This window comes from Prevotella sp. HUN102 (assembly GCF_000688375.1).
Taxonomy (GTDB): domain Bacteria; phylum Bacteroidota; class Bacteroidia; order Bacteroidales; family Bacteroidaceae; genus Prevotella.
On record NZ_JIAF01000004.1, the window covers coordinates 2,016,202 to 2,246,887 of the forward strand.

The window sequence follows — 230,686 nt, forward strand, 5'->3', positions numbered from 1 at the left end:
CGCAAGAATACAATGCGTTTTTGCGAAGAATGGAGTGTATTCTTCGCAAGTTTGAACACTAATATAACGTGAGTTCGATGAATTATAAGTTCTTGTAAATTTGGTAATTATCGAAATTTGTTGTAACTTTATAGTGCTAAAATACAAAGAATTACAAACAAAAATCGCTATGCTTACCGAGGGCAAAGTTACGGAAATATTTTGTATGGCAGATGACTTCTGCAAGTTTTTTGACGCACTGATGGCAAAATATACGCTAAAACCGTCTGACAAGAGGAAGTATCACCGTGATTCCACGATGTCCAAGGCTGAAATCATGCTGATTATGATATTCTTTCACGATTCAGGCTATCGTTGCCTGAAGCATTTCTATCTTGAGAAGGTGTGCAAGCATTTACGTCATCTGTTTCCCGAGGTAGTCTCGTACAACCGTTTCGTAGAATTGGAAAGGGAAGTCGCCATCCCCTTGGCTTTGTTTATCAAAAAGGTCCTGCTGGGCAAATGCACAGGCATCAGTTTTGTTGACAGTACACCTCTTCGCGTCTGCCGAAACCAGAGAATACACATTCATAAGGTTTTCAGGGGCATTGCCCAAAGAGGGAAATGCTCCATGGGTTGGTTCTTCGGATTCAAGTTGCATTTAATCTGCAACGAGAGAGGAGAACTTCTCAACTTCATGATTACCCCAGGTGGTCTTGATGACCGTAAGCCTTTGGAATACAAAGCCTTTGTAGAGTTTATACATGGCAAGTTGGTCAGTGACAAGGGATATATCAGCAAGGGGCTCTTCCAAAGACTTTTCGTTGATGGCATATAACTTATTACCAAGTTGAAAAGCAACATGAAAGGAGCATTGATGAGCGTCTCGGACAAACTGCTGCTCAGAAAGAGGGCTATCATAGAAACGGTGAACGATGAACTCAAGAACATTGCACAGGTGGAGCACTCCAGGCATCGGTCCTTTGACAATTTCATCGTCAATTTATTGGGGGGCATTGCGGCCTATTGCCTGTTTCCAAAGAAGCCGTGCATCAATGTACAAAGGACATTGGACACACAGCTTGCTTTGTTCTGAATTCGTCGAACTCACGTTAATATATTAACACTTGATTTTCAGCTATTTACCAAACAGATACATTTACTTTGGTTTGAACAAAGTAATCCCGAAATTTGCATTGCATAAAGTTTGTTTTTCATTGCCGTCCACTAAAAATCGCTAAGCGTTCTTTGAAATATTTGAAATATAGTTAGTTACAGAGATTTTCAAGGTGCGACGATTTGATTTTGTATCTTTGCAGTCCAAACAGATGACTGCATATGAACAAGCCCCAATACGTTTTCTCCCAATTGGTCGCTTTTATGGATTCAGACAAGTTTCGTCACATCGTTGATAAGTATGGCGGTAACCGCTATGTGAAGCACTTCACATGTTGGAACCAGATCCTTACACTCATGTTTGGCCAGTTGAGCAATCGTGAGAGCATGCGAGACTTGATTGTCGCCATAGAGGCACATTACCAGAAGTGCTATCATCTCGGACTTGGCAAGCACGTGACCAGAAGTAATCTGGCTAAAGCCAATACAAATCGTGCCTGTCGCATCTTCGAGCAGTATGCCTACTACCTTGTGAGTAAGGCCAGGCGCAAACGGGCTGCGAATATCTTCAAACTTGACGGTAATGTCTATGCTTTCGATTCCACGACCATCTCGCTATGCCTGAATGTGTTTTGGTGTGCCAAGTTCCGCAAGCATAAGGGCGGTATCAAGATACATACCCTATATGACCTGGAGACTCAGATTCCCGCCTTCTTTCATATCACCACAGCATCAGTGCATGACTCCAAGGCGATGGGGGAAATCCCCATTGAGACTGGTGCTTACCACATCTTTGCCCCTGGCTACAACAACTTCAATGAGCTCTATCGCATACATCGTGCAGAGTCGTTCTTCGTTGTCAGGGCCAAGACCAATTTGCAGTACAAGTGCATCAAGTGGAGACGCAGGCTGCCCGGGGGAATAATGACAGATGCTGAGATAGAGCTGACCATCTATGGCAGTCAGAAAGGCTATCCAGAACATCTTAGGCTTGTACGATTCTTCGATGAGGAGCAAGGCCGTGAGTTCATGTTCCTGACTAACGCAATGGAACTGACCGCACTGCAGGTTTCCGACCTCTACAAGAATCGTTGGCAGATAGAGCTTTTCTTCAAGTGGCTCAAGCAGCACCTCAAAATCAAGAAATTTTGGGGAACAACTGAGAATGCTGTCAGAATACAGATTTACTCCGCCATCTGTGCCTACTGCCTCGTTGCCATTGTGCAATATGATATGCGATTGGATAGAAGCACTTATGAGGTGCTGCAAATCCTCAGCATGTCACTTACAGACACAACAAATCTCAGAGATCTCTTCGACAAAACTATATTCAAAAATGACAAAGACCGAAGTGGTTCAGGTGAACCTAATTTATTTAATTTTTAAACTCGTCCATTTTTAGTGGACACTAGTGGTTGTTTTTCATTTATAATACCACTACTGTCCAAAGAAATTTTTCCATAAGATCTGCTGACCATCATTGGAGTCATTCTGAGGACGTTTTGGTTTAACGAATAGTTCGCCTAAGGGTTTCCTCTCAAAGAGAACCTTCCCGATGGCAGCCGATAAAATATAGAGATCCTGTTCAATATGGTACACTTTCTTTGCAATGGCAAGCAGCAGATAATCGCAGATAGCAATCCAAATCTGCGAGAATACAGCATTCTGGCTCGTTCCGTAGAACGAGTTGATGTGCATTCGCTGCTTTATCCATTTGAAGAAGCACTCCACTTGCCAGCGTTCCCTGTAGAGTTCTGCGATTGTCAGGTAGGAATGAGTAAAGTCATTGGTCAAGAATCTGTAGACGTTACCTGTGGCATAATCTTCGTAAACAACCATACGCAGTGTGTCTGGATACCACTTGGAGGTTCTTGGTCCTGTAAGTCTGACAATGGTGTCGTTTGTAACTCCTGTCTGTTTGTCTACAGGACGTTCCTCAACTACCTCATACCTCATGTTATCTTTTGCCCTTGTCACAAAGAAAGCCTGCTGACGATGGAAGTGGTTGAACAACTGTCTGAAGTCAACATAACCCTTGTCCATGAGATAGTAGCTTCCTGGTTCTACGGGAATCAGACTCATGGTCTTGGAATCATGAACAGCAGCCTCCGTCAGATGGATGAAGGTTGGTATGGAGCCACGCAAATCCAGAAGTGTATGCATCTTTACACCCCCTTTGTCATGATGCAGACGAGCCCACGGGCAAAGCTGGAGGCACAGTTTGATGGTGCTGCTGTCAAAGGCATACACGATGCCATCCACGTCAAGCCGGGACGGTTCGTCCTGGTACAGCTCTCTTGCCCAGGCTATCAGGCTCTGCCCAAAATCATGGTATATACGCCAATCCTTGGTCTCATTGATATGGGCCAAAGTCGAACGTTGGATATACTTTATTCCACTCGAATAGAGCTTGGAAGAGAGAGCCACCAGCGTCGCATCAATGCTGCGGAGACTAATCTGGTCGGTGAACTGGGCAAAGCTCATCACCATAAACTGGTCTCTGCATTTGAAGCCGATGGCATGTCTATTGCCGTTGTATCTCTTTACGCACTTGTCGAACTCATATCTTGGTATGAGCGACATGATTTGAGCGAATACGGTCTTTCCTTGATTCATGAGTTCTGCCTCTTGCAATACGATTTGCAAAAGTACAAAACCAAATCTCGAAAAAATAATATTCGCGTAACTCATTGAAAATAATCAATTTGAATTAGGTTCAAGAATTTTTCTTTGGACAGTAGTGAATTCTATTCTAAATTTAAACGACTTTCAGAACTTCCTAAATTTGCAGACTTTAGGATTTGTAATCGTCTGAAAATCGACAATCTTTCCCTTTGTTTCCAAACGTGCGAAGAATGCGTCCTATTCTTCGCAAGAATGCATTGCAAGTAACCGAAGAATGGCTTGCAATCTTCGCACGTTTGGAAAGAGTATAAATTATGCCCTCATATCTTTATCATTCTTTCAAGAGATCGGGACGCAAACGCCTTGTGCGCTCCATTGCCTGATCAAATTCCCATTGCTTGATTTTTGCTTCATTTCCACTTAGCAGGATTTCAGGCACATCCCATCCCTTGTAGCTGCGTGGACGCGTGTAGATAGGAGCCGAAAGCATATCGTCTTGAAAGCAATCTGACAATGCACTTTGCTCGTCGCCTATCACGCCGGGAACAATGCGTATTACGGCGTCTGCAACGATGGCAGCCGGAAGTTCTCCACCGGTCAGCACGAAATCGCCTACCGAAATCTCACGCGTAATGAGATGGTCGCGAACACGTTGGTCGATGCCCTTATAGTGCCCTGCGAGTATTATGAGATTTCCTCCCAGCGAAAGTTCGTTGGCTATCTTCTGATTGAACTGTTCGCCATCCGGCGAAGTAAAGATAACTTCGTCATAATCTCTTTCCTCCTTCAGGGCACTGATGCAACGGTCGATAGGCTCTATCTGCATAACCATTCCCGCCTGACCACCAAAGGGATAATCGTCTACGCGACGCCACTTGTTTTGTGAATAATCGCGTAAATTATGCAGGCGAACTTCTGCCAATCCTCGTTTTTCAGCCCTCGCCAAAATACTCTCGTGAACAAAACCTTCGAGCATTTCCGGCAAAACTGTGATAATGTCTATTCTCATATAGGCACAAAGTTAACAAATATTTCAGAGTAAACGTTGTCGGTTAAGATTTTTTTGTAACTTTGCACCTGATTATTAGTATAAACTTAATAAACTTATGAAAAAAATCTTTTCCCTCGCTATCTTTTCGATAGCAGCTTTTTTGAGTGCTCAGGCACAGAACGTTCAACTTCATTACGACCTTGGACGCAGTCTCTACAACGATTTGGACAGCCGTCCGTCAGTTACTACTACCGTGGAAATGTATAAACCAGACAACTGGGGTTCTACTTTTCTCTTTACCGATATCGACTACAAGAATGATGGCGACGTAGGTGCATATTGGGAGATTGCACGCGAATTCAATGTTTCAAAAGACAAGCGTTGGGCAGCACACGTTGAGTATAATGGAGGTCTTACCACCGGCGAGATTCCGGGTGGCTATTATGGCAATCGTTTTCAGCATTCCGTTCTTCTTGGTGGTGCGTGGAACTGGGCTTCCAAAGACTTCTCAAAAACATTCAGCGTTCAGTTGATGTATAAGTATAATTTCAAGAATGGGCACACAGGTGCCCGTCCGTTCAATGGTTTCCAACTTACGGAGGTTTGGGGAACAACCTTTGCAAAGGGACTCTGCACATTCACAGGTTTCTGCGACTTGTGGTATGACCCGACAGTAAACGGTAAACTCGTCTTAGTTTCCGAACCACAGTTCTGGTTCAACCTCAATACGCTGAAGGGAATGAAGAATGTAAACCTTTCATTGGGTACGGAAGTTGAAATCAGCAACAACTTTGTTTGGAACAATAAAGGACAAAACAATAAGTTCTATGCCATTCCGACGATTGCAGCTAAATGGACGTTCTAAGGTCATTGGCAGAAGATTAGAAGTGGATTAATGGGCAAATGAGCAAAGTAATTAAGTAATTTAACACCCGCCTGTTTAATCCACAAATAATTAATACGCTTTAAAAAACAAAAAAGCGAGGTCTTTCCCACAAGATCTCGCTTTATATTTTCTATCCTAAAAATCCTATAAGTGAGGAACCAAACCCTCGATATATTTACATAGAATACCGATTCCCTTTGCATTCTCGCCTCCTTGTGGAATGATAAGGTCAGCAAAACGCTTTGTCGGTTCAATGAACTGTTCGTGCATTGGCTTCAAAACTTTGAGATAACGGTCTACTACCATAGATACCGTGCGGCCACGGTCGATAATATCGCGCTGAATATTGCGAATCAAACGTTCATCAGGATCGCAATCCACGTAAATCTTCAAATCCATAATATCGCGCAACTTCTTATTTATCAGCGTCATAATACCTTCGATTATAATTACCGGCTTGGGCTCGACGTGAATTGTTTCCGGCAAACGATTGCTGAGAATATAGCTGTATGTAGGCTGTTCTATGGCGATATCATTGCGAAGATCGTTGATATGCTTTGTGAGCAATTTCCAGTCAAACGCATCAGGATGGTCGAAATTGATGGCCTTGCGCTCTTCGTGCGTCAAATCCGTCGTATCGTTATAATATGAATCCAAAGGCACTACGGCAACATAGTGAGGAGGCAGAGCCTCAACAATCTTTCTCACCACGGTAGACTTTCCCGAACCAGTGCCTCCGGCAATGCCTATGATAGTAATTTTATCGTCCATTGTTTTAAAGCTATTTTATTTTGAAGAAGTATGGCTCAAATAAACCATACCTACAATATATTTATTTCCTTGAACATCTGTTCGTAGTATTCTGCCTTTTTCTCCACCTTCATAGGATAGGCACGGCTGCTGCTCGGTTGGCGATAGAGTCTTATTGTCCTGCCTTCAAATTCAAATTCCACGTATTCACCCATCTTTAAATTCTTGGCATCGATACAGTAATGCTCTGTAAATATTTTAGTTGCCAACTGACCTGCCGCCAACACGGCCCTGCATTCAGGCAAGGCTCGCAACATTCCATCCAAATCAGCCGGCTCCACAATTTCAAGATCCTTGTCTGAAGCCGTCCCTGTGGTACGCCGGATACGCTGTGCAGTATCAAACAGGGCTATTCCCTGCTTCTCCAGAAAAGGTTTCAGGAGATTTAACTTGTAGGTTTTATTCTCCTGATCGACAAAATGGAACTTGTTGCCGAAGAAAATTATCCCAAAGATGCGCCACATATCGTTAGTGAAGTTTGGATAATACCACGGCATACACCAGCGTTTGGACGCCGGTGGAAACGTACCTAACATTAACAGCTTGGCTGTTTTTGGCAGCCAAGGCTCAAAGGGATGCGTTTCTATTTCTTGCATTACTGCTGCTCCTTGGCAAAGTAAGCTACCACAGGAAGGTGGTCAGAGTATCCGTTGAGCCAAACCCCACCTGCCGTGGTGCGTTTTGTGTTGCCCTTGTACTTGCCTGTTTCTTGGAACAGATAGTCGCGACGGAAGATTTGATTTTTCCAGAACTTGAGTTCAGAGAAATTCTTCTCGCCATTCTTGTTCAACAGGTTTGGAGTCATAACAATCTGGTCGAAAAGATTCCACTTGCCATTGTATTGGAGCGTTCCTTTACCTTCTTTTACCAAAATGTTATACCAAGGGTTGTACATATCATCGGCACCAACCTGTTCGATATCTCCTTTTGCTGAAAGGCATTCAAACATACTCTTATTGTTAGGGTCGTCGTTCATATCACCCATCACGAGCACCTTCATCTTTGGATTTTCAGCCAGAAGAGAGTCTTTGACTACCTTTACCTGCTTTCCTCCCAATTCACGATAGTAGGAACCGGCTCCACGGCTTGGCCAGTGGCAGACAATGACTGCTACATCTTCGCCGGCCAAAGTACCTGTAACGGTAAGGAAACCACGGGTTGCACGGGCACTGTCGGCCGGAAGGTCATAAACGTAAGGCACTAATTTTGTTGTATTCACTGTGAAGAATTGCGGATTGTAAAGCATTGCGCAGTCGATACCACGCTTGTCCGGGCCTTCGATATGCACATATTTATAGCCTCTTGCCGCTAAAGAGGGCTGCGCCACGAGGTCGTCCAACACGTGTGAGTTTTCAACTTCGCTAAGACCTATAACGGCACAACCTACGGGTAATACGTCTGTGCCCATCTCAGCCAAAACGCGGGACATATTCTTCAGTTTGTTCACATACTTCATTTCATTCCAACGATAGGAACCATCAGGAAGGAAATCGTAATCGTTTTTCCCTTCGTCGTGAGTGATGTCAAACAGATTCTCTTGGTTGTAGAAGCCAATTCCATAAACAGCAATCTTCTTTTGAGCTACGGATGAACTGCTGAAAAGCATTGCAGCTAAAAGGAAAAATAAGTATTTTCTCATTGTTTTATAATTTGGTTACTCGTTAATTTATATGTTTTTTGAATAGGTTGTTTCCTCATCAAGTTACATTAGAGTTTGCAAATATCGTCAATTAATCTGAAAATAAAGCACGTTTAATGAAATTTTAATCAAAAATTTCTATCTCCTTTAAAATATTTTTTGTTACTTTGCAGCAAAGTATAATTTCTATTAATAAAAAATCAACTATGCAGAAAAAGCTGAAACTTGCAGTTCTGGCTCTATGCAGTTCATCAATAGTTTGTGCGCAAAACACGAACACACAGGTGAATCAACAGAATCAGACAGCAAATGTGATGGACGAATCAGCCTTCACATTCACAGAGGCACAGTTAGGAGAGGACAACGACAGAAGCGACAATGTTACCATCCTCAACTCTAGCAGCAACGTTTACGCATCGGAAGTGGGTTATCTCTATTCGCCTATGCGCTTCCGTTATCGTGCACTTAACCAGAAGTATAACGATGTTTACATAAACGGTGCGCCGATGAACGATATGGAAACCGGACAGTTCCGTTATTCAATGGTAGGCGGACTTAATCAACAAACCAAGAATGTGGACTTTTCATTACCGTTCGAGAGCAACAACTTCTCTATGACAGGTATGGCAGGCAGCAATAATTACGATTTCCGTGCAGGCTCAATGGCTGCAGGCCATCGTCTTACGTTGTCTGCTGCAAACCGCAACTACACTCTTCGTGGGATGTACACTTATGCGAGTGGATTCAACAGCAAAGGTTGGGCCATTGCAGCCAACGTTACCTACCGCTGGGCAAACCGTGGCTATGTAGAAGGAACTTTCTACAATGCACTTTCTTATTTCTTCGGTGTTCAGAAGAAATGGAACAACGGTCACTCACTCAGTTTCTCCACGTGGGGCAACCCTACCGAACGCGCTTCACAAGGTGCAAGTACCGATGAGGCGTATTGGTTGGCAAACGACTATCATTACAATCCATACTGGGGCTACCAGAACGGACACAAGCGCAACAGCCGCGTAGTGAACGACTTTGCTCCTTCTGCCATCTTCACTTGGGATTGGGATATCAACGACAAGATGAAACTTACCACAAGTATCTTCGGTAAGTATTCTATGTACAAGAGTACAAAGCTCAATTATAACAATGCTGACAATCCCGCACCAGACTATTGGAAGAATCTCCCAAGCAGTTACTATGACGTATGGAATGAGAACGATACCCGTTACCGTACATCGCAGGCCTTTGCCGACTGGAACACGGCTGTAAGTTGGTGGGGCAACAAGGCGAATCGCCAAATTCAGTGGGATCGTCTCTACTACGCAAACCGTCAGGCAAATGCTAACGGACAGGATGCGCTCTACTATATTCAGGCCAAGCACAATGACAATGCAATGGTTACATTGTCTTCCTCATTTACCAACCACATCGGTAAGAACAAGCTCTTCAATGCAGGTGTGATCCTCGGCCAGAACTTCGGTCGTCATTATCAGACCATTGAAGATATGCTCGGCGCAAACACTATCCACAACATCAACACTTACGCTATCGGAACTTATGCCAACGGCGACCCACGCATTCAGTATGATTTGAACACGATGGGTACTCAAGGACGTGGCGCACTTGTTTACGAAGGCGATAAGTTTGGTTTCGACTATAATCTGAATGTACGCCGCGCTTCTGTTTGGAGTAACTTCTCACAGACCATCGGCAACATTCACTATATGGTAGCCGGCAAGTTGGGTTACGATAATATGTATCGTCGCGGTCATATGCGGAACGGTATGTTCGCAGACAATTCTTTCGGCAAGAGCAGACACGCAGACTTCGTCTCCGGTGGTGGTAAGTTCAATGGTTCTTGGTCAATGGGAAGAGGACACACACTCTCATTGGGAATGGGTTATGAACACCGTGCTCCGCAAGTAAGCACAGCGTTTGCTTCTCCTGAGATGAACAATGATTTCGTTCAGAACCTCCGCAATGAACGCATCTTCTCCAACGAATTGAGCTATCAATATGCAGGCAGTTGGCTGCACGCTAACTTCAGTGCTTACTACAATCGTCTTACCAACGTAACAGAATGGCAGAACTTCTACTTTGATGATGCGAATTCATTCACATACGTTAGTATGACCGGTATCAAGAAGCACTATATGGGATTGGAACTTGGTCTTGATTTCAAGCTAACCAGTTTCCTCGACTTCAAGGCTCTTGCCACTGTAAGCGATGCCAAGAATATCAACAACGCAAACGCTGTTTATATGAATTCTACAAAGAGTACATATAATAAGGAGACAGTTTATAATGAAGGTATGCGCGAAAGTGGCACTCCCCTCTCGGCTTATAGTGGTATCCTCAGCTTCCATCAAGGTGGATGGTTCATTGACATCAGCGGCAACTTCTACGACCGTATCTATCTCTCCTATGCGCCAAGTCTCCGCTACGAAAGCACATTGAAGACAATGGGAACACAGTTTGGGGGTATTGATGCAGAAGGAAACTATACTCCATACGCTCAAAGTAAGGGTAAGGGTGGATTTATGCTCGACGCTTCAATCGGTAAAAGTATTTACCTGAAGCACGGAAGTCTGTCCATCAACCTGATGATCAACAACGTTTTGAACAATGAGAAGATTGTTACAGGTGGATACGAGCAGAGCCGTAGCAGTTATACTATCAACCAGTCTACCGGTGCAGTCTCTACACGTGCCTATGACTTCTACAAGAACACCAAGAAGTATTACGTTAATGGTATCAACGGTATGTTGAATATTGCTTATAAATTCTAGAATGCACTAACTGAATAATATGATGAAAATAAAATTTTTGATAATGGCAGCCGTTTGCGCGCTTTTCGCTTCCTGTATGGGCGACAGCTACGCAGAGACTGACAAGTCTGTGTTGCCATACGGAAACAATGACTTAACTGAAACAAATGTAGTAAGCATTGCAGAACTGAAGAAAATGTTCGCAACTGAAATTGCTACTTCATACGGTTTTAAGAAAGTTGATAATGATTTGAAGATTAAGGGTATCGTTACAAGTACCGATGTAGAGGGCAATGTCTATAATGAAGTTGCCTTGCAGGACGAGACTGGTGCAATTATCATTTCCGTAGCACAGAATGGTATATACGGTTATCTCCCAGTCGGGACAGAAGTTCTCGTAGACCTTAAAGACCTTTACGTAGGTAACTACGGTCTTCAGCCACAAATTGGTGTTCCAAGTATGAATGCTGCTGGAACAACTACAAGTATTGGGCGCATCAGCCGTGCAACTTGGGACAAGCACTATAAGATTCTTTCAACAGGACACGATGTGCAGCCGGAAGTATTTGCCGACGGTGCAGCAGCTACAACTTGGAATCTCAACGAAGATGCCGGCAAACTCGGTGTCATCAAGAACGTAACACTCAAGAGCAGCAGCCCGGTAGTGGATTCCACCTATGCCAATGCAAAAGGTGGTGCCGGAAGTGTGAAGTGGTATTTCAAGGAGCAGAACTCTAATGTATTCCTCTACAACAGCAACTACGCCGACTTTGCAAACGCAAAGATTCCTAATGGCAAGGTTGATATTACAGGTATTATCAAAAGATTCAACAACCAGTGGGAAATCATCATCCGTACACTTGATGATATAAAGCCTGCCGCTCCTGAAGCGAAAGCCATCTACGCTAACTCAATGGCAGTAGAACCAACCGACTGGACTTACGACCAAGGAACATTAGACCCTGCTATCAGCTATGTATGGAAGTGGGCATCGGCTGCTTACGGAATGAAGGCATCGGCTTATGTTGGTGGCGCACGTTACGAAACTCACGCTCGTGTAACCTCTCCACAAATCGACCTTACAGGCGTAACTCACGCAGCATTGTCCTTTGATCAGGCAGCACGCTATTTCAGCGACTTCAATTCAGAACTCAAGGTTCAGGTTTCAACCGACAAAACCAACTGGAAAGACCTCACTTTGGATCAAGTACCTACGGGTGCAGACTGGAACTTTATCACAAGTAAAGCCGATTTGACTCCATATTGTGGCAGCAAGGTTTATATTTCATTCTACTATAACAGTACAACGACAACTGCTGCTACGTGGGAATTTAAGAACGTTGAAGTTAAATAATCATCATTAGAAATAAAAATAAGAACAGAATATGAAAAAGTTAATTTATTCAATGGTTGCTATGGCTATGGCAGCATTTACCCTCACAAGTTGTGAAGATGTGCCAATGCCATACAGTATGACATTTGAAGAAAACGGAGGTGGCTCTGATACTCCTCAACTCGACCCATCCGGTACCGGTACACAGGCTGACCCATTCAATATTGCTGCTGCTCAGCAATTCATCGAAGCAGGGCAGAATCTCGATCAGGTTGTTTACGTTAAGGGAAAGATTTCAAGCATTAAGGAAATCGATGCTACAAACTATGGCAACGCTACTTATTATATTTCCGACAATGGCTCTACAACCAATCAGTTCTACGTATACCGTGGCTATGCTTTGGGCAATGTGAAGTTTAAATCAGACAATGAGATTAAGGTTGGCGACGAAGTTATCGTTGCAGGTAAGCTCGTGAACTTCAACGGAACAAAGGAATTTACACAGGGCAACTACATCTATTCTTTGAATGGAAAGACAGCAGGCTCAACACCTTCCACAGCTCTCAACACAGAAGAAACAGCTTTCACGGTAGCTCAGGCAATTCAGAAGATTACAGAAAATGGCGGCAAGGCTCTGAGTGCTGAAGCTTATGTAAAGGGTGTTATCTCCAAGGTTGAGTTCTACAATGAGAAATACAAGAGTATCAGCTACTATATTACCGATGCAGGTGGCACCGATACACTTCAGATTTATTCAGGCAAGGGCTTGAACGGCGCAGACTTTAATGCTATTACAGACCTTTCAGTAGGCCAGACCGTTGTTGTAAAGGGTATCCTCAAGGCTTTCAACGGCAAGAACGAAATGGACAAAAACAATATCATTGTTTCTATCTCAAATCCGACCGCCCCAACAAGCGCAGCCCTGACAGCCTCATTCAGCGAAGGTATGGATGGATTCACAATCGTAGACCTCAAGGCAATCCCGGCAGAGCTCGGTGCAGTATGGAAGCACGATGCCAAATTCCATCAGATGAAGGCAACAGCTTTCAAGAGTCCGACAAGATATGAAACTCAGAGCCGTATCGTATCTCCAGCATTCAGCCTTGCAGGCCGTACTTCTGCCATATTGAAGTTCCAGCACGCAGCGAAATATTATGGTTCAATGGCACCAACTGACGCTGCCAAAGTCTATGCTTCAACAGACGGTACAAACTGGACAGCATTGCCAATCAGCGCAATGCCGGCAGGTACCGACTGGAACTTTATCGACGCTACTTGCGATATGGCAGCATTTGCAGGCAAGAGCACGGTTTATATTGCATTCGAGTACAACAGTACAACCACCGATGCTTGTACTTGGGAAATCAAGAACGTTACAGTAGAGTAAAAAACTCACTTAAATATTTGGCAGGGTGCAGAATTATTCGTAATTTTGCACCCTGTTGAGTATTGTATAGTTTCTATTCATTAGAACATAAAAACAATATCGTACGTCGATTTTTATTAATAACAAACATATAAAATTAAAATGAAACAAGGTATTCATCCAGAAAACTATCGCCCCGTCGTATTTAAGGATATGTCCAACGGCGATATGTTCCTTTCACAGTCTACTTGCAAAACATCTGAAACAGTAGAATTTGAAGGCGAAACTTACCCAGTGGTTAAAATCGAAATCTCCAGCACCTCTCACCCATTCTATACTGGTAAGAGCAAGCTCGTGGATACAGCAGGTCGTGTTGACCGCTTCATGAACCGTTACGGTAAGTTGAAGAAGTAAGACGATATACCCACAAATAATAAAGTGCGGTCAAGCGTAGTTGCATATGCGCTTGCCCGCACTTTTCTTTTCTCCCTCATCCCACACTATTCTTCTGCGCCTTTCTTGCAGAACCGGGATTCTCAGATTATATTAACTTTATACGCGCTTTATGAAACAAATCCATTTTGCAGGTCTTTCTGCCTCCCTACTGCTTTTTACTTCTTTCACATTACTGTCTTGTAGTGGAAACGACGATGATCCAACAGGTGGAAAAGAAAAAGAAGAAGTTAATCTCAATTCCAACCTCAACAATCCGAACAAAGCTACACACCGTCTGGAATTTCCCAAAGTAAAGGGTGGCAACAGCATCATCCTTGTACACGAGGCACAGCTCGCATACGAAGACTCACGGAAGAGAACGAAGTATGAACACGGAATTAATTACAGCGTGGAATGGGACACGAGCAAGAAATCTCAACGTTGGAGCTGCTATCAGATGTATGCCAACAACAGTGCCACAAACACAAAGAGATATTATGCAGATACTTACAATGGAGAGGTTCAGTATCCACAAGACCCCGCATTAGCATCGCAATATCGCTTCCAATCCGACCCCTTCTGGAGAACAGGCTTCGACCACGGTCACATCTGTCCTTCAGCCGACCGTCTCTGTTCCAGAGAAGCTAACATTCAGACTTTCTATCTCACGAATATGCAACCTCAATTAAACAGTTTCAATGCAGGCGTGTGGGAAAATGGAGAAAGCTGGCTGAGAAGCAAGAACAACAACACTTTCCGTGACACGCTCTACATAGCAAAAGGCGGAACCATCGATAATGGCAGTCAAATAAAGCAACGTTTGGGATCCGGACTTATCGTTCCGAGATACTTCTTCGTGGCTGCACTTGCAAAGAAGGGCAACAACTATATGGCTATCGGCCTGTGGTTTGAGCATAAGTCAGACAATAACAGCATCAGCCTTGCATACGTCCGCAATATCGACGAATTGGAAGAACTCACGGGCATTGATTTCTTCTGCAATCTTCCCGACGATATCGAAAATCGCATAGAATCCCTCCCACGAGAGAATGTTGCCCGAGTTTGGGGAATCAATTAGAGAAACTACAACTGACAAAATATGTAAAGGACTTAACGCCTCGGTGTTAAGTCCTTTTTTATTTTTCCACTATTCAAAATATGCCCTATTGCACATTAAGACCACTAAAACTCTCACAGGCATTACAGGATTGCAGTTTTCTCCTCATTGCCGAACTCAGACAGCTATCGCAGCTTCCTGTCAATTTCAAGTAAAGAAGAAAGCCTTGCCTGCCGAAGCAGACAAGGCTCTGATTATAGATTTGTTTTACAATTTAATGAATAATGCCTTATCTTTCGTGCAACCTGTTGATGGCAGTAGTCTTGTTTTCAGCTGCCTTGTTTTCAGTAGCCTGCCCGAACGACTTGCCTTCCAACTTACCGGCAGCCTTTCTCGCCCTTGTCATCGTTGTGCCCTTTGCATTCGTAGCCTGACGAGCCAAGTCGATATAGAATACATCCGACGTGTTTGAACTGATGCCTACACCATAGAATGTGTCGTAGCCCTTTTCCTTATCGTAGCCAAGTTTGAAACCGTTGGTCGATGAATCTATATCCATTACGAATATCGTACCACTGGCGGTGTATTTGATATAGATATCGCCGTTAGTGTTCACGTACCACGCAAAGTTCAAAGTCTGTGAATTACCCTTATCATCCGTATCAATTTCAACGCCGTTGCCGCTCAATGAGTTCACAGAAGAATTGTACTGGAAGAATTTCATATTCGCAGTAAAAGTATCCTGTATACGCTGACCGGTTTTATCGTCCGTGTATTCATAAATCATACTGCCCTCCCATTCGCCGCAAAGCGTCTGGGCTTCCTCCAAAAGTTTGGTATTCTGCGTATTTATCTCATCATTATAGTTGTCGTTCCAACCATAACCACCGTTGTTATATAAATTCCAATACGGAGTTCCACCCTTATTGATTGCATTCAGGAAAGCAACAAATTCAGATGCCGAAGCATAAGGATAGTAATGCAGGAACCAATTGTAGCTTGTGAGATAATCCGCCCCACCCGGAAATGTATACCAATAGTTTTTCACAGCCTCTGCAACTGGGTCGTTATAATAGTAATAATCATCATTGTCATCACAACTTGTGAAAACCAATGGAGTTGCTATAAGCGTAAACGCTAATAAAAGTTTGCTGAATCTTCCCATAACTTAAATTTTCATTGATTTATCTGATGCAAAAATAGGAATAAAAAAACGGACACGGAATATAAATACTCTATTTGCACATAGGGAAATCCCTATTCAGAGGGAGCAAACTGCTATCCCGAAGAGGATGATTCTGTTTTTAGGACTTTTAATAAATCCAACAAATGGAATAGGAAAATATTTCGTACTTTTGCAATTACTACCATAGTGGGTATTTAACAAAAGAACATTATAAGATATGAAAACAGTTTATGATTTTACCGTCAAGGAAAGAAAAGGCGGTGAAATATCGTTGAAGTCATTCGCAAATGAAGTTTTGCTCATTGTAAACACAGCTACAAAGTGTGGTTTCACTCCTACTTACGATGAGCTTGAAGCTACTTACGAGAAATATCACGCACAGGGTTTCGAGATTCTCGACTTCCCCTGCAACCAGTTCGGGCAGCAGGCACCCGGCACGGATGAGAGCATTCACGACTTCTGCAAGCTCACATACGGAACACAGTTCCCACGATTCAAGAAGATTAAGGTGAACGGCGACGACGCTGAACCTCTCTACAAGTTCCTAAAAGAGCAGAAAGGCTTCGCAGGATGGGACGAAAGCCACCAACTTACCCCGATTCTCGACAAGATGCTTTCCGAAGCCGACCCTGACTATAAGGAAAGTTCAGACATTAAGTGGAACTTCACGAAATTCCTGATTAATAAGAAAGGACAGGTTGTAGCACGTTTCGAACCGACCGAAAAGATTGAAAACATCAACGCTGAAATAGAAAAACTCCTCGCAGAATAAGGAAACACCATAATGAAAGGCTAAAAAGGAAATACCAAGCATTTTCCTTTTTAGCCTTTTTCAGTTTATAGGGCATAGCCCGACAGCTTTCCATACCCTGCAATCCTAATGCTACATCGCTGCCTTTCCGTCATTTTCCTTTTTACTCTTCGCCAGCATTCCCACGAACGTCAGTACCCCATTGAGCATCAGAAGTTCATAGCCGAACTTGTAGTGCCACAGGTGCATTGCAATACTGTCAAGTCCGTAGCAAATCAAAGGGCTTGTAACAGCAATATAAGGCACAAGACGGTCGTCCGTGCGCCGTTTAGTGAGCAGACCGAAAGCAAAAAGCCCCAACAACGGACCATAAGTATAGGAACAGATAATGTAAACGGCATCTATGAGGCTCGTAGAGTTTACCACTCGGAAAGCCAAGATAAACAGTGCAAATATTACAGCTATGCCTATATGAGCACGTTTTCGCAAACCTTCATTCTGAGCATCTTCACGAATATCCACACAGTAGCTCGTAGTCAGCGAGGTTAAAGCCGAATCGGCACTCGAAAAACACGCCGCCACCACGCCTATCGTAAAGAGCACCACTACCCCACTTCCCAACATTCCTCCCGCCGTCGGCAGGAGCATCAGCTCGTCTGCCGAAGCCGGAACAGCCATTCCCTGCTTTTGCAGATACATCATCAACAACACACCCAGCCCGAGAAACAGCAGATTTGCCGGAAGGAAGGCAAAACCATACGTACACATATCTTTCTGTGCTCCACGCAAGGTCTTGCAGGTAAGGTTTTTCTGCATCATATCCTGATCCAGTCCTGTCATCACGATCACGATGAACACACCACTAAGGAACTGTTTCCAAAAATTCTGTCTCGAAACAAAATCGTCCCACACGAATATCCGTGAATGGCTGTCCGACACAACAGCCCTGAATGCCTCCGAAACATTCATATCCAACGCTCCGATAACTTTATATATAATAAGGAAGAGTGCCATAAACATACAAACCGTCTGAAGCGTATCCGTAAACACCAACGTCCTGATGCCTCCCCTGCGTGTGTAGAGCCAAATAAGCATAACCATCACTACCACCGTTGCCGGGAAAGGAATGCCGTAGGCGTCTAAAACAAACCTTTGCAATATCATACACACCACATAAAAGCGCACGGCAGCCCCTGCCATCTTGGACAAGAGGAAGAAAGACGCACCGGTCTTATAGCTTCGCCGTCCCAATCTTTCCTTGAGATAGGAATATATCGTGGTAAGATTCAGCCGATAATAGAGCGGCAGCAGCAAGAACGCAACAATCAGATAGCCGACGATAAAGCCCATACACGTCTGGGCATACGACATATTCCGCCCGAGCACCATCCCCGGAACACTCACGAAAGTAACGCCCGAGATGCTCGCCCCAATCATTCCGAATGCAACAAGATACCAAGGCGACTGCCTGTTAGCGCGAAAAAACGTATCGTTGTCTGCTTTCCTGACGGTTAATCTACTGAATAGAAGCAGTAGGCAAAAGTATGCAAGTATTGTTCCTATAATCAACATAACGGGACAAAATTAATAAAAAAAACGCTATTTGCCCTCATTCCCATTTCTTTTTTGCTGCCCAGAGCTGTTTTTTATCAACTTGTATCGAATGCCAATAACGAATAAGATATGGCAATAAAATCCCAGTTGCTCACAGCCCCTTAATTACTTGATAATCAACACACAAAACATTGGTTTTCATTCTTGCGAAGATTGCATTCCATTCTTCGCAAAAACGCACGGCAATCTTGCGAAGATTGCACGGCATTCTTCGGTTACTTGCAAACCGTGTCTTTTTAATCTGCCTGTAAGAATCATTGTCCGGCTGAATTGAAGACACAATCCTTTTCGTTTAACAAGCGAAAAGAATCCAAGCATTAAATAGTTAAAAGATTTTTAACCAATGAAATATCCACTATTTTTTCATACCTTTGCTTTGCTATAACGATTTATCAATAGTGTAAAAGTATGAAAAAGATATTGATAGCCTTGCTCATTGGTCTTCCAATGATGTCTGTGGCACAAACTACACTCACGCCGGAGCAGGAACTGGAACAGGCGCAACGCCAGTTACAGGAGGCGCAGAAAGCACTCGAGGAGGCAAAGATAAAGGCTGCCAAGGCACAAAAACAGGCTGAGGAAAAGGCAAAAGCAGAAGCCCGGGAAAGGGCAAAGGCGGAAAACGAAGCCAAGGCGAACGCTATAAAAAAGAAAATAGAGGAAACAAAGGCCGAGGCTGCCAGACTTGAAGCCGAAGCCCGAAAACTCGAACGGCAGGCAAAGGAAACGGAGACACACAATGCCGCTGCCCCTCAAGCCGTTGAAACAGGCAAGATTCAGGCTGCAAATGAGGAAAAGGCACAGAACGAAACCAACAGTTCGTGGATAATTCCGGAAAAGACGCAGGAACGCAAACAGGCAGTTTCCGCCGTAAAAGAGAAGAAAGCCAACAAAGACGCCATCTATCTCGAGGAAGGAGCTGTGCCGGAAGTAAACGGTCAGGTGGTCTGGAGCAAGCGTTTTGAAGCTCCAAATCAGGATGCCAACACCATTTACGTGAAAGCTCTGGACTATCTGAACACGCTCTTGCAGGGCGAGAACCAGTTGGAAGGAAGCCAGATTGCAATCGTAAACAAGGATGAGCACGGCATCGTTGCCACAATGAAGGAGAAGATGATTTTCTTTTCGGGTTTCCTCTCACAAGATCAGGCGAAATTCAACTATGTACTGCAAATAAAATGCTATGACGGTTCGGCAGATTTATCAATAAGCCGGCTTTCCTATGACTACTCTTTTCAGGGAAAAGACCATCACTACACAGCCGAAGAACTCATAACCGACAGATATTCCATCAACAGAAAGCGCACAAAGTTGTATACACTCGGGAAGTTCCGCCGCGGCACAATCGACAGAAAGAACGAGATATTTCAAGGATTCAGAAATGTATTGAACCAACAATAGGGATATTTTAAAAGAACAACAGAAAGATGATTGAAGAATCGCAGCGCAGCACGGCGCATAGACCAGACCACCGTATCAACAAGCAGAAGCCTGCCGACAGGTATAAGACGCTCCGGCAATGGCTCAACATTATTTTTATGGTTGGAGCTATCGTGGGTGTGATATTCTATCTCACCTCGGGCAATCAGAACACCGGTATCATTATTATCCTTGCTTCAATGGTATTCAAGTTCGTTGAGGCAGCACTTCGAATGATTCGTTAATGAAGAGAAAAATCTCCTTATGGACTTTGATGGCTTTCTTCTGTATTGCCGTCAATGCACAAGACTATAATCAGATAACCGACGACGGCACGTTTACTGCCAGTGGCTATCAGCAAAACCGACAGCTCGGAAGGTCGGATTCCGTTCAGCATCAGCACAAGGAAATTCCGCGAGGAATAAAGGTATGGACTATCGACGAGCGTTTCGGCGACAGAAGACCTGCCGTGCCTGATACGCTGTCCGAAATGTATATGAATTCGATTTTCAATACAGGGTTGAGAGGCGAGTACAACTCATTGGGCAATCTCGGTTCGCCGCGCCAGAACAGAATATTCATCGACAGACAGGAGTCCACGGACTTTCTCTTCCTTGACCCTTACGATTACTTCATCGTGCGGCCGGAGGATTTCCGGTTTACCTCTACCCTTTCGCCAATTACCAACCTGTCGTACAACACGGCAGGCAACAGGACGAATGGAGAAGACCATTTCAAGGCTCTCTTTGCCATCAATGCCGGCAAGGAATGGGGTTTCGGATTCAAATTCGACTATCTCTACGGCAGAGGATATTACAGCAATCAGAGCGCATCGCACTTCAACTACTCTATGTGGGGAAGCTATCTCGGAGAACGCTATCAGGCGCACCTGCTCCTGAGCCTGAACCATCAGAAAGTTACCGAAGGAGGAGGCATAACCAATGATGCCTACATCACTCATCCTGAGGCTTTTAACGATTCCTACGATGAAAACGAAATACCGACGGTTCTGTCGCAAAACTGGAACCGAAACGACAATCAGCAGATATTCTTCAACCATAAATACAGCGTGGGATTCTTCCGGAAGGTTCCTATGACAAAGGAAGAAATAGAGGCAAAGAAATTTGCTATGAAAGCGCAAAAGGCACAAAAGCAGCAAGAAGAAAAGGAAAAGGCAAGAAAGCGCGCCCAAAGGAATGGAGAGGATTTCGACGAGGACGAATTTGACAAGGCGCAGATTACAGCCGGAAGACCGGAAGATGCAGCCATTGTCGGCGATGCGCCAACGGCGAGTTCCCGCACACCGGAGAATAAGGACGCTTCGGCGCAAGCCAATGACACGATAATGATTCCACCTGCCGGGAACGACTCAACGAGCCAATGGATGAAGGATGAATACGTGCCTGTAACGAGCTTTATCCATACGGCGCGTTTCGACAATTTCAGACGCATCTATCAGGCATACGAAACACCGAACAACTATTATGCGAACGACTATTACAGTCAGACAGCAACAGCCAGCGATTCCATCTATGACAGAACAAGGTCGTGGGCTTTCAGGAACACGGTTGCCGTTGCGCTTCTCGAGGGTTTCAACAAATGGGCAAAGGCTGGCTTGAAGGCATTCGCATCCTACGAGCTTCGCCATTACGAATTGCCGATGGCTGCAACTCCGTCAGGTGGTGCGAGGGCTATATTCAATGGTTACGAGAAATGGAATCAGCACGACATATCGGTAGGTGGTCAGCTGCTGAAAACGAGTGGAAACACCGTCCATTACGATGTAAGTGCCGAGGCGTGGCTTGCAGGCGAACGGTCGGGACAACTGCATATAGACGGCCACGCAGACCTGAACTTCCCCCTCTTGGGCGACACGGTTCAACTGGCTGCCACAGCTTTCTTCCACCGCAATGCACCTTCGTTTTTTATGAATACCTATCGCTCGCGCCATTATTGGTGGGACAACGATCTGGATCAGCAGATACACACACGTCTGCTGGGCGAATTTTCATTGAAGAAGACACGCACGAAACTGCGCATAGGCTATGATATGCTCAAGAATTACACCTACTTCGGCTTGCAAAACAACCGTGTGGCGAATGGAAATAATTATATGATCGAGGCAAACGACGTGAATGTGCGTCAGCACAATGGGGCGGTAAGCCTCCTCACGCTCCAGCTTCATCAAGATTTCAACTTGGGCATTCTGAATTGGCAAAACGTTCTTACGCTTCAGAAGTCGAGCAATGAAGATGTGCTGCCGGTGCCTGCACTCAACGCATATACGAATCTCTTCATCCGATTCAAGATAGCCAAGGTGCTGCGTTGCGACCTCGGAATCGACGGACGCTATTTCACAAAGTACTATGCACCGGAATACATCCCGGGTATGGGTACGTTCGGCATTCAGGAAACAGGAGGCAGCCGCACGAAGGTGGGCAATTATCCTATCCTGAACGCTTATGCCAACTTCCACCTCCAGCATACTCGTTTCTTCGTGATGATGTCGCATCTCAACAGCGGCGATGGAGGCGAATATTTCTTCACGCCCCACTATCCGCTCAACGAACGCATCTTCCGGTTCGGAGTCAGTTGGAATTTCTTTAATTAGCACAAGACCGATGACTTCGCGCAAGAGATTGAGAGGATAAACAAGGCTTTTCATACCCCACGAGTGCCCTATGACGATACCCCACTCGTGGGGTACGACTGCACCCCACGAGTGGGGTACAAAAGCCGTTGTTCGTACAGCATTGAAAACAGAATGTTCTGCGATTCATCCAATACTTCCTCATCTGATAAAAAGCTATGCCCAAAACAGATTTTCTCACTTCAATGGAATCCACCGTCAGGACAAACTCCCTCTATGCGTGGATTCTTGCAGCCAGACCCAAGACCTTGACCGGTGCAAGCGTGCCGGTAATGATAGGTACGGCTATGGCGTTCAAGGACGGAGGATGGGAGAACTTCCAGACAATCCCTGCCCTGCTCTGCTTTCTGTTTGCATTCATTATGCAGATAGATGCCAACTTCGTAAATGATTACTTCGACTGCCTGAAAGGAAACGACGACTCATCGACACGTCTCGGACCGAAAAGAGCGTGCAGCGAAGGGTGGATTACGCTTCCGGCTATGCGCACAGGACTGCTCATTACCACGCTGTTGGCTTGCATCGCAGGGCTTCCTCTCATCTATTACGGAGGGTGGGAAATGATTCTGATTGGAGCACTGTGCGTATTGTTCTGTTTTCTCTACACCACCAAACTCTCCTATCTCGGCTTGGGCGACGTTCTCGTGCTTGTATTCTTCGGAATCGTACCCGTTTGCCTTACCTATTACGTTATTCTTCCTCACGGTCTCCAAGCCATAACTTGGCAGGTATTGCTTGCCTCGGTAGCCTGTGGGCTGGTTATCGACACTCTCCTCATCGTGAATAATTACAGGGACAGAGAGAACGACAAGCGAGACGGAAAGATAACGCTCGTGGTGAGGATAGGAGAAAAAAGGACTGAATGGCTCTATCTCTGGTTGGGCATATTGGGATTTATCATCATTGCATTCCTGTTTATTTCTGAAGGCACGAAATATTCCTCTTGCAGTGTACTTATGCTTGTTTACTTCAACCTTCACAAAACCACACAAGGAAAAATGAAACGCATAAAACAAGGAAAGGAACTGAATAATATTCTCGGCGAAACGGCAAGGAATATGTTTATCTTCGGACTCCTTACCACGATAGGAATATTGATTTCGGCAATATAAAAGAACTGAATTATGACACAAAAAGTAAATCTGGAACTGATGGAATTTGTTGAACAGCAGATTCTTCCCCGATATAATGCCTTCGGAAAATCGCACGGACTCGTACACGTGCAGCGGGTTATAAGAAACGCTCTCGACTTAGTGAGAATCACAGGTGCCGATGCCAATATGGTCTACGTCATTGCAGCCTATCACGATCTTGGAATGGAAGGGCCTCGTGCCGTCCATCACATCACGAGTGGGAAGATTCTTATGGCAGACGCACGATTGAAAAAATGGTTCTCGCCCGAGCAGTTCCGCATTATGAAAGAAGCCGTGGAGGATCATCGTGCAAGCAGTTCGAGGGCACCGAGAAGCATTTATGGGAAGATAGTGGCCGAAGCCGACCGCGACCTTGAACCGGAAGTAGTATTCAGCCGTGCAATAGAATACGGTCTTGAGAATTATCCCGAAATGGAAAAAGACAAACAATGGCTACGATTCTACGACCACATGAAGGAGAAATACAGTCGCACAGGCTATCTTCGCTTGTGGATTCCAAATTCTCCGAATGCAAAGAATATGGAATTTATACGAGAAACCATCGACAATGAAGAAGCCCTACATAAGGTGTTTGACGAATTGTATGAGAAGCTGACGAACTAAGCTGCACATAAAACGAGCCAAACCTGTATATAAAACTGGTTAGGCCTGCATATTTAAACGAACTAAACCAATATATAAAACGACAAGAGAGAATCAATATTCTCTCTTGTCGTCTTTCAGTTCCCACATTTTAAACGCATTGATAGCCTCATTGCGAAGCAGAATCTCGGATGGTTTCTTGCGATATTGTGGCTCGATGGCGATTTCTTCGTAAATGAAATCATCGTCGAAACCTATCTTGCCTGCATCCTTACGGTCATTGGCATAATAGATTTTATCCAAATGCGCCCAATAGATGGCTCCGAAACACATCGGACAAGGTTCGCACGAAGTATAGATAACACATCCACTAAGGTCGAAAGTTCCTAAATTCTTGCAGGCTTTACGTATGGTCGATACCTCTGCGTGAGCCGTAGGGTCTGTGTCTATCGTTACGTTGTTACTGCCTTCGGCGATTATCTCGCCATCTTTCGCGATGACTGCACCAAAAGGGCCGCCACCATTGCGAACACTGTTCTCAGAAAGCGCAATAGCTCTGCGCATTAATTCCTCGTTGGTTAATTTCATTATATTTATTGTTTTAATTTATCCATTACCATTTTCAGCCCTTATAACTTCAGCTATTCGTTTTCAAAATACGTTCAGATAGCCCAATTCGTTTAGCAGATACACAAGCACGGCAAGTGCTATAACAGTAGTAATGATTCTGATAATACATCCCGTAACCTTCTTGATGATGAACACACCAACTACTATTACGGCTATGATACCTATATAATATTGCAAATCTCCCATATCTGATTGTTATTTTTTTGAGAAAAGTGTCCTGAAGCTGACAGGAATAGGCGTATCGAACTCCATTGGCTGATGCGTTATGGGATGATAAAAGCACAGAACGTATGCGTGGAGAGCCAACCGGTGGACGGGATCGTCGCCGTTTCCATATTTAATGTCGCCACAAACCGGATGATTCATATCTGCTGCGTGGACACGGATTTGATTCTTGCGACCCGTTTCGAGCTTAAATTCCACCAATGAATGGTGCTCCGTACTATCCAAAACCTGAAAATGCGTTACGGCATACTTACCGCCGTTATCTTCCGGCGAACTGTAAGTAACATAAGCCTTGTTATCCTTCAGCCAATTTGCTACCGTTCCGTTGTCTTCCTCCATCTGTCCGCTCAATACTGCAACGTATCGGCGATCGTAAACGATGTTGTGCCAGTCGCGTTCCAATATCTGTTCAGTCTGCATATCCTTGGCATATATCATCAATCCGGAAGTATCACGGTCGAGACGATGCACCACGTGGGCATTGCACTTCTGTCGAGACTTCTTGAAATAATCATCCAACACCTTCTTTACGTTGAGTGAAGAATGCCCTGCTGCCATCGAAAGGATGCCGTGATTCTTTTCCACCACCACGAGATACCTGTCTTCATAAACCAGTTTCACGTGTCTGCTGTGGAACTTATCATTAGACTTGCTGGTGCTCACCGAAACCTTATCGCCGGGACGCAGCATAAAGTCAAACTGTGTAACCAGTTTCTTGTTTACCTTAATGCCTCTATTCTGGAGCGTCGCCTTAGTCTTTGACTTGCTCTGCTTAAGATTTGCCAGCAGCCATTCCAACAATGGTGCTTCTTGTTGTACAACCAAATGTTCGTACTTATCTTGCTTCTGATATGGATTATGTCTTTTCATTAGAGTGCAAATATAGATAAAAAAATCCGATTATAAGCCAATTGAAATAAAAAACAGAGATATTTATTCGCAAAAACAGTTTCCAAAAATATAATGATGAAATGAGAACAGACTGGCACTATACCGAAATCTCTTCTGTTCATAAAACCTTTATGTAACGAAAGGGAAAGGGGTTTCGTGTCTTGAAAGGAATATCCGTTCGTTACCCAAACTTAATTGGTGGTGGAGCTTGGAAGTTTTTCACAACGTTTACTAATGGAGTGATTACGGTTTCGTATTTCGGAGGATATTCCAGTCGGATGGTGTACCACGTGTCTTCCATCAAAATCGCCTTCACGTGGTAGCGTTTCTTTCCTCGTGTGCCTGAAACAATGTAATAATTATCCTTTATGTATTCCTCGGAAGCGTTTTCGCTAAGGACTTTCATTGCTGTTTTCACATCCCAATTCATAGTGTTGAAATGACCACTCACATTAAGCGTGATGTCCTTGTAAACGAATCTTCGGCTCTTGCCGTCGCTGCTTTCCGGTTCGGGTGTAAGAAAATCGGGATACGAAAGTTCGTATCCGTATTCGCTGTTTACATAGCTGTTGTACTTGATTACCGTAAGTCGAGACGCCATTTCTTCATAATCTTCCAAATCGTCGGCAGGTATTGAATATTGTGAAGTGGCTTTCACCCGACTTACTGGGTCGTCTTTGATGAGATAAGTAGCTTTCTCTTCCTCCTCGTTGGTGTAAACGTCGTCAGGAGTATCGTATTCGTTGCTTTTTGGAGTATTCTTTTCTGTATTTCGCCGACACGAAACGACAACACCAACAATGCCGAAAAGGGAGAGAATCAACAGACTCTCCCATTTTGCCCATCGTGTCTTTTTGCCGATTCGCATTGTTTTTCTGTATTGAAGAAACTTATTCCTCCACAAGACTGACCGTCATACTGATGTCAGCTTTCGGACGATCGCCTCTCATCGTCTCACAATTCTGAATCTTCTCCACAACATCCAATCCTTCTATTACCTCTCCGAAAACGGTATATTGATTGTCAAGGAATGGCGTTCCACCAACTTTGGTATATGTTTCAATCTGTTCTTCCGTGAATTTCGGCTTCCCCATTTCCTTACATTGCTTCTTTGTCATTTCAACAAGACGATCCTGAAGTTCCTGCAAACCTGCACGGTCCCGGTTTCTACGGAAATTCATCACTTCGTCGTGGTGTTCTTTCGCAAGTTTTGTGAATACTTCCTGTTCCTGCTGCATTTCCATCTGCTTCTCCAGTTGCTTCAATTCGCCCGCATTGAAAGTTTTTCCCCACACGATGTAAAACTGACTGCCGCTGCTTTCACGCTCAGGGTTCACCTCATCGCCGAGTCGGGCTGCACTCAACGCACCACGCTTGTGGAATAGTTTCGGATAGACGAACTCGGCAGGTATGGTATAGTCCGGACCACCTGTGCCCAACATCTTGCCCTGCGGTGCACCTTTGCTGTCCGGATCACCTCCCTGAATCATAAAATCCTTGATGACACGATGGAACAATGTGCCGTCGAAATAACCTTGCTGCGCAAGTTTTATGAAATTATCCCGATGCTTCGGTGTCTCATCGTATAATTTCACAACGATATTTCCCACACTTGTGTTGATGTTTATTTTTGTAGCCATAAGCTATTTGTCGTATTTTTCTGTTTGTAATATAACTTTTCAGTATTCACAAGTAGGGCGTTCAAAGAGAAACTGCATTTAATTTTGAACACCCTACACTTTATACCTTTCCTTATCCGGCCGTCAAGAGAATCTCTTTTACCCGATTAGTATTACCGTTACGCCACGTGCAGCCTGCGCACCCATAACAAGCGACTGCTCGATATCGGCAGTTTTGCTCGGTCCGGAAATGAAAACGCCATAACCATATTCAGTCATTTCCACCTGCTTGTAGGCTTCGTGCATATTGTTTACGAGACTGTTTCTGTCCAACAGAATCACGAGTTCCTCTGAAATAAAGCAGACGGAACGTTCCTTCATTGTTTGAGGAATCCAGACACAGCCGTTTTCCGCCACGCCGAATACACCTTTTATAATACCGACATCGGTTCCATTGAGGTCGGCAGCTTCTGCAACAGCATCCGGATTTCGGTCGGCTTTGACACCTTCCACATTAGATGCAAACACCTTTGCTTCAGGATAGGCTGCACGGATTGTTTCGTTCAGGTCGTCGTCGGGGCTTACTTCGATAACCTTTGCGCCTACGGTTTTCGACATTTCAATGAACTGCTTCGCCACATCATCGTAGACGATACCCTTTACAGGCTCTTTGGGCATATCAAACTGCTGACAAGTGCCTTGACGCAGTTTGGCAAATAAATCTTCTTTCTTCATAATTGATAGCGTGTTGAATGGTTTGGCAACGGACATCTATGAGCAGTAGTACTACTTTTTCTCTTTCAGCTCCTTCATTGCCTGTTTGTAAATCTGATGGAACGGCTTCTTCGGAAACTGCATCATTTCGTGTCCTATGCCCCAAGCATTGAGTTTCGTCTCAAACAGCTTGCGGGGAACATAATTCACTATCGACGAACTCTTCAGCAACGTATCGTAGAGGGCATAGTTCTCAAATACCGTCCTCATTCCATTCGCCATCAGTTTCTTCTCCTTGTTTTCAGTACCGAACGCCTCAAGTTCCTGCCGCCAGTTGTAAATCTGGCTTCCCGGCTCCACCTTAGTCGGACAAACGTGGTCGCAGCTCAAGCACAATGAGCAAGCCGATACGTTTCCGCTGTGCTTCTGTGGGTCTTTCAGCATACCGAGATTCACGCCGATAGGGCCGGGAATGAAATAACTGTAAGAATATCCCATTGAACGGCGATAAACTGGACAAGTGTTCATACAGGCACCACAACGGATACACTTCAGCGTTTTCCAATGAGTGTCGTTGGCTATCATATCGCTGCGTCCATTATCAACGAGAATCACGTGCATCTCTCCGTCAGGGCGGGCCTTGCGGAAATGGGAAGTGAAAGTTGTTGTAGGCTGACCTGTTCCGCAACGGCACAGAAGCCGCTGGAAAACGGCGAGTGCATCGTAATCGGGAATTACCTTTTCTATACCCATCGAAACGATATGAAGTTTCGGAATCGATGTACTCATATCGGCATTTCCCTCGTTCGTACAGATAACGCAGTCGCCGGTTGCAGCCACACCGAAGTTGCAGCCTGTCATACCTGCTTCTGCTTCGATAAATTCTTCACGCAAACTGTAACGCGCACATTGGGTAAGGAAAGTAGGGTCGTGGTTGCCTTCTTCGGTGGAAATGCCTTTTTCCTCAAACATTTCGCCCACCTCGTCGCGCATAAGATGAATAGCAGGCATAACGATGTGTGCCGGTTTGAGATTCATCAGTTGGATGATGCGCTCGCCCAAGTCGGTTTCCACCACGTCAATACCACGTTCTATGAGATAATCATTCATCTCGCATTCTTCGGTAAGCATCGACTTCGATTTTACCAACTTCTTAACCTTGTGCGTTTCAAGAATGCCATAGGCAATCTCGTTGAACTCCTGTGCGTCCTTAGCCCAATGCACTATGACGCCGTTCTTCTCAAGATTGTTTGCGAACTGCTCAAGATAGTCTGCCAGATGGGTTACGGTGTGCTGTTTTATCTGACTTGCGTGCTCACGCAGGTCTTCCCATTCAGGCAGCATTGCCGCCATCTTGTCTCTCTTTTCGCGAACCGACCAGAACGTCTGGTCGTGTCTTGTTATCTTTTCAGGGTTCTTCAGGAACTCTGCTGCTTTCTTTGAATGACTTGTTGCCATAACTTCTTTGCTTTAAACATTAAATACCTGCTGCGAGAATTTCAGCAACGTGCTTGAACTGGATACCGTATTTGTTCTTTTTGCTGATGCCCTGCATGTGCATCAGACAGGAATTATCGGAACCTGTAATGAATTCCGCACCAGTTTCTATGTGGCGTTTCAGTTTATCGTAGCCCATTCTTGTGCTCACGTGAGGCTCTTCAACGGAAAACATCCCACCGAAACCACAGCATTCGTCGGAACGCTCCGGCTCTTTCACGGTAATTCCCTGTTTGAGCTTCAGCAGATCAACAATCTTGTTGAACGGTGCGACGTGCTCCTCAGAGGGCGAACTCAGGCCGAGTTCCCTCACTCCGTGGCAGGAATTGTGTACAGACACCACGTGATTGAAGCTGCCCGGCAGCTCCTTGACTTTAAGGACATCGTGCAGAAACTCCACAAGTTCCATCGTCTTTTCAGGCGTTTCGCACTTATGGTCGTGGATTTTCGGATGGTTTACGCGCACGAAGGAAGCGCAAGAAACGCTCGGCGTAACAACATAGTCGAATTCCTTGAATATATCTTCAAACTTGCCGGTCAGCTTTCCTGACATACGTTCAAAACCTCCGTTTGCCATCGGCTGTCCGCAACAGGTCTGACGCTCGGGATAAACCACGTCCAAGTTCAGCTTTCGGAGAAGTTTATAGGTTGCCACACCGACTTCCGGAAACAGTGCATCAACATAGCACGGGATAAATAGACCTATTTTCATAATGTTTAGCTCTTGTTCTATTGTTCTGACACAAAATTAAGAATAAATTATCAGAACAACGAAGAAACCTGAAAAAAGAAATTGAGTTTTTTCAGAAATATATCCTTTGAAACTGATTATATAAAATATGTGTAAATTGAAACGCAATTATTGCATACAAACAGGCTGATTTCTGTCCGAAACAGTCTCTTCGGTTTTCCGCATCCCTCTTCAAGACGAGAGAGTGATTGGACAATATGCGCAAATTTAGCGTTGATAAATTACAGACACCTGTTTATTTTTCCTACCTTTGTAGAATAATTAAGACGTTAAGGAATAAAATATGAACAATTCAAGAGTCATCAAGGCACACCTGTGTATGCTGATTGCCGAGATTATCTGGGGGTTGATGTCGCCGATAGGCAAGGATGCTATGCAGCACGGCATAAGTGGATGGTCGATGGTAACTTTCAGAGTGTCGGGTGCCGCCGTGCTTTTCTGGACGGCTTCGCTGTTTGCAAAGTACGAACACGTATCGCTGAAGGATTTCTTTATCTTCGGAGCTGCGGCATTGTTTGGCGTTACCTGCAACCAATGCCTGTTCACTTTAGGTTTAAGTTACACGTCGCCTGTAAATGCAAGCGTCATCACTACCACGATGCCCATCTTTGCAATGATACTTGCCTTCTTCATTCTGAAAGAGCCTATCACGCTGAAGAAAGCCGGTGGCGTGGCAATAGGCTGTGCAGGTGCCATCATTCTGATACTTACGAGTCTTGCTGCCGTGAACAGCAAGGTGGGAAACGTGCAGGGCGACGTGATGGTGCTCGGCGCACAGTTGAGTTTTGCACTCTATCTTTCGCTTTTCAATAAATTCATCAAGAAATATTCGGTCTTCACCATCAACAAATGGATGTTCTTCTGGGCTACGATTTACGTAACGCCCTTTGCTTTCAACGACATAGCTGCCTTGGATTTCGCTTCCGTTGAAACAACCACTTGGCTTGAAATAGGTTTTGTGGTGGGCTGTGGCACCTTCATTGCCTATCTGCTGATGATGATTGGGCAGCACACGCTGCGCCCATCCGTAGTGAGTGTATATAATTATGTGCAGCCGATAGTGGCCGTAGTAGTCTCTGTTCTCACAGGCATCGGTACGTTTACACTCTATCAGGGCATAGCTATTATCTTGGTTTTTACTGGCGTTTGGATGGTCATCAAGTCAAAATCGCGCAAGGATATGGAAGCAGAGAAACAAGCAAAGGCTATTTGAGACAGCAACATTATACAATATTTATAACTCACTGAAAATCAACAGGTAGAAACACCATTCCCATTCTTGCGAAGAATGCACGGCAATCTTCGCAAGAATGAAACGCAAACGTGCGAAGAATGGAATGCAATCTTCGGTCATTTGAAAATCGTGTTCTTGTCGGTTGAAATTACTGCCTGCCAACCTGTTCTGAACTTGCGCGATTGAGAGGATTGTTTTGTGAGAAAGAAAAAATATCACTAACTTTGCAGAACCATCATTTTGCCCTTCGGCAATCCGACAAATTAAAGATAGAGAATGAAAGTTTGCATTGCAGAGAAACCAAGTGTCGCACGCGACATCGCCAGAATCCTCGGAGCCACCAGTTCGAGGGACGGTTATATGGAAGGTAACGGCTATCAGGTAACGTGGACCTTCGGGCATCTTTGCGAACTGAAAGAACCCAACGACTACTTTGAGAACTGGAAATACTGGAGTCTCGCAGCCTTGCCTATGGTGCCTGCGCGCTTCGGAATAAAGGTAATAGAGGATGAAGGAATCAAAAAACAATTCTCTATTATTGAAAAATTATATCAAGGTGCCGAGGAGATTATCAACTGCGGCGATGCCGGACAGGAGGGAGAGTTGATACAACGGTGGGTAATGCAGAAGGCAAGAGTGAACTGTCCGGTAAAGCGTCTTTGGATTTCTTCGATGACAGACGAGGCCATCAAGCAGGGATTTGAAAACCTCAAAGACCAAAAAGATTATGAGCCTCTCTATCTTGCTGGGCTTTCGCGCGCCATCGGCGACTGGCTATTGGGAATGAATGCCACACGCCTGTACACCCTTAAATATGGAAACAACAAATATGGAAAGGATGCTCAGGTGCTTTCCATCGGTCGTGTGCAGACCCCCACGCTGGCACTGATTGTGGAACGGCAGAAGGAAATCGACAATTTCAAGCCCGAGCCTTACTGGGTGCTCGCTACGATATACCGTGAAACACAGTTCACGGCAACGAAAGGAAAGTTCACTTCAAAGGAAGAAGGCGAGGCTGCTTTCTCGCTGATTGACGGAAAGCCTTTCGTTGTAGACAGCGTTACAAAGAAAAAAGGTACGGAACAGCCTAAACAGCTTTACGACCTGACCTCGCTTCAGGTGGATTGCAACAGAAAGTTCGGCTATTCGGCCGAAATGACGCTGAACACCATCCAGAGCCTGTACGAACGGAAATACACCACTTACCCTCGTGTGGACACTCAATACCTTACGGACGATGTGTACAGCCAATGTCCTCAGATAATGAACGGTATGTTTCAGACGGCTTTCGCCGGTAAGAAGCCTTATGCGGAATTGGTAAAGAAATTGGGTGGAAAGCCATTGCTGAAGTCGAAACGTGTGTTCGACTCAAGCAAGGTTACCGACCACCACGCCATCATTCCTACGGGAGTGGTGCCGCAGGGGCTTTCCAATGCCGAGCAAAATGTGTTCGACCTCATTGTCCGCCGCTTCATTTCGGTATTTTATCCTGACTGCAAATTCTCCACTACAACCGTTATCGGCAAGGTGGACGAGATAGAATTTAAGACTAGCGGCAAGGAAATACTCGACGAGGGATGGAGAGTCGTTTATAAAACGGAAGATGCTGCAAGCTCATTGAAAGAAGGAAGCAATGAGGGAGGAGCGAAAACGGCTACGGCTGACAGTCTGGCAACGCCTTCTTCGGAAGGAATCGGCGAGAACCCGGAAGAAAAGGAGACCACGCTGCCCACATTCGTGAAGGGCGAAAGTGGTCCTCATACGCCCACGCTGACTGAAAAGCAGACCACGCCGCCGAAACATTATACTGAAGCATCGCTGCTGCGCGCAATGGAAACGGCTGGAAAGCTGGTGGACGACGAAACATTGCGTGCCGCACTGAAGGAGAACGGCATTGGCAGGCCGTCTTCCCGTGCGGGAATCATCGAGACTCTGTTCAAGCGTCATTATATAAGGAGAAAGAAAAAGAATCTCGAAGCCACGGAAACAGGTATTGCACTCATTGACACCATCAAGGAAAAGCTCCTCACTTCGGCCGAACTTACGGGTATATGGGAAAAGAAACTCCGTGATATAGAGCACAGGAAGTATGATGCCGGACAGTTCATCAATGAATTGAAAGAGCAGATTACAATGATTGTGAACGATGTGTTGGCCGACAATTCCAACAGAAAGATTGGCAGCGAACCGAAACCATAGCATAAAGATGACTTAACAGCATACTGTCATAACAATAAAACGCCTACGGTCTGCGTTAAATAGAATATGAATCAACGCCTTATAAAATATAAATCAAGTCAGCCCAACATCCCTTCATTCCAGAAAGGGTGTTGGGTTGTTTTGTTGCTCACGATTGGTCTGTTACTGAATAGCTGTGGAATAGAGCGTAGTATTAAGAAAGGAGAAAAGTTCTTGGAGATTGGCGAATACTATGACGCAGCCGCTCAGTTCAAGAAGGCCTATCAGCAAACGCCTGCAAAGAATCGGGCGCAGCGTGGAAATCTTGCCAACAAGATGGCTTTCTGTTACGACCGTATCAATTCCTCGCAGCGTGCAATCGCAGCCTATCGGAATGTTATCCGATACAAGCAGGATAATTTCGAGACGCACTTGAAACTTGCACAGAACCTTATGAAGAACGGAGCGTATCCCGAGGCATTGAAAGCGTATCAGACAGCGTTGGATTCTATGCCGTCGAGCAAGATGGCAGCCGAAGGTCTGTCGGCAGCAACGATTGCTCCCAAAATAAAGGAGGAGGGGTCGTATTATGAAGTGAAGAAGATGGACATCTTCAATTCGCGCCGTCAGGACTATTCGCCTATGCTTTACGGCGATCAGTATAATCAGCTTTACTTCACGTCTACACGCAATGAGGCGCAGGGCGACGAACTGAGCGGCATTACCGGTGTGAAGCCCAGCGATATTTTTTACAGTGAAAAGGACGACAAAGGCAAATGGACAACGCCCCAGACTATTGAGAGTGGGCTGAATACTGATGCCGATGAGGGCACGCCGGCATTTTCGGCAGATGGCAGGGAAATGTATATCACGCAATGTCTCACCGACCCTGTTCGTCCTCGTTTTGCACAGATAGCTGTCAGCAATCGTGCAGATGCAGCTTGGTCTAAGGCTGCGAAACTTGAAATCAGCCGAGACACGCTCTCCAGTTTTGCACATCCTGCCGTTTCTCCTGACGGAAACTGGCTGTATTTCGTCAGCGATATGCCCGGAGGTCAAGGAGGTTTGGATATCTGGCGTGTGAGACTTATGGGTGGAACAACGGGAGGTGTGGAGAATCTTGGTGCTCCTATCAACACTCCGGGCAATGAAATGTTCCCTACATTCCGCCAGAATGGCGATTTTTATTTCTCTTCTGACGGACACGGTGGCTTGGGTGGTTTGGACATCTTCATTGCAAAGGTGGGCACAGACCGTCGTTATCATCTTGAACATCCCGGTTTTCCGCTCAATTCGCAGGGCGACGATTTCGGAATGACCTTTGAGGGGAAGCACAATCGTGGTTTCTTCTCATCCAATCGTGGCGATGCCCGAGGATGGGATCACATTTACAGCTTTGAACTGCCCGAAGTGATACAGACCGTAAAAGGCTGGGTTTACGAAATGGAAGGCTATGAACTCCCTGCCGCACAGGTTTTCCTTGTGGGCGATGACGGCACGAATGTCAGACTTTCCGTCAAAGGCGACGGTTCATTCGAGCAGGAAATACGTCCGGGAGTAAACTATATTATGTTGGCAACGTGTGCCGGTTTCCTGAATCATAAGGAAGAACTGCGTGTAGAACCAGTTACAGAATCGAAAGAATATGTGCTTCAGTTCCCATTGGCAAGCATACGTGTGCCTGTGATGATAGACAATATATTCTATGATTTCGACAAAGCTACGCTACGACCGGAGTCGGAAGCTGCTCTGGACGACCTTGTAAAGCTCTTGAACGAAAATCCGAATGTTACGATAGAACTCTCTGCTCATACCGATTACAAGGGTTCGGCAGATTACAACAAGCGACTGTCGCAGCGTCGTGCTGATGCCGTTGTGGCTTATCTGATAGAGCACGGCATTGCAAGCGACCGACTTTCGCCAGTAGGTTATGGAGAAGAAAAACCGAAAACCGTCCGCCGAAAGGTTGCCGAAAAGAATACTTGGCTGAAAGAGGGCGATGTGCTGACGGAAGAATATATTAAGAAACTTGATGAGAAACATCAGGAGACGGCCAATCAGATGAATCGCCGTACAGAGTTTGTGGTGCTTCGCACCACTTATGGTATATTCGATGAAAAGGGAAATCTCAAGAATCCTCCCAAACCGAAGGTGGAAAAGAAACTGGAGGACGATGAAGACTTCATATTTGATATTGAGTAAGGAAGCAATACGATTTCACTCATCACCATTACTCCCACAAAGCAAATGCAACTACCCAAAGACTTTGAAGACTACACACGTTCACTAATGGGCGAATCTCGCTACAATACTTTCCTGAAAGGGCTTTCCGAAGAGCCTCCGGTAAGTATTCGCCTGAATCCTTTCAAGATAAAGGAAGATAATGTAGTGTCTGATGTTTTCAAGGCAACGAATATCCCTTGGTGCAAGGATGGCTACTATCTGGAAAGCAGACCCAACTTCACTTTTGATCCTCTTTTCCACGCAGGGGCTTATTATGTTCAGGAAGCAGCGTCTATGTTTGTTTCGCACGTGCTCCGTACGTTAGTGAAATATCCGGTAGCCTTGCTCGACCTCTGTGCTGCGCCCGGTGGAAAGACAACTTGCGCTCGGACAGCAGTTCCTGAAGGAAGTTTGGTCTTCTCCAACGAACCGATTGGGAAACGTTCACAGATATTAGCTGAGAATGTACAGAAGTTCGGCCATCCTGACGTGGTTGTTACCAACAATTATCCTCGCGATTATAAGAGAACGAAGCTGCTATTCGATGTTGTGATTGCCGATGTTCCGTGTTCCGGTGAAGGGATGTTCCGCAAGGATTCTCAAGCCATTGAGGAATGGAGTACGCAGAATGTGGAGAATTGCAGGCAGTTGCAGCGCAGCATTATTGCCGATATTTGGGACAACTTGAAGCCCGGCGGCATTCTCGTTTATTCCACTTGCACGTTCAATGCCAGCGAAAACGAAGAAAATGTAGCTTGGATTTTGAAGGAATACGGTGCAAAACTGATTTCTGTACCTACTGAAAAGGAATGGAATATAACGGGGACGTTGATTGACAATCCGTTGAACGACAGACAAGACTTCCCTGTTTATCGTTTCATCCCCGGTTTTACACAAGGCGAAGGTCTCTTTATGGCTGTAATACGAAAGGAAGGCGAAGACACAAGTTTAATGCAGAAAACCGATATCAGTACTGAAACAATGATTCAAGAGGCAAGAAAGAAGCTCAGGATTCTTGCACACGGCGTAAAGAAAGGCATTGAGAAAGGAAAGCAATTCATCCCCGACCATAGTCTGGCACTCTCGGTTTCAGCAGATAAAAGCAGTTATCCTACGGTGGAAGTAGATTATAAAACGGCTGTCAGCTATCTTCGGCACGAAGCCATTTTGCTCTCTCCTGATGCGCCAAAAGGTATTGTTCTTCTCACCTATAAAGGCTTTTCCATTGGTTTTGCAAAGAATCTCGGCAATAGAGCCAACAATCTCTACCCACAGGAATGGCGAATAAAAAGCAGTCATATACCGGAAGAGCAAATCATTATTGATACTCTTCCCTCACAATAGTTCCTCCTCTCTTTTAAAATATAACTATGAAACAATATCTGAATCTTCTGAACCGAATTATAACGGAAGGTGCAACAAAAGGCGACCGAACTGGAACAGGCACGTTATCTGTGTTCGGCAATCAGATGCGCTTTGATTTAAAGGACGGTTTTCCTTTGCTTACAACAAAGAAACTCCATCTTAAAAGCATCATTCACGAACTGCTTTGGTTCTTGAAAGGAGACACCAATGTGAAGTATCTGCAAGACAATGGTGTAAGAATATGGAACGAATGGGCAGATGAAAACGGTGAACTTGGTCCGGTTTATGGGCATCAGTGGCGTTCTTGGCCTGATTATAAAGGTGGCACTATCGACCAGATACAGAATGTTGTGGATATGATTAAGAACAATCCGAACTCCCGCCGTATGCTCGTTACGGCGTGGAATCCGGCTGAGGTTGAAGATATGGCACTCCCTCCTTGCCATTGTCTTTTCCAGTTCTACGTTGCCGACGGACGTTTGTCGCTCCAACTCTATCAGCGTTCTGCCGATAGCTTTCTCGGAGTGCCTTTCAACATTGCATCTTATGCCCTGTTGTTAATGATGATGGCACAGGTTACGGGATTGGAACCCGGAGAATTTATCCATACAACTGGCGATACGCATCTCTATCTCAACCATTTGGAGCAGGCAAAACTTCAGTTGAGCCGTGAACCTCGCAAGTTGCCCACAATGAAAATCAATCCTGATGTGAAGAATATCTTTGATTTTAAATACGAAGACTTTGAGCTTACCGATTATAATCCACATCCACACATCGCTGGTGTTGTGGCAGTATGAGAACATTAGAACCTTATGATATAGACAACTATGCAGATAAACATTATTTCCGCAGTAGCAAGAAACCGTGCAATTGGTTATAACAACAACTTGCTTTATTTCATTAAAGAGGACTTGCGCCGATTCAAGCAGCTCACTACCAGCAATACCGTCATTATGGGACGCCGTACTTTCGAGTCGTTGCCCAAAGGTGCGCTTCCCAATCGTCGCAATATCGTGTTGAGTCGAACTAAAAAGGATTTCCCGAACTGCGATGTCTATACTTCACTCGACGAGGCTTTGAAGCACATTGATAAAGACGAAAAGGCCTTTATCATCGGTGGAGCCAGTGTCTATAAAGAAGCATTGGAGATGGCCGACCATCTTTATCTCACAGAAATAGATGCTATTCCTGAAAATGCCGACGTATTCTTCCCTGAATACGACAATAACATTTGGACGGTAGAAGCCAAGGAAGAACACGCCGAGACCGAAGATGTGCCAGCCTATTCGTTCGTTGATTATGTAAGGAAGCAAGCCTAATCAGCTTTTCAAAGAACAATATCAGCACAAATTGTGCTATCGGCTAAAGATAATAATACTCTTCCAAAACGTTTGTAGGTATATATTTTATACTGTTCTGAATAATCATAAGAAAAGAATTAGCGTGAGTTCAATGAACTCACGCTAATTTGTATAGAATCTGGTCTTGTCATTAAACCCCAGTTTGTTTATTCATTTGGCAAATGGAACTTATAGTTCTTGTCGAATACTTCCTTGACTTTATTGATTTCCAAGAAAGTTGTACCACCACCTTCGCCGAATGAGCCGGAAAGATATGCAATCTTGTCGTCGAGAGCAATATAACCTTTCTGACGAAGCATACGAACTGCGGCCGTAAACATATTCTGACTTGACTTGTGCTGCTGCTGATAGATTGGAATAATGCCATAACTGAGGTTCAGCCAACGCTGAAGTTTCTCTTTATAGCAGATAGCCAATACTGGATTAGGGCCACGGAAAGCAGCCAGATTACGAGCCGTCTGACCAGTAGCACTATCAGTAATGATACCCTTTACACCGAGATATTCGGTTGCCTCGATGGCGTTCTTTGAAAGAAACTCCCTCTGATCCATCAAGTTCGGATCAGGCATCTTGAAGAATCCTTCCCTATGTGCGTCCTGTTCGGCACGTTCAGCAATCGTTGCCATCGTCTGGACAGCCTCTAACGGATACTTACCACTTGCCGTTTCGCCACTCAGCATCAAGGCATCGGTGCGACTGTAAATAGCATTTGCAATGTCAGTAACCTCTGCGCGGGTAGGACGAGGATTGTTAATCATCGTGTGAAGCATCTGCGTAGCCACGATAACGGGCTTCTTCTTTGCGATACATTTTCTGATAATGCTGCGCTGAATACCCGGAATCTGTTCGATCGGCACTTCAATACCCAAGTCCCCACGGGCAATCATAATGCCGTATGACGCATCGATAATCTCGTCTATATTATCAACACCTTCCTGATTTTCAATCTTTGAAATGATTTTGATATCAGAATTGTGCTCATCAAGAATCTTCTGAACAGCCATAACATCGGAAGCCGAACGAACGAATGAGTGAGCTATGAAATCGATATCTTCCTTGATAGCCAACTCTATATTGAATTTGTCTTTTTCTGTAAGTGCAGGCAAGTCAATGTGTTCGCCGGGAACATTCACACTCTTCCGAGAACCCAGTTCTCCGTCGTTCTGAACCTGAACCACAACCATCGGACCGACGATTTCCAAAACCTTCATATCCAATGCACCATCATCGAAAAGAATATGGTCGCCAATCTTCACGTCCTTGGCAATATCCAAATATGACACATTGATTGCATCGTGAGTGGTTTCCACGTCAGGACGGCCGAAAATCTTTACATTCTCACCTGTCTTGAACTGGATTGGTTCCTCCACACTCGTTGTGCGCACCTCCGGTCCCTTTGTATCTATAAGCAAAGCAATGTGAGGCGAAACAGCACGAGTGTTTTTCACCACCGTTCTGATACCTTCTTCTGAAGCGTGAGCCGTGTTCATACGGACAACGTTCATACCTGCAAAAAACAACTTGCGAAGGAAATCCACATCGCATCGTCTATCACTAATCGAACATACAATCTTTGTCTGTTTCATATTTCGTGTATATTATTTATTTTGACATAGCTGAGAAAACAACATATAGAAAAGAGGAAAGGGCAATGATGAAAAACCAAACGATGACGAACACTATCGCAACCTTCTTTCCCAAACCTACTGACTTGCTCTCGATTTTTTCTTTCCTTGGCTTTTCTGATTCGGCAACAGACGGTTCAGCTTCGATTATCGGAGTTGCCACCGTTGCCAAATGCCCACAATAGGGACAGGAGCTTTTCAAGGTCGTGGCAGGTTCGGCCTGTACAACATACAAACCTGTGCAATTATTACATTTAACCTGATACTGTATGACCATATATTAAATTACTTCATCAATCAGCACCTTGCCGTTCGTCACCACAATCTTAATCTCGTGGTATTCGGTTTCTCCATCCTGTGTGAGCCGAACTTTATACCATTGTCCGTCCTTATGCGTTACTTCCAGATTTTGCAGGAGTTCTTCCCTTATCTCCAGTCCCGACTGTGTCCCGAATGCTCCCCACCACGCAGCACTTGCATCAATATCAAAAGAGTCGGACGCATCGCCAAAAATCATTTTCAGGCATTTGTCCGTCAGATAATGCCTATAACGCATCGGGTCATCATCCGTAAGGACACTTTTTTCATAAAAATTCTTCAGGAACCGGCAAACGGAAGTATGATAATCAGCCACCCTTCTCAACGAATCCGCCTTAGCCTGTTTAGCCTTGATAACATTTTCCACCGAGTCGCAATGCCGCTTTCGTGCCATTCGCCTTTCAGCACTTTTCTGCTTCGAGTATATTCCCCATCCATAATAAGCCCCCACTCCTATCAAGGCAAGCAAAATGAAAGTCAGCACTATCATCAGCGTGCGCATTCCGTTTGATTTCTTCACGTTATGCCCTTGCCCATTAGCTGCGTTGAATTGTGACGCCCGTTCCTTTGACTCGGGAAGTGTGTTATCATTTTTAGGGAAGTTCACAATCAGTTCTTGCCCACAATAAGGACAGGTGCATTTTACCTTGAATCCAGTATTGCCATTCAGTTTGAATTTACCCGAACATTTTCTGCAAGTAACCTTATATTGCATCTCTCAATTTTTCTGCAAAATTAATATTTTTCTTTTGTATTATGAAATATTTTCAACATATTTAAAGACTAATAAACTCGGCACAACGAGCTATAACACAAAAGCCTCTTTCAGCGATTCAACAGCCATTATCCAACATTCGTGTCAGCAAACAAGCAGGGCGAAACGAAAAAAAATATTCATCTGCAAGATATTTGAGTTTTGAATTATATTGACAAAAGGCTCTGTATAATTCTAATATTCTGAACAAAAGTTTTTTATTTTTCAAAAGCAGGGGCTTTTCAGCGTTCTTAATAACTTCCTATCATTCAGAGAGTTGCATTCCACACAGCAACTTTTATTAAACAAACGAACTTTAAATTCGGAAAAACAAACCAATAAAAATCGCATATACACCAATAAAAGCACTATAAAAATCGCACAAGCGATTTGCATTCTCCACATAATTGCAACATAATCTTGCGAAGAATGCAGTTCCTTCTTCGCAAAAACATAAAACAACTTACGAATATTCAGATGAAAACATCGTAAATTCAGAGTTATTTTTCATAGAATGCCTTGTCGGGAGTGTGCTTTTTTTATTGAAGGAACTTTACAAAAAAGAGCCTCTTTTGCAAAAATCAGTCAAGAAAATCCAGAGTTCCTTCTTCCCAAACCTCTTGCCGATAATCACTCCTCTTGTCGTTGGCAGGCGATGAAACGGTCAATCCCAGCAAACGGACTGCCCTACCCTGTCGGTTTGTTTCTTTCAACAACCGTTTTGCAAGTGGCAGAATGTCCTCTTTCGTGCGCAAAACATTGTTTACCGTAATGCTTTTGGTATGCTGACTGGTTGCATCCCATTTTATTTTCAATGTCAGAGTCCTGCCCTCAAAGCCATTTAAAGTCAATCTTTCAACCAGTTGAAGAACAATATGATATAGTTCTATTATCAGCTTCGTTTCCGAATGAATGTCTTCAAGAAAAGTCTCCTCGCAGCCTACCGATTTCCGTTCGCGTTCCGGCTCAACCACACGTGTATCAATACCTCTTACAAAGTCGTAATAGATTTGCCCAGACTTACCGAAAACCTGCGTCAGATGCATCAATGAGACGGCACGGAGCTGCTCGCCCTTGAATATGCCCATCCTGTGCATAGTTTGAGCCGTCTTAGGTCCAACTCCCCAGAACTTCTCAATGGGCAATTCGGCGATGAAGTCGAGAGCCTCTTCGGGATTAACCACGAAAATGCCATTGGGTTTATTCATATCCGAGGATATTTTAGCAAGAAATTTATTGTAGCTTACCCCTACGGAGGCCGTTAGTTGCGTCTGTTCAAAAATCTTTGCGCGAATCTCGCTTGCAATTTCCAACGCCGACTCCATTCCGAACTTATTATCCGTAACGTCAAGGAAAGCCTCGTCGAGCGACAGGGGTTCAACAAGGTCTGTATATTGATGGAAAATCTCCCTTACCTGACCGGACACCTCTTTATAAACCTTCATCCGCGGCATCACAATCGTCAGATGCGGGCATCGCCGTTTAGCCTGTGCGATGGGCATAGCAGAACGAACTCCAAATTTCCGCGCTTCATAACTGGCCGTAGAAACAACGCCTCTTGGCCCGTCGAAACCGACAGCCAACGGAATGTTTCTGTATTCAGGATTATCTCTTTGCTCCACCGATGCAAAGAAAGCATCCATATCAATGTGAATGATTTTGCGCAAGATTCTAACTTTTTTCCAATGCAAAGATAGAAAAAAATCAACATTGTTTCATAAAAAAGCAGTATCTTTGCAACAAAAATAAAAAATAGGAGTTATACTATTTATAAAGAAGCTATAAACAATGAACAATTCAGACAAGTACGATGCTATGGGAACTACACAAAAAGCGATAAAAAGACTTATCGACTTTTTAAGTTCATTCATAGGGATTATCCTACTTTCGCCAGTTTTTCTTGTTATAGCCACTTTAATAAAGCTGCAAAACAACGGACCGGTCTTTTTCAAACAAGTCCGCATTGGCTATTTGGGCAAACCATTCATAATATACAAATTCCGAACTCTAAGCAGTGTCGTTGAAGAGAATGGGCCACAGTTGGTTGCAAAGTGCGACAGCAAAAATTCCACAAGCCTTGAACAATTCCTAAGAGGCTACCATCTCGACGAGCTGCCACAGCTCTGGAATGTGCTGAGAGGAGATATGTCGCTTGTCGGGCCACGCCCGGAACGCAAGTTCTTCATTGACAAAATATCTGAACATACCGACAGGTATCCCATCATATACCAAATGCGACCGGGCATCACGTCGGAGGCTACAATATACAATGGCTATACCGATACAATGGAAAAAATGCTGAAACGACTTGAAATGGATATAAACTATCTTGAAAGACGAACATTGTGGCTCGACTGCAAAATCATTGTAAAAACTATTTTAAATATCGCAACAGGAAAGAAATTATAAATTATGAAACGATATATTCTTTTGTTCACTATCCTGCTCTGTTCAATCGGAGTATATAGTCAATCCACTATGACGGACAGTCAGGTTATGGAATTTGTAGTAAAAGAACAGGGTAAAGGAACTTCTCAAGCGCAGATTGTTACAAAACTTATGCAGAATGGCGTAGACATCACACAGATTCGTCGCGTAAAAAATTCGTATGAGAAAATGAAGAAAGGAAATGCCAATCTGGGCACCGCCAAGACCCAAGATGGCGACCGCAGCCGAACCAACAACGGACAAACACGTCCGGGGGTAAACAAAAAGAAAATCGCCGATGAAACTTTGAAGGAATATTCAGAAGAAGAGAGCGAGGCAGACTTGTATTCAAACAATCGTATTTCAAGAAACAAGACCGAAAAAAACACTTTCGATGAAACCGACAGCGAGTACCTGCTGATGCAGGAAGAAATGGATACTTGGCTTCCACAGGATACGGCTGCGATGTACGAAAACTTGTTAAAGAAGCTGAGTAAAAACAAGAAAAAGGTTTGGGGACGTGATATATTCAACAACAAAAACCTTTCTTTCGAGCCTAATATGAATATGGCTTTGCCAAGCAACTACCGCATCGGTCCCGGCGATGCCGTATTCATTGATATATATGGAGCTTCACAGAAATCCATACAGACTACCGTTGCTCCCGATGGTGTAATTACCATTGAGGGTATTGGCCCCATTCAGGTCAGCGGACTCACAGTAGGTCAGGCCAACAGACGCATTCAGGACAGGATGGGAAAACGTTACAGCAGTTCGAGCATCCGTCTCTCAATCGGACAGACTCACACGATTATGGTCAATGTAGTCGGAGAGGTCAAGACTCCCGGTACTTATACCCTATCAGCTTTTGCAACCGTCTTCAACGCACTCTATATGGCAGGTGGCATCGGCGAACTCGGAACGATGCGCAATATCAAGGTCTATCGCCACGGTTCGCTCATCAGTACTGTCGATATCTATGATTTCCTGAAGAGAGGCAACCTCAAAGGAAATGTTCGTTTGGCAGACAACGACGTGATTGTTGTCGGGGCATACGATATGCTGGTAAACATCAGCGGTAAAGTAAAGCGTCCAATGTATTATGAGATGAAACGCGAGGAAAGTCTCGGCTCGTTGATTTCATACGCAGGAGGCTTCTCTGGCGATGCCTACACCAAATCCGTAAGAGTGCTGCGCAAGACTGGCAGACAATACTCCATCTACAATGTGAATGAGTTCGATATGAACCACTTCAAACTCTCGGATGCAGACTCTGTGAATGTGGATTCCGTCATTGCCCGCTTCGAGAATATGGTAGAGATTAAGGGAGCCGTGTTCAGACCGGGTATGTATGAGGTTGGCGGACAAATCAACAGCGTGAGGGCATTGATAGAAGCAGCAGAGGGCTTGAACGAATACGCATTTGCGCCACACGCCGTAATGCACCGAATGAAAGCCGACCGTACATTGGAGGTTATCCCGGTTGATGTAGACGGAATCCTCCTTGGAAGAGTGGCAGACATTCCTTTGCAGAATGAGGACGTACTTTTCATTCCAACGAGAACTGATGTTCAGGAAGAACAGACTATAACGATTCACGGCGAAGTGCAATATCCCGGCGTCTATAAATATGCCGACAACGAAACCGTAGAGGATTTTATCTTGCAGGCAGGTGGTTTGAAACAGACTGCCTCAACCGTGCGCGTAGACGTATCACGAAGAATCATTAATCCGGAAGCACTGACAACGGATTCCATCATTGCACAGAGTTTCTCCTTCGCTTTGAAGGATGGCTTCGTCATCGACGGACAACCGGGCTTTACCCTCGCTCCGTTCGATGAAGTTTTCGTGCGCAAGAGTCCAGGTACAACAAAACTTCAGAACGTAACGATTGAGGGCGAAGTGATGTTTGCCGGCAACTATACCTTAACCGGCAACAATACCCGCTTGAGCGATATATTCAAGAAAGCAGGTGGAGCGACAGACTTGGCTTACATTCAAGGAGCACGTTTGGAGCGCAAGCCAACACAGGTGGAAAAAATGCGTATCGAGGCTGCCTACAAGACACAGGTTGAACAGGAAAACAAAAACTTGCTTGACATGGCGACAAACAGTAGTGGTGGAGGCAACATATTGCAGGCTGCTCAAAAAAATCAAGAAGTAAGTCTGAAAAAGTTTCAGATTCCGGAAACATATCTTGTTGGTATCGAATTAGACAAAGCCATTGAAGCACCGGGCAGCGATGCCGACCTTATACTTCGCGAGGGCGACCGTATTATCGTACCTCAATTCAATGGTACGGTGAAGATCAACGGTGCAGTTATGTCGCCAAACTCTGTCGTGTATCGAGAAGGAAAGAGCGTCGCATACTATATTGATCAGGCAGGTGGATTTGCACAGGATGCCAAAAAGCGACAGACCTATATTGTATATATGAACGGAATGCAGGCAAGAGTTGGCCATAACGCCAAAGTTCGCCCAGGTTGCGAAATCATTGTTCCAACAAAGAACCGCAAAAAGATGAGTTTGGCAGAAATGATGGCAATGGGTTCCAGTGCTACAAGTATGGCTGCCGTATTGGCAACATTAGCTAATATATTGAAATAAGAATTTATCAGGTACTATGGGGAAAGAATGGAAGCACATTCCATCTTTCATCCTGACCTGAAAATAGAAAATAATAAATCAAACAATAGAGAATAAGAGAAATCTATTATGGGCTATCAAACAGAATATAGAGGAATTGATTATGCTGCCGTTTTCCGTGAAATCTGGAAAAAAAAGATATTATACCTTATTGTTATGACATTGACAATCTTGTTGTCGAGTTTATATATCTTAAGCATACCAAGAACATATTCCTCAAGTACTGAATTTGCGCCGGAAATAGAAAGCAAAGGGGTTGGTGGAGGAAGTTTAGGCTCACTTGCTTCAACATTTGGTTTGGATATGTCTGCCTTGGAATCTTCAGATGCCATTACTCCTATGCTTTATCCCGACCTTATGGATGATAATGGTTTTATTGCAATGCTTCTTCAAACGCAGGTTCAAACAAAGGATAGTTCTTTCAGTGGCTCGCTTTATGATTATAAACGCACAGCAACCAAGACACCGTGGTGGAAAAAACAAATACAGAATATTATCAATAAAATCTCCAACAAAGAACCTGAAAAAGGAAAGTATAAAGTAGGAGCTCCCTTTGACGCGTATCGTTTGACAAAATTAGACAATGATATTATAGAAGGTATCAGAAGTCAAGTTACCATAAAAGTTGATAAGAAAACTGGTGCCATAACCATTAACACAGAAGACCAAGACCCTCTTGTTGCCAAGATTCTTGCCGACTCTACAAGAGAACAATTAAAGGTATTCATTGTAAAGTACCGTACAGACAAGGCACGCCGAGATGTTGAATATTATAAGAAACTGACTGATGAGGCAAAACATTCTTATGAAAACCAACGAAAAGAATATGGAATCTTTTCTGATACCAATACAGACGTAACCCTCCCAAGTATCCAATCACAAGGAGAGGATATGGAGAATGAAATGCAACTCCAATATAACAATTATAGTCAGCTAAAGAATCAATTACAATTAGCTCTTGCCAAACTGCGTGAACGCACCCCCGTATTCACTCAAATAAAAGGAGCGGCAGTTCCTGTCAAGCCTACTGGTCCGAAGCGAATGTTATTCGTACTGGGTATGACGGTATTTGCTTTTATAGTAACGAGTTTATTCGTCTTGAAAAATATCACACGGGCACAAACACAAGAAAAATAGTTCTTTAATCGGTAAATGGTAGAGAATAATAAAATAAGTAGCAATAAAAATACAGAAAAGAATATGAGGATAGCTAAAAACACTACCCTTATGTTCTTTCGTATGTTGCTGCTTACAATTATCAACCTATATACCGTTCGACTCGTCCTGAAAGGCTTAGGATTCATTGATTATGGAATATTCAACGCTGTCGCAGGTGTTGTTACTTCTGCTGGTTTCATCAGTGGCGTTCTTGCATTATCAATTCAGAGATTCTTCTCAATCGCATTGGGTCAAGGAGATAACAAACGCCTGAATAATATATTTTCAGCGAGTATGAACATCATCTTTGTTTTATGTATAGCTACCATTATACTATTTGAAACTATTGGGCTGTGGTTCGTCAGCACTCAAATGACAATACCACCTGAGAGATTAACGACAACTCTTTGCTTATATCATTGCTCTATTTTCGTTTTTATCTTCTCCCTATTACAGATTCCTTTTACAGCTGCTATTTTTTCTAACGAAAATATGGGAGTATATGCAGTATTGTCTACTATTGACAGCTTGCTACGATTGCTACTGGCTGCAATCATCACAATAGTAGACACTGACCACTTAGCATTTTATGGTTTCGGTCTGCTTGCTGAAGCGGGAATTATTTTAGGGATGTACGCATGGAGGGGTATGAAATATAAGGAATGTCATTACACAAAAACGAATGACAAGATCCTTTATCGCCAACTCCTCAAATTTTCCGGATGGACTATGTTCGGCTCATTGGCCAGTATGGGTATGAATCAAGGGAACACAATACTTATAAACGTATTTTTCGGCCCCATCTCCAATATGGCTTTTGGTATTGCAATGCAGATAAGCAATGCCTTTAACGCTTTGAGCAATAGTATGGTTTTATCGTTTCGTCCAGCAATGATAAAAGCCTATGCTAAGGACGATTTTCAGTATATACACCAATTATTCAATATTAGTAACAAGTTTCTGTATTACACATTGCTCTGCATCGGACTACCTATTCTCATAGAAATGGAAACCATACTCAAATTATGGTTAGGCAATGCTAATAGCGAAACTGTTCTTTTTGCACGATTGATGATTATCTTTATATCTTTGTTAGCACTCAACAACCCAATTACTATCATAATAGAAGCTACGGGCAAAGTAAAAGAATATCATATAGTCGTTGAAAGTATCACACTACTAAGTTTACCTATCACATGGATACTATATAAATCAGGAAGTCCATCTTATGCTGTATTCCTTGTTATGTTGAGCATTTGCATCATTGCCCACATAGCCAGGCTATGGTGCTTGAAACGGACATTTAAGCCTTTTGCTTATTCACAGTATTCCATTGGATTTGCCTTTCCTGCTATTCTTATTACTGCACTAAGTGCTATGACGGCTGTTGTTTTCCAACAAATCACAACAGCTATTCTGCATTTTGTTCTAATGTTTCTCTTACTCCCTATCGTCGCTATTGGTCTTTCTTTTATATTAGGACTAAATAAAACAGAAAGGGCTATGTTATTACACCTATATCATAAAAAGAAAGCGTAATTATGTCAGAAGCATTATTAAACAATATACTTGCAATAGGATTTCTTTCTGTATGGGTAATCACACTTATTTGTTACCAATTCAGACGAAATATATGGGATGGAGGAAGTGCGATCATCACAGCATACATCATTTATGCGATATTCTCAATTCTTTCACTGAACGATCCACTCTTTTCAATAGCGTATAATCCGCTAAAAGTGTTCCCCTACATCTATCTGTATTTGATGATGATGATAGCACTAACTCCTTTAATTGTTGTCCATTACCGACCAACAAGCACCATACAACCTATCTATACACGCATATTAGGATTCATTAGTGTTATTATTTTGCTTAGTACCATTCTTATGATTCCAGGCATAATGAAGGATAGTGCCAACCTTGTTGATATTGTTGCCGACCCTTCAGCAGGAAAAGAGGCATATATGGAAAAAATAGAAGGAGTCGAAACTTCTGGAAGTGCCATTAGGAATCTTCCTGCAATCATATTCAACTCACTTAGCGACATTGCTATATTCATATTTTTCTATTATCTTACCTTAGAAAAGAAGAATAAGTTTTTCCTTTTCTGCCTATCAGCAGGCATCATTGCCAACTTCATTGTAGCCATTACACAGGGACAACGTTCAGGAGTAGCCTTAGCTGTCTTTACCATTATCGGAGGCTATATGCTGTTCAAACAATACATTCAAGCAAAAATAAAAAAGATATTTAGCATCATAGGAATAGCAGCAGCTATCTTAATCGCCATTCCATTCACGGCGATAACCGTAAGTCGATTTGGCGAGGATAGTGATGCATCAGGAACCATAGAAGGTTTCATCAGCTGGTATGTTGGACAAGGAAGTTTATACTTCAATAACTTTGGCTTAGATGCAGGAGGAACACGCAACGGAGACCGAACAGCAAATTTAATAAAGAGAATAATCGACCCTAAAACTCCCAAAAACTTTATGGAACGAAGGGACAAATATCACAACCTAAACATAGACGACCATTTCTTCACCACCTTTGTTGGTGATTTTACCATAGATTACGGCCCTGTTTATACGGTTGTTATATTTATTATGTTCAATTTACTCATTATCGTTCTTACACGAACACGTGGATCTTCAATCAAACTCCGCCAACTTCTCCTTCTCTACTTTGTCCTCTGCATCAACATGCAAGGAGGGATGTATCTTTTCTCCTATTCAGATATCGGTGGTAATCTAAGAATTATCAACTTCATATTACTCTATACCTACTTACTGTATCACGAGAAATTAGAAGATACTTTCCCAAAAGAAGCAACAGCTATCACAAAGAAAGAATAATTATTTTATATATCAATAAGAGAACCCAATGAAAGCAAGAGTCATAGCATATTACCTCCCTCAGTTTTATCCTATTCCAGAGAATGATGAGGCATGGGGACCTGGCTTTACAGAATGGATAAATGTAGCTAAAGCCAAGCCACAATTCCGAGGTCATTACCAACCACACATACCTGCCGACCTCAGTTTTTACGACCTTAGAGTGCCGGAAGTTAGAGAAAAACAGGCTCAAATGGCTAAAGATGCAGGTGTTGAAGGGTTTTGTTATTGGCATTATTGGTTTGGCAATGGAAAAATGCTGCTTCAAGATGTTTTTCAAGAAGTATTAGCTTCAGGTAAGCCTGACTTTCCTTTCTGTCTTGCGTGGGCCAATCACGATTGGACTACAAAGACATGGAAGAATGATGGAAAGAAAATGATGATAGCAAAACAGACTTATCCCGGTGAAAAAGATTATATTGCTCATTTCAACTATGTACTACCTGCTTTCAAAGACCATAGGTATATAACAATAGACGATATGCCAATATTCCCTATTTTCGATCCGTATGCATTCCAAGACATAACCAATTTTATACAAAAGTGGCAAGAACTTGCAAAAATGAACGGATTAAAAGGCATATATTTTATTGCTATTATCAATTCAACAACTACTATGCAACGTAAGGAAGATGGAAGCATAGAACGAGTACTTCCTAATCTAAACTCAAGCAAAAAGGTGTATGAAGATATATTAAGTTTAGGATTTCAAGGTATAAACTCCATTGGAAAGTCTCGTGCAGAAATGATTACCCAAGGTAAATTTCTCCGTATCTTATCAATGGTTGCACATAAAAGGCTACCCTTCTTACCTTCTCTTAAATACAATTACCCTAAAGTAGTGAAGAATTTCTTTGCACCGGAAGATTCGTGGTCCAATGTTTATCCTACCATATTGCCACAATGGGACAGAACTCCACGAGCAGCTAACAGTGAAGGAATCTATATTAACGCAACACCAGAGAATTTCAAAACTCACATCAAAGATGCATTAAAATTTATTGATGGAAGAGATGAACAACATAAAGTTCTTTTTCTTCGTTCATGGAATGAATGGGGAGAAGGAAACTACGTAGAACCTGATTCTAAATATGGACATGGTTTTCTTGAGGCTTTAAAAGACACTATCATATAAAAACATCTGCAATGTACGATATACCCATATTATTTGTAATATTCAAGAGAAAGGACATCGCTCTGCAAAGCTTCCAACAGATTAAAGCAATTAAACCTCAAAAGTTATACATTGCGGGCGATGGTGCACGTAACAATGTTATAGGCGAAGCAGAGAAAGTTGATGAAACGCGACAGTCCATTCTCAATGATATAGACTGGAAGTGTGATGTTCATACACTATTCAGAAACAACAATGTGGGCTGCTCTGAAGGTGTACATAGTGCTATTAATTGGATGTTTGAAACCGAAGAAATGGGAATCATTCTCGAAGACGATTGTATTGCCGAACCGACATTCTTCCCCTATATCTCCGAACTACTGCATAAATATAAAGACGATTATCGCATTGGTATGATTGCAGGAACTAATCCTATCGAAAACTATCTAATGCCTCACTCTTATTGCTTTTCAAAATATGCGGCTTGTTGGGGATGGGCAACATGGAAGCGTGCGTGGACGCAAATAGATATAAAAATGAGATTTCTACTTTCTGCCCAAGACAAAAAGAATATACTACAAAACCGTGGATATCAAGCAAAAGAGAAACAACACTGGCTATTCCAAATCGATTACATCAAAAAAGCAAGGGTTTCTGCTTGGGACTGGCAATGGTATTTTTCTTTAGCAGCACAAAATCAACTCTGCATTTTCCCACAAGTGAATCTAATTTCCAATATTGGGAACGATACAGAGGCTACCCATACCAATGGAAATGATATATTCATAAAAAGCAAAGCGATTACTTCTCCCCTATCCCACCCTCGGTATATTGTTCCTGACGATACTTTTGATAGAGAATTTTATCGGAAAGACAACACGCTGCTCAACAGAATAAAGAGAAATATTCCCTTTAAGCTTAAAGAACAAATTAAGAAAATAATTAGATAATTTTATGAAACTAAAGATAAAAACAGGCAATGGGGTTTATAGATACAAATTCGTCCCCATCTATCCGGGAATCAAACCCATAAATAAAACCATTGCATTCGAGAATCTGCTGCTATTGAAAAAAATATGCGATGCAAACAACCTACATTTTCTTCTTTACTATGGCACACTATTAGGTGCTATCAGAGAGAAAGATTTTATCACACACGATGAAGATATTGACCTTGCTCTCAAGCTAGAAGATATGCCACATTTTCTTGACCTTTTATTTGAATTACGAAAAAATGGATTTGAGATGGCAAGATACGAGTCCCGTGGTTTTATGTCCATTATCAGAAAAGGGGAATATATCGACCTTTATTTCTTTGGTATCTACCCAAAGCACAATGACCGTCGCTACTGTGCCCGTGATGTGCTTCCAAAAAAATTCATCGAAGATACAAAAAACATAGAATTTAAAGGCGAAACTTTTGAGACTTGTGCCGACCCCGTTGGTTTTTTGGAACTCTATTATGGAGAAGACTGGAAGACTCCTCAACCATTTTTTGATTTCAACATGTCAAAACTAACAAAGTTCAAGATGTTCCTCTCACAATACATCAAGGCACTCCTTCCTCAGTCAATTGTAGAAACATTGCAAGCTAAAAGAGATGCCAAATACCTTGATCGATTAGAAACGGAATCTGCATCTAAAATTTAAAATACAGAAATAGTGTTATGAAAGTCTATCTTCTGTCTTTGTTTATGTCCATCTGTATTCAGCTAACTGCTCAAGACAAGATTTTCACTATCAATCCCGGAGAAGATATTGAGAAACGATGGATTGAAGCGACGACTTATTTCCAAAGATACCAAGATTCAAATGTTGCTCTAATATTCTCACAGGGTACTTATAGCATTAGAAATGAGCTCAAGCTGTCAAACATTCGTGGTAAAGGTTCTTTCCAAATAATAGGTTCTCCATCAGGAAGTGTTGCTATATATGGCAGCATCGATATCAGTAATTTCAGCATTGTCAAGAATATTGGCAATTCTTTTCTGCTCAAAACAAAACTTAACGAAGAACTTATCAACAAGTTTAGTGAATTAACATCCGATTATAATCGCTTAGAATTATATATGGATGGACAGCGTATGAACGTCGCACGTTATCCTGACGAAGGATTTATCACTATTACGGATGTAACAGGTATAACAGAAACAGAGAATGGAGCGTATAAAGAAGGATTTATCAAATACGAAGACAAGATGCTAACTCATTTGTCGTCAGATTCCTATCTAAATGGTTTTTGGAACTATGACTGGGATGCCACCTATCAGAAAGTAGAGGAAATAGATAAGCAAAACAAAATCATCATACTGGGAGACAGCCATTACGGCTATCGTAAGGGAGGACGCTTCTATGCACTCAATGCTTATGACTTTCTCAATGTTCCCGGAGAATATTATCTTGACAAGTCTACGGCTACCCTCTACATTGTCTCAAATCATAAAAATACTACCGTCCAAATTCCCGTCAATCAAGGATGGGCTATGCTTAATTTTGATAATTCCGAGAATATATCTGTTGAAGGAATTCGTTTTTCCTGTGGTTTAAATAGAGCTATAACAGCAAGCAACACGACAAATGTAAGAATCAAAGGATGTCATTTTTCGTGTTTCGGAGCCGACTGTCTGTATTTTACAAATTGTCAGAATAGTCTGTTTACAAATAATTATTTCAATGAGGTTTGCGAGAAGTGTATTTGGGTTTCTGGAGGAGACAGGAAAAACTTAATATCCTCTGAAACTGAAATAACCAATAATGTTTTTCGTAATTCCAGTCTCTACCATTTTACTTATGAGCAAGCTGTCAATTTCACAGGTTGTGGTCTTCACATCAGCCATAATGAATTTAGCAATATGCCGTCATCTGCATTATGGATAAGTGGCAATGATGCAATCGTTGAAAATAATCTCTTTGAAAATCTGGCTACAGTCTGCGATGACCAAGGAGGCTTTGATACCTATAAAGATCCTTCCTATCGTGGACTCGTCTTCAGACACAACTACTGGAGAAACATTGGAGGAAGAAATCGTGAAAAAGTTGCAGCTATCCGGTTAGATGACTTAATATCAGGCGTACTGATTGAAGATAACTTTTTCGAGCAATGTGGTTCAAAACAATACGGAGCCATAGAGGTCCACGCAGGTAAAGACAACATCATAAGAAATAATACTATCTTCAATTGTCCTTTAGCTATCAGTTTTCATAACTACGAAAACTATTGGCAGAATAGTATAAAATCGAAAGATATTCAGAAAAAAATATACGATGATGTCAATATAAACTCCAATGTTTACAAGAATAAATATCCTGAACTCAAACGGAATATTCTCCGAGGTGCAGACAGAAACATTATAAACGGAAATCTTATCGTCAATTGCGATAAAGTCTTCAGTTACAGACTCAATACCAATACGTTTACCCAAAATAAGATTATCAACACGACAACCAAACTACAACCAAACTTTCCATACGGACCAATAAATAATCCATACAAGCAATAAGGAAAGAGAAAATATTTGGTCTATAAAAAACTTCTTTGCCTTAAGTAAAATTAATGATACATACTTATTCAATAAGCAGCTATTCCAAGTAAAGACCTACATATCTCTCCAGTTTCCTTCCTTATCTACCATAATTTAAATTCAAATACTTTGTATATGTATTTCAACGAAATCAGCAAAGGGTGCGTAAAGATACCATTTGATTTACAGGCTCTTGTATCTTCTTTCAAAAGTTGATAATGGCTCCCTACTCCATTTGTACTTGCCCCTCCCATACGCATAGTTACAACATCTTTTGCAATATATTTATAAGTTATATGATTCTTTTTAAACAAGCGCACCATCATTTCAAAATCTGACCCAATTTTATAATCCAAACTATAAAGACCTGCCTTTTCGTAAACAGAACGACGCAAATAAAAAGAGGGGTGAGCGGGCATAAAACCAAAACGTAACAACGAAGGACGAAAAATCCTTGATGAATAATAACGCGCTATCTTACTTGGCTCATTCTCACGAATAAAATGTATATCACCGTAAACTGCATCTATATTTTTATCTGAAAACTCCTTGGCATAAGTTGAAAGAACATCTGAAGAAGTATAATAGTCGTCTGAGTTTAATATACCAACAATTTCTCCACTTGCCATTCTAATTCCCTTATTCATAGCGTCATAGATTCCTTTATCGCTTTCAGATATATATTTTAATCTATTGCCAAACTCTTGTATCTTGGATTTAACAATTTCCATTGTTTTATCCGTAGATCCTCCATCCACAATGATATATTCAATATCTTTATAATCCTGGCTTAAAACAGAATTTATCGTATCGGCAATGGTAGCCTCGCTATTAAAAGTTGCAGTTACTATTGATATTTTCATTATAGAATCTTTCTTTACGCAATATATAACGGCTTAAAGACTAAAATATTTTTATAGATGTAAAATATTATTTCCTAATTTACACAATAAAAGCAAGATTACAAAGTTATGTTATTAAACTAAAAAAAACATATCAAATCAGTATGCTTACATACATCATAGTTAGTCTTTTAGCTTTAATCCTGAGCAGCGTTTGCGGTTTTATCATTATTCCCCGCATTTTAAAATATTGCAAGGATAAGAATTTATATGATATTCCCAATCAGAGAAAAGTACATAAAAACGCAGTTCCTCGTTTAGGAGGTGTGTCTTTTCTGCCAAGTATGCTGATAGCAACGGTTATTGCTCTATTAGTTTGGTCGTATGCCTACAATGGCAAGAAAATTCAAATCAGTCCTTGGACTATCTATTTTGCATTGGGACTGGTTGTCATTTACACTATCGGACTTTTAGATGATATCTTTGGAGTAAAAGCAAAACATAAATTCTTCATACAGATTTTTGTATCTTCTCTCCTCCCCATTTCATCACTATACATCAATAATTTTTATGGATTTCTCGGTATTGAGCAAGTTCCTTTCTGGATTGGCGCACCACTAACAGTCTTTGTCCTTGTCTTCATAATGAACGCCATCAATCTGATTGACGGAATAGATGGATTATCTTCGGGTCTATCATTCATTGCACTTACCGGTTTCTTCTACTGCTTCTTTGTAGAGCAACTATGGGTTTACTGTATTCTCATTGCAGGACTGATGGGTGTCTTGATTCCATATTTCTATTTCAATATGTTCGGCAAAGCAGAGAACAACAAGAAGATTTTTATGGGCGATTCCGGTTCATTAACAATTGGCTATATTTTGGGCGTACTTCTCGTCAAGTTCTGTATGGATAATCCTCACGTAATGAACTATCGTAAAGAATCAATGTTCCTCTCCGTAACCTTATTGATAGTACCGGTATTTGACGTATGCAGGGTAATCATAGCACGAATAGTACACGGATATGGAATTTTCCGACCAGATAAAAATCATATACATCACAAGATGATGAGAATGGGCTTAACACAGCACCAAGCATTGGTTGCCATCATTGGATTGGCCATTTTCTTCATTGTGCTCAACAATGCACTTTTAGGCGTATTTAATATCACTATATTGATTTTTATTGATATTTTTGTCTATTCATTCTTACATCTGAGCATTATCAATCCCATAATAAAAAGGAAAGGCTTAAAGCCTTTCCAAGAAGTTTAGAACTTTATGAAATGAAGTTCGTTTTGTCCGTCATTCAAAATCAATTTATCATCATTTATAGATATTGTATAAGTGACGGACAAAGAATTGATGCCGTAAAACAAGAGGAGTGAAGGTTCTGTCAGCAATTCATCTCCATTTTCTCTATCATAACGATAGGGATTTTCAAGCACCAGTTTACTTCCCTCTTTCGCATAATGATACAAAATACTTGAATGTGTTCGGCTCTTATCCTCCAATTCTAAAAGTTTTCCCTGAAAAGACCAGAATATGCGCTGACTTCTGCAATCTGCTGTCCCGTCATAAGTTTTCTTTTCTGTCAAATACCACATTCCCTCCAACTCTTCCGGCGCATTATCCGTTTCAAAGAGTGAACAGGAAGCAAGTCCCAACATTGCGACAAGAATAGCGAACAATATTTTTATCTGTTTTATCTTCATAATCTCTATTCTATAATTTAAATATTCCGTTCTTCCTTATTGTTAATTGAAAACCGTGATTTATTCCACCTAATATTGCTCCAAAGTCTATACCGTAAGCTCCCGTTACAGTAATGCCATTGAGCCATTTCCTTGATTGATTATGAAACAGATAGGATGCTTCAGCCATCAAGCTCATATTATGATGAGATTCAGCGTATGGATTAGCATAACTTCCCCATCCTGTCTGATATGTTGCAAGGAATCTCCAGTTCAAAAACTCATTAGGATGCCCACCTAAACCTAAATGATAGGCAATGAAACGATTATTGTCGAAGACAATCGTACCATCTTCATTATATATTGGAGAACGATAAAGAGGATTTCCTATCGACTGTCCCCAATGTTGATTTCCTGTATAAATATAATGATTGTAAAAATCATCGTTACCACCAATATGATCGCCTATCGTCTGCGTATGATCGTGATAGATTGGACCACTTTGATATTTGGTATATACATATTCGAGAACAAAATCATTGATCCAGTTATCCGGATGATATTTATACTCTATTCCTAACAACCAATCTTTAAAGTCATACAGCAGATATTTCCTTTTTTTCTTAATCTGCCATTCCTCTCCTTCTCCATAACCATCATAATCGAGTTGGAACATAGAAGAATGGTCTTCAAAGAACTTGTCGGCATAAAATGAAATGGTGTTCCAGTCGCTTTTATGGCTTATTTTGGCAACCCAACTGCCAAACTGATTTCCTTCTGCGTTCTGATAAATTACTTCTCCCGGGTCAGCTCCTCCGGGAAAGAAAGCATTCCAAAAAGCCTTCAAGCCTGTCTCTCCCTTAGTTTCAAACATCATCCCATCATCATTCAGACGATACGACGTGCCACCAAACGTTGTTCCCATTTCCAAACCTAACTCCACAGACCAAGGGCAAAAGACATCTTCGTTGCCAATCTTGAGATAGCCGGCTTTTGAATGGTATAAAACATTATCGGCATATTTGGATTTACGACCGGTAAATTCGTGCTGCCAGTTATCATCCGTCATCATACCGTAAGCTATGTGCCCTTTCAAATGCAGCCATCCATTGAAGAATGGTAGCGTCCAGTATTCAGGCAACGACAGCCGAACCTGTGGAATCGGACGGGCATTGACACCCAATGTCTGCGAACCCGTGCTAAGTCTTGCATCCTTCAGTTCCATAGGATGCTGCTTTGCACCGATTGTCAGCATTCCGTGCAGCCATCTTCCTTCAACGTATGCCTGCTGAATCACAAAACTGCTCGTGTAGTTCACAGGCACAGCAACGTCAAGACCATAGCCCAATCCCCATTTTCGTCCTTCATCAACAACTATCGGGCGTTCCACAGAACCTCTCACATAGCCGTTTATCTTGTCGAGAGAACTCAAGCCATATTTATTGGCATTCAGCCACAACGGTGTTTTGTTGGCAGAAAAGCTCCCTTGCATTTCCACCTTATATTCTATGTTGCTCAATGCGCGCGAATGAGTTGTGTCTTTAGGGGCAGAATCAGGCATATTTGCCATTGCAGACAAAGCACACGCCACACCAAACACAAATAACAGATGTCGTTTCATACCATACATATTTATATAAGGAGCAAAGATAATAAAAAATGTGCGAACTACGGACATATCGCAAGCTCATTTTTGTTTTCAGAAACCCATAGACTGATTCAGCAAGTCATCTGCCATTCATATTTGCAGATTTACTGTCTGATTATCACTTACTTGCTATTTCTTGCAGCGTGGGCAGATACCTTTAATCATATAATTAATACTGTTCTGCGCATATCCTTCGGGCAAATCCACCTTTGGTATGGAGATTTCAGCCAGACAATAAGTTCTGTGGCACGATTCACAATAGAAATGCACGTGCATATCGTCGTCTTCGTCGTGATTGTCGCTCGTACAGAGTTCATAGCGCACAACATCATCGCCATCTTCTACCTGATGCACAAGATGATGTTCTCTGAAGAGGGTCAATGTCCTGAAGATATTGGACTTGTCTATCGTCTGAATCTTCACTTCCAGTTCCTTCATCGACATAGGAAACGTTTGTTTCGACAGCATTTCGGCTATCAGAATCCTGTTCGCAGTGGGTTTTACGCCGTGTCGCGTAAGTAAGTTGATAATATCCATAAAGTTCTATTCCTTCCCAAACAAGGGTGTGAGACCGTATTTTCTTTCCAGTTCCCTGTTCCGTTCTTTCATATTCTCAATAAATTCCTTGTATTCCTCGCTTTCAGGATTGAACGGACGATGTGCAAATGCTTCCTTGACGGGCTTCCATTCCCTGAGGAACTGTCTGGCTTGGGCTGAGAAATAAACTTCAACCAACCGTTCCCAAATGTATTCAACGGCTTGTTCGCTCGGATGAAGCATATCGGATTTATAGAAACGATAGTCGCGCAATTCGTCGTTGATAATCTCATAGGCAGGGAAATAAACTACTTCTCCCGAATACATACGCACCAGACGGTCTACTGCCAGAAGCAAAGTGGATTTCGACAATTGGCTCTCGTGATAGCCGTATTTGGCATATCGGATTGGGCTTATCGTAAGAATGATTCTCACGTTGGGATTATGCACCTTTGCAATCAGTATTGCCTGCCGAAGATAATCGCAACACGCATCGACAGTCAATGCCTCTTCGCTGAACAATCGCTGTGCCCGCTTTCTGCAATTATCCACTATCTCTCCCGTGGCTTTCTCTATGTAGACGTGGTTAGTACCTAACGTAATGACTACTGTATCGAAAGCCTCATCCATTTGTTCCACCGTGTGGAGAACCGAAGCCGGGTTATACATCACGCCAAAGGGATTTACCTTCGTGCGAAATCTCTCATCCACGAATCGCTGACCGATGTTATCGGCAAAGCAAGAACCCACGAACAGGATTCGTTCGCCTGACTGAATCTCGAAATCGGGCTTCGGTATGTCTACTATCGTTCTAAATTCCATAACCACAAAGGTAATGCTTTTCTATCGGAGTAACTTTGTTTTAAAATAATTTTATATTTTCCTGCGAACCGATTAACTTAAAAATCCATTATAGAGAAAAGCTCCAACTCTTCATTTAGACGAGTTGGAGCTTTCACATATACTGATTGTTTATTTCAAACACATATCCAATTCCTTGCAGATGGCTTCCTTGTCCATATTCTGACCGATGAAGACGAGTTTCTGCATACGGTCTCCATAAGGTTCTTCCCAGTCTTTCTGCAATTTCGGATTCTGTTTCAAGAACTCACGCAGTTCAAATTCAGGCATTGTAGCATACCATTGTCCGGCATTGCGGAGCGTTACCTGACGGCCTGCCTGCTCGAATACGTAGCAGATGTCCTGTTCGTTCTCGAAATAGCAGAGTCCCTTGCAACGGATAATGCTCTTGGGGAACTTGCGCGCCACGAAATCGTCGAAGAAATTAATGTCCATCGGACGGCGGCGATAGTAAACGAAGGTATCTATATTGTATTCCAACGCTTCCCCACTCTCTTCATTGTGCAAATGATGATGGTGGTGGTGATGTCCGTGAGCGTGCGCAGCGTGATGATGGTCGTGCTCGTGTTCCTCCTCATCGTGGTCGTGATGATGGTGTTCGTGCTCTTCCCCGTCTTCCTCGCCCTCAATGGCGGCAATCCAAGAAGCAGACGTAGCCACCTTGTCGAAATCAAATTCCTTTGTATCGAGGATTCTGTCGAAATCAACGTCGCCATAGTTGCATTCTATGATTTCCGCCTTCGGCTGCAACGCACGAACTATCTGCCTTACTTTCTCCAATTCCTCCGGACTGACGTCGTCCACCTTGTTCAACAGGATTATATTGCAAAATTCTATCTGCTGAATGAGCAGGTTCTCCAAATCATCTTCCTCAAGATTCTTCTTCAAAAGATCGTTGCCGGCTGAAAACTCGTCGCACATTCGACGCGCATCCACCACCGTAACAATAGAGTCGAGCACAGCCTTGCCGCCCTTTGCCATATCAGGATACATCTGTGGGTAAACGCAGATGGTCTGGGCAATCGGAGCAGGTTCGCAGATGCCGCTCGCTTCGATTACGATATAATCGAACTTCTTCATCTTTACGATTTCGTTGAGCTGTTCCACGAGATCCATTTTCAAGGTGCAGCAGATGCAGCCATTCTGCAATGCCACGAGCGAGTCGTCTTTCTGACCCACCACGCCATCTTTTTCTATCAAGTCAGCATCGATGTTTACTTCGCCAATATCATTCACAATTACCGCAAACTTAATGCCTTTATTATTTGACAGGATTTTGTTTACCAATGTAGTCTTTCCACTTCCGAGATATCCGGTAAGCAGAAGGACCGGAGTTTCATTATTATTCATATATTGTTACTTAAATTCTATTCAGAGGTTATGTTCTCGTTATACATACAAAGTTACAATATTTATGCCAAACAAAACTTTCTCTACTGAATGTTTTCAGCTTTTTATAGAAATAAATTTGCTATTCGGCGATTTATGCGTAATTTTGCACACCGAACAAGTGATGATATACGAATTTACAGATTACGAGAATTTTACGTTGATATGTTCGCTATCAGGAAACAACTCACTATATTTAAGGTTATACTCACATAAATTATTTCACGGATTTTTAAAAACAAGAAAATAGAATTAATAAGAAAATCGCATCCAAATCGCTGCACGCAGCTCGTAGACCTACGACCTCGACGTGCAGAAATGAATGCGAAACAAATCAGCATTATGAAAAAAATTACATTGACGGTTGCCGCATTGGCAACATTGACATTGACCTCGTGTGGTTCATTGGGAAATTTTGGCAATACTGGTACAAACAGTTCATCAACAGGGAATATCCTCAGCAGTATCTTAGGAAGTGCAACGAGTGGAGAAACCATCGGCAATATTCTCACTTCCGTTATCGGTTTAGACAAAATGACTGCAAACAGCCTTATAGGCACTTGGAAATATCAAGGTCCGGGCTGCGCCTTTACATCCGAAAATGCCTTGGCAAAGGCTGGCGGCGAGATTGCGGCGGCTGAAGTCGAAAGCAAACTTGCAGAGCAATACAGCAAAATCGGGTTCTCAAGCAGCAACACCTACTTCACATTCAATCCTGACGGAACATTCAAAACCAAGATTGACGGCAAGAGTTGGAGCGGCAAATGGACGTTTGATGAGAAGACACAGGCCGTAACACTCAGCGGATTGATAATCAATCTCACCTGCTATGCAAAGCGCAACGGCAATGGAATGAGCCTGTTGTTTGAATCCAAAAAGGTACTCACGCTATTGCAGACCATTGCTTCCGTAAGTGGGAACAGCGCATTGTCCACCATCGGCGACATTTCAAAGAACTACGACGGAGTAAGAATAGGTTTCGATTTGCAGAAATAAGCAATAACAGAGTTCGGGACTTATCCCGAACTCATAGGAACAAGGCTACAAGTGAACCAGTTTACAAGTATATTTGCCTCCGTATGTGCAGAATAACAATCGGCTATTGAGGCTTGAAATGATACTATTCATTGCAAATTTACTTTGTTCATTGGTTCACTTGTTCTTTTATATACCATACATCAAAATAGCGTATTTATCAAGTCCTGATTCAACCCAAATTCAAGCGATTTACAAGTAACCGAAAAATGGAAAACAATCTTCGCAAGATTGCCGTGCATTTTTGCGAAGAATGGAACGCAATCTTCGCAAAAATGAAAATCGTTTTTTGACACCTGATTTTCAACCACTTACAAACTACAAAGAAACAGCAACAAAAAATATTTTCTACCCTTATATGATTCCTACGTACTCGCTAAATCATTGTATGCAGAAATAAGACACAGGGGATAAGACTACGCCATTGTAGGGATTTTCCCCACAACTATTAGGCATTGCCCTTTGGCGATATGGATTTTATCCAGTAAATTTGCAATATAAAAATTGAACAAGAGTAGAAACATTTAAAAATATAAGGTTATGAAACGTCAGTATATAATGTTTACAGCAGCCCTTGCAATGACAATGGGACTTGCATCTTGTGGAACAATGTTTCTCGAAGGTGGTGCTTCAGCTCCGGTTTACACGAGCACGGTTTACGATGCTGGCTATGGCACGGGCTATGATGCTAACTACTCGCACTACGGTATCGGCTACGAGGATGCGCGCAGACAGGCTTGGTATCTCTCAGACAAGATGGCTTACGAGCTTGGATTGTCTGATGCACAGTTCGAGGCTATCTACGAAATCAACCTTGACTACTTGCTGAATATGCAGGGCGAAAGCTCTATCTACGGCGATTACTGGTATCGTCGCAACAGCGATATGTTCTATGTGCTCGATGCCCGTCAGTACAACTACTTCGTAAATATGGATTACTTCTATCGTCCGGTCTATTGGTACGATAACAGCTTTGCATTCAGCATCTACAACCGTTACGAAAATCCGAGATATTACTATCGTTCACGCCCTGTTTACTACGATACATACCGTGGAGGACGCAACCGTCAGCGCGACAGCTACTACGCAGGACGGTTCGGACAGCGCAACGGTCAGCCTATCGTAACCAACCGTATGGGAAACCAACAGGGATATGGCAATGGTGGCAGCCGAACCATCATTACTACGCCACAGAACAGTAATAGCGGATTCAACGGAAGCACCCAAGGCAGACCCACATTCGGCAATCAGCAGCGAGGCACGACAGGTGTTGTCGGAAGTGGTGTAAACCGCCCTAACACCTACAATGGCAATTCAACAGTAAATGCCCGTCCTTCTACCGTGCAGCCGCAACGCAGCACCGGTTCAAGCGACAGCCGTTTCGGAGGTTCACGTGGTGGTCAGACCACAACCACACGGCAGACAACCACTCAGCCGACACAGAACCGTGGCACTTTCGGAAACGCAAACAATCGTCCAAGTAATTTCAACCACCGTTCTTTCTCATCGGGTTCTTCTACTCGCCAGAGCACACCTGCCAACAGTAACCGTCCGTCGTTCGGTTCAGGTTCAACGCGCAACGTACAGCCGACACCGTCTTCCACGCCGGCAACCCGCTCTACGAGCACATCGGGAACAACGAATCGTGGTTCGTTCGGAGGACATAGATAACACATAAAAATCTTGCAGTCTCAGCCTCAACTATTCTTTACAAGGGTGTTGAAGCTGAGACTTTCCAACTCTTTAAATATGCGAATAACATCTCTGAATCGCTACAAAGTGGCATCAGCAATGGTTAGAGGTTTCTTCAACGGCTATTTCTTCGGACAGACAGATGCGAGAATGCCGGGTAGGAAGACCATCGAACCGAGAGAATACAAGCAGATACTGGCTGACAATTACAATACGTTGTCGGCTCATTTTGTATCTGTAATCTTCCCTGTTTTAATCCGCTTGAACTTTTCCGATGGCGAAGCCGTTGCTGCAGATATGCAGAAACGCAAGTTTTCCAACTCCACTTCGCCCAAGATTCTGCTGCGATATGCCTGCGGAACAAAGGCACTCTACGATGCAGTTGTAGCAGACTATCAGCGGCAGATGGGAAGTCTGCTAAACGGAAAGCTGCAACCGATAGCCGATTTCTTTACAGAATACGACAGAGGAAGCGAAGATGCCGAGGAAGTAAGCGTGGATTTGGCCATCCGTTCGGTTGTCCGTGTTCAGATGCTGGCATACGCAACGGGCATCAAGGCTGCAAACACAGAGGTGCAGAGCCTTTATCAGGGCACTGTCTACAAGCTGATGATTCACGGAATGATGGCATTGATGCACGAAGAACCCGTTTCTTTGGAAGGCGACAACCTTGAAATGATTTTCCGTCGTGTATCCCTTAATTCAGAAAACTTCGAGACATTGATGAACGAAATGAATCAGGCATACGAGGATTTGGCATAAAAAACCGGAGTTCGGGCTTAGTTCGAACTCCGGTATAATGAAATAAACTAACCTGTCTGAAAGTTGATGTAACCTTATTCAAGGTCGTATGTATTCCAACTTACGTTGTTTTCGTTGTATTTGTTCTTCGGCTGTCCCGGATTCTTTGGATAACCGACTACCACAGCCGCCATAGGCACGATGGCACCGGGCAGATTCAGCAAGTCGGATACAGCCTGAACGCGCTCCTGAAGTGGCCATACTCCCGTCCATACAGCACCAAGTCCTAATGCCTCCGCAGCCAGAAGGATGTTCTCGGTAGCAGCAGAAGCGTCCTGAACCCACATTTCGTTGGCTTCGCCTTCGATGGCTTTCTCCAAATCGCCGCAGACAACAATCATCAGCGGAGCTTCGGCAGCCATACTTGCATAGGGATTAATTTCAGCATATTTCCTGAGAATGTTCTTGTCTGTAACTACTACGAAGTGCCAAGGACGCTTGTCTGCTGCTGTCGGAGCAGCCATTCCAGCCTTGAGAAGTGTCATAATCTTCTCCTTTTCAACTTCCTTGTTCGTGTAGGAACGAATACTCGAACGCTTCATAATAGCATTGATAACTGCACTATCGGCAGTTTGCTCCGTATTTTCCTTTTCCTTACTGTCCGAATTACCGACAACAACAAATTTTGCACATACAAAAACGAGTGCTATTGCGAGCACGAGGCTCAAAAGATGTGATGCTTTCATTTTTTATACAATGTATTCTGATGTGTTTTATACTTTATTTTCTATCCTTTAGGCCACCATTCCCTATCCTTTATCTTCCGTCAATTTAAACAAAGTGCCCGTTGGGCAGACAAAACGGCAATATGGCCGTGGAATGAAGAACGAGAGTGCAACCACCACTATGCCCAATGCAAGAACAACAACCGATGCAGTCTGGAATATAAAGGCAGAAAACACCTCATAGTCCATCCATTCAAACAATACTCCCGACAGCATAAGAACCATAAGTACTGCAAAAAGTGCCTGACGCAAATAGCCGAGACGCTTGGTCAATTTCGCACTCATACGCCATTTTCTGTTCTTCGTTTTAGCTGCAAGGTCCTGAACAGAACCACAAGGACAGACGTGTGTGCAGTAATAGTTCTTTTTGCCGAACAACGGATATACAAAGGCCGTGATGAGCATTACAATCGGAATGAGGGAAACCCACACATTGATGCCACTCGACATAAAATTGACGAAGAGCGACCAAGAGAGAAAGGTGCCGCACCAAAAGCCCAGTACGACGACGTTGAGCACCAACTGGAAAGTACGGAAGCTCTTGTTTTTATAGAACAATGGGATGATGGCTGCCATCAGCACCACAATCAGCCCGATAACAGACTTCGCACTAAAATCCATCTTGCCAAGCAGCGAAGGCCTGCTCGCATTCTTCGATGCAAAAGCTAATCCCCGCTGCATATTTCCGATGATTCCGCGCGAAGAGAAAGTAGCTCCACTCACTGCATCAACTTTCATATCGGCAGCCTCCTCTACCGTTTTGCCATTCCATTTTGTGATGATAGCTTTTGCTTCCTCGAAGAAATCGGGCGTCTCGCTGTTATCAAGAGCCTTAACCTCCCTTATTTTCCCATCCTGAATGTATATCTCGAGCGGTATCTGACCACCATACCCCATAATATCCTTGCCCAATTCGGTCGTATTGATAACGATAGTGCCATCATCGAGCGTGTGCATCGTGTCGGCAACCGTCTTTGTGGCAGCAGCCGGCTGCACAGATTCCTTCAGTTCGTGTCCCCATATCTTGCCATCACGCTGAATAGCTGCCACCATCACTACGAGAATGCAGGTAATAAGTAGGATTATTTGTTGTAGTTTCTTCATTTATTGCTATCTGTTTTTTACCTTATAAAGCCTGATTCATTATAAAGAATGTAAAAGGCAACTCCAAAATGAAATACAAAAATACCGATTTTATCATAAATCCATCTTCCAATCACTTTATTCTTAGTGGTTTTTAACTATTGCTTTATGCCAAGATTCCTTGCAATACTGTTTAAATTGGAACGGCTATCAGACATTATCTCTCCTCAGTTTTCGCTATTGACAATCCCGCATTCTGACACATCGGCTTCATATAAAACAACTGTCAAGGACAAAATCATACATCCGCTATTCCATATTTTATAAACTACTGATAATCAACAGATAAGCATTCCGTTTCCAAACGTGCGAAGAATGTGTTGCAATCTTCGCAAAAATGCAATGCAAACGTGCGAAGAATGCGTTGCAATCTTCGCACGTTTAGAAATCGTATCTTTAGAACATCACTGTAATATTTGGTATTATGGTGGTTTTCGTGTAACTTTGCACTTATGATTGATACATCAGCCTTTCAGGGCAAAACTGCAAAATACTATACATTAGGATGCAAGTTGAATTTTTCTGAGACGAGCACCTTTGCGCGTATGCTGTCTGATATGGGCGTACGCGAAGCTAAAAAGGATGAAACGGCAGACATCTGTCTAATCAACACCTGCTCTGTAACAGAGGTTGCAGACCACAAATGCCGTCAGGCCATAAACAGAATGGCACGTCAGAATCCCGGTGCATTCGTAATTGTAACGGGGTGCTATGCACAGTTGGAAAGCGAAAAGGTTGCAAACATAATGGGAGTAGACCTTGTATTGGGAAGCAATGAGAAGGCAGACCTGATACAATATCTCAGCGATGCGTGGAACCAACCCAGAAACTTGAATGAAGAAGGCACGACGGAACACCGGCATATATTCCATTCCGTCAAGACAAAGGACATAAAAAAGTTCCAGCCAAGCTGTTCGCGCGGCAACCGAACAAGATATTTTCTGAAGGTTCAAGATGGCTGCAACTACTTCTGCACCTATTGCACCATCCCATTCGCACGTGGTTTCTCCCGTAATCCTTCCATATCTTCACTTGTCGAGCAAGCAGAAGAAGCTGCAAGGGAAGGAGGAAAGGAAATTGTATTGACTGGGGTAAACATCGGGCATTTCGGTGTTACGACAAACGAGAGGTTCATAGACTTGGTAAAAGCCTTGGACAAGGTTGAGGGCATTGAGCGTTTCAGGATAAGTTCGCTCGAACCCGACCTCATCGACGACGAACTGATAGAATACTGCGCGGCGTCAAGAGCATTTATGCCCCACTTCCACATTCCTTTGCAGAGTGGTTCCGACGAAGTTCTTAAACTGATGCACCGGCACTACGACGCGGCACTGTTTGCAAGGAAAGTGAAACTCATAAAGGAAAAGATTCCTGAAGCATTTATCGGAGTGGACGTAATGGTAGGCTGCCGGGGAGAACGGCCGGAACTCTTCGATGAATGCTACAAGTTTATCGAGGCATTGCCGGTAACCCAGCTGCACGTGTTCCCATATTCGGAACGCCCCGGCACGGCTGCGCTCAAAATTCCTTACATAGTAGACGACAGGGAAAAGAAGCACAGGGCACAGAAACTCCTGAAACTTTCAGACAAGATGACCTATGACTTCTACGCAGCACATATCGGACAGGAAGCTGAGGTGCTTTTTGAGAAGGCCGTCAGAGGAAAGGCTATGCACGGATTTACGAAAAACTACATCAGAGTAGAGCTTTCGCCTGCGCAGGTAAAGGAAGAATACGACAATCAGATATTGAAGGTAAAGCTCATTGATTTTAATTTTGACAAAACAGCTTTGAAAGTAGAACTATTATGAAAACAGCTATTGTAATTCTGAATTGGAATGGTCGGCATATGTTGGAAAAATATTTGCCGACAGTAATACAGCATTCGCCAGAAGCTGACGTTATAGTGGCTGACAATGCTTCCACCGACAATTCCATTTCTTGGTTACGAGAAAACCATCCTTCTGTGAGGATTATTCAGTTAGACAAGAATTACGGCTTCGCAGGTGGCTACAACAAAGCCTTGGAACAGGTGGAAAGCGAATATTACCTGCTGCTGAACAGCGATGTAGAGGTTACGCCGGGGTGGCTGAAGCCGTTGCTCGAAAAGATGGAAGCCGATAAAGAAATCGCAGCCTGCCAACCAAAGCTCCTATCCATATATAATAAGGAGAGCTTTGAATATGCCGGCGCGTCTGGAGGACATCTGGATAAATACGGCTATCCGTTCTGTCGTGGAAGAATCTTCGATACCCTTGAGGAGGATAAAGGACAATACGACAATGACGAAGAAATCTTTTGGGCAACCGGTGCCTGTCTGCTGATTCGCTCATCGGCATACCGGGAAGCAGGAGGACTTGACGAGAGATTCTTTGCCCACAACGAAGAAATTGATCTTTGCTGGAGATTGCATCAAAAAGGCGGAAAAGTCTACTGCTTTCCACAAAGCAAGGTTTATCATTTGGGCGGGGGAACATTGCCAAAGTCAAATCCCCGAAAGACATTCCTCAATTTTCGCAATAACCTGACAATGCTATGGAAGAATCTTCCTGAAGAGGATTTGAAGAAAGTGATGCGTACCAGATTGTTTCTTGATTATCTGGCAGCATTCCAAATGCTCATCCTTCAGAGAAATTACAAGGATTTCAGGGCAGTAATTGAAGGAAGACGCGCATTCAGGAAATGGAGAAAAGATTTCAAAAGAGTAAAAGGAAACAAGGTTTCACTCAATGACAAACGCAAAAACTACTCCATACTTTGGCAATACTATGCAAAGAAATGTAAATACTATTCAGATATCAACTAATATTTTTGTGTATTTTTGACAAATAAGAAGCGAAAACTATATTCTATTTAAACTTTTTTGGCATTTATTTTTGGAGTATAAATATTTTTTAGTAGTTTTGCAGTTGTTAAGGGGATATTTGATAATAACTATTTTTAAGTGAGAAAACTATATTACATATTATTTCTATTCACACTCTTGTGTTTCGGTTGTCAGCTAAAGCTGACGACTGAGGATGAAAACGCATCTGCTTCTCTCCTCACAATAGAGCGTTTCGATAGATTGGAATACCGTTATCTCACTACCGGCGACTTCTCCGCACTCCAGCAAATGAATACGGAATATCCCATTGAAACCCGTACATTGATAGAAGACGTTCTGAAGATTGGAGATGCTACTTCACAGGATATCAACACACGCTTCCTGAAATTCTATCAGGACACTACATTGCAGGCTATGGTTACGGCCGTTGAAATGGAATATGCCGAAATGGACGATTTGAACAAACAGCTGAACAAGGCGTTTGAAAGACTGAAACATTTCATTCCTAATATAACTATCCCGAGAGTATATTCTCAGATTTCGGCTCTCGATCAGAGCATTGTCGTCGGCAATGGAACAATAGGTATTTCGCTGGATAAGTATCTCGGCGAGGATTATCCGTTGTATCAGAAGATTTACAATGCTCAGCAGAGAAAACAAATGACAAGAGAAAACATTATGCCTGACTGCCTGTCGTTCTATCTGATTGGAGAATATCCGTTGGAGAACTTCGGTTCAAGGCCACAGTTGGAGCGTGATTTACACATAGGTAAGATTCAATGGGTAGTAAATCAGGCATTAGCCAAGAATGTTTTTCAGAGCAAATATGTAGATGCCGTTGAACGATATATGCACAAAAACTCTAAAACATCGTATGAAGAGTTGTTGAAAATGAGAGACTTCTCAATGTTCAACATTTCGGAATAAATAAAATTCTGCCCTGCTCCTCTTATATAGATTTATAAGCAGGTTAGAATTTACACTATTTTTACCCTATCGAAAGAACGCCTCGCAAATTATCTGGCAGACAAATCAAAAAACAAAGATTCCAAACGTGCAAGAGCGTGATGTATTCTTCACACGTTTGGAAATCATATCTCATCTGCTTTGAAAGACAACTTGCGTTGCAGGCAATCCATTTAAGAGAAATTCATCAGACCTCATAGACCGTAGGGTCCTCCACGCCTGCTTTCTCAAATGCTTCCCTGCGCTCCACACAGGTTCCACACGTGCCGCAATGCCTTGTTCCACCTTTGTAGCAGCTCCACGTCTGGGCATAGTCTATCCCCAATTCCATACCACGACGGACGATATCGGCTTTCGTAATATTCGTATAGGCAGCTTCTATCCTTGTATTGTTGAACGTGCCGTTGCTACTTGCACCGTCCATCGCGCTGATAAATTCAGGCGTGCAGTCGGGATAAATCGTATGGTCGCCACCGTGATTAGCTATATAAATCCTATTCAGTCCGTGGTTCTCGGCAATTCCCACAGCAATGGAAAGCATTATGCCGTTCCTGAACGGTACCACCGTGGACTTCATATTATCTTCTTCATAATGCCCATCGGGAATCTTGTCGGCACCTTCTATCAGCGAACTCTTGAAATACTGGTGGATGAACTGAAGAGGAATTACCAGATGAGGGATTCCCAGCCGTTCGCAATGATATTTTGCAAAAGGCAATTCGTTCTGTGAATGGTTCTGCCCGTAATCAAACGAGAGAGCCAACGCAATAGTGTCCTTCTTATCGTAGAGGAGCGTAATGGAATCGAGTCCACCACTGACGATGATAACTGAATCTTTCATTAATAAAATAATAATATGCAAAAATACAAAAAAGATAGTATTTGATTTCCCCAAACCGATAAAAATATGTATATTTGCGCTAAGAATGTATTCATTTTTAAAAATTACAAATAATTTACATTACGAATGAAGATTAATGATTTCAACTTCGCCGGACTCAAGGCTATTGTCCGCGTAGACTTCAATGTGCCATTGGATGAGAATGGCAACGTAACAGACGACACACGTATTCGTGGTGCATTGCCAACACTCAAGAAAATTCTTGCTGATGGTGGCGCACTGGTTATGATGAGCCATATGGGTAAGCCAAAGGGAACAGTAAAGCCTGAACTCTCTTTGAGCCAGATTGTAAAGAACGTTTCTGACGCACTCGGTGTTGAAGTGAAGTTCGCTAAGGATGCAGGTAACGCAGAAGCAGAAGTTGGCGCACTGAAAGCCGGCGAAGCTCTCTTGCTCGAGAACCTTCGCTACTATGCTGAAGAAGAAGGAAAGCCAGTCGGAGTTGAAAAGGACACACCAGAGTTCGACGCTGCAAAGGCAGAAATGAAAGAACGTCAGGAGGCATTTGCTAAGAAACTCGCTTCCTATGCAGACGTATATGTAAACGATGCGTTCGGTACGGCTCACCGTAAGCACGCTTCAACGGCAGTCATTGCCGACAGCTTTGATGCCGACCACAAGATGCTCGGTTTCTTGATGGAAAAGGAAGTTACGGCTATCGACAACGTATTGAAGAACGCACAGCATCCTTTCACAGCAATCATCGGTGGTTCCAAGGTTAGCTCCAAGCTCGGAGTTATCAAGAACCTTCTCGACAAGGTAGACAACCTCATCATTGGTGGCGGTATGGGCTACACTTTCATCAAGGCACAGGGCGGAAAAATTGGCAAATCTTTGCACGAAGACGAACTGATGCCGGAAGCACTCAACGTAATGGCAGCTGCTAAGGAAAAGGGCGTGAACCTTTCATTGTCAATAGCTACGGTATGTGGCAAGGAGTTCTCAAACGATACAGAACGCAAGGTATTCCCTATCGACCAAATACCAGATGAATGGGAAGGTATGGACTCGGCAGAAGAAAGTCTCGAAGAATGGAAAAAGATTATTCTCGATTCAAAGACAATCCTCTGGAACGGTCCTGTCGGCGTGTTTGAATTGGAAAACTTTGCTCACGGAACTGGCGAGATTGCCAAATACGTGGCAGAGGCTACAAAGAAGAACGGCGCATTCTCACTCGTAGGTGGTGGCGATTCTGTTGCTGCCGTAAACAAGTTCGGTTTGGCTGATGAGGTTTCTTACGTTTCAACAGGTGGTGGTGCTATGCTCGAGGCTATCGAAGGTAAGGTGCTCCCGGGCGTTGCAGCTATCGAAAAGTAACAGAAGCTCTTTTAATACAGGCTAAAGAAGGGTGCAGAGTAACATCTGCACACCTTGTGAGGATTAAAATATCACAAAACAAAAAATGAGTTCAACAGATAATTGTTGAACTCATTTTTTGTTATCTACATCCTTCGGCAGTATAAGCAGAACAAAGTCAAGCTACAATAATCAACAGTCTTCAACTATCCGTTCTTCACCCTTCTTAAAGCCCACATCTTCTTTCTTCCGAATGCAGAACTCCGCATAGAGCGAATGCTTGCCCTTTAACGCCTTTACTTCCTTTTTCTCTGTAATTTCTCTTTTCAAAACTTTACCTTCGGGGCATTTTCTGAGCCGGCAGCAGCTTGAAATTTCTCCATTCTGTCAAAGCCGAATATGCCTGCCAACATAGAATTTGGGAAATGGCGAACGGTTGTGTTATAGTCCTGTACGGATTCATTATACTTCTTGCGTGCCTCGCTGATACGGTTTTCACATCCTTCCAACTGATCCTGCAAAGACTTGAAGTTCTCGTTTGCCTTCAATTCAGGATAGGCTTCCGATACGGCTATCAGGCGTGAGAAAGCCTGTGCCAACTGATTCTGAGCAGCTTCATATTCCTTCAGTTTCTCAGGGCTCAGACCATCGGCATCCAAATGGATTTGCGTTGCAGCATTGCGAGCCTGTGTTACGGCTTCAAAAGTTTCCTTTTCGTGCTTAGCATAGCCTTTCACTACTTCCACCACATTCGGAATAAGATCGGCACGACGCTGATACTGCGTCTCTACATTGCTGAGCGCAGTTGTAGCGGCTTCTTCCTTATCCACCATTCCGTTATAACCCGAATAAGCCCAAAGTGCCAATGCCACTACGGCTACTATCAAAACTAATACTGATTTTTTCATTTTTATCTATAACTTTAAATTGTTTCTTTAAATTTATGAGGATAAGGACTAAAGGAAAGCAGATTTCCTTTCAGCCTTATGCCCGTTATATATTTTCACATATTTGGAATTTCCTTGTATTCTTGTAAACTTGTTCCCTTGTCTACGTGTAATCTTGTCCACTCATAAACTCGACTACCATCCCCCACCGGCACCACCGCCGCCAAAGCTGCCACCTCCGAAACTTCCTCCGGAGAATCCTCCTCCGAAGTTTCGGTCGTTCAGATGCCCGGGATTGCCCCAAATGATGGGGCCGAACCATCCACTGCCTCCAGACCCTCTGTTCCCGGAATTACCTTTGCCGCCGTTGTTCTTGTTCTTGGAAACAAGATAAATCCAGAAGAAGATGATTACAAGCAGCAGAATTGCAAGGAAAGGCGAATCCTCAGAATCTGATTCCGTGCCTTCCAATCCTGTTTCTCCGGTGCTCAATTTTGAATAGATGGCCTTTGCCGTACTGAGCATTGCCATATCGGTGTTGCCGAGTCGCATATTTTTCACGATACACTCGCGGCCGATAGAGCCACAGGTAACATCCGTAAGGTCGCCTTCCAGACCTTCGCCCGGTGCAATGAAATACTTACGGTCGTCTACTGCCACTACCACCACCAGTCCTCTGTCGTCCTTCTTTCCCACACCTACCGTGTTTCCAATATCTTGTGCAACTCTGAAAACATCGGCATTTTCAACGTGAGAAACGACGATGAAAACAGACTGCACGCCACTTTCTTTCTCCAGTCTGTGAAGATAAGAATCCGTGGAATCGCGCAAAGCCTCCGACATCAGCCCCTCGGGATCGCAGACATACTTACGGGCATCCTGCAAATGAATCATAGGAATTTCTTCCGCCCTCCAATCCTTCGCCAATACCGGCAAGGAAAAGATGCAGACAAACATCATCAAGAGTATATAAAATTCCTTCTTCATAAGGTGCAAAGTTAATAATAATTCAGATAGATTGAGCAAACAGAGTTTCAAACAAGGAATATCCCCGACAAGAAATGTGCTGAGGATATGAATTTCCTTATCGTTGAGAATTACATAATTCCGTCTTCACGGAGTTTCTTCTGCCATTTCCACGCCGTTGCAAGCACTTCCTCCAATGGAGTATCGGCCTTCCAGCCAAGCACTTCGTTTGCCTTCGTGCAGTCGCCCCAAATCTTCTCGATATCGCCCTCACGACGCGGACCAAACTTCCAGTTCAGCTTAACGCCGGTAGCCTTTTCAAACGTGTTTACAATCTCCAAAGTGGAGTTTCCCTTACCCGTACCGATGTTGAAATATTCGATGGCTTCCGTTTCCTTGTCCAATACACGTGTCATAGCGGCAACGTGAGCCTTGGCAAGGTCTACTACGTAGATATAATCGCGGATGCAGCTTCCATCCTCCGTATCGTAATCATTGCCGAAGATGGTCAGTTGTTCGCGAATGCCCATAGCCGTCTGTGTAACGAATGGGATAAGATTGTTGGGAACACCGTTGGGAAGTTCGCCAATCAATGCACTCGGATGCGCACCAATCGGATTGAAATAGCGCAACACGATACTCTTGATTTTGGCTCCACTATGGATATAATCGTAGATAATCTGCTCGTTGATTTCCTTTGTGTTGCCGTAAGGAGAAGTTGCTTTCTGATGTGGAGCTTCTTCCGTTACCGGCAAGTTTTCGGGATTAGGCTGGCCGTAAACCGTGCAGGAACTGGAGAAAATAATACCCTTCACACCGTATTTCGGCATCAGTTCCAGCAGATTAATGAGCGAAACAACATTGTTGCGATAGTACATCAATGGCTTCTGAACGCTCTCTCCTACTGCCTTTGAGGCTGCAAAATGAATGATACCCTCGATATTGGGATACTTTTGGAACACCTTTTCGGTTGCTTCCTTATCCTCAAGATTCACTTGTTCAAACGCCGGACGAATGCCGGTGATTTTCTCAATACCGTCAAGAACTTCAATTTTAGAGTTGGAAAGATTATCAACGATTACCACATTGTAACCGGCTTCCTGAAGTTCAACCGTCGTATGTGAACCTATGAAACCAGTACCGCCTGTTACTAAAATTGTTTGTTTCATTTTATTTTTGAGTTTTATGTCTTTTATACCTTAAAAGAGATGCTTTCTAACATCTCTGCAAATATGGTGCAAACTTACGGAAATTAATCCATAAAATGTATTTCACACAATATTATTTAACGAAATTCCAACTGTTTTGAAAAGAAACTCATCAGCAACCACACCGAGAAGATGAAGATATAGAGCAAAATTACCTGCAACACATTCAGGTTGATGCCGGTAACAGAGGCCATCGGAAGGTTTGATATTGCTTCTATTGCACCATTCATAAAACCCAATATAGCTATAAGAGCATTCACAAGTATTCCCTGTGCAGCCGAGAACCAGAAAAGACATAACACTCCAACCATAAGATACAAAATAAGCGTAACACAAGGTATGGCTACAAGATTGGAAATCAAGAAATAAGTGGGGAACTGATGAAAATAATAGGCCACCAAAGGAGCTGTCCCTAATTGTGCAGAGATGGATATAAAGAGCATTCCTACAAGGAATTTCATCCATCTATGTCGCTGTAAAAGTCTGCTTGGCAACATCTTATAACACAACGGCATAAAAAGGAATATCGACAGAACGGAGATGAACGATAACTGGAACCCAATATCAAAAAGAGCCAACGGATTTATGGCAAGGATTATGATGGCTGCAAAAGCCAACGTGTTTATCGACATTCTGTCTCTATTCAAAAGCGACACCACCGTATAAATTGTCAGCACCAATGCTGAACGCATCACCGACGGCGAGAATCCCACCAGAAAAACATACGACCAGATGGATACCAACACCACAAAATCGATTACTCCCCATCGCTTCAAGCGTGCATAGATTCCCCATCCTCTGAACAGCGAGAAACCAAAGACGATCATTGCATAGATAATACCCAAATGCAATCCAGACAATGCGAGAATATGGCTCACGCCCGTTGCAGAATACTCTTCCTTTAAATCCTTGTTTATTTGAGACTTATCCCCCAACGACATTGCCGACACCAAAGCCAAAGTTTCATCTTTCAGCCCTATCCTCCCTAATTCATTTATCCATCGCTGCCTGATACATTTCATCCTGAGCATAGCCCTGTCCAAATAGGAGAAATTATCCATATTCACGGAAGTTTCCGTCCATTCGTTCCAATAAATAAATGTCTGTGCCACATAGCCGTGATTCCTAAGCCATTGCCCATAGTCAAACTCTGCATTCTTTAGATTTGTTAATCCCTGAAGTTTAGCACGGAAAGAAATACCATCGCCTATATGCAGGTTTTTATATCGCGATTCCACCGTGTCGCGAAGCAGAGAGGTTTTAATCTTGATAGGAGCTTTGCTTTTTCCCAACAGCCTCAAATCCATCTGAATGACTTTTCCTCGTATCACTGGCTCTGACAGCAATACAGCACTGTACTCGGCATTTGTTTCAGGTAATGTGAATTTTGCTTTTTCCAATTCCTTCACTACGAGAAAACAGCCAATAGAAAGAATTGAAAGATATATACAAATACTTTGCAAAACCTTGTCCAGACACAACGACAACAGCAGAAAAATACAAATTGCACCCAACATCCATCCACCATCAATGTCCGAAAACATATAGTAACCTAAAATATTGCCCACTATCAATGCGACAGCAAGTTTCAATAAAGGATACATACTCAGACTATCTTTCATAGCAACAGGATTATCGACAGACAAAATTAAGAAAAAGAATCCGTAAAACAAAATGCGCAGACGTTTCTCTCACAACAAAAAGCATTTGCTTGAACAACCAACAACTACTAAAAAATAGAGTAATTATGAACAAACCTATATTTATAGGGCTTCCCCATTGTCAATCAATTTTCCTCAAAACCTGTTTATTTCTCTTTTTATTAATCTATTCCGAACTCGACATTTAAGCAATATTTTGTCAAAGAATATTGCTAAAAAACAGACACTTTTTCATTCGCAATTTAGAAATGAACAGACCGTTTTTGCTCCATTGGTACACCATTTTCAGACAAATGAAATGGATTCATACGAAGTTTTCAATCCATTCTTGCGATAAACGCATCGCAAACGTCGCTAAAATGGAAGATGAATATGCGAAAAACAACCTCAAAAATATGGTTATTATATCGCATTTATTCCTCTATTTGAGAACTTTTAAACGAAAAAGGTATGCACATCAAATAAAATTTCTTAGATATTCACTGATTATCAATAATTTGCCTTTGCACACTCATAGCATTCATATTTTAAAAATAAAAACAATTCGTTCAAAATAAACGAATTATACAGAGGGTTTTGTCAATATTATTCACAAACTAATGCTATTAAGGAATAGCATCATTATTTTGCCGTACAGTAGATAAACAAAAAATGCCCAACGCTTCTCAGCGACGGGCATTCAATCTCAATAGGTATTAGTCTTTTAAGGTAAAAAGATTGTATTCAGGATAACGATTGCAAAGATAGAAGAAATTTAACAAACCACCAAATGTTTTAGACATTAATTTATAAAATTATCAGCATTTTCTTCAGGGAATTATATGTTTTAAATTATTTGCTGACACTTTTCCGCCTGTATTTCAGCATTCTATCGACTTTAAAATAAGGTATATGGCAAAAAAATGACTTGTAGAAATATGACAGAATGAATAAAGGCTCTCTCCGGATAGCAGCAGAATGAGAAAAGAAGAAAACTGAAAGAAATATACGCTTCACGCAATACACCTAATTTCTATTATAGGGTTTGCGTGTGCATTAATTTTAAGATAGATAAAACATTACGAGAAAAAATAAGTATCTTTGCACCAAGAATAAAATACATACGATATATGAATACAATAGAAAGTAACACGAACGAAGAAAAGCGCAGCTTGAGTTTTGTTGAACAGCTCGTTGAGGATGACATTGCCGCAGGAAAGAACGGCAAACGCATTCAGACGCGTTTTCCACCAGAACCCAACGGTTACCTCCACATTGGCCACGCAAAGGCTATCTGTATGGACTTCGGAGTTGCTGAAAACTATAACGGTGTCTGCAACCTGCGTTTCGATGACACCAACCCGAGCAAGGAAAACAATGAATATGTGGAGAATATTCTCCACGACATCAGTTGGTTGGGCTTCAAGTGGGGAAACATCTACTACGCCAGTGATTACTTCGAGAAACTTTGGGAATTGGCTGTTTGGATGATCAAGACCGGAAAGGCATACGTGGACGAACAGAGTTCTGAGACTATTGCAGCACAGAAGGGAACTCCTACCGAACCCGGTGTGCCATCTCCCTACCGCGACCGACCGGCCGAAGAGAGTCTTGCGCTCTTTGAAAAGATGAACACGGCAGAGGCCGTTGAGGGCAGTATGGTGCTCCGTGCAAAATTGGATATGGCCAATCCCAATATGCACTTCCGTGACCCTATCATCTATCGTATCATTCAGACGCCCCATCACCGTACAGGCACAAAGTGGCACTGCTATCCGATGTACGATTTTGCGCACGGACAGAGCGACTATTTCGAGGGTGTAACGCACTCTATCTGTACGCTTGAGTTCGTTCCCCACCGTCCATTGTACGACAAGTTCATTGATTTCCTGAAGGATTTCGACCATACGGCAGACAATTTGCAGGACAATCGTCCTCGTCAGATTGAGTTCAACCGTCTGAATCTCACTTACACAGTGATGTCGAAGCGCAAGTTGCACACACTCGTTGATGAGAATTTGGTAAACGGTTGGGACGATCCCCGTATGCCTACACTTTGTGGTATGCGCCGTCGTGGCTATTCTCCAGAGTCGATTCGTGGCTTTATCGATTCTATCGGCTATACAAAGTTCGACGCTTTGAACGATGTTGCGCTCCTTGAAGCTGCCGTGCGCGAAGACTTGAACAAGAAAGCGACCCGTGTGAGTGCCGTACTCGACCCTGTGAAATTGGTTATTACGAATTATCCCGAAGGTCAGACGGAGGAAATGGAAGCCATCAACAATCCGGAAAACGAAGCCGACGGTTCGCACACCATCACTTTCTCAAAGAATCTTTGGATAGAGCGTGCCGACTTTATGGAGGACGCTCCCAAGAAGTTCTTCCGTATGTCGCCGGGCAAGGAAGTTCGCTTGAAGAACGCATACATTGTGATGTGTACCGGTTGCACGAAGGATGCCGAGGGCAATATCATAGAGATTCAGGCAGAATACGATCCGATAAGCAAGAGTGGATTGGAAGGTGCAAACCGTAAGGTAAAGGGTACGCTCCATTGGGTAAGCGCAGACCACTGCATTAAGGCAGAAGTCCGCGAATACGACCGTCTTTTCAATATCGAGAACCCATCGGCTGACGACCGCGACTTCCGTGAGTTGCTCAATCCTGACAGCTTAACCGTTCACAGTAACTGCTATGTAGAAAGCTATTTGGCAGAAAAGAAGCCGGGCGACTACCTGCAATTCCAACGCACAGGTTACTTTATGCTCGATCCGGACACAACTCCTGAAAGGCTTATCTTCAATAAGACAGTCGGCTTGAAGGATACTTGGGCTAAAGAAATGAAAAAGAACTAAGAAGTTTTTGAAACTTGGACAATTACTACAAGTCAGATAAATTCAAGCGCATTCTTCAGAAGTATGAAGAATCAGATAAATACAGCAGCGGCAGTTTCCTCGACTCCGAGGAACTGACCGATGTTGCGGAATATTATCATTTGAAAGGTAAGGACACGGAATCTTATGAAGTGGCCGAACTGGCATTGGATATATTTCCAGGAAGCATCGCTCCTTTGGCATTCCTTTCAAGAATGGCACTGCTTGTAGAAAACAATATTGAAAAGGCGGAAGAAATAGCAGCGTCTATTATCGACAAGAGCGACATAGAATATCTTTACCTAAAAGCCGAGATTCTTATCGTTGCCGAAAAGCCAAAAGAGGCGAGTGAATATCTTGAGGAATATTTTTCCGACGTGGATGAAGACGATAAAGAGTATTATATCATCGATTCAGCGAATTTGTTTGCCGACTATGAGGAAATGGCTTTTGCCGAAGAATGGCTGAATAAATCCGGTCAGTCGTCCACAAATGAATACAAGGAGATTCAGGCACGCATACTCAGAAGCAAAGGAAACTTTGCAGACAGCGAAAAGATTTTCAACGAACTCATCGACTCCAATCCCTATGCAGGCTCGTATTGGAACTATCTGGCACAAAGCCAATTCCTTCAAAGCAATTTCAATGAGTCTATCACTTCGAGTGAATATGCCATAGCCATTGACCCCGAAGACGAAGAAGCCATCCTGAACAAGGCAAACGGACTCTTCAGTCTGGGCAATTATGAAGAAGCACTGAAGTTTTATGAAAGGTATAAAGAGTTGTGCCAAGGCAACGATCTGAGCGTCATTACGGTTACAATCGGGCATATCCACCTTATTCTGAACGATATTCCCAGTGCATACGCCAGTTTCGAGGAAGCGATAAAAACTTCAAGAACCAGAAATGCAACGATGATTCAGATTGCAATGTCGGTGTTCGACAATGGATATATCGCTTACGCCTATCAATTACTCAAGAATAATCTTCCATTTGCCGATAAGGAATGGATTTTTGGCTATGCTTATTATGCACGTTGTTGCTATGAATTGGGAAAGATGGAGGAATATCCAGCAGCGTTGGAAGCAGCATTGGGCAAGAATCCTGACGAATGCAAGGATATTTTAGGCGACCTTTATCCTCCGGGAACGACACCATTTGATTATCCTTCATTGACACCTGACCATCCAAAAGACAAAGCCGGCACACAAGACGATTTTCCTTTTGAGCCGATGCAAGAATAATTTTCGGTAGTATTTAACCTCTTAAACAGAAGAAATTATGAACGCAAACGAGAGATATATTGAGGAAATTGCCAAAACACAATTACTTTCGGACGAACAAGAAAGAGCTCTTGCCGACAGAATCAAGATAGGCGATGCCAAGGCATTGGAATTATTGACCAAGGCCAACTTGAAATTCGTGGTTTCAATAGCCCACCAATATAAGGCTCCGGGACTGTCGGAAGACGACTTAATCAGCGAAGGCAATATCGGTTTGATGTATGCTGCCCAGAAATTTGACGGCAGCAAGGGTACGAGATTCGTAAACTTCGCCGCAACCTACATCCGTAAAGCGATGGAGGAAGCCATAAAGGAGCAGAAGAATCTCTACAAAGTGCCAAAAACAGAGAATAAGCCTTTTGAAAAAAAGCGTGCCCGTGCTATTTCCATCGACCAACCGGTACCTGTTGGCAGTTCGGGCAACTTCACACTTCAAAGCGTTATCGAGAACAGCAATTCTCCTTTTGCCGATGAATCGCTTAACAACAGCATTCTTAACGGAGAAATCCAGCAGGGAATGGCAGTTTTGGATGCTAGAGAGCGCAAGGTTCTTACCCTGATTTATGGTTTGAAAGAAGGCGAACATTATACTATGGCAGAAATTGGCGATATGATGGGACTGAAAAGAGAACGCGTCCGCCAGATCAGAAACAAGGCTTTAAGAAAACTTCAACGGAAAATGAAGTAAAAACAAAACGCTGAAACTTCGCAATGATTTCAGCGTTTTTTCATTAAATTATCAGCATTATATCTAATTAATTCATTACATTTGCAGCAAAATTAATTAGAACGGCTTTATTAAGTACGCTGTCAGGAGCAAGGCAAAGAAACACTGAGCTCGAGCTGATACAGAATTGGTACGGAAAGGAAGCCAAAACGACACTATGGAATCATTAAAAAGAATTTTCAGAATAGGAAGAGGTCCTTCAAGCAGCCATACGATGGGGCCACAGGGAGCAGCAAAGATATTCCTTGCACGCCATCCCGAGGCAAAGGCCTTTGAAGTTACGCTATACGGAAGCCTCGCCGCTACGGGCAAAGGCCACATGACAGACGAGGCTATTATCAATGTATTGTCTGAAGTTGCACCAGTTGAGATTATATGGAAGCCCACCGAAGTGCTGCCCTACCACACGAATGGTATGCTTTTCACGGCAAAAGACGAAAACGGAAAGACCATAGACGAATGGACTGTTTACAGCGTTGGGGGCGGCGCATTGTCGGAAGGAAAGGGAAAAGACGACTACTTTTACAGCGAGAGCGTTTACGAACTCACCACGTTGAAAGACATACAGCGATGGTGCGAGAAAAACGGTCGCGGCTATTGGGAATATGTTGAATATTGCGAAGGTCCTGAGATATGGGATTACCTGCGGACGGTATGGAAAGCAATGAAAGAAGCCGTGGAAAGAGGACTCGACAGCGAGGGCGTTCTGCCCGGTTCGCTGAACCTTGCCCGTAAAGCCAGCAACTATTACATCAAGGCACGCGGCTACAAGCCATCGTTGCAGAATCGTGGTCTGGTTTATTCCTACGCTCTGGCCGTGAGCGAAGAGAACGCATCGGGAGGAACAATCGTTACTGCTCCCACGTGCGGCGCGTGCGGTGTAGTGCCCGCCGTGCTCTATCATCTGTCTGACGGGCACGAGTTTTCAGAAACAAAGATTCTCCACGCACTTGCAACGGCAGGCATTTTCGGCAACATCGTGAAGTACAATGCCTCTATTTCAGGTGCAGAAGTGGGTTGTCAGGGCGAAGTCGGCGTGGCTTGTGCTATGGCGTCGGCAGCAGCTTGTCAGCTTTTCGGGGGAACACCGGCGCAGATTGAATACGCTGCCGAAATGGGACTGGAGCACCATTTGGGAATGACTTGCGACCCCGTGTGTGGACTCGTGCAGATTCCCTGCATCGAGCGCAACGCCTTTGCAGCCTGTCGGGCACTCGATGCCCAACTGTATTCCACCTTCAGCGACGGCCGTCATCGCGTTTCGTTCGACCGAGTTGTGGAGGTTATGAAACAAACCGGACACGACATCCCGTCGCTCTACAAGGAAACGAGCGAGGGAGGTCTTGCACACGACTTTGAATGGTAATGCTAAATATCCGTCTTCTTGCTTTCGATGCCGACGATACCCTGTGGGATTGTCAGTCGTACTTTGAATCCGTAGAAAAGGAATACTGTAAAATCCTTGCGCCCTTCGCCTCTGAAGAGGAAGTTTCCAAGGCACTCTTTGCCGTGGAAACTGCCAATATGCCCTCATTGGGCTATGGCTGCAAGGCTTTCGTGCTCTCGCTCATCGAGAATGCAGTTGAAGTGAGCGGTGGAAAGATTTCCTCACACGATATTGCACGCATTCTCGACCTTGGGAAAACCCTCCTTGAACTCCCCGGCAGCCCACTTCCGGGTGTTGAGCGCACATTGGCTGAACTCAAAGCGGGCAATGCTTTCAAGATGGTGGTGTTCACTAAGGGCGAGCTTCTCGATCAGGAGAACAAGCTCGAACGCTCGGGACTAAAACGATATTTCGACGACGTAGTGATTGTTTCCGACAAAACGCCTGATGCCTATCAGCGTCTCTGCTCCCGTTTCGGTGTAGATATGCACGAGTTTATGATGGTTGGTAACTCCTTCCGTTCCGACATCGAACCCGTTTTGAAGCTCGGAGGCTATGCTATCCACATTCCTTTCCACACCGTCTGGCAGCACGAAGTTGTGGAGGAATACGACCACGACCACTTGCAGAGGATTCGGAACTTCTCCGAAATACTGCAAAACTTTGCACTCCAGAGCAGAAATAGGCCTTAGTTCTGTGTAAGCCTGAACTTGGAAACATAAGATTGTTCTGAAAAGTATTTAGTGTTCGTGGGCTAAACTTCTCATAGATAGCACAGAATCACAGATATTATTTTCGACCACAGAGAAGACAGAGCCTTCTTTATGGTCGAAAAAATCGACCTTAATCTGTGATTCTGTGAGAGATTTCTTTATAAACTTATCCCGAACTGGGGTAAACATATCGGAACAGGATAACGTTGCATAAAGTATTTTACAAAACAGGAAACATAAACATTACTGAAAGGAAACCGTTATCACTTGAAACCTAGCCTCAACGCTCCACGCCTTCTCGGGCCTGAAGTCCTTTCTCTGTGTAATAATGCTTCACTTCCTGCATATCCGTTACCAAATCGGCATACGCGATGAGTGCATCCGGAGCATATCTGCCGGTCAGAACCACTTCCACATTGTTGTTTCGGCTCTCCAATGCTTCAATTACCTCATCGGCTTCGAGCAATCCGAATCGCAACGCAATGCTGATTTCGTCGAGAACCACAAGGCCGTAATCGCCCGATTGTAATTTCACAGCACACCGTTCCAAGCCTTTCCGTGCTTCGGCCTTATCCTCTTCGTCGGGCAACCAGTCGAGCATACAGCCACAGCCAAACTGTTCTATCTCCATTCCGTCGAGAAAATTCACTATCCGTGTTTCGTTATATTTCATCGATTTCACGAACTGCCCGATATAAACTTTCTTCCCTGCCATTCGCATTCTCAGGGCAAGACCGAACGCCGCCGTTGTCTTCCCTTTTCCATTGCCCGTATATACGTGAACTTGTCCGTTTTTCATTGCTCAAACTTGATTTATCATTATATTGCAAAGATACGAAGTCTTCTTCAAAAAGAATCATAACTTGGAAGACTATAACGGGAAAATTATGTGTATTCTTCTCTCATCCGAAAGCACACGAACCACTTTTCGGACAGCTATTGAAAGCAAAACGCCACTCGCTTCTTTCAGCGAATGGCGTTTTTACCAAATCAACAAAAACTAATCTCAAAATTACCAATCTAAATACCTAACTAAAACCTTAAAATACCAAAACATCAAAACCAAATAATGGTAAACACTCAATGTATGTATTTTCGGAAAAACTTTATTTACTAAACAATCAATTTATCTTAATCTATCTAACCTAAATCTCTTTTTGATAGTGCAAAGGTAAGACAAAACAGCAAAACTATTTGCAATAAATATCTGTTTTTCAGCGATTTCTAAAGACAAACGATTGCGCAAACGTAATGTTCCGTCTGTGCAAACGTTTGCAAAATGATTTGAGTTCTCGATAAACCTGAAAGCTATGCTTCCTTTTCCGTGAGACTTTTTGGCGAAGGTTTCATAATCAGGGTAAGAACAGCGGCAATAATCAGCACGAATCCGATGAGGACGGAAAAAGTCAATGGCTTACCCATTGCGCAAATCCCAATTACCATTGCCTGAGCGACTCGAATGCTCCGAGGATGGCAACGGTGGTGGAATCGGTCAGCGTCATTGCCTTTACCAAGGTTACGTTGCTGATTGTCGTGGGAACAAGGCCGAGGAGAATCAGCGAAAGGAGCGATTTCAGGTCGGGAATCGGCGCAATTCCCCCTGCCGTAAATGCCGAATAAAGGGAAAGCTGAATCATTGCCATAAAGAAAATGTAGAAATTTACCTTGAGAGCCGGCAATTTTCTGACACGGAGTTTCGGGAATGTTACCACATAGACGGAATAGCTAAGCCCTGAAAAGAGTTCTAATCCTACGCCGATCAGCGAGTTTATGCTTCCGGCTTCGGCTATTCCACTGAGCATAAAAACGCCTCCGAAAGCCAGACCGATGGCGATTGCCGTTCGCAGGGTAAGTTTTTCGTGGAAAAAGACAACCAGAATGATGGCAGTCCATATCGGATAAGAGAACAACAGCGTGGTGGCGATGCCGCTTGGCATATAGTTGTAGCCTTGGAAAAGGCAGATTGCCGACGTGGAGTACATCAGCGAGAGCAAGGCAAACTCCAATCCTTCAGCCCATCTGATGTGAAGGTTCTGTTTCTGCCAGACCATTATTGCGAGCATAAACAGGCAGCCGAAGGCGAATCTATACACCAAAACCGACGGCAGCAGCATTCCCGCTGCCAAAACCGGAATTGAAAACAGGGGGATGGTGCCGAAAGTAGCGGCAGGCACTATCGCATTTATGTAGCCCCAAGGGCTTTTCTTCTCGTTCACGTGTGCAAAATTACGGAAAATCTGAAACTTTATGCAATTATATCCGTGCAAACAGGCTCTGTGCTGTATATTTCCGTTGGAACTATGCACATCAGTACCGTCTGCCATTGCCCGTGAGGTCTTTCCGATAGCTGCCGAACTGCTCTTCGGTAAGAATCCCTGCCAGCTTCTTTTCGTATTCATCGAGCCTTGCCTTGCGCTCGGCGAGGATTCTGCCAAGTTCTGCCTCTTCCTCTTCCTTGAAGGAAATTCGCCCGTCCGATGATGCGTCCTGTGCAGAGCCGGCATTGGCCTTCAGGTTCTTGCCGTATTTTCGGAGCAGTTCCCGTCTGCACTGCATTTCTATCTGGGGCGCATATCGCTTGCCGAACAATCGTGGTTCGCACGCCACGTCTTCATACTTTCTGTTGATTTTCAACACCTTTCTCGTCTGTTTCTTTGTCAGATGGTAGCGTTTGGCCATCTCCTTCGTCAATTCTCGGGGCGTAATTCTGTCGTCCTCGCCGCCGTCTTGCAGGGCGTTCGCAGCCTTTTCAGTCTCAATGGTTGCATAAACCGTGGCCTTTGCAATGCAAACCGACAATAGGCACATTAGTAATAGGCAAAATGGAATTTTCTTCATAATTCGTTTGTTTGAATGTTATCAATCCGATTGTTCAGCATCCTGTATCGCCTGCCGAACATCTGTTCATTAGATGAAACGGAATAAATAAGGTTTAAGTATATAGTTCTTAGGGAATTACATTGGCTTTTCAGTAGAACGATAATAGTTTCATAGCTTTGAGACAACTGTTTCATAATTATGAGACAACTGTTTCATAGCTATGAAACTATTATGACTATTCGATATCAATGAATACGGAATCGGAGGAACGGCAATCGTTCTGCCTTAATCTGCTTGTTTCTCCCGGACTTGGATTTATGGCGGCTGTTGAAATTAGGACTAAAAATAATGCTCCGATACACTAGTTATCGGAGCGTTTGTTTTTCATAGATCGGAAATAAGGTCTCGTATTATCATAGATGTAATATCCTAAGTATGGAAAGCGTGCTCTTTGTTGGCTTTGAAAGCGCAGAACCACACGCATTTCAGTATCGTTGGGCTATTCTCCCCAAACTTCCTTTGCTATATCCTGAACTAAATCAATCTTAGCCCACTGCTCGTCTCCCGTCAGCTTGCTGCCGATTTCGCAAGAGGCAAATCCACATTGTGGGCTGAGATACAGTCGGTCGAGCGGAATGAACTTCTCTGCCTCGCGTATTCTGCCGATCTTCCGGGCGGAGGAAACTGCCCACGATGTCTGCCCTGAATGGAGCGTGAATTGTAACTTTACCCATAAACTTATCCTGAATAAATCTTTTTAACCTTATAAACCTTAATACCTCTCTCTCCGCAAACAAGGGTGTAAATCAGCAAGTTATGCGATTTACACCCTTTTCTACACCCCAAAAAATCATAGCAACCAAAACAACACCCTAGACTAATCCTGATACTCGAGCGCTATAATCATGTCAAGGTTGTAGTGATCGATGTTGCGCTAAACATATCCTGCTCCCTCTTGACAAACTAACAAGTATTTCTTGTGAGTTGCTTCATCTGTCAGCTCATTGTCGGCATAGATGTTCTTGATATGCAGGGCAATGTTTTGCTGTGTGGTATCGTAGATCTCTGCCAGTTGTCCCTGTGTGAGCTATACATCCTCATCTGCAAAGCGTACATTTACCTTTACCTTTACCTATTCTTTGTCGTCTTGGTAGATGATGAGATGGTTGTTGCTGTCCTGTTCATTTGTCATTGCTTCAATCATTGTAAATGTCGCTTCAAAATTTCAGCTTTACGAGTAACACAATCATCTATCACGGCTTGCTGCTTGGAGCAATTTCTGGTTATTATTCATAGCACTCAATGCTGTATAAATATAAGCTTCCATATAACTCCAATCAGGAGCCCCTGATGTATCGACAGGGAGCTTCAACTTAGTCCTATTCATAAGGTCTTTGGTCCACTTTTCATCAAACTTAAAACGCTTGCCTACATTTCGAATAAGGGGGATGAGAAATAATGCGATTTCTTTAGATAAGTGATGAGTTTTCAAGTGCAAGACATTCACATCATCAGATGCCCAAAAAGATTTGTCTTGATAAAACGCTTCTCCTACCGAACCATTATAATTTACAGAAATTGTATTGGCAGGATGCAAATGGGTTGTATTTGCAATATGTGCAGTAACACCATTATTGATAGCACTTGCTCCAATAAATCTTATATCACCATCTCTCATATTGGCTTTTGTTAGCCGTTTCCCCTTCTTGATACTGAACAAATCTGAAAATAAAAACTCGCTCCACTCTTTTGTTTTTAACTGTTTTTTACAATTTGGGGGGGGGGTAGAAAGTAGCAATAGTTCAAGATGCTTGTTCTGTTTTGCTATCACCTGTTTTATGTAATTCTCCATATATGCCCAATCTGGTTGCCCCAAAGAATCTGCTGGTAATAGCAAAAGTTCTGATTTTAACTTTTCAGCACTACACATATCCCCATATCCATATTTCTCACAAGATTTACTGAGTATGGAACATAAAAACAATGCGTTAAACCTATTGAGGTTTTTATGATAAAGCAATAGGATCGAAGACCCTGCACCGCCTCGACCTAGAAAATCTGTTTCTTGAAAGAATGCAAAGCCACCGACAGGGCTAATTGAAATACAACCACCTTTATCCAATTGCTCATCTACTTTAGGCTCGACATATAGTTCAATTCCATTATTGAAGTTTCCAGAAGCAACAAAAGGAATATCACCCAATTCGTACTGCTTTATTGATCGTGCTTTTGGACGAGTTGGATTGCCAAAAACATCACTCACCTTAAAAATTTTCCACTGAGAAGTGTCTATTTTATTCTTCATTTATTGTGTGTTTTTAGACTTATGTTTATATCGTCTCCGTTTTGACTAATAGAACTTGAATACATCACTTTATTGATGAGATTTTCTTGAAATGTTTTGACATCTATGCCTTGCCGAAACATGAGGTAATCCATTACAGTTTTATTGAAATCCTCCTCATATATCTCAAACTCTTTCATTGGCATCTGATATGATAGATGCTCATTGGGTTTTATCCACTGAATAGTGTCATTTCCCGATTGCTTTTGTATTACGTCTACCCAATAGTCCTCAATCTCTTGCCATCGGTCTTTAACATCTTGACGCCCCTGATTTTTTACTGTTTCAAGCCCATCGTCTTCAATGTAGCAAGCAAAAATCTCTCTATTGCCATGAGGTGTGCCAGACTTGAAAATGAACACAGATGTAGTAACCCCCTCCGAGAAAATATTTTCAGGGAGTTTGATTATTTTGAGAAGAGTGTGGTACTTCAGTATTCTTTTTGCCTTTTGCACTTTCTCCATTTTCTTATCTGGCATAATAAAAGCACATGTTGCATCCTTGGTCACGCTATCCAAAGTGTTCTTGACAATATCGACACATCCATATTTGTTCTCAAAAGGAGGGTTCATCAAGACTTTTGTTATTCCTTTTGATTGTATCCACTTCTTTGCTTCATCTCGTCTTGTGTCTAATTGTTCAAGGTTGGTCTTTCCATCCTTATGAATCAACATATTAGCACAAGCTAATGCGAAAATTTCTCTATCAAACTCAATCCCGTAGAGTTGTTCTTGTTTAATTTGTTTGGCTTTATGAGTACGGTTACCACCAGCTTCGTCAACCATATTACACATAGCCTTTACAAGGAAAGAGCCTGAGCCACATGCGGCATCTAATACAATGTCATCTTTATTTGTCTCAGTCAATCGATACATCAATGAAGTGATATGGTCAGGGGTAAAGACTTGTCCTTGTTCGGATTTTCCCTTGTAACGATTGAATTCGTTAAAGAAGATTGCCATAACATCTTCTCCCTGCCAAAAGTCAGAGTTGATATTGTCCGATATTTCTGCAACACAAGCAATAAAATCATCTATTGCCTCTTGATTGTCGGTAATATTCATTCTGATTTCTGAATATACCTCCAGCAATAGATTTAGCTTAGAATTCTGAGCAATAGCTTCTTCGTAAGACTTCGACAAGGTGTCAAAAATAGATTGGCGGAAGGTATTGTAGCTCATTCCTTTGGTCAGTACTGCTCCATAACGTTTTGCCACCAAGGCACAAGCAGTAAATATCATTCGGTGGTTTAGATTCTTGATACCAAAGCTAAAGTGAAGCGTGTCATTAATCCTCTTAGTTAATCGAAAAATCTTAGACTTGTCAATCAGATTTTCCGCAAACAGATTAAGGTAATACTCTTTATTGTGTAATTCGGTTTCGCCTTGTAATTTCTCTCCATTCTTAAAAACCACTATATCTTCGCCGTTGTAGAGAATACCTACCACTTTGGCATATTGAGAAGATGCAATCTTGCAATTTTTCAGCAATTCCGCTATTTGTTGTTCTTTCAAAGGCGTAACTGCACTTTTCGCTTCAAGAATGATAGCGGGGAACATTTTTTCGTTAGGTAGGTACCAACCATCTGGGCGGTCACTTATTCCTTTGAAGCCAAGCTGATTAAATGTGGTTAGCTGACCGACACCAGCTTTTGCTGTTTCAGTATCCTCTAATCCTAATTTACGCTTGGCTAAATCTCTAACCTTATCCTCTGTCATAAATTCTAAAACACTAAATCCTTTGGTGACACACCAAGCAAATCCGCCACCCTAAAGATAATAGTGAGGTTGGGTTGCTTTCGGTTGCAGACGTAGGCGTTGGTGATGCTGAAGCTCATGCCCAACTCTTTGGCAAGCCACGTTTGGGTGATACCTCGCTTCTTCAAATGCTCCTTGATGAGGTTACTATGTTCTTTCTTCTGTGCCATGATGCTTTGGTATATCTTATTTTTCTACAAAGATATGAACTTATATTGAGTAGGACGAAAGAAGATGCGGGTTTAACACCGCGGAGAACCTATTTTCTTAAAAAAGGAGAACAAAGGAACCTCTGAAGGCTTCAAAAACGATTATCTATGAGCAGTCCAACCTGTAGATATTATTCCATTATTAAGTGCGCTACAATCGTTTTTGAGACTTCTTAATTTCCCGATTTATCCCTATTGTTCCTGCTGTATCTATGATGCTTGGAGACACTGATTTAGCGTTATACATTTGCATCGTCAGACCTGACAAATGCCCAATGCGCAAGGGCGAATTATTCATTTCAAAACAATTGAATTATGACGATAAATGAATTATTGGACAAGCCTGTGTGGCAGATGACAGGTGAAGAATTACTCTTCCTTGCACAACACGGTATTATGTCCACAAGTGGAGAAACGACAATGTCTTCCTCCTCTCAAAAAGAAAGACGATATGTGTACGGCTTGGCTGGCATTGCACGCCTCTTTGGGTGTAGCCTCCCTACGGCTAATCGTATCAAGCAAAGTGGTAAAATTAATCGTGCCATTACACAAATTGGTCGCAAGATAATTGTGGATGCCGACCTTGCGCTGGAATTGGCAGGACGAAAGACAGGAGGGCGATGATGAACACGACCGATTACGAAAACATTTGGAAAGCATCGCTCATCCATGTTACGGATGAATTCTCACTTCCACCCATTGTGCTACAAGCAGGCGAAGCCATCATCGGCACGCTGGGCAATTTCAGTGTATCAACAGGCAAGGCGAAAGCAAAGAAGACTTTCAATGTGAGTGCCATCGTTGCTGCAGCCCTTATCAATGGGCAGGTGCTGGAGTATCGGGCATCATTTCCCGAATGTAAACGCAATATCCTTTACTTTGATACAGAGCAAAGCCCTTATCATTGCCAACTGGTGATGCAACGTATTCTGCGGTTGGCAGGACTGCCAATAGACAAAGAGCCCGAGCTTTTGAAGTTCAGCCATCTCAGAGCCATTGCCGATCCCAATGAGCGTAGAGAAATCATTCGTTACGCCATTTACAATACTCCTAACGTGGGCTTGGTGGTCATTGACGGCATTCGTGATTTGATGCTTGACATCAATAACTCAACGGAGGCGACTAAATTGGTGGGTGACCTGATGCAGTGGACGAGCGAGCAGAATATCCACATTCAAACCGTCTTACACCTCAATAAAGGCGACGACAATGCACGAGGGCATATAGGAACGGAACTCAACAACAAGGCAGAGACAGTCTTACAAATCACGAAAGACAACACGCTGCCTGAGCGAAGTATCGTTGCTCCTGCCATCATTCGCTCCAAACCCTTTGAGAAGTTCGCTTTTCGGCTCAAGGAAATGGGAGATGAGGTGTGCGTTCCTGAAACAGATTCGACCTACACGGACAATGAATGCAAGCTTCATCGCTGCTCTTACCACGAACTAAGCGATACCGAACATGGAAAAGCATTGGCACAAGCCTTTTCTTCGAGCGAAGTATTGCCCTATGGCGAACTCATCTTGGCTCTCAAAAATGCTTATGCGGAGGTCGTGGGGCAATCTTATGGGCAAACAAAACTCAAAGAACTCTTGCAATTTCTGCTCAATAAAGGCATAGTGGTCAAGGAGGAACGAGGAAAATATCGGCTCAACAAAGATTATCAACCCTAAAACCATTGGTCGGTCGGACACAGGCTATATATACCTGAACCAACCCGACCAAAGAGAAATAAGTTTGGTCGGTCGCAAAGTAGTGCTTATAGTGTACGACTATCCGACCAAACAAACAACAACCAGCCTCCAAAAGAAAAAGGCAGAGAGTTATTCATTTCAAACATCAAAACAAAATCACAATGGATATACAACATATCAAGCAAATTGCAATTACAGATTATTTGCAACAACAGGGCTATGCGCCTGCACGAGTACACGGAATTCACTATTGGTATTGCTCTCCGCTGCGCAACGAGAGTACACCATCATTCAAAGTTAATACAGAGCGTAATCAATGGTACGACTTTGGCACTGGCGAGCATGGCGACATCATTGACCTTGTCTGCGCTTTGTTTCATTGTTCTACTAGTGAAGCCATTGACCGACTTAGTGGTGCAAAACAAGTAGCGCATCAAGGATTTTCTTTTGGAGGTGAAAGAAAAAACTCCGAACGCAAATTGGAAATTCTTTCAGCCCAACCACTCTCCACTCCCAATCTGCTTCGTTACCTCGCAGCGCGTGCCATTCCTCTTTCCATAGCCAACACCTATTGCTCGGAAGTTCTATTCTGCAATATGAAGCGGACATACTATGCCATCGGATTTGCAAACGATGCTGGCGGATGGGAAATCCGCAACTCGTATTTCAAAGGATGTATTGCACCAAAGGCTATTACAACGATTAGAAAATGCTTCGACCGCCTACAAATCTTTGAGGGTTTCATGGATTATCTCTCATTGCAAGTGCTCAATCCTTCTTCAACCTGCGATGCTATCGTTCTTAACTCTTTGGCACTATTGCCACGCATCAAAGAGCAGATGATGGGCTATCGAGAAGTGGAAAGTTTTCTGGATAATGACGATGCCGGGCGCAAATCTTTTGCCGTTTTGAAGCAAATATTTCCGCAAATCGTTGATGGTTCTGCTCGTTACCGAAATTACAAAGACCTCAATGAATGGCTCGTTTCTAAGTCCCAACTCAAAGAAAAGCAGCCGTTATTACCGACCACGAAGCGTGGCATCAGAAGATAGTGTGTATTTGGGAAGCAAGTTTGTGTTTTGAGTATCTCAAAACCTACTTGCTCCCCAAATTGGGAGGAGAAATCCCGTTGGTCTCATCAACAAAAAAAACGATTATGGAACAGAAGAACAAGGGTGGGCGCCCCACCAAGACCTTATCAGAGAAGCGAAAGTACCAAGTGCTTCTTCGGCTTAATACGATGGAGTACTACACCCTGCTGGGCAAGGCGCGCGAGGCATCCATCACTCGCACCGAGTTTTTGCGACGGCTTATCACAAAAGCAGAAGTCAAGGCACGCATCAAACCCGAAGAGATGCAACTCATCCGCACGGTTTCGGGCATGGCTAACAATCTTAATCAGATAGCCCATCGGCTCAACGCCTTTGGCATCACTAAACTCAATGAAGACTTGAATGCACTGAAAACGCTCATTCATGAACTCATCAAACGCTTGAAACTATGATAGCCAAGATTATCAAAGGCGCAGACTTCGGAGGTGTTATCAACTATATGCTCAGTAAACAGGAAGGAAAAGCTATGGTTCTAGCGAGTAATAACATAGGTTTTACCGACCAAAACCTATGCGCCCACGAGTTTACTCTGCAAGCCTCCATGCGCCCGAACGTGCAGAAGCCTATTTGCCACACGATACTCTCGTTCTCTGCCAGCGATGCCGAGCGATTGACGGACGATGTGATGGTGAATATAGCCAATGAATACTTACTAAAGATGGGCTATTGCGATACGCAGAGCCTTGTCGTAAGGCACAGCGACCGCCAGCATCCGCACTTGCATATTTGCATCAATCGTATTGGCAACGATGGCAATACCATCAGCAACCGCAACGAGAAATACCGCTCTATGAAAGTTTGCCGAGAACTAACCGAGCGTTATGGTTTGACCATTGGAGAGGGGAAGAAGGCGGTAAATCGCCACCGACTGCGTGGTGAAGACAAGTTGCGCTATGAGATATTCGATGCCATCAAGGCTGTCTTGCCCCAATCGAAGAATTGGAAAGACTTTATCGCAGACTTAGACAAGCAAGGCATTGCCACTCGTTTCAAAACAAAAGGCAACACGGACGTAGTACAAGGCATCATCTTTGAAAAGGATGGTTGCAGTTTTAGTGGCTCAAAGATAGACCGCTCGTGTTCTTTCTCGCGCCTCAACGCAGAGATAAAGCGAAACATTCGGCAGGCACAACAGCGTCTCTCGAAAGAGCCGATGGCACATTCGACAGATGAAAGCGGATTTAAAAGCGACTTATCCGATGCACTTAGCGAAGTCTTTACGATGCCTATGCCCAGCGGAGGTATAGACGTTGATGAACTTCGCTTTCAAAAGAAACTCCGCAACAGAACCAACCGCAAACGTAGAATTTAATCACCTCAAAATAACAATCGTATGAACAACGAAATAGCCCCCGTTCTCGATATTCTCGAAGAACTCAAACAAGAATGCAATGCCATCAGCAAGGCACAGACAGAACTGCGCACTGCTCTTTCAGAACAAATCTCCAATCTAAGAGCAGATAGCAGTAGAACGCAGGAAGCCGTACAAATTCATCTCTCCCAAGAGACCCAAGCAAAAATCAAGGAGCATCAACTTTTTGTTTTGGCGGCACTCTCTGAGTCGAGCAAGAAACTCGACCCAAAGTTTGAAGCCTTGCAGCAACTCATCAAAGAGCAGCAAAAGCCCGTAGAATATAAGAACTACTCGCTCTTTGCAAGTGTGCATTTAGCCGAGCGCATGTTACTCTTGTTAGTCTGTGGACTGGTCATGATAAGTTGCTGGTTCTTCAGTATGGGAGCAAACCAACTGCAAACCGCCTCCGATTACGACCTCCGTTATCGCTATCTGCGAATGCAAGGCAAAGCTACCAAAAAAGATTTTGACTACCTTGACAGCATTTTTATCACGCATCGTAATCCCAAAGCCATCCAGCAAATGCAGCAGAAGGTTATTGATTATGAACAAGCCCTGCAACGGCAAGCAGAGTTGTTGTTGCAACAAGAACGTATCAAACAGGAACAAAGAAAACTTAAGAGGCAGTTGAGAAAATAGCAAACACTCCAAGAAATTGTTTAGTATAGTTTCTTGGAGTGTCTTCGTTTAGTAGTTGGTTTTTATGCTTGTAGGTAAACTAATAGTTTACTACTGAGTAAAAAATTAAACCTTTAATCATCTTTTTAATTAATTGCTGACGAATATAGATATTTCATCTTTCGCTATCTTGCTCTACTATCTTCGACAACTCTTCCTCAACTTCTTCCACCGTAGGCAGAGCCGACTTCAAATCATCAGGTATAGCCTTTGTCAGTTGATAATCACTGACACCAATAGGCTGATCATAGCCAGAAAGAGCATATTGTGCCACCACTTTATCTCCACCATTGCAGAGGAGCAAGCCGATGGTCTTGTTGTCGTGTTCGCCACGAAGGGTATCGTCCACAACATTGATATAGAAGTTCAGTTGCCCCATATATTCTGGTTTAAAAGGTGTAGCTTTTAGTTCGATAACCACGTATGCATGCAGTTGGATGTTATAAAGGATGAGGTCGGCATAGAAATCAGAATCGCCTACTTCAAAATGCTTCTGCTGTGCCACAAATGCAAAGCCACTGCCCATTTCCAAAAGATATTTGGTGATATGAGATACCAATTGTTGTTCAAGGTCTCGTTCTGCCATTTTATCTGTTTGCCCCATCAAATCAAAGATATAAGGGTCTTTCATCAGATAGTTGGCAAGGTCGCTTTGCGGTTTGGGCAATCGTGCCGAGAAGTTACTCACTTTCTTTGCCGTGACCTGTCGAGCGAAAAGATTGGTCTCAATCTGCACCTGCAGAACATTGCGACTCCATCCATTAGCAACTGCTTGCGAAATGTACCAATAGCACTCGCCCAATGGAAGCTTACTATTAAGCAGAATTACATGGCTCGCCCAGTTGGTGCGAACTATGGCAGAATGCTTGAAGATTTCCTCTATCTGACTGATGTCGCAGTGATAGATTGCTGACAATGTTTCAGTAACTTCTTCTAATTGTGCAACAGGCTGTTGCGTAATTGTATTCGATTGATTTTCTGTGGCTTGAATTAGTGCAACAGGTTGTTGCACAATTTGATTGAGTTCGTTTGTCAGACTTAAAACCTTCTCTACAGTAGGAGTTGTGAGTAAGCTATCTATCCTGTCCATCTCTTTCAGCACTTCCAACGGATAAGCACTGGCAAACTGGCACATATAGAAGATATTTCTGCGAGAATACCCTTTCTTATCTGGATATTTTGAGCGTATCGCCTTGGATAGGTTGTCAATCACTTTGCTTCCCCAACCTTCTTTCTTTTGGAGATAGAGAATAAAATGTCCCACTTTCCAATAGTGGAAAAGCATGTCTGCGTTTGCAGAGGCTATTAAGCGTACTTGTGTATGCTCAAGATCAGTACCGATGGCTCGTACAACGGGATCTAAATCTTGGTGATCTGTTTTATTTATTTCTTGGCTCATATCGTTTTAGCGTTATAACTGATTGAATTTACTCATGGCATTCGCTTTGATGTCGTCTGCAATGTCTATGTATGGCTTCATAGCCTTGTAATCACTATGCCCTGTCCATTTCATCACAACTTGCGGAGGAATTCCCAATGCAAGGGCATTACAGATAAATGTTCTACGACCAGCATGTGTGCCGAGTAGGGCATACTTTGGGGTAACCTCATCAATGCGCTCATTACCTCTGTAATAAGTTTGGCGTACTGGTTCATCGATACCTGCCAATTCTGCCAGTTCTTTGAGATAATCATTCATTTTCTGATTGGTAATGACAGGCAACACCTTATCATCTTCAAATGCCACGTCCTTGTATTTGTCAAGTATCGCTTTGCTGTGGTTGTTCAGTTCGATAATCAAACTATCAGAAGTCTTGACAGTTGTAACCTCTATGTGGTCGCCCTTTATATCACTTCTGCGAAGATTGAACACGTCGGAATAACGCAAACCTGTGAAGCATTGAAATAGAAAAACATCACGCACTCGGTCTAAGGCTTGCTTGGTAGTAGGTATTTCGAACTCTCGGAGTTTGTTCAGTTCCTCCCATGTGAGGAAAATGATTTTCTTCTGTGTACTTTTAAGTTTGGGCTTATAGCTGTCATAGGCATTGTTCTGATGCACACCTTTCTTGAATGCCCAGCGTAAAAACCATTTCAAGAAACTAAGTTGCTTGCCTATGGTAGAATTACGCATTTCCTTTACATCACGGAGATAAGTAACATAATTATTCAGCCCCCTCTCATCAAAGAAATCAAATGTAAGTTCATCTCGAAAGTTCATCAGATGATTTTTCACCGCAGCAAACTTCTCGTAGGTGGAATCCGTCCAATCATTTTGCCGTCCACAATCTCGCACAAATTCATCAAACACTTTGTAAAAAGTGTTAGGCATTGATTTTCTCGGTTTGACTTCTTCCTCAATAGGTTTGTGCAGCGCATTGAATGCTTCTTTTATTTGTTCCTGTGTGGGCATTATTTCTTCCACTTCAAACTTCTTGAAGATGTCCTGTATTTCTGTATAGTAGCCCAAGAGTGAAGCATTGATTTCAGAAGCCGATTGTTTCAGTTTGTTGCTACAACCATTCTTTACACGTTGCTTATCTGCATCCCACTTGGCAGCATCGATGCGATAGCCTGTCGTGAACTCAATCCGCTTGGAAGCGAAATTGACACGCATACGGATAGGCACATTCTCAACAATGAGAACACCGTCCTTCTTCCTACTTTCCAACGTGAAGATAATGTTTCGTTTGATGTTCATGCTTTTGGGTGTATAGATTTCTGCACCCAAAATTACACCCAAATTTTGATATTACCAAAGATTTTCCATGAAATATTATTTTATTAACATTCTGTATAAATCTCTATTATACAACAGATTGAACATTTATGATACTATTTGAAGGTTCAAGAGAAAGAGCCTATCTCTCTGCATAACCTTATTGTCCAAACTAATACCTCAGTCAAGGAAAACAAATCATAATGTGTTTACTCCAGTCTTGAATTTTCATTTACTTCAAATAGGATTACGTTTGCAAAGGTATGAAATCTATCTTTAACAAACAAATATTCTAAGATGTTCGGAAAAATATCCTATATTTACAAACAAAACAGTAAATTTACAGAATATTATTCTGCGCAAGACATTGAATTAAGAACGATGATAGAAGAATTGGACGCAACCGACCTGAAAATGCTGAGAATATTACAGGAAAATTCTCATCTGACAGCGAAAGAACTTGCGGCAAAGGTGAATCTTTCGCCGTCGCCAGCCTTTGAACGGCAGAAGCGACTGGAGCGAAACGGCTATATAGAAAGGTATATGGCTGTGGTAAATCCAGAGAAAGTGGGGAACAAAATTATTGTTCTCTGCAACATCCGACTGAAGCAGCACACACAGGAACTCATCGAGGAGTTTATGGAGGCCGTGCAGAGGATTGAGGAAATAACGGAATGCTACAACACCAGTGGCGATTACGATTTCCTCGTCAAGGTGTTTGCCTAGGATATGGTGGATTATCAGAATTTCCTCCTCAATACATTGGGAACATTGGAGTGTGTGGGCAGTCTGCACAGTATCTTCATTATCGGGGAAATCAAGAACACACGAGGCATTCCGATTACAAGATAGAAGTCCGAAGAAATAAAATAGAAGACCGAAAATTACAAAAAGGGATTCCGAAAAATATAAAGCAGGATTCCTAAATAGTCCCTCCTTTATATATAAGGAGGGTTGCCTGTATGTTTTCGGACGAAGTTTGTGGGCAAATCTCGTATTCTAATCAAATTCTGAAAGGTTCAGAAATCTGCCACGCTTGCGACGCTCGTCTATCATTTCCTGCAAGTGCCGCCTGCGTGTAGAGGCAATCCATCTGCGGGCAAAGATGTTCGGGATGGCAACGCCGATAGACAGACAGAGCACGATAAGTCCGGCATTGATAAGAAAATCGAACGAACGGAGGAATCCTTCCATCTCGCGTCCCATCTGAATAAATCCGAAGATGCCACGATACATAAGAATGCCCGGCACCATTGGGATAACGCTGGGGATGGAGAGCACGTGGTTCGGACTGCGCGTGGGCTGAACAAGTCGGATGGCAACGAGAGAAATGAGCGAAGCACCGACTAAAGAACCGATGATAACGCCTACTCCGAGGTCGAAGGCAAGAAAATTGCGCGCGAACATTCCCATAATGCCCAGCAACACCACGGCAGGCAGCGTGCGTCTTGGCACATTGAATATCATTCCGAAGCCCATTGCCGAAATGCCCGTTACGATGGCAGCCTCCCAATAGCTGATGGCAGGCGCAATGCTCAGCGTGGTCAGGAAGTTGTTTACCCCGCAGATGCTCACGGCAATAACGATTCCGAACGTCATCGAGGCTATCTGCACGATGGCATTCGACAGTCGTGCCAGTCCTACCAGCAGATAATTGTCGAGCATATCGTCGAGGAAATTGATGAGAGCCACGCCCGGAACAAGGAAAAGAGCGCAGCAGAGGAAAGGATGATAAGGCTTGTCCGTGAATCCTTCGGGCAGAACGAGCGTCAGCAGCCACACCGTCATCGTGCTGAGAAAAGCCGTGAGCGCAGTTACCATATACACATTGAAATTGGATTTCAGCAAGCATCCACGCACAAAGAAACCCACCCAACCGGCTATCATCGCAGGAACGAACGACGGCCAGTCGCCTCCAAACAAGACGCAGAAGCCGCCACAGCCCAAAGCTGCACCGAGCGTTACGAGCCACGCAGGGTAATCCGACTTTCCACGCGCAATCTTATCCACCACCTGTTCAAACTTACTCACGGTGTAGTCTTTCTGAATTGCCTGCCACGACAACTGACTCATTGCCGCCAGTGCCTTCATATTTATATTGTACTTGTCGGAATGCACGAATCGACTGAACGAATGCGTATCGTCGCTGTAATTCACTTTCAGCGTCCCATACAGCACATCGATGTGCAGATTTTCCTCTTCCAGTCCCAGAAAAAGTGCAATGCGCTTCATATTTCTCACAATACGGTTGGTGTCGGCAGCACTTTCCATCAGCACCATTCCCACTTTCAGCAAAATCGTCAGCTTTCTGTGTACCCTGCGTGTCTTGTCATTGAGTTGTTCTGTCTGCATTCTGGTTATATTTAGATGAAAAACTATTGCAAAGGTAGCTTTTTTATTCTGAATAACACAGGCATTTCTTAATTATAAAAGTCCTTATAAAGAATTATTTAGAATAATTACAAACTAACATTTAGATTTGCATTTATCAAAATAAAGTCTTACTTTTGCATCATAGATAAATGGCAATTTTGCCCGATACAAAACAAAAACATTACATTATGAATATCAGTTCAAAGATGCAGGAAGCATTCAGCAAGCAGATTACCGCTGAATTATGGTCGTCAAACCTTTACCTCAGTATGTCATTCTGGTTCCGCAAGGAAGGTTGGAAGGGCTTTGGCGGTTGGATGGCAAAACAGGCTGAAGAAGAAAGAGAGCACGCACTGGATATGGCAAACTATGTGCTCACCCGTGGTGGTGCAGTAACCGTTTCTGCCATCGACGCAGTTCCGACAGAATGGACAGACTGCAAGACTATCTTCGAGGAAACCTTGAAGCACGAAATGCACGTTACAGACCTCATCAACGAGTTGGCTGACGTTGCCGACGACGAGAAAGACCGTGCTTCTCAGAACTTCATTGCCAAGTATATCGACGAGCAGGTGGAAGAAGAAAAGAGCGTCAATGACATCCTCGACCTCTTCAAGCAGCTTTCAAGCCACGCCGTTGCACATATCGACAGCAAGATTTCAAAAAGCCTGATAGGATAAATTGACACGGACAAGCATTCACTTGCCTGTAAACTCTTGAATACCGACAGTTATCCTGCCGACTGAATCGAGAAAAATAAAAAGAACTAAGCACTATATTTCGTAGTGCTCAGTTCTTTTTTGCTTTAAAACACAAACATAGCAAACCTGCGATTTCAGCATTTCAATCACTCATTCCTTTAGTTTTTCTTTACATTTTATTTTTCCAATCTGGCACATTCCGGCTCTTTAATTAGCCAAAACAACCAGTCGGAAGCATAAAAATCCCTTCGTTTTTCGATTCTTTTCTTTCATTCTTCACAAAAACATCCATCATTCATCCTAAAAATGCAGCCTCATCTTCGCATTAATGCAACCTATTCTTGCGAAGAATGGAATCCGAAACCGAACAATTTCTATCCTTTTCTCTGGATTTAAGCAAAAAGATTGAGTGTAAACCTGACTACAAGATTATTTTTATACTCCACAATCTGCTAATAATCAGAAAGTTAAAAAACGACCCTCAAAACTCGCATATTTGAGACCCGTTTCCCTTCCGTTTCAAAATATCTCCTGAATTTTGAGGGTTTTATTACGTTTAATCGTAAATTTTGAGGGTAAAATAAACTTTTCTTCAATAATCTTTATTATTCCAGTAACAAGATTTATCTAAAAATGTCTGATTTAATGACAGACAAACATCAAGATTCAGCGTATCCTTTCGCAGTAGCATTCAATTCCTTTGTATGGCGTTCGTGATGCCAAATCTCAATGCTGTTGATGATGTTCTGCCATAAAATATAGCAGCCCGGACCCACGGAGGAAAGAGGATTCAGGTAGGTGTAGGCTATCCAAATGGCGAAAGCCGTGTTCTTCTGTCCCAATCCTTGACCGGACTCAACCGTGCTGTGGAAAAAATGGCCGATATAACGGCCTACGGCAAACTGAATCATACAAAGGATAAGACTGAGCAAGGCGATAAGAAGAAGGAAAGCAACCGTGGAGTCGGCGTGAACGATGTTCTTGACGGTAGTGCCTGTTACTATCATCAGCGAGCATCCCCACAGATAGAAACTGAGGTCTTTCACGCTAACGATCCATTGGTGGAGTTTGTGCAGAATGCCAAGGTGCTTTGTAATATACGCCAATATCATTGGCACAACGAGCACCATACACACTTTATAGAGAATCAGCAGGAAAGATGCAACGAATCCCATATTCGCCCCCGGCTCAATGAGTGGGAAACAGATGGGGATAAGGGCTGCACAGATGAAGTTGGAAAGGAAGGTGTAAGTGGTCATATCTTCAAGACTGCCACCGAGTTTTTGCGTAACTACGGCTGCCGCCGCGGCACACGGGCCGATGATACAGGTGAGAATGGCTTCGAGCAGAATCAATCCTTTGCCGGCAATATGGAATACGAGGATAGCTCCAACCACGATTGCAACGAAAATAACCTGAAAGATTCCCACCCAAAGATGCCATTTCACAGGTTGCAGTTTTCTGAAATCCACCTTGCAAAACGTAACATAGAGAATGAGGAACATAAACAATGGAAGAATGGCTTCGAATATGGGCTGTAAAAAGGTGGAAGCAGCATCCAGAGCAGGCGTGAAAGCAAAGAGCAGATAAGCCATTGCGCCGGTTGCCATTGACACCGGGAGTGTCCAGTTCTTCAAGAATTTTAGAATATCCATTGTTTATGAGATTTTTACAAAGGTATGAAAAAAGGTTGAAATGCCTCGAATGATGTCGATTGCATTTCAACCTTTAACGTTTATTGAAAGTTGCCGGGTCTGCAAAGATAGAACTTTGCAAATATCAGCACAACCCATTACTCCTCCTCATACTTAGCATAAGGATGATGGTTGCAGACCTTTCAGCCTGTTTCCTTGCCGACCGGCTCTCCCGTTCTTTTACAAAAGATTATCCTTTTCGATATCCTTGAAGTAACGGTAAGTGCCCACCTTGATTTCGTGGCAGGCAGCATCGTCAGCCACGATGATACCGTGCTGGTGCATCTGCAATGCGGAGATTGTCCACCAATGGTTTACAGAACCCTCGACGGCAGCCTTCAAAGCCGGTGCCTTGTGGTGTCCGTTTACGAGAATCATAACTTCGCGGGCATCCATTACAGTACCAACGCCTACGGTAAGAGCAAACTTAGGAACCTTGTTTACATCGTTATCGAAGAAACGGGAGTTGGCTATGATGGTGTCCGTGGTCAGAGTCTTCTGGCGTGTACGGCTTGTAAGGCTTGAACCCGGCTCATTGAAAGCGATGTGCCCGTCAGGGCCGATGCCTCCAATGAAGAGGTCTATGCCACCGGCTTCTTCAATCATCTTCTCATAGTTGGCACATTCAGCTTCCAAATCCTTGGCGTTGCCATTGAGAATGTGGATGTTCTCTCGAGGAATATCAATGTGATCGAAAAGATTGCGCGCCATAAAAGAGTGATAACTCTCCGGGTGGTCTTCTGCAAGACCCACATATTCGTCCATATTGAATGTCAATACATTCTGGAAACTCACTCTACCTTCCTTGTTTGCTTTCACAAGCTCAGCATACATTCCCTCTGGAGAAGAGCCTGTTGGAAGACCTAATACGAAAGGATGTTCTTTTGTTGGTTTTGCATCGTTGATGCGTTCTACTACGTGATTAGCTGCCCATTTTGACAACTTCTCATAATCTGACTCAATAATTAGTCTCATTTACTTATCTTTAAAACGTTAAATCTATAACGATGCAAAAGTAGTTTTTTCTTGAAAGAAACTAATAAAAACACCTATATTATTTATAAAAAATAACATTTCGATGAATAAAATATTTTGCTTTCGGCTTATTTCCTGTTTCCTTTTCGTACCTTTGCACTATTATAAAATAGTGCTATTTTAATGAAGGAATTTGTTATATCTGAAGTCAAGGCAGAAACAGCTGTCCTCGTTGGATTAATAACGCAGGAACAGGACGAAGCCAAGACAAAAGAATACTTGGACGAGCTTGAGTTTCTGGCAGACACGGCGGGAGCTGTTACTGTCAGAAGATTTACGCAACGCGTAGGCGGTCCGAATATGACCACTTACGTGGGGAAGGGAAAGCTCGAAGAAATAAGAGATTATATAAAGGAAATGGAAGACAACGAAGAGCCGATTGGTATGGTAATCTTCGACGACGAACTGTCTGCCAAGCAGCTTCGCAACATAGAAGGCGAACTGGGTGTGAAGATTCTCGACCGTACTTCCTTGATTCTCGATATTTTTGCTATGCGTGCGCAGACTGCCAATGCAAAAACGCAGGTGGAACTGGCGCAATATCGCTATATGCTTCCACGATTGCAGCGATTGTGGACTCACTTGGAACGTCAGGGAGGTGGCTCCGGTTCGGGTGGAGGAAAAGGTTCGGTGGGTCTTCGAGGTCCCGGCGAGACGCAATTGGAAATGGACCGTCGTATCATTCTCCAACGTATGACGCTTCTGAAACAGCGACTGGTGGAGATAGACAAACAGAAAGTTACTCAGCGAAAGAACCGCGGACGCTTGATTCGCGTGGCTCTGGTGGGCTATACGAACGTGGGAAAGTCTACCATAATGAATCTTCTTTCCAAAAGTGAGGTGTTTGCCGAGAACAAACTCTTTGCAACACTGGACACCACAGTGCGTAAGGTTGTGTTGGAAAATCTTCCTTTCCTCTTGGCTGATACGGTGGGATTCATCCGTAAGTTGCCAACAGATTTGGTGGATTCGTTCAAATCTACCCTTGACGAGGTAAGAGAAGCAGACCTGTTACTGCACGTTGTTGATATCTCTCATCCTGATTTTGAAGAACAGATACAGGTGGTAAATCAGACCTTGACCGACCTCGAGTGCTCGGATAAGCCATCAATGATTATCTTCAACAAGATTGATAATTACACTTGGGAGGAAAAAGAAGAAGACGATCTGACTCCACCGACAAAAGAAAATATATCTCTTGCAGAACTGAAAAAGACGTGGATGGCAAAGCTGAATGAAGACTGCCTGTTCATCTCTGCGAGAGAAAAAGACAATATAGATGAGTTTAGAGATATTCTATATAAAAAGGTAAGGGAACTTCACGTACAGAAATATCCCTATAACGATTTCTTGTATAATGTCGATATCGACGAATAAACTTAGACTCAATTTAAAAGAAATAATTTATGGAATTTAGACCATTAACAGAAGAAGAAATTCGTATATTTGAAAACAATAGTTGTTGGGCGGAAGATTGGAACAGAGTGTTGGTAGCGAGCGAAGGCTTCCAACCCAAGTTCTTCCACCGTGTAATGTTCTACGGCGATATTCGTCTTGGCAGATTTGAAAAGAACGTAGAGGTTACAAAGGGCTTCGTGAAGCATTCCGGCATCAACGATGCAACGCTGCGCAATGTTTCGGTCGGCAACAACTGCTTGATAGAAAAAATCGGAAATTACATCAACAATTATTCCATTGGCGATGATTGCGTGATTACGAATATCTCTGTATTGGAAACAACTGAGGGTGCAACTTATGGAGAGGGTAATCTCATTTCCGTGTTGAATGAGGTGGGCGATGGAAACCTTATTTCTTTCCACGACCTGAACAGCCAGTTTGCTGCATTTATGGTAAAGCACTTTACCGATAAGGACTTGAAGAATGCGATTCGTCGTCTTATCTCTGAAGAGCTTACCCGCACCAGCCACGATTGCGGTACTATTGGAAACAATGTAAAAATAACGAATACAAAAGAAATTACCAATACTATCATTCAGGATAATTGTGAGATTTCCGGTGCTGCACGATTGAGCGACTGTACGATTCTCAGTTCGCCGAATGCAAGTGTATATATAGGTACTGGTGTTATTTGTGAGAATACGATTATCAGCGACGGCACAAGTGTCATCAACAGCGTGAAGATGCAGGACTGTTTCGTGGGGGAAGCCTGCCATATTGCCAACGGATTCACGGCTTCGCAGAGCGTATTCTTTGCCAATTCATATATGTCGAACGGCGAGGCTTGCGCTGCATTCTGCGGTCCTTTCAGTGCTTCGCACCATAAGAGTTCGCTGCTTATCGGTGGTATGTTCTCGTTTTATAATGCAGGTTCGGCAACCAACTTCTCCAACCACGCATACAAGATGGGACCAATGCACTGGGGAATATTGGAAAGAGGAACGAAGACGGCGAGCGGCAGCTACGTGCTGATGCCGGCAACCATCGGTACCTTCTCTGTTTGTTTCGGCAAACTGATGCACCATCCCAACACGCAGGCATTGCCATTCTCTTACTTGATTGCTTATGGCGACATAATGTATCTTGTTCCCGGTCGCAACATCACTACGGTTGGGCTCTACCGCGACATCCGTAAATGGCCAAAGCGCGATATGCGTCCACAGGAATCTCAGAAGAGTATCGTAAATTTTGACTGGCTGTCGCCGTTCTCTGTCGGAGAGGTTATCCGTGGAAAGAAGATTCTTGAGAATCTGAAACAGGCCAGTGGCGAGAATGTTTCCAGCTACAACTTCCACGAATACGTTATCAACGCATCAAGCCTGAAGAAAGGCATCAAGTATTATGACATCGCTTTGCGAATCTATATGGGCGCAGTATTGAAGCGTGCCAACAAATGGGGCTTCTTCGGTAAACCGGAAACGGAAATAGGTATTGGAAAATGGAATGACCTGTCAGGTCTTCTGCTCCCCGAAAGCGAGGAGCTCCGTCTTTTGGACGACATCAAGAACGGAACTTTGGAAACTGTTCAGGAAGTTTTGGACCGATTCACGGAAATCAATGATAATTACAGAAAGTATCAGTGGGCTTGGACTTATCGTTTGATTCTCGACTACTATGGCATAAAGGAGATTACCGATGCCGATGCTGCGAAAATCAAGGAAGACTATATAGAAGCCCGACGTGCTTGGATTGCCGAGATTCGCAAGGATGCCGAGAAAGAATTCAATATGGGCGACGTGGAAGAAGAAGTGTTTACCGACTTTGTAACAAAGCTCGATCACGAAATAGATTACGAGGAATAAATTAACATTCCAATGGCTGCAAGGAGCAAATGGCTTCTTGTGGTCTGAGGAATAATTATATAAAACTAAATGTAATATTATGCTTAAAAACCTAATTTTTGGAAAACTAAGTATGAGTCTGCTGCTTCTGCTCGGAGTAGTTGGCGTGAAAGCACAGACTTATACCTACGAGAGCGTGCCTAACGACCCGATGAAGACACGCATCTACACATTGAAGAATGGTTTGAAGATTTACCTGAGTGTAAACAAGGAGAAACCACGTGTGCAAACTTACATCGCTGTTCGCACGGGTAGCCGAAACGACCCTGCCGAAACAACGGGTTTGGCTCACTATCTTGAACACATTATGTTCAAGGGAACAGAGAAATTCGGTACATCCAACTATGAGGCTGAACGCCCTTACCTAAAGGAAATTGAAAACCTCTACGAAGAATATCGCCATATCACTGACCCTGCAAAGAGAAAGGTATGGTATGCAAAGATTGACTCTGTATCACAGTTGGCTGCAAAGTACAACATTCCCAATGAATACGACAAGCTGATGGCTGCTATCGGTAGTCAGGGTACAAACGCCTATACATCAAACGATGTTACCTGCTACGTGGAAAACATTCCGAGCAACGAACTGGAGTCTTGGGCAAAGGTACAGAGCGACCGTTTCCAGAATATGGTTGTCCGTGGTTTCCACACGGAATTGGAAGCTGTTTATGAGGAATACAATATGGGATTGACCAGCGACAGCCGCAAGATGTATGCCGCATTGATGGCAAAACTGTTCCCTAACCATCCTTACGGTACACAGACAACGATTGGTAGAGGTGAGCATTTGAAGAATCCTTCCATTACCAATATTATGAATTACTACCACAGATACTACGTTCCGAACAATGTTGCCATTTGTCTTGCCGGCGATTTGGACCCTGACAAGACCGTTGCTACTATCGAAAAGTATTTTGATTCTTGGAAGAAGAGCGACAATTTAAGCGCACCTCAATATGGACCACAGCCCAAATATACTGTTCCCGTAGACACGACAGTAGTTGGTTTGGAAGCAGAGAACATATATCTCGGCTGGAGAGCAAAGGCAGGCAACTCTCTTCAGGCAGACACATTGAACATTATCAGCGATTTGCTGAGCAATGGCCGTGCAGGTATCTTCGACCTGAACCTCAATCAGAAGATGAAGTTGCAGTCGGCAGGTGCAGGTTTTTCTGAACTCAATGATTATTCTATGTTCATTGCACTGGGTGCTCCGAAGCAAGGTCAGAGTCTAGAAGAGGTAAGAGATTTGATTTTGGCTGAAATTGAAAAGCTGAAGAAGGGCGATTTCTCTGATGATTTGCTGCCATCAGTAATCAACAACTACAAACGCAGATATTATCGCAGCCTCGACAACAACGAATCTCGTGCAAATGCTTTCGTAGATGCCTTCATCAACAACATAGACTGGAAACAGAGTGTAGACAAGATTGACCGTATTTCCAAACTCACCAAGGCTGATATCGTGAGCTTTGCCAACCGTTTCTTCGACAACGGATACGCTTGCATCTACAAGAAGCAAGGCACAGACACCAGTATTCAGAAAGTGGACAAGCCAAAGATTACCCCAATTCCAACAAACAACGACAAGCGTTCTGCCTTCCTCGATGAGATAGCCAACCATAAGGTTGAGCCTATTCAGCCTTCATTCGTTGATTTCAACAAGGATATGGCTAAGGGACAGACAAAGAAAGGCTGGCCGATTCTCTATAAGAAGAATACACAGGACGACCTTTTCACGCTCTATTTCCAGATTCCTTTCGGCGAAGAAAGCGACCTTCTCCCCGGCTATGCTGCAATGTACATAGACTATCTTGGTACAGACAAGATGACAAACGAGCAGATCAAGCAGGAGTTTTACAAGCTTGCGTGCGACTATTCTATCGGTCAGAGCAAGGATGAGACTTATATCGTATTAAGTGGTTTGAACGAAAACCTCCCACAGGCTCTTTCACTTCTCTACAACTGTATTGAAAATGCAAAGGTTGATAAAGACGCATACAATAAAGCTGTTGAGCTGCTGATTAAGTCCCGTAAGGACAACAAGGCCGATCAGGATGAAAACTTCAGTGCTTTGTTCGATTACGGTATGTATGGTTCTTACAATGCTACACGCAATATCCTCAGCGAAGAGCAGTTGAAGGCAATGGATCCGCAAATGCTTCTTAACTCTTTGAAGAAGTTAAAGAACTACAAGCAGACTGTGCTTTACTATGGTCCTTCTTCAATGCAGGAATTGGACAAACTCATCACAAAAACCATCAAGGCTCCAAAGAAGTTTGCAAAACTTCCTGAAGCTAAGCCTTATGTAACCGAAACAACACCAAAGAATGAAGTTCTCATTGCTCCTTACGATGCAAAGAACATCTATATGGTTCAGTTCCACAACGAAAACAAGGAATGGTCGGCTGACAATGCTGCCGTAATCTCATTGTTCAATGAGTATTTCGGTGGTGGTATGAACTCTATCGTATTCCAAGAAATGCGCGAAGCACGTGCTTTGGCTTATTCCGCAAGCGCACGCTACCGCACTCCAAGCCGTTTGGAAGATAAAGAAAACTTCTTTACCTACATCATTACACAGAACGATAAGATGATGGATTGTGTGAAGCAGTTCAATGAATTGCTCGATAACGTCCCTGTTCGTCAGGCAAACTTCGATTTGGCTAAGCAGAGCCTGACAAAGAGCCTTGCTTCTTCACGCACAACCAAGTTCAGTGTCCTTACTGCTTATCAGGCAACACAGAAACTCGGACTGAGTTACAGTTTGGCAGAGAAGATTTACAACGACCTTCCACGCATCCAACTTCAGGACATTATCAACTTTGAGAAAGCCAATATGGCCAACAAGCCCTTTAAGTATCTCATCCTTGGTAATGAAAAGGAACTCGATATGAAGGCATTGGAAAAGATTGCTCCTGTGAAACGCGTAACCACAGAGGAAATCTTTGGTTATTAAAATGAGAACAGTGAGTGGACAAGTTGGCAAGGATATGATTTCGCAGTCTGGTCTTCGCTTGTCCACTCATTTATATACACAAGATTCAAAGACATTATTTAATATTTAACAAAACCCTGAAACCTTCATAAAGGGAGGCGTCCTCAAACTTTCAGGAAGGTTTTCAGGTACGTAAACTATGGCCGAATTCAAATATGCCCCGATGTTTCAGTTGGGCAAGGATGACACAGAGTACAGACTATTATCCAAAGAAGGTGTCTCAGTAGCTAATTTCGAGGGACAAGAGATAGTTAAGGTTGCGCCGGAAGCACTTACCTTGCTCGCTCAGCAGGCATTCCACGATTGTGAATTTCTGCTCCGTCGTGCCCACAATGAGCAGGTTGCCAAGATTCTTACCGACGATGACGCATCAGAAAACGACAAGTATGTAGCACTTCAGTTCCTCCGTAATGCAGAAACTGCTGCAAAAGGAGTACTTCCTTTCTGTCAGGATACGGGTACTGCCATTATCCACGGCGAAAAAGGACAGCACATCTGGACTGGTTTTGAAGACGAGGAAGCATTGTCTCGTGGTGTTTTCAACACATTTACCGAAGAAAATCTCCGTTATTCACAGAACGCTCCGTTGAATATGTACGATGAGGTAAACACTAAGTGCAACCTTCCGGCACAGATTGACATCGAGGCTACCGAAGGTGCAGAGTACAAGTTCGTGATGGTGGCTAAAGGTGGCGGCTCTGCCAACAAGACCTACTTCTACCCAATGACCAAGGCTACCATTCAGAACGAAGGTACACTCGTTCCTTTCCTCGTGGAAAAGATGAAGAGTCTCGGTACGGCGGCCTGTCCTCCTTACCATATATGTTTTGTAATCGGTGGCACATCAGCAGAAAAGAATCTTCTTACTGTCAAGTTGGGCAGCATCAAATATTACGATAATCTTCCGACAACGGGCGATGAAACCGGCCGTGCCTTCCGCGATATAGAACTGGAGAAAAAGATTCTGAAAGAAGCTCAAAAGATAGGTCTTGGCGCGCAGTTCGGAGGAAAATATCTTGCTCACGATATCCGCATCATCCGTCTGCCACGCCACGGTGCAAGCTGTCCTATCGGTATGGGCGTTTCTTGCTCTGCCGACCGTAATATCAAGGGCAAAATCAACAAAGACGGGATCTGGTTGGAGAAAATGGATACAACCCCCGGCGAACTTATCCCTGAAGAATATCGCAAGCCGGGCGAAGGTGCAAAGGGCATTGAAATCGACCTTGACAAGGGGATAGATGCCGTTTGTGCCGAACTTACCAAATATCCGGTTTCCACACGTGTCAATTTGAAGGGTTCAATCATTGTTGCCCGCGACATCGCCCACGCTAAGCTCAAGGCTCGTTTGGATGCAGGCGAGGAACTCCCACAATATTTCAAGGATTATCCAGTGCTCTATGCCGGTCCTGCCAAGACTCCTAATGGTTTGCCTTGCGGTTCAATGGGTCCGACAACAGCCAACCGTATGGATCCTTACGTAGATGAGTTTCAGGCAAACGGAGGTTCGCTCGTTATGATTGCGAAGGGCAACCGTACACAGGAAGTTACAGATGCCTGCAAGAAGCACGGTGGTTTCTATCTTGGAACTATTGGTGGCGTTGCTGCCGTACTTTCACAGAGCAGCATCAAGAGCATTGAATGTGTTGAATATCCTGAACTCGGTATGGAAGCAGTCTGGAAGATTGACGTTGAAGACTTCCCTGCATTCATCCTCGTAGACGACAAGGGCAACGACTTCTTCAAGCAGTTGAAGCCGTGGACAGGATGCCCAAAGCGATAACACAAAAGACAGGCTAACAAGTTAAAGACAAAGTGGCAAAGGAATATTATTTCAGTTCCAATGCCGCTTTGTCTTTTTTTATTTCTTTGCTTACAAACGGATTTTTTCAGGCTTCTTGGCATCTTGAGACCTCTGCAAAACCCTATGTGCTCAAAAACGTCATACTTGATTATCAATAAGTTATATATTTCAAAGTCTTCTGCAAAAGGACTTTTGCAGAGGTCTCATCTTGTGCCTTGAAAAAAGTTTTTATCAGCAAGCGTTCCTAAAGACATTATCCAAGTTTCAGAGACAATACTACTGACAACTCCTAAGAAATCTTTCAAAACACGAAAAGAATTTACATAATACGCTCAGGAACAGAAATATCCTATTATCATAAACTACTGATTGACAATTATTTACAAATACATCTTATTAGCAATGTAATCTTTGCACAAATGAGATGCATTTTTCGTACATTTGCATCGTATTTGTGCGAAGATTGCAATACAAGTATGCGAGCGTTATTTTTTCACAGTACCTTAAACTGAAAATATTTTACAAACAGACAGTCTCTGATTTCAAGAAAGAGAAAACAGACGAGCAAAGTTCAGAGCTATGTCTGCCTCTTTAAGCAATCAAATTCAAATCTTCACATAAAAAGAAACACAATATTTAGAACTGCTTGTCCACAGCCTCAATGGTCATAATATCCGATAGGATTCCTGTCATTTTCAGCCCAGTAAATCATAAAACGATTATATCGCCTTAGAATGAATGGCTCTTCCCAGCCATTATAATTCCATACAATAAATTTCTGATAATATAATCCTCCACTATGTTCGCTATATGCTATCTCGTCAATTATCAAATCATTGTTTTTCATAGATATCTTGAATTTCCATCCTTTTTTATAACCTTGCCCAGCCATAAAGGAAAGGCAGAAGTCAGAATCATCATCGCTATCTTTAACAATGGTCTCATAAAAAATCAAAGCACCATCTTCTAAAACAGATAAATTAGAAATAACATTATCATATAGCTTCCATTTGCCTTTATGGTAAATCAAAAGTAAACGGTCTGCATAAATCCGCAATGAATCGACAACATCTTCTTGCTTTCTCTGTGATGGAGAAAATACAAACACCTCATAATCGCGCCGTATTTTACACGAATCTACAAGTTCATAATAATCCGAAACATTAAGTTGCCTGTTTACCCTATAAAACTTTTGATTGGACGCTCCTATTATTTTAACCGTATCATTGTGCAAAACCACAGGACGCTTAATATGGTTTACTGCATAGATTTTTTTGCTTCCCTCTTGAGTGGTGAGTTGTAAGCGCACACTTTTATGGCACTCTTCGAAGAAATCCACATCATAAATTCTCAATTCTTTATCAATTGGCGTAATACCATCAACTGTAAACCCTACTGTCCCTTTAAAGAGTACTACATCCAGTTCATTCCAGCCATACATTGTTTCATAAGACACGTCACCACAACAATATTTACTTAAAACCTTGCTTAACATCTCATTATACACTTCAATATAGCCTGGTATACTTTCTTTTTGTACTCTTAAATACAGCTGATTAATTTCATCATAAAACTTTCGAATAAATATTTCATCAGTTTCCTCAATCTTCTCTAAAACCTGACTAAATGTTTCGCAAGGAATAAAAGCCATTAAAAACAAAAGAATTATTAATAATTTTCTATACATAATGTCTTAAAATTATTTCAGAAAGTCAAGCAAATATATTGCTATAAAGCAAAGGTAGCATTTTTTGCAATAACATTTGCATTGAATGGAATTTATTTAATATGAGTTCGACGAATTGTAAATCCTTGTATATTTGTCGATTAGCGAAATTTGTTGTAACTTTATAGTGCTAAAATAAAAGAAATACAAACAAAAATCGCTATGATTACCGAAGACAAAGTTACTGAAATATTTTGTATGGCAGATGACTTCTACAAGTTTTTTGATGTAATGATGGCAAAATATACGCTAAAACCGGTTAACAAGAGGAAGTATCACCGTGATTCCACCATGTCAAAGGCAGAAATCATGTTGATTATGATTCTCTTTCACGATTCGAGCTATCGCTGCCTGAAGCATTTCTATCTTAAAAAGGTGTGCAAGCACCTGCGACATCTGTTCCCCGAGGTTGTCTCGTACAACCGTTTTGTAGAATTGGAAAGGAAGGTCGCCATCCCATTGGCTTCGTTTATCAAGAAGGTTCTCTTGGGGAAATGCACAGGCATCAACTTTGTTGACAGTACCCTACTTCGCGTCTGCGGGAACCAGAGAATACACATTTACAGGGTGTTCTGGGACATTGCCCAAAGGAGGAAATGCAAATGAAAAGTAGGCGTAATGGACATTTGGTAGGCTGGATTATCCAGCCTACTTTTTCGTATTGAGAAACCCGTCAATAAATTTCTTCTTATTTCTTTCATTCAGCCCGTTGTGATTTAGTAATGCCCTTTTGATTTGTGCGTTAAATCCTTCCAAACGGTTTGTCGTATTAGGAATGTTCAATTCAGGATGTTCCTCATAGGTAAAGAGCCATTTGAGATGCGTTCTCATAGAGCGTCTTGCCGTTCTTAGCCTTCTGTGCGTATAGGTGTTTTTCCCGGATACCAACACCGTTCTTTCATTGAGAAAATCCTCCCTGGCCTCACACCATTTGTTAAACAGCGATATAAACTCATTTTTCTTCATCGGGAACATACTCTGTACTAATTTCAGCAACTCTATACCGGCAGTCAGATGTGGGGCTTTCGTGAGTAACCTCCTTATTATCTGCAACTGATGGAACTGGCACATCTGTGCAGGATAGGAGTTTACAGCTTGCAGGAGTCCTGTGTGCCCGTCACATACGACTGCCTTTATTTCTGTTCCAAACTCTTCTATATGGTTGAGTCCGCCAAGATAATCCCTGTCCGTTTCGTTCCTGACATACTTGCGATGAAGTATCTTTCCGGATTCCGCATCCATAAACAACATAACACCAAAGCTGCGGGAGAAGTATGTCGTATCAATGATGATGACGGCTGACTCGGGATAGACAGGACTGTAACTGTCCGCTACCAATCCCAGATGGCGGCGTATTGCCCGCTCTGAACATTTGTGGATAATGGCCAGCTCTGAAACGGTCCGTTTATCAGTCAGATATTCGTTCCAAAGGGTTATGTCTTTAATGCGTTTTCCCCCTTGGAATTGTTTACCACAGTCCCGACAACTGTACATTTGGAAGCCGCGCCGATGACCGTTCTTTTTAACATTTGAGCCGTTACAGAATATGCAGTTTTTTTATTCATAAGTTTTCAAATGCTGCAAAGATAATAAATAAAGGACATTCGGAAGGTTTCAGCCTACCAAATGTCCATTACGCCGAAAAGTACAAGAAAAAGAACAACAGATGTATCAGGAGAGGGATTAGACTATGCAGAGACGAGTTTACGAGTGGACAAGGGAACAAGTGGACGAGGAGACAAGAGGGTTAGTTTACAAGTTCACAAGCGAACGAGAGAACAAGGAGATTACTTCGTGCGCCCAATAGAAATAACATCAAAGTAGGATTGAAACGCTATGATAGAATTGGAAATCTCCTCGTCCACTTGTTCCCTCGTCCACTCGTCCACTTGTAAACTTGTAAACTCGTTCCCTCGTCCACTCATTAAAATATCTCAAGTGCAATGGCAGCACAGGCTTCAGCATCGGCAAGGGCGTGATGATGAGCCTTGAGATTGTAGCCACATCGTTGAGCGATAACATCGAGGGTGTGCCTGCCTCCGGGCCACACCTTGCGCGATTGCTGGAGCGTGCAGAGGAAAGGATAATCTGGATAGTCCATCTGATAGCAACGTAAGACGGCTTTCAGGCAGCTTTCGTCGAATGCCTTGTTGTGAGCCACCAAGGGCAGCCCCTCGAGCTTTGGCGCAATCTTTTCCCATACACGGGGAAAGACCTCCGCGTTGTCGGTGTCTCGGCGTGTCAGTCCGTGAACCTGCGTACACCAGTAAGTGTAGTAGTTAGGCTCGGGCTGTATGAGCGAATAGAATTTCTCTGCGATTGCTCCATCGCGGACTATCACTACGCCCACCGAACAAACGCTGGTGCGTTCTCCGTTGGCTGTTTCAAAATCTATTGCTGCAAAATTTCTAAGCATAATTGGAGAAGTAAGGGGACAAGGGGACGAGAGGACGGGGTTACAAGGGGACAAGGAGACAAGTTTACAAGGAAACGAGTAGACGAGAAAACAAGTTTACAAGGAAACCGGTTTATTAAGAAACAAGTTTGCAAGGGAACGAGGGGAGGATAAGGCTGTAAGGGAATGAGGGAACAAGGAGACAAGAGAACAAGGAAGTTTCTTATTTCATCATAGCGTTTCAGCTCTACTTTGATGTTATTCCATCAGGCGCACGAAGCAATCTCCTTGTTCACTCGTTCAGTTGTGAACTTGTCTACTTGTAAACTTGTTCACTTGTAAACTCGTCCACTTCCATTATTCCAAGCATCCTATTATCTCAGACACGGATTGGCAACCGTGGTTGTCGAGCCATTCGTTGATGCCGTCGCGCACCTTGATAGTAACCTGAGGGTCTACGAAATTGGCCGTCCCTATCTGTACTGCCGTCGCACCTGCCATAAGAAACTCTATTGCATCTTCGGCCGTGGAAATGCCACCTAAGCCCACGACCGGTATCTTTACAGCCTTTGCCACGTCGTAAACCATTCTGACGGCTACGGGCTTGACAGCCGGACCGGAAAGTCCTCCGGTGCGAATGCTGAGACGGGGCTTGCGCTTCTCTATGTCGATGGCCATTCCCATAAGGGTGTTGATGAGGGAAACGGAGTCGGCTCCCTCGTCTTCGCACGAACGGGCAATGCTTGCAATATCCGTAACGTTGGGGGAAAGCTTCACGATGAGTGTCTTGTGATAGCGTTTGCGCACTTCGCGTACCACCGACGACGCACCGGAGCAGGTTACGCCGAAAGCCATTCCTCCTTCCTTCACGTTCGGACAGGAAATATTCAGCTCTATGGCAGGGATATGCTCTAAGTCGTTGAGCCGTTCGGCAGCCGCGGCATAGGTGTCCACGGAGTGCCCGCTCACGTTCACGATGATGTTTGTGCCTATCTTGCTAACCTCGGGATAGATGTGTTCAATGAAATAATCCACGCCCTTGTTCTGCAATCCCACACAGTTCAGCATTCCGTGAGCAGTCTCCACCATACGGGGATAGTCGTTTCCCTCGCGTGGATGAAGCGTGGTTCCTTTCACTATAATGCCTCCCAGTTCATCTAACGGCACGAAATCCTTAAACTCTAAACCATATCCAAACGTGCCGCTGGCAGTCATTACCGGATTCTTTAGCTTTAAACTATTTATCTTTACATTTAAATCAGCCATTGATTATCATTTTTATTTACAAATATAAAGGATTATGATTGCAAAAAGGAACTACCAGAGCAGTCTGTCTATATCGAAAACCGGTCCTTCTGTACAAGCGCAGAGATTGCCCTCCGTGGTCTTTTCTACACAACAGAGACACGCACCCAGTCCGCAAGCCATCAGATTCTCCAGAGAGGCCTCGCAATAGACGCCGGCAGTACGGGCAAATTTCACAACTGCCATCATCATTGGCTTCGGACCACAAGTGGAAATCTGCGTGAACTGGCATTTATTGAGCACGGAATGATTGGTAACGAAGCCTTTTTCTCCCATCGAACCGTCTTCCGTTGTTACATATACTTCGCCGTATTTTCGGAACTCATCAAGTTCCAAAAGGTCTTTCTCCGTTCTCGCACCGAGCAAAAAAGAGACTTCTGCACCAAAATCTTTAATCTGTTTACCAAAATAAAGAAGTGGAGCAACGCCTACGCCACCTCCTACCAAAAGGATTTTGTCGGTCTGTTTCTTCGGAGGAGTAAAACTATTCCCCAAAGGCAATACGCAATTAAGCATATCACCCTCCTTCAACGAGCCGATAGCCCGGGTTCCGTCGCCGATTGTCGCAACCAAAAGCCACAGCTCATTGCGCTCACGATCTACAAAATTAACTGAAATTGGACGACGAAGATAAGTAGAAGGAGAGCCGTCCACTCTTACTTCCACAAACTGACCGGGAAGCATTTCGGGCAACGGCGCATCTTGTGTTAGCTTTAAAAGCACATTCTTTTCATTCAGATGCTCGGCCGAAACAACCTTCAAGTCTATGACATACTTCTGCATTTTGATGTGTATATTAGAAAATCTTGCTGAAATGATAAGGGTAAGGTTGCAAAGAGCAAGAAGCCGATACGCCAAACCACTTATCGTCTTTGCAAAGATACACAAAATATCGTATCAACAATAATCAATGGCCACTTATTAATTATAAGTCTGAATAAAAACAGAACTGCACAGAGGCTACCAACAAAGCCAAACGACAGATATAAAGGTTTAGGATTGAAAAAATAATGCCATTATGGCAGAGTTTCGCAAGAATATTTACAAGATAAAAGAAACAGATTCGTAAAACAACATACCTTAGCTATATAATAATAAGAAACAGAATCAAAAACTGATGATGGCAAATTGCCACCATCAGTCCTGCCCACTTCATTTTAAGTAAATGAGATTGTTTTTAGATTTGAAATATATTTGCCATACCCAAGAACCAATCTTGCGATATGGCAAGCATATCTTTGCCCCAAATTAAAAATGATTCTTACAACAAGGTAAAAACATCTTGCTCTTGTAATTACATCATCTTACTTTTTAGGCACAAATGTTTCCCAAGTCTGGTCGTCAAAGAATATACGTATCTCTGTGATATTTCTTTTAGGTTTGTCAATATATTTTATCTCCGTTCGGGGAATATTATTTATTGTATTCGCAACACCGTGTGCATTTGTCCGTTCCGAACCTTGAAAAGGTAGGGGAGCAGTTTCGATATCTCCGAAAAGATTTTTCCCTTCAAAAGGCGCAGACATATCCAATGATGCGTCTGTGTTTTCCTTTTGGTCGTTGAACATAGTCCCTGTACCATACATCAGCCAGTCAAGACTAATCTTTGGATACTTACTCTTTATGGCTTCAACAGTATTTAGTGTAGGTTTTGTTCTACCATTAAAAATACTGCTCAACGATGCAGACGATATTCCTATGAAATCTGCAAAAGTTTGCTGGGTCATATGCTGACTTTCCATCAGCTGTTTTATTCTATTTATCATACGAAATGAGTCCTAAAAGGCTTTAGTAGCCATCCATTGATGTTTTTACAAAGGTAAAATAATATTTTTACATAACAAAATAATTATAGAACAAATATCATTTTGCAAATTTGCATTTACGTATCCACAATTCAAAATAATATATTTCAAATAGTGTGCAATTTATGTTTACAAATACAAATCTAAATACACGAACAAAACCTATATTAAAGTAGTTTTAAAGGGTAACTCTATAAAATATTGATTATTAATAAGGAGTTACACGTGTTTACTATTCTAAATATCCATTTATGCATTAATTATATTAACAAATTACTTGCTTAGGCAGAAAACACTCTTATAAACAAGTATAAATCGCTGGAAATCAGTATATAATATAATGTGTAAAATGTTTGTATAAAAACTCATTAGGGTTTTAAAACCCACAAATCAACATTTACAAATATATATTTCAAAAGACAAGTGCAGTTTAAAGTCATTTAATAATACGTTTACAAACAAAAATCATTTTAAAGTTTTAATTGTTTAAAAGAGAAAATCACAAACGATGTAAACTATAATAAGTCTTAAACGTAAATTTAAGGAAATAAGAATTATCGAAAAAGACCATTTTTTCAATATTTCGAAGCGAGGGTAAAGTTGCTCAAAAATACGCGAGTTTTGAGAGTATTAAATGCAGCTAAGTAGCCTGTTATTAGTTATTTAAGCTAAAAAAACGCCCTTTTAAAAGCTCTGATTCTAGCTCAAAAAAGGGCGATTTTTAGGTATTTGGGGGTGTTTTGGATGAATTTTGAGTTGGTTTTTCGTGGATTTTTTAATGAAAAATGAAGAAAATAAGCTCTTTCATCAATTCTCCAGCACCTGTATTAGGATTATCCAGACCTTTACTCTTCGCATCAGTCTCTCTAATCTTTGAAATTATATCCATCGTTTTACGTGCAGAATAGTTTTTCAAACCAGCAAAATAGTCCTTGGCTCCCCAACTGGATTTCAAATCCAGTGCTGCTGCAATGTCATTTTCGGAGCTATTTTTCGGAGCATAATGAACAATCATCAGATTTTGAAAGTAAGAAAACAGCAACGGGATAAAAGAGTAAAGCGAACCAGCCTTCGGATTTTTGTCAAAATAATTCACAATCTGATTTGCCTTGAAAACATTCCGATTCACTATTGCATCGCGAAGTTCAAAAGCATTGAACTCCTTGCTCACTCCAATCTCTCTTTCCACGATTTCGGGAGTTACTCTCCTATCGTCATTGGAAAGCGAAAGAATTACTTTTTCCAACTCAGATGTGAGTCTACTCAAATCTGCTCCAACGTGGTCGGCAATCATCTGGCAAGACTTTGGATCTATCGCAACATTTTTCTGTTTCAGAAAATTCTGGATAAAATCGCCAAGCTGATATTCTCTCAGTTTTTTGCTCTCGAAAACTATTCCAACCGACTGTGCCAAACTGACAGCTTTTTTGCGAGCATCAATTTTGCCGTTTTTATGACACCAAACAAGAATTGTTGATTTTACCGGATTTTTGAGATACTTCTCAAGTGCTTCCAAAGATCGGATATTTTGCGCTTCCTTCACAATAATCACTTGATATTCGGACATCATCGGAAAACGGCGAGCCATATCAGCAATCTGCACAGCCGAAACATCTGATCCGAAACAGACCGTCATATTGAAATCCTGTTCTTCCGGACTCAAAACATTATTAGCAATATAATCCGAAATCTGATCGATATAATAAGATTCCTCACCCATCAGTATATAAATAGGTGAAAACTTGCGAGCTTTCAGGTCGTTCATTATTCCCTGAAAAGTTGTTCCTTGTTTTGCGGGCATTGACTTTTTTATTAACTTTGCATCAAACAAAAAGCATAGAAAAATCAAGAAAAGTTCTCCATTTCGCATTTGCTTTCTGCATCTATGCAAAGTTAATAGAATAATAAGAAAATACAAAATTTTGATTGGCTTTAAATTTCCATTTAAAATTCAAGAAGCGTGAAACCGAATATGATTCAACTAAATCTTCCACCTTATAATATAAGGATACAAGAGCAAAACGGACAACGGAAAATCTTTGATATTCTGCGAAGAAAATATCTTGTGCTCACTCCCGAGGAATGGGTGCGCCAGCATTTCATCCATTTTCTCATCAACCACAAAGGTTATCCCACTACCCTGCTCGCCAATGAAATTCCACTGAAAATTGGCGACAAAACTATTCGTGCTGACAGCGTTTTATACAATCGCGAACTTAAACCGATTATGATTATAGAGTACAAAGCTCCACACATTCAACTCACACAAAAGGTTTTCGACCAGATTTCAACCTACAATCTCCTACTCCACGTAGACTATCTCGTAGTCTCGAATGGTTTAGATACCTATATCTGCAAAATGGATTACGACAAGCAGTCTTACACTTTCTTAGAAGAGATACCAGATTATCAAAATATTTGACAAATATAATCCGAAATCAACCCCAAATACAGTAAAAATAATTTACGTTTATAACTCATTTACGCTAATAATAATCATAAAACATAGCTTTTAAAAAGACTGAAAATCATCTCCCTTTTCGCTCATTCACTCAAAGAATCTGCATAATAAATTCAGCAGAAAAACATCCAAATTTCAGCGTGATAAATACACGGTTTGCAAGTAACCGAAGAATGCGTTGCAATCTTCGCAAGAATGGACTGCGTTTTTGCGAAGAATGGAACGCAATCTTCGCAAAAATGAAAATAAAGATTTTACTAATTGATTATCAGATACTTATGAATAATTTACCAATCACTCAAAAATATAGAAAAACATACCCAAATACCATCGTAATTTATACAGAACGATTTTCCTAAAATAGAGAAAACGATTCGTATCAGAACATAAAAACGCTACATTTTTTGAACCAAACATTTCTTTATTTCAAATAATGGCATTATCTTTGTCCTAAACCTCAGAGATTTCAAGCTCAAATCAGGAGGTCAGAACATCAATTGAAGTAATCATCACACAACAATATAGATAAAATGGCAACAGGAAAATGGATCGGAGGAGCACTTGGATGGATTCTCGGAGGAGGCAGTATTCTCGGTGCAATAGTGGGATTCTGCATCGGCAGCTTGCTCGACGACGCATCAGAAGGAAGCAAATCGGACAATGGCAGCAATTTCAACGGCTCGCAGACGGAAAATGGCTACGGAGGATCGTCGCCCTACGGCCATCGGCCATTTGAAGAAGGCCGCAACTCTTTCCTCTTCTCAATGCTCGTTCTCTCATCTTACGTTATCAAGGCAGACGGAAAAGTGATGCACTCAGAGATGGAATTCGTGCGTGGATTCTTGAGAGAGAATTTCGGCGAACAGGCTGTTCAGCAAGGAGAAGAAATCCTTTTGAAACTGTTTGAAATGCAAAAGCAGCAGGGTCCGGCATTGTTCAAGGAAACGATTCGCAAGAGTTGCGTTGAAATAAATATGCACCTGAACTCCGGGCAGCGTCTGCAACTGCTCAACTATCTTGTTATCATTGCCAAGGCAGACGGCTATGTAAGCCCTGAAGAAGTTGCCGTGCTGAAGGAAGTAGCCGGCTATCTACGGCTTTCCAGTCAGGATGTAGATTCTATGCTGAATATGGGAGGCAGTTCATCGTCGTCTGGCAGTTCTGTAAGCATCAACGATGCGTACAAAATCCTCGGAATCTCGCCCGACGCCACCGATGATGAAGTGAAGGCAGCATACCGTAAGATGGCGTTGAAACATCATCCTGACCGTGTTGCAACGTTGGGCGACGACATAAAGAAGACTGCCGAGAAGAAATTTCAGGAAATAAACGATGCCAAAGAGCGAATCTTCAAGGCGAGAGGATTATAAAAGACAAGTTTTTTCAGTCAATCACATCAAAAATATGAAACGAAGTATTCTTGCCCTTCTGCTTTTTTCTGCCACATTCGCCCTTATGTCTTGTGGAGAAAACGGCAGTACGAACATAGTGAACAATATAGAAGAAAACAATCCCAAACCAATCAACAATAAGATGTATATAAAAGTAAACGGACACACACTCACAGCGACACTTGCCGACAATTCGTCGGCTGCCGCATTGGTAGAATTGCTGAAGAAAGGCGACCTTACCTACGAAGCAAACGACTACGGAAACTTTGAGAAAGTAGGAAACATAGGCACTTATTTGCCACAAAACAATACAAATATTACCACCACTCCGGGGGATATCATCCTCTATCAGGGCAACAACATTTGCATTTACTACGACACGAACACGTGGAATTTCACGCATCTTGGCAAGATAGACAACATTACCCAGACAGAGCTGAAAAACATTCTTGGCAAAGGAAAATGCAGCATAACTCTGTCTTTGCAATAGGCAGTACTGTCGATACAAAATAAAAGCGTCTCAAGGGAGTGATTCCTTTGGGACGCTTTCATTATTTCTTAGAGAAACCTGTCGGGAAATCAATCCTCGGCAGTTTCTTCCTTCTTCTTGCGCGTTGAACGACGCTTTGGTTTCTCCTCAGCAGTTTCAATCTTCACGCCCGCCAATTCAGGGTCGATGAGAATGCGACCACAGTATTCGCAAACGATAATTTTCTTGTGCATCTTTATATCCAACTGACGCTGAGGCGGAATCTTGTTGAAGCAACCACCACAGGCATCGCGCTGCACGTAAACGATACCCAATCCATTGCGGGCACCTTTACGGATGCGCTTGAAACTACGGAGCAGTGCCGGCTCAATCTTTGTTTCGATATCGCCTGCCTTTTCCTTCAGGCTGTCTTCCTCTTCGCGCGTTTCCTGCATAATCTCCTCAAGTTCGGCACGCTTCTCTTCCAGTGCAGACTGACGGTCGTCGAGAATCGCTTCGTTCTGTGCGAGGTCGTTCTGACGTTCTTCTACACGGAGCTGCGCTTCCTTAATCTTCTTGTTGCAAAGCTCAACTTCCAATGTCTGGAACTCGATTTCCTTTGTCAGCGTGTCGTATTCACGGTTGTTGGCAACCATATCGAGCTGCTTGTTGTAGCGTTCCAAACTTGCCTTGGCATCTTCTATCTCGCCCTTCTTCTGAACGATAGCCCGCTTAAAATCGTCAATTTCAAAGCGAATCTTTTCAATACGGGTGTTCAAGCCTGCAATTTCATCTTCAAGGTCGCGCACTTCCAGAGGCAATTCGCCACGCAACGCACGCTTCTCGTCGATAGCCGACAGCGTTGCCTGCAACTGATAAAGATTCTTCAGTTTCTCCTCTACTGGTAAATCTTTGGGATCTTTCTTAGCCATTGTTATATAAATATTATAATTAGAATTTCTTATTATTAAAGATAGATAATCGGATTCGTATCAATCTTCGTGAGATGGCAGTTCACGCCGGGACATTCGCGTTCTATTATCTCCCTGAAAACCTCATTCGTAAACTGTTCGCTCTGATAGTGCCCGATTGTGCAAATCTGTATTTCCTGATTGTGTCCGAAATAATCGTGATAGCTCATCTCTCCAGTGACGAACGCATCAGCTCCTTCTGCTATCGCACTTCCGAGCAAGAACGAACCTGCCCCGCCACAAAGTGCCACAGTCTTTATTTCTCGCCGCAGTAATTGATTTGCCTGCACGCATTCCACGTCGAACCTTTGCTTCAGAAGCAATACGAAATCGTCTGCCGCCATTGGTTCTGCAAACGTGCCGATAACGCCCTCTCCACCTGAAACTTCTCCATCGCCGACCGCCACCGACTGCTGTTTTCCGAAAAACCTTACATTCCCCAAGCCCATCTTTTCAGCAATCTTGAAGTTCACTCCACCCATAGCAGCATCAATATTCGTATGCATTGCCACGATGGTTATGTCGTTCTTAATTGCCTTCATCACGGTGCGCTGCACATAATCTGCATCCGAAATCCGTGCAAGTTTCCTGAAGATAAGCGGATGATGGGCTACTATCAGGTTGCAGCCAAGCCCAATCGCTTCGTCTACTATCTCTTCAGTTACGTCAAGACACAATAAAGCCCCTGATACTTCCACCTCTGTCAATCCTACTTGCAGGCCGGCATTATCGTAGCTTTCCTGTAAGGGCAGAGGCGCGAATCGTTCAAGGGCATCAATTACTTCCTTTATTTTCACGCTACGCATAAGTTTAGGCTGCAAAGATACAAATTTCTCGTTAATTTGCAGCATATCAACTGAAAATTATTTTCAATCAACCTACTTTCAATAACGTGCGCTATGATGATATAGGATAGCTCTCGCAAAACTATCTTATCAAGATTATCTCAGATTTATATTATTATACAATGGTGTATTTTCGGAACGTGCCAATGTGGTTTATAGGCTATCTTTATATCTCTGCACCAAAATAGTGATTTAATCTACTAAATCTAAATCCAAACTCCAGTCGATTTCGTCGGCAAACCAACCGTGTCTGCGTCCTGTTTCCACAACGGTGTTGAGCAGCAAGTCGCCATTTAGGTCGGGATTGCGCCTGACGAATTCCTTGTTTCGCAGTCCTTTCTCCAGCCACGACAGGAACGCCTTGCCCAAATCGAACCGTTGTTCTATCTTGTACTTCGTGAGGTAGTCTTCCAGGATTACACAGAAATCTATCCCTAAATAGTTGTCAGCCTTTGTATAGCGCACGAACGACCGTCTGCCGTAGTTCTTGGGCACAGTTCTGATGATTATGCCTATGTTGGCGTCGTGCCTTTGAAACCGTTCGTTTATGCCGTCTTCCAAAATATGCCTTAATTCCGAAACCAGTTCGCCGCCCCTTGTGCCACAAGTGACTGATCCAATTTTCAAATTCATATCCGTTTCATCTTTATGATTCTTTTGGGTATTACAAAATCTGAAGTATCACTTTTGAAATAACAGATTCAATACATACTCCAAGTTGTCAAATGGTTGGACAATGTTTATTATAAATATATTGGGTAGATTTCCCTTTGTAGGATTATTTATCTCAATTATCAAAATAGAATTGTCTAAACTGCGTCTTATATGGTTAATATTGGAATACAAGAAATAGGCTTGGTCGTTATACTCAAAATATACCTCGTCTTCACCTCCTAATCGTGTCAATGACAGGTATTCGGACTTGTCATTCAAGAATGTCAGTTGTATGATTTCCTCCCAATACATTTGGGGATTAATGTCTATCTTCTTGTTACAATCAAAATTTAGTGTAAATGCTCCGTTGTTTTCCATAACTTCCGCCATTGAAATTATCCAAAGAAAAATGAGATGAAATCTTCCGTTTGCTTAGCGTTCAAGCACTGCCCCAAAATATTCCTTGTGTCATTTATAAATTCTTCTAAAGGTTCTTCCTCGTCGCTTGTGCTAAATTTATATTTCTCTTCTTCCATTTTCATACATTCGGATAAAATAAAAAAGAAATCGGCAAGAGAAGAGCTTAAATGGAAGAAGTGTCTTTTATTGACAGATCCATACACTCCACCATCTGCCTTGTTAAAGTAAACGGCATCATCGTTTCTGTTTGCAAAGACTATCCAATCCTTATTCCATTTTATATTATCGGTTTGCCATTCTCCTTCGTTATTAAGAATTCTATACCATCCCTCTTGAGCCTTATCTATTTTTTCTTTGGGCTGAATAATTAGAAAAAACTCTCCTCCGATAATTAAGACTTCATCAAAAACGCTAAAAAAGTAGAACTGCTCCAACTCATCGGCGCAATCAACATCCTTTGTCGTATCATCAATGATAGAGAAAGTACCGAGGTCGGTTTTGTTTCTCCCAAATATATCATTCATTTTTCTGAGCACTTCTATTAACATCATAATACTTATACCTTTTTATTATACCATTATGTTAGATTATATCCTATGCCTCAACCATATTTTATCTTCTATTTCTTTTGCGTCCTCTCGTTTTCTCCTTGCAGAAAGTGCGTTGCCGAGCTTCACAAGGGGGTGTTTACGACCTTTTTATTTATTTCCCACCTTTATCCTACCCCTCTATGTCCGCATCTTCCAATGTCCCGTCGAGATTGCCGTACACACAGATAATGTGATCGAAAAACATATCATCATCATACAGATACACTATAAAACCCTTTTCTTCCGTCAAGTTTATGCTCGAAAGGCTGATGCGTTCGGCAAAGTCTTTTTCGGAAATGGAGGCTGTATCTTCTTCCTGCCACTCATTTGCCAGTTTGGTAAGTTTCTGGGCAGCAAACTGTTTCAGTGTGTCAAGCCATTTTTCAAAATCCTCCGTTGCCTTTTTATATGCCGCTAAGATGTTTTTCAGCCTGTCCAGTTCTTCCGTTTCTATAAAGAATTCTATTTCTTCATCGCCGTGGAGTATTGCTCCTTCAAACCACTTGTATTCTTTATCCAGAATCAAATGAAAGTCTCCGTCATCATAGCTTACTTCTCTATTGTATTCTGTTAGGATTTCCTCAAATCTTTTATCGGCAACATTCTCTTCCAGAACCTCCAAGAGCATAAAGCAATGCTCGAAATTAGGCATATAATCAGGCTTTCGCGGACGCACTCTGATTCTGTATGCCGTTTGCGGATTGAAATAGTATCGCCAACCTTTTCCCTCCACCAACCATTCCAAACGAATGGAACCGGTGTGTAAAGAGTTATCCGACAAATCTACATAAGCCAACGGATCATTGGACGGTGCCCACATATCGTAATAGGCTGCTGCTCCGTTTGTAGATGTTGCCATCAATACTAAAATTTCTTTTTCTTCCTCCAGAAAGTTGTCTTCAAACAGTTCTTGTATTTTTGCTCTTTCCATATTTCTTATTTTTTATGCCAATGCTCTCTTTCTTGTTGTTCCCTTGTATTTATTTGTTGCGTAGAGCGAGGATAGCAAAGCTAATCCATTAAATAGCTACATAAGGAACATTTATTTCGTCAGTATCTATTCCCTTTAATAGTAAGAAATTTGAAATAGCATATTCGCATCCACAAATGCAAATATACTGATTTCTCGGGAAATATGATTATATGTTACTCACTTAATTCGACAAGAAGCCAATATTCCAAAGGATAATCCGTAGAAATTGATTCAAAAATCTTTTGTTGTAAATCTAAGATTCATTTTCTAATCAACATTCATCTGGTATCTGTAAGCGTCTGAAAACAGACTATGTTCCACGAAAAAAATCTAATCGAAACACATTGTGTTTCGATTAGACTCACTATATAATTTTCTCAAATATGGCTTTCTCGCCTGAAGTAAGGAAGCGGATTGTGGTCCGATTTCCATTGAACGTAAACTATGCCGGGCAGTTGATACGACCTTCGTTGTAATCGCGCAACTTATCAGTTACATACTGAACCAGCTTCATAGTTGATAATAGTTTCATAATCTTTTCTTTCATAATAGTTTTGCTTGTTCAACAATCTTTTTAATTCTCTCTCATTCTGTCGGAAAATCAAGTTTTAAGCTCTCTTTCCGTGCCGGGAATCGTGTTTTATATTCCTTGGTTGTTATCCTTTTTCTGCGTGTCTGCTGAATTATTTCCGTCTTGTTTCTGGTGCAAAGTTACGGGCAATTCGGAGATTTGGCAAATTCAATGAGTGTTGAAAAACAAAAAACAAGCTATATTTTGATTCCTATCAACCCCATTGACTTGCATCAATGAATCTGCTTGACCTGCATCAATCAAAATATGTTCATTGTTCAGGAAGCAGGTATTTAAAGTTGCTACAACTCATAAAAAAGGGTTGCAGAGCAGAGAAATATTCAATCTTTTTCCTAACTTTGCATCAAATAAAAACAATAGATCAGTGAATAAGACGATAAAAAACGGATTCCGTCTCCCTGCCGAGTGGGAACCACAGAGCGGGATTATGCTGATATGGGTTCACGAAGGCACAGACTGGAAGCCCTATCTGAAGGAAATAACGGAGACTTATCTTCAACTGACGGACGCTATCACACGATATGAAAAGCTGATTATCGTGGCGCAGCATCTGGAAGAAGTAAAAGCATTGGTGGAGTCGCATATCAGTGCAAGGCAAATGGCGAGGATTAGTTTCTATCAGGCTGAAAACAATGATACTTGGGCACGCGACGTTGCTCCGATTACTGTTGTTCCAATTACCGATTCCGCTAACTTCTCCGTGCAAAACCATTTGCTTGATTTCTGTTTCAACGGTTGGGGCGAAAAATTTGCCGCTGAAAAGGACAACTGCATCAATCGAAAACTCTACTTCGACGGCGCATTCAACGGCGTTTTGGAGAATCATAAGGACTTTGTGCTCGAAGGTGGTTCGATAGAAAGCGACGGCAAGCAAACATTGTTCACTACAACGGCTTGCCTTACAGCTACCCACCGCAACCAACCTCTCACAAAAGAGGATATAGAAAAGCGGCTGCTGCTGCTTTTTCCTCATCTGAAAAGAGTGGTTTGGATTGAACACGGAGAACTTCAGGGCGACGATACGGACGGACACATCGACACAATTCTGCGCATTGCGCCCAATGACACCTTATTGTATATAAGCACCGACGATGAGTCTGACGAGCATTTTGAAGACCTGAAGGCATTGGACGAACAGGCACGCAGCCTCAGAACCTTGGAGGGCAACCCTTATCGCTGCCTGAAGCTCCCTATTCCGGAGGCAATCTATGACGACGGCGACCGTCTCCCTGCCACTTATGCCAACTTCCTGATTCTGAATGGGGCTGTCATTGTGCCTACATATAATCAGCCGAAATACGACAAGACGGCACTGGATACGATACAAGAGGCGTTTCCCGGCTATGATATCATCGGAATAGATTCACAAACCATCGTCCGACAGCACGGCTCCATACATTGTCTGACGATGCAGTTTCCTGAGAACAGTCTTACTTCTACCTTACCTTTATAAGGAAGAGGTCGTACAAATGGTATTCATCGGTTATGCTTTTCAACACTAATCACTCCCAAAAATTCAGATAAAATGAAAGAACTTAACATAGGATTTCTTCAGCTTCACAATACGGCTGACACAAAAAGAAACATAGAGCGTCTTACAGAAGAAATAAGAGACTTGGCAAAACGAGGTGCAGAACTCATCGTGTTGCAGGAACTTCACAACTCCCTGTACTTCTGTCAGGTGGAAGATGTCAATAACTTCGATCTCGCTGAACCGATTCCCGGTCCATCAACAGAGCTTTACGGTGCGTTGGCAAAGGAATGTGGTGTAGTGCTTGTAACCTCTTTGTTTGAGAAACGTACTCCCGGGCTTTATCACAATACTGCCGTAGTTTTTGAAAAAGACGGTACTATTGCAGGCAAATATCGTAAAATGCACATTCCTGACGACCCAGCATACTACGAGAAGTTCTATTTCACACCCGGAGATTTAGGTTTTCATCCCATCAATACAAGTGTAGGACGTCTCGGCGTACTGGTTTGTTGGGATCAATGGTATCCGGAAGCAGCGCGACTGATGGCTTTGCAAGGCGCAGACATACTCATCTACCCTACTGCAATCGGATATGAAAGCAGCGATACACCCGAAGAACAGGAGCGTCAGCGCGAGGCTTGGACCACAGTTATGCGCGGACACGCCGTGGCAAACGGTCTTCCGGTTATTGCCGTTAATCGTTTCGGACACGAAGAAGACCCAAGCGGGCAAACAAACGGCATTCAGTTCTGGGGCAGCAGTTTTGTTGCAGGCCCTCAAGGCGAACTCCTTTACCGTGCTTGCAACGACGATGAAGAGAGCACTATCGTCAGCATCGACATCGACCATAGCGAGCAGGTACGCCGTTGGTGGCCATTTCTCAGAGACCGCCGCATAGAAAACTATGGCGATATAACGAAAAGATTCATCGATTAACAATGAAACATCGCACATCGGCACGATAGAATACTCTCTATCGTGCCGATTTCATATAGTGAAAAGCACTCATTCAGATTATTCCAACCATTTATCCAAATCTCAATTCCCAATCAATGCAAGGATAAGACCAATCAATAGAAAAAGAATCCCGTCAATTTGAAGAGAGAAAGCAAGTCAAATTGGAGATAAAAAAGTAGACAACCTTTGGAGTTATCTACTTTATGGGGTGGAAGATGGGACTCGAACCCACGACATTCAGAACCACAATCTGACGCTCTAACCAACTGAACTACATCCACCGTGTTAGTTGCTTTTTGAAAGCGAGTGCAAAGGTACAGTTTTTATTTGTTTCCACCAAATAAATCCTGTACTTTTTGCATAATTTCTTTATTGCTTAGGAGTAGCCGGAGCAGCTCCATTTTCTGCCGGAGCACTGGTCTCTGCCTGTGGATCAGCATTTGCCGGTGCGGCAGCTTCAGGCTCAGCAGCACCTTCTGCCTGCTTGGCTGCATCCTGTTTCTGCTGTGCAGCACCGAAGCTCGGAGCATTGTTAGGATTTGTATTGCTGTTGCCCGGTGCTGTTCTTTCAATTACGCTGGAGCCAGTTGTTGAACTTGGTGCAAAGTGAGCAGAGAGAACGCTCAAGCAAATCATAAAAATGGCGCATCCCCAAGTTGCTTTTTCCACGATGTCGGTGGTTTTGCGAACACCCATAATAGCGTTTGAAGAAGAGAAGTTTGATGAAAGGCCACCACCCTTAGACTCTTGAATCAAAACTACTCCAATCATCAAAAGAGCTGCAATTACGATTAGCACTACTAATAAAGTATACATTTCCTTATAATTATTTTTTATTGTTATTTATTATCAATTTCTCCAAAAAACGGATTTGGTCTGCAAAGTAACGATTTTTTTTCGGATAAACCAAATTTAATCGCTTAATAATTTTCAATGCCTTTGAATATCTTCCTTGTTTTATGTATATTCTTGCCAAAGTTTCCGTGAAATAGCCATTGTCTTCCACTTCAACCTCTTCTTCCTCTTCGTCAAGTTCCGGCTCGTATTCAGTTTCTTCCTGCAAGACAATACGCCCCCCTTCCTTGTTGATGAAATCATCTATCAGGCTCTGACCGCGCAATTCCGGCGTATCCTCTTCTTTCGATTGCTCTGTTTCAAGCAGATAAGCCACGTAATCCACACTTGCATCGGCAGGGGTGGGCTTCCTTGCTTCATTTGTGCTCGATTCTTCCTCCTTTGGAATCTGTCCGAGGAAGTCATCTATAAGCGAAACTGTTCTGTCCGTCGTCTCTGTCTGTGCCGGTTCAATCTCTTTTTGCAGAACGGGAGCCGTTGTTTTCGTCGCAACTCTCGTCAGTTTTTCTTCCTTTTTCTGTGGATTCAACTGATAATGTGCAGCCTCAACCAAGTTGAACAGCACCCTACGGTCGGTAATGTAGACAGCAGCACGGCGCAGCTCTTCATCAAACGTAGGATCGTGGAGCAAGAAAAGATTTTTCAGGAGCAACACCCGCGCCGGCTGATAGTACGGATAGAGCGCAAGAAGGCTTCGGAGATCGTAAAGCGTCTCCTTGTTGAGGTCTTCAGGATGATTGAAATAATAGGCTATATCCATAGATATTAATTGTATGCGTGTGCTTTATATAAGATTCTACCAGTTTGCTACCGTTGCATTGAAAATCTGATCGGTAATATCCTTTACCATCTGTTCCACCAGTTTTTCCTGTACGGAGTTCAGACTTTGCTTTGTTTCGTAGGATGCAGTAGCCGTGAACTGTCGTTCAAAGTCCTCATTATGATTCGTGGTATTCACAAAACGAACGTTCACGGTCATAGAAAGTTCGGTCTGCGCAGAATAGCCTTCGCTCGAAACGCTCTTGTTGCGCTGCTGATACTGCGTGATTTCGCCTTCAATCTTCAAGTCGCCGTTGCGCTTCACCTGCTGAAGTCTGGTATGATTGGCAAACACATCCTTGAGTTCATTGTTGAACATCGGCCCCATTGGTCCCCAGACATAACTCGAACGAATGGGAAAATCGGCTATCTGAATGCTGCGCACCTTGCTGTAATCAATACTTGCACCGTTGAACTTGTAGCTCACGGAGCACGATACAAGACAGAGAAGACTCACTATATATATAAGGTGGCTGCGCTTAATCTTATTTACCATTGTCCAAACCATATTGCTTAATTCTTCTATATAGTGTCCTATCGCTGATTCCAAGCTCCAAGGCAGCCCGTTTTCTGTTGCCGTGATTGCGTTCCAGAGCCAACTCCACCATCTGACGCCCAATATCGCTCAGGTTCAGCGTCTCCAACTCAGAAACCTCTTCGGCTTCCGCGAACTCAATCTGCCCGTCGGGGGCGCCTTCGGGCACGATAGCCGTCTTGCGCGCAACAGGCAATGTTGTGGGAACATCGGTAGGAATCGGTTCAAAACCACTCGCTCCATTCAGCGCACGTGTTTCTTCCAACTGCTTACGCACCGTATTCAAGTCTCTACGCAGGTCGCTTACGTTACCGCGCAACTCATAGAGAATCTTGTAAAGCAGGTCGCGCTCGCTCTCATAACTGTGTGCGCCCGGCGACTGTATCACAGCCAGTTCCGTACTGTCAGGGTCGCGGGGAATGAAATGCGTGAGCATTTCGGCCGTAATCTCGCGCTGTTCGCTCAATACAGACATCTGTTCGGTAATGTTCTTCAACTGGCGCACATTGCCCGGCCATTTATAATGGAGCATTATCTGCTTTGCATCGTCGGCAAGGGTAATCTTCGGCAGACGATACTTCTCCGCCATCTGCATAGCAAAGAGACGGAACAGCAGCAGAATATCCTCCCCACGGTCGCGCAGCGGAGGCATCTGCACCGGAATCGTATTCAAACGATAGTACAGGTCTTCACGGAACTTGCCTTCGCTCACGGCTTTCTGCATATTCACATTGGTTGCCGCCACGATGCGGACATCGGTCTTGCGCACCTCCTGACCACCCACTCGGATGTATTCTCCGGTTTCCAGCACACGCAGGAGCTTTGCCTGCGTAGCCATCGGCAGTTCGCCAACCTCGTCGAGAAAGATTGTTCCCTTGTTTGCAGTACCGAAATATCCCTCACTTTCGCCGATAGCACCCGTGAACGAGCCTTTCTCGTGTCCGAAGAGTTCGCTGTCGATCGTTCCTTCAGGGATAGAACCACAGTTGATGGCGAAATATTTCTCTTTCTTTCGGGGCGAATTGTCGTGGATTACCCGCGGAATAATTTCCTTACCCACACCACTTTCGCCTATGATGAGCACGGAAAGGTCGGTGGGCGCAACCTGCAAGGCCACGTCCAACGCACGATTTAGGGCATCGCAATTACCCACTATGTTATAGCGTTGCTTTACACGCTGAAGTTCTGTCTGATTCATTATGCTGACAAAATTACCTATTTTATTTTAAATGTCTGCAATTTTGTCAGAGTTTAACAGATTATTTTTATATCAAACAGCAGGGACATCTTTACCAAATACAACGTACACAGAAATATTTATCAGAGTTGGGCTTGGCAACATAATAAGAAAAATATTTACAGATGTACGCTGTACCGGAACTTATTAAATGAAGATGATAAGTTTAAATTACTTCAAAAAACTTTTTAGTAAATAGCTATCAAGTGTTTTTTATTTCTTCACTACTTTCTTTCCGTTGATGATGTAGATACCTCTTGGCAGCTCGCCTGACGGAATATCAAGTTTCGTTCCATCAACAGTATAGATATTTTCTGAAGAAATCTTCGCAGTATGCTCTATCGTTTCAATGCCATCGGTTATCATTTCCGGAGTAATTTCTTCGCCTGACGGATTTCTCACATCTCCTATTTTGTAATCTTTTACCTTATAGAGTTTCCATCCTTTCCCGTTTGCTTCCCTGATTGCATCGGCTGACGGCAGTTCGTTCTGTTCTGAATCGTGGTCAAGAAGAATGTAAATAGGTTTAGCAAACTTCTCCTGTGTTGCATTCAGCGATTGGAGCAATTTGTCCATTTCCTTGCTCTTTATTTTGTTCTGACAGCAAACAATCTTGTATATCTCTTTGTTATTCGTCAAGTCGAGCTTTGCCAGATTATTTCTGCTACACCAAAGTTCGTGAAGTTTTTCGTTTTTGCTCAAATCGAGTTCCGTGAGATTTGTGTTGTGGCAGCGCAAGTTTACCAATTCCTTGTTTGCACTTACGTCCAACGTGCCGACCGGGCAGTTCATACAATAGAACAACTCCAAGTTTTCACACATTGAAACATCAATAACCGAAAGTGGATTGTTGTAACAATGGATGGTCTTGAGCGACTGGTGTGCCGTGAACTTCGTCAATTTGTTATAACCACAGTATATAATACCCATCTTTACACACTTGCTAAGATCTAATTCCTCCAACTGATTATTATGACAACGCAAATCATTAATAGAACTGTTGGTTACATTCAGGGAAGTAAGTTGATTGTCGTTGCAATAGCAATCCCTGAGTTTTGAAAGATTGCTGAAATCCAACTCGGTAAGTTGATTATCAGGAATGTTAAAATAGGCAAGCTCCGGCAACTGGCTGACATCTATCTTAGTGAGTTTATTACCCGCAAGATAAAGTACGCTCAAGTCCTGACAATTATTGAAAACAATAGACGTTACTTGATTGTTTTCACAAGTAAAAGAGCTGATTTTACCCGAAAGGGTAACGACTTTGTTGGTAAGTTTGTTATCTTCTACTCCCGTTATGACACATTTTTCGCCATTCTTGCAACTGACAGACATTTTAAACTCCTCACCAATTTCCTTGTCGGTGGTAATGGTAATAGTTCCTTGTGCGCTAATAGTCAGAGGGAGCAGCATCAGGCACACCATAAAAAATAATTTTTCTTTCATTATTAGATAAATTTAGTGCTTATAGACCTCCCCTGATTCGGCATTAAATATTTTGGGAAAATAAAAGCGTGGGAGTTCTGTACTCGCTACTCGTCCCACTGCTTGAGGCTCTCACATTGCCCATCTCTGTTGAACGAGCAACGCAGAAGCCCACGCCGATATGTACGACACGAAAGCTAACCCTGCTATAACAAGGTCAGCACAGTGCATAATACACACGTATGGGCATCTACCGTTGCCTCATTCCCGACAGAGATAGAAATTTGTGAGATTTCAAGCAGTCAAGAACAAAGCGTCAAGTAAACGCCTTTTCATATTTAAGTCCTGTTTCTCCACTTTATAAAGCGAATACACAAGACGATGCAAAGATAAGTAAATAATGTGAATTAAGCGAAAAAGTCTGTATAAAAAACAATTTTTGCCTAATCATTAATTATTGAAAATCAATATAGAAAGGGTTGTCAGAGTTGATTATATTGTAAAGTTTCATTACCAAATAAACGCAAATATTTTTCGGCAATCCAGAAAATTTCGAGGCTTATTCCGACTGTTGGAATTGATTTTTCGGAGCATTGAATTGCAGACGAACGAAGATTGAAGCGCATTCGTGCGAAGAATGCACGGCAATCTTCGCACAAATGGAAGACGAAAGAGCGAAGAAAAACGCCTGAAAGCAGGTCGTTTAGTCCGATTTATTGGTCTGTTTGGGGTATTTTCAACTGAATTTCAATGCACAGATACAAACTACAACCGTTAAGAAACTAATTCACAGCGTCTTAACATTGCACAATGAAAAATCGCATATTTGAAAAATAAAAATATTTTGTCCGAAATAACGGAATTATAGAGAGCACTTTGTAAATATTATTCAGAACTTCCGATATTTCATTTACGCAGTCCGAAAACTATTTTTCGACCAAGGATATTTACTTAATCCTGTTTCTCCGTATCGCTCTGCTTGAAGCATTTTATGAGCAACAGCCCTATCGCCGTCCAAATCAGCTCTCTGACTCTCACTATCAATGCCACGAAAATTCCCGCACTTGCAGTAAGTCCCAAGCCGGAAACCGACATAAGGAAGCCTCCTTCCCTACCCCCCAACTGCAAGGGCATAAAGAAGAGCATATTGGCAAAGAGCGTTGTGAAGGAGATTATCAGAATACAGTTCAGATAGTTAGCGTCGGGCATCAGCACAAGAAGAATGAAATAAACCTCCAAGGCACTGAATATGCGGCACAGCAGTTCCGACGACACGGCCGTGAAGAAGGTTTTCGGATCCTGATTGTGCAATGCCGCAATCTGCCTGTCGATGTTCTGAAGCTGTTCCGCGTTTTCCGCTACATATCTGTCAGCCCATTTCCTCAGCCCGGGAATGTATCCCAAGAGCCTCATCACGCGTACTGCCAAGCCTTTCTTGTAGCCGGAGAGGAAGAACCAAATGGCCGACAGGCAGAAAAAGCCTGCCAGAGAAAGCATTATTGCCATAAAAGTGGTCGTAGGCTGCGTGAAGACGAACAGGGGAATGGAGAGCAGCCAAAACCAGAAATGGCTGAAAATATGGGTCATCACAAAGAGAACCACCGAGGAAGTGGCACGCTCCACTCCTATCTTCGGCTTCAGTTCCATTATGCGGTAGGGTTCTCCGCCCATCAAACCACCGGGAGTGGCGTAGTTCAGGGCGAATCCCGACACGCTGACCTTATATAACCACCAAAACGGAATGCGCACCCTGTCTTCCGGTTTCTTCTCCTGACTGCGGATAATGATATACCACGTGGCAGTATTGAAGATGTAAAGGAATGCCCACAGCGCAACCACGGCAAAGAACCAGTAGCCTGCGTGCTGCAATCCTTGCCATACTTCGGCAAAGTCCAACTGCGTTACCATTATGCCCAGCACGATGATACCGAAGATAAAAAAGCCGTTCTGGTATTTCTTTTTCATATTCCTTTATGAGGAAACAGGCGAGCAGAGCGATAGGATTACAAAGGAATATGATTCGCAAAACCATCCTTCCGCGAGCCTGTCCGCTTGTTTCCCGTCAATTACTCGCCGATTTGCGCCCTGTCCTCGCGACGCTTTGGAATCGAGAAGCGCACCTTATCGCTCTCATCACGGCGTTCCTTGTAGAGTTTCGGCAACGGATTGCCCATCGGAGCATCGTATTCCCTGCGATGACGGAACACATCTATCGCCAGATAGATGGCGTGCCGCATAGCAGTTTCGTCAGCAATGCCTTTCCCTGCAATGCCGAAGCCGGCTGTTGTTTCGGGAGCCGTGCGCACGAGTGGCAATCCGGCAAGATAGTTCACGCCACCCTCCACCGTCAGGGCACGGAAAGGAGTCAGTCCCTGATCGTAGTACATAGCGAGAATGCCGTCGAACTGCTCGTAATCGCCGTTTCCAAAGAACTTGTCGGCAGCGTAAGGGCCGAATGCCTGTATGCCTTCTTCTTCCAGAGCGTCGATTGCCGGTGCGATAATCTCCTGTTCTTCAGAGCCCAACAGACCGTTGTCGCCTGCCTTCGGGTTGAGTGCGAGGATGGCAATGCGCGGGTTTGAGATACGGAAATCGCGTCGGATGCTGTTGAAAAGAATCGTGGCTTTTTCCTTGACGCTGCTTGTCGTGATAGATTCCACCACCTGTTTCAAAGGCAGATTTCGCGTTGCGAGTGCCACACGCATACGCTCGTTCACGAGAACAGACAGACCTTGGTTCTCTACTTCAAGGTGGTCTTCGATGTAACGACTCTGCCCACTGAAGTGGAACTGGTCGTTATTGTCGATCGGAGCCGTTACGAGTACGTCGAAAACGCCGTTGCGATAGTCTTCCAAAGCACGGTCGATGGCTCGCAGCCCTGCATTGCCCGACTCCTCGGTGGGCACTCCCAATTCCACTTTTATCTCTTCGTCGAACACAGGTATAAAGTTGATGCGTCCGTCTCTGATTTCCTCCACGTCGTTTACTATCGTGAAGTTGGCAGGAATCTCGAGTGCATTGCGATGATAGGCTGCCACTTTGGGCGATCCATAGACGATCGGCGTGCAGAGTTCGAGCATTTCCTGTGCCTCAAAGGTTCTAAAAATCAGTTCATATCCTATTCCGTTGGTGTCGCCGTGAGTGATGGCGACGCGGATTTTTCGGTTATCGTTCATTGTATATATTGTTGTTTTATTATCTATTCTTGTTTCAGACATCATCTATTCTTGTTTCCGACGATGCGTATCGGACTCCCGACAGCACGTATCGGGCTTGAGATTGCAGCGACTTTTCACTTGCGCTGCATCGTGTAGAGCACTGCTTCCAGTCGTCTCAGCAGGTTTCGCTTCTTGGTTTCGGGGGCATAGACGAATGCTTCTGCCACCACGAGCCTGTCGGTTGCGCCGTCTGCCTTTGCATAGGCAATGAAAGGACCGCCCATCGCATCGTTCTTCATTTCCCACAGTCCACGGATGGTGGTGGAGTTTCCCTTGTTCTCGCTGACCGATGCTATCGAAGTGGTCTGCACGAACATCCCCTCGTGCTCGCCGGGAATGTTCCTTCGCATCACGCTGTCGCGCTGCTGCCTGAAATCGCCACGGCGAATCGTGTAGATACAGATGTTTGCCATTCCCGCGCTTGCATTGTTTGAAAACCAGAGAAAGTCCTTTCCCTTCTTGCTCGACGTCATATCGCTCGGAATCCGCATATCCACGCCGAACATTTCCCTGACCTTTGATTCGGCGGAGGGGTTGCGATGCCGGTTTAAATCCTGTTGCACCCTTGCCAGTTCTGCTTTCACGAGACGGGTGCGCAGTGCATTGCCGTCCGTTTGGAGATACGTCCGCAACGCTTCTTCCGAAGGCGCGGCTACGGTGATTATCATCTGTGGCTGCGCATACACATTCCGCGCCACGCTCACTTCCGTCTTCAGGTATCGCAGACTGTCTGTCTTCAGCACAACGATGTTGCGAACCAGCCGATACGAGCCTTTGAACTGCAACGAATCTATCTCCGAAATATCGAAACAAGGTTCCGACTGCGGCAAACCCGTCATTCCCACGGAGAGCAAACGGAAGAGCAAACTGTCGTCATCGCCCACTATCAGCACCTCATAAGGCTTTCCTCCACCCTTCGGCAAGAGCGAATCCTCCTTGCAGCCCCATAAGAGAAAGAGCGCGAAAAGAGAGCAAAGGCAAAGCAGCTTACGACCTGACATCGGCAATCTTCTTCGATGTGGACAGCAGACCACAGGCAGCGAAAATATCCTGCCCTCTGCTTGCACGGATGGTTGTGAACACGCCGTGCCCCGTGAGGTAATCCCGGAATTCTTCCATCTTCCGGTCGCCGGCACCGTGCAGATTGACGTCGGGTATCGTATGGAAGCGAATCAGGTTGAAGCGACATTCCAGTCCCTTTACCAACTTGATAATCTCCTTGGCGTGTGCGATGGAATCGTTCACGCCGCCGAACACGATATACTCAAAGGAGAGCCGCCGCTGATGCGAGAAATCATAATTGCGCAGCAGTTCCACGACGTCCTCTATCGGCATACCCTTCTCAGCAGGCATTATCGCCGAACGCTCCGAGGGAACGGGGTTGTGCATACTGATGGCCACGTGGCAGTCGCTCTCTTCCAGAAAGCGTTTCAGCTTGCCCCTTACGCCCACGCTGCTCACCGTGATGCGCTTCGGCGACCACGCATAGCCGTAGTCTGCCGTCATTATCTCGGTTGTACGGAGCACATTGTCGAGATTGTCCATCGGCTCGCCCTGCCCCATAAAGACGATATTGGTGAGCTTTTCCCTTTCAGGCAGCGAGTAAATCTGGTTCAGAATGTCGGTAGCCGTGAGGTTTCCTTCAAATCCCTGCTTGCCGGTCTGGCAGAAAAGACAGTTCATCTTGCAGCCCACCTGCGACGAAACGCAAAGCGTGGCACGGTCGTCGTCGGGAATATAGACCGTCTCCACGAACTTTCCGCTCTCTGTCGGAAACAGATATTTAATCGTTCCGTCCTTGGAATACTGTGCATCAGTATGCCCTTTGCTTCCTATCGTGTAAGATTCGTTCAGCTTTTCCCTGTTCGCTTTCGAGATATTCGTCATCTCGTCTATCGTCGTAACGTGCTGCGTATAGAGCCATTTCGCCATCTGGCTTCCCGTAAAAGCCGGCATTCCCAATTCCTTGGCAACGGCTTTCAGTTCCTGAAGGTTCATACCCATCAACGGTTTCTTTGCGACTTCCATTTCTTGTTCCCTATATATATTGTATATATTAATGGTGCAAAGATAGCGAAAAAATGACTAATTCTCTTGGTTTTCATTCTTTTTATAAATTGAAGAGGTTCAGTTTGCGACCTGACAAGTGAACCGTTCAACGAGCAGTCTTGCTTTTCCGCCTATCGTTTCAGACCAGCTTCTCCCCTACGCTCTTGAACACGCAGAAACAGCAATTGGAAAAATATCACGTGATATTTGGAGAAATATTACGTGATATTTGAAGAAATATTACGTGATATTTGAAAGAATATTACGTGATATTTGAAGAAATATTACGTGATATTTGAAAGAATATTACGTGATATTTGAAAGAATATTACGTGATATTTGAAAGAATATTACGTGATATTTGAAAGAATATTACGTGATATTTGAAAGAATATTACGTGATATTTGAAAGAATATTACGTGATATTTGAAAGAATATTACGTGATATTTGGAAGAATATTACGTGATATTTGAAAGAATATTACGTGATATTTGAAAGAATATTACGTGATATTTGAAAGAATATTACGTGATATTTGAAAGAATATTACGTGATATTTGAAAGAATGTTTCTTAAATTGCCTGTCAATTGGTTCACTCGTTCCCCTGAATATCGGGCAGATTATCGAACCCTCTTTCCATACTGTTCGAGGCGCGTTTTGCAAACGACCGAAGAATGCAATCCATTCTTCGCAAAAACGCAGCCCAATCTTGCGAAGATTGGAACGCATTCTTCGCAAGATTGGAAACGATTTTCTTGCATACTGATTTTCAACCACTTACATTAATTCAGTATAAATCCGAACCGATAAGCATAAAATCGCCCTGAAAAAAGAACAAAACACGGAATTAAAGGTTGTTTATTGGAAAGTTTTTCCTACATTTGCAGAAACATAGAGCGATTGAGAACTTACAGATTATGATACGCGAATTTGATTTTCTTGTTATCGGAGCAGGCGTAGCCGGAATGAGCTACGCGCTGAACGTGGCGAACAGCAACAAAGGAAAGGTGGCACTGATATGCAAAACCACGCTCGACGAAGCCAATACGGCAAAGGCGCAGGGCGGGATTGCTGCCGTTACAAACCTCACGGTGGACAATTTCGACAAGCATATCGAGGACACCATCGTGGCAGGCGATTATATTTCCGACCGTGCCGCCGTGGAACACGTGGTAAGGAATGCTCCCGATGCCATACGGTCGCTCGTGAAATGGGGTGTCAGTTTCGACAGGAAGGAGGATGGCAACTTCGACCTTCATCGTGAAGGAGGACACAGCGAGTTCCGTATTCTCCACCACGCAGACGATACGGGTTTTGAGATACAGCGGGGGCTGATGAAAGCCGTGCGGGAGAACGAGAACATTACCATCTTCGAGAACTACTACGCCGTGGAAATCATCACTCAACACCATTTGGGCGTGGAGGTAACGAGGCGCACGCCCGACATAGAATGCTACGGTGCGTATATCCTCAACCCGAACACACGGAAGATTGACACGTTTCTCAGCCGTGTTACGCTGATGGCTACGGGAGGAACGGGCGCAGTTTATGCCACAACCTCCAATCCCGTGATCTCCACCGGCGACGGTATCGCAATGGTCTACCGTGCCAAGGGAACGGTTCAGGATATGGAGTTCGTGCAGTTCCACCCCACTGTGCTTTTCAATCCCGCCGAAACGCATCCCTCCTTCCTCATTACCGAGGCGATGCGTGGCTACGGAGGCATTCTCCGACTGCCCAACGGCGAGGAGTTTATGCAGAAATACGACGACAGGCTTTCGCTTGCGCCCCGCGACATCGTGGCACGTGCCATCGACCGTGAAATGAAAATCTACGGACTCGACCACGTCTGTCTGGACGTTACGCACAAGAATCCCGAGGAAACGAAGAAGCATTTCCCGCATATCTACGAGAAATGCCTGAGCATCGGCATCGATATCACGAAGCAGTACATACCGGTTTGTCCGAGTGCGCACTATATGTGTGGCGGCATCAAGGTAAATCTGAACGGCGAAAGTTCCATCCACAGGCTCTATGCCGTAGGCGAATGTGCCTGCACGGGGCTGCACGGCGGCAATCGTCTGGCAAGCAACTCGCTCATCGAGGCCGTTGTGTATGCGAAATCGGCATCGGAACATTCCCTGAAGGTTCTCCACAATTACGAACTTAACAAGGAAATACCGGAATGGGACGATGAGGGCACGATGACCAACGAAGAGCGTGTGCTCATCACGGAGAGCATCCGTGAGGTGGGTTCGATTATGAGCAACTACGTAGGCATCGTGCGCAGCGACTTGCGCCTGAAACGTGCGTGGAGCCGCCTCGACCTGCTGTACGAGGAAACGGAGAGTCTTTTCAAGCACGTGAAGGCTACAAAGGACATCTGCGAACTTCGGAATATGATAAACGTGGGCTATCTCATCACCCGTCAGGCCATTGAACGGAAAGAGAGCCGCGGGTTGCACTACACGGTGGATTATCCCAAGCACGCATACGACAGATGAATGGGGAATATTAAATGGGAAATGGAAGATGGGAAATGGGAAATGTGAGATGGGAAATGGAAGACGGAAAAAGGGAAATAGAAAGAACCTTGCAACGCTATCTGCTGTCTTAACTCCCTTTAACTCCTCTAACTTCTTTAACTCCTCTAACTTCTTTAACTCCCCTTCTCCAACTCTATCCGTTGTCTTAACTCCCTTTAACTCCTCCCCCCCCTTAAACTCCCAAACATATAACAATATCCTAAAAACATTATAAAATGATTGACAAGAAATGGTTGGAACTCGGCTTTATCGACGAGCCTGTTCCCGAAAACACCGACATCAAAGCCGAAATCCGACGAATGTGCAAGGAGAAGAATGCCGTGATTATGGCACATTACTACACCGAAGGCGAAGTACAGGACTTGGCAGACTTCGTAGGCGACAGTCTGGCTCTGGCGCAAAAGGCTGCTGCTACCGATGCAGACATCATCGTAATGTGCGGCGTTCACTTTATGGGCGAAACCAATAAGATACTCTGTCCGGAGAAAACGGTGCTCGTTCCTGACCTGAACGCATCCTGTTCGTTGGCAGAAAGCTGCCCTGCTGATGAATTTGAACAGTTCGTAAAGGCGCATCCCGACCATACCGTCATCAGCTACGTAAACACTACGGCTGCCACAAAGGCCGTTACCGACGTGGTGGTAACGAGCAGCAATGCGAAGCAGATAGTGGATTCGTTTCCCAAGGACACACCGATGATCTTCGGTCCCGACCAGAATCTCGGTGGATATATCAACAGTCTGACCGACAGAAATATGCTCTTATGGAACGGTGCGTGCCACGTTCACGAGAAATTCTCAATCGAACGCATTATGCAGCTCAAGAAAGAACATCCTAACGCAAAGATTCTCGCCCATCCGGAATGCAAAGCTCCCGTGGCAAGGATTGCCGATAAGGTGGGAAGCACGGCAGCATTACTGAAGTTCAGCATCGCAGATGAGGCGCAGGAATTTATCGTTGCTACGGAAAGCGGCATTCTTCACGAAATGCAGAAAGGTGCGCCGCACAAGACTTTCATTCCCGCACCACCCGATGACAGCACCTGTGCCTGCAATGAGTGCAACTTTATGAAGCTCATCAACCTCCGTAAACTCTACAACTGCCTGAAATACGAATGGCCAACGGTGGAGGTAGACCTGGAAGTGGCGAAGAAAGCCATTCGCCCAATCAATAAAATGCTCGAAATTTCTAAACAACTTGGATTGTAACCGAATGTCGGACGCTTCACAATCAGGTTTCAGACTGATTGGCTGCCCGCAACTTTTCTCTTCAATCCTCTCAAAACAATAACACTATGCTCACAGTAGAAGAACTCAACGATAAGCTCATCGACCTCGCATTCAGCGAAGACATTGGCGACGGCGACCATACAACACTCTGCTGCATCCCTCCCGATGCGATGGGAGAAAGCAAACTCCTCATCAAACAGGAAGGTATTTTCGCAGGTGTGGAAATAGCAAAGAAGGTGTTCCATCGCTTCGATCCCGAACTCGAAGTGGAGGTTTACATTGAAGATGGTGCACACGTAAAACCCGGCGACATCGTAATGAGCGTGAAAGGTCGCGAACAAAGCCTGTTGCAGACCGAACGCCTTATGCTCAACATCTTACAGCGAATGAGCGGCATCGCAACAATGACGCACAAATATCAGCAGGCACTCATCGACGCAGGCACGAAAACACGTGTTTTGGACACAAGAAAGACTACGCCGGGAATGCGAATGCTCGAAAAAGAAGCCGTGAAAATAGGTGGAGGAATGAACCATCGCATCGGATTGTTCGATATGATTCTGCTGAAAGACAATCACATAGACTTCTGTGGTGGCATACACAACGCCATTTCGCGTGCAAAACAATACTGCAAGGACAACGGAAAGGACATAAAAATAGAATGCGAGGTGCGCAATTTCAAGGAACTGGACGAGGCTCTCGCCGAAGGCTGCGACCGAATAATGTTCGATAACTTCACGCCTGAAGATACACGGAAAGCCATTCAGCTTGTTGCCGGACGCTGTGAGACTGAATCCAGTGGTGGAATTACTTTTGAAACGATGATTCCCTACGCACAAGCTGGAGTTGATTTCATTTCCTTTGGGGCACTGACACACAGCGTCAAGGGACTCGATATGAGCTTCAAGGCGGCCGGAAGCGATAAACTGCTGATTAAGTAAAGAGCCTTCAAGGGTAAAGACGTAGAAGAAATGGAAGCAACGGCTTTACCGATAAAAAGCAAATTTGGTCAGAATTGCCTGCACTCCTCACGCATTTGCAAGCAATTTTGACCAAAATCATATTCTACTGTTTTATCTTTTCCTTATATATAGCCGTCTTTTGAATTTTCAGTCAGCAACAAACTGCATCATACAAGCAGTTGCTTCTTGAACCAGTTCACTATCAATTCAATAACAGGTTGCTGAAACCAAGGATCATCGCCGTGAGAAGCACCTTCAAGCTGAATGTATTCCACAGGCACATTAAGAGCTTTCAGTCCTTCATACAGATGTTCGCTCTGCCAAATCGAGACCATATTGTCTTTCGTTCCGTGCAGAATCAGGAAGGGAGGGAGGTCTGCTTTCAGATAACCCATGGGACTGGCCCACGTCGCCCGTTCCATATCATCGTGGATATCATAGGCTTGATTCCGTCCATAGGTAACTCCATTGAGGAGCAAGGCCTCCGTAGCACTGGGCGATTTATGGTATTCGTGCGCTTCTTCGGGGAATCCCTCGTCCATCGAAGCAAGGTGGGTCGGACCGAAGATGTCGCAACAAGCCTGTGTGGCTGACGAATATTCAAGGAAATCTCCCACGTTAAATTCGTCCACATCTGACGTCATTGTAACCAAATTCGCCAAATATCCACCTGCTGAATTGCCCATTACGCCGATACGGTTCACATCAATACCGAACTGGTCTGCGTGGGCACGGAGGTAACGGATGGCTGTTTTGCCGTCGATGAGGATAGATGGAAACGGATCGGGAATGGCACGGTATTCCACGGCTGCGACCACGAAGCCCTGAAGTGCGAGTGCCATACGCAGACGACTCCATTTTCCGTAGTCGGACGTGGTAAATCCACCACCGGGAAAATAGACAACGCAGGGCTTGGGCTCGTCGGTATTGGGCACGAAAAGCGTCATGTGCAACGAGCGCGTGCCATTCTTAAAGTATTGGGCATACACCACTTCATTTACAACGTCGATGCGGGGCTGCGTAACTTCCACGCGCATCAAACTTTTAGAGTAGCAACCGTCCTTCTTCTCTATTTCCTTCATCATTCAATAACATTAATCCCGTTGGAATATATCGCGTGTATATACTTTTTCCCTCACATCATCGAGCACCGTGTCGTATCGGTTTGCAATGATAGCGTCGCACCGTTGCTTGAAAGTTTCAAGGTCATTTACCACCAGACTTCCGAAGAATGTAGTGCCGTCTTCGAGTGTCGGCTCGTAGATAATAACGGTTGCGCCCTTCGCCTTGATGCGTTTCATCACGCCCTGAATGGAACTTTGGCGGAAATTATCGCTGTTGAACTTCATCGTCAATCGGTAAACGCCAATCACACATTCCTTTTCGGTTTTGGGATTATAGCTTCCCTGCTCGTAATAATCGTAATATCCCGCCTTGTTGAGCACCTGATCGGCAATGAAATCCTTACGTGTGCGATTGCTTTCCACGATGGCCTGAATCAGATTCTCGGGCACATCCGAATAGTTTGCCAGCAGTTGTTTCGTGTCTTTCGGCAGACAATATCCTCCGTAACCGAACGAAGGATTGTTGTAGAACGAGCCTATTCGGGGATCGAGGCAAACTCCCTGAATGATGTCCGACGTGGCGAGTCCCTTTACCTCGGCATAGGTATCCAGTTCATTGAAATAACTAACCCGAAGTGCGAGGTATGTATTGGCAAAGAGCTTCACGGCTTCTGCCTCCGTCAGTCCCATAAACAACGTGGACACGTTTTCTGCCAATGCGCCTTCCTGAAGCAATTCGGCAAAGAGACGGGCAGCCCTGTCCAGCCGTTCGTCGTTGTCAGGTCTGCCTACTATGATTCGGCTGGGATAAAGGTTGTCATAGAGTGCCTTGCTCTCACGGAGAAATTCCGGTGCAAAGATGATATTATCGCAACGGAATTTCTTTCGGACATTCTCCGTGTATCCCACGGGAATCGTAGACTTGATAACCATAATCGCATCAGGGTTTACCTTCATCACCATCTCTATCACTTCCTCCACGTGTGTCGTGTCGAAGTAATTCTTTACGGGGTCGTAATTCGTCGGTGTAGCAATTACCACGAAGTCGGCATCCCTGTAAGCTTCTTCTCCATTGGTGGTAGCAACAAGCATCAGTTCCTTTTCAGCCAGATACTTTTCGATGTAATCGTCCTGAATGGGAGATTTTCTGCTGTTGATAAGGTCTACCTTGTCTTGTATTACATCAACAGCCACTACTTCGTGGTGCTGACTCAGCAATGTTGCAATGCTCAATCCCACATAACCGGTACCGGCAACGGCTATCTTTATATCGTTTTTCATATTTCCCGATTGCAGTTTAAAACTTTCTTGCAAAGTTAAGCATTTTCTTTCAAACACCTACCCGACTATAAAATAAAATACACCTGCATAATATTTCAACTATACAGGCGCATTCCGTCGGCTGTGAATCCTGTTCCCTCAACAATATTCAGACAGCCAACCCCCCATACCCGGAATGAAGAACCACGACGGGCAAGGTTCACTTCTTGCGATAATACGCTATAAAGTGCCCGAATAGATAGAAAAAGGCGCAGTAAAGAAACTCCTTTATCAATGAACCTATCGTGAAATCATAGTCCAAGAGGTAATGGTTGATAAACATCAGGATGACAAACACCATCAAAAATACAACCGCTCTCATTATACAATGTTCCATTTTTCTACTATTTTAGCAAAATCACTTCTTCCTGATTAATTTATATCCTTCCCAAATGCCCCACATTACACCAAACACAATAGCCCCAAAATACCAATCCTCACTTGCATCGGATTCTGATCCGAAAAGCCAGTCCAACAAAAAATCCACTAAAAGAGAGATACAGACACAGGCTGCAAACGTTCCGATTACGGTTGCTACAATGTATAGAATACGTCTTGTGGTCATATAGAAAATAGTATTTATAAAACGGTTTTACGATTTCTTTCAAGTTTTCATACAATAACTGCACGAAACTACCTTCAGCAGCTTCGTGCAGTTGATTTTATTACGCTAAAAGGCAATGCCTCCTAATTAACCACAGTGGTAGAACTTCTTAACGAGTTCGAACACACCCTTCTCATTGTCCTTGAGTTCAGCACGGAGATTTCCGTCGTTGAATGCGCGCAACTGAGCGATGATGCCATCGATCATAGCAGGAGAGAACACGTCGTACTGCTCGTAAACCTTGCGCTGCTTCTCCAAACGGTCGGCAGAAGCGCAGCAGCTGTCTGGCAACTGAGCCAGCTTAGCGTAACGTTCAGCATTCTTTGGATCGTGGATGTCGCCGTCAGCGAATGTTGCGTCAGCAACTTCGAGTGCATTTTCCATCTCGAAACCGTGGCGGCAGGCAACACAAAGACCAGAGAGCAACTGGTAGATGTCGGCAGAACCGTCCGGAGAACGCATTTCCACAGTCTGCTTGCTGCTGTAATCGCGAGCTGTTTCAGGTTCGATTGGGTTAGCCTTGTGGCACATATCCTCGCCAGATGTCCAACCAAGAGGAACGCGAACCAATACAGAACGGTTGCTCATACCCCAGCATACGTTTGTCGGAGCTTCCTGATGAGGAACGAGACGGAAGTAAGAAGTAGGATTCTTGTTGCCGAAAGCTGTGATACTTTCAGCCAAGTCCATCATACCTGCGATAGCCTTGCGTGCTTCTGTTGAAAGCTGGTTGCCGTCGAGCATTCTGTTCTTGCCGTCCTTCATAATGCGCATGTGGATGTGCATACCAGAACCAGCCTTTCCTACTGTGATCTTCGGAGCGAACGTGATGTCGTAGCCTTCCTGATAGCCGAGATTGCGGATAATCCACTTAGCCACCATAATCTGGTCAGCGCACTCGTTTGCAGGAACAGGGAGGAATTCGATTTCATTCTGTTCGTAGCACAAGTCCTCTTCGCTGAAGTTACCCACCTCAGAGTGACCGTACTTGATCTGACCGCCGCACTCAGCGATGAGCTTCATACAGCGTGTACGGAAGTCGTTTGCCTTAGCAAACGGAGTGCTCTCGTGATAACCCTTCTGGTCTACTGCCGGGAACACAGCCTCGTCCGGGCTGATAACGTAGTATTCCAACTCGCCCATAGCCTGAAATTCCAAACCTGTAACATCGTTGAAAGCCTTCATAGCCTTTGTCAATGTGTATTCAGGAGAAGATTCCAATGGCTGACCGTCTCTGTTGAAGAATGAGCAGATCATACAGAGAGTTGGTATTTCTTCGAATGGATCGATAAACGCTGTTGAGAAACGAGGCATAACGTAGAGGTCGCTGCTGCCTGCCTGAATGAAGCTGAAGAGAGAAGAACCGTCTACACGCTCACCAGAAGTGAGGATAGTTTCGAGATACTCAACTGAATTGAGCATAAAGTTCAATGTCTTCAGTCTGCCGTCGCCAGCAGGATACATAAACTTGAGCATCTTGATGTCAAGATCCTCCACGAGCTTCATAATGTCAGCCTTTGTGAATGTCTTTGAAGGCTTCTTCAAATGAGCCTCCACCTTGTTTGCATAAATTGCAAAAGAGTGATTTTCCATAATTGATTTATATCGCTTAAGAATTTAGTAATAACTTCTGCAAAAATAGACATTATATTCAGTATAACCTAATTTTTATCGAAGAATTTTATCCCAATGCTGGTCTATTTACATAAAATTCATAACTGACATATTGAAAGGTAAAGAATACTTGAGCACTTTGCAATACCTGCATTGGCTTTACATAGTGAAATATTCAGCTTATATCCTCAAAGGATTTGCACCGTTTGCCCGAGGCAGATTACTCAAAACAGACGCTTCAGAACACTAATTGTAACGGACGGATAAAAGCACGATTTCTAATCTTGCGAAGAATGGCGAACAATCTTCGCAAGATTGCATTGCATTTTTGCGAAGAATGGGCTGCATTCTTCGCAAGATTGGAAACTGAGTTTCTATCCTTTGATTTTCAACAACTTACAGAGTACATCTATTTTAAGAATCCACACAACGATGCAACTACAAGCTAATAAAGGAACAGACGCAACAGCACGTCGAGCCGTGAACAGGTTTACAGTCCCCAAAAGCATATCAGCGCATATTCGCCGTCGGCTTTAGAGAGAAAACAGGTTTTAATATTTGCCCGTCAATGATTTTATCCTTAATTTTGCTGCCACATTGAAAGGAACAAACCGTTATCCACATTGCCCCACTCCGCCGTTTGCGCTTACGCATACAGTGATGGGAGCACTGCCCAAAACACCATCTTATGACTGAAAAAGAAAAACAAGAGTTAGGACTGCCCTACATTGCAAGCGACCCCGAGGTGCTGAAAGACCTCTACCCCTGCGAGCAAGAATGCTACGAACTGAATCATCTTCCGCCTTCAAGGCTTGAGGAGCGCACCGACAGACTGAGAAAGTTATTGGGAAAAACGGGCGAGCATTTCAAAATCATTGCGCCCTTCTTCTGCGACTACGGCTACAACATTGAGTTCGGCGAGCATTTCTTTGCCAATATGAATATGGTAATTCTCGACGAAGCGAAAGTTACCTTCGGCGACCACGTGTTCGTTGCGCCCAACTGTGCTTTCTATACGGCCGGACACGCGCTGAATCCCGGGGAAAGGAATGCCGACATACAGTACGCGCTGCCCATCAAGGTGGGCAACAACGTGTGGATTGGGGGTAACGTTGTGGTGCTGCCGGGCGTTACCATCGGCAGCAACGTTACCATCGGAGCAGGCTCGGTGGTTACGAAAGATATCCCCGACAATGCCGTAGCCGTAGGGAATCCCTGTAAAGTGATTAAGTTTATCGAACCTTGAATGGGGAAATGGGACAAGAAGACGAAGCGAGCAAGCTGACAAAGAGGACGAACAGGTCGCTTTGTTCGCTCCTCAACTGCTCATTTCAACACATTAAACAGGCTCCCTGTTCAGATATCACGTGATATTTGGGAGAATATCACGTAATATTTAGGAAAATATCACGTAATATTTGAGAGAATATCACGTGATATTTGGAAGAATATCACGTGATATTTTTCAGCAAGTGGTTTACAGAGCTTCTGCATCTCCTTTTTTGTTTATCGAAATCCGACTGACTGATGAACGCTGCCGCCGTTTCCTCTTTTCAGAATATCCTTATAAATAAGGAGAAGATATGTGTGCCGATTTTTGTACCTTTGCAAGCCATTGGCAACACAGGCAATGCCAATCCATACAAGAACAGATTTGAAATGAACAACAAACTGATAGAGAAATACAACATATCAGTACCCCGATACACCAGTTATCCTCCCGCAAACTATTTCAGGGAGTTTGGAGAAGAGGAATACGTGGACGCTGTCATTCGCAGCAACAATGCGCGAAACGGCAACGTTTCCTTCTACATCCATATTCCCTATTGCCGCAGACTCTGCCATTACTGTGGCTGCAATTCGTATGCGATGCAGAAGGAAGACAGGATTGGTGCATACATCGACGCATTGCACAGGGAGATTGACCTCGTGGCAAGGCACATCAGTAAGGACAGGAAAATCTCGCAGATACATTATGGCGGGGGAAGTCCTACGGCAATGCCGGTCGGTGTTCTGAAAGAACTCAACGAACACTTGCTCTCCCTGCTGCCCACCATCGGACAACCCGAGATTGCCATTGAGTGCCATCCGGGATTTCTTACCCCCAAAGACTGGGAAGGACTGGCCGAAGCACGCTTCAACCGTTTCAGCATCGGCGTTCAGGACTTCGACACCGAGGTGCTCAAGGCCGTGAACCGCGAACCGTCCGCCCTGCTTATGGAAGAGATATTCGAGATACTGCGAGGCGTTGGTGCAGGCATCAATCTGGATTTTCTTTTCGGACTGCCCGGACAAACGCCCGAGAGTTTCAACCACTCCATCAGGAAAGCCGTGTCGCTTCGTCCCGACCGTCTCACCACCTTCAGCTACGGGCATTGTCCTTGGATATTCAAAAGGCAGTTGATTCTCGAGAAACAGGGACTGCCGTCGGCAGAAGACAAGGCAGAGATGTTCCGAAAGGCAAAGGAAACGCTTACCGGCGCAGGCTATCTCGGCATAGGGCTCGACCATTTCGTGCTCCCCGATGACGAATTAGCCACGGCTCTGAACACGCACAAGCTGCACCGGAACTTTCAGGGATACTGCACCAGACGCACAACGGCACAGGTTTATGCTTTCGGCGTTACCGGAATCAGTCAGCTCGAAACTGCCTATGCGCAAAATTCAAAGGCCATTCCCGAGTACATCGAGGAGGTTTCATCCGGCAGACTTCCGATAAAGAAAGGCTATCTGCTCTCTGCTCAAGAGCAAATCGCACGCGAAGTGATCGAAACCCTGATGTGCAACTATCACATTGATTGGAGCGAAATAGCCCAAAGCCTCAGCCTCGACACATCAGCCATCAAGCAAGCCGTGAACTACGACGAAGCAAGATTGAGTGAAATGCAGACAGACGGCATTCTGCGATTCAACGATGCAGAGCTGACAATGACTGAAGATGGCAATCCGTTCGTCCGCAACGTCGCAGCCACGCTCGATCCACTGATGATTAATACAACAAGGAAATTTTCTAAACCGATATAGTGAAGGAGTTAAAGGAGTGAAAGGGAGTTAAAGAAGTTAAAGGAGAGGAGTGAAGGAATAAAGGAAGAGGAGTTAAGGAAGTTAATGGAGTTAAGGAAGTTAAAGACAATACTAAAGTTTAGCAGCATCATCGGACAATACGATGGCATTGTCTTTAATTCCTTTAACTCCCCTTCACTCCTTTAACTCCATTATCCCTTAACTTCTTTAACTCCCTTTCACTCCTTTAACTCCTTAACTAAAAAACAATATATGCAACAAACACGCGAAATTATAGTGATAGGAGCAGGCCTGACAGGGCTTACCTGCGCCCGGCAATTGAAGAAAAACGGACACGATGTGGAGGTTTTGGAGAAAACCGGACGCATCGGTGGATTTATGCAGACCATAGAAGCAGACGGATTCGTGATGGAAGAAGGACCGAGCACAGGAACAATAAAGCATCCGGAAGTGGCAGAGCTGTTCGACGACCTTGCCGATGCGTGCCAACTGGAGGAAGCACACAAGTCGAGCAAGTGCAGATTGATATGGAAGGGCAACCAATTCCACGCACTTCCCTCGAATCCTGTCGGCGCAATCTTCACTCCCCTGTTCACATTAAAAGACAAATTCCGCATCCTCGGCGAACCTTGGAGGAAGCCGGGAACCAATCCCAACGAATCAGTGGGCGCACTTGCAGAGCGCAGACTGGGAAAATCGTTCGTAGACTATGCCGTAGACCCGTTCCTTTCAGGCGTCTATGCCGGCGATCCATACAAACTTCCCACGCGTCTGGCACTTCCAAAGCTCTACAATCTCGAACAGACCTACGGCGGATTCATCAGAGGAAGCATCGCATTGAGCAAAAAGCAGAAGACCGAAAGAGAGAAGCGTGCCACCAAAGCCGTATTCTCCACAAGGGGAGGATTCGGAAATCTGGTGCAGGCATTGGGCAACGCCATCGGTTCGGAGCGCATTTCGCTGAACTGCGACGGGCTTACCATCACGCCTTTCGGCAACAAGTGGAAACTCACTTGGGGAGAAGAAGAGAGAATTGCCGACGAGATTATCACTACCTGTCCGTCTTACGAGCTTCCGAAGCTCCTGCCCTTCCTTTCAGAAGAACAGACAAAGAACTTGGACAATCTCTATTATGCCCCCGTGATTGAAATAGGCGTGGGCATCAGGGACACGAAGGGTACGGACTGGAAAGCCTTCGGAGGTCTCGTGCCGTCAAAGGAAAAGCAACAGATTCTGGGCATACTGATGCCGTCGGCGTGCTTTGCAAACCGTGCGCCGGAGGGTGGAGCAAACTTCGCCTACTTCTTAGGTGGTGCCCGACACACGGAATATCTCGAGAAGTCGGACGAGGAACTCACGCAAATCGTGAACGAATCCCTGCACCGAATGCTGAAGTTTCCCGAAGGAACAAAGGCAGATGTCATCAGAATATTCCGACACGCACGCGCCATTCCCCAGTATATGGAGGAAACGGACACACGACTGGGCACCATTCAGGAGGTTGAAACGCAATATCCCTCACTCCATATTGCCGGAAACATCAGGGACGGAATAGGAATGGGCGACAGAATAAAGCAGGCCGTTGATGTGGCAAACTCCATCAGCAAGCGATAATTATCCCTCGACAATAATATACCTGAGTTCACACTTATCCCGAACACGGAAAGATACAAGGCTACAAGTTGATAAGGTTACAGGCAAATACCCCCTGACACAGATGAAAAGGACTTACAACATTCTGGTTACTGCGCCGAAAGGATATTCCAAAAGGTTTTGTGATGCCCTGCGAACGGCTTCGAGGGAGGGGAATATCGTGCTGGATCCGATTGCCATTCCGTTGATTGCAACCGAGATTTTCGACGCTGACGATGCAACTAACACGCTCATCGGCAGTCTGAACAGCTTCGACTATGTAATATTCACGAGCCGAAAAGCCATCGAGGCAATGGCGAGATTCCGAGAGAAAGCTCCTTTCCGCTTCTCCGATACTATTGGTTACGCAAGCATCGGGAAAGACGTGGAGTATATGAAAAGCGCATTAAACCTTCCGCCGTGCTTCGCCAACAGCGAACCGAGCCTTATGGGTATTGCAAAAGAGCTTGAAAAGACAGGCAATCACATCGGAAAACGTGTGGCAGTATTAGGTCCGAGAGTGGAAGGAATCCGAGAACCAAGCACCGTTCCCGACTTCATTGCATCGTTACGGCACATTGATACAAAGCCAACTTTCATATCCGTTTACAAGACCTGCAAGGCGAACGCTACTGCCTTGAACAAAGTGCGACACGCCATCACAAGCAAAATTGACTGCGTTGCCTTTACCAGTGGGGCTGAAGCGCAGGTGTATCGTGAGTTGATGGAAGGCTTACCTGTCAATAAGAAGGAAATGAAACCTACCCTCACAGCCTGTTTCGGTCCCTATACTGCCAAATGCGCAGAGGAAGAAGGCTTGCAGATAGACTTCATTTCAAAGGATTTCGGTTCGTTCGAAGCATTTGCTACAAATCTGAAATCGTATCTTTCTTCGCTTTGAAGAAGTGGAGAATGTAGATCAGGCTGATTGCAGAAACAGCTATTTCCACCACATAAATCCCCTCATAGCCGAACCACTGCCCGATGCTTCCCGACGCAACGGCAATGAACATACCACTCAAATGAGAGATGACCACCTGCACGGTAAAGTCGGTTCCCTCTCTTCCGGGACGAACACACTGCATAGATGAGGTATAGACCACCACCGTTGCCAGTCCGTAGCAGGCCTGAACATAGATAATTCCGATGAGGAAAGCAACCTTGCTGAACGGAAAGAAACTCAAAAGCAGAAAGTAACAGGGGGCTGAGAGAATGCAGACAGCAAAGAGAACGCGTGCCCTGTGCAATCCGATTCTGCGCAACAGCACGCCCGAGAACCACGCACAGACGAAAGAACTCGCCGTGCCTACGATGCCGATGAGAAATCCTATCTCTTTCATTGAATAGCCGTGATCAACAAGGTACGGGCGGAGCGTGGATATAATGCCGATGATGCCCATATAATAGAGCATCAGGAAACCTATCTGCGGCCACACGCTCCGCTGCGAGAAGAACCAGATGAAGTCTGCCAGCTTCGCCTTGTTCTCGGGTTTCTTCGCCTCTATCGTGATATGCCTGTTGAGCAGAAGCGGAATGAGCATCAGCAGAACAAACAATGCCAGACAGGGCACCACCACGTGCCACCCATAGCTATGGAGCACCATCAGCAGCAGTCCGCTTCCTATCAGCGTGCCTCCGAAACTTCCCATCGACTGCATACTGTTCAGCAGGCTTCGGTCCTGTTTTCTGAACGACAGGATAGCCAATGCGTCCGTGGCAATATCCTGTGTAGACGATGCAAGCATAGAGATGAAGAACAGAATCAGAATGAGCAACAAATCGGACTTCACGTCGAAGAATCCCGTAAACAGCAATGCCAGTGCATAGACAGCCTCACAGGAAATGATGGTTTTCTTGTAATCGCCCACCGTCAGGCAATGCCTGTCTACCAACGGCGACCAAAGGAACTTGACGAGCCACGGCAGCCGCACGAGATTCAGCAGTCCGATTACTGCCAGACTGTATTTTCCCTCGCGCATCGTTACCTGCAAGGCAGTCATCATAAACGACGAGGGCACGAATTGCGCAATATAGAGAGCCAGAAATGTTCCCAAACTCATTATGCGCCCATTATTGTTTTCTGAATTGTTCATTGCCATTTCATTTCTCTTTTTCTGTTGTTTTCCCGTGCATATCAAGCAGTTTCATAGCCTTGTTCTCCCTATCGGAAAACCTGTTCACTCATCGGTTTTGCAAGTAACCGAAGAATGCGCTGCAATCTTCGCAAAAACGTAGCGCAATCTTCGCAAAAACGGACTGCATTCTTCGCAAGATTGGAAAGCGACTTTGTATCCATTGATTTTCAAACACTTACAAACGGTATGTTTCTGACGCATTGCACGACCGTGAATTGCTGTCCGATGAAAACTTAAAACAGGCGCAATGGTCTGCCGTCTGTGCCAAAGATGCTGAAAAACCACTCCGTTTCCCTGAACTTCTATCCCCCATCAAGAATACCTAAAGGCTTCTCGATGGGGGAATATCGCGTGAATGAAATTCTCTTTCTGTTAAAAGTTCACTGCAACGGAAGTTCCGAATGTAAGAGGTTTGCCCTTCTGCGCATAGTTTGTTGCGCCCGACTTGAATCCGTAAGCGATGTAATCTGTGTTGGTAAGGTTCTTTCCCCATACTTCCCACGTGAAGATGCCCTTCGTGAGGCTTACCTTCGCATTGAGAAGCGCATAGAAGTTCTGGCTTACCACGTTGTCGTCGACCCAGTAAATTCTGCCGATGCCGGTCATACCTGCGCTGAACACAACCTTATCGAGCCATCCTGTCGGCAAGATGGTGTAGCTGCCGTTCAGAGCCAGCGTGTGGTTCGGCACCATCGGAAGCCTATGTCCTGAATAATCTTCCTTCTGGCTCTTGTGGTAGTCGAGATAGCGGGCGTGGGTATAGCCATAGCTGAGGTTGAGCTGCATACCCTTGACAGGACGATAGCCGAGCGAGAGTTCCAAACCTTTGCTGTCCGTATGGCCTGCATTCGTCATCACGTTTCCAACACCGGGTATCGTGTAGGTAGTCTGCATGTGCCGCCAGTCTATATAGAACAGATCCAGTTCTGTAAAGAGCCTTCCGTCGAGGAAGTTCACACGTGCTCCCACCTCATAGTTCCAACTGTATTCAGGCTCATAGGAGCGTTCGTGGTCTTCCTTGAAGCTGTTGTTGAATCCACCCGGCTTATAACCGCGCGTGATGCTCGCATAGTAGAGATTGTTTTCCGTGGTCAGATACTGGAGCGTGAACTTCGGAGTGAACTGACGGAAGTTTGCCTTGCTCTCGTGGTCGGCAAGATGTTTCCATTCCCCCGTCTTCAGGTTCAGGCTTTCTCTGTTGTAATTGGTCTTTGCGTGATCATAGTCGAAGCGCAGACCAACGGTGGCAGAAAGTCCTCTCCATATATTATAGGAACTCTGATGGTAGAGTGCGAACGATTCCGTGGGAATGCTGTAATCGGTCGGCGTAGCCATTCCGGCCGAGTGCATAGTGTTCTGAATGAATTGATTCGAGCCGAACAACATTCCGAAGGCTCCCACAATCCACTGATAACGGCTGTCGCTGTTCGACTTCAGCGTAAATTCCTGCGAAAGCATATTCTGATGATAGTCGTTGTCCACGAAATACTTGTCGGCAATGGTGAAATCCTGATCGATTCCCATATGCGTCTTGATGTACTGATAGGATGTCTGGCTGTTGAAACTTATCTTCTCGTTCTCATATCGGGCATTGAATCCGGTGGTGGAAATCAGTCTGCGGAAAAGACTGTAACGGTTATAGCTGATTTCCTCCACCTTGTCGTTCTCCACATCATACGGCGCATAGGGATAACCTCCCTGATCGCTGTAAGCCAGAGTGGTGTTCAGGCGCAGCATCCATTGCTGCGAGGGTTTCCAGTAGAGTCCCAGGCGTCCCTCGCCTTCGTCGATGTCGTCCACTTTTTCGCCAAGATGGGCATTATTGAACATACCGTCGTTGTGATGATAAGAGCCTGCCACCGAGAAACCGAAGCTGTCGCTGAGCTTCGTATAGTTGGATGCCTGTGCAGTAAAGTCGTTGAACCTTCCGTAACCGAGCTTTACACGTGTATTCTGATACTCCAAAGGATTATGGGTGTAAACATTCACGATGCCACCAATGGCATTTCGCCCATAGAGCGTGCCTTGCGGACCTCGGAAAACATCCACGGCGGCGACGTCGCTGAGGTCGATGTCGAATGCCGATGACTCGAAATGAGGCACGCCGTCCACATAATAACCCACCGAAGAACCCTTCACCTTCGTGCCGATACCACGCACAAAGACCGGCGTATTGGCACGAGAGCCATAGTCCGGCATATAGAAATTAGGCATAACGGCCGTCAATTCCTTCGGACTCAGAATCTGTTGGGTCTGCAACATTCTTACATCTGCTCTCGAAACAGAGACAGGTGTAAGATTCTTTTGGTTCTGCTTGAAGTCGTTTACCACGACCTCATCCATAGACACACTTCTAAACGTACTGGAATCATTGGGAATGTCTGGTGTGCCACTCATCGCAAGTGACAGCAATAGCAATTCGTTCAACATAAAAATCTTGTTTCTTTCTGATAATTTCGCCTGCAAAGGTACGCCGTTTATGCTTTTTTCACAATCCTTATTTATTAGGAAATTGGAAAGAAATACAGCAGACCGCCGACCAATAGGATGAAATAGACCTTCACTACATCGGGTCTTTTTCCGTTGCAGCAGTTTCCAGTTGCTTGGAAATTTCAAGGAAAGCCGTTACAATAAAAGGAAGAACATTGGCTATCGCAACAATGACGAAAAACTTGCGATAGCCCAGATATTCCTGCAAACTGCCTGTAAACCATCCCGACATCATCAACGAGAAGGCCGCAACGGCACTTGCCATCGAGAACTTGAAAGTGGAGTATTTTCCCTGTGAGGAATAAATAAGGAAAAGAATATAGGCAGTGATGCCGAAACCGAAGCCGAACTGCTCAATTCCCACACATATATTAATAATGGAAAGCGTGGAAACGAAATTATAGCTGAGGTAGATATAAAGCATTTTCGGCAGCGTGATGGCGCAGACCATCGGCCAGATACAACGTTTCAGTCCCCATTTGCGAATGCACGTTGCGCCAAACGCACAGCCGAAAATGGCGGCGAAAGCACCTACTGAACCCTGAACCAGCCCCAATTCCTGCGGCGAAAGGCTCAGGCCTCCGTTGCTTCCGGGGTCTATCAGAAACAACGGCGCAATGCGGAAGAACATTCCTTCGGGAATGAGGAAGAGCAAAAGGAAACAGAACAACGCCACATAATTGGGCAAACTCATAAACGTGGTCTTTGTCTCGAGCCACCAACGGCGCGTCAATCCACTTCTGACAGGAATCGAAGACTTGTCGTTCGGACGCGGAACCACCATCAGATGATAGACGAAAAGGAGCACAAAAGTGAGCGAAAGCAGCTTGAACGTAGAGTTCCACGACGTTGTTACCACTCGGTTCAGCACTTCCAGATTGCCCGCCAACACCAAAGGGATTCCCATTCCGGCAATTACCGACATCATCAGAAAAATGGAATGAATGCCGGAGAACATCGGTCGCTTTCTCGATATTGCCAATTTGCAGAAGCGTGCCACGGCAACGTCGTGTACAACGGCAGTAGATGCTGTGAGGAAAAGGAAGAAATTTGTGAGCAGTTCCCAATATTCAGAGGCAATGCTCACAGAAACGGCATACATACAGAGTGCCATCAGAGCCTCCATTGCCAACAGCCAAGTGCGCTTCGTGGCGAATCCGGAAACCACACGTCCCAAGATAGGACGCAGAATAAACGGAATGAAAAACCAAGATGTGCGCAGCGTAATCTCGCCGTTCGACAATCCCATACGGTTGAAGAATACCAACGAGACAAGGAACACGATAACGTAGGGCAGCCCTCGTGTGAAATACACCGAAGGCAGCCAAAGCCAGTCTCTTCCTTGCAAATTAATGTTCATATTCCTGTGTTCGTTGCTCTCTGCTTTTTATTCTTTCTCCCTGTCTGTGCACCTTTTCAGCCTTACCAATACACTTTATCAGCACTGCCTGTGCGCTTTATTCGTATATCTTCTTTATCTCTGCACCTTTATAATAATGGAGCAGAATCTCGTCGTAAGCGAATCCCTTGTCGCCCATCATCGCTGCACCGATTTGACAAAGCCCTACGCCGTGCCCCCATCCAGCCCCAACAAAGTGGAACTTCTGTGGGATTCCGTCTGCCAATTCACGCTTTTCTACCACGAAAGCCGAGCTGTAAAGGTGGCTCTTGCTCAATGCTCTGCGTATCTCTAACTCTTTACCGATGATGAAAGTGCGCTCTGTTCCGACGATTTTCAGGCGGCAGATGCGCCCACTTCTGCCTCGTTCGAGTGGTATAAGGTCTATAATCTGCCCGAATTTCATTCCCGTTTTCTCTTCTATCAACGCAGAAATCTCCTTCTGAGAATAGTCTTGCGTCCAGCGATAGAAGTCCTGTGTCTCCTGATCATAGTCGTTCAGCACCTGACGCAACACCTTTGCATCCTTCGTATTGCAGAAGGATTCGGGCGAAGACAATATCCATTCGCGTGCATTCGTCTCATCCGTAAGGTCGGGCAAGGGACGATTATCAGGCATCGTATCGGGAAGCAGCACGAGATACGGCTTCCTGATGTTCTCCCAACAATACTGAAACTCCTCCGTTGCACCACCACAGCACTTACTGTAACGCGCATCGCAAATCTCTCCTTCGGACATCAGTATCTCGCCGGCCGTCTGCCGGATGGCTTCCACCACGTGCTTGTTGGCAGCATTCGTAATTCCCTGATAGCGTTGGCAGTGGTCGTCGGCACAAACATCGAAGATGGTATGGTCTTCACGGTCGTACCAGCGTATGAGTTCGTCTTCTTTCTTCACAAACGAGAAGAAATTGTCGCCTCCGTCTTCGGCTTTTCTGCGCTTTTCCATCTGCGCTAACAGCCAACTGCGTGAGATAACGGCGTGCGCCTTCAGTAGTTCCAGAGACGAGGTTGCATTCATTTCGCTCGATATGACGCTCGTCAAATAGGTTTCCACAGGCAATTCGTTGATGGCGCATATCTTATCGGCCTCTACAACTAAGCGCAAAACGCCCTGAAAGGTCTGTGCCTGCTGCCGTTCCCAATGGAAATTCACACCTATCGTTACATCCTCCAACGTGAACGATGCGTTCTTATGCTTGGGCACGAAAGCCAGTTCGTGGTATCGTTCGCCATTCCAGAGAATGCTTCCTTCGGATATTTCCACAACCTGATTGCCCAAACATTCCTCCCCTTTCGCCGAATAGCCATCATTCAGACTGAAGCGCAACCTCTCACCGCTGACTATTCCCACCGTTACCATCGGTTGCTTGTCAAATTTCAACGATTCGCCGTCCACATTGGCGTATGCCTTAATCTTCGTTATCACTTCTTTCATCTGTTCAGCACCGAGCACTATCTCTTCCATTATCGCAGCAAGGCGTTCGGGCGTAATCCGTTCGTAGTCTTCCTGTCGTGGCAAGATAAGCAGGCCACCCATATCCAAGGCTCCGGGACTGATAAGATACTGCTCTTTGCCCTCTGCCGAGTAGCAGGCCGGGCGATGTTTCCTGCGTGGGAAAATCACGGAAAGATTGTCATTGCCCTCGTGCCACGCCACAATGTTCATCATAGGCTCTGCATCGTCGGGCTGCAGAGGCAGCGAATCGTACACCATTCTGAACATCCGTGCGTCGCTTGCTTCCGAACGGCTCCTGATAACGATGGCAGGATAAGCAAAATCCTTGACCAACGAGATATTTTCAGAGGCATTCAATGCGAACAACTGTTCAAGATTCCTACTCAACTGCGGCCAAGACTCCTGTAAAGGCAGCAAACCACTCGTACCGGCCTGAAAATGCAAGTGGTCCGGAGCACTCGCTCCACACTTAGGTCCGTTGTAGAAAAACATCAGTTCCGGATAAGCGTCCACCAACTGGTGCAGTTCGCCGTAATGTTCGGCTATCAACTGCAACTGATGCTCACGTGCCGGAATGGTGAAATGAACGGACAAGATGGGAAAAGGATTCACGAGAATATCGAAATTATCATTGAACCGTTTCGTCATCTGCGCTTTCGGACGATTCTTTCCACACAGGAAACACGGACGCTTGGCTATCGAAGCTTTGTCAATCTTCGCTCCCGTGCTTACCATCCGTGCCGGATTGAACTGAGCTTTCAGACTGCCCAATGCCTTTGTCTGCACCAACTTCAGATCGTTGAATCGCTTTTCGGCATCAGGCCAACTGCTCAGTTGGCGGTAAAAAAAGGGTTTAACTTGCCTGCGCCCTCCTCGTCGCCACGTTTGTTCTGCAACTGTCTTGCTTTGAGTTCTATCGTGCGAAGCCTGTCCTTGTACAGGTTGTTGGCATTCACTTTGTCAATACTCAGTGCAGCGTCGCTGTTGCCACCCCAACGACGGCACAGATACAGCTCTTCGTAGATGCGGCCGATACGGAAATTACGACTGAAAGCCAATCCCATAGCATAGTCTTCGCCATAGCTCGTATTGGGGAATTTCACTTCGCGCGCCAACGGCGTATAGAAGGCACGTGGCGCACCCAATCCGTTGATGCGTAAAGCATTGTTACAACCGTTTTCCTCGGTCCACTCGGCGTGGTTGATAAGTCCGGGAGGCAATGTGTTCAGGTCGAAATCGCACATACGGTACGAGCCGATAATCATTGCCGCATTCTGTTCGTGGAACGCATCCACAATCTTCTGCAACGTATGTTCGGAAGAATAGAGGTCGTCGCTGTCCAACTGCACGGCAAAACGGCCACAATGTTCGTCGTTTACGGCATAGTTCCAACACCCACCGATGCCCAAATCGTTTCTGTTCGGCACAAGATGTATCAGCCGTTCGTCCTCTGCCGCCAATTCGGAGAGTATCTCCGTGGTCCTGTCGGACGAATGATTGTCTACCACTATCACATTAAAGCTGAAATCTGTTTCTTGTTTCAAGGCTGACTCCACGGCATCACGTATCGTCTTTTCACGATTGAAAACCGGAATTACAACCGAAGCCTCAACGTCGAAATTCTCTTCTTCAAAATCGGGCTGCTCATATCTGCCCGTATCTATCAACGCACCAACTTCCCCGAGGTGCGCAGTTGCAGCCTTTTCCATTTCAATCTGCACCTCACGGTTGCGTGGATTCACATAGTCGAACTGCTTCTCGCCACTTGCACGCAGGTCGTTTTCCTCCTCCGTATAGAGAAATTCGTTCAGATGGAACAGAGTCCCCATTCTGCTAAGGCACAAACGGAGGTCGTACCAGCCTGCAAACTTATAATCGGTTTCGCCGTGAAGTTTTGCATACGCCTTCAAAGCACCTGCACCGATGAGCACCAACGAACCGAAATCGAAGTCGTCGCGGATGCTGCCCAACTGATAGTCGATAACCGGATGCTTCACAGTCTTGCCGTCTTCCACGGAATAATGGTCGGCATAGACCATCGTTGCATCCGTGGCCGAAGCCACCTGCACAAAGCGTTCAACAGCCTGATAGCCCAAAGTTATCGGAGAAGTCTTCATATAGAACAGAGCATAGTCGGCAGTTGTCTTTTCCGCCATCGTCAGCATTGCCTGTTTCGACAGGATATTATCTACCACGAGCGTGCTTACTCCGTCTGGCAATGTCGCATCTGCACTCATTTCGCCCGAAACGAGCAGATAAATGTGATTCACCACACCTCTGACTTGGAACTGTTCAGCCATCTGAACAGCCTTCTGCATATCTTCGCAAGGAAGGAAACAGTCTATTTTTCTTCTTATATCCATTAGATTTCTGATTCTTACAAATGTTGTCTAGCGCAACAACTATCGGTTGCAAACCCTTGAAAGCCCTATTGGCTTAACCTATGCAAAGATAGAGAAGAAATACGAAAAAGACGAAAGAAAAATATTTTTTTAGAACCTTAAAGTACAGACGGAGCAATAAAAAGTGCAGATGCTTCGTCAAAACAAATTACGGAACTATTGGTTTTGCAACCCAGTTTGCCGTCTCGCATCATTCTTCAATCCATCAGCGAGAACTTTGCTTTGTAAAAAATGATTACCAAAAAACGCGCGCTCAAAATTTTCATTCCAGAGATTTACAGACATCAAACTGGCGTTCATTAAACAAAAATACCGCCTTTGGCTTTCATTTATCGCAACTTTGCAATACGTTCTTCGCTTATTTGTATTGCGTTCTTCGCACACTTGCATCCGATTTTTCGCACATTTACTTCGAGAAAACAGTCCATTTCTTCCGATATAATATCCTTTTAAAGAACTTTTCTTCTTCTGTTTTCCCAAAACAAACCTATACAAAGACATAATCAACTGAAATACAGCGTTTTATTAAACACGTCCAAAACCTGCATATTTGAAAATTATTTCTCTTGCGTTTCAAAAACAGGGCTGAATTTCGGGCTGTTTGTAAATATTATTCAGAACATTTGAGTAGAGAAGAAACCAAGAACTCTGTTTAAATTAATATAAAAAAAACTGGCAGCTGCTGAAACAACTGCCAGTCTTCTCAATAAGTGGACCTGGTGGGAGTCGAACCCACGTCCGCACAAGGAAACCATACGCTTTCTACATGCTTATTTCAGCCTTTGGTTTTCGAGCTACAGCAAGACCTGAACCACCAACTGCAGCCTTATCCTCTAAGTTTCACCCGGGCATCGAGGCCTACTCGGGCTATTTCCGATTTAGTCTGCATCGCTGACTCTCCGGATTCGGATCAACATCCTCGGAGCGATGTCTCGTTCCATCACCTTGTAACGGAATTAAGCTAATAATCTACTATACTTCGATTAAGCAGCGAGAGCGTAGTTGTTTTCGCCAATTAATTTTCTGATAACTGAGATTTAGGAGCCAGCCACCGAAGCTCCGCATGCTTACATACCATCTCGTCTTGCCGTCAAATCCAAACAAGCCCAGTATATTACGGCGCAAAGGTAATCATTATTTCTGAAACAAATGAGTTTTACGCCCTTATTTTATCTTCTTTTTAATGAAGGGAATATTCTATACAAAGTTTATTAACTTTTCCATTTCGAGCAAGAATGCTTCCACTTGAGGGAAATACGGCTTAACTTCTTCTTCCGTAGCATCGAACATATCATCATACTTAGCCTCTTCAAGGATTCCCTTGGCTTTTTCTATGCGATAGGTCAGCAGGGCTTTGCGTTCTTCAGGTATCAGCATAGTTCTATTCCGTCTGTTTCTACATTATGCAAGAATGCAGAATGGGCACGTTTGTTCCATTCGTCCATCGTATATATAAGTGGATGAATCATTGCATCGAGCTGCCATCCCAATTCCCAGAAAGGAAAACTGTATTTATCGCGGTCAATGGATTTAATCTGCTTCTTGTTCAATAATATGAGAATGTCCCAATCAGACTCGGAAGTTGCTTCGCCACGTGCCTGTGAGCCGAAAAGAATTATCTTTCCGTCTTTAGGTTTAATCTGTCTTGCCACTTCCAAGATAGACTTAAACACTTCATTGTCTGTGATTTGCCTTCTCATAATGCAAAGATAAACAAACTTCTGTAAATCTGCAACTTTTCAATTCCTATTTAGATGGATTCCATAAGCAAGTGCAAAGTATGTTTTCTCCTTTGAGCATTTCCACCACCGTTCTTGCAGGGGGACAGCTTTCTTTGTTAAAATATATATTATTTCAGAATGTTTTTCTGTAAAATCGGGTGTAATTCATATCTATTATATAAATTTGTGGAGAATAATCATTAAACAATTACGCATAATGGAAAACAAGAATGAATTGAAAAAGCAAACCATTGAGATACCTGAAGATTGGGGAATGTATATGCAGAGCTTAGACGACAAGCCGGCATTGACCCGCACAAACCTTGCCCTGTATCCACTTGCTCCTATCGCAGAGTATAAATACCGTCTGCAGTTGGCTGTATATTATCAGAATGAAACTGAAACCGGGCTGCCCATTCAGGAAGAAAATCCTTCACTTTGGAAAATTGAAGACAGGTTTATAGAAATTCTAAAGGAAAGCGATGCCATTGACGCTGGATTAATGAAGTGGAACAACCGCGTGAATTTCTTCTTCTATGTAAAGGACGCTGCCGGGATGGAAGACCTTTTTGTAAATGGGCTGAAGAAAGATTTTCCTGATTATGAATATAAACTTTGGGTAGATTTGGACGAAGAATGGGAATGCTATCTTGAAACTTTATACCCAGACAAGTATTCAATGCAGGAAATTCAGAACAACAAGGTGCTCCAAGCATTGCAAAATGACAATGATAATTTGGCAGAAGAACGTACCATTGAGCATTTTACTTTCTTCAAAAACGAGCAATCCGCCGATGACTTCATTGCCAAAACAGAGAAAGAAGGCTTTAAGGTGTTCTCGCGTGAGGTAAGAGAGGACGACGAGTACCCATATCTGGTAGGTGTATCGCGTGTGTTGATGCTCCCGATGACATACACGGGATAACGTGGCTCTTATTGGACGCCGCGGAAGAGTGTGGAGGAGATTACGACGGATGGGGATGCACGATAGTTGAATAGAATAAAATCGGATAAAACAGAATAGGACAAAATAAAACAGAATAAAGGAAGACTCTCAAGCGAGTCTTCCTTTATTTTGTTTGTATGAATTAAGCGTTTATGCTTCCTTGTCGTACTCCAGATGGAAGTGTACGGCTGTCTCGATGCCCTTCTTCCACAGGTCTACCGGCATATTCTCATTCGGAGAGTGGATGGCGTTCGATTCCAGACCAAATCCCATCAGCACGCTCTTCACACCGAGCAGCTTCTCGAAGGTGGAGATGATTGGAATACTTCCACCGATGCGAACCGGCAACGGACGCTTGCCGAAGACAGTCTCAAAGCCGCGCTCGGCAGCCTTGTAGGCGGGGAAGTCGATAGGACAAACGTAGCCGTAGCCACCGTGGAGCGGCTGCACCTTAACTTCCACCGTGTCAGGAGCCACGCTGTTGAAGTAGTCCACAACGAGCTGGCTTATCTTCTTGTAGTCCTGATGCGGCACGAGACGTGAGGAAATCTTCGCGTATGCCTTTGACGGAAGCACGGTCTTCGCACCTTCGCCGGTGTAGCCGCCCCAAAGTCCGCATACATCGAACGACGGACGGTAGCCTGTGCGCTCGATTGTGCTGTATCCCTCTTCGCCGAACACGTTCTTGATGCCGAGCGACTTCTTGTACTCGTCCATATTGAAAGGAATAGAAGCCACGAGGTCGCGCTCTTCCCTTGATGCCTCTTCCACATCGTCGTAGAAGCCCGGGAAACGAATCTTGCCGTCAGGACCGGTCACATCGCCGATGAGCTTGCAGAGAATGTTGGCGGGATTGGCAACTGCGCCGCCGAAAGTACCCGAGTGGAGGTCGTGGTCAGGACCCGTTACCTCAATCTGCCAGTATGCCAGACCGCGCAGACCGGTCGTGATGGAAGGCACGTCGGCAGCTATGAGCGTGGTATCGGAAACGAGAATCACGTCGCATTTCAGCAAGTCCTTGTGCTCCTCGATGAACGGACCGAGGCTGCCCGAGCCGATTTCCTCCTCGCCCTCGAAGATGAACTTCATATTGTGCTTGAGCAGATCGTGCTTGTTGAGATATTCAAAAGCCTTGGCCTGAATGAACGACTGACCCTTGTCGTCGTCAGCACCACGTGCCCAGATGTGTCCGTCCTTCACCACCGGCTCGAACGGCTCTGTCTTCCACAGCTCGAACGGTTCGGCAGGCATCACGTCGTAGTGGCCGTAAACCAGAACGGTCTTTGCATTCGGGTCCACCATTCTTTCGGCATATACCATAGGATTGCCCTTCGACGGCATTACCTCTGCCTTGTCCACACCTGCTTCCAGAAGCAGCTCCTTCCATCTTTCGGCGCATCTCACCATATCTTCCTTGTGGTCGGGTTGCGCACTTACGCTTGGAATGCGTATCAGGCTGAAAAGCTCTTCGAGCATTCTCGCCTCGTTTTCTTCTACATATTTCTTTATCATAGTAATAAATGTTTGAGATATTTCTTTCATAGTTCCATTGCCCAAAGAGCAATGCTCTGCAAATATACTAATTTTTTCTCAATACCGATACAAAAGCATAAATATCTTTCCGTATCCGGCATACTATATATATAAGGTGTAAATTCTGCCGCACAGCGCGATCGTGCCGACGGCAGAGAGGAAAATAAAAAAACAATTCCCGAAAATAGTGCAAACCACACAGATTTCCCGTCCCGTTTTCATAAGAAGATAATCAACTGACAAACAGTTAATTACGTTGCAATCCCATTGCATTCAGAGAGACGTTGTTTTGCTTCTCTAAAAAAGTACGTACTTTTTCGTTGAAAATCTATCCTAAACGGTCAAAAAATGAGCGGACATAGCAAATGATTTGTGGGTCAGTCAGTTCTGAATGTTCGACCATTCTGGGAAAAACCGCCAAAAGACGGACATTTGCCAACTTTGGACAGAGCAGCGTTACTAAAACATTACCCTATATCTAACTGGGAAGGAATGGCAAAAACGGTAACGAATGGGCTAACCCCCAACTGAAATCTTCTGCAAAGATAGCTCGATTAAGGGACAATAGGAAGAAAAAAGGCAAAAAAAATGAATGCTTGGAATCTTTCCCGTCAAAGTACAATGAATTGCGTATCAGCGGATAACCTGACAATAAATAGTTTTGTAACTTATAAAGAGTCAGAGTTATGCGAAGTACGTTTAAGGTTCTGTTCTACCTCAAAAAGAACGCCCCTAAGAAAGACGGTTCCGTTCCCGTGATGTGTCGCATCACCATCGACGGAACCATTGCACAGTTCAGCTGCAAATGCGACATCCTCCCCAATCTATGGGATGTCAAGAGTAACCGGGCTTCGGGAAAGAGTGCCGTGGCATTGGAGACCAACCGCTTCTTGGATAAGATCCGGGTGGGTATCAATGCCAAATACAAGGAGATTGCCGAAAGGGACAACTATGTCACAGCGGAGAAAGTAAAAAACGCTTTTTGGGGTCTGGAGATGCGGCACGAGACACTGCTGACGGTCTATGCCCAACACAATGAAGATTTTGCCAAGCAGGTCGATGCAGGCTTACGAAGCCAATCCACTTACGACAAGTATTGCACGGTCTATAAGCACTTGGAAGAATTCATCAGGACACGCTACCGTCTGAGCGATATTGCCTTGCGAGAGCTTACTCCCGCATTCATCACGGACTTTGAGATTTTCCTTCGCACGGAAAAACAGTGTTGCAACAATACCGTATGGATTTACATGATGCCTTTGCGCCGAATGATTACCATTGCCCAAAATCACGGCTGGATAGTTCGAGACCCGTTCGTGGACTACAGTATCTCCGCCGAGAGTACGGAAAGGGATTATTTGACCAAGGACGAGATACGTCAAATGATGGATTTGAAGTTTCGCCGCAAGTCAATGGAGTTGGTGCGTGACCTGTATGTATTCTGCTGCTTTACCGGCTTGTCGTTTACCGATATGAAGAACCTGACCAAAGACAATGTGCAGACTTCATTTGACGGTAAGTTGTGGATTATGACCAAGCGACAGAAGACAGGCGTGGAATCCAACATTATGCTGATGGACATTCCCATGAGGATTATCGAAAAGTACGACGGTATGGCAAAGGAAAATTATCTCCTGCCCGTTCCGCAGTACATTACCGCTCGCAAGAACCTCAAAACAATCATCGGGCTTTGCGGAATAGAGAAGAACATAACGTGGCACACCAGTCGCCATACCATGGCAACGGAAATTTGTCTGACCAATGGAGTTCCCATTGAAACGCTTTCCAAGATGCTCGGGCATACCAATATCCGCACGACACAGATTTATGCTAAAATCACCCACGAGAAAGAGAGTCAGGACATGAATACCCTTTCCGACAAGTTAAGTAAGATAGAGCAATTCAGCGATATCATCATATAATGAAAAGGAGGACGCACGATGAAAAGAGAAATCATAACCATTAGCGGGAATGGAGACATACACATCCCGACTGCTCCCGTTTGGATGTCAGTTTGCGAGATTGCCGACCTGCTCGGGGCTTTCTCCGGCAAGGTGAACGCACAAATCAAAACGATATTCAAAGAAGGTCTCCTGATGGAGGCGGAAGCGATGAGAACAATCCGCTCTGAACAAGGATTTATTGATTTGTACAGTATGGAAATGATAACGATGCTGTCGTTTCGTATAGCCACGCCAGAGGCAAAGGCTTTGCGAAGATGGATAATAGGAAAACTTTCGGAGAAGAAAGTTTCATCTCCACCTATGATAATCTGCTATACCGTTGGCGGACGGCTTTGTTAAGAGGAGTGCGAATAAAAGGAGACAGGCTGTGAGATAAGATTTCTCGCAGCCTGTCTCCTTTCATCATTCTTCAAATCGTGGATGGTAGTTTTCCTGTAGCAATTTCTCTACCTCCTCTTCTTTATAGAGGACTTTCCCTCCTAATTTGACAAACGGGATACGCCCCATATCGCGATAGTCTTGCAGGGTGCGTCGATTGACATGCAGCCGTCGGGAAAGTTCCTCGTCCGTCAAATACCGCTGCCCTTGGAGCATCGGTCTGTTTCTTTTCCTCAGAGCGTCTATCCCTTTTATCATACGGTCGGAGGCATTGAGGAAGTGCATAATTTCTTCGTCATTCTTGGTCTTAACATTATTACTCATAGTTCTACTTTGGATTTAATGGTGATTAAGATACTGTGTCACGGAGAGACCGACTTGTCTATCAGTTTCTGCACGTCCTCCGGTTTATAGTACATCTTGTAGCCTATCTTTGTATAGGGGAAAGTCCGGTTACTCCGATAGGTTTGCAGTGTACGCAAGCTGACGTTCAGAATTTGGCAGACGTCTTGGTTGTCCAACCATTTGCCCATTCTCTTCTCGTCCGATTCCCGACAGAGGGCATCGACCTTGGCAGTCAGGATGCGGAAACGCTCCATCATCGCCTCATACGTTTTCTTCTCGATTGCTATTACTTCCATGTTTCAATTTTTAAGTTTGGATATTACGATATGCAAATTTAATGACAGCGTATGTGAGAAAGAGACACTTTCATATAACTGCGTGCTTGTGGCTTTGATATGACAGCCAGTGTCTTCGGACTTGAATGCCCGGAAATAAAAATCTCTATTCAGTACATATTTAGCATACAATCCGAACGATTTTAATGTCCGAACTTTGCACCATAATCAAATAAAAAGAGCGATGGATGTCATTACGATTGAAAGTAAAGCCTACCATGATTTGATGGGCAAGATAGAGAAGATACTCCGATATGTGGAGAAGGAGGAACAGGCGAAGGAGGAGTATGAAAACCGCTTGATCACCAACAAGGATTTAGCCGAGATACTCGGCATCAGCCAGCGCACCCTTCAGAGGCTGCGAAGTTCGGAACGTATCGGCTACAAGATTATTCTTGGACGATGCTATTACGACTTGAAAGACATAGAGGAAGCGATACGCAAGAAAAGCCTGTGCTGCAATCCTCAAAACATAAAAGAACTTAGACGGAATTTCCTACTTAAAACCAAGAGAACGAAATAGCGTATGGAACTATTGGACAGAGACACTTTTCTTGAATGGATGGAACGGATTATGACCCGTTTCGACCATCTGAAGCAGACCATTCCCGACATTCCCCAACGTCCGATGCTCAACGGCGAGCCGCTTTTGGACAATCAGGAGGTCTGCATGATGCTGCAAGTCAGCAAGCGAACCTTGCAGCGTTACCGGGATTCGGGAACGCTCCCATTCCATATCATCTACCACAAGACGTGGTATCTTGAATCGGAGATAACCGCCTTTATGAAGCACCATTTCACCGAGAATATGAAAAGGAAACGCAAAAGAAAAACATAGAAACAATCTTTGCTTTTTGTTTTGTACGCGTAAAATCCCGTCCCGTCGTGATGACGAGGCGGGATTTGCACATAAAAAATGATTTTCCTATTCAGAAATTAGGTGTATAGAGAATTATTCACTATTTTTGTAGCAAATTACACGCACTCATTTCTTTTGTAAATATGATGAGACTAAATAGAATAAAAGAAGTTCTTGAGGAAAAGGGCATTTCCCAAAAGTGGTTGGCGAAGGAACTTAATAAAAGTTTTAGTACCATAAACGCTTATGCTTGTAATCGACAACAGCCTTCTCTTGAGATTTTATATCGGATATCAAGAATATTGCAAGTAAAGACATCAGCCCTTTTAGTTGATAATGACTATAAATAGATACTATGAATAAGAAATCCGAACCCATATATCGCTCTCTTTTTGAAGAAGACTACCTTGTTAGAACGTTGAACAGTTCTATAACCAGCCAAGCTGATATTGCTTTGACAGAACTTGTTGCAAATGCTTGGGATGCTGGTGCTACAAAAGTAAGCATCTTCATTCCTGATGAATATGGAGAAATCCTTGTCGTAGAAGATGATGGAAATGGCTTGACAGAAGAAGAATTTCAACAACGTTGGATGACACTGGGATATAACAAACTAGCACATCAAGGCAAACAGGTTCTATTTCCAGATAAAAAGAAAAGAAGTCCTCGCATGGCTTATGGTCGTAATGGTATTGGCAGGCATAGCCTTTTATGCTTTAATGACGAATATCATATTGTCACTTCAAAAAACGGTAAAGAACTTTCCCTTACAGTTTCAACTAAAATAAAAGATCAAGCGATCGCAGTTATTGAACAAAATATCTCATCCTCTTCAAAACATGGTACAAGGTTGGAAGTTCGTGTTGAAAGAAACCTTCCAAATGTGGATAAAATCAGAGAAATAATATCCTCTCGTTTCCTACACGATCCCGAGTTTGTAATCGAAGTAAACAAACAACAGCTTTCCTTAGATCAAATGGAAGGGTTGTTGGATACGACTGAACTAACGACTCCCGATGGATATAACATTACAGCGAACTTTGTAGATTCAAAAAAATCGTCTCGTAAAAGTATTTATCAGGGAATTGCTTTTTGGGAAAGCGGTCGTTTGATTGGTATTCCATCATGGATATTAGGATCTGTTTTCTATTTAGACGGTCAAACCGCCCTTGCTAAGAGATATACGATCGTAATACAAAGCAATGAATTGGCAGAATTGGTCAGGGAAGATTGGAGTGGCTTCAAAAATACAAATGAAACCGAGAATTTGTACCGAACAGTTGCAGAGTATGTGAAGACAATGTTTGAACAAACAGCAAAGGCGAATTTAGAAGAAACAAAGGCTATTGTGAAGAAGGAATTGGCGACTAAATTAAAAGAAGCTTCTCCATTGGCTCAGTATGAGGTAGATGAAATCATAGAGAACATTTCGATAAATTCTCCTACAGCAACTAAAGAGACAATATCTATTGCTGTTGAAGCTGTATTAAATTTAGAGTCATCGAAAAATGGACAGGAACTTTTAATGAAACTCTCTCAACTTACGGAAGAAGATATTACCGGTCTTAATACGATACTCAATAAGTGGTCTGTAAAGGATGCCCTCACCGTATTGAGTGAAATTGATAGACGCCTATCCATCATTGAAGCAATAAGAAAACTTTCTAAAGAAAAGGACACGGATGAATTACATGTTTTGCATCCTCTTGTAACCGAATCACGATGGCTCTTCGGTCCCGAATACGATACTCCTGAATATACCTCTAACAGACAACTTCAGACTGTAATGAGAAGCCTGTTCAAAATGGATGTTCAGAATGAAGTCGGGGTAAAAACAAATAGAAGACCAGACCTTGTCGTTTTAGCTGATAGTACCTCTCTTTCAATGACAGGTGTGGAAGAGTTTGGTGATAATGAGCTAGCTACAATAACCAAAGTTCTGATAGTTGAACTAAAACGAGGAGGCTTTGAAATAACAAGTAAAGAAAGAAATCAAGCTACTGACTATGTAGACAGTTTGATTGCATTGGGAATTAATACTGCAAAAATAACAGCTTTTGTCGTAGGAGATAAAGTGGCAAAAGGGTTACAACGTCAGTATCGTGCAGGTTCTAAAGATGAAGGAAGCATCTTCTTGACAGATTTTGACCAACTTGTTGATACTGCAGAGAAACGAATGTTTGGACTTAGGAATAAATTAGCAGCAATGTATGATGATATTCCCGGAATGGCTTTATATCAACAATCCAAATTGAAGTTGTTCTGAAATGGTATAAATTCTAAAAGGACGAATTACAACAATTGTAGTTCGTCCTTTTGTTTTAGATTTTCGGTCTGACGATAAACACCTTTTCTGCCAGAGACGGCGGCAGTCCGTCCATAGAGGGCTGTGTAGCGGAGATACTCTGCCCGCTGCTTTCCAACGGTCTGTCGGTTTGAGCCGCAGAGGTGCTGACGGAGGGAGCGGTGACAGTCGGCTCAATCGGACGTGACCGTTCCATTTCTTCCGTCTTTCCTGCGCTGTCCTGCATCATCTCCGCACCTTCTTGATCACTCTCTCCCTGCTCAATCGGTTTTAGGGAAAGCTGTATCTTGCGGTCAAGGGCGGCAAGTTCCGTTTTGAGGTCTTTGAGCTGCTCTTCCTTCTTCCAAGAGCCGTTCACGACCTCCTGCAAAACAGGAATATCCTTGGCTATCTTTTCCGTGTCAGCCTTAAACCTCTCAATCAAGCCGGGTATCTTCTCCAAGGCATTCAGGAAATTCATACAGGCGAGTTGCGGGTCTGCCGCTATCCTGCCGTTGTTGTAGCTGTACTTCATTCCGCTTTCTCCCATCACGAAGAACTTGTTCTGCGAAAGGTCGAAAAGGTCCTTGGAGGAAGACTCCGTCTTGACCACGAGGTTAAATCCGTAGAGTGTTCCGATATTGAAATACTCTCCCCGTGTGCAGGCTTTCTCGTTGATTTCCGCGAGTTTGGCAGCAATGCGTTTCGGGTCGCTGCCTTCCACTCCTTTGAGTGTTATCGGGTTGAGTGTGTTTCCCTCTTTGTCTTTCTGTACACGGCTTTGATACAAGTCCCAGTCGCTTTGGAAACGGGCTATCAATTCCTTGTTTCCGTCCACCGTTCTCATAACTTCGTCCAATCGGCTTCGGGAGGATGACTTACTGCGAATGAACGCCTGCCGTTCGCTGTCCAAACCCGCAATCTTCTTTTCCAACTTTGCCTTTTCCAACAAATCGGTATTTCCGGAGAGGATGGCAACGTATTCGGAAAAATTCATTCCTGATTTCTCGTCCATACTTCCCTCATCAATGGTACGGCTACCCATACGGTTGTTTTTAAGCTGTTCGATGAAGAGTTGCTTGTTGTGCAACAAGTTGAATTTATAGCTGTCAAGCGACTTCTCCACGGCGTAGATGATGACATCCACCTTGTTGTCCGCATGAAATTTGGCTACCTCGTTACCCTTACGCACGGCTCTTCCGTCCCTCTGCTCCAAGTCGGAAGGACGCCACGGTGTGTCCAGATGATGAATGGCAACGGCACGCTTCTGGGCATTCACGCCCGTGCCGAGCATAGAAGTGGAACCGAACAATACACGGATTGTACCTTCATTCATTCCCGCAATGAGCGTCTTTCGAGCTTTGTCGGTCTTGGCTTCCTGAATAAAGCGTATCTCCTGAGCGGGAATGCCGTGATCTTCTACCAACTTGCGCTTGATTTCGGAATAAGGATTCCATTCGCTGGGCTTATAAGTGCCGAGGTCGCTGAATACAAACTGCGTTCCTTTCTGCTCATTGAACTTACGGTAGTACTCCGCAATCTTGGCGGCACAGTGGGAAGCCTTGTTGTCCACATGATCTCCGTACCTGTCGGGGTCAATAAGCCTCAGATCCAAACTCATCTTCCTCGCATAATCAGTGGTTAAGAATTAGAGGAAACAAAGGGAAAGGCAAGGAATGTAACTATTTGAAATATCATCATTTAGAATTTTCTTACTATTTTGAGAGTAAGCAAAAACGAGCATCAAACGGCAGGAGTTCCGTTACCAAATCGTAACCCATCGAGGAAAAAGCAAAAAGGGGTTACGAATTGAATGTAAACGACTGTATCATAGTTTTTTATTCCTTATCTTTCATTTTTCTGCATCGCTCAAAAAGACTTGTTCATCTGTACCTTTGCAAGCAAAGGTAACTTAGGAAAAAACGACAGAAAAAATGAAGGAAAACAAACTGAAAGTATCGTTCTTCGTTCAGGCGAAACGAACCGACAAGCAAGGACTTGTGCCTGTCATCGGGCGCATCTCCGTTGGCAGAACCCATTCGGGCTTCTCTACCAAGTGCAAGACTCCGCTCGCTCTTTGGGACAGCCGCAAGCAACGGCTCATCGGCAAGAGTGCAATAGCGGTGTCCGTCAATCAGAAACTCGGTGAATGCACCGCACTCATCCACGCACGATTTCACGAACTCGGTGAAAGGAAAGAATGCTTCACCGCCACAGACGTAAGGGATGCCTATCAGGGGAAAATCCACTGCCATGCCCTGCTCTTGGAGAGTTTCGGGGAGTATCTCACACAGACAAAGGAGCGCATAGGCATCGACCGAGCCTTGAAGACGTTCAAACTCCGTACCTACCAACTCTCCTTGCTTCGTGAGTATGTGCAGAAAAAGCATAAAGTAAGCGACATCCCCCTTTCACAGTTGGACAAAGCCTTTATCGAGGGCTTCGAGTATTATCTCACCATCGACCGCAGACTGAAACGCAGCAGCGTATCGAGTGCCTTGTCCACCTTGCAGACCATCATCCGCATGGCGGTGAAGAAAGGCGTGCTGGACTTCTATCCGTTCTTGGGCTACAGTTACGAGCGACCAAAGGGCGAACCGAGAAGTATCACGCAGGAAGAACTTGGGCATATCATCGACTTGGAGATTGAATGGGAGAACTACCGTGTTGTCCGTGATTTGTTCGTCTTCTCCTGCTTTTCAGGACTGGCAATCTCCGATGTCCGCAATCTCAAAGAGGAAAATATTGTCTTGGAAGAGGGTGAACTCTGCATCAAAGGCAGACGCATGAAAACCAAGACCCCGTACCGTGTACAAGTACTTCCTCCTGCTTGGGCGATAATGGAGCGGTACAGGGGAAAGCGTGCAGGGTTTGTCTTTGACGTGCCGACTACCGACATCATCCACAACGGCATGCACCACATACAGAGAAACATCGGCATGGAAACTCCGCTGACCTTCCACATGGCTCGCCATACCTTTGCATCGCTTATCACACTCTCGGCAGGTGTACCTATTGAAACGGTGAGCCGTATGCTCGGACACACCAACCTGAGAACAACACAGGTATATGCCGCGGTTTCCTCCGGGAGAATCCATCGGGATATGCAGACGATACAGCAACGAATACAAGATACATTCACCTTAAAACTTTGAACTTATGGCACGAAGTACATTCAAGACACTCTTTTATATCAACCGTTCCAAAGAGAAAAAGAACGGCAAATGCCCGATTATGGGACGCATCACCATAGACGGAGAACAAGTACAGTATAGCACAGGAAAGGAAACCGCTCCAGAACTTTGGGACAGTCGCAAGGGGCGGTGCAAAGGAACGGACGAAGAAACAAAGGAAATTAACCGCTATTTGCAAACCAAAGAGGAACAGTCCAAAGGCAAGTATCAAGAATTGGTCTGGCAGCGTGGCTATATCACTGCCGAGCTGCTGAAGCGTGAACTCATGGAAGAAGACAAGCCCAAAGGTTTTCTTTTGGAGGAAGCACGACTTTTCATAGAGGAAAAACGTCCTTGTGTGGGAATAACGGTTGCCAAGCCTACCTTTGCCAACTACATCTATGCCACACAACTCATAGAGGCTTATATGCGTGAACGCTTGGGGCTGGAGGATATTCGCTACCCACAGTTGGACTACGGCTTTATCGAGGGGATGGACTTCTACCTAAAAAGTGAGCGCAACCTCTCCCTTGCCACCATTCAGATTGTGGTCATCTTCCTAAGAAAGCTCATCGGCATCGGTCAGCAGAAGAAGTATATCCGCATCGATCCGTTTGCGGATTACAAGGCGGAACTTCCACACCGCACAAGGCGTTATCTCACAACGGAAGAACTGCAGCGGGTACTGCAAACACCCATCATTGACAGACAGTTTGAGCGTGCAAGACAACTATTCCTTTTCTGCGCTTTTACAGGATTGGCTCGTGTGGACATGCAACGGCTCAAACCAAAGCACATCATCTGTAATGCTGACGGTACACAGGAAATCCGAATCAAAAGGCAGAAAACGGACGTGGAAGCCATCATTCCACTCCTGCCCATTGCCAAGCAAATCCTTTCGCTCTATATCAAGGACAAGAAAGCAGACGACTTGATATTTCCCAATCTTACAATAAGGAAAGCATCCTTTGCGTGTGTGAACATCGGGCAGATATGCCGGATAGAGAAAGGCTTGACCTTTCACATGGCTCGCCACACATTCTCAACCACGATTTGCCTTTCCAATGGTATTTCGATGGAAACGCTCAGCAAGATGCTCGGACACAGCAATATCGGTACGACACAAATCTACGGAAAGATAACCGACCATAAGATACAGGAGGATATGACTGCACTCACAGACAGGGAGCATACTGTATTTGAAGGTTATTGTGAGTCGATAGCACGGCAGAACGTTCCATTGCAACAAGCATAAAAAGGAAGTAATTGCCAACCATTTATTATTCACGATTAAAGACAAAACGATTATGAAAGATAACAACAAACAGGAACTTTCCTACTTTCGATTGAAATTGGAAAGCTATATGAGTGAGCATCATCCTAAAAGATTGCAAGATACGGAGTTTATTACCGCACGGGCAGATATGGCTCTCACAGCTTACTGCGATGCCGTGGCGCAAGGTTTCACGCACCCCGAAGCGGAAAGCATGGCAAGCGAGGTCTTGTATCAAGGCTTGCACTTTTCCAAGTACGATACGCTTGTATCTGTGTTGGAAAACGAGTTTGAAAGGGAACTGCCTGCACCGCTTCCTGAAAGACTCGCAACCATATTGTTGTCGAATAAGGCTGTTCAAGCCACATTCGCCAAGTTCGGCTTGACGGACACATTGGCTTCTGACGAGCAATACGACCGTCTTTACACCGAACTCACAGGCACGATAGTGCTGCTCATCGAGAGCAATCATCTGTCAATAATCGGTCAGACGGAGGGGTAAGCCCAAAGGCGTTGTAAGCAAAGGCACACGCAAAGTCCCTGATGCCGTTTCTTATCGTGCAAAGGTACAACGGCAGCCAATCTGCCCTGACAAGGTCAAGTCCTGCGGATGGAGAGAAGAATCTCCACCGCAGGATTTTTCTTTTCAAGTTGGTATTGCCATTTTCAATATTCGTGCGGTCGTATTCATCTCTTCCAACCTTGCAGGGCAGGGCTGCCGTAAGAGAGTATAGGCACGACAAGAATACGGCATACTCAGGCTCTTTGGACGCAAGGCGTAACAACCAACAACAGATAGGACTGACGATAATACGGACTATCTTTTGTTTGTACAATTTGTTGTCATGACTATCTGTTGTCAAAACTATATATTGTCAAAATAATCTATCGATAAAACTATCTATAGACACTTCGACTTCTCGATTTGTCGATTTGTCGAACTATCGATAAAACAACAAAATAATAAAAGGAAAGAGCCGGCACCTCATCTCATTACCGCAATAACACAGATGGATCTCCTTTGATCTTTTCTCTTGTTTTCTCTCAATTTCCCTGCTTTTCCTCATTTCTTGCAGCGATGCTTCCGAGGGTTTACTTTTGCACTCGATAAGTACGGCAATGGACTGCATAACAGTTTGTTTGCCGAGTAACAATAAAGTAATCAAAACAAAATCAAGGCAATGAAACTCATTATCATCGACCGCAAAGCGTGGGAGCGGCACTGCTCCGAATTTGCAGACTTTATCCACAGTATTGAACAGCTTATCGGCAATCCGCCCGAAACGGACGAATGGCTCGACAATGAAGCCGTATGCCGCAGGCTCGGCATCAGCAAACGCACCCTGCAATCCTATCGCGACACGGGTAAAATACCCTTCTCCATCATTGGGCATAAATGCTATTATAAGGAGAGCGACATCGCAAAGTTACTGAATGCAAACAATGAATGAAATCAAACACAGAATGAACTATGGAAGAGAAGGAAATCATTACACAGCAAGGCCCTCAAATGCAGATGTTTGCACAGTTGATGGAGGGTACTTTGAAGAAACTGGAGCGTTATTGTTCTACAGCCCGTCCGATGTTAGGCGGAGAGGTTTACCTCACTGGCGAGGAGGTTTGCAGCCAATTACGGCTCAGCACACGTACGCTCCAAGAGTACAGAAATGCAGGAATACTTCCTTTCTACAAAATCGGAGGGAAGATACTTTACAAACAGAGCGACATACAAACAATGCTTGAAAGACATTATAACGCAATACCCAAGAAATTATGGCAAGAATAGATGAACAAAGGAAACAACGTCTGGAACAAGCCCTTCGAGATATGGGCAATTATGGCGTTAAACTCCGCAAGCCCGAAGAGTTGCCCGATTTTGACCAGCCCGTAGATTATGAAGAGGAAAAGAAAAGATTTGAGCCTGTTAAAGTTGAGGAACAAAATGACAAGGAGAGTCACAAGGACTATTCTCAATCGTCCAATCAAGAAACAGGGTTGTCACCAACGGAAAGGGCTACTTCTACCGAAGAGAATCATCAACGAATGGGAAAAACAAGGGACAGGAAGCAATTATCCGAGTTTCAGGGGAAATATCTCCAGCCCTTTCGCAACAGCCACCGCAAAGCCGTGTATGTATCAGAGGAAACTCAACGAAATTTGGACTTCGTAGTGAGGAAAATCGGTGAGCAGGGAGCAAGTGTTTCAGGCTATGTGGAGCAGGTGCTTCGAGAACATCTCGACCAATACAAAGATGATGTGGAAAGATGGCGGAAACTCTGAAGTACTGCATTCATCGAATGCAAGCCTACGCCGAGTTACTGTATTCAATGAATGCAGTAACACGGCATGGGCTTATAATCCGATTTTCTACATCAGCAAGGTGTGTCTTTGTCCGACAAACTACCGTTTGTCCCACAAAAAGCCCTTGCCCCGAAAGGGGATTAAATCACTCCAAAGTCGTGATTAGACAACAAACAAAACAATTAAGATTATGCCAAAATTAGAAATAGCCAATGAGAATCGTTACGGACACCGAAACATAGTAGAAGTTCCCCATTGGGACCGGTGGGACACCCGTATGCCCGATGTAAAAGACCAACTGCGTGCCATTGACCTGTACAACAAGTCGGGGGCAGTGAGCAAGTCCGATTTCGTTCGTGCCCGTATCCTTGGAGAGCATTTCAAGGTGATAACGGTGGATAAATCCGCCGTGGAGTATTACCGCAAGCTCTCCGAACTCACAGCCCAAATACATAAGATTGGTACAAACTATAATCAAGTCATCCGCTTAATGCACCTTTATACGGCAGAGAAAAGCGTAAGGGCTTTGTTGCAGGAACTTATCCAGCTAACAAAAGAACTCACTGCCTTGCAAGAGAAAGCAGTGAGTTTAACCATTGACTATCGAGAGAGATAAGGAATGTAGGATGGAATTATATTCCTCCAAGCATTTTTCGCAGCAGATTGCCCGATGAATGTACTATCTGAAAGTCCACCGTTTGGTTTTCTACAGATTTTATCTCTGTCGGCTTGAAACGGCAAAGGACTTCCTGACGCTCCAATGTGTCACGGACAGAAGAAAGGTCCTGTATTTGCCCTGCAAACGTTCCATAGGGAGATTGCAGACAAATCATTTGTCCGTTTACATTGTCTGGGCGTTTATTTTCGAACTTTAATAAGATGGTTATATCTGTGCTGTCCGTTAGTGTTGCGGTTGTTGCTCCGTGTACGGTAGCCGTTCCCAAATACACTTGTTTATAAGGTAGGAAATAGGTTACGGCTAACAGACAAAGCAAAACAGCTCCTATGGCAGTAATACCATAACGAACGAGAGATGAGGGTATCTGTCCCACGATACTTCGTACTTTTTCGCTGCGGAGCTCAAAACTCCGTTCCTGTTTATTTTCCTGTTTTTCCATATCAGTTACCCAATTCTAATTGGTTTTTCACTAAGGCAAAGTATTTGCCACGTTTGGACGTGAGTTCCTCGTGTGTTCCCACTTCTGCTATTTTTCCTTCGTCAAGCACCACAATCTGGTCGGCATTGCGGACGGTGGAGAGGCGGTGTGCCACCACAATAACAGTTTTTCCTTTATAGAAATCCGAGAGGTTTTCGGTGATGGCTCGCTCATTGTTGGCATCAAGGGCATTGGTGGCTTCGTCCAAGAAGACGAACATAGGATTCTTATAGACTACCCTCGCTATCAAAATGCGTTGCCGTTGTCCCTGACTGATGCCCTGACCGTCCTGTCCTATCATCGTGTTGTAAGCCAAAGGCAGGGCTTCGATGTAGTCAGCGATGTTTGCCACACGGGCAGCATGGCGGATACGTTCGATGTCGGGCTCATCGTCAGATATAGCGATGTTTCTCGCAATGGTATCGGAGAAGAGATATCCCTCCTGCATAACGGCTCCGCATTGACTGCGCCACCAACCAAGGTTAAATTCATTTAGGTTGGCATCGCCTATCCGGATTGCTCCTTTCAATGGTTCATAGAAGCCAAGCAGAAGTTTGATGAGCGTGGTCTTTCCACTTCCGCTCGCCCCCACGATGGCAGTCACCTTGCCGTTGGGAATAGAAAGATTGATATTAGACAGAACATCTTTCGGACTGTAGATGTCGTATTTGAAGGATAGGTCTTTTATCGTGAGAGAATGTCCTTCGGTGGTCGTGTCCGTATAGGCGGTACGTGTCCGTTCGACATTTTCCTCGTTGGTCTCGGTGTGGATTTCGTTCATGCGGTCAAGGCTGATGCTTACGTCTTGCCATGAGTAGATAAACTGAATAAGTTGTTCCACAGGGCTGTTGAGCTGTCCGATGATGTACTGCACCGCCAGCATCATACCGAGCGTCATATTTCCGTGTATCACGGTTGTGGCAGCGAGAACGGTAATTAAAATGTTTTTTACCTCGTTGATGGTGATGCTTCCTGCCTGTTGCACTTGTTGCAGATTGAGCGATTGCAGATTGACCTTAAACAGGTCGGCTTGTACGTCCTCCCATTCCCAACGTTTGCGCTGCTCGCATCCCTGCAGCTTGATTTCCTGCATACCGCCAATGAGCTGGTAGGTTACATTACGGTTGCGTCCAGCCTGCTCGAAGTATTTATAGTCGAGCTGTCTGCGTTTTTTGAGGAAGAGGATGATCCAGCCTGCGTAAAGCGATGTCCCAAACAAGAAGACAAGGAAGATGCCGAGATTATAGACTGCAAGAACGACACCGAAGATCAGAAATGTGAAGAAAGAGAAGAGCAGACTTAGACTGCTTGAGGTAAGAAACTGCTCAACACGGCGATGGTCTTCAATGCGTTGCAAAAGGTCGCCCATCAGCTTGGTATCGAAGAACTTCATCGGTAGTTTCATCAGCTTGATGAAGAAGTCTGAGATGAGCGAGATGTTGATACGGGTGGAGATGTGCAGGAGTATCTTTGATCGGATAAAGTCAATGGCGGTACGGCTGAAAAGAAGCATCATCTCTGCCAGCAGCACCAACCACACAAAGCCGACATCCTTTCCCCCTATACCTGTATCTACAATAGCTTGGGTGAGGAATGGAAAGACAAGTTGCAGGAGTGAGCCGAGTAACAAACCGAGAATGAGTTGCGTAAAGAAACGCTTGTATTTCTTGAGATAGCTCCAGAGAAATTTCACTCGCCTTTGAGTCGGCACTGCTTTCGTGTCGTTTTGAGCATAAAACTGTTCTGTCGGTTCAAGAAGAAGGGCAATACCTTTCTCCTCGCCGTTGGTCTTAGTACTCACCCAATGCTCGCAGAATTCCTCCTTGGTATAGGTTATAAGTCCTTTTCCAGGATCTGCCACATAAACTTCATATCGATTACCTCTGCGTTTCTTTATCTTATAAACAACCACAAAGTGATTCTGATTCCAATGAACGATGCAGGGCAAAGGAAGTTCAATTGCAAGTGTATCAAAACTTAATCGACCTCCGACCGTCTTAAGTCCAATTATTTCCGCAGCTTTACTGATACCAAGAATAGACACCCCTGCTTTCCCTAATGAGCAGATCTTACGTAGTTGTTTACAGCTAATCTGTTGCCCATAATAACTACAGATCATTGCCAAACACGATGGTCCGCAATCCATTGCATCTTGTTGGAGTATAAGGGGGATTTTTTTCATTTTATAGTATTCTTTCTTGTTATAAATTTATCTTTTAGAAAGTCAACTTTTTTACTCTCTGAAAAATCAAATACACAGTATGGAACTTTTTCATTTTCTACACGGTGTTGAGAACATCCTCCATTGCACATAGGAAATATAGCACATTCCATGCAAGCTTTGTTTCTGGTACGAAGATCAAATGAAAAGCGTTTAGAATATTTTTCATTCCATATAATATCGCCATTATCTAGCAAATATCCCTCTCTATTAAGGGAATTAAAGCTTCTTGCCGTGCACTTAAAGATATCACCATTATAGTTTATTGTTACTTGATTCCGTTTATCGGCATAGCAGGTATTAAAGATAGACCTTGAATGTTCACTTTTGTATAAAACTTGGAATCCTTTTACTCTAAAAAGTTCAATGACAGAAGTTATTTGCTCATACATATATATCTTTTCTTGCCAAACTTCATGAAATGAGAAACATATGTATCTCTTTTCATCATTCGTAAAATGCGCAAAGTCATTAATGATGTCTTTTAGACCATTTAGAGTTTCATTTGAAATATTAATCCGGACACGCACTGATACACCCTTTTGAGCACATTTTTTTATATTTTGAATGATTGCATCATAAGTTCCTAATTTTAAATTTTTACAATTTCGGACGCTATTATGTCTTTCCCTATTACCATCTAACGTAATTTGAAGATTTTCCAAATGATATTTTTTGAAGTTGTCAATAATACTATCAGTAAGAAGAAAACCATTGGTGGTAGCATTTGAAATAAAGCTTACATCCTTACATTCCGAGATTTCTTTTGTGTACTTGAGTAGGGGTTGCATAACAGATTTGTAATAGAGAAGTGGTTCTCCCCCAAACCATCCGATATGAATGCGCTTAATTGCCTTATTTTGTAGAACTTTACTAATATGTGCCTTTATTGCGTCTATCGTTTTTGTAGACATCTTTGAACCAACAATATGAGATTCATAACAATACCAACATTTGAAATTACAGTTCATTGTAGGATTAACGATAATAGAATATTGATTATTATCATCATCTGTTTTTTGAGCGATTTTTAAAGCAGTTGTCAGTTCATCAAGATTGTCATCTACAATGAATCCTTTCTTCACAAGTTCTGTAGATAAAGTTGGATGAATATCTTTAATTAACTCCAAAGATTTCTTTTCCTCCAGGAATGGAACAAGTAATAAATATAGTTCATCGCTCATCAAAATAAATGTATCAGACAAGCTGTTATATCCGACATGTGAACCATTTGTAACGAAAAATGTATTATATCTACTTAGTTTCATTTATAATGCTCCTTATATTTTTAGATCTTACTTATTTTTCAAGATTTATCGGATTATTATTCGATAAATCTTGAAAATATCATAAGAATCACGTTTTATAATCACTTTAGAGGAATTTAAAATTATATTTCAGATTCCTTTAAAATTTAGCTATGCAATTTTGCAAAACATTAAAAATTAGATAGAAGCTAACTACAATATCCAATATTTGTATCCTCGGAATGTGTATGTCCACAGTATCCGACATTGGTTGCCTCTGAGTCGCTGGTGACATTGGTTGATTCAAGGGTCTGGAAACCACCTGACAACTTGTTCGCTTCATCTTGGTGCAATGGTTCTACATTTACAGCAGATACCAAACTCTGATTGGTTTTTGTACTCATTTTCTTTTAATATTAATTGGTTTGACAATGTTATTACATGCACACGCCTATGTTGGTGTCCTCGGAATGTGTATGTCCGCAGTATCCGACATTGGTTGCCTCTGAATCGCTGGTGGCGTTGGTTGATTCAAGGGTCTGGAAACCACCTGACAACTTGTTCGCTTCATCTTGGTGCAATGGTTCTACATTTACAGCAGATACCAAACTCTGATTGTTTTTTGTACTCATTTTCTTTTAATATTAATTGGTTTGACAATGTTATTACATGCACACGCCTATGTTGGTGTCCTCGGAATGTGTATGTCCGCAGTATCCGACATTGGTTGCCTCTGAATCGCTGGTGGCGTTGGTTGATTCAAGGGTCTGGAAACCGCCTGACAACTTGTTCGCTTCATCTTGGTGCAATGGTTCTACATTTACAGCAGATACCAAACTCTGATTGTTTTTTGTACTCATTTTCTTTTAATATTAATTGGTTTGACAATGTTATTACATGCACACGCCTATGTTGGTGTCCTCGGAATGTGTATGTCCGCAGTATCCGACATTGGTTGCCTCTGAATCGCTGGTGGCGTTGGTTGATTCAAGGGTCTGGAAACCGCCTGACAACTTGTTCGCTTCATCTTGGTGCAATGGTTCTACATTTACAGCAGATACCAAACTCTGATTGTTTTTTGTACTCATTTTCTTTTAATATTAATTGGTTTGACAATGTTATTACATGCACACGCCTATGTTGGTGTCCTCGGAATGTGTATGTCCGCAGTATCCGACATTGGTTGCCTCTGAATCGCTGGTGGCGTTGGTTGATTCAAGGGTCTGGAAACCGCCTGACAACTTGTTCGCTTCATCTTGGTGCAATGGTTCTACATTTACAGCAGATACCAAACTCTGATTGGTTTTTGTACTCATTTTCTTTTAATATTAATTGGTTTGACAATGTTATTACATGCACACGCCTATGTTGGTGTCCTCGGAATGTGTATGTCCGCAGTATCCGACATTGGTTGCCTCTGAATCGCTGGTGGCGTTGGTTGATTCAAGGGTCTGGAAACCGCCTGACAACTTGTTCGCTTCATCTTGGTGCAATGGTTCTACATTTACAGCAGATACCAAACTCTGATTGTTTTTTGTACTCATTTTTTTTTAATATTAATGGTTTGACAATGTATTACATGTACACACCTATGTTGGTGTCATTATACTTCATTTTTATTTAATTAACAACTAGTTATTAGCTCTGTTGTATTCGTTTAGATTACCTGCCTTATGTTGCTTTGCTTTTATCTTGCTGCTTCCAAAACTATAACTGAGCCCCAATGTAAACATACGATTATCGTAATAATTTCTGTATGTTTGCTTGATACCATTAGTATAGGTATCATAATAAGGCTGCTGCGTCTTAAAGACATCATTGAGCGTTGCGGAGCACTGTAGTTTTCCGTTTAAGAATACTGCCTTAACGCCAATGTTGAGAAATTGAGAAGAGCGACTCTTGGAGATAATATTTTTATCAGGTGAGTTATACATATATGTAAATTCTCCAATAATAGTTCTTGATTTATTAAAAAAGAAAGTATGGTGGGTGTAGAATTGGTAACGCACCCCTTCCATATTGGACATATTGAGATTTAATCCCTTTTTAAGATTCCCTTTTGTCAAATATGTAGCAAGCGTTGATACCGTATTCCACCATCGGGTTGGATTATATAGAAATGTTTCATTAAGACCGACGATAAATCCATCCCAGAAGTTGGAGGATTTGTATACCTGCATCTGGTTTTCTACGTCAATGGTAGGAATGCTTCCATATCCATCTGTAATAAAAACACCATATAACTTGGTTATCAAGCGACCTTTATAGATGTGTTGTATCTCAATATTGTCCGAAATTTGAGGTCTTAAATCTGGTGTCCCCTCTTGATAGGTTGTGGAGTTAAGGTAAAACTTAAAAGGATTTAGAGACCAGAAACCAGGACGACTAATCCGACGACTATAATTCAGGTTAAAAAAATTATCTTGGTTATGTTTATAGGATATGTAAGCCGTGGGAAAAAGTTTCCAATAATCATTCTTGTCAGTTTGATTGTACTGTTTAGAATAACCTTCCGTGCGTGTGTATTCCAGCCTTATACCTGCCTTAAAACTCCATTTCTCATTAAAGGTTTTAGCAATATCGCTATAAATGGCTCCAATATTTTCGTGATAGCCAAAGTCATTGCTTTTATCAGTATCCAATTCTGCTGTATTTTCTACAATATTGAATAGTTCTGTGTCATTATTTGTTGATGTCTTTGTCCACTTTGTCCCATAAGTGAGCATGCCTTTTATTATAGGATGTTCAAAATCGATCTTTGCACTGATATTCTTTATATTTTGTAAGCCTATGTTTTGCACATCAAAGTCAGATGTTTCATCACGCTGTAAAATACTATGAATTAATCTATTTTGTTTATTTGTGTAGTTGAAATAATCCACATCTGATGATAGCCTATAACCCTTAGATCCTATCGCCTGCATATAATGTGCATTTAAGCTATGTATTTTATTATTCTTATCATTGTGTCCATTGGATAGGATGATTCCTTTGGTATGATTATTGGAGTTGTCATATATCTTAGTGTTATATGAATCGGTTGCGTCATGATTATTGAAAACACTAGAATAGAAGACACCAATACTTGACTTCGGAGTTAATTGATAGTCAAAACCAATATGTACAGAAATGTTGTCAGTTTTTTCTTTTGAGTTCAGTAAGCCATCCCAAGTTTCCTGTGAATAGTATATTTTTGTTTCTGTTTCCATACCACGATAGCCCTTGTTAGCATCAAATGATAAAGTTAATGCTATCTTATTCTTGTTGTAAGCAAAGGTGTTACCTATTCTCCCCCAAAAAAACTTTCCTTGTTTATAAGAACTACGAACCTGATTGCTCCAAGAATTGTTATCCATACTCTTGAGCTTTATGTTTATCAGACCGCTATTCCCTTCTGCATCATATTTAGCAGGAGGAGTGGTGATGACTTCTATTTGCTTGATATTCTGTGCCGGGATTGAATGCAGGTAGTTTATAAGTTCCTCACCTGTCATTTTGACGATACGCTCGTTTATCATAACCACTACGTTTTGCTTTCCAATGATTGATATTGAAGAGTTTTGTACATTCAATCCAGGTGTAACTTTCATTGCATCTACAGCACTACCAACAGAAGCAAGTGGAGAATTCTGAATGTCAAATACAAGCCTGTCTGGCTTCTGTTGGATGAGTTTTCGACGCCCAACTATAGTTACTTCGGAAAGCTTCATAGCCTGGGGCTTGAGTAAAATAGTCCCAAGGTTTTCTTGTGTTAAGGTGGATATTTGAGCTGATTCATAGCCAATTGATCGCACAACGATGTAAAACGGGGTACTGCTATCTATCGTAATACAAAAAGAACCGTCTTCAGCAGAGGTTACTCCTGTGAGATACTTATTGTCATTCTTTTGCAGTGCAACAATTGTTGCAAATTCAATTGCTTGCTTGTTCTCTGAATCTTCAATTCTTCCTGTATAGGTTTGGGCAACAGCTGAACTCCAAACCATAGATAAGAATGAAATAAAAATAATTAAATGCCTCATATTGTTCCTATTTTTTATAGTTAGTAATATTATATATGCAAATATCTATTATCTTTGTTATGAGCCCAATACCCAAAAGGGTAATTATGAGTTCCTTCTAAAACTTTCACCCTTTCGGGTAATTGGACTTTTCCACTATCAAATCGGATGTCAAAAGCCATAAAGACATTATTGAGCATAAACTCCGTAAGCCCCTCTTTGGTCACCATCATTGGTATTGTCATAGAGCCAATGTATTCTTTACCTTTGGATAGAGGATGGGCATCTATTCGCAGAATTTTCATCACCCGTAATAGTTTTTCATCTGCTTCGGCTAACAGAACACCCTCTTTATATTGAAATATTGGACTGATGGCGTACAACATCAACAGTTTAAACAACTTCCCGTTATTCCCATATTCTTGCTTTATCGCAAAACGTCCAATATGCCAAAGATGATAATAAGAGTTTAATAGTTTTTGAGGATTCACAATTTCATTACCAAAAATTTTGATTAATGGGAGTGTGTGAGGATTGTCATTCCAATTGGTAATACGAATGGCTCCAACAATACATCCTAAATCATTTTTGGCAACAATGGTCGATGAATATTCAAAATAAGCTTCTTCTTCCGTAAGGACAGAATAGTAATCTTTTGAAAAACAATGAATATCAAATTCCTTACCTTTGTGGTGCATATAATTTTCGTTCACAACAAATTTTACGACGGCAGGAAGCGATTCTCTCGTCACTTGCCATAAAGTAATGTTTTTGTAACTTGTAATGTATCTATCCATATAATGTCTTTTAAAATTGTTTTGATAATGCAAAATTCGGTACGAAGACAAGGTTTGACAATACCCCAAAGGGTAATTCTGAAAAATTTTGATGTAAATGGTGCGATTTTTACCCTTTCGGGTAATGTTTTTGCCTCTAAATGAGTATCTTTGTACCGTAACTATTCCATATTGACTGTCAATGAGTGTACTTCTTAACGAAAATAGCCGTCTACAGTTACCGCAAGATGGTCGTCCTCAGATAGGAGACGAGCAATACTATGACTTGCAACCTTATATTGACTCTGCGAAGGCATTTGCCCAAATTACATATAAATCTCTCTACATCATTGATTATAATAGGATGAATTTTCTGTATGTATCGGATAACCCTCTACTCCTTTGCGGAGAGAACGTAGAAACAGTGCAACAAGAAGGATACAACTTTTATTATAATCATGTACCTGAAGAAGATCTTGAATTCCTTACACAAGTCAATAGAGTGGGTTTTGAATTTTTCAAAGGAATTGCTGTTTCAGAACGCTCTCAGTATACAATATCTTATAACTTCCGAATTACTCAAAAAGAATCTCGAGAAAAAATCTTGATAAACCATCAGATAACACCACTTAAATTGGACTCAATGGGAAATGTTTGGTTGGCTCTTTGTTTGGTTTCATTAGCTCCGACTCAAGAAGTCGGTGTTGCTTATATGACAGCGGTTAATTCAAATACGATATGGAAGTTTTCCTTGAAGAGTGGACGTTGGAAACAAATTGACAATATTGTACTAAATGAATATGAAAAAGCCGTGATCCGACTGGCGAACCGCGGCTTATCTGTTGGGGAAATTGCTAACGAAATTAATCGTTCGGAAGATTCCGTAAAAGGCTATCGCAAAAAATTATTTCAGAAACTCGGAGTAGGAAATATTTCTGAAGCTATTGCTGTGGCTACACATCGCAGACTAATTTAAATCATCGTGTTCTGAGTAGTAATAGAATTTTGGGAATACTTTTACAAATTCTCTCCTGACAATACGTATAAGGATAGAAGTACATATTCCGCCAACCAAAGAAGAAGCTATGGATAGTTGGGGAGGTGGCAAAGGCACACCCTCGTCTTCATACTTTCGTATTACCTCTTCTATCCATATTTTGGGTCGGACCCAATAGTTGAAATAGTCCGTCACATGCTGTACTGCACGTTTCTCAAATCCCAGATAACTCTCTCCTTCAGAAAGTAAACTTTCCAATTTTGCTCCTTTGGGAGAAACAACTATAACAATACCTGCAAATCCGACATTATAAGGATGTAATACATAGATATCCTGCTCCGCACACAATTGGTCAAAGACAAATGGAATGTCACTTTTGAAATCAAGAGCATTAATTGCTACATCATGTCCTACGATGATATCCCTCACATTATCATGATTGATAAATGTGTTTATAGTCGAAATTTGTGCTTTAGGATTGATGCTAAGTAGTCGATTTTTCAAAGCCTCTACTTTGGGCTTTCCCACATCTTCCTCGGTATAGTTTTGCCTATTGAGATTGCTTTCCTCTACTACATCTCCATCGACCAATGTGATAGTTTCAAATCCTATGCGCAATAGCGTTTCTGCAACATTACTTCCTATTCCAGCACCAGCAAGTAAGACCCGAAAATCTTTGATTTTTGCCTGATCTTTATCGGAAATGTAGATTCGATTTCGTTCGTATCGTTTCATTTGAATACTATTTTGATTAAATGTTTATACCGACAAAGTTCTTATTGTTTGCTCTTCTACGCAATACCCGAAAGGGTAATTCTTCATGTATTTACAATTTATTAACCGTTTAATAAAAAGAAATATGATGCACTAGAGCTATTTCTATGCTAAAAATAGTACCTTTGCTATGTTAAGTTAAGTGTTCTTTGAGGCAATGCAGAATAAAGAGCAGGAAATAAACTCGCTCGTTTCCAACTCGTAACCCTTTTACCCTTTATTCATTCTTATTTTATTGGTTATCTGAAAGATACAGATTTCTTGAATCTTTTCCTCGCCATATCTGTGGCAATGAGCATCTTGGCTTTCTCCTCCCGTTCGGAAAGTTTCTCTCGTCCCAATAATTCCGCATTACCCGTCTTGGCAAACTCCACCAACTTGGCGATGAACTCTTCCTGTTCGGGAGTGGGCGGTATATTGTGCATAATCTCATTCTTTTCGGGGCGGTCAATACCGATGTCCTTTGCCGTACGATAGTCCGTTATCTGGGCATAGAACGCCGCCAATTCCGGCACTTTGATGAAATAGCGGAAACGCTCCTTCTGCACGATTTCATTGGTGACAGAGAATTCATAGTCCACCGACTTCTTGGCGAAGATGGCAGCCCACGCATCAAAGGTCTTGATGTTCTGTGCTTCTAGGGCTTGGGGACGCAGGTACTTGAACAGCAGGTACAACTCCGTGAGTGAGTTACTGATGGTCGTACCCGAAAGGAAAGTGGCTCCCAAGTCTTTCCCCGTCCGCTCCTGAATGGTTCGGATAGCAAAGAGCATATTCAAGGCTCTTTGGCTGCCATCGCTGTTGCCCAATCCTGCCACACGGTCGTGGCGGGTGTTGAACATCAGATTCTTGAACGTATGCGACTCGTCCACGAAAAGGTGGTCTATACCCATTGTCTTGAAATCCACTATATCGTCCTTGCGGTTCTCTATCTTGAACTTGATTTCGTCCAGTTTTGCCCGTAAGTTCATCTGCCGCTTGACAAGCCCTTTCTCCATCGCACGGGAGATGCTGCGTCCTTGCTGACGCAATACTTCCAAGTTCTCTTCCACGCTGTCCAGCTCGTCCTGAAGGATTTTCTGCTGTATCTCGTCCGACTGCGGTATCATACCGAACTGGTCGTGCGTGAGGACAATGCAGTCCCAGTTGTTGTTCTTGATGTCGTGGAAAATCCGCTGCCGCTTGTCGGGCGTAAAATCGTTCTTGCCCGGATAGAGCAACTTGGCATTCGGGTAAGCCGTTTGGAAAGTCTGTGCTATCTCCTGCACGTTGGCTTTGAGAGCAAGTATCATCGGCTTGTTTGCCAAGCCGAGCCGCTTCATCTCATAAGCAGCGGTGCACATGATAAGCGTCTTTCCGGCTCCCACCTGATGATCGCAAATTCCCCCTCCGTTGAGCTTCAACATCCACACGGCGTCTTTCTGGCTGTCGTACAGGCTTTCGATGCCCAAGCCTTTCAGATTGAGGTCGGGGAATGTCTGGTGAGAGCCGTCGTATTGGGGACGGACAAAGCAATTAAAGGTGTCATTGTAGAGTTTCTCCAACCGCTGCTTGAACTCATCGCTCTGCTCGTTCAGCCAATCGGTGAATCCGTTTCGTATCTCGTCGATTTTAGCATTCGCCATCTGTATGGCTTCGGTGTCCCGTACCTTGACCTCCTTGTCACCGACCATGATTTTCTTGGTGATGTCGGGCGTCGTATTCAGCAGGGCGTGCTTCATCAGGGCAATGCCGTCGTAGCGACGATGCTGTCCCCGTACACAGAACCTGTCCCAGATATTGGCATTGTGCATCCGTGCTTCCACGGAGTATTCGTCCGCACTTGAATTGTAGCGTATCGTCACCTCCGTGTCGAAGAGGTGCGAGGCATAGTCTGAGTAGAGATTTACGGGAATCCATCGTTCCCCGAAATTGAAATCCAAGTCCACAAAAGGAATCGGTTCGGGGATGGCATCTTGCAGTGCCTGCAAGGAGGCTTGCGCCCTTGTGTCCTCCGGGTGCTCCAAGAGATATTGTCCGATACGCTCCGAAGCGGCAACCACATTGCCCGATATGAATTTCTCGGCAATTTCATATTCTCCCTCCATGGGATTGTAGTAAATCTTTCCGTGTAACTCGGAGAGCATTTCTTCCTCGGAGGTGTCGGGGAGCAAAGAGAGCATATACTCGGTGTCCACCGATCCGAATTTGTTGAGTGAAGCTGAGAGAGCCTCTTGGGCATTGCTCACCTCTGTCACCTCGTGCAGGCTGAACGAAACGGGCTGACGGAAAATGTCGGCTTTGAGCGTCTCTTTATCCACCTTCCGTTCCAAGAAAAGAATCTCCCTGCCACCGGCATCCATCAGGATCTGCTCGTGATTCTTGCGGTCGTTCAAATGTCCGTACAGCCGCACGAAACGGTCGTACAGTTCATTGAGGTTCTGTCGCAGGGATTCATTCGCCACCTTACGTTCTGCTTCATAATCATAGAGCGCGTGGTAAGCATCCCGCAGGTCTATGTAGAGCAACATTTTCTGTCGCTCTTGGGACGGGAGGTCTATGGGCTGGAACATTCGGTTGTCTTCCATATCGAGGACAAGCATTCCGACCTGAAAGTCCGAAGCCAGCAAAGAACCCTCTCTGAGATGTTCGTGCCATACTCCCTCATAGGGACGTTGCTGCATCCCTTTCTCCTTGTCCTGCTGCCACCATAGCTCGTTCGTGTCTTTCAGTCCGTGTGCCGTCTCACCGCTTTGGGAAGCCTCGGAAAAGATGGAGGGTGAAGCGACAGGCTTCGGTTTTATGGCAGCTTTTCGTTTGGACTTTTCCTCCGGGATAACATTGCCGAAAAGGTCGAGCAGTTGTACCTGTGGCGTGACACTGCTTCGGGGTTGCTCCGTCGGCTGTTCATCTCTCGGTTGCACCACCTCTTTGTGTGGTTGCTCCTCTGTCGAAGCGGCTAGCGTAAGCGTAGGCTCTTCCTGCTTGACTTCGGGAGGAACGGCAACGGCAACTTTGGGCTGCTCCTGAATGGAGATATGCTTTTGGTACAATGCCTCGTCCAAGCGTTTGGCTAAATCTGCCCGCAGGATTTTACCCATATCGGTGGCGATGCCTTCCGCTCCGCCCTCGTGATGGAACAGAATGGCAGGCTTGCCGTAAGGGTCGGTATCCTGCTTCCACTCGGTGTGCACGATTTGCGACATGCTTCGCAGATAGGTGTTGAACAGCACTCCACTGGGGCGTTTCTCGCTCTTGATGAAACGCTGTTCCTCTTCGGTCAGACTTGTCTTTTCGCTCTGCTTTTGCAGGACGATAAGGTCACTACCCACTTCCGTTCCCGCATTCTCTGAGAAGAGATTGTTGGGCAGACGAACTGCCGAAATAAGGCGGGTATGGCTCATCAGCCACTCCCGTACAGACTCGTTCGTCGGGGCGTTCATAACTCCTTGCGAGGTGATGAATGCCAGCACACCACCCTCACGGAGCATATCTACCCCCTTGACGAAAAAGTAATTGTGCAGGGACGTGCGGGCGACCTTTCGGGCTGGTTCGTCCGTCTTGCTGAAAACAGGGTCGAAGACGGCTACATCTCCGAAAGGGATGTTGCTGCTGACCACATCGAAGGAACCGTTGAGCTTGGATTCGATTTCCTCGAAGCCCCGGATGCGTATCTTGTCTTCGGGATGCAGGGCGGAGAGCATCTGTCCCGTAAGGATGTCTTTCTCAAAACCGAAGGTCGTATGCCCTTCGGCTGCAATGCCGTCAAAAGAGCGGATGAACTCGCCCATCCCCGCCGAGGGGTCAAGGATTCGCTTGGGGACGATGCCTGCCTCCTGTAAGGAAGCGGCAATCTCCCGCACTACGGGCGCAGGAGTATAGAAAGCGGTCATCACGGAGTTCTTCAGACTCTGCATATAGCTTCTGTATTGCGACTCTGATGCGGTGTTGTCCCGAATGGTGCGATGCAGCTCCATCACCAAGGGGAATAGCTCCAACTCCGACTTGTTCCATCGGGCGATGTCCTCCATCGTGTTTGCAGGAGAAAGGATACACTTCAAAGCCCCGAAGCCCGTATAGGCTTCCAATATCGTACGCTCTTCAGGTGTTGCCGTGCGCTGTTCCCGATGCAGGGCAAAGACCGTCTTGATGGCTTCTATGTTTGCCCTTAGATGTTCCTTCTTGTTATAGCTTGCCATCTTCTTCGAGTTTTAGTTGAACAAAACCCGTAATCTCCGTATAGAGGGAGTTGTATTCGGGCATATAGGCGAACTCGTCCGAAATAGGATACTTGGCGAAGATGCTTTCTAAGAGTGGGCGCAGACGGATGGCGGTCTCCCTGACCGCTTCAAGCGGCACTTCGGCAGAGAACTCATTCCAAAGAACGGAAGAGATGGTATCGTGGCGGGAAAAGTGCAAACCCGCATAGAGCGTCTTATTGGCAATGCCGATACATTCGGCTATGGAAATTCCGTTGTCAAAGGCTTCGGCATAGGCTTGCGAGGCGGTTTCGGCACGCTCCTTGACGAAAGGAATGTCGTCCGCCAGCTCGGGGTGGCTCTCCCTGAGAAACGAGAGCAGGGAAAGCTCGTAGTATGAAAAATGAATGACTGTCATATCTGTGATTTTAGTGAATGTTATGGATTGCCCTGAAAAACTAATTAGTAATGAAAGCTCATTAGCTTTCAGTCAGTTGCTCGGTATCTTTTCGGAGATTGCTCGGCATCTTTTGGATGACCGATTATCGGCTCTGAAAAGCCATCTCCAAAGAAAGCTCCTTTTGAGGCATAACCCTATAATGCAAAGGCACTCGACGTCCCCGCCGAGTGCCACCACTAAAATCCGCAGTAAAAACAAGATGATTGTTTATGACCGCATCATTCAGTGGCAAAATTAGCAATTTACGGGGATTTATCTTCGGGATTTGCCCGGTTTCTTGCGTTCGGGGAAGACAAAGACCGTCTTGAACTCTCCGTCCAAGGAGAGCGAAGCCTCGAAGCTCTTGCCCGATTTGGAGGTAAAGCCCTTGATGATTCCTGTCTCCCCGTTCACCGCCAATTGCGTCAGCTGCTCGTCCGTGAGGCTCTTGCCTGCCACGCTGCGGAAAAGGGTCAGACCGCAATCGGCATCCGAGCATTTGGCACATCGGGGATAGAAGACCAATGACCCTTTGCCGCATTTGGGGCAATGGATGTCGCTCTGTTTCTTTGGAAAGAGGATTTTGGAGGAGAGGAGTTCGTCGGTAATCTGTGTGGCATAGCTTTCGATGCCCTTGCGGAAATTCCGCTCTTTCAATTCTCCCCGTTCGATTTTCGCCAAGTCCGCTTCCCACTGTCCGGTCATCTCCGCATTGCCGATTTTCATCTCCTTGACGATGGAATAGACGGCAAGTCCTTTCTCCGTGGGAACGAGCGACTTCTTTTGGCGCACCATGTACTCGCGTGCAAAGAGGGTTTCGATGATGGCGGCACGGGTAGCAGGCGTGCCGATGCCGCACTCTTTGAGCTGCACACGCAGTTCTTCGTTCTCCAATTCCTTGCCTGCCGTCTCCATAGCAGCCAACAGCGAACTTTCCGTGTGCAGGGGCTTGGGCTTGGTCGTTCCCTGTGCCAAGGAACAGGCGCAGAGCGGAAGTTGCTCGCCTTCCTCCCATTGAGGGATGATGATGCCTTCTCCATTCTCCCGGCTTTCCCGTTCTTCGGCTTCCGCCTGCTCCTTGTCTTTTTTCCTGTTGTTTTTGAGGACGGCACGCCAGCCCTCTTCCTTGATGATTTCACCTTTAAGGATAAACTTCACATCCTCGCAGGCGGCAGTAACCGTACTGACATCCTTCACGCAACGGGCGGAGAAGGCTTCGAGCATGCGTCCGGCTATCATATCGTAAATGACCGCTTCCTCTCCGAACATGTCTATCGGCTTCTTGCCCGTAATGAGCAGGGCGTGATGGTCGGTTACTTTCTTGCCGTCCACCGAATGCGCATTGAGTTCGGTCAGTTGGCGGGCATAGACACCCCAGACGGGATGGTCGTGCAAAAAGGCTATCAAGGTGGGAATTTCAGCAAAGACATCTTCGGGAATATGACGGCTACCCGTGCGTGGATAGGTAATGTATGCCTTCTCGTAGAGTTTCTGTGCCAAGGAAAGGGTTTGTTCCGCCGAATAGCCGAACCGGCTGTTCGCTTCTTTCTGCAAGGTGGTCAAGTCATACAGAAGCGGTGGTTCCTGTTTGGTCTCCTTGCGCACAACTGTCTCTACAGTGGCATAAGGAGCCTGTTTGAGTTTCTCATACAGGGCAGTGGCTTCCGCCTTATCGAACCAACGGTCGGCGGAGCAGAAACGGAAGCTCTCATCGCCTTCCTTTACGGCAAGGCTGAGCTGCCAGAATGACTGTGGCTCGAACTTCTTGTTCTCCAAGAAACGGGAGCAGACCATACAGAGAGTCGGAGTCTGTACCCTGCCCAAGGAGTAAGTGCCTCGCCCTGCCGCTATGGATATGGCTTGGGTGGCATTGATGCCGACCAGCCAGTCAGCTTCGCTGCGGGCACGGGCGGCATAGTAAAGATTGTCGTACTCGGCTCCGCTTTTGAGATTGGCAAGCCCTTCCCGAATGGCTTTGTCAGTAAGTGAACTGATCCATAGTCGCTCAAAAGACTTGGCGATGCCGAGATATTCGTAGATAAAGCGGAATATGAGCTCACCTTCCCTTCCGGCATCGGTGGCTACGATAATGCCCTCGCATGCTCGGAAGAGTTTTTCGATGACTTTCAATTGGGCAACGGCACTCGGGTCTGCCTTGTAGCCTTTACCGTTCCTGACTTGGCGGGGAACAAGGGTAAAGACGGGAGGGAGAATAGGCAGGTTTCCTTTGTGGAAACCCTTGATGCCGTAGGCTTCAGGCATGGCCGCCGTTATCAGGTGTCCCAATGCCCATGTGACGGTGTAGTTACTGCCTTCTATATAGCCCTCTTTTCTGTTCGTTGCCCGGACGACACGGGCAATCTCACGGGCTACGCTCGGTTTTTCTGCTATGATGACTTTCATACGATTTTACTTTTGGATGTTAGTGGTGACGGATTACATTTTCATTCCCTTGGAACGCTTCTGTTCCTGCTTCTCTTCTTTCTGCTCTGCGGTGGGCTGTGTCTGTCCTTCTTTCAGAGGCTCTTTCACATGCTTCGTCGCTTCGTTGGTCTTGCCTTCGGAATTGACGGCGACCTGCGTGCGGGAAGCGTTGTCGGGAACGACTTCTTTGGCTTGGGATTTGTCGGGATTCCATTTGAAGAAATCGAATTTGTCCTTCTCGAAGTTGGCTCGGACGTATGCGTTGAACGGTTGTCCCAGCTTGTCTTTCAAGCCTTCCATATAGACCGTTCCGCCTTCCTTGAGCTTGGCTTGCTCTTCCGGTGAGACCTCCCTTCCCAACAACTTCTTGGGGATGCGGACTCCTTGTTTCTTCTCTTGATTTTCTGTTTTACGGCTTTCCTGCTGCTGTCCTTGGCTTTGTTTGGGCGAGCCGAAACGAAATTCAATCGCCCGCTTGTCGGCATTGAACTGGAGGTTGGCGTTGAAACTCTTCCCCGTCTTGGCGGTCATTCCCTCCACATAGATACTCTTACCTTCCGAAAGTTCCTCCTTCTGCTCTTCGCCCAGTTTTACGCCCTTGATTTCATCGGGGATGCGAACTTTATCGGCACTCAAAGCGATGATGTCGTTGGTCAGGCGGTCAATGCTCACGAAACTGCGGGTGGGTTTATCGTTATTGGGGAAAGTCAGTTCCACGGTACGTCCAAGATTGCCCGTTTCTTTCAGGGCTTTCTTGTCTTCATCGGTGAACGTGTACCCGAAGAACTCCCGCTCCAACTGCGGCTCCTTGCGGATGGCATGGACAACGGGGATAAATCTGCCGTCCTCTGTCTCACGCAATGAAAGACGTGCGTCCGTATGGAGGGCTACGTCTCCGATTTTTACGCTGATGGGAACAAGGTGGGGCGATTTCCGGTATTTGAGCATGGCTTCGAGTTCCTTGCCCTTTTCAAGGCTCTCACGGCTCACGCCCATTTTGGAGAACTGCTCCCAGTCAATCTTCTCGGGGTCTATTTCCTGAAAGGTCTGTTTCTGCTCTCCTGCATAGTCCGAAGGATTGACACGGGCGGAGTCCAGCATCTCCTTATTGGAGGGAACATCCGGTGCTTTGAGCATCTCGGAGAGAACCCGTGCGCCGGCGACGACACCCTCGAAGGGGACTTTGAAGAAGTGGAATTGTGTGGGGTTCTTGAACTGCCGCATGAAGTTGGATATGAAATTCTCTAAGGCATTGCTGTGCTTGTCGAACTTCAGGAAACTCTGCTCATGTTCGGCGGTGGGCGGTACTGTCTTCAGTCCGCCTTTCTCGTCCGTCCCTGCGACGGCTTTGAGATTCTCGTCCTTGGGATCTTTCACCAAAAGGACTTCTTGGTCTTTGATTTTTTCGTCCATATTACAATGTATTTAATGACACCAACAGCGGTGCATGGGCAAAGGTAAATCAAAGAAACAGTGCATGTTAGCATCCGGAAATAACTGCGTACTTGTGGCGTTGATATGGATGGAAGTGGCAAAAAGAGAGAGATATACAAGAAGCATATCTCTCACGAATAGAAAAATCTCTGTGTTACATAAAACTTACCCTATGTAAACATACTCGGCAATACTCCAAATCTTCTTTTGAATGCCAAAGAGAAATGATTGGGATGGCTATAACCTATTTTGTAGGAAATTTCTGTCAAAGATAAGCGTTTCTCTTCCAACAAGGCTATGGCCAGTTTCATTCTTTTATCGATAGCATAATCAAAAATCGTAGTTCCAAATAACTGTTTGAAACCGGTTTTTAGTTTGGTTTGGTTTATCCCAATCTCGCGTGCAAGGGCGGAAATAGATATTCTCCGGTTAATATTCTGGGAGATATAATCCCGGGCGTAATAAAGTCTGTCTATGTCGTTTCTTGACAGTTTTAAGATCTGATGATTATAAGTATCAAAAGATTGTAACTGAGCAAGATATAGTTCCATGACTTTACTCTCTAAAAATAGACTCATCATTGCTCCCGAATATGGTTGTCTGGTAATCTCGGATATGATACACATCATTGAAGGAGTTATATGTGGATTTTTACCAGCCCAGCAAAAGGAATCTTTCTCTATGCAATTTACCATATCGTTCAGTACGCGACTATCTTGTATAAAATGCTCATTAAAATACTGTCGGGAGAGAGAATATTCAAAAAATGAGTTATAACCTTTTCGGGATGGAATTATATGCAAATTGATAGAGGACAATTCTTTGAATGAGAAGAAACTGTGCTGTTCACCGCAAATGCTGAATTGGCGTTCAGTAATGGTTGATTCCGTATTGCCTGATATGCAGAAATGTGACAGAAAGTATTTGTTTTCTGGATTATTGGTGTCGGACGGATACTTCTGCATATACAATTCATCTGTCAGATGAAACGTTCCCCATACAACACTCATACCATCAGACTCCAAAAGCCTGATATTTGACATGGGAAAACGCTTGTCTCTATATGTTTGAAATGATGTCATATCACATATGCTTTATATAATAGTCTGCAAAGTTCGTCTTTTTATAAAGGTTACGCAATACCTATTTATTGTGATTTTTGCTATTTGAAACACTGAACAGCTATTTTCTTGGGCTTAACCGAATTCGTGGAAAATACTTCCATTTTCGTAGAAATACCTTCCTGTTAGCGAGATACCTTTGCAACAAAAAGTTGGTTCTATGGAAACTTTCAATATTCTTCGCGATGGAAATATGACAAAATCGCTCATCAAATTGGGAATGCCAGTTGTCGTAGCAATGCTCGTGATGGCAGTAAATAATGTTGTGGATACTTTCTGGGTAGCCCGATTGGGAACCTTGTCTGTAGCTGCTGTTTCCATCGCATTTCCGATATCATTATTTTTTACCGGAATAGGATTAACTTTCGGTATCGGTGGTGGAGCTTATATATCCCGATTACTGGGGGCCAAACAAGTGGATAAAGCAGGACAAGTGGCTTCCGTTTCCATTATAACGGCATTTCTTATGGGGCTGTTTACGGCATTATTCTTTTACCTGTTTCTCCCTAAGATATTAATCTTTATGGGAGCAAATAATGCAACCAAGTCATTGGCGACAAGTTATAGTAAGTTGTTTATCGTCAGTTGTGTTATAGGTACCATAAATGTATCCTCCGGCAATATTGTGGTTTCTCAAGGAGCTTCTAAGATTTCTGGGATGGCAATGGTATTTGGTGCCGTCGTCAATATGTTATTGGATCCTATTTTCATTTATACATTGCATGGAGGGGTAGAAGGAGCGGCTTGGGCAACTATTATCGCACAACTCTTGACAACTCTCATCTATGTGCTTTATTTCCGGAAATCTCCTGTCAAAGTTTCTCTGACACGATTTAATCCAACCTTACAAATATATGGTGAAGTAATTAAGATAGGAATATCTATGCTCCTATTACAGTTTCTTCAAAGTTTATCCATCAGTTTATTGCAAAATGCAGCTGTGCGATATGGAAGTGAGGCTGTAGCCGCCATCGGTATTGTATTAAAAATTGTAACACTTGGAACAAATGTTGTCTTTGGCTTTGTAAAAGGACTCCAACCTATTGCTGGTTACAATTATGGAGCAAAAAACTATGGCAGAGTTCGGGAATCGATACGTTGCTCCCTCATTCTTACGACCTCATTTTGTATAGTATGGAGCCTTGTTATTCTCTCGTTTACTGAATCCATCATCGCTTGTTTCGGAGATGATCAAGGGGTGAAAACTATTGCAGAGGAAGCGTTACGAGCCAACACGATTCTGTTTTTTACCTTCGGATTTCAGTTTGTCTATTCTACGCTTTACACGGCTATGGGAAAGGCAAAGCAAACTCTTTTACTGAACATCAGTCGACAAGGTGTTTTTTTTATTCCTGCCATCTTGTTTCTTCCTTCTTACTTCGGACTTGGAGGTGTACTTTACACACAAGCTGTAGCGGATATTCTTACAACCTTATTAACCTTGTTTTTTGCACTGAATATACATAGGAAATTAAAACAAATAAATAAAACGAAATATGAATAAAGCTATTTTGTCAGCGATAATGCTGTTGTTTTTCTTTTTGTCAGCAAATGCACAGACAAAAACGACTTTTTACGGAGTGGTTAAAAATCCCGACAAGGAGAAAGTGCCGTATGCCTTGTTAAGCATTCCCGAATTAGGCCTCTCTTCTGCTTGTAATGAAAAAGGAGAATTTTCCATTCTTGTTCCACAGGGGAAATATGAGTTTGTTGTGTCTTCTGTTGGTTATGAAACTTCCAAAGAATGGATTTTGATAGAAGCCACCACCAAACAGAGGCATGATTTCATATGCAAAGATAAATTTATTGAATTGGAATCCGTAATCGTTCAAGCAAGGAAGCATAGTGAAGACATGCAGAAAGTTCCAATTTCTATTACAGGATTGTCTTCCAGATTTCTAAAAGATGTTGGTTTACAAAGTGTAAACGACTTGCCTTTTTACGTTCCCAATCTTAATCAGTTAGCCAGTGGTAGCTACACGCTATTCGTAATTAGAGGCATTAACTCCATATCTATAACAGATCCCGCAGTAGGTGTATATGTAGATGGCATTCCATACAATGGATATGCCTTAAATAGCGAGATGTTTGACGCTAAAAAAATCGAGATTTTAAGAGGTCCCCAAGGAACTCTCTTTGGACGTAACACAATGGGAGGAGTCATTAACATTGAGACAAAATCTCCAACCAATGAAATAAATGGATACGCAGAAGCCAACATCGGAAGTTTTGGCTTGCAAAAATATGGACTTTCATTATCCTGTCCTATCCTTAAAGATCGTTTATACATAAAAGGAGGATTCGTGTATGATAAAATGAACGGGTATGGCGAAAATACAACGTTGCAAACAAAAACTTATGGGTATGAAAAGATACAAGGGAATTTCTGTATGCTGTATAAAATATCCCCTTCATGGATTGCAAATTTGCATGGAACTATCGAAAAAGACAGATTTCCAAATGCTTTCGCCTATGCTTTGAATCCAGAACAGGCATTTGCCAATCCGTATAAAGTTAAAATGAATAGACCTGCCGACTTCTGCCAGAATCAGCAATCTGCGACATTGGCGGTTAAACATAAAGGGAAATTCTTGAATTTTTCTTCTACAACAACATTCCAGCATCAGGATTTATTCTATTCTAAAGATGGTGATTCCGATTATACAGATGCTGATATGATGACATGGAATACATACAATGGAAAGAAACTGCCTTATTCCATCTTTTCACAAGAATTAAAATTGTCTTCTGCACAACAACAGAAAACAAAATGGCTTGTTGGTGCATTTATCTTCAGGGAAGATATGGAAGAAAACTATACTTATAAATATCATAAAGATTATGCGACCATAGATCCCAATGCTCCTTACGAGATGAGTACTATTTCCTCTAAACAAAATAATGGTTATGCGTTTTTTGGACAAATCTCTCATTCTCTGACAAATGCATTATCAGCGACGCTTGGAATAAGGTATGACCATGAACAAAGAGAACTTACAACAAGGAGTGAAATGGTAAAAGCCTCTAATCCTCCTCAAACGACATTACCCGAGACTTCGGTAAATGGCAAATATCACTCTTGGTCTCCCAAACTTTCTCTTGAATACAAGATAACCAATGATAAAATGCTATATGCTTCATATGCGAGAGGATTCCGTTCCGGAGGATTAAATGCCTATACTTCAAATCCAGAACATTTGAAATATAATCCCGAATATACAAATAATTATGAAGTTGGAATAAAGACACAATGGTGGAATAATCGATTAAGAGCAAATATGTCTCTTTTCTATATTGAATGGAAAGATCAAGTTGTTAGTGGCATAGATTCAAAAACAATGAGCTTTATCTATATAAACGCAGGCGAAGTTAAATCCAAAGGAATAGAGTATGAAATGACATTGTTACCTTTTTCGGGATTGCAGTTAGATTGGAATTTCGCTTATACAGATGCTGTTTACAAGAAACTGCCATTGTTTGATTTTGTCACACGAAAAACAGTTGATAAAAGTGGAAATACTCCTATACAAACTCCACGATTTTCGACGATGTTATCAGCACAATACAAGAGACCATTGACTATTCTCAGCACTCCCATATATGCTTTAATACGTATGGAATACAAGCATACAGGAAGCCAATATTTTAATTTGGCCAATAGCATTAAACAAGACAAATATGATGTGATAAATATTCGTATAGGAATGGAATGTACGAATTGTGGTATCTATTTATGGGGAAAGAATCTGACAAATAACAAACATCTAGTTTTTGCTCATCCTTTCGGTCCCTCTGTATGCAAACTGGATATGCCAAGAATTTTTGGATTGACTCTTATCGGGAAATTTTAAGACCTGCTTATGAATTTAGAAATACGTAATTTATCCAAGAAATACCGTAATGGTGTTGTTGCTTTAGCAGATGTCTCACTTTCTATTGAAAACGGGATGTTTGGTCTATTGGGAAAGAACGGCTCTGGCAAATCAACTTTGATGAGGACTATTGCTATGTTACAAGAGCCAGATAGCGGCAGTATTTATATCAATGGAGAGGATGTCTTATCCTCTCCATTGAAGATGAAAGAAGTACTTGGATATTTGCCGCAAGAGTTTGGGGTGTATCCAAATGTGAATGCAGAAGAGTTGTTGTCACATATTGCAACTCTTAAAGGCATATCTTCAAATGAGGACAGAAAAAGACAAATAACAGAGCTTCTTCATAAAGTAAATCTGTTTGATGTACGAAAAAAAAGAGTTGATAGCTATTCTGGTGGAATGAAACAACGTTTTGGTATAGCACAAGCCCTCTTGGGTAATCCCCAAATTATAATCGTTGATGAGCCAACCGCAGGATTGGATCCCGTTGAAAGGAATCGCTTTTATAACTTACTTGCTGAGATAGGTAAGGATATGATAGTAATACTTTCTACCCATATTGTGGAAGATGTTGAAACGTTATGTCAAAATATGGCTATTCTAAATAATGGTCATATTGTTTGTTCTGGAAAACCTTCCGATTTGACTCATAAACTTACAGGAAAATTGTGGGAAATTCCTTTTGAAGAATGCAATACAACAGGTCTCAAATCCCAATGTCTCCTCATAAATTCATATTATCGTTCTGGGAATAAGTTTTCCACTTACTTCTCCGAAAAAGACTTGCCTTATCCATTCAAACAGAAAATACCTTCGTTAGAAGATTTCTATTTCTATAAGTGTGCAATATCTCCATTCTAAAAACAGAAATATGGTAAAGGATATTATTTCGTATGAATTGAAAAGTAATCTGCCGAGCAAGAAAACTTTCATTCTTTTCTTGATACTTCTGTTTCAAGGTATTTGGTATGCAAAGGGGTTTTATGATATGTATCCCAATGTAGGAGTGTATATGAACTCATCTGCCATTTTTTACAAGAGTTTTGCAGGGATGGGAATGTTTCTTGTTATAATAATCGGAGTGTTTTCCGGAAATTTCCTGTTTAGAGAGATTGAAAACACTAGTGCCTCATGGTATTATGCTCTACCCATTAGTAATAAAGCATTTTTCATTGGTAGATTTATTTCTGCTTATATCTACAATCTTGTTATTTCTCTCGGACTAATTGCAGGGATGCTTTTGCTTCCTCTATCAGGTATAGGAAAAGAGTTTCAATTCGGAACAATTCCATTGTTACAGATTTTTCATGGTTTCCTAATTTTCGCACTTCCTAATATTCTTTTGCTCACAACCTTGGTTTTTGCATCTATTACCTATGCAAGAAAAGTGAGTGCAGGTTACTTGGCTGTGGCAATCATTACTATATTGTTCATGATTGCCAAAACCACGATGGAGAGCTCTGACATGAATTGGATACTGGCTATTCTCGATCCATTTGGAACTAATATCGTAGAATACATCAATCAAGGTATGACAACCATTGAGAAGAATATTGCTTTTCTTCCTTTGGATATTTATCTGATTGAAAATAGAGTCTTTTGGCTTTGTGTCACTTTCTTGTTATTAAACATCTCATATCGAAAATTTTCTTTTCAATGGTTTTTGAACAGAAATGATACTCAAAAGAAGCGAGAACGGAAAGTCTCATTATTTTGTGAGACAAATGAGAAACAGTTTTTTTCTCATCATCTACACATTGAGAAAAGTCTGAAATGGCATTTGAAGTCCGTCTTCAATCTCTCCAGAATTGAATATCTCATGACAATTCGTTCGTTAGGAGTAAGAATTGTATTGGGAGCAATTCTCATACTCATCCTATTAGAAAATCTTTTGTGGAACGAGTCTTATTATATCGGAGCAACAATTCCTATCACTTCTGTAATGACTTACTTCCGATTTGTGTTCGGAGTATTCATTATGATAGTACTTATGGCAATGGCTATAGAGTTGTTCTTTAGAGAACAGACTTGTGGTATGGGGTTAATTACAGACTCTCTGCCAACCCCTCAATGGGTTATACTATCTTCCCGACTATTCACGATGTTTGGAGCTGCCTTTACATTCTCTTTGAGTTTCTTTATTATATCTGTGTTAACTCAAGTATTGAAGGGAGGAGGTGCTTATTTTGATTTCTCCAAATACGTGAATGACATTTTGGGGTATCATTGGGGGTGGATCACTTTCATTCTTTGGATTGCATATGCTTTCTTTATTGTTACATTGACTCGAAAGCGTTTCTTTTCTCATGTTATTTGTATATCTAGCTTCCTTGCTATGATACTTATATTTGATCAAGGCATCGTAGAAGAAACACGTTTTGCCTATTCTATCGTTCCTGGGTTCAAGTCTTATTCGGAATTATATGGTTATGGGATCTGGGAAATTGCAGGCTATTGGTATATATTGATGTGGTTGTGTTTGGGAATGATTTTCATTCTCTTGGGAATAAGTATGCGTAACGCAGGAATGCTGAATAGAATAAGATTGAGGACTGTTATTAAGAAAAATCCCAAATTGTCCATGTCCGTGGCTTGTTTTATCATTCTGTTCTTTATGACGCATCTATACATTTACAAAGAGGTAAATATATCTGGCAATTTTGAAAGTACCGATCAGGTCTGTCTGAGAAAGGCCGATTATGAGAAGAAACATTTTTATCTTGACTGTAAAGCTCAATTACATTATCAATATATAGAGCTGAATATTGATTTCTTCCAATCGGAACGGAAGGCTGAATATTCTGCCGAGCTTTTTTTAATCAACAGAAACATTACTCCTATTGATACGATAAGTTTAAGTTTTCCAAAGTTTTGCCAAGTAGAAAGTTTGGAAAAAAATCATTTTCCATTAAAGGTGTTGTCTAAGGATACTTTACACAATCAGTATACTTATTTGTTACCCTCTTCTGTACAACAGGGGGAGACCGTAAGATTATCTCTGAAAGCAAATAAACAGTACAAAGGATTTACGCAAGACGGTGACGGTGGCGATCCTCAGTTAGATTTAGCATTTCAGGGATTATGGGGAAATGTTAAAGATTATTTGCCGACAATTGGTTTTAATATGAAGAATCGATTGGAAAAGAATCGTGAACGTAAAGAATATGGTCTTTCTATATTGAAGTCAAGAAAGGCTCCTATAATAAATAAAATATATCTTGCGAGAGATGCTTATATGTCTGATGCAGAGCTTGTTTTAGGAGTTATCCATGCAACAACGGATAAAGGGCAACGCCTCATTCTTCCCGGAAAAACATTATATGAGTATGAAAAGGGCAATAGGTTTTTTGTTGCATCAAAAATAGATACACCATGCCCTTTCAATTGGCATTTCGCAAGTGCTATGTACGACTACAATGCCAAGAGGAGTAAAGGTATAGAAACAAAAGTGTTTTTTGCACACAATCACCCATTTAATGTCAACTTTTACCAAAGTTCCCTTATCGCATGCATTGATTATACGACACATCTATTAGGAAGTTTCCCATATAAAGAAGTAAAACTCGTTGAAATACCATTCTTCAAAGAGCCTTTGTATGTTTATGGGAATACTATTGCCATCTCCGAAAAAGAAGGTTGGTATGCGGATATTTCTCATTCAGAAGAAAGACTCTACGTCTTACAAACCATTGCTTCTTCAGTTTTCAGACAGTGGATACAAGCCCATATAAGAATGGCAGATGTACAAGGGGCGGATATGCTTCAAACGGCAATACCTGAGGCATTAGGAATGGTCTTCATACAAAACAAAGAGGGGAAGAATGCGATAAAAATCCTCCATGAAAAGAAAATGAACTCTTATATCAGACATAAAAATAATGAACCCAATATTGAACCCCCATTACTGTATGCAGACGGAGCTGATTATTTAGCACAAAATAAAGGTGCTATAGCAATCTATAAAACAATAGAAGAAATCGGCATTCAGAAATTTGTTTCAACTATACACAAGATAGCTGATAAATCAAGACAAGAGAGAGTTTCGTTCCAAGATTTCTATGATGAAATTAAGCCGATGCTTAGCGATCAATTACGACACAGCATGTCGTCTGTCGAAAAGTGATAAAAAGTAGTTCGAAACATAGTAATAAAATATAAAAACTTATTTGAATTATCATCTCGTATAAATACATAAAGAATAACAAGTATGAAAAGATTAATTCAAACCTCGTTTTTTGAAGTGCTTTCTTCACAAGTCTCTACAGAGAGTCAAGTACGAATAGCAACAGAACGCTTATTAGAAGAAATTGTAGCACTAAGTATTTCGGAGCCCGATAGTGCTTCCTTGTTTCGGACTCTACATTACACTCGATTCCATTTGGGAGATGTGGCAGAAAAATCAGAAATAACAACCGAAATGGGGAAAAAATGTATTGGAGCTGCTCTTTGTCATTGACACAGAGCTGGAATTGTTGAAGATGCGAATACAGGGACTTCTTCCTGCTTTGCCCGTCAAACCAGTTCAGAAACTCCGTTGGACAGGCAAAGCAACAGATTTAGTTGAACTTCTTTATGCCCTTGATACTTGCGACTGTATCAATGATGGAGAAATAGGTGTTGAGGAGTTAGCAGATGCTCTCTCGGAGATCTTTGGAGTGGAAATCAAGAACTGCTACAACGTCTATATGAACATGAAACGCCGCAAAGATGACAGCCGCACCTATTTCCTTGATGAACTCCGTGAGAAACTCAATAAACGTATGGTGGAGAGCGACCTGAAAGGCGGCAAGTTCAAGAAGCGGTAAATCAATAGGAAGATATTCCGGTATTTCGGAGTATCTCCCTTCATTCATTCTTTGATAAGCACTTCCAACTTCTTGGCTATATCCTCGGATGTTGGAAGCAGTTCCTTGTATGCCATACTGAATTTTCTCTGCAATATTTATAAAAACGCATCAAAAATCCGTATCTTTGCATCCGTTTGAAATACAAGTATATGGAAATTTATAACAAACCTCCATTAACATATACTGAGCAGGTCGAACTGTTGAGTTCGAGAGGAATGGTCATTTCCGATAAGCAACGTACGGAAAGGCATCTTGCCAATATCAGTTACTATCGTCTCAGTGCCTATATGCTTCCATACAAGCAAAAGGAAAACGGAAAGATACTTGACTCTTTCCGAGAAGGTGTTACTTGGGATACGGTGTATAATCTGTATGTGTTTGACCGAAAGTTGCGTTTGTTGGTTTTTGATGCCATAGAACGGTTGGAAGTTGCCATACGTGCACAAATCATATACCAGCTTAGCCATAAATATGGTTCGCATTGGCAAGACAGACCGGAAATGTTCACTCCTCCCAAGATCATTACTTTGCGTGACGGGAGGACTGTTACAATGGATGTATATGGCGATATTCAAAAACATATCAAGGAACAGTTACACAACAACAAGGCAGAGGTTTTCATTCAGCATTACTGCAATAAATATGACACCCCCGTAAATCCGCCATCTTGGATGAGCGTTGAAGTCATGTATTTCAATCACCTTTCGCGTATCTGTACCGGACTGAGACACCGTGCCGATATAAACGGTATCGCCTCCTATTTTGTCCTGCCACCCAAGACGTTCTGTTCGTGGCTTCACACAATAAATTATGTACGCAATATATGCGCCCATCATGCAAGGCTTTGGAACAGGGACATGAACATCGTACCCGAAAAATTGGCTTTTTCCAAAAGCCTTGACTGGATAGACAGCCCGAACACGGTAAAAAGGAGTAAACTCTATTATTTCCTGTGTATGCTGAATTATATGTTGCAAACAGCAAATCCCACCTCCGCTTTCAAACATCGATTAAAAGATTTATTGACAGAATATCAAGAAGTTGTATCCCTTAATGCTATGGGATTTCAGCCGGGCTGGATGAATGAAAAAATGTGGAACGATAAAAAATAATCGATGAGAGTATTGATTGTTGGATAAAAAGTTGTATCTTTGCAGTGGTCTAAAATCAGACAGTTCTATAACTAAAAGATAATAAGCCTCTCAGGCGCGTCGAAAGACAGCATACTTGAGGGGCGTTCTTCATTTTATAAGGGAGCCGAAACGAAGAGAACACAAGGTGCAACAAATCAAAAGGGAGGTATTCCGAGTTCGGAGTAAATCTCCCTTGATTTATTTTCTGCGACTATTGGTTGCAGAAAATTTTCGAGTCCCTCAAAAGAAGATTAGAAAAAACTCCAACCGTTAGTTGGAGAATTTCCTATCGGAAAAGTGCCCTTATGAACTTATACGCTGTCCAAAGGACGACAAAAGGAGCCGTAAAGAAACCACCTATGAGGTAAAGCAGAAACTTGAATACGTAGTAGAAATTCCACTGTCCTGTCGTTCCTGCCGTCATCTTCCACGGCAGTACTTTGTTGATAAACACATACCCTGCCCAAAAAGCCATCAGAACGTATCCAGACATCCACTGCATGTCGGGCATTCGTTTGGTGGTCATAAAGTCGAGTTTATAGCCGATGACAAAGAATGCGGTGTATAGGATAAGGTAGTAGAGATTATCCCAGATGGCTCTGTCCTTTCTTTTCTGATAACAAGGAGAGCAAAGTATCGGCTGATACCTTGCTGCACATTCAGGACACAGCCCTTTTCCGCAATCGGAACATTGGGCGACTGCCGGTTCTTGGGTATGATTGAAACAATTCATAGTGTAATCGTTTAGCGTGTTCAAAAATACGATTTCCCACTCTCTTAATCAAATAAAAGGCATACCCATTTCTTATGATTTTTTGCTACTGAGTAGCTTGGAAAGTTCCGGGTCATCAGCAATCCGTTGCAACTCCCGTTCCACGATGTCCCGCACCTCCGTCTTTACATGGTCATAATTCGCCTTGATTTCCTGTTCCATCATATCCTCTCCGTTTTCATTCGTGAAGTCCGTCAGAACGGGTATCGGTCGGTAAGCGGCTGTTTCCTTTGCCACTTTCGCATTGTCCACCACAATCTCACAGTGGAATATCTTCTGCTCGATACGTTCGGAGAAGTTGTCGGCAACCGCTCCCACAAACATTCCCTGCGTGAGCGTGGAAATCTTGCTCTGCGGAATCAGGCTGTCCATCTGCGTGGAGATGGAGGTCGTCTTGTCGCTTCGGGTAATACTCATACTTTGCCTCTTTTGAAGCACTTTCCCGAAACGTTCCGATAAGGTTTTTGCCGTCTCGCCGACCACCTGACCTGAGAAAATGTTTCCGACGGTATTCATCACTACGGCTGCTTCCTTGTCTCCATAGTCACGCTTCAGCTGGGAGAAGTCCTGAAAGCCCAAGCATACCGCCACTTTATTGCTACGTGCGGTGGCTATCAGATTGTCAAGCCCTTTGAAGTATATGGTAGGCAGCTCATCTATCAGCACGGAACTTTTCAGCATCCCTTTCTTGTTTATCAGCTTGACGATACGCGAATTGTACAATCCCAATGCTGCCCCATAGATATTCTGCCTGTCGGGATTGTTCCCCACACAAAGGATTTTAGGCTCCTTGGGGTTATTGATGTCGAGCGTAAAATCATCTCCCGTCATAATCCAATAGAGTTGCGGACTGATCATCCTTGACAAGGGAATCTTGGCGGAAGCTATCTGTCCTTGCAACTGGTCAGCCGCCCCTCCGAGCCAAGCGTCCATAAAGGGAGAAAGGTAATTCTCCAATTCAGGGTAAGAGGTAAGTATCGGGAAAATGTCCTCGTACTTCCGACAGAGAAACTCAATGGCGTGCGGAAAGGTACAGTATTTTCCTCCCTCGAAGATGCGGAGATACCAGATGATGGCGGCAAAGAGGACGATGGGCGACTCCACGAAGAAATCTCCCTGCTTCTGTACCCACGTCTTGTTCAGGTTGAGCATAATCGTATAAGCCGATTCGTAGGCATCCGATATGTCGCTCATGAAATCGGGGTGTATCGGATTGCAACGATGCGACCGCCGAGGGTCGTCGAAGTTGATCACGTAAAACTTCGGCTTGACTTTATATCCTTCCGAGTGATGCAGCAAATGATTGTACACAATCGTGGAGAGGTCGGGATATTTGAAGTCGTAGCAGTAGATGGCAAATCCTTTTTCGATTTGCTGCTTGATGAAATTATTGATGATGGCATAGGACTTACCGCTGCCCGGCGTTCCTAAGACAGAGACAGCTCGGAAAGGATTGACCACGTTTATCCAGCCCCTGTTCCATTTCTTGCGGTAATAGAACCGGGTCGGCAGATTGACCGAGTACTCGTTTTCCAAAAGTCTTGTCTCCTGCATAAAGGATTCGTTCTCCTGATTGAAGACATCTTCCATCAGGTTGTTTTTGAGTAGTCGGCTCATGTAGAGTCCCGCCATCAGCAGACACACATACCCGACGGTCATCGTAAAGGCGTAGAGAGCCGCATTGGCTTCAATGGGCAACGGCAAGGCGAGTATCCACCAATTGAGGAAGAAAAAGACAAAGCCGATGCCCATGAATGCCCCTATTTTCGACCACGTGATATGCTCCTCTTTCACACCTTTCGTACCCAGACAGGAAAGCCCCATCAGTACCAGCGCAAAGAGCTTGGTGTAAAGCATATTGCCGAATAACCCCGCCGTGCGGTGGAAATTCATCAGTATCCTGTCCACCACACCGATGTTCAGACCCCATAATTTGATGGCTTCGTAACAATACCAATAGAGATGGGCAACCACCAATATAATACTTACGGCACGTAGAAAATCCATAATTTTCGCCAATGCCCTCAAATCGTCTTCTTGTTGTGACATAATCTTTCTGTTTTTTTAGAGTTTACGTTGTTTTCTTTTCTTACGCTGCATCCGTCTGCGGAACAGCTCTTCCTCCCAATCTGTACCATGGGTTTCCAAGGGCAAATCGAGCAAACCGCCCAAGACGGAATCTCCGTCCGAAGTCAGAGTTTGGGGAATACAGCCTTTCTCACTCTGCTGTATTGGAGCAGACAGTTCGGGATGCGGGCGGTCGAACCACTCGGCAACAGTGTTTGCCGAAAGTTCCTTGCCCAATCGCGATCCATTGACGACACAGCCGTTGTTGTGGTCTATGAAGGTGATGCCATAGAGCCGTCCCTGTTCGTTTTCACGGAAGAGTACGTCAACACCCTTGCGATGGAGATTTTCCCTGAAATCCTCTTTCGTAGCAGAACGTTTCAATGCTCCGGCTACGACCGCTTTGGTCTTGGGGGCAAGATGCTTTTCTTTCAGTTTCTCCTTTGAAGCCTTGAACCTATTTTGCAGGGCTTCATATCCGACAGCCTTCCCGAAAAGGGAAGCCTTGAAAGGATTACCCACCTTCTTACCTTTATCATCGGTAGCAAAATAGACCAATCCGTTATAGGGCTTTCCATACATTTCCCCCTTGACCTCTTCCACACATATATTATAGGTGGAGAGCAAAGCACGGTATTCCTTAAAACTCGGACAGTGGTAGAATTTCGCTGCGGGTTTGATGACTGAAGCCAGTTGCTTTTTAAGATTCTCTCCGTCGCCGTAGCAGACTTTTTTCAGGCGAAACACTTCTTTTACTTTCTGCATTTGGGCAGGAATCAAACCGTACTTCTGTTCCAGTTCTTTGAGAATACGGGTGCTGGTATAGAAATTATTGCGATCGTTAATCTTCTTTCCCCGTTCATCGACGGCTAAGGTGACAATATGCAGGTGATGCCTGTCTATGTCCTCGTGCTTATAAACGATAAAGGGTTGATTAGCGTAGCCCATCTTTTCGATATACTCTCGTGCGATGGCAGAGAACTGCTCATCGGTAAGGGTGTCATCGGGATGCGGATTCAAGGAGATGTGTATAACCGATTTTTTTGTGAGGACATGACTCGGCATATATGCCATAAAGTCCTGCATACAGGCAGATATATTGTGTATTCCATCAGCCGGAGAGAACACTTTGTTGGTCTCCAGAATCTTGGCAACGCCCTCGTTCACCTTCTCTCCATTGTACGCCAAAGCACCGTAAAGGGAACTGCCATAGTTTATCTTTGCGACCATTTCTCCTGAAATTCACGGGTAAGTTGTACGATTTCACCTCCGATAGCTGCCAATTCAAGAGTCAGTTTCTCCAGTTGGGCAAGCATAGCGTAGGCTTTTTTCTCGGTGAAATTGCTCTTTAAGGCGACCACAGCTTGGTTATAATTCACTCCCACGCTGCGAAATTGCCCGTACAAATTTGTCAGTTTTTGATAGTAATCAAGCAGCGAGCGATCTACTTTTATCACTCGGAAAGTCTCATCAAAGACCCTTGCCTTGATGAAAACCGCTCTGTTCGGTACGCCTGACTGCTCATAAAGCGTCAGGAAACGCGCAAACTCCGTGTCCGTAAACCGAACCATACAACAATGGTTGGCTTTCTCTTTTTTCAAGGGTCTCCCCACATGTCTCTTTGTCATTTTACTTTGGATTTTAATGGTTTGTATTTCTCTCTACGGGGACAGACGTGCAAAGCACAATGAAGTTCCTTTCGAGAGATTTCACGGTAAAGCCTACGTTTCAAGACATCGAAAACTTTCTTCCCAAAGACACCGACTTCGGAGGTGTCTTGCCCTCTGCAAAAGCAAGAGTTCGGAGTTACCGAATTTATTTCGAGTAACGCAGGACATATCTTGCTATTTGCTCCGGCGCAAATAAATCCGTCCGTGAAGGACGGAAGTCGAGTCTCTCAAAAAAGAACGCTTCATGCTTCGAAGGCTTCGGCCTGCCGCTTGGGTGCAAAGTTACTAAGCCTTGTGCCTAAATGACTTACCTCTTACAGAGCCACAAATACGCAAATCGGAGCCACAAGTACGCAGTTAGCAAAAAGGGTGGAAAAAGAGCTTCGAAGGCATCTATATTTGCCCCGTCGAAGAGCAAATCGAAGATGTCCGCCATCGCAAAAGTCCCTGATTGGGATGCATTCCTTTTCGAGGGGATGTACGGCGAATACGGATGGAACTTCGACAACGCAATCGAAGGGATGTATCTGCGAACGACGGTACAATTGTCCCGACGCAGGCAGAGGGAAATCCGCGATGGGATTCCTGAATGAAGGGATGGACGATTCCACTTCTTATGCAGGCGAGGACAGCCATCATCATCGACACATATCCCTCTCTGACAAACGGGGTTCCCAGAACGTCGGCACATCCGAACAGGTAAGAGGACCAGCGTTGGAATGGATTAACTGACACGGGCAGATTCCCATGATAAAGTATATGTAGAGTAAAACTCTAAAAGACAATGATATGTACAAGGGTCTTTCATTGTCTTTTATGTTTTTATCAGTTGAATAATGTTCCGTCGGATAGAAACTCGTACCCGTTGGACTCGCAACTCTCTGCAAAGAGTTGATACTCCATATTTTGATTTTATGCGGATTCCAGAGGTGAGGGAGCCAGAGTTTCCATTTTTCATATTCTTTGTCCTCGTGTTTCCGACATTTTTTTGCGTATTTCCTTCGGGTCGGTCGTTTTCGTTTCAGGGGCTTAAAAAGGTAGGGCTTAGGACAAACAAGGTTTTACGGCGAGAATACTACCTGCAATGAAATGGAAGTGTGGAGATTGTCGTCTAAACGGCTTGCCGCCCCGACCTTTTTTGTCCGTAGAAGCCCGGAACTACCTTTGCCGCTGACAACGAACAACCGATCCCGATGCGAATACATAGAATGGAAGGTGGAGAGGAACACCGCAGAGGACAGAGCGAAAAAATGAAAGGCAGCCTTCACAAGAAAGGCTGCCATAATCATGGGGAATAAGGCGAAAAGAATGAAAGTTGTTGTCTGAACAGACAACTATTAGAAAAGAAAAACGGAGGAAGTTTCGTCTTTCTCCGTAGAAAATGTTACCTTTGCAACAGGTTATTCGAGTTATGCAAAGCGTTGTATGTCATTGCAGAAGATAGGTCGCCAAATCATTACCTGCTGCATTTCATAACTCATAAGGCTGTTCATAGCCAATTGCTTAGACTTAAATGATAGATTTTTTGAAAGAATATATTTATAGTGAAACAAATTACATTTAACTGGCTGTTGCTGCTGTTGGTAGCAGTAGTGCCCGGTCAGAGTTGGTCGCAGTCGGCCCGAATCTTTGACCCTTATACCCCCGAACCTCTTCCTGTAGATGCTCCTGCTTGGATGTCAGAGATTGCCAAAAATCCTTCTTCGGCCAACTTCCGAAAGATGGATTCGCTCTTCAGGGCGTGGCTGGCCAATGACGTCGACGCCCGCGTTAAGACGATAGAACGCAAGCCGGCGGTCAACTTCTATCGCCGTTGGGAAAAGGCCTATCGTCCTTACGTGGGCGGCAACGGTCGTATCGTGCTTCCCACCTTCGACCAATATCTGGCCCGTCTTGATGCGCACAACGCCACTCTGAGGCCCACCACACGAAGCGGTTCGGGCGCAACGGCCCTGTGGCGGAATATCGGACCCAATGCCACTTACGAGCATAAGGAAGGAGGTTGGCAGGAGAAGGATGCCCAGGTGTGCGTGTATCGCATTGCCGTGGCACCCACCAACCACAATGTGGTCTATTGCGGTACGGAGACCGGAGTGGTGTTCAAGACCACCGACAAGGGAAAGACATGGAAGGCCTGCCGTGGCAATCACGACTTTGGAGGGTCTGTTTTTGCCGTCCATGTGTCGCCTGCCAATGAGAACATCGTCTATGTGGGCGGCGGACAGAGCCTTTGGAAATCTACTGACGGAGGTGAGACGTGGAATCGCGAACCCGGAATCCAAAACCGGGTCAACAGCATTCGCATCAATCCTAACGACCCTTCTCACATCACCGTGTGCGCAGGCGTACGCGATGATGCTTACGGAGGCTTCTTCGTTTCGCGCGATGGTGGCAGAACCTACCGTCAGACCTTGAACGGTATCGGGCACGACCACGAATTGCAGCCGTCCAACCCCTTGCGTATCTATGCGCTTGTTAAGCCTCAGGGAGGCAGCGGTTTTCAGTTTTATATCTCCGAAGACGGTGGCGAAACCTTCAACTCGTCGGCGCTTCCCGTGTCGCCTGTGGCTGCCGGAAGGCTTGCCGTGAGCGCGGCTCCCGGTGGCAAAGACTATGTTTATGCCCTAGTTACCCGCTCGCTTGGGGGGTACGACATGGGTGTCATGGGTGGCGCGGGCGAGCCATACCTGCTCAGAAGTACAGACGGAGGAAGGAACTGGCACGACCAGACCACCCGGAACGGTGGCTCCGACTGGAAGAACACCTTTTCCAGTTTTGCTGATTTGCCCAATGGCGGGCAGGGCTATTTCGATATGACGCTTGGCGTTTCGAGCACCAACCCCGACCATGTCATCTATGGTCTCTGCAACGCTTACCGCTCTACGCAGGGCGGCAAGGGCAGTGCCAGTGCCAATGCCATCGGCGGATATATCAAGTATGACTACATGCATCCTGACATTCAGGACATTGCCGTGGCCGGCAATGACACGTGGATCGTGACCGATGGTGGTGTCAAATACTCTGCCGACTTCTTTGCTACCAAAGGTGAAAATCGCCACAGTGGTATCTATGCGGCCGACTATCACGGCTTCGGGCAGGGATGGAACGAGGACATTATGGCCGGCGGACGGTGGCACAACGGCGACGTGCTGCACGCTTCGGCCTACGGACAGGGTAATACGCTCCACGTGGGTGGCGTGGAACAGTCTACCGGACACGTCATGCTCAGCAGACCACGCAAGGCCTATTTCTCCGACGCAGCCATGGTCATCGCTCCCGAATCCCGCGGAGGTAAACCGCAGTTGTCTTACAACGATATGTCCAAGAAGCCCTACGAGACCCTTCGCACCAATGGAGAGATTGCCTTTGACCCGCGCTTTGCCCGCCGGTTCATCATGCGTTCTACCGAAAACGATGACGAACTATACCTCACTGAAGACGAGGGGCGTACGTTCCGCCGTCTTTACAGCACCGAGGGCGAGATGATCTACAGTTACGCCTTTGCCCGTTCCAATCCCGACTATATTTATCTGGCAGGGGCTTACAATATCTTCCGTTCGACAGATAACGGGGCCAGTTGGGATATGTTGCCAACCCGGGCCTTCGACATGGATTATGTGGGTTCGGTGGCATCAAGCATCGCAGTTGACCCGAAAAACGAAAACAAGGTATGGCATGTGCACAATAACCGGCCCGGTTGTGTGGCCTATACGCCCGATGGAGGCCATACATGGGTCAATCCGCTTTCGCCTGCTTTGAAGAACCGCGTGTTCCAATGGGTGGTGCTGGCCGGCGATGAGCACAACGGAGTGTACCTGGCTACCATGGACGGTGCGTCGGTGTTTTACAAGGACGACACCCTCACAGACTGGATAGACTATTCGGATGGGCTGAATCCGGGGGCACGCATCACACGTCTGGCGCCCTTCTTCAAGGAGGGAAAACTGCGCGCTGCTACCAACCAGGGCATTTGGGAGGCACCGCTGCGGAGGCCTCATTTTGTGCCTGTTGCACAGCCCATGGCACTTAATTTGGGAAATGGAAACCTTATGGCAACACCGCAAATGGAGGTGCAGTTTGACAGTTATTCCATTGTCAATCAGGATAAAGCCAAGTGGGCTTGGTCGTTTTCTCCTGAACCCGAATGGGTAAGCGATGCCACTGCACGCAATCCCCGCGTGCGCTTCGGTCGCCCCGGTGTTTACGATGTGACGCTTCAGGTCACCACCCCCGAAGGTACGCACTCGCGTACCATGCGCCAACTCATCCGTACCGGCAACGCCGCCACAGACATTCAACAGCCCGAAGGCATTGCGCCTGAGGTAAAAATGGTTGGAGTGGGCAGCGAACTTCGGCTGGCCATCAGTGGCTTGCCCGTGGCTAAGACGTTCACGCTTCACAATGCCAAGGGAGCCTTGCTGCGCAGACTCTCTCTGTCTGCCACCGACACAGAGGTGCGTCTTTCCACCGGCGGGCTTGCTCCCGGCGTATATCTCTATGAGTTGCGCACTGCCGATTTTAAGCAATTCGGAAAAATTCTCATTCAGTAAATATCTGTTTTACCTTAGTTTCTTTAATTTTTTATGATGATGAAAAAATATATTCTGACCCTGTTCTGTTGCACCGCACTTAGCGGGATACATGCCCAGGAAACCAAAACGACTGATGCTCTTTATCAGCCTTATAGTCCGGTAGGCCTTCCTGTTGGTGCGCCTGCATGGATGGCGGAGTTGGAAAACATTGATACGCTGAACTATTATCGCATGATAGATCGGTTCATAAAGTTCCAGCAGGACAATCCTTCCATGCAAACCAAGACACCGCTCAATAAACCTGTGCTCAACTATTTTTACCGCTGGCAGAAAGCCTACGCGCCATTTGTGCGCCCCGATGGCCGTATTGTGGTGCCCCGGCAGACTGATTATGTGGCCAAGGTCGATGAAATCAATGCGGTTGCAGCATCTGCAAAGCCTGCCACGCGCGCTCAGGGCCATGCTGCTTTGGAGCCTTGGAAGGTCATTACGCCTATCAATACTTATCATGTTGATACCAAAAAGGTGCGTGCCTGGCAGACCAACGTGCAGCGTTTCGATGTTTCTCCGCAAAATCCAAGCATCATTTATGCCGGTACGGAAACCGGACTGGTGTTCAAATCCGTAGACAAGGGACTTCGTTGGAACGTCTGTGCAGCAAATCATTTCTTTGGCGGCCCTGTCAATTCAATCGAAATCTCTCGAAACAACTCCAATAAGGTGGTCGTAAGCAGCGGTTCTTTGGTTTGGATGACGACCGATGGCGGTACAAAATGGGAGAATATCACGCCGGCGGCATTCCGTAACGTGTTTACACGCGTGCATGATGTCGTGATACATCCTGTGGATGACAACATCTTGTTGATGGCCAATGACAGGGGTATCTATAAGTCTGCCGACAATGGTAAGAACTGGAAGCAGGTAGATTCGGGCCGATGCTTTGACATGAAGTACAAGCCAGGTGACCCCAATGTGCTGTATTCGCTGATCACAAAAGATGGAACGATGGTATTTTGCAAAAGTACCAATGGCGGAGAAAGTTTTGAAAGGCATAGTTTGGGTGATGTTTCTCCTTTGGCATCTGGCCGTATAGGCGTATCTTCTGCTCCTCAGGGAGAGAATTATATCTATATTCTGGCATGCAAGCTTGAAGGGACGAATTCGTTCAAAATACCGTTTTTCAGCGGTTCTCCGGTATTGTTTAAAAGCAAGGACGGGGGTAATCAATGGACTGCGAACGAAAATATCGGAAGCCAAATGGAGTCTTTCGACAAGTGGGGAGGCCAGGGATTTTACGACCTTGTGGTACAACCTTCTCCCAAAGACCCTGAAACGATTCTGTTTGGACTGCTGAATCTGTACCGCTCTACGAATGGCGGAGAGACAATAACCAATGTCGGAGGCTATTACGGTAAGTTCGATCTCCACTGTGATATGCAGGATTTGAAGGTGGTTGGAGAAGAGACATGGCTCTCGACCGATGGCGGAATCATATTATCCAACGACTTTTTCGACAATCATGCAGAGCCCCGCATCAATGGTATTTACGCCTCAGAGTTCTGGGGATTTGATATGGGATGGAATGAAGATGTGATGGCAGGTGGCCGCAATCACAACGGCAACATGGTGCAACTCGACCGTTATAAGGATGCGGCTATTAGCGTAGGAGGCAGCGAGGTTTCTACGGGATATGTCTTCTTGAGTAATCCACGCAAAGTTGCTTTCTCTGATTATGGCAGTTGTTACCTGCCGGATGACTGGAAGGAACAGTTTACCCCGTTCACTAATTACGAGACATTCCCACTTGAAAATGCAACCTATGGCATCGGCTTTGAGTACGATCCGCGCTATGCCAAGAGTTTCTATATCAACCGAAGAGAGGAACCGAAGTCGTTGTGGAAGACGGTCAACGATGGTGAGAGTTTTGTGCAACTCTATACTTTCAGCGAGAATGTGAGCGGCTATGCCGTATCACGCGTCAATCCTGATGTTATCTTAGTAGGTACGGTTGGGCATATCTACCGCTCTGAAGACGGAGGAAAGTCCTTTGTTCTACTTGCTGATGTGCCCGAAGAAATGCGCAATTCTGCCAACTATAAGATAGCCATACATCCCCGAAACGACCAGGAATTTTGGGTGATTACGCATGAGTTGGGAGGCCTTTTCCGCACCAGGAATGGCGGCACTACATGGGAGAAGATGGACCAGAACCTGCAACTTCCTGCAACAGGGGAGAAGCAAATGGTGAGCCGTATTATTCTGACGGGCAATGACAAGAATGCCGTTTATGCCGTTGCAGGTGTGATGCGTACCTTGGATGAAACCTATAGTGTGTACCGGCACCGCATTCTTTATCGCGATGACACGACCAATGGTTGGCAGGATTTCTCCGAAGGATTGCCCCCTGTGATGACCATCACCCGCATGCTTCCTTTCTACAAAGAGGGACAAATCCGCATAGCCACCAACAATGGCGTTTGGCAACGCCCATTGGTTGACTCCGACTTCCGTCCGGTGGCACAGCCGATTGTGCTCTCTGCGGGAACCGGAGAAAACAAGAGCGAAGAGGAATGGCAGTTCGACAGTTATTCCATCGTCAATCAGAATCATGCCACCTGGGAATGGAAGTTTGTTCCGGAGCCCATTTATATCTCCGACAAGCATGTAAGAAATCCCAAGGTTCGTCTTGCCGCTGACCAAAGTTATGACGTAACCCTGACCGTCACGACACCCAAAGGAACGGATACAAAGACCGTAAAAAACATGATCAGGGGAAAGAAAGACGTACCTACGTCCATACAGGGACTGGAGGTTCTTGACAGGGATGTGGACTTCGACCGGCTGAGTGCGGCTTCCGGAGAGTCGTTCCGGCTGTTTCCGCGTGGTCTTTCCCAGGAACTTCGGCTGACGCTTTATGATGCCGGCGGCAAGGTAGTGCGTACTCTTGTCCTTACTCCCAATGTCTGGCAGGAACTCTCCACAAGCGGACTGGCTTCCGGTGTATACTTCTATGTTTGTCAAAGTGCAGAATTTAAAAAGTCCGGGCGCCTGGTACTCCGCTAACCTATAGGCCTTGTTATTTATGAATCAAAATATTTAATTTATGAAACACAATATTTTCTTACTGTCCTTCCTCTTTGCACTTCAGCCTGTTTGGGCCGTGCAGGAAGAGGAAATATTCGACAGTACGGCCATCCGTATAGATGAGGTGGTGGTGTCTGCCACGCGTTGGCCACAGAACTCCTGGCTTTTGCCACAACGTCTTGTGACGGTTTCTTCAGAGACTGTAGATTTCCGCCAGCCTCAGACAGCGGCCGACCTGCTTGGTCTTTCGGGTCAGGTCTTTATCCAGAAAAGCCAGCAGGGGGGGGGCAGCCCGATGATTCGTGGCTTTGCCACGCACCGTCTTCTCTACGCTGTCGATGGCGTGAGGATGAATACCGCCATCTTTCGTGCGGGCAATTTGCAGAATGTCATCTCCCTCGACCCCTTTGCATTGCAGTCTACCGAGGTTCGTCTCGGGCCCGGAAGCGTCATCTATGGCAGTGACGCCATTGGTGGAGTCATGAGTTTTCAGACTCTCACTCCTACGCTTTCTGCCGATGGGCTGCGCGTGCGGGGAAAAGCAGCCGTGCGATATTCCTCTGCCAACAATGAGCGCACAGGCCATTTCGACATCAATCTTGGCGGACGGAAGTGGGCATGGGTGACCAGTGTGAGCCATTTTCAGTTTGATGACCTCCGGCAGGGCAGCCATGGTCCGTCAGAATACCTCAAGCCATGGCTTGTAGAAACGGCTTCCGACGGTACAGACAAGGTGCTGCCCAACCCCAATCCACAAGTGCAGTCGCCCTCCGGGTATGGTCAATGGAATGTGATGCAGAAGTTACGTTTCCAGCCATCGGCCGCATGGGACTTCCAGTATGCCTTCCACCACTCCCAAACCACAGACTATGGCCGCTATGACCGCCACACCCGTCTGCGTAAGGGAAAGCCGCGTTATGCCGAATGGTCATATGGACCGCAGATCTGGCAGATGCACCAATTGACCGCTGCACACTTTACCGGCAACCGCTTTTTTGACCGCATGACGCTCCGGGCCGCCGTGCAGCATTTCGAGGAAAGCCGCATAGACCGTGCGCTCGGGAAGCCGTTGCGTACCACGCAGACCGAGAAAGTGAATGCTTACTCGCTCAATATAGACTTCGTCAAGGAACTTTCGGCCCACTCCTTATATTATGGTGTGGAGGGAGTGCTCAATGATGTAAAGTCGAGAGGCAAGACTACCGACATACATTCTCTTGCAGAAGCCCCGACTTCTTCGCGTTATCCCCAGGCAAAATGGACTTCGCTGGCTGCCTATGCGCAGACATTGCTGCGTCTGCACCGCAAGGTTAATATGGAGGTTGGGCTGCGCTACAACCACTTTTCCACACGGGCCGACTTTAACAACATCGGCATAGAATTGCCTTTTGCGCCCAATGTGACTTCCAATCACGGGGCTTTGTCCGGAGGAATAGCCCTGGTCTACACTCCGTCAGAGCAGAATCGTTTCACGTTCCATTACTCCCGTGCCTTCCGTAGTCCCAACGTAGATGACATGGGTAAACTCTTTGATGCCGTAGACAAGGCTGTCGTCGTACCCAATCCTGACCTGCATGCCGAGTACGGCCACCATTTCGAAGTGGGGGCTGAACAACGTTTGGGCCAGTGGTTGAGGTTGGGAGCGACGGCTTTCTACACCTATTTGGACAATGCTTTGGTGCGCCGGCCATATCGCTGGAACGGTCAGGACTCCATCGTTTATAAAGGCGAACAGAGTCAGGTTCTGGCTTTGCAGAATGCAGCCTGGGCACGGGTCTGGGGATTTCAGTTCCAGGCAGATGCCACCCTGCCTTTCGGTTTCGGTTTTAGATCCTTCCTCAACTGGCAGGAAGGCAAGGAGCAACTCGATGACGGCAGCACATCGGCCCTGCGTCATGCCGCTCCTTTCTTCGGAACGGCAGCCCTGTCTTATCGCCACAAGGCACTGCATGTGGAGGCTTATGCCGATTTTCAGGGACACCGAAAGTATGAAGATCTGGCAGAGGAGGAGCGCGGCAAGACGGAAATCTATGCTCTCGACGAACAGGGACATCCTTATGTTCCGGCTTGGCTGACGCTCAACGTCAAGGGTTCTTACGATTTTGGTCACGGTCTGATGTTGCACCTTGGACTGGAAAATATCACCAATCTTCGCTATCGTCCCTACAGTTCTGGCATCTCGGCCGCCGGCCGTAACTTCATGGCTGCGGTAAGTTACCGCTTCTGAATGAGGCTGGGCGCAGTCTGTGTCAACGCACAGGAAACGACTTCAAGCGGAGACCTCTATCAGGGGCTGACCCGCAAAATTGCCTTCGAGCGGATGATACCGCCCCACGGCTTGGAAATCACCTACGACAAGACGGTACACATCATCTTTCCGTCTGCCGTGCGCTATGTCGATTTGGGTTCGCCCAATCTCATTGCAGGGAAGGCGGACGGAGCGGAAAACGTTATCCGTGTGAAAGCGACGGTCAAGGACTTCCGTGAAGAGACGAACATGAGTGTCATCACGGAAAACGGTGCGTTTTACACATTTAATGTCAAGTATGCAAACGAGCCACTACTACTTAATGTGGAAATGGCAGACTTTATCCATGACGGAGCGATCGTGAACCGCCCGAACAACGCCATGGAGGTCTATCTGAAGGAACTCGGCAGCGAGAGTCCGATGCTGGTAAGGCTCATAATGAAGTCCATTCACAAGGAGGACAAGCGGACGGTGAAGCACATCGGCAGCAAGTCCTTCGGTATTCAGTACCTGCTCAAAGGCTTGTACTCGCATAACGGACTGCTGTACTTCCATACGGAACTGCGCAACAAGTCCAACGTGCCGTTCGACATCGACTTCATCACGTTCAAAATCGTGGACAAGAAGGTCGCCAAGCAGACCGCCATGCAGGAGCAGGTGCTGCTTCCGCTGCGTGCCTACAACTATGTTACCTGCGTGGCGGGACGGAAGAGCGGTCGCACGGTGTTCACGCTTCAGAAGTTCACCATCCCCGATGACAAACATCTCATTGTGGAGATGCACGAAAAGAACGGAGGAAGACACCAGTCCTTCATCGTGGAGAACGAAGATCTTGTTCGTGCAAGAGTAATTGACGAGCTCAAAGTGAAGTGATATGAGAAAGCTCGCATTTTTCCTGTTTGTCGTGTCGCTTGCCCTCTTTCTAGGGCAGGCACACGCCCAACGCTGTCTGCCCAAGATGAAAGGCATACGCCTGACCGCAGGCATGGCGTACGGTTTTTATTCCGCTTCCTCAAAGAATGAGACAGGATACTCGTTCGGGGCTTCGCTTGCCACCTACACGAAAGGCGGACATCAATGGGTGTTCGGGGTGGAGTATCTCCGCGGATACCATCCTTATCGGAATAGCCGTATCCCTGTGGAACAGTTCACGGGCGAGGGAGGTTTCTTCTGTAACGTGCTTTCAGACGGAAGCAAGACCTTCTTCCTCTCCGCAGGCATTTCCGCTTTGGCGGGTTATGAGACGGTCAATGGCGGAGAGAAACGGCTCTTTGACGGCTCGACGCTGCGCAATAAGGACGGCTTTATCTACGGTGGTGCCGTTACCTTGCAGGCGGAGACCTATCTGTCGGACAGGTTGGTGTTGCTGCTCTATGGCAGGGAGCGTT

General features: G+C 44.1%; 192 protein-coding genes, 1 tRNA gene, 1 other RNA gene and 8 pseudogenes (1 of these 202 cut by a window edge). 98 read left to right on the plus strand and 104 right to left on the minus strand.

The genetic code is table 11. From position 1 onward, the window contains the following. Positions 1 to 169: 169 nt before the first annotated feature. Positions 170 to 1,075 (plus strand): annotated as a pseudogene (locus P150_RS0113970) (IS982 family transposase). Between the two features lie 242 nt (positions 1,076 to 1,317). Beyond that, positions 1,318 to 2,481, plus strand: coding sequence for an IS4 family transposase (locus tag P150_RS0113980; RefSeq protein ID WP_028898237.1), 1,164 nt, complete (start codon positions 1,318 to 1,320; stop codon positions 2,479 to 2,481). 51 nt (positions 2,482 to 2,532) lie between these two features. Here the strand turns inward: P150_RS0113980 and P150_RS0113985 are convergent, their stop codons facing one another. Both P150_RS0113985 and trmD read right to left on the minus strand, forming a co-directional pair. Beyond that, a complete protein-coding gene (locus P150_RS0113985) occupies positions 2,533 to 3,786 on the minus strand; it encodes an IS4 family transposase (RefSeq protein WP_028896581.1) in 1,254 nt (417 codons plus the stop codon). 265 nt (positions 3,787 to 4,051) lie between these two features. Next, entirely contained in the window at positions 4,052 to 4,729 is a 678-nt protein-coding gene (gene trmD / locus P150_RS0113995; protein WP_028898238.1) for a tRNA (guanosine(37)-N1)-methyltransferase TrmD, read from the minus strand. A 97-nt stretch (positions 4,730 to 4,826) separates the two neighbouring features. On the opposite strand from trmD, the gene P150_RS0114000 reads away from it, so the two are divergent. After that, positions 4,827 to 5,576, plus strand: a complete 750-nt coding sequence (locus P150_RS0114000) for a DUF5020 family protein (RefSeq protein WP_028898239.1) — start codon at positions 4,827 to 4,829, stop codon at positions 5,574 to 5,576. A 165-nt stretch (positions 5,577 to 5,741) separates the two neighbouring features. Here P150_RS0114000 and udk read toward each other — a convergent pair whose 3' ends face one another. The 3 genes from udk to P150_RS0114015 are packed head-to-tail and all read right to left on the minus strand — an operon-like array spanning position 5,742 to position 8,046. Then, positions 5,742 to 6,368, minus strand: coding sequence for a uridine kinase (gene udk, locus P150_RS0114005; protein ID WP_028898240.1), 627 nt, complete (start codon positions 6,366 to 6,368; stop codon positions 5,742 to 5,744). A gap of 50 nt (positions 6,369 to 6,418) precedes the next feature. Continuing rightward, entirely contained in the window at positions 6,419 to 7,003 is a 585-nt protein-coding gene (locus P150_RS0114010) for a uracil-DNA glycosylase family protein (RefSeq protein WP_028898241.1), read from the minus strand. Next, entirely contained in the window at positions 7,003 to 8,046 is a 1,044-nt protein-coding gene (locus P150_RS0114015; RefSeq protein ID WP_028898242.1) for an endonuclease/exonuclease/phosphatase family protein, read from the minus strand. Before P150_RS0114015 ends, P150_RS0114010 begins: the two co-directional genes overlap by 1 nt. A gap of 206 nt (positions 8,047 to 8,252) precedes the next feature. Between P150_RS0114015 and P150_RS0114020 the strand changes: the two genes are divergently transcribed. The 5 genes from P150_RS0114020 to P150_RS0114040 all read left to right on the plus strand — a co-directional run bounded on the left by P150_RS0114020 (position 8,253) and on the right by P150_RS0114040 (position 15,023). Then, positions 8,253 to 10,832 (plus strand): TonB-dependent receptor, encoded by a 2,580-nt coding sequence (locus tag P150_RS0114020; protein WP_028898243.1) that lies wholly within the window; start codon positions 8,253 to 8,255, stop codon positions 10,830 to 10,832. Positions 10,833 to 10,851: 19 nt separating this feature from the next. Next, positions 10,852 to 12,165, plus strand: coding sequence for a DUF5689 domain-containing protein (locus tag P150_RS0114025; RefSeq protein ID WP_028898244.1), 1,314 nt, complete (start codon positions 10,852 to 10,854; stop codon positions 12,163 to 12,165). A 31-nt stretch (positions 12,166 to 12,196) separates the two neighbouring features. Continuing rightward, entirely contained in the window at positions 12,197 to 13,531 is a 1,335-nt protein-coding gene (locus P150_RS0114030) for a choice-of-anchor J domain-containing protein (RefSeq protein ID WP_028898245.1), read from the plus strand. Positions 13,532 to 13,672: 141 nt separating this feature from the next. Next, positions 13,673 to 13,924: a type B 50S ribosomal protein L31 gene (locus P150_RS0114035; RefSeq protein ID WP_028898246.1), complete on the plus strand. Its 252-nt coding sequence runs from the start codon at positions 13,673 to 13,675 to the stop codon at positions 13,922 to 13,924. A 151-nt stretch (positions 13,925 to 14,075) separates the two neighbouring features. Further along, on the plus strand, positions 14,076 to 15,023 hold the full coding sequence (locus P150_RS0114040) for a DNA/RNA non-specific endonuclease (RefSeq protein ID WP_028898247.1): 948 nt from the start codon (positions 14,076 to 14,078) through the stop codon (positions 15,021 to 15,023). Positions 15,024 to 15,291: 268 nt separating this feature from the next. Here the strand turns inward: P150_RS0114040 and P150_RS0114045 are convergent, their stop codons facing one another. After that, positions 15,292 to 16,167 (minus strand): hypothetical protein, encoded by an 876-nt coding sequence (locus P150_RS0114045; protein WP_028898248.1) that lies wholly within the window; start codon positions 16,165 to 16,167, stop codon positions 15,292 to 15,294. Positions 16,168 to 16,405: 238 nt separating this feature from the next. On the opposite strand from P150_RS0114045, the gene P150_RS0114050 reads away from it, so the two are divergent. Continuing rightward, the gene (locus P150_RS0114050; protein WP_028898249.1) at positions 16,406 to 16,960 is read left to right on the plus strand and encodes a glutathione peroxidase; all 555 of its coding nucleotides are present in this window, start codon (positions 16,406 to 16,408) and stop codon (positions 16,958 to 16,960) included. 111 nt (positions 16,961 to 17,071) lie between these two features. Here P150_RS0114050 and P150_RS0114055 read toward each other — a convergent pair whose 3' ends face one another. Further along, on the minus strand, positions 17,072 to 18,511 hold the full coding sequence (locus P150_RS0114055) for a sodium:solute symporter (protein ID WP_028898250.1): 1,440 nt from the start codon (positions 18,509 to 18,511) through the stop codon (positions 17,072 to 17,074). A gap of 450 nt (positions 18,512 to 18,961) precedes the next feature. Here P150_RS0114055 and P150_RS0114065 point away from each other — a divergent pair, with 450 nt between their 5' ends. The 5 genes from P150_RS0114065 (at position 18,962) to P150_RS0114085 (ending at position 24,379) form a co-directional block, all read left to right on the plus strand. Beyond that, on the plus strand, positions 18,962 to 19,954 hold the full coding sequence (locus tag P150_RS0114065; RefSeq protein ID WP_028898251.1) for a DUF4468 domain-containing protein: 993 nt from the start codon (positions 18,962 to 18,964) through the stop codon (positions 19,952 to 19,954). 26 nt (positions 19,955 to 19,980) lie between these two features. Continuing rightward, entirely contained in the window at positions 19,981 to 20,217 is a 237-nt protein-coding gene (locus P150_RS0114070) for a hypothetical protein (protein ID WP_028898252.1), read from the plus strand. Further along, a complete protein-coding gene (locus P150_RS0114075; RefSeq protein WP_028898253.1) occupies positions 20,217 to 22,583 on the plus strand; it encodes a putative porin in 2,367 nt (788 codons plus the stop codon). The genes P150_RS0114070 and P150_RS0114075 overlap by 1 nt, the downstream gene beginning before the upstream one ends. Before the next feature lie 197 nt (positions 22,584 to 22,780). After that, positions 22,781 to 23,734 carry a 1,4-dihydroxy-2-naphthoate octaprenyltransferase gene (gene menA / locus P150_RS0114080; RefSeq protein ID WP_036932236.1) on the plus strand — a complete coding sequence of 318 codons (954 nt, stop codon included), beginning with the start codon at positions 22,781 to 22,783 and terminating at the stop codon, positions 23,732 to 23,734. A gap of 12 nt (positions 23,735 to 23,746) precedes the next feature. Continuing rightward, positions 23,747 to 24,379: an HD domain-containing protein gene (locus P150_RS0114085; protein ID WP_028898255.1), complete on the plus strand. Its 633-nt coding sequence runs from the start codon at positions 23,747 to 23,749 to the stop codon at positions 24,377 to 24,379. Between the two features lie 93 nt (positions 24,380 to 24,472). Here the strand turns inward: P150_RS0114085 and P150_RS0114090 are convergent, their stop codons facing one another. The 8 genes from P150_RS0114090 to P150_RS0114125 all read right to left on the minus strand — a co-directional run bounded on the left by P150_RS0114090 (position 24,473) and on the right by P150_RS0114125 (position 30,646). Beyond that, entirely contained in the window at positions 24,473 to 24,946 is a 474-nt protein-coding gene (locus P150_RS0114090; RefSeq protein ID WP_036932237.1) for a nucleoside deaminase, read from the minus strand. A gap of 63 nt (positions 24,947 to 25,009) precedes the next feature. Then, on the minus strand, positions 25,010 to 25,174 hold the full coding sequence (locus P150_RS17865; RefSeq protein ID WP_197018094.1) for a hypothetical protein: 165 nt from the start codon (positions 25,172 to 25,174) through the stop codon (positions 25,010 to 25,012). Between the two features lie 9 nt (positions 25,175 to 25,183). Beyond that, on the minus strand, positions 25,184 to 26,083 hold the full coding sequence (locus tag P150_RS0114100; protein ID WP_028898257.1) for an RluA family pseudouridine synthase: 900 nt from the start codon (positions 26,081 to 26,083) through the stop codon (positions 25,184 to 25,186). 202 nt (positions 26,084 to 26,285) lie between these two features. Then, a complete protein-coding gene (locus P150_RS0114105) occupies positions 26,286 to 26,972 on the minus strand; it encodes a hypothetical protein (RefSeq protein ID WP_028898258.1) in 687 nt (228 codons plus the stop codon). A 22-nt stretch (positions 26,973 to 26,994) separates the two neighbouring features. Continuing rightward, positions 26,995 to 27,744, minus strand: a complete 750-nt coding sequence (locus P150_RS0114110) for a peptidylprolyl isomerase (RefSeq protein ID WP_028898259.1) — start codon at positions 27,742 to 27,744, stop codon at positions 26,995 to 26,997. A 138-nt stretch (positions 27,745 to 27,882) separates the two neighbouring features. Beyond that, entirely contained in the window at positions 27,883 to 28,458 is a 576-nt protein-coding gene (locus P150_RS0114115; RefSeq protein WP_028898260.1) for an LUD domain-containing protein, read from the minus strand. Between the two features lie 51 nt (positions 28,459 to 28,509). Continuing rightward, on the minus strand, positions 28,510 to 29,895 hold the full coding sequence (locus tag P150_RS0114120) for a lactate utilization protein B (RefSeq protein ID WP_028898261.1): 1,386 nt from the start codon (positions 29,893 to 29,895) through the stop codon (positions 28,510 to 28,512). Between the two features lie 19 nt (positions 29,896 to 29,914). Beyond that, the gene (locus P150_RS0114125) at positions 29,915 to 30,646 is read right to left on the minus strand and encodes a (Fe-S)-binding protein (RefSeq protein WP_028898262.1); all 732 of its coding nucleotides are present in this window, start codon (positions 30,644 to 30,646) and stop codon (positions 29,915 to 29,917) included. A gap of 322 nt (positions 30,647 to 30,968) precedes the next feature. On the opposite strand from P150_RS0114125, the gene P150_RS0114130 reads away from it, so the two are divergent. The 6 genes from P150_RS0114130 (at position 30,969) to P150_RS0114160 (ending at position 39,007) form a co-directional block, all read left to right on the plus strand. After that, positions 30,969 to 31,898 (plus strand): DMT family transporter, encoded by a 930-nt coding sequence (locus tag P150_RS0114130; RefSeq protein ID WP_028898263.1) that lies wholly within the window; start codon positions 30,969 to 30,971, stop codon positions 31,896 to 31,898. A gap of 297 nt (positions 31,899 to 32,195) precedes the next feature. Then, on the plus strand, positions 32,196 to 34,118 hold the full coding sequence (locus P150_RS0114140; protein ID WP_028898264.1) for a DNA topoisomerase 3: 1,923 nt from the start codon (positions 32,196 to 32,198) through the stop codon (positions 34,116 to 34,118). A 66-nt stretch (positions 34,119 to 34,184) separates the two neighbouring features. Continuing rightward, positions 34,185 to 36,299: an OmpA family protein gene (locus P150_RS0114145; protein ID WP_028898265.1), complete on the plus strand. Its 2,115-nt coding sequence runs from the start codon at positions 34,185 to 34,187 to the stop codon at positions 36,297 to 36,299. Between the two features lie 45 nt (positions 36,300 to 36,344). Continuing rightward, positions 36,345 to 37,664, plus strand: coding sequence for a hypothetical protein (locus P150_RS0114150; protein WP_051617647.1), 1,320 nt, complete (start codon positions 36,345 to 36,347; stop codon positions 37,662 to 37,664). Between the two features lie 26 nt (positions 37,665 to 37,690). Continuing rightward, complete coding sequence (locus P150_RS0114155) at positions 37,691 to 38,485, plus strand: thymidylate synthase (protein ID WP_028898267.1); 795 nt, start codon at positions 37,691 to 37,693, stop codon at positions 38,483 to 38,485. Between the two features lie 30 nt (positions 38,486 to 38,515). Beyond that, positions 38,516 to 39,007, plus strand: a complete 492-nt coding sequence (locus P150_RS0114160) for a dihydrofolate reductase (protein ID WP_028898268.1) — start codon at positions 38,516 to 38,518, stop codon at positions 39,005 to 39,007. A gap of 188 nt (positions 39,008 to 39,195) precedes the next feature. On the opposite strand, the gene pyk is transcribed toward P150_RS0114160, so the two are convergent. The 4 genes from pyk to dinB all read right to left on the minus strand — a co-directional run bounded on the left by pyk (position 39,196) and on the right by dinB (position 43,413). Then, on the minus strand, positions 39,196 to 40,635 hold the full coding sequence (pyk, locus tag P150_RS0114165) for a pyruvate kinase (protein WP_028898269.1): 1,440 nt from the start codon (positions 40,633 to 40,635) through the stop codon (positions 39,196 to 39,198). A 16-nt stretch (positions 40,636 to 40,651) separates the two neighbouring features. After that, positions 40,652 to 40,951 (minus strand): hypothetical protein, encoded by a 300-nt coding sequence (locus tag P150_RS16605; RefSeq protein WP_155953024.1) that lies wholly within the window; start codon positions 40,949 to 40,951, stop codon positions 40,652 to 40,654. 3 nt (positions 40,952 to 40,954) lie between these two features. Next, the gene (locus P150_RS0114175; RefSeq protein WP_028898271.1) at positions 40,955 to 41,707 is read right to left on the minus strand and encodes a hypothetical protein; all 753 of its coding nucleotides are present in this window, start codon (positions 41,705 to 41,707) and stop codon (positions 40,955 to 40,957) included. A gap of 620 nt (positions 41,708 to 42,327) precedes the next feature. Beyond that, complete coding sequence (gene dinB / locus P150_RS0114180; RefSeq protein WP_028898272.1) at positions 42,328 to 43,413, minus strand: DNA polymerase IV; 1,086 nt, start codon at positions 43,411 to 43,413, stop codon at positions 42,328 to 42,330. 121 nt (positions 43,414 to 43,534) lie between these two features. Here dinB and P150_RS0114185 point away from each other — a divergent pair, with 121 nt between their 5' ends. From P150_RS0114185 to P150_RS0114225, 9 genes are all read left to right on the plus strand, one after another. Then, positions 43,535 to 44,155 (plus strand): sugar transferase, encoded by a 621-nt coding sequence (locus P150_RS0114185; protein WP_028898273.1) that lies wholly within the window; start codon positions 43,535 to 43,537, stop codon positions 44,153 to 44,155. Positions 44,156 to 44,158: 3 nt separating this feature from the next. Further along, entirely contained in the window at positions 44,159 to 46,780 is a 2,622-nt protein-coding gene (locus tag P150_RS0114190) for an SLBB domain-containing protein (protein ID WP_028898274.1), read from the plus strand. Positions 46,781 to 46,888: 108 nt separating this feature from the next. After that, on the plus strand, positions 46,889 to 47,956 hold the full coding sequence (locus tag P150_RS0114195) for a chain-length determining protein (protein ID WP_028898275.1): 1,068 nt from the start codon (positions 46,889 to 46,891) through the stop codon (positions 47,954 to 47,956). A 63-nt stretch (positions 47,957 to 48,019) separates the two neighbouring features. Further along, positions 48,020 to 49,516, plus strand: coding sequence for a polysaccharide biosynthesis protein (locus P150_RS0114200; protein ID WP_231477617.1), 1,497 nt, complete (start codon positions 48,020 to 48,022; stop codon positions 49,514 to 49,516). A gap of 2 nt (positions 49,517 to 49,518) precedes the next feature. Then, positions 49,519 to 50,835 (plus strand): O-antigen polymerase, encoded by a 1,317-nt coding sequence (locus P150_RS0114205; RefSeq protein ID WP_028898277.1) that lies wholly within the window; start codon positions 49,519 to 49,521, stop codon positions 50,833 to 50,835. A gap of 28 nt (positions 50,836 to 50,863) precedes the next feature. Then, positions 50,864 to 52,009, plus strand: coding sequence for a glycoside hydrolase family 99-like domain-containing protein (locus P150_RS0114210; protein WP_028898278.1), 1,146 nt, complete (start codon positions 50,864 to 50,866; stop codon positions 52,007 to 52,009). Positions 52,010 to 52,020: 11 nt separating this feature from the next. Continuing rightward, positions 52,021 to 52,938 (plus strand): hypothetical protein, encoded by a 918-nt coding sequence (locus P150_RS0114215; RefSeq protein WP_028898279.1) that lies wholly within the window; start codon positions 52,021 to 52,023, stop codon positions 52,936 to 52,938. Between the two features lie 4 nt (positions 52,939 to 52,942). Then, positions 52,943 to 53,638, plus strand: coding sequence for a LicD family protein (locus P150_RS0114220; RefSeq protein WP_028898280.1), 696 nt, complete (start codon positions 52,943 to 52,945; stop codon positions 53,636 to 53,638). Between the two features lie 17 nt (positions 53,639 to 53,655). Next, a complete protein-coding gene (locus P150_RS0114225; RefSeq protein ID WP_028898281.1) occupies positions 53,656 to 55,488 on the plus strand; it encodes a right-handed parallel beta-helix repeat-containing protein in 1,833 nt (610 codons plus the stop codon). Positions 55,489 to 55,613: 125 nt separating this feature from the next. Here the strand turns inward: P150_RS0114225 and P150_RS0114230 are convergent, their stop codons facing one another. Further along, entirely contained in the window at positions 55,614 to 56,372 is a 759-nt protein-coding gene (locus tag P150_RS0114230) for a glycosyltransferase family 2 protein (RefSeq protein WP_028898282.1), read from the minus strand. Between the two features lie 143 nt (positions 56,373 to 56,515). Here P150_RS0114230 and P150_RS0114235 point away from each other — a divergent pair, with 143 nt between their 5' ends. Further along, positions 56,516 to 57,628 (plus strand): MraY family glycosyltransferase, encoded by a 1,113-nt coding sequence (locus tag P150_RS0114235; protein WP_028898283.1) that lies wholly within the window; start codon positions 56,516 to 56,518, stop codon positions 57,626 to 57,628. Here the strand turns inward: P150_RS0114235 and P150_RS0114240 are convergent. The 5 genes from P150_RS0114240 to P150_RS0114260 all read right to left on the minus strand — a co-directional run bounded on the left by P150_RS0114240 (position 57,625) and on the right by P150_RS0114260 (position 62,443). After that, a complete protein-coding gene (locus P150_RS0114240; protein ID WP_036932240.1) occupies positions 57,625 to 58,068 on the minus strand; it encodes a lipocalin-like domain-containing protein in 444 nt (147 codons plus the stop codon). The genes P150_RS0114235 and P150_RS0114240 overlap by 4 nt on opposite strands. Positions 58,069 to 58,078: 10 nt before the next feature. Further along, positions 58,079 to 59,668, minus strand: a complete 1,590-nt coding sequence (locus tag P150_RS0114245; protein WP_028898285.1) for a capsule assembly Wzi family protein — start codon at positions 59,666 to 59,668, stop codon at positions 58,079 to 58,081. Between the two features lie 156 nt (positions 59,669 to 59,824). Beyond that, a complete protein-coding gene (locus P150_RS0114250; protein WP_028898286.1) occupies positions 59,825 to 60,232 on the minus strand; it encodes a Fur family transcriptional regulator in 408 nt (135 codons plus the stop codon). 6 nt (positions 60,233 to 60,238) lie between these two features. Then, positions 60,239 to 61,054, minus strand: coding sequence for a GSCFA domain-containing protein (locus tag P150_RS0114255; RefSeq protein ID WP_028898287.1), 816 nt, complete (start codon positions 61,052 to 61,054; stop codon positions 60,239 to 60,241). A 150-nt stretch (positions 61,055 to 61,204) separates the two neighbouring features. Then, positions 61,205 to 62,443, minus strand: coding sequence for a GTP-binding protein (locus tag P150_RS0114260; RefSeq protein ID WP_028898288.1), 1,239 nt, complete (start codon positions 62,441 to 62,443; stop codon positions 61,205 to 61,207). Between the two features lie 381 nt (positions 62,444 to 62,824). Between P150_RS0114260 and P150_RS0114265 the strand changes: the two genes are divergently transcribed. From P150_RS0114265 to P150_RS0114280, 3 genes are all read left to right on the plus strand, one after another. Then, the gene (locus P150_RS0114265; protein WP_028898289.1) at positions 62,825 to 63,478 is read left to right on the plus strand and encodes a DUF4923 family protein; all 654 of its coding nucleotides are present in this window, start codon (positions 62,825 to 62,827) and stop codon (positions 63,476 to 63,478) included. A gap of 579 nt (positions 63,479 to 64,057) precedes the next feature. Beyond that, positions 64,058 to 65,188 (plus strand): hypothetical protein, encoded by a 1,131-nt coding sequence (locus P150_RS0114275; protein WP_028898290.1) that lies wholly within the window; start codon positions 64,058 to 64,060, stop codon positions 65,186 to 65,188. 78 nt (positions 65,189 to 65,266) lie between these two features. Next, on the plus strand, positions 65,267 to 65,971 hold the full coding sequence (locus P150_RS0114280; RefSeq protein ID WP_028898291.1) for a hypothetical protein: 705 nt from the start codon (positions 65,267 to 65,269) through the stop codon (positions 65,969 to 65,971). A gap of 74 nt (positions 65,972 to 66,045) precedes the next feature. Here P150_RS0114280 and P150_RS0114285 read toward each other — a convergent pair whose 3' ends face one another. Further along, a complete protein-coding gene (locus P150_RS0114285; protein ID WP_028898292.1) occupies positions 66,046 to 66,696 on the minus strand; it encodes a nitroreductase family protein in 651 nt (216 codons plus the stop codon). Positions 66,697 to 66,759: 63 nt separating this feature from the next. Continuing rightward, complete coding sequence (locus tag P150_RS0114290; protein ID WP_028898293.1) at positions 66,760 to 67,839, minus strand: FMN-binding protein; 1,080 nt, start codon at positions 67,837 to 67,839, stop codon at positions 66,760 to 66,762. Between the two features lie 491 nt (positions 67,840 to 68,330). Between P150_RS0114290 and mtaB the strand changes: the two genes are divergently transcribed. From mtaB to P150_RS0114305, 3 genes are all read left to right on the plus strand, one after another. After that, the gene (gene mtaB, locus P150_RS0114295) at positions 68,331 to 69,689 is read left to right on the plus strand and encodes a tRNA (N(6)-L-threonylcarbamoyladenosine(37)-C(2))-methylthiotransferase MtaB (RefSeq protein WP_028898294.1); all 1,359 of its coding nucleotides are present in this window, start codon (positions 68,331 to 68,333) and stop codon (positions 69,687 to 69,689) included. Then, on the plus strand, positions 69,686 to 70,684 hold the full coding sequence (locus P150_RS0114300; RefSeq protein WP_028898295.1) for a glycosyltransferase family 2 protein: 999 nt from the start codon (positions 69,686 to 69,688) through the stop codon (positions 70,682 to 70,684). The genes mtaB and P150_RS0114300 overlap by 4 nt, the downstream gene beginning before the upstream one ends. Positions 70,685 to 70,822: 138 nt before the next feature. Continuing rightward, positions 70,823 to 71,632 (plus strand): gliding motility protein GldB, encoded by an 810-nt coding sequence (locus tag P150_RS0114305; RefSeq protein ID WP_028898296.1) that lies wholly within the window; start codon positions 70,823 to 70,825, stop codon positions 71,630 to 71,632. Between the two features lie 226 nt (positions 71,633 to 71,858). Here the strand turns inward: P150_RS0114305 and queC are convergent, their stop codons facing one another. Next, on the minus strand, positions 71,859 to 72,512 hold the full coding sequence (queC, locus tag P150_RS0114310; RefSeq protein ID WP_028898297.1) for a 7-cyano-7-deazaguanine synthase QueC: 654 nt from the start codon (positions 72,510 to 72,512) through the stop codon (positions 71,859 to 71,861). 126 nt (positions 72,513 to 72,638) lie between these two features. Here queC and pgk point away from each other — a divergent pair, with 126 nt between their 5' ends. Beyond that, positions 72,639 to 73,889 carry a phosphoglycerate kinase gene (pgk, locus tag P150_RS0114315; protein WP_028898298.1) on the plus strand — a complete coding sequence of 417 codons (1,251 nt, stop codon included), beginning with the start codon at positions 72,639 to 72,641 and terminating at the stop codon, positions 73,887 to 73,889. A 171-nt stretch (positions 73,890 to 74,060) separates the two neighbouring features. Here the strand turns inward: pgk and P150_RS17725 are convergent, their stop codons facing one another. The 5 genes from P150_RS17725 to P150_RS0114340 form a co-directional block, all read right to left on the minus strand. Next, the gene (locus P150_RS17725; protein ID WP_155953025.1) at positions 74,061 to 74,198 is read right to left on the minus strand and encodes a hypothetical protein; all 138 of its coding nucleotides are present in this window, start codon (positions 74,196 to 74,198) and stop codon (positions 74,061 to 74,063) included. Then, positions 74,195 to 74,776 carry a LemA family protein gene (locus P150_RS0114325; protein WP_028898299.1) on the minus strand — a complete coding sequence of 194 codons (582 nt, stop codon included), beginning with the start codon at positions 74,774 to 74,776 and terminating at the stop codon, positions 74,195 to 74,197. Before P150_RS0114325 ends, P150_RS17725 begins: the two co-directional genes overlap by 4 nt. Before the next feature lie 174 nt (positions 74,777 to 74,950). Continuing rightward, positions 74,951 to 75,742 carry a YgcG family protein gene (locus P150_RS0114330; RefSeq protein WP_028898300.1) on the minus strand — a complete coding sequence of 264 codons (792 nt, stop codon included), beginning with the start codon at positions 75,740 to 75,742 and terminating at the stop codon, positions 74,951 to 74,953. A gap of 110 nt (positions 75,743 to 75,852) precedes the next feature. Then, positions 75,853 to 76,890, minus strand: coding sequence for a UDP-glucose 4-epimerase GalE (galE, locus tag P150_RS0114335; protein ID WP_028898301.1), 1,038 nt, complete (start codon positions 76,888 to 76,890; stop codon positions 75,853 to 75,855). A gap of 116 nt (positions 76,891 to 77,006) precedes the next feature. Continuing rightward, positions 77,007 to 78,551 carry a ComEC/Rec2 family competence protein gene (locus tag P150_RS0114340; RefSeq protein WP_028898302.1) on the minus strand — a complete coding sequence of 515 codons (1,545 nt, stop codon included), beginning with the start codon at positions 78,549 to 78,551 and terminating at the stop codon, positions 77,007 to 77,009. A 1,148-nt stretch (positions 78,552 to 79,699) separates the two neighbouring features. Here P150_RS0114340 and P150_RS0114350 point away from each other — a divergent pair. From P150_RS0114350 to P150_RS0114370, 5 genes are all read left to right on the plus strand, one after another. Beyond that, positions 79,700 to 81,421, plus strand: coding sequence for a glutamine--tRNA ligase/YqeY domain fusion protein (locus P150_RS0114350; protein ID WP_028898304.1), 1,722 nt, complete (start codon positions 79,700 to 79,702; stop codon positions 81,419 to 81,421). Positions 81,422 to 81,435: 14 nt separating this feature from the next. Then, positions 81,436 to 82,683 carry a tetratricopeptide repeat protein gene (locus P150_RS16610; RefSeq protein ID WP_051617648.1) on the plus strand — a complete coding sequence of 416 codons (1,248 nt, stop codon included), beginning with the start codon at positions 81,436 to 81,438 and terminating at the stop codon, positions 82,681 to 82,683. A gap of 37 nt (positions 82,684 to 82,720) precedes the next feature. Next, the gene (locus P150_RS0114360; protein ID WP_028898305.1) at positions 82,721 to 83,410 is read left to right on the plus strand and encodes an RNA polymerase sigma factor RpoD/SigA; all 690 of its coding nucleotides are present in this window, start codon (positions 82,721 to 82,723) and stop codon (positions 83,408 to 83,410) included. A 196-nt stretch (positions 83,411 to 83,606) separates the two neighbouring features. Next, positions 83,607 to 84,815 carry an L-serine ammonia-lyase gene (locus P150_RS0114365; RefSeq protein WP_028898306.1) on the plus strand — a complete coding sequence of 403 codons (1,209 nt, stop codon included), beginning with the start codon at positions 83,607 to 83,609 and terminating at the stop codon, positions 84,813 to 84,815. Beyond that, the gene (locus P150_RS0114370; RefSeq protein ID WP_028898307.1) at positions 84,815 to 85,528 is read left to right on the plus strand and encodes an HAD family hydrolase; all 714 of its coding nucleotides are present in this window, start codon (positions 84,815 to 84,817) and stop codon (positions 85,526 to 85,528) included. The genes P150_RS0114365 and P150_RS0114370 overlap by 1 nt, the downstream gene beginning before the upstream one ends. Before the next feature lie 301 nt (positions 85,529 to 85,829). On the opposite strand, the gene P150_RS0114380 is transcribed toward P150_RS0114370, so the two are convergent. The 7 genes and pseudogenes from P150_RS0114380 to P150_RS0114410 all read right to left on the minus strand — a co-directional run bounded on the left by P150_RS0114380 (position 85,830) and on the right by P150_RS0114410 (position 92,640). Next, on the minus strand, positions 85,830 to 86,348 hold the full coding sequence (locus P150_RS0114380) for a cob(I)yrinic acid a,c-diamide adenosyltransferase (RefSeq protein WP_028898308.1): 519 nt from the start codon (positions 86,346 to 86,348) through the stop codon (positions 85,830 to 85,832). A 509-nt stretch (positions 86,349 to 86,857) separates the two neighbouring features. Beyond that, positions 86,858 to 87,765 (minus strand): annotated as a pseudogene (locus tag P150_RS16615) (DMT family transporter). Positions 87,766 to 87,856: 91 nt separating this feature from the next. Further along, positions 87,857 to 88,387, minus strand: a complete 531-nt coding sequence (locus P150_RS0114390; protein ID WP_155953026.1) for a hypothetical protein — start codon at positions 88,385 to 88,387, stop codon at positions 87,857 to 87,859. 919 nt (positions 88,388 to 89,306) lie between these two features. After that, positions 89,307 to 89,561, minus strand: a pseudogene (locus P150_RS18065) (hypothetical protein); the annotation flags it as partial. Positions 89,562 to 89,615: 54 nt separating this feature from the next. Further along, the gene (locus P150_RS17230) at positions 89,616 to 90,674 is read right to left on the minus strand and encodes a restriction endonuclease subunit S (RefSeq protein WP_081819336.1); all 1,059 of its coding nucleotides are present in this window, start codon (positions 90,672 to 90,674) and stop codon (positions 89,616 to 89,618) included. Then, a complete protein-coding gene (locus tag P150_RS0114405; RefSeq protein ID WP_028898311.1) occupies positions 90,671 to 92,431 on the minus strand; it encodes a class I SAM-dependent DNA methyltransferase in 1,761 nt (586 codons plus the stop codon). The genes P150_RS17230 and P150_RS0114405 overlap by 4 nt, the downstream gene beginning before the upstream one ends. A 5-nt stretch (positions 92,432 to 92,436) precedes the next feature. Continuing rightward, on the minus strand, positions 92,437 to 92,640 hold the full coding sequence (locus P150_RS0114410) for a helix-turn-helix domain-containing protein (RefSeq protein ID WP_028898312.1): 204 nt from the start codon (positions 92,638 to 92,640) through the stop codon (positions 92,437 to 92,439). A gap of 354 nt (positions 92,641 to 92,994) precedes the next feature. On the opposite strand from P150_RS0114410, the gene P150_RS0114415 reads away from it, so the two are divergent. From P150_RS0114415 to P150_RS0114440, 6 genes are all read left to right on the plus strand, one after another. Continuing rightward, the gene (locus P150_RS0114415) at positions 92,995 to 93,303 is read left to right on the plus strand and encodes a DUF3853 family protein (protein WP_028898313.1); all 309 of its coding nucleotides are present in this window, start codon (positions 92,995 to 92,997) and stop codon (positions 93,301 to 93,303) included. Next, positions 93,300 to 94,352, plus strand: coding sequence for an AAA family ATPase (locus P150_RS0114420; RefSeq protein ID WP_028898314.1), 1,053 nt, complete (start codon positions 93,300 to 93,302; stop codon positions 94,350 to 94,352). The genes P150_RS0114415 and P150_RS0114420 overlap by 4 nt, the downstream gene beginning before the upstream one ends. Positions 94,353 to 94,534: 182 nt before the next feature. Then, on the plus strand, positions 94,535 to 95,425 hold the full coding sequence (locus P150_RS0114425; protein WP_028898315.1) for a toprim domain-containing protein: 891 nt from the start codon (positions 94,535 to 94,537) through the stop codon (positions 95,423 to 95,425). 104 nt (positions 95,426 to 95,529) lie between these two features. Further along, the gene (gene mobC / locus P150_RS0114430; RefSeq protein ID WP_028898316.1) at positions 95,530 to 95,877 is read left to right on the plus strand and encodes a plasmid mobilization relaxosome protein MobC; all 348 of its coding nucleotides are present in this window, start codon (positions 95,530 to 95,532) and stop codon (positions 95,875 to 95,877) included. Beyond that, positions 95,874 to 96,797 carry a relaxase/mobilization nuclease domain-containing protein gene (locus P150_RS0114435; RefSeq protein ID WP_028898317.1) on the plus strand — a complete coding sequence of 308 codons (924 nt, stop codon included), beginning with the start codon at positions 95,874 to 95,876 and terminating at the stop codon, positions 96,795 to 96,797. The genes mobC (P150_RS0114430) and P150_RS0114435 overlap by 4 nt, the downstream gene beginning before the upstream one ends. A 21-nt stretch (positions 96,798 to 96,818) precedes the next feature. Next, entirely contained in the window at positions 96,819 to 97,478 is a 660-nt protein-coding gene (locus tag P150_RS0114440) for a hypothetical protein (RefSeq protein WP_028898318.1), read from the plus strand. Positions 97,479 to 97,632: 154 nt separating this feature from the next. Here the strand turns inward: P150_RS0114440 and P150_RS0114445 are convergent, their stop codons facing one another. Continuing rightward, the gene (locus tag P150_RS0114445) at positions 97,633 to 98,916 is read right to left on the minus strand and encodes a YhcG family protein (RefSeq protein ID WP_028898319.1); all 1,284 of its coding nucleotides are present in this window, start codon (positions 98,914 to 98,916) and stop codon (positions 97,633 to 97,635) included. Positions 98,917 to 98,928: 12 nt separating this feature from the next. Beyond that, positions 98,929 to 100,218 carry a site-specific integrase gene (locus P150_RS0114450; RefSeq protein WP_025830329.1) on the minus strand — a complete coding sequence of 430 codons (1,290 nt, stop codon included), beginning with the start codon at positions 100,216 to 100,218 and terminating at the stop codon, positions 98,929 to 98,931. 399 nt (positions 100,219 to 100,617) lie between these two features. Here P150_RS0114450 and P150_RS16625 point away from each other — a divergent pair. Beyond that, positions 100,618 to 101,088: pseudogene (locus P150_RS16625) on the plus strand (Lrp/AsnC family transcriptional regulator). 147 nt (positions 101,089 to 101,235) lie between these two features. Here P150_RS16625 and P150_RS0114460 read toward each other — a convergent pair. Next, complete coding sequence (locus P150_RS0114460; RefSeq protein WP_036932242.1) at positions 101,236 to 102,588, minus strand: threonine/serine exporter ThrE family protein; 1,353 nt, start codon at positions 102,586 to 102,588, stop codon at positions 101,236 to 101,238. Positions 102,589 to 102,797: 209 nt separating this feature from the next. On the opposite strand from P150_RS0114460, the gene P150_RS0114465 reads away from it, so the two are divergent. Then, positions 102,798 to 103,289 carry a ferritin gene (locus P150_RS0114465; protein WP_028898321.1) on the plus strand — a complete coding sequence of 164 codons (492 nt, stop codon included), beginning with the start codon at positions 102,798 to 102,800 and terminating at the stop codon, positions 103,287 to 103,289. Between the two features lie 680 nt (positions 103,290 to 103,969). Here the strand turns inward: P150_RS0114465 and P150_RS0114475 are convergent. Beyond that, complete coding sequence (locus tag P150_RS0114475; RefSeq protein WP_028898322.1) at positions 103,970 to 104,965, minus strand: transporter; 996 nt, start codon at positions 104,963 to 104,965, stop codon at positions 103,970 to 103,972. Between the two features lie 219 nt (positions 104,966 to 105,184). Continuing rightward, positions 105,185 to 105,979 carry a glucosamine-6-phosphate deaminase gene (nagB, locus tag P150_RS0114480; protein ID WP_028898323.1) on the minus strand — a complete coding sequence of 265 codons (795 nt, stop codon included), beginning with the start codon at positions 105,977 to 105,979 and terminating at the stop codon, positions 105,185 to 105,187. A gap of 183 nt (positions 105,980 to 106,162) precedes the next feature. Here nagB and hflX point away from each other — a divergent pair, with 183 nt between their 5' ends. From hflX to P150_RS0114500, 4 genes are all read left to right on the plus strand, one after another. Further along, positions 106,163 to 107,416: a GTPase HflX gene (gene hflX / locus P150_RS0114485; protein WP_028898324.1), complete on the plus strand. Its 1,254-nt coding sequence runs from the start codon at positions 106,163 to 106,165 to the stop codon at positions 107,414 to 107,416. 29 nt (positions 107,417 to 107,445) lie between these two features. After that, entirely contained in the window at positions 107,446 to 109,299 is a 1,854-nt protein-coding gene (locus tag P150_RS0114490; RefSeq protein ID WP_028898325.1) for a DUF4954 family protein, read from the plus strand. 79 nt (positions 109,300 to 109,378) lie between these two features. Next, positions 109,379 to 112,297 (plus strand): pitrilysin family protein, encoded by a 2,919-nt coding sequence (locus P150_RS0114495; RefSeq protein WP_028898326.1) that lies wholly within the window; start codon positions 109,379 to 109,381, stop codon positions 112,295 to 112,297. Positions 112,298 to 112,475: 178 nt separating this feature from the next. Next, positions 112,476 to 114,119 carry a fumarate hydratase gene (locus P150_RS0114500; protein WP_028898327.1) on the plus strand — a complete coding sequence of 548 codons (1,644 nt, stop codon included), beginning with the start codon at positions 112,476 to 112,478 and terminating at the stop codon, positions 114,117 to 114,119. Positions 114,120 to 114,798: 679 nt separating this feature from the next. Here the strand turns inward: P150_RS0114500 and P150_RS0114510 are convergent. Then, positions 114,799 to 115,827: a hypothetical protein gene (locus P150_RS0114510; RefSeq protein WP_028898328.1), complete on the minus strand. Its 1,029-nt coding sequence runs from the start codon at positions 115,825 to 115,827 to the stop codon at positions 114,799 to 114,801. A gap of 201 nt (positions 115,828 to 116,028) precedes the next feature. On the opposite strand from P150_RS0114510, the pseudogene P150_RS0114515 reads away from it, so the two are divergent. Continuing rightward, positions 116,029 to 116,466, plus strand: a pseudogene (locus tag P150_RS0114515) (transposase); the annotation flags it as partial. Positions 116,467 to 116,514: 48 nt separating this feature from the next. On the opposite strand, the gene P150_RS0114520 reads toward P150_RS0114515, so the two are convergent. From P150_RS0114520 to holA, 6 genes are all read right to left on the minus strand, one after another. Then, entirely contained in the window at positions 116,515 to 117,360 is an 846-nt protein-coding gene (locus P150_RS0114520; RefSeq protein ID WP_028898330.1) for a transposase, read from the minus strand. 430 nt (positions 117,361 to 117,790) lie between these two features. Next, entirely contained in the window at positions 117,791 to 118,282 is a 492-nt protein-coding gene (locus P150_RS0114530) for a 3'-5' exonuclease (RefSeq protein ID WP_036932243.1), read from the minus strand. 336 nt (positions 118,283 to 118,618) lie between these two features. Continuing rightward, positions 118,619 to 119,527 carry a dihydroorotate dehydrogenase gene (locus P150_RS0114535; protein ID WP_028898332.1) on the minus strand — a complete coding sequence of 303 codons (909 nt, stop codon included), beginning with the start codon at positions 119,525 to 119,527 and terminating at the stop codon, positions 118,619 to 118,621. 51 nt (positions 119,528 to 119,578) lie between these two features. Continuing rightward, positions 119,579 to 120,349, minus strand: a complete 771-nt coding sequence (locus P150_RS0114540; protein WP_028898333.1) for a dihydroorotate dehydrogenase electron transfer subunit — start codon at positions 120,347 to 120,349, stop codon at positions 119,579 to 119,581. Positions 120,350 to 120,870: 521 nt separating this feature from the next. Then, complete coding sequence (locus P150_RS0114545) at positions 120,871 to 121,332, minus strand: helix-turn-helix domain-containing protein (protein WP_028898334.1); 462 nt, start codon at positions 121,330 to 121,332, stop codon at positions 120,871 to 120,873. Between the two features lie 814 nt (positions 121,333 to 122,146). Next, positions 122,147 to 123,172 carry a DNA polymerase III subunit delta gene (gene holA, locus P150_RS0114550; RefSeq protein ID WP_028898335.1) on the minus strand — a complete coding sequence of 342 codons (1,026 nt, stop codon included), beginning with the start codon at positions 123,170 to 123,172 and terminating at the stop codon, positions 122,147 to 122,149. Between the two features lie 171 nt (positions 123,173 to 123,343). On the opposite strand from holA, the gene P150_RS0114555 reads away from it, so the two are divergent. The 3 genes from P150_RS0114555 (at position 123,344) to P150_RS0114570 (ending at position 125,713) form a co-directional block, all read left to right on the plus strand. Beyond that, positions 123,344 to 123,793 carry a type I restriction enzyme HsdR N-terminal domain-containing protein gene (locus tag P150_RS0114555; protein ID WP_028898336.1) on the plus strand — a complete coding sequence of 150 codons (450 nt, stop codon included), beginning with the start codon at positions 123,344 to 123,346 and terminating at the stop codon, positions 123,791 to 123,793. 569 nt (positions 123,794 to 124,362) lie between these two features. Next, positions 124,363 to 125,202: a DnaJ domain-containing protein gene (locus P150_RS0114565; RefSeq protein ID WP_028898338.1), complete on the plus strand. Its 840-nt coding sequence runs from the start codon at positions 124,363 to 124,365 to the stop codon at positions 125,200 to 125,202. 34 nt (positions 125,203 to 125,236) lie between these two features. Then, complete coding sequence (locus tag P150_RS0114570) at positions 125,237 to 125,713, plus strand: cyclophilin-like fold protein (protein WP_231477618.1); 477 nt, start codon at positions 125,237 to 125,239, stop codon at positions 125,711 to 125,713. An 89-nt stretch (positions 125,714 to 125,802) separates the two neighbouring features. On the opposite strand, the gene P150_RS0114575 is transcribed toward P150_RS0114570, so the two are convergent. The 5 genes from P150_RS0114575 to P150_RS0114600 form a co-directional block, all read right to left on the minus strand. Then, positions 125,803 to 126,624: a zinc ribbon domain-containing protein gene (locus P150_RS0114575; protein WP_028898340.1), complete on the minus strand. Its 822-nt coding sequence runs from the start codon at positions 126,622 to 126,624 to the stop codon at positions 125,803 to 125,805. Positions 126,625 to 126,659: 35 nt separating this feature from the next. After that, positions 126,660 to 127,469, minus strand: a complete 810-nt coding sequence (locus P150_RS0114580; RefSeq protein WP_028898341.1) for a Nif3-like dinuclear metal center hexameric protein — start codon at positions 127,467 to 127,469, stop codon at positions 126,660 to 126,662. Between the two features lie 231 nt (positions 127,470 to 127,700). Next, positions 127,701 to 128,141 carry a hypothetical protein gene (locus tag P150_RS0114585; RefSeq protein ID WP_028898342.1) on the minus strand — a complete coding sequence of 147 codons (441 nt, stop codon included), beginning with the start codon at positions 128,139 to 128,141 and terminating at the stop codon, positions 127,701 to 127,703. Positions 128,142 to 128,557: 416 nt separating this feature from the next. Next, positions 128,558 to 129,133 (minus strand): hypothetical protein, encoded by a 576-nt coding sequence (locus P150_RS16630; protein WP_036932244.1) that lies wholly within the window; start codon positions 129,131 to 129,133, stop codon positions 128,558 to 128,560. Between the two features lie 169 nt (positions 129,134 to 129,302). Continuing rightward, the gene (locus P150_RS0114600) at positions 129,303 to 130,103 is read right to left on the minus strand and encodes a DUF2262 domain-containing protein (RefSeq protein WP_028898344.1); all 801 of its coding nucleotides are present in this window, start codon (positions 130,101 to 130,103) and stop codon (positions 129,303 to 129,305) included. Between the two features lie 998 nt (positions 130,104 to 131,101). Between P150_RS0114600 and P150_RS0114605 the strand changes: the two genes are divergently transcribed. Together P150_RS0114605 and P150_RS0114610 are read left to right on the plus strand one after the other, a co-directional pair. Beyond that, positions 131,102 to 132,190 (plus strand): agmatine deiminase family protein, encoded by a 1,089-nt coding sequence (locus tag P150_RS0114605; RefSeq protein ID WP_028898345.1) that lies wholly within the window; start codon positions 131,102 to 131,104, stop codon positions 132,188 to 132,190. 72 nt (positions 132,191 to 132,262) lie between these two features. After that, positions 132,263 to 133,147: a carbon-nitrogen hydrolase gene (locus tag P150_RS0114610; protein ID WP_028898346.1), complete on the plus strand. Its 885-nt coding sequence runs from the start codon at positions 132,263 to 132,265 to the stop codon at positions 133,145 to 133,147. Between the two features lie 225 nt (positions 133,148 to 133,372). Here P150_RS0114610 and P150_RS0114615 read toward each other — a convergent pair. The 10 genes from P150_RS0114615 to rlmN all read right to left on the minus strand — a co-directional run bounded on the left by P150_RS0114615 (position 133,373) and on the right by rlmN (position 143,285). Continuing rightward, positions 133,373 to 133,449 (minus strand) — tRNA-His (locus P150_RS0114615). A gap of 88 nt (positions 133,450 to 133,537) precedes the next feature. After that, positions 133,538 to 133,984 carry a preprotein translocase subunit SecG gene (secG, locus tag P150_RS16635; RefSeq protein WP_081819338.1) on the minus strand — a complete coding sequence of 149 codons (447 nt, stop codon included), beginning with the start codon at positions 133,982 to 133,984 and terminating at the stop codon, positions 133,538 to 133,540. Between the two features lie 10 nt (positions 133,985 to 133,994). Next, positions 133,995 to 134,783, minus strand: a complete 789-nt coding sequence (locus tag P150_RS0114625) for a hypothetical protein (RefSeq protein ID WP_028898347.1) — start codon at positions 134,781 to 134,783, stop codon at positions 133,995 to 133,997. Positions 134,784 to 134,819: 36 nt separating this feature from the next. Then, positions 134,820 to 135,338 carry an LptE family protein gene (locus tag P150_RS0114630; protein WP_369793329.1) on the minus strand — a complete coding sequence of 173 codons (519 nt, stop codon included), beginning with the start codon at positions 135,336 to 135,338 and terminating at the stop codon, positions 134,820 to 134,822. Continuing rightward, positions 135,328 to 136,575, minus strand: coding sequence for a sigma-54-dependent Fis family transcriptional regulator (locus P150_RS0114635; RefSeq protein WP_028898349.1), 1,248 nt, complete (start codon positions 136,573 to 136,575; stop codon positions 135,328 to 135,330). The genes P150_RS0114630 and P150_RS0114635 overlap by 11 nt, the downstream gene beginning before the upstream one ends. Before the next feature lie 252 nt (positions 136,576 to 136,827). Beyond that, positions 136,828 to 138,060, minus strand: coding sequence for a leucine-rich repeat domain-containing protein (locus P150_RS0114640; RefSeq protein ID WP_155953028.1), 1,233 nt, complete (start codon positions 138,058 to 138,060; stop codon positions 136,828 to 136,830). A 930-nt stretch (positions 138,061 to 138,990) separates the two neighbouring features. Beyond that, entirely contained in the window at positions 138,991 to 140,004 is a 1,014-nt protein-coding gene (locus tag P150_RS0114645; protein WP_028898351.1) for a lysylphosphatidylglycerol synthase transmembrane domain-containing protein, read from the minus strand. Positions 140,005 to 140,105: 101 nt separating this feature from the next. Continuing rightward, positions 140,106 to 141,215 carry a PdxA family protein gene (locus P150_RS0114650; RefSeq protein ID WP_028898352.1) on the minus strand — a complete coding sequence of 370 codons (1,110 nt, stop codon included), beginning with the start codon at positions 141,213 to 141,215 and terminating at the stop codon, positions 140,106 to 140,108. Positions 141,216 to 141,331: 116 nt separating this feature from the next. After that, on the minus strand, positions 141,332 to 142,258 hold the full coding sequence (locus P150_RS0114655; protein ID WP_028898353.1) for a DUF4837 family protein: 927 nt from the start codon (positions 142,256 to 142,258) through the stop codon (positions 141,332 to 141,334). After that, on the minus strand, positions 142,245 to 143,285 hold the full coding sequence (gene rlmN, locus P150_RS0114660; protein ID WP_028898354.1) for a 23S rRNA (adenine(2503)-C(2))-methyltransferase RlmN: 1,041 nt from the start codon (positions 143,283 to 143,285) through the stop codon (positions 142,245 to 142,247). Before rlmN ends, P150_RS0114655 begins: the two co-directional genes overlap by 14 nt. A gap of 941 nt (positions 143,286 to 144,226) precedes the next feature. Here rlmN and nadB point away from each other — a divergent pair. The 3 genes from nadB (at position 144,227) to nadC (ending at position 148,025) form a co-directional block, all read left to right on the plus strand. Beyond that, entirely contained in the window at positions 144,227 to 145,813 is a 1,587-nt protein-coding gene (gene nadB / locus P150_RS0114670) for an L-aspartate oxidase (protein ID WP_028898355.1), read from the plus strand. Between the two features lie 257 nt (positions 145,814 to 146,070). Next, on the plus strand, positions 146,071 to 147,063 hold the full coding sequence (gene nadA / locus P150_RS0114675; RefSeq protein ID WP_028898356.1) for a quinolinate synthase NadA: 993 nt from the start codon (positions 146,071 to 146,073) through the stop codon (positions 147,061 to 147,063). A gap of 86 nt (positions 147,064 to 147,149) precedes the next feature. After that, a complete protein-coding gene (nadC, locus tag P150_RS0114680; protein ID WP_028898357.1) occupies positions 147,150 to 148,025 on the plus strand; it encodes a carboxylating nicotinate-nucleotide diphosphorylase in 876 nt (291 codons plus the stop codon). A 188-nt stretch (positions 148,026 to 148,213) separates the two neighbouring features. Here nadC and P150_RS0114685 read toward each other — a convergent pair whose 3' ends face one another. The 4 genes from P150_RS0114685 to P150_RS0114705 all read right to left on the minus strand — a co-directional run bounded on the left by P150_RS0114685 (position 148,214) and on the right by P150_RS0114705 (position 152,627). Next, positions 148,214 to 149,131, minus strand: coding sequence for an alpha/beta hydrolase (locus P150_RS0114685; protein WP_051617649.1), 918 nt, complete (start codon positions 149,129 to 149,131; stop codon positions 148,214 to 148,216). A 9-nt stretch (positions 149,132 to 149,140) separates the two neighbouring features. Then, entirely contained in the window at positions 149,141 to 150,391 is a 1,251-nt protein-coding gene (locus tag P150_RS0114690; RefSeq protein ID WP_028898359.1) for a nucleotide sugar dehydrogenase, read from the minus strand. A 199-nt stretch (positions 150,392 to 150,590) separates the two neighbouring features. After that, positions 150,591 to 150,767, minus strand: coding sequence for a hypothetical protein (locus tag P150_RS17740; protein ID WP_155953029.1), 177 nt, complete (start codon positions 150,765 to 150,767; stop codon positions 150,591 to 150,593). A 354-nt stretch (positions 150,768 to 151,121) separates the two neighbouring features. Next, on the minus strand, positions 151,122 to 152,627 hold the full coding sequence (locus tag P150_RS0114705; RefSeq protein WP_028898360.1) for a glutamine synthetase family protein: 1,506 nt from the start codon (positions 152,625 to 152,627) through the stop codon (positions 151,122 to 151,124). A 709-nt stretch (positions 152,628 to 153,336) separates the two neighbouring features. Here P150_RS0114705 and P150_RS0114715 point away from each other — a divergent pair. The 4 genes from P150_RS0114715 (at position 153,337) to P150_RS0114730 (ending at position 158,205) form a co-directional block, all read left to right on the plus strand. Further along, a complete protein-coding gene (locus P150_RS0114715; RefSeq protein ID WP_028898362.1) occupies positions 153,337 to 153,894 on the plus strand; it encodes a sugar O-acetyltransferase in 558 nt (185 codons plus the stop codon). Between the two features lie 413 nt (positions 153,895 to 154,307). Further along, entirely contained in the window at positions 154,308 to 155,672 is a 1,365-nt protein-coding gene (gene hemN / locus P150_RS0114720; RefSeq protein WP_028898363.1) for an oxygen-independent coproporphyrinogen III oxidase, read from the plus strand. A 252-nt stretch (positions 155,673 to 155,924) separates the two neighbouring features. Further along, complete coding sequence (gene hemG, locus P150_RS0114725; protein WP_028898364.1) at positions 155,925 to 157,286, plus strand: protoporphyrinogen oxidase; 1,362 nt, start codon at positions 155,925 to 155,927, stop codon at positions 157,284 to 157,286. A 103-nt stretch (positions 157,287 to 157,389) separates the two neighbouring features. Then, positions 157,390 to 158,205, plus strand: coding sequence for a uroporphyrinogen-III synthase (locus tag P150_RS0114730; RefSeq protein ID WP_028898365.1), 816 nt, complete (start codon positions 157,390 to 157,392; stop codon positions 158,203 to 158,205). Here the strand turns inward: P150_RS0114730 and P150_RS0114735 are convergent. The 8 genes from P150_RS0114735 to P150_RS0114770 form a co-directional block, all read right to left on the minus strand. Then, the gene (locus tag P150_RS0114735; protein WP_369793330.1) at positions 158,171 to 159,403 is read right to left on the minus strand and encodes an MFS transporter; all 1,233 of its coding nucleotides are present in this window, start codon (positions 159,401 to 159,403) and stop codon (positions 158,171 to 158,173) included. The genes P150_RS0114730 and P150_RS0114735 overlap by 35 nt on opposite strands. Before the next feature lie 408 nt (positions 159,404 to 159,811). Beyond that, complete coding sequence (locus tag P150_RS0114740) at positions 159,812 to 161,869, minus strand: TonB-dependent receptor (RefSeq protein WP_028898367.1); 2,058 nt, start codon at positions 161,867 to 161,869, stop codon at positions 159,812 to 159,814. A 133-nt stretch (positions 161,870 to 162,002) separates the two neighbouring features. Then, positions 162,003 to 163,289, minus strand: coding sequence for an MFS transporter (locus tag P150_RS0114745; RefSeq protein ID WP_028898368.1), 1,287 nt, complete (start codon positions 163,287 to 163,289; stop codon positions 162,003 to 162,005). A gap of 97 nt (positions 163,290 to 163,386) precedes the next feature. Continuing rightward, positions 163,387 to 165,576 (minus strand): DUF4922 domain-containing protein, encoded by a 2,190-nt coding sequence (locus P150_RS18220; protein ID WP_369793331.1) that lies wholly within the window; start codon positions 165,574 to 165,576, stop codon positions 163,387 to 163,389. A 41-nt stretch (positions 165,577 to 165,617) separates the two neighbouring features. Beyond that, positions 165,618 to 167,150 (minus strand): glycosyltransferase, encoded by a 1,533-nt coding sequence (locus tag P150_RS18225; protein WP_028898370.1) that lies wholly within the window; start codon positions 167,148 to 167,150, stop codon positions 165,618 to 165,620. A gap of 747 nt (positions 167,151 to 167,897) precedes the next feature. Further along, positions 167,898 to 168,297: a transfer-messenger RNA gene (gene ssrA / locus P150_RS17245) on the minus strand. An 89-nt stretch (positions 168,298 to 168,386) separates the two neighbouring features. Then, positions 168,387 to 168,566 (minus strand): hypothetical protein, encoded by a 180-nt coding sequence (locus P150_RS0114765; RefSeq protein ID WP_028898372.1) that lies wholly within the window; start codon positions 168,564 to 168,566, stop codon positions 168,387 to 168,389. Next, a complete protein-coding gene (locus tag P150_RS0114770) occupies positions 168,560 to 168,889 on the minus strand; it encodes a nucleotidyltransferase domain-containing protein (RefSeq protein ID WP_028898373.1) in 330 nt (109 codons plus the stop codon). The genes P150_RS0114765 and P150_RS0114770 overlap by 7 nt, the downstream gene beginning before the upstream one ends. A 238-nt stretch (positions 168,890 to 169,127) precedes the next feature. Here P150_RS0114770 and P150_RS0114775 point away from each other — a divergent pair, with 238 nt between their 5' ends. Together P150_RS0114775 and P150_RS18230 are read left to right on the plus strand one after the other, a co-directional pair. After that, positions 169,128 to 169,835, plus strand: a complete 708-nt coding sequence (locus P150_RS0114775) for a DUF695 domain-containing protein (protein WP_028898374.1) — start codon at positions 169,128 to 169,130, stop codon at positions 169,833 to 169,835. 11 nt (positions 169,836 to 169,846) lie between these two features. Continuing rightward, entirely contained in the window at positions 169,847 to 169,909 is a 63-nt protein-coding gene (locus tag P150_RS18230; protein WP_369793337.1) for a hypothetical protein, read from the plus strand. Between the two features lie 97 nt (positions 169,910 to 170,006). Here P150_RS18230 and P150_RS0114780 read toward each other — a convergent pair whose 3' ends face one another. Next, positions 170,007 to 171,368 carry a dipeptidase gene (locus tag P150_RS0114780; protein WP_028898375.1) on the minus strand — a complete coding sequence of 454 codons (1,362 nt, stop codon included), beginning with the start codon at positions 171,366 to 171,368 and terminating at the stop codon, positions 170,007 to 170,009. A 707-nt stretch (positions 171,369 to 172,075) separates the two neighbouring features. Here P150_RS0114780 and P150_RS0114785 point away from each other — a divergent pair. Both P150_RS0114785 and P150_RS0114790 read left to right on the plus strand, forming a co-directional pair. Further along, positions 172,076 to 173,311: a site-specific integrase gene (locus P150_RS0114785; RefSeq protein WP_028898376.1), complete on the plus strand. Its 1,236-nt coding sequence runs from the start codon at positions 172,076 to 172,078 to the stop codon at positions 173,309 to 173,311. Between the two features lie 18 nt (positions 173,312 to 173,329). Next, positions 173,330 to 173,692, plus strand: coding sequence for a hypothetical protein (locus P150_RS0114790; protein ID WP_028898377.1), 363 nt, complete (start codon positions 173,330 to 173,332; stop codon positions 173,690 to 173,692). 63 nt (positions 173,693 to 173,755) lie between these two features. On the opposite strand, the gene P150_RS0114795 is transcribed toward P150_RS0114790, so the two are convergent. Then, positions 173,756 to 174,055 (minus strand): helix-turn-helix domain-containing protein, encoded by a 300-nt coding sequence (locus P150_RS0114795; RefSeq protein ID WP_028898378.1) that lies wholly within the window; start codon positions 174,053 to 174,055, stop codon positions 173,756 to 173,758. A 38-nt stretch (positions 174,056 to 174,093) separates the two neighbouring features. Continuing rightward, on the minus strand, positions 174,094 to 174,372 hold the full coding sequence (locus tag P150_RS0114800; protein ID WP_028898379.1) for a helix-turn-helix domain-containing protein: 279 nt from the start codon (positions 174,370 to 174,372) through the stop codon (positions 174,094 to 174,096). A 223-nt stretch (positions 174,373 to 174,595) separates the two neighbouring features. Between P150_RS0114800 and P150_RS0114805 the strand changes: the two genes are divergently transcribed. The 4 genes from P150_RS0114805 (at position 174,596) to P150_RS0114820 (ending at position 177,536) form a co-directional block, all read left to right on the plus strand. Continuing rightward, the gene (locus P150_RS0114805; RefSeq protein WP_028898380.1) at positions 174,596 to 174,934 is read left to right on the plus strand and encodes a helix-turn-helix domain-containing protein; all 339 of its coding nucleotides are present in this window, start codon (positions 174,596 to 174,598) and stop codon (positions 174,932 to 174,934) included. A 3-nt stretch (positions 174,935 to 174,937) separates the two neighbouring features. Next, complete coding sequence (locus P150_RS0114810; protein ID WP_028898381.1) at positions 174,938 to 175,249, plus strand: helix-turn-helix domain-containing protein; 312 nt, start codon at positions 174,938 to 174,940, stop codon at positions 175,247 to 175,249. A gap of 167 nt (positions 175,250 to 175,416) precedes the next feature. Beyond that, positions 175,417 to 175,620, plus strand: coding sequence for a helix-turn-helix transcriptional regulator (locus tag P150_RS0114815; protein WP_028898382.1), 204 nt, complete (start codon positions 175,417 to 175,419; stop codon positions 175,618 to 175,620). 5 nt (positions 175,621 to 175,625) lie between these two features. After that, entirely contained in the window at positions 175,626 to 177,536 is a 1,911-nt protein-coding gene (locus tag P150_RS0114820; protein ID WP_028898383.1) for an ATP-binding protein, read from the plus strand. A 55-nt stretch (positions 177,537 to 177,591) separates the two neighbouring features. Here P150_RS0114820 and P150_RS0114825 read toward each other — a convergent pair. After that, positions 177,592 to 179,199: pseudogene (locus P150_RS0114825) on the minus strand (helicase-related protein); the annotation flags it as partial. Between the two features lie 289 nt (positions 179,200 to 179,488). Here P150_RS0114825 and P150_RS0114830 point away from each other — a divergent pair. The 7 genes from P150_RS0114830 to P150_RS0114860 all read left to right on the plus strand — a co-directional run bounded on the left by P150_RS0114830 (position 179,489) and on the right by P150_RS0114860 (position 184,917). Further along, the gene (locus tag P150_RS0114830) at positions 179,489 to 180,709 is read left to right on the plus strand and encodes a site-specific integrase (RefSeq protein WP_028898385.1); all 1,221 of its coding nucleotides are present in this window, start codon (positions 179,489 to 179,491) and stop codon (positions 180,707 to 180,709) included. A 4-nt stretch (positions 180,710 to 180,713) separates the two neighbouring features. After that, entirely contained in the window at positions 180,714 to 181,982 is a 1,269-nt protein-coding gene (locus tag P150_RS0114835) for a site-specific integrase (RefSeq protein WP_028898386.1), read from the plus strand. Between the two features lie 52 nt (positions 181,983 to 182,034). Next, positions 182,035 to 182,502: a DUF1896 domain-containing protein gene (locus P150_RS0114840; RefSeq protein WP_028898387.1), complete on the plus strand. Its 468-nt coding sequence runs from the start codon at positions 182,035 to 182,037 to the stop codon at positions 182,500 to 182,502. A 679-nt stretch (positions 182,503 to 183,181) separates the two neighbouring features. Then, positions 183,182 to 183,451, plus strand: a complete 270-nt coding sequence (locus tag P150_RS17260) for a helix-turn-helix domain-containing protein (RefSeq protein ID WP_081819342.1) — start codon at positions 183,182 to 183,184, stop codon at positions 183,449 to 183,451. A 20-nt stretch (positions 183,452 to 183,471) separates the two neighbouring features. Then, complete coding sequence (locus tag P150_RS0114850) at positions 183,472 to 183,786, plus strand: helix-turn-helix domain-containing protein (protein ID WP_028898389.1); 315 nt, start codon at positions 183,472 to 183,474, stop codon at positions 183,784 to 183,786. Then, on the plus strand, positions 183,774 to 184,280 hold the full coding sequence (locus P150_RS0114855; RefSeq protein WP_028898390.1) for a DUF3408 domain-containing protein: 507 nt from the start codon (positions 183,774 to 183,776) through the stop codon (positions 184,278 to 184,280). Before P150_RS0114850 ends, P150_RS0114855 begins: the two co-directional genes overlap by 13 nt. Positions 184,281 to 184,491: 211 nt before the next feature. Beyond that, positions 184,492 to 184,917, plus strand: a complete 426-nt coding sequence (locus P150_RS0114860; protein WP_028898391.1) for a hypothetical protein — start codon at positions 184,492 to 184,494, stop codon at positions 184,915 to 184,917. Positions 184,918 to 184,933: 16 nt separating this feature from the next. On the opposite strand, the gene P150_RS0114865 is transcribed toward P150_RS0114860, so the two are convergent. From P150_RS0114865 to P150_RS0114910, 10 genes are all read right to left on the minus strand, one after another. Next, positions 184,934 to 185,419 (minus strand): hypothetical protein, encoded by a 486-nt coding sequence (locus tag P150_RS0114865; RefSeq protein ID WP_028898392.1) that lies wholly within the window; start codon positions 185,417 to 185,419, stop codon positions 184,934 to 184,936. A gap of 1 nt (position 185,420) precedes the next feature. Beyond that, entirely contained in the window at positions 185,421 to 187,640 is a 2,220-nt protein-coding gene (locus tag P150_RS0114870) for a peptidase domain-containing ABC transporter (RefSeq protein ID WP_036932247.1), read from the minus strand. Continuing rightward, positions 187,637 to 188,947, minus strand: coding sequence for a radical SAM protein (locus tag P150_RS0114875; RefSeq protein ID WP_081819344.1), 1,311 nt, complete (start codon positions 188,945 to 188,947; stop codon positions 187,637 to 187,639). Before P150_RS0114875 ends, P150_RS0114870 begins: the two co-directional genes overlap by 4 nt. A 416-nt stretch (positions 188,948 to 189,363) precedes the next feature. Beyond that, positions 189,364 to 189,558: a hypothetical protein gene (locus tag P150_RS0114880; RefSeq protein ID WP_028898395.1), complete on the minus strand. Its 195-nt coding sequence runs from the start codon at positions 189,556 to 189,558 to the stop codon at positions 189,364 to 189,366. 33 nt (positions 189,559 to 189,591) lie between these two features. Continuing rightward, the gene (locus tag P150_RS17875; protein ID WP_028898395.1) at positions 189,592 to 189,786 is read right to left on the minus strand and encodes a hypothetical protein; all 195 of its coding nucleotides are present in this window, start codon (positions 189,784 to 189,786) and stop codon (positions 189,592 to 189,594) included. Positions 189,787 to 189,819: 33 nt separating this feature from the next. Continuing rightward, positions 189,820 to 190,014 carry a hypothetical protein gene (locus P150_RS17880; protein WP_028898395.1) on the minus strand — a complete coding sequence of 65 codons (195 nt, stop codon included), beginning with the start codon at positions 190,012 to 190,014 and terminating at the stop codon, positions 189,820 to 189,822. A 33-nt stretch (positions 190,015 to 190,047) separates the two neighbouring features. Beyond that, entirely contained in the window at positions 190,048 to 190,242 is a 195-nt protein-coding gene (locus P150_RS0114895) for a hypothetical protein (RefSeq protein ID WP_028898396.1), read from the minus strand. 33 nt (positions 190,243 to 190,275) lie between these two features. Continuing rightward, positions 190,276 to 190,470 carry a hypothetical protein gene (locus P150_RS17885; RefSeq protein ID WP_028898395.1) on the minus strand — a complete coding sequence of 65 codons (195 nt, stop codon included), beginning with the start codon at positions 190,468 to 190,470 and terminating at the stop codon, positions 190,276 to 190,278. Between the two features lie 87 nt (positions 190,471 to 190,557). Next, positions 190,558 to 192,948, minus strand: a complete 2,391-nt coding sequence (locus tag P150_RS0114905; RefSeq protein ID WP_081819345.1) for a TonB-dependent receptor domain-containing protein — start codon at positions 192,946 to 192,948, stop codon at positions 190,558 to 190,560. Between the two features lie 29 nt (positions 192,949 to 192,977). Continuing rightward, the gene (locus tag P150_RS0114910) at positions 192,978 to 193,724 is read right to left on the minus strand and encodes a hypothetical protein (protein WP_028898398.1); all 747 of its coding nucleotides are present in this window, start codon (positions 193,722 to 193,724) and stop codon (positions 192,978 to 192,980) included. 181 nt (positions 193,725 to 193,905) lie between these two features. Here P150_RS0114910 and P150_RS0114920 point away from each other — a divergent pair, with 181 nt between their 5' ends. Further along, entirely contained in the window at positions 193,906 to 194,679 is a 774-nt protein-coding gene (locus P150_RS0114920; protein ID WP_028898399.1) for a response regulator transcription factor, read from the plus strand. On the opposite strand, the gene P150_RS0114925 is transcribed toward P150_RS0114920, so the two are convergent. From P150_RS0114925 to P150_RS0114955, 6 genes and pseudogenes are all read right to left on the minus strand, one after another. Continuing rightward, entirely contained in the window at positions 194,671 to 195,435 is a 765-nt protein-coding gene (locus P150_RS0114925) for a ThiF family adenylyltransferase (protein ID WP_028898400.1), read from the minus strand. The genes P150_RS0114920 and P150_RS0114925 overlap by 9 nt on opposite strands. 308 nt (positions 195,436 to 195,743) lie before the next feature. Continuing rightward, positions 195,744 to 199,652 (minus strand): annotated as a pseudogene (locus P150_RS0114930) (DNA methylase); the annotation flags it as partial. Then, complete coding sequence (locus tag P150_RS0114935; protein ID WP_028898402.1) at positions 199,639 to 200,070, minus strand: DUF1896 family protein; 432 nt, start codon at positions 200,068 to 200,070, stop codon at positions 199,639 to 199,641. The pseudogene P150_RS0114930 and the gene P150_RS0114935, both read right to left, overlap by 14 nt. A gap of 294 nt (positions 200,071 to 200,364) precedes the next feature. Continuing rightward, entirely contained in the window at positions 200,365 to 202,494 is a 2,130-nt protein-coding gene (locus P150_RS0114945; protein ID WP_028898404.1) for a type IA DNA topoisomerase, read from the minus strand. A 33-nt stretch (positions 202,495 to 202,527) separates the two neighbouring features. After that, the gene (locus P150_RS0114950) at positions 202,528 to 203,928 is read right to left on the minus strand and encodes a DUF3945 domain-containing protein (RefSeq protein WP_028898405.1); all 1,401 of its coding nucleotides are present in this window, start codon (positions 203,926 to 203,928) and stop codon (positions 202,528 to 202,530) included. A gap of 191 nt (positions 203,929 to 204,119) precedes the next feature. Continuing rightward, on the minus strand, positions 204,120 to 205,031 hold the full coding sequence (locus P150_RS0114955) for an AraC family transcriptional regulator (RefSeq protein WP_028898406.1): 912 nt from the start codon (positions 205,029 to 205,031) through the stop codon (positions 204,120 to 204,122). 199 nt (positions 205,032 to 205,230) lie between these two features. Between P150_RS0114955 and P150_RS0114960 the strand changes: the two genes are divergently transcribed. The 7 genes from P150_RS0114960 to P150_RS0114990 all read left to right on the plus strand — a co-directional run bounded on the left by P150_RS0114960 (position 205,231) and on the right by P150_RS0114990 (position 214,904). Then, positions 205,231 to 206,574 (plus strand): MATE family efflux transporter, encoded by a 1,344-nt coding sequence (locus P150_RS0114960; RefSeq protein WP_036932248.1) that lies wholly within the window; start codon positions 205,231 to 205,233, stop codon positions 206,572 to 206,574. Next, complete coding sequence (locus tag P150_RS0114965) at positions 206,567 to 208,921, plus strand: TonB-dependent receptor (protein WP_028898408.1); 2,355 nt, start codon at positions 206,567 to 206,569, stop codon at positions 208,919 to 208,921. The genes P150_RS0114960 and P150_RS0114965 overlap by 8 nt, the downstream gene beginning before the upstream one ends. Before the next feature lie 9 nt (positions 208,922 to 208,930). Then, a complete protein-coding gene (locus P150_RS0114970) occupies positions 208,931 to 209,806 on the plus strand; it encodes an ABC transporter ATP-binding protein (protein ID WP_028898409.1) in 876 nt (291 codons plus the stop codon). A 10-nt stretch (positions 209,807 to 209,816) separates the two neighbouring features. Beyond that, positions 209,817 to 213,068 (plus strand): ABC transporter permease, encoded by a 3,252-nt coding sequence (locus tag P150_RS0114975; protein ID WP_028898410.1) that lies wholly within the window; start codon positions 209,817 to 209,819, stop codon positions 213,066 to 213,068. 84 nt (positions 213,069 to 213,152) lie between these two features. Continuing rightward, positions 213,153 to 213,401 carry a ribosome biogenesis protein gene (locus tag P150_RS17270; RefSeq protein ID WP_081819346.1) on the plus strand — a complete coding sequence of 83 codons (249 nt, stop codon included), beginning with the start codon at positions 213,153 to 213,155 and terminating at the stop codon, positions 213,399 to 213,401. 22 nt (positions 213,402 to 213,423) lie between these two features. After that, positions 213,424 to 213,750 carry an RteC domain-containing protein gene (locus tag P150_RS0114980; protein ID WP_028898411.1) on the plus strand — a complete coding sequence of 109 codons (327 nt, stop codon included), beginning with the start codon at positions 213,424 to 213,426 and terminating at the stop codon, positions 213,748 to 213,750. Between the two features lie 191 nt (positions 213,751 to 213,941). Further along, entirely contained in the window at positions 213,942 to 214,904 is a 963-nt protein-coding gene (locus P150_RS0114990) for an Abi family protein (RefSeq protein WP_028898412.1), read from the plus strand. 307 nt (positions 214,905 to 215,211) lie between these two features. Here the strand turns inward: P150_RS0114990 and P150_RS0114995 are convergent, their stop codons facing one another. The 4 genes from P150_RS0114995 to mobA form a co-directional block, all read right to left on the minus strand. After that, positions 215,212 to 215,658, minus strand: coding sequence for a hypothetical protein (locus P150_RS0114995; RefSeq protein WP_028898413.1), 447 nt, complete (start codon positions 215,656 to 215,658; stop codon positions 215,212 to 215,214). A gap of 72 nt (positions 215,659 to 215,730) precedes the next feature. Continuing rightward, the gene (gene mobC / locus P150_RS0115000) at positions 215,731 to 217,746 is read right to left on the minus strand and encodes a conjugal transfer protein MobC (protein ID WP_028898414.1); all 2,016 of its coding nucleotides are present in this window, start codon (positions 217,744 to 217,746) and stop codon (positions 215,731 to 215,733) included. A 15-nt stretch (positions 217,747 to 217,761) separates the two neighbouring features. Further along, entirely contained in the window at positions 217,762 to 218,994 is a 1,233-nt protein-coding gene (mobB, locus tag P150_RS0115005) for a conjugal transfer protein MobB (RefSeq protein WP_028898415.1), read from the minus strand. Beyond that, the gene (mobA, locus tag P150_RS0115010) at positions 218,979 to 219,392 is read right to left on the minus strand and encodes a conjugal transfer protein MobA (RefSeq protein WP_353745160.1); all 414 of its coding nucleotides are present in this window, start codon (positions 219,390 to 219,392) and stop codon (positions 218,979 to 218,981) included. Before mobA ends, mobB begins: the two co-directional genes overlap by 16 nt. Positions 219,393 to 219,736: 344 nt before the next feature. On the opposite strand from mobA, the gene P150_RS0115020 reads away from it, so the two are divergent. Further along, a complete protein-coding gene (locus P150_RS0115020) occupies positions 219,737 to 220,027 on the plus strand; it encodes a hypothetical protein (protein WP_028898417.1) in 291 nt (96 codons plus the stop codon). Further along, the gene (locus P150_RS17745) at positions 220,011 to 220,166 is read left to right on the plus strand and encodes a hypothetical protein (protein ID WP_155953030.1); all 156 of its coding nucleotides are present in this window, start codon (positions 220,011 to 220,013) and stop codon (positions 220,164 to 220,166) included. Before P150_RS0115020 ends, P150_RS17745 begins: the two co-directional genes overlap by 17 nt. Positions 220,167 to 220,495: 329 nt before the next feature. Here the strand turns inward: P150_RS17745 and P150_RS18070 are convergent, their stop codons facing one another. Continuing rightward, complete coding sequence (locus P150_RS18070; protein WP_231477619.1) at positions 220,496 to 220,717, minus strand: hypothetical protein; 222 nt, start codon at positions 220,715 to 220,717, stop codon at positions 220,496 to 220,498. A 261-nt stretch (positions 220,718 to 220,978) separates the two neighbouring features. Here P150_RS18070 and P150_RS0115025 point away from each other — a divergent pair, with 261 nt between their 5' ends. From P150_RS0115025 to P150_RS0115045, 6 genes and pseudogenes are all read left to right on the plus strand, one after another. Next, positions 220,979 to 223,984 (plus strand): hypothetical protein, encoded by a 3,006-nt coding sequence (locus tag P150_RS0115025; protein WP_051617650.1) that lies wholly within the window; start codon positions 220,979 to 220,981, stop codon positions 223,982 to 223,984. 171 nt (positions 223,985 to 224,155) lie between these two features. After that, positions 224,156 to 227,029, plus strand: coding sequence for a hypothetical protein (locus P150_RS0115030; RefSeq protein ID WP_155953031.1), 2,874 nt, complete (start codon positions 224,156 to 224,158; stop codon positions 227,027 to 227,029). A gap of 40 nt (positions 227,030 to 227,069) precedes the next feature. Continuing rightward, a pseudogene (locus P150_RS18235) lies at positions 227,070 to 227,519 on the plus strand (TonB-dependent receptor plug domain-containing protein); the annotation flags it as partial. Between the two features lie 288 nt (positions 227,520 to 227,807). Continuing rightward, on the plus strand, positions 227,808 to 229,277 hold the full coding sequence (locus P150_RS18075) for a TonB-dependent receptor plug domain-containing protein (protein WP_369793338.1): 1,470 nt from the start codon (positions 227,808 to 227,810) through the stop codon (positions 229,275 to 229,277). Beyond that, positions 229,278 to 230,171, plus strand: coding sequence for a conjugative transposon protein TraN (gene traN / locus P150_RS0115040; protein WP_028898420.1), 894 nt, complete (start codon positions 229,278 to 229,280; stop codon positions 230,169 to 230,171). 1 nt (position 230,172) lies between these two features. Then, a protein-coding gene (locus P150_RS0115045) for a conjugal transfer protein TraO (RefSeq protein ID WP_028898421.1) crosses the window boundary here: on the plus strand, positions 230,173 to 230,686 show its 5' portion. It continues 71 nt past the right edge of the window; the window shows 514 of its 585 coding nt (coding positions 1-514); its start codon is at positions 230,173 to 230,175; its stop codon lies off the right edge, out of view.

Excerpts from the sequence above, each read along its gene's own strand:
- P150_RS0113985 (WP_028896581.1), bottom strand. The coding sequence starts at position 3,786 with ATGAGTTACGCGAATATTATTTTTTCGAGATTTGGTTTTGTACTTTTG.
- P150_RS0114130 (WP_028898263.1), top strand. The coding sequence starts at position 30,969 with ATGAACAATTCAAGAGTCATCAAGGCACACCTGTGTATGCTGATTGCC.
- P150_RS0114030 (WP_028898245.1), top strand. The coding sequence starts at position 12,197 with ATGAAAAAGTTAATTTATTCAATGGTTGCTATGGCTATGGCAGCATTT.
- P150_RS0114545 (WP_028898334.1), bottom strand. The coding sequence starts at position 121,332 with ATGATAAATAGAATAAAACAGCTGATGGAAAGTCAGCATATGACCCAG.
- P150_RS16630 (WP_036932244.1), bottom strand. The coding sequence starts at position 129,133 with ATGATGTTAATAGAAGTGCTCAGAAAAATGAATGATATATTTGGGAGA.
- P150_RS0114800 (WP_028898379.1), bottom strand. The coding sequence starts at position 174,372 with ATGGAAGTAATAGCAATCGAGAAGAAAACGTATGAGGCGATGATGGAG.
- P150_RS0114115 (WP_028898260.1), bottom strand. The coding sequence starts at position 28,458 with ATGAAGAAAGAAGATTTATTTGCCAAACTGCGTCAAGGCACTTGTCAG.
- P150_RS17865 (WP_197018094.1), bottom strand. The coding sequence starts at position 25,174 with ATGGGAGATTTGCAATATTATATAGGTATCATAGCCGTAATAGTAGTT.
- P150_RS0114420 (WP_028898314.1), top strand. The coding sequence starts at position 93,300 with ATGATGAACACGACCGATTACGAAAACATTTGGAAAGCATCGCTCATC.
- rlmN (WP_028898354.1), bottom strand. The coding sequence starts at position 143,285 with ATGGAAGTCGCAAAGAAACCGTTGATGGGTATGAACCTTCAGGAACTG.
- P150_RS0114065 (WP_028898251.1), top strand. The coding sequence starts at position 18,962 with ATGAAAAAGATATTGATAGCCTTGCTCATTGGTCTTCCAATGATGTCT.
- queC (WP_028898297.1), bottom strand. The coding sequence starts at position 72,512 with ATGAAAGATTCAGTTATCATCGTCAGTGGTGGACTCGATTCCATTACG.
- P150_RS0114160 (WP_028898268.1), top strand. The coding sequence starts at position 38,516 with ATGCAGATAAACATTATTTCCGCAGTAGCAAGAAACCGTGCAATTGGT.
- P150_RS0114705 (WP_028898360.1), bottom strand. The coding sequence starts at position 152,627 with ATGGAAAATCACTCTTTTGCAATTTATGCAAACAAGGTGGAGGCTCAT.
- P150_RS0114610 (WP_028898346.1), top strand. The coding sequence starts at position 132,263 with ATGAAAGAACTTAACATAGGATTTCTTCAGCTTCACAATACGGCTGAC.
- P150_RS0114785 (WP_028898376.1), top strand. The coding sequence starts at position 172,076 with ATGCGAAGTACGTTTAAGGTTCTGTTCTACCTCAAAAAGAACGCCCCT.
- P150_RS0114500 (WP_028898327.1), top strand. The coding sequence starts at position 112,476 with ATGGCCGAATTCAAATATGCCCCGATGTTTCAGTTGGGCAAGGATGAC.
- P150_RS0114410 (WP_028898312.1), bottom strand. The coding sequence starts at position 92,640 with ATGGCACAGAAGAAAGAACATAGTAACCTCATCAAGGAGCATTTGAAG.
- P150_RS0113980 (WP_028898237.1), top strand. The coding sequence starts at position 1,318 with ATGAACAAGCCCCAATACGTTTTCTCCCAATTGGTCGCTTTTATGGAT.
- mobC (WP_028898316.1), top strand. The coding sequence starts at position 95,530 with ATGGAACAGAAGAACAAGGGTGGGCGCCCCACCAAGACCTTATCAGAG.
- P150_RS0114350 (WP_028898304.1), top strand. The coding sequence starts at position 79,700 with ATGAATACAATAGAAAGTAACACGAACGAAGAAAAGCGCAGCTTGAGT.
- P150_RS0114105 (WP_028898258.1), bottom strand. The coding sequence starts at position 26,972 with ATGCGAATCGGCAAAAAGACACGATGGGCAAAATGGGAGAGTCTGTTG.
- P150_RS0114255 (WP_028898287.1), bottom strand. The coding sequence starts at position 61,054 with ATGGAATTTAGAACGATAGTAGACATACCGAAGCCCGATTTCGAGATT.
- P150_RS17885 (WP_028898395.1), bottom strand. The coding sequence starts at position 190,470 with ATGAGTACAAAAAACAATCAGAGTTTGGTATCTGCTGTAAATGTAGAA.
- P150_RS0114815 (WP_028898382.1), top strand. The coding sequence starts at position 175,417 with ATGAGACTAAATAGAATAAAAGAAGTTCTTGAGGAAAAGGGCATTTCC.
- P150_RS0114445 (WP_028898319.1), bottom strand. The coding sequence starts at position 98,916 with ATGAGCCAAGAAATAAATAAAACAGATCACCAAGATTTAGATCCCGTT.
- P150_RS0114450 (WP_025830329.1), bottom strand. The coding sequence starts at position 100,218 with ATGAACATCAAACGAAACATTATCTTCACGTTGGAAAGTAGGAAGAAG.
- P150_RS0114905 (WP_081819345.1), bottom strand. The coding sequence starts at position 192,948 with ATGAGGCATTTAATTATTTTTATTTCATTCTTATCTATGGTTTGGAGT.
- P150_RS0114835 (WP_028898386.1), top strand. The coding sequence starts at position 180,714 with ATGGCACGAAGTACATTCAAGACACTCTTTTATATCAACCGTTCCAAA.
- P150_RS0114630 (WP_369793329.1), bottom strand. The coding sequence starts at position 135,338 with ATGGTAAATAAGATTAAGCGCAGCCACCTTATATATATAGTGAGTCTT.
- P150_RS0114175 (WP_028898271.1), bottom strand. The coding sequence starts at position 41,707 with ATGCAATATAAGGTTACTTGCAGAAAATGTTCGGGTAAATTCAAACTG.
- P150_RS0114285 (WP_028898292.1), bottom strand. The coding sequence starts at position 66,696 with ATGAAAGCATCACATCTTTTGAGCCTCGTGCTCGCAATAGCACTCGTT.
- P150_RS0114280 (WP_028898291.1), top strand. The coding sequence starts at position 65,267 with ATGCGAATAACATCTCTGAATCGCTACAAAGTGGCATCAGCAATGGTT.
- P150_RS0114870 (WP_036932247.1), bottom strand. The coding sequence starts at position 187,640 with ATGAAAAAAATCCCCCTTATACTCCAACAAGATGCAATGGATTGCGGA.
- P150_RS0114920 (WP_028898399.1), top strand. The coding sequence starts at position 193,906 with ATGAGTGTACTTCTTAACGAAAATAGCCGTCTACAGTTACCGCAAGAT.
- mobB (WP_028898415.1), bottom strand. The coding sequence starts at position 218,994 with ATGGTCGCAAAGATAAACTATGGCAGTTCCCTTTACGGTGCTTTGGCG.
- P150_RS0114265 (WP_028898289.1), top strand. The coding sequence starts at position 62,825 with ATGAAAAAAATTACATTGACGGTTGCCGCATTGGCAACATTGACATTG.
- P150_RS0114495 (WP_028898326.1), top strand. The coding sequence starts at position 109,379 with ATGCTTAAAAACCTAATTTTTGGAAAACTAAGTATGAGTCTGCTGCTT.
- P150_RS0114145 (WP_028898265.1), top strand. The coding sequence starts at position 34,185 with ATGAATCAACGCCTTATAAAATATAAATCAAGTCAGCCCAACATCCCT.
- P150_RS0114015 (WP_028898242.1), bottom strand. The coding sequence starts at position 8,046 with ATGAGAAAATACTTATTTTTCCTTTTAGCTGCAATGCTTTTCAGCAGT.
- P150_RS0114340 (WP_028898302.1), bottom strand. The coding sequence starts at position 78,551 with ATGAAAGATAGTCTGAGTATGTATCCTTTATTGAAACTTGCTGTCGCA.
- P150_RS0114050 (WP_028898249.1), top strand. The coding sequence starts at position 16,406 with ATGAAAACAGTTTATGATTTTACCGTCAAGGAAAGAAAAGGCGGTGAA.
- P150_RS17745 (WP_155953030.1), top strand. The coding sequence starts at position 220,011 with ATGGGATTCCTGAATGAAGGGATGGACGATTCCACTTCTTATGCAGGC.
- P150_RS0114035 (WP_028898246.1), top strand. The coding sequence starts at position 13,673 with ATGAAACAAGGTATTCATCCAGAAAACTATCGCCCCGTCGTATTTAAG.
- P150_RS0114840 (WP_028898387.1), top strand. The coding sequence starts at position 182,035 with ATGAAAGATAACAACAAACAGGAACTTTCCTACTTTCGATTGAAATTG.
- mtaB (WP_028898294.1), top strand. The coding sequence starts at position 68,331 with ATGATTGATACATCAGCCTTTCAGGGCAAAACTGCAAAATACTATACA.
- P150_RS17875 (WP_028898395.1), bottom strand. The coding sequence starts at position 189,786 with ATGAGTACAAAAAACAATCAGAGTTTGGTATCTGCTGTAAATGTAGAA.
- P150_RS0114970 (WP_028898409.1), top strand. The coding sequence starts at position 208,931 with ATGAATTTAGAAATACGTAATTTATCCAAGAAATACCGTAATGGTGTT.
- P150_RS0114200 (WP_231477617.1), top strand. The coding sequence starts at position 48,020 with ATGAGGATAGCTAAAAACACTACCCTTATGTTCTTTCGTATGTTGCTG.
- P150_RS0114715 (WP_028898362.1), top strand. The coding sequence starts at position 153,337 with ATGACTGAAAAAGAAAAACAAGAGTTAGGACTGCCCTACATTGCAAGC.
- P150_RS0114070 (WP_028898252.1), top strand. The coding sequence starts at position 19,981 with ATGATTGAAGAATCGCAGCGCAGCACGGCGCATAGACCAGACCACCGT.
- P150_RS0114240 (WP_036932240.1), bottom strand. The coding sequence starts at position 58,068 with ATGAAGATAAAACAGATAAAAATATTGTTCGCTATTCTTGTCGCAATG.
- P150_RS0114780 (WP_028898375.1), bottom strand. The coding sequence starts at position 171,368 with ATGATAAAGAAATATGTAGAAGAAAACGAGGCGAGAATGCTCGAAGAG.
- P150_RS0114425 (WP_028898315.1), top strand. The coding sequence starts at position 94,535 with ATGGATATACAACATATCAAGCAAATTGCAATTACAGATTATTTGCAA.
- P150_RS0114250 (WP_028898286.1), bottom strand. The coding sequence starts at position 60,232 with ATGGATATTATCAACTTACTTACGCGACACGGCGTAAAACCCACTGCG.
- P150_RS0114150 (WP_051617647.1), top strand. The coding sequence starts at position 36,345 with ATGCAACTACCCAAAGACTTTGAAGACTACACACGTTCACTAATGGGC.
- P150_RS0114155 (WP_028898267.1), top strand. The coding sequence starts at position 37,691 with ATGAAACAATATCTGAATCTTCTGAACCGAATTATAACGGAAGGTGCA.
- P150_RS0114520 (WP_028898330.1), bottom strand. The coding sequence starts at position 117,360 with ATGTACAGTTGTCGGGACTGTGGTAAACAATTCCAAGGGGGAAAACGC.
- P150_RS0114215 (WP_028898279.1), top strand. The coding sequence starts at position 52,021 with ATGTACGATATACCCATATTATTTGTAATATTCAAGAGAAAGGACATC.
- P150_RS0114235 (WP_028898283.1), top strand. The coding sequence starts at position 56,516 with ATGCTTACATACATCATAGTTAGTCTTTTAGCTTTAATCCTGAGCAGC.
- P150_RS0114865 (WP_028898392.1), bottom strand. The coding sequence starts at position 185,419 with ATGGAAAAACAGGAAAATAAACAGGAACGGAGTTTTGAGCTCCGCAGC.
- P150_RS0114010 (WP_028898241.1), bottom strand. The coding sequence starts at position 7,003 with ATGCAAGAAATAGAAACGCATCCCTTTGAGCCTTGGCTGCCAAAAACA.
- pgk (WP_028898298.1), top strand. The coding sequence starts at position 72,639 with ATGAAGATTAATGATTTCAACTTCGCCGGACTCAAGGCTATTGTCCGC.
- P150_RS0114530 (WP_036932243.1), bottom strand. The coding sequence starts at position 118,282 with ATGCTTAGAAATTTTGCAGCAATAGATTTTGAAACAGCCAACGGAGAA.
- P150_RS0114100 (WP_028898257.1), bottom strand. The coding sequence starts at position 26,083 with ATGAAAAGACATAATCCATATCAGAAGCAAGATAAGTACGAACATTTG.
- P150_RS0114055 (WP_028898250.1), bottom strand. The coding sequence starts at position 18,511 with ATGTTGATTATAGGAACAATACTTGCATACTTTTGCCTACTGCTTCTA.
- P150_RS0114735 (WP_369793330.1), bottom strand. The coding sequence starts at position 159,403 with ATGGCAATGAACAATTCAGAAAACAATAATGGGCGCATAATGAGTTTG.
- P150_RS0114635 (WP_028898349.1), bottom strand. The coding sequence starts at position 136,575 with ATGAATCAGACAGAACTTCAGCGTGTAAAGCAACGCTATAACATAGTG.
- P150_RS0114795 (WP_028898378.1), bottom strand. The coding sequence starts at position 174,055 with ATGAGTAATAATGTTAAGACCAAGAATGACGAAGAAATTATGCACTTC.
- P150_RS0114975 (WP_028898410.1), top strand. The coding sequence starts at position 209,817 with ATGGTAAAGGATATTATTTCGTATGAATTGAAAAGTAATCTGCCGAGC.
- P150_RS0114625 (WP_028898347.1), bottom strand. The coding sequence starts at position 134,783 with ATGGATATAGCCTATTATTTCAATCATCCTGAAGACCTCAACAAGGAG.
- P150_RS0114685 (WP_051617649.1), bottom strand. The coding sequence starts at position 149,131 with ATGATGAAGGAAATAGAGAAGAAGGACGGTTGCTACTCTAAAAGTTTG.
- P150_RS0114790 (WP_028898377.1), top strand. The coding sequence starts at position 173,330 with ATGAAAAGAGAAATCATAACCATTAGCGGGAATGGAGACATACACATC.
- P150_RS17230 (WP_081819336.1), bottom strand. The coding sequence starts at position 90,674 with ATGAAGAATAAAATAGACACTTCTCAGTGGAAAATTTTTAAGGTGAGT.
- P150_RS0114195 (WP_028898275.1), top strand. The coding sequence starts at position 46,889 with ATGGGCTATCAAACAGAATATAGAGGAATTGATTATGCTGCCGTTTTC.
- P150_RS0114510 (WP_028898328.1), bottom strand. The coding sequence starts at position 115,827 with ATGTATAGAAAATTATTAATAATTCTTTTGTTTTTAATGGCTTTTATT.
- P150_RS0114040 (WP_028898247.1), top strand. The coding sequence starts at position 14,076 with ATGAAACAAATCCATTTTGCAGGTCTTTCTGCCTCCCTACTGCTTTTT.
- P150_RS0114275 (WP_028898290.1), top strand. The coding sequence starts at position 64,058 with ATGAAACGTCAGTATATAATGTTTACAGCAGCCCTTGCAATGACAATG.
- P150_RS0114730 (WP_028898365.1), top strand. The coding sequence starts at position 157,390 with ATGAAAAGGACTTACAACATTCTGGTTACTGCGCCGAAAGGATATTCC.
- secG (WP_081819338.1), bottom strand. The coding sequence starts at position 133,984 with ATGTATACTTTATTAGTAGTGCTAATCGTAATTGCAGCTCTTTTGATG.
- P150_RS0114460 (WP_036932242.1), bottom strand. The coding sequence starts at position 102,588 with ATGCAGACAGAACAACTCAATGACAAGACACGCAGGGTACACAGAAAG.
- nadB (WP_028898355.1), top strand. The coding sequence starts at position 144,227 with ATGATACGCGAATTTGATTTTCTTGTTATCGGAGCAGGCGTAGCCGGA.
- P150_RS0115020 (WP_028898417.1), top strand. The coding sequence starts at position 219,737 with ATGACTTACCTCTTACAGAGCCACAAATACGCAAATCGGAGCCACAAG.
- P150_RS0114110 (WP_028898259.1), bottom strand. The coding sequence starts at position 27,744 with ATGGCTACAAAAATAAACATCAACACAAGTGTGGGAAATATCGTTGTG.
- P150_RS0115030 (WP_155953031.1), top strand. The coding sequence starts at position 224,156 with ATGGCGGAGTTGGAAAACATTGATACGCTGAACTATTATCGCATGATA.
- P150_RS0114895 (WP_028898396.1), bottom strand. The coding sequence starts at position 190,242 with ATGAGTACAAAAACCAATCAGAGTTTGGTATCTGCTGTAAATGTAGAA.
- udk (WP_028898240.1), bottom strand. The coding sequence starts at position 6,368 with ATGGACGATAAAATTACTATCATAGGCATTGCCGGAGGCACTGGTTCG.
- P150_RS0114390 (WP_155953026.1), bottom strand. The coding sequence starts at position 88,387 with ATGAAGAAAATTCCATTTTGCCTATTACTAATGTGCCTATTGTCGGTT.
- P150_RS0114955 (WP_028898406.1), bottom strand. The coding sequence starts at position 205,031 with ATGACATCATTTCAAACATATAGAGACAAGCGTTTTCCCATGTCAAAT.
- P150_RS0114880 (WP_028898395.1), bottom strand. The coding sequence starts at position 189,558 with ATGAGTACAAAAAACAATCAGAGTTTGGTATCTGCTGTAAATGTAGAA.
- P150_RS0114125 (WP_028898262.1), bottom strand. The coding sequence starts at position 30,646 with ATGAAAATAGGTCTATTTATCCCGTGCTATGTTGATGCACTGTTTCCG.
- P150_RS0114645 (WP_028898351.1), bottom strand. The coding sequence starts at position 140,004 with ATGAAAAAGAAATACCAGAACGGCTTTTTTATCTTCGGTATCATCGTG.
- P150_RS0114325 (WP_028898299.1), bottom strand. The coding sequence starts at position 74,776 with ATGAAAAAATCAGTATTAGTTTTGATAGTAGCCGTAGTGGCATTGGCA.
- P150_RS0114220 (WP_028898280.1), top strand. The coding sequence starts at position 52,943 with ATGAAACTAAAGATAAAAACAGGCAATGGGGTTTATAGATACAAATTC.
- P150_RS0114000 (WP_028898239.1), top strand. The coding sequence starts at position 4,827 with ATGAAAAAAATCTTTTCCCTCGCTATCTTTTCGATAGCAGCTTTTTTG.
- P150_RS0114910 (WP_028898398.1), bottom strand. The coding sequence starts at position 193,724 with ATGGATAGATACATTACAAGTTACAAAAACATTACTTTATGGCAAGTG.
- P150_RS0114370 (WP_028898307.1), top strand. The coding sequence starts at position 84,815 with ATGCTAAATATCCGTCTTCTTGCTTTCGATGCCGACGATACCCTGTGG.
- P150_RS0114300 (WP_028898295.1), top strand. The coding sequence starts at position 69,686 with ATGAAAACAGCTATTGTAATTCTGAATTGGAATGGTCGGCATATGTTG.
- P150_RS0114820 (WP_028898383.1), top strand. The coding sequence starts at position 175,626 with ATGAATAAGAAATCCGAACCCATATATCGCTCTCTTTTTGAAGAAGAC.
- P150_RS0114745 (WP_028898368.1), bottom strand. The coding sequence starts at position 163,289 with ATGAACATTAATTTGCAAGGAAGAGACTGGCTTTGGCTGCCTTCGGTG.
- nadC (WP_028898357.1), top strand. The coding sequence starts at position 147,150 with ATGCTCACAGTAGAAGAACTCAACGATAAGCTCATCGACCTCGCATTC.
- P150_RS0114740 (WP_028898367.1), bottom strand. The coding sequence starts at position 161,869 with ATGTTGAACGAATTGCTATTGCTGTCACTTGCGATGAGTGGCACACCA.
- P150_RS0114925 (WP_028898400.1), bottom strand. The coding sequence starts at position 195,435 with ATGAAACGATACGAACGAAATCGAATCTACATTTCCGATAAAGATCAG.
- P150_RS0114190 (WP_028898274.1), top strand. The coding sequence starts at position 44,159 with ATGAAACGATATATTCTTTTGTTCACTATCCTGCTCTGTTCAATCGGA.
- P150_RS0114565 (WP_028898338.1), top strand. The coding sequence starts at position 124,363 with ATGGCAACAGGAAAATGGATCGGAGGAGCACTTGGATGGATTCTCGGA.
- P150_RS0114980 (WP_028898411.1), top strand. The coding sequence starts at position 213,424 with ATGCGAATACAGGGACTTCTTCCTGCTTTGCCCGTCAAACCAGTTCAG.
- hflX (WP_028898324.1), top strand. The coding sequence starts at position 106,163 with ATGAAGGAATTTGTTATATCTGAAGTCAAGGCAGAAACAGCTGTCCTC.
- P150_RS0114475 (WP_028898322.1), bottom strand. The coding sequence starts at position 104,965 with ATGGATATTCTAAAATTCTTGAAGAACTGGACACTCCCGGTGTCAATG.
- P150_RS17260 (WP_081819342.1), top strand. The coding sequence starts at position 183,182 with ATGAAACTCATTATCATCGACCGCAAAGCGTGGGAGCGGCACTGCTCC.
- P150_RS0114330 (WP_028898300.1), bottom strand. The coding sequence starts at position 75,742 with ATGAAGAAGGAATTTTATATACTCTTGATGATGTTTGTCTGCATCTTT.
- P150_RS0114025 (WP_028898244.1), top strand. The coding sequence starts at position 10,852 with ATGATGAAAATAAAATTTTTGATAATGGCAGCCGTTTGCGCGCTTTTC.
- P150_RS0114360 (WP_028898305.1), top strand. The coding sequence starts at position 82,721 with ATGAACGCAAACGAGAGATATATTGAGGAAATTGCCAAAACACAATTA.
- P150_RS0114185 (WP_028898273.1), top strand. The coding sequence starts at position 43,535 with ATGAACAATTCAGACAAGTACGATGCTATGGGAACTACACAAAAAGCG.
- P150_RS17270 (WP_081819346.1), top strand. The coding sequence starts at position 213,153 with ATGAAAAGATTAATTCAAACCTCGTTTTTTGAAGTGCTTTCTTCACAA.
- P150_RS0114540 (WP_028898333.1), bottom strand. The coding sequence starts at position 120,349 with ATGCAGAAGTATGTCATAGACTTGAAGGTTGTTTCGGCCGAGCATCTG.
- P150_RS17880 (WP_028898395.1), bottom strand. The coding sequence starts at position 190,014 with ATGAGTACAAAAAACAATCAGAGTTTGGTATCTGCTGTAAATGTAGAA.
- P150_RS0114600 (WP_028898344.1), bottom strand. The coding sequence starts at position 130,103 with ATGGAAAGAGCAAAAATACAAGAACTGTTTGAAGACAACTTTCTGGAG.
- mobC (WP_028898414.1), bottom strand. The coding sequence starts at position 217,746 with ATGTCACAACAAGAAGACGATTTGAGGGCATTGGCGAAAATTATGGAT.
- P150_RS0114935 (WP_028898402.1), bottom strand. The coding sequence starts at position 200,070 with ATGACAGTCATTCATTTTTCATACTACGAGCTTTCCCTGCTCTCGTTT.
- P150_RS0114990 (WP_028898412.1), top strand. The coding sequence starts at position 213,942 with ATGGAAATTTATAACAAACCTCCATTAACATATACTGAGCAGGTCGAA.
- P150_RS0114860 (WP_028898391.1), top strand. The coding sequence starts at position 184,492 with ATGCCAAAATTAGAAATAGCCAATGAGAATCGTTACGGACACCGAAAC.
- P150_RS0114580 (WP_028898341.1), bottom strand. The coding sequence starts at position 127,469 with ATGCGTAGCGTGAAAATAAAGGAAGTAATTGATGCCCTTGAACGATTC.
- P150_RS0114855 (WP_028898390.1), top strand. The coding sequence starts at position 183,774 with ATGGCAAGAATAGATGAACAAAGGAAACAACGTCTGGAACAAGCCCTT.
- P150_RS0114140 (WP_028898264.1), top strand. The coding sequence starts at position 32,196 with ATGAAAGTTTGCATTGCAGAGAAACCAAGTGTCGCACGCGACATCGCC.
- P150_RS0114490 (WP_028898325.1), top strand. The coding sequence starts at position 107,446 with ATGGAATTTAGACCATTAACAGAAGAAGAAATTCGTATATTTGAAAAC.
- P150_RS0114810 (WP_028898381.1), top strand. The coding sequence starts at position 174,938 with ATGGAACTATTGGACAGAGACACTTTTCTTGAATGGATGGAACGGATT.
- P150_RS0114075 (WP_028898253.1), top strand. The coding sequence starts at position 20,217 with ATGAAGAGAAAAATCTCCTTATGGACTTTGATGGCTTTCTTCTGTATT.
- P150_RS0114805 (WP_028898380.1), top strand. The coding sequence starts at position 174,596 with ATGGATGTCATTACGATTGAAAGTAAAGCCTACCATGATTTGATGGGC.
- P150_RS0114650 (WP_028898352.1), bottom strand. The coding sequence starts at position 141,215 with ATGAACGATAACCGAAAAATCCGCGTCGCCATCACTCACGGCGACACC.
- nadA (WP_028898356.1), top strand. The coding sequence starts at position 146,071 with ATGATTGACAAGAAATGGTTGGAACTCGGCTTTATCGACGAGCCTGTT.
- P150_RS0114205 (WP_028898277.1), top strand. The coding sequence starts at position 49,519 with ATGTCAGAAGCATTATTAAACAATATACTTGCAATAGGATTTCTTTCT.
- P150_RS0114570 (WP_231477618.1), top strand. The coding sequence starts at position 125,237 with ATGAAACGAAGTATTCTTGCCCTTCTGCTTTTTTCTGCCACATTCGCC.
- pyk (WP_028898269.1), bottom strand. The coding sequence starts at position 40,635 with ATGAAACAGACAAAGATTGTATGTTCGATTAGTGATAGACGATGCGAT.
- traN (WP_028898420.1), top strand. The coding sequence starts at position 229,278 with ATGAGGCTGGGCGCAGTCTGTGTCAACGCACAGGAAACGACTTCAAGC.
- P150_RS0114765 (WP_028898372.1), bottom strand. The coding sequence starts at position 168,566 with ATGCTGATACCTGAAGAACGCAAAGCCCTGCTGACCTATCGCATAGAA.
- P150_RS0114465 (WP_028898321.1), top strand. The coding sequence starts at position 102,798 with ATGAATATCAGTTCAAAGATGCAGGAAGCATTCAGCAAGCAGATTACC.
- trmD (WP_028898238.1), bottom strand. The coding sequence starts at position 4,729 with ATGAGAATAGACATTATCACAGTTTTGCCGGAAATGCTCGAAGGTTTT.
- P150_RS0114365 (WP_028898306.1), top strand. The coding sequence starts at position 83,607 with ATGGAATCATTAAAAAGAATTTTCAGAATAGGAAGAGGTCCTTCAAGC.
- mobA (WP_353745160.1), bottom strand. The coding sequence starts at position 219,392 with ATGACAAAGAGACATGTGGGGAGACCCTTGAAAAAAGAGAAAGCCAAC.
- P150_RS0114875 (WP_081819344.1), bottom strand. The coding sequence starts at position 188,947 with ATGAAACTAAGTAGATATAATACATTTTTCGTTACAAATGGTTCACAT.
- P150_RS0114120 (WP_028898261.1), bottom strand. The coding sequence starts at position 29,895 with ATGGCAACAAGTCATTCAAAGAAAGCAGCAGAGTTCCTGAAGAACCCT.
- holA (WP_028898335.1), bottom strand. The coding sequence starts at position 123,172 with ATGCCCGCAAAACAAGGAACAACTTTTCAGGGAATAATGAACGACCTG.
- P150_RS0114415 (WP_028898313.1), top strand. The coding sequence starts at position 92,995 with ATGACGATAAATGAATTATTGGACAAGCCTGTGTGGCAGATGACAGGT.
- P150_RS0114440 (WP_028898318.1), top strand. The coding sequence starts at position 96,819 with ATGAACAACGAAATAGCCCCCGTTCTCGATATTCTCGAAGAACTCAAA.
- P150_RS0114585 (WP_028898342.1), bottom strand. The coding sequence starts at position 128,141 with ATGAATTTGAAAATTGGATCAGTCACTTGTGGCACAAGGGGCGGCGAA.
- P150_RS0114020 (WP_028898243.1), top strand. The coding sequence starts at position 8,253 with ATGCAGAAAAAGCTGAAACTTGCAGTTCTGGCTCTATGCAGTTCATCA.
- menA (WP_036932236.1), top strand. The coding sequence starts at position 22,781 with ATGCCCAAAACAGATTTTCTCACTTCAATGGAATCCACCGTCAGGACA.
- hemG (WP_028898364.1), top strand. The coding sequence starts at position 155,925 with ATGCAACAAACACGCGAAATTATAGTGATAGGAGCAGGCCTGACAGGG.
- P150_RS0114770 (WP_028898373.1), bottom strand. The coding sequence starts at position 168,889 with ATGAGAAGGCAAATCACAGACAATGAAGTGTTTAAGTCTATCTTGGAA.
- P150_RS18225 (WP_028898370.1), bottom strand. The coding sequence starts at position 167,150 with ATGGATATAAGAAGAAAAATAGACTGTTTCCTTCCTTGCGAAGATATG.
- P150_RS0114210 (WP_028898278.1), top strand. The coding sequence starts at position 50,864 with ATGAAAGCAAGAGTCATAGCATATTACCTCCCTCAGTTTTATCCTATT.
- P150_RS0114405 (WP_028898311.1), bottom strand. The coding sequence starts at position 92,431 with ATGACAGAGGATAAGGTTAGAGATTTAGCCAAGCGTAAATTAGGATTA.
- P150_RS0114945 (WP_028898404.1), bottom strand. The coding sequence starts at position 202,494 with ATGAAAGTCATCATAGCAGAAAAACCGAGCGTAGCCCGTGAGATTGCC.
- P150_RS0114960 (WP_036932248.1), top strand. The coding sequence starts at position 205,231 with ATGGAAACTTTCAATATTCTTCGCGATGGAAATATGACAAAATCGCTC.
- P150_RS0114535 (WP_028898332.1), bottom strand. The coding sequence starts at position 119,527 with ATGGCTGATTTAAATGTAAAGATAAATAGTTTAAAGCTAAAGAATCCG.
- P150_RS0114090 (WP_036932237.1), bottom strand. The coding sequence starts at position 24,946 with ATGAAATTAACCAACGAGGAATTAATGCGCAGAGCTATTGCGCTTTCT.
- P150_RS0114260 (WP_028898288.1), bottom strand. The coding sequence starts at position 62,443 with ATGAATAATAATGAAACTCCGGTCCTTCTGCTTACCGGATATCTCGGA.
- P150_RS16605 (WP_155953024.1), bottom strand. The coding sequence starts at position 40,951 with ATGGTCATACAGTATCAGGTTAAATGTAATAATTGCACAGGTTTGTAT.
- P150_RS0114290 (WP_028898293.1), bottom strand. The coding sequence starts at position 67,839 with ATGAAGAAACTACAACAAATAATCCTACTTATTACCTGCATTCTCGTA.
- P150_RS0114555 (WP_028898336.1), top strand. The coding sequence starts at position 123,344 with ATGATTCAACTAAATCTTCCACCTTATAATATAAGGATACAAGAGCAA.
- P150_RS0114995 (WP_028898413.1), bottom strand. The coding sequence starts at position 215,658 with ATGAATTGTTTCAATCATACCCAAGAACCGGCAGTCGCCCAATGTTCC.
- P150_RS0114380 (WP_028898308.1), bottom strand. The coding sequence starts at position 86,348 with ATGAAAAACGGACAAGTTCACGTATATACGGGCAATGGAAAAGGGAAG.
- P150_RS0114640 (WP_155953028.1), bottom strand. The coding sequence starts at position 138,060 with ATGAAAGAAAAATTATTTTTTATGGTGTGCCTGATGCTGCTCCCTCTG.
- P150_RS0114830 (WP_028898385.1), top strand. The coding sequence starts at position 179,489 with ATGAAGGAAAACAAACTGAAAGTATCGTTCTTCGTTCAGGCGAAACGA.
- P150_RS0114045 (WP_028898248.1), bottom strand. The coding sequence starts at position 16,167 with ATGGGAAGATTCAGCAAACTTTTATTAGCGTTTACGCTTATAGCAACT.
- P150_RS17740 (WP_155953029.1), bottom strand. The coding sequence starts at position 150,767 with ATGGAACATTGTATAATGAGAGCGGTTGTATTTTTGATGGTGTTTGTC.
- galE (WP_028898301.1), bottom strand. The coding sequence starts at position 76,890 with ATGAAACAAACAATTTTAGTAACAGGCGGTACTGGTTTCATAGGTTCA.
- P150_RS0114225 (WP_028898281.1), top strand. The coding sequence starts at position 53,656 with ATGAAAGTCTATCTTCTGTCTTTGTTTATGTCCATCTGTATTCAGCTA.
- P150_RS0114575 (WP_028898340.1), bottom strand. The coding sequence starts at position 126,624 with ATGGCTAAGAAAGATCCCAAAGATTTACCAGTAGAGGAGAAACTGAAG.
- P150_RS0114850 (WP_028898389.1), top strand. The coding sequence starts at position 183,472 with ATGGAAGAGAAGGAAATCATTACACAGCAAGGCCCTCAAATGCAGATG.
- P150_RS0114690 (WP_028898359.1), bottom strand. The coding sequence starts at position 150,391 with ATGAAAAACGATATAAAGATAGCCGTTGCCGGTACCGGTTATGTGGGA.
- nagB (WP_028898323.1), bottom strand. The coding sequence starts at position 105,979 with ATGAGACTAATTATTGAGTCAGATTATGAGAAGTTGTCAAAATGGGCA.
- P150_RS0114655 (WP_028898353.1), bottom strand. The coding sequence starts at position 142,258 with ATGTCAGGTCGTAAGCTGCTTTGCCTTTGCTCTCTTTTCGCGCTCTTT.
- P150_RS0114245 (WP_028898285.1), bottom strand. The coding sequence starts at position 59,668 with ATGAAACGACATCTGTTATTTGTGTTTGGTGTGGCGTGTGCTTTGTCT.
- P150_RS18070 (WP_231477619.1), bottom strand. The coding sequence starts at position 220,717 with ATGGCAGCCTTTCTTGTGAAGGCTGCCTTTCATTTTTTCGCTCTGTCC.
- P150_RS0114435 (WP_028898317.1), top strand. The coding sequence starts at position 95,874 with ATGATAGCCAAGATTATCAAAGGCGCAGACTTCGGAGGTGTTATCAAC.
- hemN (WP_028898363.1), top strand. The coding sequence starts at position 154,308 with ATGAACAACAAACTGATAGAGAAATACAACATATCAGTACCCCGATAC.
- P150_RS0114775 (WP_028898374.1), top strand. The coding sequence starts at position 169,128 with ATGGAAAACAAGAATGAATTGAAAAAGCAAACCATTGAGATACCTGAA.
- P150_RS0114085 (WP_028898255.1), top strand. The coding sequence starts at position 23,747 with ATGACACAAAAAGTAAATCTGGAACTGATGGAATTTGTTGAACAGCAG.
- P150_RS0114230 (WP_028898282.1), bottom strand. The coding sequence starts at position 56,372 with ATGAAAATATCAATAGTAACTGCAACTTTTAATAGCGAGGCTACCATT.
- P150_RS0114950 (WP_028898405.1), bottom strand. The coding sequence starts at position 203,928 with ATGGACGAAAAAATCAAAGACCAAGAAGTCCTTTTGGTGAAAGATCCC.
- P150_RS0114965 (WP_028898408.1), top strand. The coding sequence starts at position 206,567 with ATGAATAAAGCTATTTTGTCAGCGATAATGCTGTTGTTTTTCTTTTTG.